The organism is Fibrobacter sp. UBA4297, assembly GCF_002394865.1.
Taxonomy (GTDB): Bacteria; Fibrobacterota; Fibrobacteria; order Fibrobacterales; family Fibrobacteraceae; genus Fibrobacter.
Genome location: NZ_DGUZ01000009.1, coordinates 139954 through 368356 on the forward strand (window position 1 = coordinate 139954; position 228403 = coordinate 368356).

The following is a 228403-nucleotide window of genomic DNA, read 5'->3' on the forward strand; positions in this document are numbered from 1 at the left end:
AGGGCGGTTCCGACTTCGATCCTAAGGGCAAGAGCGACAACGAAGTGATGCGTTTCTGCCAGTCCTTCATGACTGAACTCTGCAAGCACGTCGGTGCCGACACGGACGTTCCGGCTGGTGACCAGGGTACTGGCGCTCGCGAAATCGGTTACATGTTCGGTCAGTACAAGCGCATCCGCAACGAATTTGTGGGCGTTCTCACGGGTAAGGGCCTCTCTTACGGTGGTTCTCTCGCTCGTACCGAAGCTACCGGTTACGGCCTCTGCTACTTCACTCGCGAAATGCTCAAGGACCTCGCTAACGACTCCTTCGAAGGCAAGACCGTCGTGATTTCCGGTTCCGGTAACGTCGCTCAGTTCGCTTGCCAGAAGGCAACGCAGCTCGGCGCTAAGGTCGTGACCATGTCCGACTCCAACGGCTACATCTACGACCCGAACGGCATCAACCTCGACATCGTTCTCGACCTCAAGAACGTGAAGCGCGCTCGCATTAGCGAATACGCCAAGCTCGTTCCGGGTTCTGAATACCACGAAGGTTCTAAGGGTGTTTGGACGGTCAAGTGCGACATCGCTCTTCCGTGCGCTACCCAGAACGAACTCGACCTCGAAGGTGCAAAGGCTCTTATCGCTAACGGCGTGAAGGCCGTTGCCGAAGGTGCTAACATGCCGTCTACTCCGGAAGCTATCGAAGCATTCCAGAAGGCTGGCGTTCTCTTTGGACCTGCCAAGGCTGCTAACGCTGGTGGCGTTGCTACCTCCGGTCTCGAAATGTCTCAGAACTCCGAACGTCTCTCCTGGACATTCGAAGAAGTGGACAAGAAGCTCGAAGGCATCATGAAGAGCATCTACGCCGCTGCTTCCTCTGCTGCTGTCAAGTACGGCCAGAAGGGCAACCTCGTCATGGGTGCAAACATCGCTGGCTTCCTCAAGGTTGCCGATGCCATGAAGTGGCAGGGCGCGGTTTAATGCTCGGCCTTGCTTAACGCAAGGCATCGCTTTAGACTAGGGAAGGCTCCGCCCTCCCTAAAACCTACCTTTTTCCAAAGCTAAAGGTTAAAAAGCATTAAAAAAGTCCTCGGTCTCGCAAGAGCCGGGGGCTTTTTTTGTCCCGTGTCTGTAGGCCGAAGGTTGTTCTCTCTTCTCTCGCTTTATAAAACCCTTATGACTTTTGTTGTCATAAATCTTTCTTTTTTGTGATTTTGCAAACGGTAGATTGCAAAATGAAGCCTGTATTCGATTTTTTTTAAACAGGATTCTAGATTTTGCTCCTAGTAATGATTTAGCGTCTATATGGAGAACGAAATTGAGGAAAAAGAATAAACGGATACATTGGTTGTATCTTTTTCGTTTAGCTTTATTTTGGAAATTTAAATTTTTTAAGTTTTGGTAGCTTCGCCGTTTTGGGGCTTAGACTTTTGCTCTGTTTTTGGGGATTTCTTGTTTGACTTTTTCTTGGGGCTGTTCAAGAGCCTTTTTAGGGATTTTTGCGTTTGTCTTATGCGGTCGTCAACTTGCTTCTGGATTTTGTTTGCGACCTTGTTTGCTCGGCCTAGGATTCTGTTTTGGGTGAAATAACCGATTTCTCTAGAGTCGGCGCAGTGGCTTGATTTCTCGCAGATAAGGTAATAGCAATCTTCGGGAACTACATAGAATGAAATTTTGGAGGAGTCCTTGGCATTGTACAGCTCACGCTTGATGCGGATGGGAGTGTTGCCCGGTTCTGCAAGGAATATCTGGAGTTCGACAAGGAATCTATCTTGCCAGGGCATGTAGTCGATTTCTTGCAGGCTCACAAGGCGGTTCCCGAGCTTTGTTGAACCGATGCGTTCTAGAGGCATTTCGCGATTGCCTTGCCACAGGCTGGATTTGACGTAGAACTTTTCGTTCTGTTCGTTCATGAGCGAAATCAGGTAGTCCTGTTCCACATCGTTCAGTTGGTCAACCCGAAGTGTGTCTCCCTTATGTGGAATGTAGATGCTTCGCGTCTCGATGAACGCGTCTTCTCCTTTCCATCTGAAATTACGGTGCGGCGTGTAGACTTTACCGTTGTTCGTAATCGTGATGGAGTCTCCCGGAACGCCAAGGACTTTGCGCACCATGTTGTCCTGGTTGCGCATGATGCCCCAGACGTAATCGCCGTCAACGATGTTTTCTGTACAGCGTGGGAGCTTGCACATCCACAAGACGCTGTTTTTTTTGAATTTGGGGTACAGCGAGTTGTCTTGCACGCGGACAGGCACGAACGCGTAATAGCGAACGCCAACCATAACGGCGAGTACAGCACTGAGGATAAAGACAAGAATGAACACGTGCGCCTTGGAGTGGCGTCGTTGTAATGACCTGACTTTACGATCGAGTGCTGACATTGCCTTACAAACTACAATTAGTCGTTGCTGCCGGTAGAATCGTCGCTGAGCGAGAGCACGGCAAGGAACGCCTTCTGTGGCACTTCCACAGAGCCGATGCTCTTCATGCGCTTCTTACCTTCTTTCTGCTTTTCGAGGAGCTTCCTCTTACGGGTGATGTCACCGCCGTAGCACTTGGCAAGCACATCCTTGCGGACGGCCTTCACGGTGGAACGGCTGATGATTTTTCCGCCGATGGCGCCCTGGATGGCGACATCGAACTGCTGGCGCGGAATGAGGTCCTTGAGCTTTACGCAGATGGCGTTGGCGTAGGTGTTCGCCTTGTCGCGGTGGATAATCACGGAGAAGGCGTCGACCGGGTCTCCGTTCAGGAGAATGTCGAGCTTGACGAGGTTGTTGCGCTTGTATTCACTCGGCGTGTAGTCGAGGCCTGCGTAACCGCGGCTTAAGGACTTGAGGCGGTCGTAGAAGTCGAACATGATTTCGGCAAGCGGGAGGTCGTACTTGAGGATGACCTTTGTTTCGTCGATGTATTCCATCGTTTCGAACGTGCCGCGTTTTTCTTCGCAAAGCGTCATCATGGCGCCCACGTATTCCTTAGGCGTAAAGATTTGTGCCTTTACATACGGTTCTTCGATGTAGTCGTAGCGGCTGGCATCGGGGAGCTTGGAGGGGCTTTCGATTTTCACCATGGAGCCGTCGCTCATGTACACGTGATATTCCACGTTCGGTACGGTCGTGATGATGTCCACGTTGAATTCGCGGTCCAGGCGTTCCTGCACGATTTCCATGTGCAAAAGTCCGAGGAATCCCGTGCGGAATCCAAAGCCGAGCGCTTCGGAAGTTTCCGGTTCCCAGCAAAGAGCGGAGTCATTGAGGCGGAGCTTTTCGAGGGCTTCGCGCAAATCCTTGTAGTCTTCCGGATCAATGGGGTAGATGCCCGAGTAAATCATCGGGAGCACGTCCTTGTAGCCCGGGAGCGGTTCTTCGGCCGGATTGGCGGCATCGGTAAGCGTATCGCCGATTTTCACGTCGCTAATCGTCTTTACGTTGGCGAGTACGTAGCCGACCATGCCTTCGGTGAGTTCCGGACGCGGGTCGCGGCGCATGCTGAATGTACCGACTTCCGTGACGACGTATTCGCCACCCGTCTTCATCATGCGGATTTTCATGCCCGCTTTGAGTGTGCCTTCGACAATGCGGATGTAGTTGATCACGCCGCGGTAGGAATCGTAAACGGAGTCAAAGATGAGGGCCTTGAGCGGCTTGCCTGCATCACCCTTCGGGGCCGGGATTTCGTCGACAATCTTGTCGAGCACCTGTTCCACGTTGAGGCCGGTCTTTGCTGAAATGCGCGGAATCTTGTCCGGATCGTAGCCGAGCAAGTCACCGACAAGCTGCGCCACGTGATCGGGCTGTGCACCCGGAAGGTCTACTTTGTTCAAAACCGGGATGATGGTAAGGTCGTTTTCAATCGCAAGGTAGAGGTTCGAAAGCGTCTGGGCTTCGATGCCCTGGCTTGCATCCACGACGAGGATGGCTCCTTCGCAAGCGGCAAGGGAACGGCTGACTTCGTAAGTGAAGTCCACATGCCCCGGGGTGTCGATCATGTTCAAGATGTATTCTTCGCCATCTTTTTCATAGACCATGCGGATGGCATGAGCCTTGATTGTAATGCCGCGTTCGCGTTCCAGGTCCATATCATCCAGGAGCTGGTTCATCATTTCGTTCTTGGAGACCGTCTTGGTCAGTTCAATCATTCTGTCGGCCAAGGTGGATTTGCCGTGATCGATGTGGGCGATAATGCTAAAATTTCGGATGTTGTTATTTTGCGGCATATTAAGATGTTGAAGAGTTTTTGCATAAATATAGAAATCTTGTGCCTGTTTATTGGTATTCGCTGTGAACCCTTTAAAAAAAAACTATATTTTAGTTGAACAAATTGTTCGTTTTGAACGATATAACTACGGAAGTTACGTTTTGTTTAAAAAGCTCATTTTTTGCAGTGCTCTCTGCCTTGCCGCAAACGCTTTTGCTGCGGGAAAGGTTTTCAACAAGGATTACACGGGAACGAAACAGATCCTTGCCGAGATTACAACTCATGAAGGAAAAATTGTTGTAGACCTGAATTTCAAGGCCGCTCCGAATACCGTGGCAAATTTTGTTGAACTTGCCAATTCCGGTTTTTACAACGGTCTACTTTTTCACCGCGTGATTCCTGGCTTTATGATTCAGGGCGGCGATCCGAATGGTGATGGAACGGGCGGTCCCGGTTATACCATTGACGACGAACAGAACGATCTCAAGCATGAGACGGGTGTGATTTCTATGGCGAACAAGGGACCTAATACCGCCGGTTCGCAGTTCTTCATTACGCACCTCCCGCAGCCGCATTTGGACGGCAAGCACACGGTGTTTGGCAAGGTCATCGAGGGCCACGATGTTGTGTGCCGCATTGACCCGAATGATCCGATTTTAAACATTAAAATTGTGGAAAAGAAGTAAATATGAGTTCCAAAAAAGCGACATCAAAAGCGCCTGCAAAGGCAAGTACTTCTGAAAAGAAATCTGCCAAGCCCGCACCGGCAAAGAAACCTGTAGCAAAGTCCGCTCCGGCTCCGGCCAAAAAGGCTGCCCCGGCCAAGGCTCCAGCAAAGCCTGCTCCAGCTGCCAAGAAGCCTGCCGCAAAGGCAGCTCCGGCTCCTGCAAAGAAGGCCGCATCTGCTAAGGCTCCTGCAAAGTCTGAACCGGTTCCGGTCAAAAAGGCTGCCCCGGCTAAGGCGTCTGCAAAACAGGCTGCCCCGGCAAAAAAAACTGTATCCAAGGCTGTTGAAGCTCCCAAGAAACCTGCTCCGGCAAAAAAGGTTGAACCGGCAGTCGAGGCCAAGGCTCCGTTGAAGAAGGCTTCAGAAAAGGAAGTGGAGAAGGAAGTCGAAAAGAAAGTCGTGCAGGAACCTGTAAAGGAAGTTGTCGAAAAGGCTCCCGAAAAGGTTGCTGGAAAAGTGGAAGTTGTTGAAAAGGTTGAACCGAAGAAGGCTCCTGTGAAGTCTGATTATCCGTATGCAGTTTTGCTTGAAGGCGGCAAGAAGCCTTGCAAGTTCATTATGTTTGTCGAAATTGACGAACAGGAAGAACGTGCCAACAAGAAAAAGGTGACTTCAGAAATGAAGAACCTCGAAAAGAAGCCGACATCTGCAATTCGCCACAAGATTTCTCTTGCGGAAGAAACTCAGGAAGAGCTGACGGAACGCATCTTGAAGGAACTCGAAGAGCAGAACGCCGCTTTCACGCGCGAAGCTGCAACTCAGATTTGTACGCGTTGCAACAAGAACCTTGTTTCTCCGGAATTCTGGGTCGACAAGCATCTCGGTTACTGCGAAGAATGTGCCGCAATTTTGCACTTGGGTCAGTCCAAGGAAGCCCGCAAGGTGGAATACCAGTTGGGCGCTATGGGCGGAGACTCCCTTGACGAAGCTGATGACGATGAATTCGAGGGACCGGACGCAGCGGACTTGAAGGAAGCTGAAGAAGAACTCGCTGATTTCGACGATTAATTTGTCATCGTGGAGCCCTCATCCTCGACCTGGAGTGCGTAGCGTCCTGGAAACAGCGCGATAGGATAGGGGAAAGGAATCCGTTAAATTGTATAAAGAAAAAGCCGAGGCGATGAACCTCGGTTTTTTTTGTATTTACTGAACGCATCAATTCGTCATTTAGGGAAGTGTCTCAAGTTTGTCTTGAGGCTGTAGAATGGAAGAATCCAGTAAAAGCTTTGTAAATAAATTAATTAACTTTTCTCATGACGCCGATGACGCGACCTGCAATCGAGAAGTCTTTTTTGTTGTTCACGATAATCGGTTTGTACTTCGGGTTTGCCGGGCGGAGCTCCACATGGTCTGCGCTCGGATGGTAGTACTTGACCGTTGCTTCGTTGTCGATTTGTGCAACGACAATTTCGCCAAGGTCGGCGGTCTTTTGCTGACGAGCGAAAATCAAGTCGCCATCGAAAATGCCGGCGTTGATCATTGAATCACCTTTGACGCGGAGAGCGAACACGTCGCTACGGCAGGCGAGGAAGTCTCTGTCGATAGTGACGGTGCCTTCGAGGTTCTGCACGGCAAGAATCGGCGTACCAGCGGCAACGCGACCGACAATAGGAATTTCAATCGTATTGCTTGCTGCTTCCTTGCCGGATTCTTTTTCGTCATTAAGAATTTCGATACCGCGGCTGAGACGCGGAGAACGGTTGATGTACCCTTTCTTGATGAGGGCGGCGAGGATCGAACGTACGCCGTTTGTGGAAGAAATGTCAAAGTGGTTGCCGATTTCGCGAACCGTTGGCGGCATGTGGTTTTCCTTCGAATACTTCTTGATGTATTCGTAGATTTCTTCTTGCCTGGCCGTCATTTCTTTGCGTTTTTCGTTATTGATTTCCATGTTTTGCCTCTCGTCATAAAGGGTGCTGGAATTTATACAATATAAATATAATGCACAACTGGGCAATTGTCAATATTTTCAGTGCACAAAAGTGAAGTTTTTATGAAAAAATTTGTTATAGAAGAAAAAAAATCACGTTTCCAAGCAAATTTTACAGTAAATCTTTGCTATATTTGGAGCACTTCGGGGTGTAGCTCAGCCTGGTAGAGCGTCTGCTTTGGGAGCAGAATGTCGTCAGTTCGAATCTGGCTACCCCGATACACAAAGAGCCGCCCCGTAGGGGTGGCTCTTTGTGTATTTGGAGGGGGCCAAAGGAACTGACGAAGTCAGTTCGACAAAATCCGCCAATGTTTGAACGGAGAGAAAACGAATGGCGGATTTTGCGCTGCACGCGTGCGTGCAGCCCGTAGGGCTCGAGCCACTCGGCGTAGCCGAATAGGGGCGAGAGCAATCTGGCTACCCCGATTTGCAATTAGCAAAAAAAAATCTACGCAGCCAACAGCTACGTAGATTTTTGTTGTTTGGGGGATATGTCCCTAATATAACTATTCAACCCCTTTATAATATTACTTTTTACTTCACCAAATGATATAACTGTATTAATTGTATTTCTTCGAGTTTCTTCATTCTTTTCTCAAAAAATATTTATCCATCGGGAAATAATCTATAAGAAATGACCCTTGATAAACAGTGTAAAATTCAGTTCCGATATCCATTGCTAAATAAGTGCGCTTGCTAACCGTTATGCTCGATTTGCTACTGAATATAAGGTCATAATGCATTCCTGATTTCGTTGTCCAAGTATCTTTATTAATAAGGAATTCTTTTTTGAGTATTGGCTTTTTTGTGAACCTTGCAGGAAGCTCGATAACTTCTGAAATTGAAACGCCAATGGCGAGTATTAGCAGAAGGATGAATTCAGTAATAAAATTTTTTGTAGATGGTTCTTTGTTGTCTTTTCTTGGAGGCAATACTTTAAAGATATGTAAAATAATGCCCAAACCAAAGCTTATAAAGAAGGCTAATGAAATTCTAAGCAATGTTCTGTATAGCTCACGTTCGGCGAGTTTGTTCAAAAAAGTTTCGTCGATGATATAGCCGAGATCAAACGAATGTGTTTTTGCTCTTAGAAGGAAAAATGCTATAATGAAACAAGCCTCTAGTATGAATAAAATAATTAGTGTTTTCTTTCTTAGTGAATTTTTTGGGGCGGGATTTATCGGCCCTTCTTCGGAGGGTGGGAGAGGTTGTTTCTCCATCATTTGGCTCTCCATCATCATTGCTTTTCTTCGTCTTTTGGCTTCTCTGGACATAATTTTAATATAAAAAAATCCCCGCATTGCTTTGCGGGGATGGTGAAGTAGAATGTAAAATATGTTATCTAAACATTGCTGTTATTGTTAGGCCTGCGCTAGCCTGAACTTTGTGCGGATTTTCAGTTGAACCGTCAGACCAGCCCGTGAATACCGCGCCTGCGCTGGTAACTGCCGTCAACAGCAATTCGTTGTTCGTAAAGAATTTGCACTGGTAGTTGTTGCTCGGAAGCTTCATGCCGTCAACCTGTACCGATCCATTTCCGCTTGCGCCGATGGTTACAGTGACTTCGTTTTCGAGGTCAAAGCGTTCGACCATTTCTTGCTTGAGCTTTTCGCCGCGATTCTTGGCATAGGCAACAAGCGTGTTGCCGCTCGGATCCCACTTGAAGTTTGCCTGGTTACGCGGCCAGCGTTGCTCGTCACGCTGCTGTTCCGAAGATGGAATGGTCGCCATCATGGACTGGACCGTGCTCTGTACCTTTTCGTAAGTCAAGTAGCTGTTGAGGAGTATGCATGCGTTGTTGATGAACAGCCGCTTGAAATCCGGATTCTCGAGGAGCTTCTTGAGCATTCCGCCCGGGGCCCTGCTGTCGACAGAACTTCCGCCAAAACCGCCTCCAAAGCCTCCGCCGAAGCCGCCCCACATGCCGCCATTTCCGCCTTGATTGCTTGTCTGTTTTGCACCGAGAACCCAGTCGAACATGTTTTGATTTTCTTCATCAAAACCGCTGATGCCCGGTGTAAAGCCAAAACCGTGGTCGGTATCAAATGCAACAAACTTGAACGGGTGTCCGTTGCCGCCCCAAGCGCGCACGTTGTTGTTTGGCCAGTCTCCATTGTGGTAGTACATTTCGGCGAACATGTACTGCGCAAAACTGTTGACGTTGAGCTTGCTCTTAATCTGTTCGTATTGCGTATTGTTCTCGCCTGCAAAATTGGCACTAGAAATACTATTTACAAGTTGTTTGTAATCTTCCGTCGAAGCCCCGTTTGTTCCGCTTGCTTCGTAACTGGAACCGGTAATCTTAATCATGTTGATGGACTTGGAATCAATGCCGTAATTTGTTTCGACATAGCTCCTGTTCAAGCGTTCGCGCATATCGTGGATGCCGAAGTATTCGCCGTTGTAGAACACGACGACCTGGCGGCTGCGCTGGTAATCGACTTCCGTGCCTTCCATGAGCGCTGTCATCATGGCATCGCCAACATAGTCGCACCAGAAGCGGTTCCCGTTGTTGCGCAAGTTGAAGCTTTTGAATTTCTTTGCTTCAGGGCGCGTTTTGAACAAAGAATATTTGAGAGTCTTGTCGCCGTAATTGTCGTTGTCCATCTTTATGGCAACACTCTTCTTGGGCTTGTAACGGCTGTAGTTGCCGATAATCGATATGCCTGCATCGATTTCCCAAGTCTTTTCAGTGGTAGAGCTTCCCTTTTCGAAGTATTCCACATGGACGGGGAGCTCTGTATCTTTCCAAAAATTCGCCTGCTTGCAAGGCTCGGTGCATTTCGGGTTGTTGTTGTCGGTAACGTTTGCGCCGCCGCCAAAGTCCCACATGCCGCCACCCATGCCACCGCCAGTGAGGTTTCCGGTAGCGTAGAGACCATCGGTAGAATCGAACATGTCGTGGTGATTGACCGTAAGTGCAACGACTGGCATCGAAACGTTTTCATTGATGAAATACGTTTGCGTTGTAGTATCAGCGGCCATGCCGTTTACAAATTCAGAACAACGTACAACTGAGCTCTCGGTGATTTGCTTTGCCACTGTGATTTGCTCGGAAGAGACCGTCGGGAAGGAACCGTCAAATGTGCAACGGATTTCGCCACCCTTTTGCGGAGTGAGTGGCTCAATCGTTAAATTCTTGTAAAAGCCTGCTTTCGGGAGGAACGTTGCTTTGGCCTTGTGGTTGTCGTCGTATTCCGTAAGCCCACTAGAAGATGACGGTCCGCCAACAGAGGGGCTCGAAGTCATAGCACTTGAAGAAGAAATGGCCGGAAGTTGTGCTGGAGACGAACTACTAGCCGGAGCTACAGCAGAACTCGTTGCTGAAATTATTGCAGAACTGGAATGTGGCGCGGGCGAGGAGGAACTTTCAGGAACAACTGCGCTTGATACCCCTGGAGTGGGGACGTCTTGGGCGTTCGTTTGAGAACTGGATATACCTGCAAGCTGGGTGGACGAAGAAGATTCCGTTGAGGGTGGAATGTTTTGGTAGTCCGGGTCGTTTTGTTCCATCGACGAAGACGAAATGTCGCTGATTTCAGGAGCCGTACTATCAAATGCGGCTACATTATCATCGGCACATCCGTAAAAATACATACTTGCAAACGCAAGTGGCCAAACCAAGTGTTTTTTCATTATAAATCTCATCCCTTGAAAAAACTAAACCCACACTTCTATATTGGAATATATAGCTGTTTTCCCCCCCATAGACTGTATTTATTGTTTTTTTTCATTAACTGTTGTAAACGTTGAGATTTTTTTTGTGAAAATGAGACAAAAATGCTCAAAAAAAGGAAATTATGACTGATTTTTAATGGCGTAATAAAAGACCGTAAATTATCAGTCCAAAGCCGATAAGGTCAAGAATGCCTGTAATGAGTTTAAATTCTTTTGGGTGATCTTTTCTTGTTCTGATGACGGTAAATTCTTTTAAGCACAGTCTTATTTGGCCATCAAATGTACAGCCTATTACAAATGTTAAAAATCCTAGTCCGCTTATAATAAAGTTAAAAGATGTGTATTGCTTTGTCTGATTATCGAAAAAGCAGAAGCCAGTTAAGATTAAGATGAAACCAATGACTTTAAACGCAACAGAGCCTGGCGTCATTCTGTTTTGATATTTTTCATTGAGACTTTGTGTATACTGTGGCAATGGCAAAATGTCATCTTTGTTGCCGGTGAGTTCGATTATGCGTTTTTCGACAATTCGGATCCGTTCTGGAGAATCATCTGCCTGAAATGCATGATCGCGAATTTGGCTTAAAATATCGTGAAGTCCCTGATTGATGGCGATCCAAAGTTCCGAGGAACGCCTTTCGCGGGCGCGGCTGGCTATTTTCCCTTTTTCCAAAGACTTCTTCAGCCGTAATTACGAGTGGGATTGGGTCTGTACCCTTGTGGTTGCCTCCCATGCTCGACGAAAGATCGTTCTCGTCAAGAACGTTGTGCATAATCTATGTATTACGTTTATTGAAATTGTTACGGAATTTGTTATGTAAAGGTGGGCCCTATTACTTGTAAAATCGATATCTCCGAGTCCTTCCAAAACGAATTTCTTGTAAAAAATGTTATCCAGGGGGGCTAATTTTTACAAAAATCAGCCTTCTTACGGCAAATTCACTTTTTGGCACGTATTTTGCAAACCCTTCCGCTAGGACGTGCCGAGCGAAGTAAGGCGAGAATCTACAGCGTAAAAAATGAGAGCCGAAACACCTTTCGACTCTCAAATTTTTTTTGCATTACTAGTAACTAGTTGCTGCACCGCAGCAAGGCTTGTAGTTGAATGGTTCGCAGTTGATTTCCCAACCACAAACCACTGTCTACTTCCTACTGTCTACTGCCTACTTACTCTTCGGCAACTGCACAGAAATGTGGATGTCCTGCAACTGCTGCAAATCCACTTCGCTCGGGCTCTGGTCCATCGGGCTAGAAGCACTCGTGTTCTTCGGGAATGCGATGTAGTCACGGATAGATTCTTCACCTTCCATGGTAGCGACAACGCGGTCGAGACCGAAGGCGAGACCGCCGTGCGGAGGAGCACCATACTTGAATGCATCAACGAAGAAGCCGAACTTGGTCTTCACCTGTTCTTCGGAGAGGCCGAGCAAACGGAACACCTTTTCCTGAACTTCCGGGTTGTGAATACGGATAGAACCACCGCCGATTTCCACACCGTTAAGAACAAGGTCATAAGCTTCAGCGTTGCAATCCTTGAGGTTGCCGCTGAGCATCATGTCCAAATGTTCCGGAAGCGGGTTCGTGAACGGGTGGTGCATAGCCATGTAGCGGCCTTCCGTGTCGCTGTATTCGAACATCGGGAATTCGGTAATCCACACAAATTCACGCTTCTTCGGATCGCGGAGACCCTTGATTCGGGCGACTTCCAAGCGGAGCTGACCCATAGCCGTAGCTGCAATCTTTTCCGGACCGGCGATGAAGAACATCATGTCGCCGCACTTAGCGCCAACAGCGTCGCGGAGTTCGTTAAGTTGTTCGGTCGTGAAGAACTTGCCAACCTGAGTTTCCACTTCGTCGTTTTCCTTGACGCGCATCCACACGAGGCCCTTGGAACCGTACTTGCCCACGTAAGCCGTGAGTTCGTCGATCTGCTTACGAGTAAAGTCAACGCAACCCTTAGCAGCGATACCGCGGATCTTGCCACCAGCGGCAACGCAGTTCTTGAACACGCCAAAGTTGGACTTTGCACCGATTTCAGACACATCGTGGATTTCGAGGTCGAAGCGGAGGTCCGGCTTGTCGGAACCGTACTTGAGCATAGCTTCTGCCCACTTCATACGGCGGATGTGGCGCGGCGGTTCGAAGTTCCAAACCTTACCCAAGACTTCGGTCACGAACTTGTCGAACATTTCCATGACTTCGTCCTGGTTCACAAAGGACATTTCGACGTCGATCTGTGTGAATTCCGGCTGACGGTCAGCGCGGAGGTCTTCATCGCGGAAGCACTTGGCAATCTGGAAGTAGCGGTCCATGCCAGCAATCATCAAGAGCTGCTTGTACTGCTGCGGAGACTGCGGAAGGGCGTAGAACTTACCCGGGTTCACGCGGGACGGCACGAGGTAGTCGCGGGCGCCTTCCGGAGTGGACTTGCAAAGGCACGGAGTTTCGATGTTTTCAAAACCGTTGGCATAGAAGAAGTCGTACACGGCCTTGAGGAAGCGGCTCTTGAGGAGGAGCTTCTTCTGGATCCACGGACGGCGGAGGTCCAAATAGCGGTACTGCAAGCGGAGGTCGTCGTTTTCCTTGCATTCTTCGTTCGGGTCGTTAATGGCCAAGGGAGAGGTGAGAGCGGCGTTCAAAATTTCGAGCTTGTCAGCCTTGACTTCGATTTCACCCGTAGCGAGCTTTTCGTTCGTGTTGCCTTCTTCGCGGGCGTAGACCTTACCAGTCACGTAAATAACGTATTCGTTACGGAGCTGTTCGGCGGTCTTCAACACGTCGGCGTTGTAGTCCGGGTTGAAAACGATCTGGGTCTTGCCATACTTGTCGCGGAGGTCAACGAAAATCACACCACCATGGTCACGGCGGCGATCCACCCAACCGGCGAGTGTTACGATCTGGCCAACATCTTCCTTGCGAAGCTGGCCGCAGTTATGTGTACGTTTCATGGTTGTATCCTTGAAGATAATTTTTCGGGCGAAAATATAGCAATTTAGAACTTAGAACTTAGAACTTAGAGCTTAGAAATTGCAGAAATAGTTACTAGAAAACGAAGTTGGAATTGTGTTATCTTGGGCGAAACATAGTGGAGTCGAAGAATCTAGGAATTTTTTTTATAGTGGTGGGGGAGGAATCCCCCTCGCTTCAGCCGCTTCGTCATAGCAACGTCACGGGCGACGTCATTCCATCCCACGAGCCGGAACCTAGCCGCCATCTTCTTGCGTCTTCCGCTACCCCTTCGAGCGGGGCCACCCCGCAACGCCCCGTAAAATCTCAGCTCATAACGAGCCACGATTTATGCAAATTTACGTACTAAACGAGCATTTTAAACGCAACTAGTACGTAAAAAACAAAAGCCAAATAAGCCTATTTTGCAATGTTCGCCACAATTACGTACTATACCAAATAAAACAATACCGCAAGTACGTATAATATCCTCGTCGCAAACAAAAAATCAATAGCAATATGGAATTAGTCTGCACTTTTACGTACTGCATGGTCACTAAACAGCCATTTAGTACGTAGCATATAAATTAAACAAAAAACATTACGTACTAAGACCCATTAAAACACCCTTGAAGTACGTAAAACGTTCCAAAACGAGCTCAAGCCCGTCCATAAGTGATTTTTACGCCCAGCTACGCCGCTTTACACCAATCAACAAGCAACGCCAACCGTTTTAGTCAAAACCTATAGCTGGTTATTGTTTTATCTCGGCTCGTAAAGAGCCCCTATAAGACCTTAAACGCACATATTCAAATTCCTTGTTTATTATATACAATCAAGTTATATCAAACAATCCAATCACTTTTTATTCTTCATTTCTTTCCCATATTTAATTAATTCATAGAAAAATTTACCCATATTACATAGAAAAACTATAGAAGTCGTATAAAGGCAAATTCCATCAGTAAACCTAGAATCGTTTATGTAAAGTCCAAAAAAAACTGGACCAAAAAACGAAAAAACAAAAACTGGGCCAATTAGCATTTGTAGAAAAAAATGCCTAAACTTACAATTCTTCGTTTTATTCAATGCCGAAACATGAATATAAAATACAACAATAAAAGGAATACTAGCAATAATATAAATCATTTTTCTGCAGGGCACTTATTGTCCCATTCAAGCGTAGATTTTTGATCAATCACGAATCCAGCAGCACCACCGATTGCACCACCTAAAACCTCTTGGTTTTATCTCGGCTCATAAAGAACCCCTATAAGACCTACTTTCAGAATATACCTTATTTTATGCGGGTTCGCAAGCGGTTAGACGTTGAAAAAAAAACAGAAATGTTGAATCAAATCCTGGGTTTTCGTCCGCATTCCTGTCCGTGATACTCAGGATGCATTTAATAGTGTAGAAATATTTGAATAACCTCTCGCGGTTGAAAAAGAATCACCCAGAATATATTGGATATTGAATAATGTTTGAATTCGCTTTACATGAACTTCGCTGCAATTTTATATTCAACACTGTATCTGCGATACTTCCCGCGCAAGTAGTACACTACAGTAGGCTTTGTTGTCCCGTCCGAGAGTTTGGCTATCCCGTAATACGCGTTGCCATTATGTCTATTGATGTCTACTCCCGTGCATTTGATGGGAGCTTGCTTTAGTTCGTTTACGTTAAGATCTGCCAAAGCCTCGTCTTCTATCCAGCCGTATTTGTCGGTTGTGTAACCTGAGATGATGGCGGCTATAATTCCGGCACAGACTAATGTTACGCCCGTGGCGCGCAAATGTTGTTTGTCGTGTTTGCCTTCGGTTCCTTTGAAAAAATTGGAACATTGCTTAAATAGCAGGTACATGGCGGATATTACGATTATGGAAGAAAAGCCCGCTTCTGCAGTTTTCATCAAACGAAAATCGATGTATACGTGGTTCAATACGGGCCTAATGAAAATGGCGATTGCTACGATGTAAATGATGGATAAAATGAGGGGCCCAGCAGGGTTTTTCTTGAAATTTTCGCAGCATTCTTTTGCTTCTTGAATCTTTTCTGCTTCGCTTTTTTCTTTGCGCATGTAAATTCCTTTTGGAGTATATAAGATACGATTTTCTTTCCAAATCTGTAAAGCGCTTTCCATTTTCTGTCGAGGTTTTACGCCTTTTGTCGCTCCTTTTGGTCTTTTTATCCTCCAATTGTGCAAGTAAACAATATTTTCGCAATTTTTTGACGATTTTCTTGTCTTTTTTAAAATTTTACTTGTATATTTTTTTCTGTGTTTAATAAAAATGCCCTTAAAAGGGGTGTTTTGGTTCAATTTGGAGATTTAAATGGCAGAAGATTTGCAAGCCCTTATGGAACGCATCCAGAAGGATGCTGTCGAAAAGGCAGAACTCGCAGCAGCAGATATTATTTCTAAGGCAAAGGACAAGGCAGCTGAAATTGTCAAAGCCGCCGAAGACGAAGCCAAAGCAAAACTCGAAAACGCCGACAAGGAAGCACAAGCATTTACAGAACGCAGCGAACGCACTTTGGAACAGTCCGCTCGCGATTTGCTCCTCTCGGTGGGCAAGAACCTCGAAAAGATGATTCTTGATCTTCTCAGCCTCCAGATTGACAAGTCTCTCGATGAATCTACCGTGAAGAACATGCTCCTTACGGTTGCAAAGAGCTACACCTCCGACATCGAAATTAACTTCTCCGAAGCTGATGCCAAGGCTCTCACGGGCTTTGTGATGGGCGAGTTTGCAAAGCAGCTCAAGGCTGGCGTCAAGGTCGAAAGCGACAAGGGCGTCAAGTTCGGCTTCCGCGTCAAACTCGACGGCGGCAAGGTCAGCCACGAATTTACAGAACAGGCAATGGCGGAATCTCTTTCTGCCTTGCTCAGACCGCAACTTGCAAAGATTGTAAACAAGGCCGCCCAGGGCAAATAAGGCGGTCCAATGAGCAGTCCAGCATATTTGATGGCATCGCTTCCGATGCTAGAACTGGGCGACGTTCCGCCCCTTAGCATGGCCGAGTTCCGTGGCCGTTGCGAAGGTGTGCTGGATGCCCCAGAACTCGAAGCGCTCGACGCCCTTTTGGCGGGCGAAGAGTGCGATGATGAATTTGTTAGGGAATACCAGTCCCGCGAAACCCAGATGAGAAACGTTTCAGGTAGGCTCCGCGCCCAGGCGTGGGGCCCTGAAGTGCGTTTTGCGGAACGTTCATTCTCTGGTTATGACGTCACCTTTGCGAAGATGATCCAGGACGCGTTCATGAAGTCGAATCCGCTTGAAAAGGAACAGGATATCGACCGCGCCCGTTTTTGGCTTGTGGATAGCCTTGCCGGTGTAGGCGAGGGGACCATCAAGCACGTCTACGCCTATGCGATTAAGCTTAGAATCTGCGAGCGTTGGGCTCGCTTGAACGATATCGCAGGCGACAAGGCCGTCATCAATATTATTAATGAAAACGATCCTGCGTACAGGCAGGAATGAGTGGAGGTCCATTTTCAATGGCTAGTATCGGAAAAATAACCGGCGTGAACGGAAACCTGATTCGTGTCAAGTTTGAAAGCGCCGTTTCCCAGAACGAAGTGGCTTATGCAAAGCTCATTTCGAAGAACGAAGCAGGTAAGACAGAAATCATCCCCCTTAAGAGCGAAGTGATTCGTATCCGTGGTGATTACGCTGAACTCCAGGTGTTCGAAGATACGACTGGCCTCAAGGCTGGCGACGAAGTCGAATTTACGGGTGAACTCCTTTCTGTTGAACTTGGTCCGGGTCTCCTTACTCAAGTTTTTGATGGCCTTCAGAACCCGCTGCCGAAGCTCGCTGACGAATGCGGCTTCTTCCTCCAGCGCGGTAAGTACTTGAAGGCTCTCCCGCGTGACAAGAAGTGGGCTTTTACTCCGGTCGCTAAGGCTGGCGATGTTGTTGTCGCTGGTGATACGCTCGGTACGGTTCCGGAAGGTGTTTTCTCGCACCGCATCATGGTGCCGTTCAAGCTCCTTGGCAAGTGGACTGTAGATTACATTACGACTGCCGGTGACCGCGTTGTCGAAGATGTTGTCGCAAAGCTCAAGAACGATAAGGGCGAATCTGTTGATGTGACGATGGTGCAGACCTGGCCGGTGAAGATGCCGATCAAGGCTTACGAAGAACGCTTGCGCCCCTCCAAGCCGCTCACTATGCAGCAGCGCATTATCGATACGTTCTTCCCTGTGATGCAGGGCGGTACGTTCTGTACGCCGGGCCCGTTCGGTGCCGGTAAGACCGTGCTCCAGCAGCTTATGAGCCGTTATGCCGACGTGGACATCGTGATTTTGGCCGCTTGCGGTGAACGTGCTGGTGAAGTGGTGGAAACCCTTCGTGAATTCCCGGAATTGATTGATCCGCGTACGGGCAAGTCCTTGATGGAACGTACGCTGATTATTTGTAACACGTCTTCGATGCCGGTGGCTGCTCGTGAAGCTTCTGTTTATACCGGCGTGACGCTCGCTGAATACTACCGTCAGATGGGCCTCAACGTGCTCCTCCTCGCAGACTCTACTTCTCGTTGGGCTCAGGCTCTCCGTGAAATGAGTGGTCGTTTGGAAGAAATTCCGGGCGAAGAAGCATTCCCGGCTTACCTCGAATCTGTGATCGCATCTTTCTACGAACGCGGTGGCGTTGTCCGCCTCAAGGACGGTTCGACCGGCTCCGTGACAATTTGCGGTTCCGTGTCTCCGGCAGGTGGTAACTTCGAAGAACCGGTGACCCAGGCTACCCTTAAGGTGGTGGGCGCATTCCTCGGCCTTTCCCGTGAACGTTCTGACCAGCGCCGCTTCCCGGCAATCCATCCGCTCGATTCCTGGTCCAAGTACGAAGGCATTATCGATTCCAAGAAGGTTGCCGAAGCCCGTTCCATTCTCGCTAACGGCGTGGATGTGAACAACATGATGAAGGTCGTGGGCGAAGAAGGTACTTCCATCGAAGACTTTATCGTTTATTTGAAATCCGAATACTTGGATGCAGTTTATCTGCAGCAGGACGCTTATAATGAAATCGACGCCGCTTGCTCTGCAGACCGTCAGAAGTACGTGTTCGATAAAATTTATACCATCCTTAAGACTCCGATGACATTTGCCGAAAAGGATGTTGCTCGTACGTTCTTCCTCAAGCTCACGCAGGCGACCAAGGACTGGAACCGCGTGGCATTTGACAGCCAGGAATTCAAGGATCTCGAATCCAGTATTTTTGCTTCCGTAAAGGAGGTTTCTCTCAATGCATAATGTTACTTACCATCGTATTGAACGCATTGCCGGTTCTGTGATTACTTTGAGAGCCGAAGGCGTTGCAAACCAAGAACTCGCTCAGGTTACAAGTTCGTTCGGTACATCTCTTGCCCGCGTGATCCGCATTGACGGTGATCTTGTGGACTTGCAGGTTTTTGCGGGTGCCCGTGGTATTTCTACGGATTCCGAAGTGCGATTCCTTGGTGAACCGATGAAGGTCCCGTACAGCGAAGCTTTGCTTGGCCGCGTGTTTAACGGTGCCGGCAAGCCGCGCGATAACGGCCCGGAAGTCGATGGCGAACGCATCACGATTGGTGGCCCCTCCGTAAACCCAGCTAAGCGTATCATCCCGAAGACGATGGTGCGTACGGGTATCCCGATGATTGATGTGTTCAACACGCTCGTCGTTTCGCAGAAGCTCCCGATTTTCTCGATTGCAGGTGAACCCTACAACGAACTTTTGGCACGTATCGCCTTGCAGGCTGAAGTCGACGTGATTATCCTCGGCGGCATGGGCCTCAAGCACGATGACTACCTCTATCTCAAGGATTACCTCGAAAAGAACGGTGCACTTAGCCGTACGGTGATGTTCATGCACACTGCATCTGACCCGATTGTGGAATGCTTGCTCGTTCCGGATGCATCTTTGGCTGTTGCTGAAAAGTTTGCAACCGAAGGCAAGAACGTGCTCGTGCTCCTCACGGACATGACGAACTTCGCCGACGCCATGAAGGAAATCGCTATTACGATGGAACAGATTCCGTCTAACCGAGGTTATCCTGGCGACCTTTACTCTCAGCTCGCAAGCCGTTACGAAAAGGCTGTGGACTTTAGCGATGCTGGTTCTATCACGATTTTGGCTGTGACCACCATGCCGGGCGACGACGTGACGCACCCGGTTCCGGACAACACGGGTTACATTACCGAAGGTCAGTTCTACTTGCGCAAGGGCCGTATCGAACCGTTTGGTTCTTTGAGCCGCTTGAAGCAGCAGGTGAACGGCAAGACCCGTAGTGACCACCGTACCATCATGAACACCATGATTCAGCTGTACGCCAGCTACAAGGAAACCTTGGAAAAGCAATCCATGGGCTTCAACATGAGCAACTGGGACCAGAAGCTGTTGAAGTACGGCGTACGCTTCGAAAAGGAAATGATGGACCTTTCTGTGAACATCCCTCTTGAAAAGGCTTTGGATCTCGGATGGGAAATCCTCGCCGATTGCTTCACTCCTGAAGAAACCGGTATCCCCACCAAGATGATCAATCAGTACTGGCCGAAGAAGTGGTAATATGGCTAAGGTCAAGTTAACTAAAAACGCCCTCAAGGCGGAACGTGACGCACTGAAGCGCTTCCAGCGCTATCTGCCGACGTTGCTTTTGAAAAAGCAGCAGTTGCAGATGGAAATGCGTACGCTCCAGGAGAAGGTGATGGCGAAACGCGAAGAAGAGGATAAGCTCCGCAAGAGCATGGCTTCGTGGATTTCGCTTTTTGCCGAACCCATTGAGTGGAAAAAGTATCTCTCGGTGAAGAGTGTCGAACAGGGCGAGGGTAACATTGCCGGCGTGAAGATTCCGACGTTTAGCGGCGTGGAATTCAACGTGAACATTCCGGACTTCTTTACGACTCCGGTGTGGCTCGACGATGGTATCCGCAGCTTACAGGGTTTGATTTCTTTGCGCCTGGAACGTCGCGTGCTCGAGCGTCAGTACGAACTTTTGTCTAAAGAATTGCGTACCACGAGCCAGCGTGTGAACCTGTTCGAAAAGGTGAAGATTCCCGAGTCTAAGGATAACATCCGCAAAATCAATATCTTCTTGGGCGACCAGCAGACAAGCGGTGTGGCCCGTAGTAAGCTTGCAAAGGGCAAGGCTACGGCTAAGGCGCTTGCACTTGACGCTCAGAGTAAGGAGGTTGCCGCATGATTACTCCTATGAAGAAGGTGACCATTCTTACGCTTGCAAGCCATAAGGAAGAAACCCTTAAGGCTCTGCGCGAAATGGAAATTATCCATTTGACTCCGCTCCAGAATGCCGTAGGTGCATCTGTGAACGGTGCAAAGGGTGCTGTGGCCCGTGTGCAGAAGGCTATGGAAGTCGTTCCGGATAAGCTTCGCAAGGGTGTGACGCCTGCAGCGAAAGGTGCAAGCGGTGTAACGCTCGTCGAAGAAATCCAGACGCTCATTTCGGACAAGAAAAATGCCGAAATCCAGCTGGAACAAGCCAAGGAAGAACTTGAAAAGCTCCACGCTTTTGGAAATCTCGATCCGCGCACGGTCAAGGAACTTGCCGCAAAGGGCATTTTTGTTCGCCTTTATCTCGTCGATCTTTCTAAGGAACCTTTTGAAGTCGAAGGCGATAACGCTTACAAGCATGTCTTTGGCAAGGATGAAAATGGCACGTACATTGCCGTGTTCACGAAGGGCGATGCTCCTGCATCTGTGAAGGGTGCGTTTACGGAACTCGCCATGCCTCTCAAGTCGCTCGAAGAATATCGAATGATTGAAGAGGAATCGAACACGACGATTTCTGCTGTGGATGAACGCTTTGCCCAGCTTGCTTCTGTGAAGGACGATCTTGAAGACCGCCTTTTGGAAGTGACGGACCGTTACAATCTCGTGGAAGCTTCTGCAAGCATGCTCCAGAACAAGGGCCTTGCAGCACTTCAGGGATTCTGCCCGGAACCGCGCGTTGCTGAAATCCGTGCGGCAGCGAAGGCAAACGGCTGGGGCATCCGTGTTGAAGATCCGACGGACGAAGATAGCGTCCCGACGCTTCTCGGCTACAACAAGCTTTCACGCCCGATGCAGTGCCTCTATGACATTATTGGCATCTCGCCGGGCTACAACGAAGTTGACGTGAGCTCTGTGTTCCTCTGCTTCTTTAGCATTTTCTTTGCGATGATCGTGGGCGATATGGCGTACGGCCTGTTGTTCCTCGGCATCGCCCTCTATGCGAGAGCGAAAATGCCGAAGGCAAGCAGTGCTGGATTCCACTTTGTGTATTTGATGAGCTGGGCGACTATCATCTGGGGCGCCATCAATGCAAATTTCCTCGGGCTTACGCCGGAACTTGCAGGGTGGAGCTACTATCTCGATATCGCTAACTACAACTTTATCCCGGAAGGCGTGCGTAACGTGCTCTACTGGATTCGCAGCTCTGCTCCGACGGATCCGACGCGCTTCGAAGCATACAAGCAGTTCTGCGAGATGTTTACATTCTTGCCGGAAAGCTTTGTGCCGAAGGCCGCAGGGGCATCCCAGATGCAGCATATCCAGCTGTTCTGTTTCTGCATTGCCGTTGTGCACTTGAGCATTGCTCATGCGTGGAACGTTGTTGTGCGTATCAAGCGCAAGTCTTCGACGTTCATGGCGCAGGTGGGCTGGCTCATGGGTGCTTGGGTCATGTTCTTCCTTGCATGCAACATGGTGCTTGGAATCGACATGCCGAAGTTCGTCATCCCGATGTTCATCGTGGAAGTCGTGCTTCTCGTGCTCTTTACGGTGCCGCCTAGCCGCCTCAAACAGGACTTCATCAGCATCCCGATGCTCGTGCTCGACATCGTGAACAGCTTTACCGACGTCATCAGCTATATCCGTCTCTTTGCTGTGGGTATGTCTGGTGCCGCAATCGCCGAAGCGTTCAATGGAATGCTCTCGCCGCTGTTTGGCTCTGCCGTGGGTGTTGCCGGTGCAGCTCTAGTTCTTTTGGGCGTTCATTGCTTGAACATTGCACTTGCCGTGATGGGCGTTGCAGTGCATGCCGTACGTCTTAACACACTCGAATTTTCAAATGGACTTGGTCTTGAATGGAGCGGATTTGCATTCAGCCCCTTCGCCAAGCAAAAAAATTAAACCAAGGGTTAAATCCCGCTACTTAATGAGGATAATATAATGGAACCGAATACAATGGTTACTCTCGCTAAAATGGGTGCTGCTGCCGCTCTCGGCATTTCGGCAATGGGCTCCGCCCTTGGTTGCGGAACGGCTGGTATGTCTGCTATCACGATGTGGAAGAAGGCTTATGCTCAGGGTAAGTCCGCTCTCTTCACGCTTCTCGTGTTCGTCGGTGCTCCGATTTCCCAGACGATTTACGGCATGTTGCTCATGAACTTCATCTTGAGCAAGGCTGCTGAACAGGGCTTTACGAACTGGGGCGGCTGCCTCGGTGCTGGTATCTTCGGTGGCCTCGGCATGATGGCTTCTGCTTGGTACCAGGGCAAGTCTGCTGCAGTGGCTTGCGATGCTCTCGGTGAAACCGGCAAGGGCATGGTGAACTACTTGATGGTTCTCGGTATCGTCGAAACTGTCGCTTTGTTCGTGCTCGTGTTCTCCATGATGGTGCTTTAATCGAAAGAGGTTGCACTTATGGATCAATCACAACTTTTAACGCTCGCAAAGCTCGGTGCGGTGGCGGCTCTTGGCCTTGCCGCGGTGGGCTCTGCGCTGGGTTGCGGGACTGCCGGCATGGCGGCCATCGGTGCCTGGAAAAAGGCGTATCTCAAGGGTAAGAACGCGCTCTTTACGCTGCTCATTTTTGTGGGTGCGCCGATTGCGCAGACGATTTACGGCATGCTCCTGATGATGTACATCTTGAACAAGTCGCAGGCAAATCCTGGCAACTGGGCAGCTTACCTCGGCGTAGGCATTTTCGGTGGCATTGGCATGATGGCTAGCGCTTGGTACGTGGGCAAGTCCGCAGCTGACGCTTGCAACGCTCTTGGCGAAACGGGCAAGGGCCTCGTGAACTACCTCATGGTGCTCGGTGTCGGCGAAACCGTCGCGCTGTTCGTCATGGTGTTCTCGATGATGCTCGTGTCGTAAAAGTAATGGCGGGGCGGCGCCCCGCACATAGATGTCATTCCGGCCTCCGAGCCGGAATCACCAAAAAAAGATTGCTTAACGGCAGTCTTTTTTTGTTGTAAATTGGAGCGCAAAATCGCTAATTTTATTTGTCATTTTCATATTTCTTTAAGTATATTAAAAGCATGCAAAACGATATTATTAAAATTTCTCCGAGTATTCATGAGTTCCTCTTGACTCATGGTTATACTGAAAACTTTACTGTGACTCCCATTGCCGGTGCAGGCTCTGGAAGGCGTTATTTCCGTATCGCTAGCGATGAACGTAAAAGCGTCTTGCAGGTGAGTGCCGAAGTGAACGAAGATTTCAAGCACTTTGTCGAGTATTCCAAGACATTCAGGGAATACGGCTTGCCGGTTCCGCGCGTTTATTGTGTTGACGAAAATGCGTGCCAGGTGTTGCAAGAAGACTTGGGCAAACGCAGCCTCTTGGACGAAGCTTTCCCGAATGGCTCAAAGGTCCTTTCGGGCAGTGCGCGTATTCTGTACCCGGAAGTGATTGATGCGCTTATCCAGTGGCAGAATGCAAGCCATCAGCTGTTTAGCCATCATACCGAAATTTGGCTCCGTCGTTTTGACTTTGCCGCCCTCAAGTGGGAATCCGATTACTTTACCGAGAATTACCTCAAGCTCCACAAGGGCATTACGGAAATTCCGGAATCAGTTCGCTATTTCTATTCACTCGTGGCCGTCTCCGTTGAAGCTCAGACGAAGGTCTTGATGCATCGCGATTTCCAGAGCCAGAACATCATGATCCGCCCGAATTCCGAAGTCGCATTTGTGGATTTCCAGGGCGCTCGTCGCGGTTCTATGTTCTATGATATTGCATCGCTCTTGTGGGACCCGTACGTGAGCTTGCCGCTCCCGATGATCAAGGACTTCTTTGAATATTGGCGCAGCCAGTACCGCGGTACAAGAATTTATACGAAGGACGATGCCTGGGATGGCTTTGTGCATGCCAGTTTGCAGCGCTTGATGCAGGCTCTTGGCGCATACTGTTTCCTCTCGAAGGTGAAAAAGATTGAAAAGTTCGAACAGTACATTGAACCGGGCAAGGCTCAGCTCCGTGTGCTGTTTGGCGAATTCAAGCAGATTGCCAAGGCTACAGACCCTGAAGTGTTCAAGTTCATGGATTGGGCGCTGCAGTAATGGCTCTCATCTATACGCGTATTTACGCGCAGCCAGTGGAGTTCAATCGTGCTTTGGGTTACGCTTATGACGCACTTGTGAAAAGTCCTTATTCGTTTGATGCGATGTCTACATGGAAAGGGCTTTCGGAGCGTGTCGCTCAGGGCATTTATATGGGGCAGGGACTCTTGCTCCCGCATACGCGAGTTTCTGGTTTGCAGGAACCGTTGATGGCTTTTGTTGTCGCTCGTGAGGGCATTACGGGGATTAAAACTCGTAATGAAGAAATTGCTCAATTTATGTGCGTGCTTCTTTCTCCGGCGGAATCGGCTATGGCGCATACGGTTACGATTGCGAATGTGGCAAAGCGATTGCTCGACCCCGAATGGAAAGAAAAAGTCCTCGCCGCCACCGATGAGGAAGAATTAAAGAAAATGTTCTAAAGTGTTACTGAATCCTTCGTGGCTGCGCCACTCAGGATGACGAAGTGCATTTACCATTGTACGCTACCGACGGCATAAGCGCGGTAGCCTTTAAAGTCTCCGAAGAATCTTGTGTAGCTTGTTCTAAAGCTGAACCATTCCCACGGAGTCAAGCTCAATGTCAATCCAAGTTCTTTGTAGCGAAGCGTTGTCTCTTCGTTCAGGAATTTTTTGTCCATGGCACTTTCTGGCGTGTGCAGGTCCTTGATGTTTCCGCCGAAGGCGGTGTCTTTCGCGACTGCGCCAAAGAAAATCGTCGCTTTGATGAAGTTGTATGTAGCGGTCACTTCGGTATGGACCTCTTGGCTGTTCGGGCCGAGGTCACTGCCGAGGCTCTGGGCGTAGCTCGCGTACGTGTAGGCGTTCCCTTTGTGGTGTGTGTAAACCCACGGCTCAATGCGCGTGTATTCAAACATCCAGTCGAAATTCACGGGGCCGATTTCGATATTGTCACGGGCGACGCCGAGTGTTGTAGCCCACTTATTGCCCCACCAGCTATCGTCAAACATGCTTGTCGGGGATTTCATATCATCCCACAAAAGTTCAGCGTAGAATTCCCAATTCGGGAGTGTTTTCACGCTCAAGTCAAAGGCTAGAGAAATGTTGTCCTGGTCGCCTTGCAAGTGTTCCTGAAAAACGTAAGGTATGAACGGGAGGACGTATGCCCATTCAAATTCACGGCCTGTACTATCGCTGTCGGGATTCGGGTTTGAGCCTGCAGCTTCGGTAGTGGTTCCGTAAAGCGATGTTTCTGAAATGCCTAGCGTGATTTCTTTCGGGAGGTTCAAATTCAGGCGGTGCGCATGGAAATACTTGCCAAAGTTCTTCTTTTCGTAGAGTTTGGCGGCGTATTGCGTGTATTCAATAGGGCCAAGCGTGAACTGGTAGCCAAAATAAGGAGTCGGGGCTGCATCGGGGATGCGGCTGGAGCTGTCTTGCCACGGACGGTAAAAATTGCGTTCTCCGCGTAAAATCACGTGGTTACGGCGTGCGGGGCCCCATTCCAAAAAGTCAAATCCGGCGAGCAACTTGACGGGCTTAAGATTGTAGCTCACGTTTGCGGCGAATAGGTCCCAGGTGCGTTTATGTTCGCTCTGCTTGTTGTAGGGGAGGCCTTCGTCGGGATTGTAGTAATTGAAATTGATGTAACGGTTTGTGTAGTCCGTGTTGACTTTGACACGGGTATCAAACAGGAACGCGTCGGTGAATTTGCCGCTTGCGAATAAGCGAACGGACATGGAATTGTCATAATGCGTTTTTGCTTTGCTGAAATTTGTGACAGCAAGTGAGTCAAGGAGCTGGACGTTGATGTTCAACTCTTTGGTATGCGCCGAATCGGCAAAGGAAATGTGGTGTGGCATGTCGACCGGATGCGCTGAGCAGGCGAGTGCGGTTCCAAAGATAATGCTAAGAACAGACGAGGTCTTGTGCCACGATTGCATTACTTCACTTCCTTGTCTTTTTTCCAGATGCCGATGATGCTCTTGTTCTTGCGGAAGGCGAGCCAGAGCGTCGGCCAAATGAGGATGAGGTCACGGATGAGGCTAGTCCAGGCTTCTGCCTTATCTTGTGCGCCTTCGAGTTCAAAGCAACCGCAAGTGATGCCGAGATCATTCCACAGCGCCCAGGCGAGTGCGATGATGAAGCTTACGAACATCCAGAAAATCGCAAATGCAGATTCGCGGACGAACGGCGATACAATCATCGCAAGCCCGAACCAGAATTCAAATTGCGGGTACACGAGTGCAAAGAAGTTGTTCACGAAGTCGAGGTGCAGCGCCGAGAAGAACTGGTACTGCGCAACGAGCGTTGCAAACTGGTGCGGGTCCTGAATCTTGAAAATGGAGGCGAAAATGAACATGCCTCCAATGCCGATGCGGCAAAGCGTTTCAAGAGCGCGGATAGCAAAATCCTTTTGGATCTTGATGGCCGGGAAGATGAGCGCACAAGCGAGAACGATGGCGCCAACGCCTACGTGGATGTTGTAGCGGTATGCCTTCGGCCAAATGTCGAGGAGCCATTCCTGGTCGGTGAACGTGAGAACCGTTTCGGGGAAGCTGATTTCGGCAACGCCAACGGTCACGAAGAACGTTGCGACGAGAAGGAGGATGCCCGCGATAATGGTTTTCTTGAGATTTTCTTTTTCAAAACATGCAATCATAGGGACTCCTTAAAGAATGTCTGCCGGCTTTTCGAGGATATCTTGGGTGCCAATCCAATCGACGGATTTGGCGTCATCGACGCGGATGTTGTTGATGATGGCAAGCGCGATGCTGAATGCTGCAATGCCGAGCAGGACAATCCAATTTAAGGACTTGAGGTAGACGAGAGCGTTTTTTTTGATTTTCTGAATGAATTCTTTCATGTTGTTCAATATACAAAATTATTGTAAGGTGTTTGCGCTTTGATAAAAAGCTGAATTTGAAAAATTGGCTTTTTTTACGTGAGTAATTGGTGTTTTTTGAAATTTTTCACGTAAAATTGTTAGTTTGTCTGATGGAAAATCAGGGATTTTTTGTTTTTGAGAATGAATTTCCTGTTTGAAAACGGATTTTTGTGGCTTTTTATGAACTTTTGAGGTTAATTTGTTGTTGCTTTTGACTATTTTTAGTGAGTTTGTTTGAAAATTTACGTGAGAAACTTTGATTTTTGCACAAAATTCACGTAAAAAATGGCATTTCCCTGATTTTTAATCTTTTTAGTGCAAAAAAAAGAACCCCGGAGTTTGTCCGAGGTTGGCTTTTTTTAGTCTAGCATAAGCGCCGGGCGGTTTCTTAATGAATTCCAGCACCGTCAGCGACATCGCAAGTCACCGGCTTGCCGTTCACTTCAAGAGCGAGCGTGTCACAGAACACGGCGCCACCCTTTGCGGTAAGGGCAATCTTTTCGAAGTCCTTGACCTTGAGCTCGCGCGGTTCGCTCGGAGCAACACCCTTGAACAAAGCGCGGTCACCCGGCTTTGCGTCTTCCGGGACGCTCACGAGTCTGCACTTGTGCGTTTCCGGTTCGAGGTCGCCTGCAAAGAGCATACCCTGGCTCATGATGCCACGGAGGGCGCTCGGCTTCAAATTTGCGAACAAGAGAATCTTGCGGTCCTGAAGTTCGTTTGCCTGGTAGCTGCTCTTGAGGCCGCTGCAAATCGTGCGGAGTTCGCCTTCGCCTGCATCGACCTTGAGTACGTACAAGCTGCTTGCGTCCGGATGGTCGGCAACTTCCTTAATTTGTGCAACACGGAGGTCCATAGCGGCCGGAACGTCTGCTGCCATAAGCGGCTTGTTCTGTTTCGGCTTGGCCTGCTGCGGTTCAGCCTTCTTGACTTCTTCTTCAATGCGCGGGAAGAGCGGCTTGCCTTCGCCGAACTTTTCACCACCCTTGAGAATGCCCCAAACGAGGTCGTTCTGGTCGGTGAACTTGCTACCGATCATGGCAAGACCTTCTTCGCTCTTGCCCGGGATGACCGGCCAGAGCATGCTGAGCGAGAGACGCACTGCTTCAGCAGAAATGTAAAGCACGGTTGCGAGTTCGTCCTTGGCGTTCGGATCCTTCGCGAGTTTCCACGGAGCCTTGATTTCGAGGTAGCGGTTCACGCTGCGGACAAGTGTCATGATTTCTTCGACGACCTGCGAGAGCTTGACCTGCGGAACCCATTCCATCACGTTCGTGCGGACGCGGTTTGCAATCGTAATCACTTCGTTGGCTGCATCGTCGAGAGCGTTCGGAGCCGGGAGTACGCCGCCGAAGTTCGTGAGCACCAAGCGGTGCACGCGGTTCAAAACGTTACCGAGATCGTTCGCAAGGTCGCTGTTGATGCGGCGGACAAAGCCGTCATGCGTGAAGTTCGCGTCCTGGCCCACCACCATTTCGCGGGCGAGGAAGTAGCGGAAGGCGTCAATGCCGTATTTTTCCATGTAGTCCATGGGGTTCACCACGTTGCCTGCGGACTTGCTCATCTTTTCGCCGCCGTTCACGAGCCACCAGCCGTGGGCCAGAATGTGCTGCGGAAGCGGAATGTCGAGAGCCATGAGCATGGTCGGCCAGTACACGCTATGCGTGGTCAAGATGTCCTTCCCGATGAGGTGGTAAGTGGCGGGCCAGATTGGCGTGCCGTCGGCATAAGTCTTGTGGAAGGCTGTCGAGGCGCTCACATAGTTGAGGAGAGCGTCAAACCAGACGTAAGTCACGTAGTCCGGATCGAACGGCAGCGGAATGCCCCAGCTGAGGCGCATCTTCGGACGGCTGATGCAGAGGTCGTTCAGCGGCTGGCGCAGGAACCCGCGGATTTCGTTCCAGCGGTAGTCCGGCACAATCCAGTCCTTGTGGCTTTCCAAGAAGTCAATCAGCTTCTGCTGGTAAGAACCCATCTTGAAGAAGTAGTTCTTTTCCTTGAGCCATTCCACCGGGCGGTGGCTGATCGGGTCGCACTTATTTTCGTCGAGTTCGTCTTCGCTGAAGAAACGTTCTTCGCCGACGGAGTACCAGCCTTCGTATTCCTTCGAGTAAATTTCACCCTTGTCCCAGAGCTTCTGCAAGCATTCCTGCACAAAAGCCTTGTGTTCCGGCATCGTGGTGCGGATGAAGAAATCATTGCTGATGTTCATCTTCTTCCAGAGGTCTTCGAAGCGGTGGTAGTATTCATCCACGTGTTCCTGTGGAGTCACGCCACGCTTGGCGGCTGCGCGCTGCACCTTCTGGCCGTGTTCGTCGGTACCGGTCAAGAAGAATGTCTGGTAGCCGATGATCTTGTGGAAGCGGGTAAGGATATCTGCGAGAACGGTCGTGTAGGAATGCCCGATATGCGGGGCATCATTGACGTAATAAATCGGAGTGGTGACGTAAAATTTTTTCATGGCTACAAATATAGTAAAATTGCTTATATTTCATAAAAAAGAGGTACTTATGTCATTTATTGATTTGGCTAGAAATCGTTTCAGTTGCCGAGCTTTCAGCGAACAGGAAGTTGAACCCGAAAAACTCATGCAGGTGCTCGAAGCGGGCCGTATCGCTCCGACGGCGGTGAATGGCCAGCCGGTGATTGTCAAGGTTCTCCAGTCTCCCGAAGCGCTCAAGAAGATTCGTGGCATCACGCGTATGGCGTATAACGCTCCTGTGGTGCTTATGGTCTGCTACGACGACAATAAAGTCTACACCCCGACGACGTATATGGACAGCTTCAAGAGTGGAATTATGGATTCTAGCATCGTGGCGACTTCCATGATGATGCAGGCCACGGACCTTGGGCTTGCAACGCTTTGGGCTCGTGGTTTCAATGCTGCTCACATTGAACATGAATTCGGTTTTGAGCCGAACATCAAGCTTGCCTGCCTTTTGGACATTGGCTATGCCGACCCGCAGAACGGAATCCCGTCACCTCGTCATGATGTGCGTAAGCCGATGAATGAATTTGCCGAAAAGCTTTAATATAGGCAAAAATTTGCAATTATAGAGGGGTTATGAATAAGCTAAAGTACTTGTTGCCTTTGGTTGTTTTTGGCGTGTTTTCTTGTTCAGGGAAAACGACTCACGTATTGGGCAACAAACAAACTTTGGCTTCGCCCAGGAGCATTGTCGTTGTTTATGAAAATGATGTTCATTGCCAAATGGATGGCTATGCAAAATTTGCGGGTCTTCGCGATGCAATTGCTGATACGGCTGATGTCTTGACTGTTTCCTCTGGCGATTTTTTGCAGGGCGGTGCGATGGGGAGCATCTCTCGTGGCGGCTATGTTGTAGCGCTCATGAATGCTGTCGGTTACGATGTCGTGACGCTTGGGAATCATGAATTTGATTATAAAATTCCACGCTTGATGGAACTTTCGGACTCCATGAACGCAGCAATTGTTTGCGCAAACCTTGTGCAGAAAGGGACATCGACGCCGCTGTTCAAGCCTTACATTCTAAAGCAGGTTGGCGCAAAGAAAATTGCATTTGTAGGCGTGCTGACACCGCAAACTTTAGTGGGGGAGGCTTACGCGTTTACGGATGAATCGCTAAAGACTTTGTATGATATTCCTTCGGAGAAAATTTTCAATCTCGTGCAGTCGGTCGTTGATGGTGCTCGCCAAGCGGGTGCGGACTTTGTGATTCTTCTTGCTCACTTGGGGTTTGTGCCTCCGGTGAGTTCCGTTGAGGTTGTTCAGAAAACAACGGGGATTAATGCTGTGCTGGATGGGCATTCGCATAGTGTTGTTGGCGAAGAGTTTATTGCAAACGCCAATGGCGACAGCGTTCTTGTGTCACAAACAGGAACGAAATTTCAAAATTTTGGAATGCTGAATATTACTCGCGATGGAAAATTTCATTCTCGGTTGATTCCGATGGATGGCGTCGTTGCGGTGAACCGTAAAGTTGCTGCCGTTCACGATAGCTTGCTTGCTTTGACTGCCGCCGATTTACAGAAAGTTGTCTCGAATACGAAATTTGAATTGACAATCAATGGCGATGACGGAAAGCGCTTAGTTCGCAAAGGCGAGACGAACTTGGGCGACCTTGCTGCCGATGCCATGCGTTTTTCTGTGGGGGCGCAAATAGGAATCGAAAATGGCGGAGGCGTTCGCGTGACGATACCGGCAGGACCTGTGAAATATCAAGACATTTTGAACGTGATGCCTTTTGCAAACGACATGTGCTTGATTCGTGCAACCGGGCGTCAGATCAAGGTGGCGCTTGCTCAAGGAGCTTCGAAATTGCCTGAGGAATCCGGTGGATTCTTGCACGTTTCGGGACTCCGCTATACGGCTGTCGTTGAGGCCTCGAAAGGTGGTGATGCGGCGCGAGTACGCGTTGAAAATGTGCAGGTCGAAACTGAAAATGGCTTTGTTGCTATTGACGAGAACGCTCTATATACGGTCGGATTGTCATCTTATGTGGCATACGAAGGCGGTGAAATTACAGCCTTCCGCGACAGTGAAATCATTATGGATAAGGTGATGACCGATGATGAAGCGTTTGTGAAATTCTTGAAAAGCTTGGGTGACGAAATCCCCGAAGCTTACCGAAAGCCGCAGGGGAGGATTGCGGTGAAATATGATAGGTAGGTGCATCACCCCTTTTAATGTGTTCTGCAAATTTTTATCTTTGCCTTTGTAAAAACTTAAAAAAGGAAAAATCATGCGTGATCAATTCGAAAGCCCGCTTATCAAGCGTTATGCTAGCAAGGAAATGAGTTTCATCTTCAGCCCGCAGTACAAGTTCCAGACTTGGCGGAGGCTCTGGATTTACCTCGCCGAATCCGAAATGGAACTCGGCCTCCCGATTACGCAGGAGCAAGTCGATGAACTGAAGGCCCACGAAAAGGACATCAACTTTGAAGTTGCCGAAGAAGAAGAAAAGCGCCGCCGTCACGACGTGATGAGCCACGTTTACGCTTACGGTGTCCAGTGCCCCAAAGCTAAGGGGATCATCCACCTCGGTGCAACGTCTGCATTCGTGGGCGACAACACCGACCTTATCCAGATGCAGCAGGCCATGATTCTCGTGCGCAAGCGTCTTTGCCGCGTGATGGACAAACTTTCCAAGTTTGCCATGGAATACAAGAACATGGCGCAGCTCGGTGCAACGCATTTCCAGGCTGCTCAGCTCACGACTGTCGGCAAGCGCGCTTGCCTCTGGCTTCAGGACATGCTCATCGACCTCGAAGAATTGAACTTCCTCATTGAAGTGCTTCCGTTCCGCGGCGTGAAGGGTACGACCGGTACGCAGGCTAGCTTCATGGACTTGTTCAACGGCGACGAAGAAAAGATTATGGAACTCGACCGCCGCGTGACCGCCAAGGCCGGCTTCAAGCGCGTGCTCACCATCACCGGCCAAACCTACACCCGCAAGTGGGACAACCGCGTAAACCAGGTGCTCAGCTCCATTGCTCAGAGTTTGCACAAATTCGCTACCGACATGCGCCTCATGCAGGGTGTGAAGGAAGTGGAAGAACCATTCGAAAAGACCCAGATTGGCTCCAGCGCCATGGCTTACAAGCGTAACCCGATGCGCAGCGAACGTATTTGCTCTCTCGCTCGTTTCGTGATGGCCCTGGTGAACAGCACCGCCTTTACGCAGGCGACGCAGTGGTTCGAACGTACGCTTGATGACAGTGCGAACAAGCGCTTGGCAATTCCTGAAGCGTTCCTCGCCATGGATGCCATGCTCATCATCGCCGAGAACGTCACCAACGGCCTCGTGGTTTATCCGAAGGTTATCGAAAAGCGCATCATGGCCGAACTCCCGTTCATGGCCACCGAAAACATCATCATGGAAGGCGTCAAGAACGGCGGCGACCGTCAGGAACTCCACGAAGAAATCCGCGTGATGTCCATGGAAGCGGGCAAGGTCGTCAAGGAACAGGGCAAGGACAACGACTTGCTCGAACGCGTTCTGAAGAACGAAAAGTTCCAGAAGCTCGGTATCACCGAAGAAAAGCTCAAGGAAATCCTCGACCTCCGCAAGTTCGTGGGTCGCGCTCCTGGTCAGGTCGTGAAGTTCGTGACCGAAGAAGTCCGCCCGGCTATCGAAGCAATCCCGGATTGGGATTCCATTGATGCTGGCGAATTGAAAGTTTAACTTGTCATGCCCTGTTCCGACAGGGCATCCCCTTCTCGGAATGAAATTGGGGATTCCCGCTCAAGGCGGGAATGACAACGGAGCCGAGCGATGCAGAAACATGCTTGCATGTATCTATATCCGAGGCGAACAAATCAAGCCCCGTTAGGGGAATGACATTAAACTGGCGCGAATATATTGCAAAAAAAAAACGAGTCCTTGCGGGCTCGTTTTTTGCATTGTAACTAAATGATGTTACGGTTTGAATGGCGGAATATAATCATCGCCTTCGTTACTGCGATTATGCGGTTCCATATACACCCTCCTTTCCTTTTTGGATGTCGAAAATATATTTAGTTTTGCATGGTTTTTCATGTGAATTCCATCACGGTGTGATTTTGTTCACTTTTGAAAAATTGCGATTTTTTTTTGATTTCTCCTATAAAATGGTGTATTTTACTTTTATGGAGAAAATTGACTTATCACAATGGACGATGTTCAGCAATCGTCACAATTCCGAGAACTACAACAGTCCGGATGGCAAATGGATGCTGAAATTGGGTTTTCCGGGTTTTTGCTCGACGAAGGAGGAATTGCTTCGCGAGCAGGATATTTGCCGGAAAGTGGTTTCACTTGGAATCCCGACGCCGCATGTGGGCGATATTGTCGAACAGGACGGTCGTTTGGGCCTGATTTACGAACGCATCGTGGGGAAGCGCTCGATTTCAAAATGCGTTGGCGAAAATCCCGAACATCTTGAGGAATACATCAAGGTTTTTGCAGAGCATTGCAAAAAGCTGCATTCTACGTCGTGCATTCCTGGCACGTTCCAAGATGCGGAGGAAAAGTATTCGCGATTGCTCGAACAATCCAAGATGTTCCCCGAGAATGTCAAGGAATTTGCGCGTAAACTCATCAAGGAAACGCCGAAAGTTTCTCGGTGCCTTCATGGAGATTTGCAGACGGGCAACTTGATTGTGAACGACAATGGCGCGTACTTTATCGATTTGGGCGAGTTTGCCTGCGGTAACCCGCTTTTCGATTTAGGTTGTTATTTCTATTTCTGCCATTATTTGCCGGATGATTTTCTTTTGGCGACGCATTACATGAATGCGGCGATGATGCGCAAGTGTTGGGACGTTTTTGCAAAGTATTACTTTGGTGCAGATACTCCGGACAAATTATCGGCTGTAGATGTTCGCGTCAAGCCGTACGTGCTGTTCCCGATTCTCGACTTTGAGCATTTGATGGCTGAAGATGCAAATTTAAAATACCTGGAAATGAACTTCCAGGTAGCTAAAAAAGATTTGGGTTTGTAAGCGATTTTACTCGTTAATTCCATAGAGCCGGTTGTGTGCAAGGCAATCGGCTAGTTTTTTGTATTCCGTGACAAATGCTTCGTGGGCGGGGGCGTCGCCGAGCGCTTTGTAGAGGGCACTGGAGAGCGTTCCGCGTTCGAGCATTTTTTCCATGAAGCCTTGCGAGACTTCTGTGAGGTCGTTTTTCACGACGCTGTAGATGTGCTTCCAGATGTCGCCGGCGGTACAAGCCTCACCCATGCCAAATACAGCGAGAAATTCTGGCCAGTCGATGACTGCGTTCTCGGCGTCCTTCGTGGTCTTCACGAGGAGTTCGGCGAGGCGGGCTGTGTCGAAGTTACGCAAAAATTCGCGGTATTCCTTGAGCGTGTGCGGCACGGAATTTGCGGCGGATGCGTTTTCGCGAGATGCCGCGAACTTGCCGTTCACAATGGCTTTGAGGGTCGCAATTTCGAGTTCAACGATGGCGATGTCGGCGTTCGGGCATTCCTGAATGTCAACGAGGCGGATTTCGATAGCCCCGCGGTCAAAACGGGCGATAGCTCCACGGCTGTTCAAGAAGAAATGATTGAGCAAGTGTTCGGTATCGTACGGGGCGATAGCCTTCTTTACCTTGTCGAAAATCTGTTTATTATATTCGTCGTAGCTGTACGCCTGTTCCGGGATGACTTGGCCCGTGATTTCAGGAACTTTGTCCTGATTGTGGCGATAGACGTTGATTCGGGCGTCGCGGTAGCCGGTGTATTTGCTGTCGAGATACGGGCTGCTGGCGGCAATGGCTGGAATCAGCGGCAAAAGCAGGCGAATTGCTGCGTGAAGCTCGCCAAATTCTTCGTCACCGTCAAAAGAAAGGTTCAGGTGCGTACTTTGTAGGTTTGCCCAGCCGTGGCCTTTGCAGTTGAAAATGCGGTCGTAAGTTTGGTAAATGTCGAGGCAATCGTACGGCCAAAGTTGCATTTCTGCCGGGTCCATGAACGGATGGCAGGCGCTCGGCAAAAGCATCGCGTTGATCTTTTCGAGCTTCTTGTTTGCACGGCGAATCTCGTGGAAGAATCGCTTGCCAAGCCCGTCGAATGTAGACTTGGGGTGTGCACACTTGAATTCCAGCACATGGCTTACGAGTTCGTTTGAAAGTCCGATATCGTCGTATTCAATGTCCGAAAGCTGATTGCCGTCTTTGTCTTTTCCGAGCGGGACATCGGCGCGAGGCAGCACATTGAGTGTGTCGCGATCGACAATCATGAATTCCATTTCGACGCCGAAGCGTTCCCAAAGTTTGTAATTGCTCATGATTGCCCCCTATAAAAACATATCTCTTTCATGCTGTAGCACTTTCTGTTGTGCTGCGTTTTGGCGGTCTTCGATGCGGTGGCGCAAGCTCCTCATGATGGCAAGATAAATCTTCTTTTTGCCAACTTGGTCTTCGATACCGTGGTCGATACTCGGGTTGTCATTCACTTCAATCACAACCGGGTGACCGTTGATTTCCTTGAGATCGACACCGTAAAGCCCGTTACCGATAAGGCTTGCTACGCGGAGGGCAGTTTTCACGATACCGTGGGGGACGCTTTCAATCGGCAGGCAATCCCACTTGCCGCAGACTTCGTTCTTGTCCTTGCTATCCCAGTTGTATATTTGCCAGTGGTCTTTCGCCATGTAGTATTTGCAGGCAAAGAGCGGCTTTCCGTCGAGAATGCCGATTCTCCAGTCAAATTCCGTGGGCGTGAATTCCTGCGCGATGAGCAAATCGCTGTGTTCGAACATCGTGTCGAGAATCTTTTCGAGTTCTTCTTTGTTGTTTGCCTTTTTGACGCCCATGCTGAAGCTCGAATCCGGCGTCTTGATGACCATCGGGAATCCGATTTCCTTGGCGAGCGTGTGGCGGTTTTCGCTGTGGGCGATAATCGTCTTTGGTGCCGGAATCTTACCGACAGTCATCAGTTCTTGCAAATAAACTTTGTTGGAGCAACGTAAAATACTGTCGGGATCATCAATGACGGCGATGCCTTCGCTCTGGGCACGGCGTGCAAATGCGTATGTGTGATGGTTGACGTTTGTCGTTTCACGAATGAAGATGGCATCAAATTCACCAACGCGGTGGTAGTCCGTCTTGGTAATCATTTCCACGCGGAAACCTGTATCTTGCGCGGCTTCAATGAACAGCTGAATGGCTTCCTTGTTGCTCGGAGGTTCCACTTCTTCGGGGTTCGTTAAAATGCCGAGATCATACACGTAGTCTTCCGTCTTGGGGGAGACGTAGCGGTCTTTCTGGAAGTATTCGATGGCGAACTGGTCCACCATTTCCTTATGCGTTTCGGGAATTTCGTCAACGCTAATCGGGCGGATGGACTGGATGAACCATTTTTGCTTGAAGACAAATTTTGCACGCAGGAGCGGTGCCTGGAAAACGCGGTAAAGTGCCTGCGAAAGTTCTAAGTATTGAGCACTGACGTTTTGCCCAAAGTAAATCGAAAGCACGAATTCCGTGCCGGTCAGCTTGTGCAGGCTCTTCTGGATCAGCTCGTCGATTTCGTCGCTGATGATTTTTACGACTGCCGGGGCCTTGAAATCGCGGATGTTCTTGACGTTCGGGATGACCTTGTGACCGCGTGCTTCGGCAAGCAGGCTTACATAATAGCCCTTGCTCTGATAGCTGTAGTCCTTGCACAAGTTGAAAACGCGAACGTTTTTCTGGGTTGTAAATTCTGGATTAGTAAGGTAGTCTTTTGCCGAGACAATTTCGGCTTCGGGAATGTGGAACTTCCAATTCTTTGGCGTGTTCACGACAATTATCTTTTTCATAATATCTGCACGTGTGGCGTCTTCATGTCGAAGTTGCGTCGGGCGTGCCAAAAACCTCTTTGCTTTTTGACGATATAAAGATAGCTCAATATTTCAAGAATTGTAAAGCGTGGTGGGGAAAAGGGAGATTTTTTAGCCTTTCATTCGAATTTCGTTGTTATATCCAGCGTGTCGCCACGACCGTATTGGGCTTTATAGACAAGTTTCCATGTAATGGTTGAGTCCTTGTAAGATTGAAGCGATTTGTTGAAAAGCTGATAGCTGTAAATACGGGCTTTTTCGGGCAATTCTTCGAAAATGACGTTATGGTATTCTTCGTAGGGATCGGGACGTTTAGAAGCTCTCCGATATTCAAGGGTGCACATTTTTTTCTTTTTAGAAATCTCTTTAACGACTGCTTTTGGATAGTTTTTTTGCCATTCGAAATCCTTAGGTAGCCCGATGGGTTCTATACTGTAATTAGATTTGAACGTTAGCAATGCAGAACAAGACGAGTTCGGCAAAACAGAAAAGACTTTTGCCACGGAGTCGCGATTGAAATCGGGAATATTTGCTACAGGAATGTAATTTGTGATGGCTTCTTTTCCAAAGTTCAAATTTTTATAAGATGCATTTGCAGAAATGTCTTTGTTATTTGGAAAATTGCATTGTTTCCCCTTGGGAACGGATTCTCTACGAATGCATGAAAAATGGTCTGCGAAAATTTTACAATCAGAAGGAAGCCAAATGGTGGTATCTCCTTTAAAATCAAGAATGCGATAAAAGAGAGTATCTTTTGTTAAACTTCTTTTAATTGTGGAATCGAAGCACTTTGTGTAAGTTTGATTTTGGGTAACTTCGAATTTTGTCGTGATATCTAGCGTGTCGCCGCGATCGTACTGGTCCCTATAGACAAGCTTCCACGAAAAAGTTGTGTCTTTATATAGGATTGATGTATTAAGTAGTTGGTATTCGTAGATTACTTTCTCTTTGGGTAAATAACGAATATCAACAACTTGTCTTGACTGATTAAAAAAATCATTACGTATTGGATGAATACTTATTGGATGAATTCTAACTTTTCCTCTAATTATTTTCTGTCGTGATGTTATGCATACATTTTCTTCTGTGGAATCTTTACGAATGTACATTTCATCCGCATCTCGCGTCTTCCATTTAAAATAATCAGGAAGTCCGATAGCTTCGATTTTATAATTTGAACGGAATGTCAAAAGTTTGGAGCAGGGTTTTCCTGATAGATAAGAAAAAAATTTTGCGACATTGTTTCGGTCAAAAGCAGGAATGTCGGCTATTGGAATGTAATTGACGATGGCGTCTTTACCGAAATTTAAATCTTTGTAAATGACTTTTGGTTGCTTTGTATTGTTGTTGGGTATGTTGGTTGAATTTTCTTTTATGTGTGATGAAGGTAATGTATTTCCTGTTTTGTTTTTTTTATGATTTTCTAAGGCTTCATCTAAGATTGACATGTTTTTGTAAATACTTGAAAAATCTTCATGTATTTTATTGATGAATTTTTTGTTTACTATATCAGAAAGATCTTGTATGATCTCTTTTTTGCATGAAAATGATGAATCGCGAATAACACAGTCGGCAGAATCCCACACGGTGGTGTCACCATTAAACTCTAAAATTCGATACATGGTTTTGATTTTGGGAGCTGTGTTGCCGGAGGCGCTTGCTGTATCTTCGGATACTCTAGCTGTATTTTTGTCGCACGCGACTTGCTCGTTATCGTTTTTGAAAACGAAGAACAACAATATGGTTAAACAAACCAGCCCGAAAATGACAACAAACTTCTTTTTCATTTCAAAACCCAATCGTTAGTAATCACCACCGCAAAATACAAAAAATGGAGCAATGGGGCGGATAAATTTTTTTCTACATTTCCCTCTATGCTTACTATTTCGGAATTCCTTCAAGAAAATTCGTTCCCGGCGATTTCGCTTTTTGAAAATGCGGACAATGAGGCTATCCATATAAACGGGGCTTCGGTTCCGCTTGCCTCGATGATGGTGGCGAACCGGTTCTTGAAAAGTCCGCAGAACATTCTGGTGATTGCGAAGGATTACCGCAGTGCCGAAGTCTGGGTCGAGAATCTCGAAAGCATGGTGGGCGAGGAATTTGTTCGCTTTTTTCCATCACTCGGCTTGAAACCTTACGAAATCAAGGTGCCGTTTGAGGGCGTGCTTGAAGAACGTCTGAAGTTCTTCCGAGATGTTTCGCATACCGAAAAGCCGTTTGTTGTTGTTTGTCCGCTCGATGCGTTCTTGATGAAACTCCCGGAACCGGGCGAAATTATGCGACAGGTGCGTACGCTCCGCGTTGGCGACCAGCTGGAGCCTTCGTCTTTACGTCCGTGGTTCCTTGATCACGGCTTTACGGAACAGCCGATGGTGAGCGGCGTGGGCGAGTTTTCGATTCGCGGTTGCATTGTCGATGTGAACTGCTTACTTTATCCGCACCCGATTCGTATTGAATTTTATGGCGACGAGATTGAATCTATCCGTGCGTTCGATATTTTCTCGCAGCGTTCGCTGGAGCAGATGACGCATATCGAGTTCTTCCCGATGGGGGAATTTACGGTGCCGGAATCGGTGATGGCGGGCGAGGAATGTTCCAAAGAATCGCTGTGGTGGCATCGACCGAATCACCAGCGTTTGGTGGCGAGCCTCCTGGATTACATGCCACGTGCGTCGCTTGTATTCGAGGAACTTTCGTTGCTTTCGGAAACTGCTTCGAAGATGTATGGTGCGTTCCGCGGTGCTTATGACGAAGCTCGCGTAGCTGATGCTGGAATTGCGGCCCCTGCGGATATTTGGTTCAAAATTGGTGAACTTTCGCGTTTGTTCGTAGGCCGCGCGTCGCTAGATATGACTCGTGTCAAGGTGGATGATGGCAACTGGCTCGAAATGCACATGCGTCCGCAAGATTTTACTTCGAATGGTACGGATGCGGTTGCAAAAGAAATTGAGGAATTTTACGACAAGGGCGGTCGCGTTTACGTGATGGCCCAGACGATAGGCGGCGTGAACCGCTTGCGTGAAGTTTTTGACGGCCTGCCTGTTGAAGATTATTTTATTGGAAACCTGAGTGAAGGTTTTTGGCTCGAAGACGATAACGTTGCGTTCCTCACGGAATCGAGAATTTTAAACCGCCATGCGAATAAAGCGCGTAAGCACAAGATTGCGGGTTCGGTGACGAATGCGTTGATGGTTGAATCGCTCAATCGCGGAGACCTGGTGGCGCACGAAGACCACGGCATTGGCCGCTACTTGGGGCTTGTCCGCGTGGAAGTCAATGGCGGTATGGTCGATTGCGCGTTGCTGGAATACGATGGCGGCGACCGTTTGAAGTTCCCCGTGTCGGACCTGCAAAAAATTGAACGCCTCGACCGTCCGGAAGATATAGAGACTAAGCTCGACCGTCTCGGCAGCAAAACTTGGGAAAACATCAAGAAGCGCGTCAAGCAAAAGGTTATCCAGATAGCACGTGACCTCGTGGAACTTTACGCCAAGCGCGAACTCGTCGAAGGTTTCGGATTCCCGCCTGATGGCAACATGCAAAAGGAATTCGAGGATTCGTTCGAATACGATCCGACGCCAGACCAGCTCCGTGCCACGGCCGACATCAAGCGCGATATGGAAAGCCGTCGCCCGATGGACCGCCTCATTTGCGGTGATGTAGGCTTTGGTAAAACCGAAGTTGCGATGCGTGCGGCGTTCAAGTGCGTGTCGTCGAACAAGCAGGTCGCCATTCTCGTTCCGACGACGATTCTTGCGGCGCAACATTACGAAAACTTCTGCGAACGCTTTGCCGCTTACCCGGTCAAGATTGCGCTCATGAACCGCTACAAGAGCGCCAAGGAAAAGAAGGAAATTTTCAAGGAAATCGCGGCTGGTACGGTGAATATCGTCATCGGAACGCATGCGCTGTTGTCGAACAAGAGCGAGTTCAAGGACTTGGGACTTTTGATTATCGACGAAGAGCAGAAGTTCGGCGTGAAGCAAAAGGAAAAGCTTCGCCAGCTCCGTCTTGCCGTCGATACGCTCAGCATGAGTGCAACCCCGATTCCGCGCTCGCTGCACTTGAGCATGACGGGCGTTCGCGATATTTCGCTTATCAACACGCCGCCGATTAACCGCTTGCCGGTCGAAACAAAGCTGATGCAGCGCGATGACGAAGTCTTGAAGAACGCGATTCTCGATGAACTTGCTCGCGGTGGCCAGGTGTTTGTGGTGAATGACCGCGTGCAGACGATTACAAAGCTCGCCGAAGATATTGAAGCGATGGCTCCTGATGCGAAAGTCGCTGTGGCCCATGGTCAGATGGAAGATCACGAGCTTGAACGTGTGATGGACGCTTTCCTTTCGCGCAAGTTCGATATTCTCGTGAGCACAAGCATTATTGAATCTGGCTTGGATGTGCCGAATGCGAATACGATTATCATCATGAACGCACACCATTTTGGTATCAGCCAGCTTTATCAGATGCGTGGGCGTGTGGGCCGTAGTAGCGTTTTGGCGAAGGCGTTCCTTGTCATTCCGCAGCGCGGTGAAATCTCGCAGGAATCCATGCGCCGCCTTAAGGCGTTGGAACAGTTTACCGACCTCGGCAGCGGCTACCAGCTTGCGATGCGCGACCTTGAAATTCGCGGTGCAGGGAACCTGCTCGGTCAGGAACAACATGGTTTTATTGCCGAAGTCGGCTTTGAAACGTATGTGCGTTTGGTGCGTGAAGCGGTGGAAATGTTGCGTGGCGGTGCTCTCGAAAAGCCGATTCAACCGCGTGTGGAAATCGGCGTGGATGCCTACCTCCCCGAAGATTATGTGGAAGATGGTCTCACGCGAATCTCGCTGTACCAGCGCATTGCGCGTATCACATCGCAGGCGGATGTGCAGAACATCGAAAGCGAATTGCAGGACCGTTTTGGCCCTGTGCCGACTCCCGCGAAGATGCTTTTGCTCGTCACCGAACTTGGGCTGTTGGCAGGTCGTTTGCGCATCCAGGGGCTTGCGCTCCGTAAGGGCGTTATCGTTGCGACATTTGCTGAAACGCCGTCGCCGGACCCGCGTGTGCTTGGCGAAATCAGCAGCCTTTGCACATGCAGTATGCGTTATCTAGGTATGTCGCCGTTACAGGCGGTGTTCGAAGTCGGGCGCGGGACTCCCGTGGAAATGGCAAAAAAGACGCTCGAAGTGTTCCGAGCGTTTGCAAATATTCAAGTTCAGGCGGCGACAGTCCGGTCGGCAGACCCGTTACTCACGGCACTTGGCGTAGGCGGCTCGAACTGACTCTAGTCGGCCTTCGAGTTCGTCGAGAAGTTCCGCAGGTTCCAAGAAAGATTCATCGGCGTCGGTCTCGAAGAACACGTTGCTTTCGGGAATGAGCTTGATGGCGGCTGCGGTCGATTTCTTGCGGAAGCTATCCTCGTGCAGTGAAAAGAGCGCTCCAAAGGGGAGGGCTTTTTTCACAAAATTCGCATCGCCGCCAAAGCGGTGGAAAATGGGGCGCGGCGCTTCTCGTGACGATGCGTCTTGTCCTTGCGTAGCCTTAAAACCCGCCTCTTCCAAAAGTTTCAGCACGTGCATATAGTCCCCAACGCAGTGTATTTGCAAATTCCGCTTGAGTTCTAATGCAAGTCCGGCCTGCGCTAAAAAAATCTGGTCCTGCGTGCCGTCGTTGTAGCCCGGATAGCGCTTATCAATACCCGCTTCGCCGACCATGGCAAGTGGGTCTTCTTCTAAGCGGGTGCGCAGTTGGGCTAATGTTTTGCTAGAAACCTGTGTTGCGATCATTGGGTGGATCCCGTAAGTCACTTTAAATGGCTTGATTTCGGTCGAAAACTCTTTTTTCAGTTGCGAGACATCTTCCCATTCCCAGGGTTCACAAGAAACCGCAATAAAGTCATAATTACGGTCTAAAAGCAACTGCGTGAGCTGCTTTTTTTGGGGTAATCGAGCTAAATGAATGTGAAAATCGAACATAATAGCCCCCTATGCACTTAAAATACAAAGAAATTATGGAAAAACAAAATTATTTGCTTGTTTTTTAGGGCAAAAAAGCCTAGTTTAAGTTTGTTGGTGCGCCAACCCAAGTTTTTTGATCACCTCATTAAAGGAGTCGCTATGCGCGATTTACTCGAAAAAGCTCTGAATAAAGGTTTGACTGTCTGCTTTACATCCGAAAATGGCTTTGATGTCATTCGAATTTCTTCTGGTAACGAAGTTGTTGCTAGTTGCAGCCTTGGATCGAATAGCTTCCGTGCATCGGTCGAAGAATCTCTCCAGGCGCTTTTGCTCGACCTGGAACGCAAGGGATTCTAGCGGACTTGCCGCAGTTGCTCTGTAGGTTGGTGAGCTTGTTGAACCATTGAGCTATGAGCTCGCAACTTTCGTTTGCTTTTGGCTTTATATGAAAAAATCCTGCGATATTCTCGCAGGATTTTTTTGTGTAGTCAATAATTTTTGACTTAGTTAATTCTACCGATCAAGTTGCCGGAGAGCATATAGTCCTTAGATGCACCATAGCTGTGGAAACCAGCGGAGAGCGAGAAACGGTCCGTGAGAGCCTTTTCAAGGTAGAGGGCTCCAAGAACGTCCTTCACGTGCTTTGTCTTGCTGCCAATAAAGTCGCTGTGGTGATGACGGTTGTGAACGTATTCTGCTTCAAGGATGACGCGGTCAACGGTCTTGAAGTTCATTTCAATACCACCGGTAAGCGGAGCGACGAGGTCATCGGAGAGGTCCATGAGGGCTACTTCGCCAAAGAGCGTGAGGAAGTCCGGGATAATCGGTGCGCGAACCTTCAAAGATACGTTGTGCGAAATGTCGGCATCGTTGTCGTTGACTTTGTCGAAAACGTTGCTGCGGTAGCCGAGCTGGATGTCGAAGAGTTCGAGGCTCGGGAGATCATGGAAGTTGAACACCAAGCGGAGGTCGCCCTTGTTAAGATGGGTAGCCTTGCTGATGAAGGAGAAGGCGAGGTCGATGTTTTCGTTCGGAGCAAAGCCGAATTCAAACTGGTTCTCGGGATCCTGCGTGGAGAGGAATCCGTTCTTGTAACCATCGATGTAGCCACCGAAGTAGTCGCCGTTCTTATCGGTGTTGTCCCAACGACCGACTCTGAAGCTGAAGTTGCCCTTACTCTGGTATGCCCATGCTTCGTCGAGAGTGAAGTAATCTTCGGCGCTGCCGGTTTCGCCATTGACGTTATCGGTCTTCAAGTCGCCTGGGTAGAAGGCGAGAGCAATCTTACCCTTGAAGTTATTCGTTTCGGCGAGGATAGCGAAGTTAGCTTGGCCACTCCACTTTTCGAGGTTGTCCGAATTTTCGTCGTCTTCGGAGGTCCAGAACACCTTGCCGGCTTCGAGTTCGAAGTCTGCGTTGATGTCGAAATCGATTTCGTTGACCGTGAAGACAGCATTTTCGATCATCTTCTTTTTCTTGCGAGATGTCGTGGTTGCCGGTTCAGCGGCTGCAACTTCTGCCGGAGCTTCAACGGCTGCAGGGGCTTCAACAACCGGTGCTGGAGCTACAACCGGTGCCGGTGCTTCTGCAACTGGTGCTGCCGGAGCCTTGGTTTCGGCGACCGGTGCGGGTTCAGCCTTCGGAGCTTCCGGAGTCGGAGCGATTGCCGGAATAATCGGTTCTGCCGGGGCCTTTGTTTCAACGGCGGCGGCAGCTTCGGCCTTGGCAGCTTCGGCCTTGACTTCTGCGGCCTTTGCTGTTTCCTGAGCCTTGACTTCGGCTTCCTGTGCCTTATTGGCAACTGCGGCCTTTGCTTCGGTCTTTGCTTCGGATGCAGTTGTTTTCACATCCTTAGCAGCTGCCTTTGCGGTTTCTTGAGCCTTTGCTTCGGTTTCTGCCTTGGCGTTGGTTGCTGTGGCTTTAGCGTCAGTCTTGGCGGCTTCTACCTTGGCTTTTGCCTTGGTCGTCTTCTTGACGGCAGCGGCCTTTGCCTTGGTGACTGCTGTTTTGGCTTCTACAGCCGGCTTTTCGGTTGCTGCTTTAACATCTTCTGCACTCGGTGCTGCAAATACGGAAGCTGCGAGCAAACAAGTTGCAAGAAACATTTTCTTCATTTGAGGATCTCCTTAGTATAAATCCAGGTTTAAATACTCGATTAAATGTTAGTAAAAAAATCTTAATCAAATTTTTACTACATATAAAGCCCTCATTAATCTAATTTAAATATCCAAAAGAGGTGATTGTTTTGAAAAATTTTTTGTTGGCGGTGATGGTTGTTTTGACGTCGAGCGCGTTTGCGCAGATGAAACTGGATGTCTATAAGAAAATTAATGGTTCTATAGATGAAAACCGCCCTTTAGGGTATTTAATGTCTTCGGACGCGATTAAGGAACTCCCGATTCCGAAGGATAAGATTGAGCATGAAAGCTTTGTCGATGTTCAGGAAAAGGTTCGTGGTAAAAACGGAAAATACCAGACCGTCACTAAAAAACAAAGAGTGGTGACTTACGAAGAAGTCGAGCCGAAAGCTCCGCCGCGCTATGTGCCGGTGAATTGCAAGTTTGGCGATGTGTGGGTCAAGCGTTCGGAGCTGGACCGTTTTATGCAAGAATACGCAGACTTGAGTGGGGAATACGTCTCTGAAACGGGCCGCGTGGTTCTCAAAAGTTCGCCGAGCAACGCTAGCCGCTTTAACATTGTTGTGCAGAATGGTAAGGACGATAACGTAGCCGAAATCGAAATGGGTAATCTCGAAAAGAAAAACATCAATGGCCATGCACGCTTTGTCTACAAAGAAGAAGGCTGTGCTGTTGGCGTGGATGTGTTCAACCGCGTGGTGCGCGTGGCCCAGCATGGTTGCGAAGATTACAATGTCGGTGGATACACGCTTGCAGGGAATTACCCGACATTCAAGGGAAACAACCGCATTGTCGAAACATTTAATTTGGATTCATATAACTTCTCTTATCCGAAATATTTGTGGTGCGCGAGTGGCTATGATACTTGTGAACCATTGACGGATGAACATGGAATCGTGAGTATTACGTGGAGCAAGGACGGGCATGGAACGATTGAACGCCGAGCCGGGAATTCTGTGCATATGTACCGTGCGATGGAACGCGTGATTCCGCATAAACGAGATTACTATATGGGCGAAAAGCCGATTGCACTCAAGACCAAGCGCACTGACATGAGCGGTGAATGGATGAACTGGTATTTTTATCCGCGTGCAGGGCGCTTCAAGATGATGCGTTCTGGACAGCGTTTCGATGCCGCTTACATGGAAATCTACGAACCGGTCAAGGAAGATGATTAAGAGTGGGCTTCGCCCAAGCCCGTAATAAGTAAAAATGTACTTCTTGCGGGCGGGGCCCCAGCTCGGAGTTGCGAAGGCCGCACGGGCCCCTCCCTGCACCCTCCCCATCCTGGCACAAGCGCCAACCTTACGGCTCAGCCATGCCCATGCAAGCATGGTCGCGGCACTCGCCTTTTAAGGTTGTGGCCGACGCTCTATTCTCTCGATGTAATTCTGATTATCTGTTGATTTAATTTAAGTTTCGCTTTTATTTATAAATGAATTATTTAATTTTTTAATGATTGCTTATCAATTGTAAAGAATTGTTGCAGAAGATTATGATTAAATCTATTGAACAGAGTCGCATTTTGTTTTTGGATTCGGGGCCGCTGGTGCGGCTTCTCCAGATGCATCCTGATTACTACCCGGTTGTGTCGGACGTTTTGGACGGTGTCTATGAGAACAATGTGCAAGTTCTCGTTTCTTCTGTAACTTTATTTGAAATTTGCAAAAAGGCGTATGGTGCAAACGATGGCGTTTTAGCAAGGCAGTATCGTGAATTTTTTGAGAAGTCTGCTAACGTGCGCCTTTGCGAAGTGAATGCCGATGTTGCATTGAAGGCGGCGGAATTGTTTGCGGCTGCTGCCCGCACGAACCACAAGCTGACCGAGATGGAATCGCTACGCTTGGCGACCGCGTTCGTGAACGGCGCCGATTGCATCCTCACCGAATGCGCAAACTTCCGTGACGCCACCGATGCGCTCGTCGTTACGCTCGATGAAATTTAGGCTATTGGGGGATGGGCTCGCCCCTTTGGTGCTTTGAGCACGCTTCGCTTTGAGGTTAGAGCGTTTTACAAGCATATCTAAGTTCTAAGCTCTAAGTTCTAAGTTCTAAAATACTATCTTTTCCGCGTAAAATTTATTGGAGTTTAACATGTCTAATTACTGTCCTGTTATTGGTCTCGAAATCCATTGCCAGCTTGCCACTAAGACAAAGATGTTCTGTGGCTGCGAAATTGAAGTGAACACAAGCCCGAACAAGCATGTTTGCCCTGTTTGCCTCGGTATGCCGGGCGCTATGCCTGTGCCGAACAAGAAGGCTGTGGAATATGCCATCCGCTTGGGTCTCGCTCTCAACTGCGAAATTGATTTGAACGCCATGTGGACTCGTAAGAACTACTTCTACCCGGACCTTCCGAAGGGTTACCAGATTACGCAGACGGGTGGACTTCCGGTGTATGACCATCCGATTTGTAAGAACGGCTGGCTCGAAATCGTGAAGGCCGACGGCACCAAGAAGCGTGTGGGCATTACCCGTATCCACATGGAAGAAGATGCCGGTAAGCTCATCCACGACATGAGCCCGTCCCAAAGCCATTTTGACGCTAACCGCTGCGGTACGCCGCTTTGCGAAATCGTGACCGAACCGGACATCCGTAGCCCGGAAGAAGCCGTGCTCGTGCTGAAGAAAATCAAGCAGACGCTCGAATACACACGCGTTTCTAACGCCAACATGGAAAACGGCAACATGCGTTGCGATGGTAACATTTCGCTGCGCGCTTCTGAAGACGCTCCGTTCGGTATCCGCGCCGAAATCAAGAACTTGAACAGCTTCACGAACCTCGAAAAGGCTCTCTACTGCGAAATGAACCTGCAGGCCTCGACGCTCGATGCCGGCAAGGAAGTGGAACAGTGCACCAAGCGCTACGACCCCAATGCGGACAAGACCATCGTCATCCGCTCTAAGGAAGACGCCCACGACTACAAGTACTTCCCGGAACCGGACATGGTGCGCCTCGTGACTGACCCGGCCTTTGTGGAAGAAATCCGCCGCACGCTTCCGGAACTGCCGGATGCCCGCCGCAAGCGCTTCATGGACGACTTCGGTGTTTCCGAATACGACGCCATGGTGCTTACCGAAGACCGCGACGTGAGCGAATGGTATGACACCGCCGCGAAGAATTGCAAGAACGGCAAGGTCTTGGCCAACTGGGTGATTACTGAACTGCTGGCCAAGGTGAAGGAACTCGAAGGAGGTCTCTCCGCTCTCAAGATCAAGCCGGAACAGCTCTGCGCTCTCGTGAACCTTATTGCAGATAACACCATTAACGGAAAGATTGCAAAGACAGTCTTCGCCGAAATGTTCGAAACGGGCAAGGATCCTGAAGTCATCGTGAAGGAAAAGGGCCTCGTGCAGGTGACCGACACCGCTGCTATCGAAGCTGTGGTTCGTGAAGTCTGCGCCGCTAACGCCGCTCAGTTCGCTGAATTCAAGGCAGGCAAGGTTGCACTCAAGGGCTTCCTCGTGGGTATGACGATGCGCAAGTCCGGTGGCAAGGCTAACCCGGGTCTCGTGAACCAGATTCTCGACAAGCTCGCTAAGGAAGGGTAATTTAGACGAGAGAACGGGCTATGCCCTACAGACGAGAGATAAGAGGTGTCATCCTGAGCGAAGTGCGTAGCACGAAGTCGAAGGATCTAGGATTGAATAATGAAGAATGCGGCGAAATCGAGAAATTGTCATTGTGAGCCCAAGGTCACTGAGCGTAGTCGAAGTGGGGGCGTGGCAATCCAGGGCAGTTTGTTGCTCGTGGTTTTGTTTGCACTCTTTCTTTCTTTCCCGTCCTCTGCCATTGCAAAGATGGACCGCTCGGACAGCTCTTACGTCAGCACGTTGAACATGACCGAAGAGCAAAAGGAAAAGGTTTTTGGTGTAGATTCCTCGACTCTTGCCAAAGGCCCGACGCTCCAAGAATTGAATGAGGAAAATCCGACTTACGTCAAGCGAGAATACGACCACAAACAGCAAGTGGTTGTCGGTAGCGTGGTGATGTTCTGCGTTGCCCTTGCGATGGTCCTGATGAATAATTACAATCCCAAAAGGTAGATAGGTATTAGGTGTTAGGTATTAGGCAAAGAATCGCAGCTTCGCTGCACAAAACAAACGCACAATGAGCGTAATTCTTTTTCGAAACCAGTAACTTAAAACCTATAACCTAAAACCTACAACCTAAAAAACTAATTATGAACTACACAGAAGAAGCAAAACAGAATTTCAACGACCTCTCCAAGAACCCGTATCCGGGCCGTGGCATTGTGCTTGGCACAAGCGCCGATGGCAAGTCTTACGTGCAGGTTTACTGGATCATGGGTCGCAGCGTGAACAGCCGCAACCGCGTGTTTGAAATTGAAGCCGACACTGGCTTTATGAAGACCAAGGCTTTCGACGAATCCAAGCTCACGGACCCGCATCTCATCATTTACTATCCGGCTCGCCACACGAAGGACGTGCAGATTATTACGAACGGCGACCAGACGGACACGATTTACAACGCCATCAAGCTCGGTGGCACGTTCGAAAGCGCTCTTCGCACTCGCCAGTACGAAGACGACGCTCCGAACTTCACGCCGCGTATTTCCGGCATCCACTACAAGAATGCTGAACCGGCTATCTACAAGCTCTCCATCCTCAAGAGCCGCAATAATAGCGAAGAAGCAGGCTGCGAACGCATGACGTTTGAATTCGAAAAGGCTTTGAACGGTCTTGGACACTTCATCAGCACATACGAAACGGATGGCAAGCCGATCCCGTCTTTCAACGGTTTCCCGAAGCTCATGCCGATTTTCAACACTGCTGAAGAAACGCTCAAGGCTTACTGGGACGCTCTCAACGCTGACAACAAGGTTTCCTTGATGGTCAAGTGGATTGACCGCGAAACCTTCGAAGCTAAGACGATTATCGTGAATAAGAATAAGTAGAGTTTAGAACTTAGAGCTTAGACGAAATGTCAGCCTGAGCTGTCATCCTGAGCGAAGTCGAAGGATCCAGTAAAATTATTCGCAAGAAATAACTGGATTCTGCCCCTTCGAACCTAAGAATTGTAAAGCAACAAGTTGCTAACAATTCTATATCGTCCTAACGGACTCAGAATGACGTTGCTCTACCGACTAAGTTCTACCAACTTCTTTTAGAATTATACGGAAAAAGCGAGCTTATGGCTCGCTTTTTCTATATCCGCAATGTGGATTTTGTTAGTCCATCAAGCAACGGAGATATGTTTCCTGGTGCTTGTAGATGTGTTCTAGCTTAACGGGCTTTTGGGAATAAGTGTTGAAGCAAATCATGTAGTTTTGATTTGATGCTTCTTCGCTAGCTGTTTGCAAACATGGGAATGACTCGTATTTTTCGTTTGCGATGGTTAAAGAAAAACCATAATCGTCTGTTCCCTTATAGCCTGAATAATCCCATTCGGTCGAGAGCAACTTTCTGACTGGGCCTTGGTCCAGTAATGTTTGCCATTCGCTGGTTGAAGGTACGTGCCAACCTTTGGGGCAGATTCCTTGGCGTGGACCATGATAGGCCGAATCAGAGACTGATTCGGCAGCCCATTCATCTTCATAATTGCAGGGGAGCTGCATGGCGGTAATCCAGGAGTAGTAACGTCCGTATTTATTTATAACTTCATCGGGTTCTTGAGGCTGATCTTCCGTTGGACCACAGCTTTTGTCGTAATATTTATTGCTTATTCTTAAGTTTTCTGCCATCCAAATTTGATTGCCGACTTTTGCTGTCTTGTAAACTTGACCATCGCGTTCGTCGGTTAATGTGTTTGCGGTTGGATTGTAGTTTGCTGGAAAGCCGTTGGAATTTGCAGATGTTCCTTGTGAACTGCTAGAATTAGCCTTTGAATCGCTGCTTTCTATTGCGGAAGATGCTGGAACACCTGTTGCTGAGGAACTTGAAATTTGAGAATCTCCAGAGTTGTTTGTGCTTGGGCTCGTAGAAGAATCATCGCCACAAGCAGCCAAGGTGCAAGCAATTGCTAAACCATAGGCAAAAAAATTTACTTTCATTCTTTATCCTTTGTTATTTATGATAAGAATATAGAATTTGTAAAAAAAATGCAACATTTGTTTTAAAAAAAATGAAGCTGTTTTGAGTTTAGAACTGAGGAAAACGTCATCGCGAGTAAAGCGCGGCAATCTATCTAAGTTCTTCCGACTTACTTCTCAATGACTTGTCCGAGAATCTGGTGCAGGCGTTTTTTATTCCCGAAGCCATCGGGATTTTCGATGTAGTAGAAAATCTGCTTGATGAGTGCGCTCGTGTTGAAGTCATACGACGCAATGCGCAACAAGTAGCTTTCGGCGGAGTTGTCGAATCCGAGCACGTTCGGGTCGGTCTTGTCGCCAGGCAAGGTGCAATCGCCGTCATCGCTCATTTCGTAGAAGATACCTGCAACTTCGTCGTTTACGCAGACCCAGCAATTGCAATCCTCAGGAACATTCTTGGCGAACTGCAAAAGCTTTTTCTTCACGAGATTACGGGCGTATGATTCGACGGAAAATCTCGAAACTCTCTGCCTTGCGATTTCCTTGTAGTCCCACGGGCTTGCAAATTCGTCATCGGTAAATGCAATGACTTCTAGCCCCGAATTCATGAGGCCTGTCAAGCGGTCCTTGGACCAGGAACTGTTATGGTACGGCGAGAAATAACAGACCTTCTTGAAGCCTTTTTGCAAAAGGTATTTGCCGAGCTGCTGGCCCGGGATTTCTCCGAATGTGGAGTTAAAAAATGCCCAGTTGTTCTTGCTCAAGAATCTCGGCGGGATGTTTTGCAACGGGTGTTCCCACCACACGGAGACGGGGTATTTCACACCGTAAAAGAGCTGCAAAAGCGCGTGCGGATTCTGCACCAAGAGTGTCGATAGTACTGCACCGATAGCATTCGGATAATCTGTCAGGCGGCAGATTTTTCCACTGCGGTCAATGAGCTTGCCGCTTTCTTCGTTGATGCCGAGCAGAATGAGCTTGAAATGTTGTTCACCTGCGGTCTGGTAAACGAGACGCAAAAAGTCGAGTTCTCGTTCGCTTTCTGCGGTAAAGCCGCCCCACGAATTGCATCGCGTGACGAACAAAATCTCGCTGAAATTCTTGACCGTCTTTGTCTTGAGCGGGGAGGCGAATGCGTACAAGCGCCCACGACGCACGAGAATTCCCTGATTCACTTTGTGGATCAGGAACTTGCGGAGAATCGTCTGCGATACATTGTAGCGGTCTGAGAGTTCTTTGGCAAGCGGCAAATTCCTATTCGGGTCGAGGAACCCTTTTTCCCAGTCCGTTGAAAATTCGCGTTCAAGGCGTTCGAGCACGGTTTCGCGATGAACAGTCTTCGAAAGCATTTGCGCAAGATCATTGGCGTCCGGAGCCTTGCCCCAGAAGAATCCCTTGCCGCGGATGCTGTAAATGAGACCTTCTTCGGAGAGTTGCTTGAGCACGCTCTGAATGGTTCCCGACGAGACTCCAAACGTTTTCATCAGCTTGCGTACAGACGGGAGCATTTCCCCGTCTTTCAGCTCTTGCTGCAAAATCGCTTGTTTGATCTCGTCACGCATATTTTATGCCATGTTACGGGCTGCAATCCATTCACGAACGGCGCGTTCGGCACGTTCGGCAAGAATCTCTTTCTTGTTCTTTTTCTTGAGTCCCTCGTGATGGGGGAGAAGGCCGAAGTTGAAGTTCATCGGCTGGAAATCCTCGTTCTCTTCGACAAGGCGGTTCATCAAGGAGCCGATACAGCTCTCTTCAGGGAGCGGGTCGGCGTGTCCGTGCAAAATCGTCTGCGCCATATTCCATGCAGCGTACCAACCTGTAGCAACCGCTTCGGTGTAGCCTTCAGAACCCGTAATCTGGCCTGCAAACCACGTGGGCGGAATATCCTTGGCGCAGTCGAGTTCCGGACGCAAGCGGAGCGTCTTATCAAGGAACTTCGGCGATTCGATAAACGTGTTGCGGTGCATGCAGCCGAGGCGTGCAAATTTTGCATTGCGCAGTGCAGGCACCATGGTAAAGATTTCCTTTTGCGTGCCCCACTTGAGGCGCGTCTGGAAACCGACCATGTTGAACAAAGTCTTCTGTTTGTTTTCGGCGCGGAGTTGGATCACGGCATACCACAGATGTCCGTTGTTTCCAAGCCCAAGCCCGATGGGGCGCATGGGCCCGTGGCGGAGAGTTTCGTAGCCACGACGCGCCATTTCTTCGACCGGCAGGCAACCTTCAAAAAGTTCGCGTTTTTCGAACGGGCGCGGTTCGGTTGCTTCTGCTTCGCAGAGCTTGTTTACAAATTCTGTATAAGTTTCCTTGTCGAGCGGGCAGTTGATAAAGTCTGCCGTTTCGCCTTTTTCCCAGCGATTCATGTAGAACGCATGGTTAAAGTCGATGCTGTCCGTTTCGACGACGGGCGCAATTGCATCAAAGAAGTGCAGACGGTTACTGCCGAGGCGTTTAAAAATATCGTCGGCGAGAGCATCACTTGCCAAAGGACCTGCGGCAACAAGTGTCGGGCAATCGCCTTCGAGGCTCGTCACTTCTTCGCGGTGCAGCGTAATGTTCGGGAATTCTGCAATCTTCTTTTCGACAAGTTCACTAAAAATGTCGCGGTTCACCGTCAAGGAATCACCTGCTGGCACTGCCGCTTCGCGCGCGCAATCTAGGAGGAAACTCCCGAGCAGAGTGAGTTCCGCTTTTAAAAGGCCATGGGCACTAGTTATGCCCAAAGCCTTGAAACTGTTAGAACAGACGAGTTGGGCGAGGTGTCCATCCCTATGGGCGGGCGTCTGCCTGTTGGGGCGCATTTCGTACAAATCTACCTGAAAACCACGGCTTGCCAATTGTAAAGCCGCTTCGCAGCCTGCAAGACCGCCACCAATAACTCGTACTTTATAGGTCATAGGGATTAGGTCTTAGGTCTTAGGGGTAAGGAATATGCACTTTGTAAATCAAATAGGTGGCGAAGCCACGATTATATTCCTATAACCTATAACCTACAACCTGTAACCTCCTCTCAGTTTACCACAATTTTTCTATAGCTCTTCGCGTTACCGATCCAGAGCTTGACCAACAATTCTTCGAGGGATGCCGTACTCACGCATTCCGGGTCTGCGTCCTGAATCTCGTCCGAAATCAGGTTCGCCTGAGTCAAGTTCAGCATGCCGTAGTACAAAGCTTCCAGCAACTGCGAAAGAAACTCGGGCGAAACTTTGGCGACAGACTCCATATCATTCAACGGCGGAAGCTGCGTTTTATCCGGCTGGAACTGATCCAAGTTATCCATAGTCCACATATCGGTCGCCTTGCTCATTTCGGGCGAGGGCGCAATACCGCTAAGCTTGGAACGGTAATCACTCCATTCCTTGGCGGTCGTTTTCCCGGCCTTGCGGACAGACTTCAAGAAGGAGAGGACTGCGTAATACAGGTCCTTCTCCCTTTGGTTTGATTCTTTCTGAGATACTGGAATCATTCTTACCTTATAATGAATTAGTGGCGGAAATGGCGCATTCCGGTGAACACCATCGCAATGCCGAACTTGTCTGCAGATTCGATGGAGAGGTCATCCTTCTTGGAGCCGCCCGGCTGGACGATGTAGCGGACACCAGCATCGTGTGCTGCTTCGACGTTGTCCGGGAACGGGAAGAACGCGTCAGAACCCATAACAACTTCGCCGAAGACTTTCTTTTCGAGAGCCTTGAGACCGGCTTCGTTCACGAGCTTGCCGTTTTCGTCGAAGAATTCCTTGGCTTCAGGCATGCGAGCGACGTTATCGCGGACGCGCGGCTGGCAGAGGCGGAGGTTAGAGTCAATGCGGTTCGGCTGGCCCGGGCCAAGACCCATCACCTGGAAATAACCCGGCTTGTATTCGTAGCACATCACGATTGCGTTAGACTTTGTATGCTTAGTAACGAGCCAAGTGAAGCGGGCGAGGTCTTCCTTGTTCTTCGGGAACTGGGCCTTCGTGACGCATTCGAACTTTTCCCAAGTTCCGATGTCGCGGTCCTGGACGAGCATGCCACCAATCACGTGCTTATAGACCTTGCATGCGACTGCCTTCTTGATTTCGCCCACTTCGAGGAGACGAATGTCCTTGGACTTGTTCTTGAGGAATTCGAGAGCGTCGTCATCGAAAGCCGGAGCGAGCAAGATTTCAACGAACTTGCCCTTGAGGAATTCGGCAGTCTTGAGGTCAACCTTGCGAGTCACGGCAATCACAGAACCGAAAGCGGACACCGGGTCACCAGCCCAAGCGGCTTCGAGAGCTTCGCGGAGCGTTTCGCCCGTAGCAAGACCGCACGGATTCATGTGCTTTACGATCACGACAGCATTGCCGTCGCTGAATTCGCGAGCCATTTCGAGGGCGGCGTCAGCATCGACGATGTTGTTGAAAGAAAGTTCCTTGCCCCAGAGCTGCTTTGCAGAAGCGAGGTTTGCTTCGGTGCAGGTCGGGTCGCGGTAGAATACAGCGGACTGGTGGGAGTTTTCGCCGTAGCGCATCGGCTGCGGGTCAACGAATTTCAAAACGAGTTCTTCGGACATATCATTTCCTTTGTGGATTTTTTCGCAGAGAAATATAGAAAAAATGCCCACGCACGGTGGGCACTCAATAATAACTATTGACCAATGACTAATGACCATTGACCAAAATTAGAACAAACTAGCAGGCGGGTTGTTGTCGTCCATTCCCGGCAAATTCGGGTTCTGCGGGAGGTTCGCCAGCGGGTCTTCGGGTTCAACGATAAGGTTGTAATATACGTTGTTCTTAAGTTCGTCTTCGATGTAGAAGAGCGTTCCGCCCATAGCGCTGCCGCAACCGGCGCATGCGCCCTGGTAACGGATTTGCAAGCGGTTATCGTCAGTGAGGTCTAGAATCTGGATGTCGCCACCGTCGCCTTGGAGCGTTCCGCGGACGGTCTGGTGCAGCCACTGTTCAATTTTTTCAATCTTTTGTGCCTTGGTGAGAGCATTCCATTCGGCGTCGGCTTCGGCACGGCCTTCGGCGGTCTGCGTGCGGTACTTGATGCGTTCCATCTTCTCGCGGACGATAATTGCTGTAGCTTTCTTTTCGGGGTAGACGAGCAGAATTTTCGAGATGAGCGTGTTCATCTGCTTTATTTCTACGGCATCCTCCGGGATGGCTCGGACGTCCGGCGTGTCGCGCAGTTCTTCTTCGAGGCTTTCGGCGGTAATCTTGCAGGCGTCATCGACCGTAGCCATCTGAATCTTGCGGCAGAACGAATCGGCAAGGGCGGTAAAGAGCGGCCCGCCGTACGTAAAGAATCGCGTTTCCAGAATCTTGTCGCATTCCGGGTCAATCATCAAATAGACCTTGAGACTCGCTTCCTTCACATCGACGAGGGCGAGTCCCTTTTCGTCGGCTTCAATCTGGAAAATCGCCCCTCGGTACTTGGGAGCCTTAGCAATATCTTGTAACTTCTGAGAGAATTTAGCGCTTTGTTCTTCGTTCATGCGCGCTAATTTAGAAATTTATGGAGCATTTGGGGAGGGTCTTGTAAAACCTATTTAAAATGTAGGATTTTTTGATGTTTTCCGTAAAAAAGGGGCGTGGCTAGCCTTTTAATAGGGGTGTGGCGGGCATTTTGAAGCATGGAAAACGCAAAATTACGTATTCAAAGCATAAAAAAGACTATGTAAGTACGTAATGGCAAAATAGTTAATTTGTGCGTTACGTACTTGAGAGTCGTAACAAAGGGGTTTAGTATGTAAAATATGGCTACAAGCGGCTGATATTAGTGCAAAAAAGGCTTTTTGCAAATGAAAATGGGGCTTTTCCCTTTATTTTCGCTCGAAAAAGTCGAAATTTACGTACCAACAGCTTATAAAAAGCACCAAAAGTACGTAAGTGTCAAAAAGCGAGTGTTTTATTACACACTAAAGAATCTTGAAGCTGCTGCAGATATGTAAATCCGCATTGCTTTGGCTGGCCAAATACAGTATAAGGCAAAAAAACATTAAAAATGCCCGCGCTATGGCGGGCATTCTAGAAATGTTGGATCCTATCGCCTTCGGCTCCAGGATGACGTAGCCAGGCATTAGGCTTTAATTATAGTATCCTTGGCGAGGACGACGATGCCGGATTCGGTCACGTGGAAAAGCTGCTTGTCGCGTTCCAGGTCGTAACCAATCTGGAAACCGGCTGGAATATGCAAGCCCTTTTCAACGATAGCGCGGCGCACCTTGGCACCCGGGCCAATCGTCACGTTCGGGAAGAGGATAGATTCTTCGACGAGAGCATCCTTCTGGATGGTGACACCCGGCGAGAGAATGCTCTTCACAACCGTACCGCCACCGATAATGCAACCCGCAGAAACGATGGAATCAACGGCTGCACCCTGATGGCTTTCGTTGTCGCCCGCAAAGAAACGTGCAGGTGGCTGGTTCCAGTTGTAAGTACGAATCGGCCAGTAGTTGTTGTAAAGGTCGAACGGCGGATTTTCGGAGCAAAGGTCCATGTTTGCTTCGAAGAAGGCGTCAAGCGTACCCACGTCGCGCCAGTAACCCTTGGTCGATGCCTTTTCGCCACGCACGATGTTTGTGTTGAAGTCGTAGACATACACCGGGTATTCCTTGTACAAGCGCGGAATGATGTGCTTGCCAAAGTCCGTAGCACCGTCGTTTGCGCCCTTCAAGAGTTCGCGAACGAGGAACTTGCTCGTGAAGAGGTAGTTACCCATGCTAGCGAGGCACCAGCCCGGACGGTTCGGCATCTGCTTCGGTTCCTTCGGCTTTTCTTCGAAACCGATCATGCGGTTATCCGCGTCAATTTCGATAATGCCAAATTCGCGAGCCTCTTCAACCGGCACCGGAATAGCAGCAATCGTGAGGAGGGCCGCACGGCTCAAGTGGAAATCAATCATCTGGTTGATGTCCATCTTGTAAATGTGGTCGCCACCGAAAATCGCCACGAGGTCCGGACGTTCGTCGGTAATCAAGTTGATGTTCTGGAAAATGGCGTCGGCAGTACCGCGATACCATTCATCGCCAGTGCGCATCTGGGCGGGCACGAGGTCCACGTACTGGTCCAAACTTGCGTTCAGGCTCCAGGCTGCAGAAATATGCTTGTTCAGCGAATCGCTCTTGAACTGCGTCAAGACCTTGATTTTGAAAATGCCGGAGTTGATGAAGTTGTTAAGGACGAAGTCGATGATGCGGTAGGTTCCGCCAAAGTGGACGGCGGGTTTTGCACGGTCGCGGGTGAGGGGCTGTAGACGGCTCCCTTGTCCACCTGCCATGATCATGCAAAGAATATTCTTTTGATGCTCTCTTGAGTAAGACCAGCTCATGAAATTCCTCTGTAAATTTAATTATGTAATAGCCGTCCATAAAATACTTTTTTTTTTGCAAAAAACCTTAAATTTTTGATTTTTTGTTAAAAAAAACATACCCCACCAAGGTGTTTGGCGGAGTATGTCCCATAAGAACATGTGAGATGGAATTGTAGAAGATTTTTTTTCGGCCTCTATACTGATTTTTAGTCTTTCGTCAATGTTTGCGCAAGCCTGGAAATAGCCGGATCTGCCTGTGCGTGCCACCCATTCTTCCATGATGTATTTGCCCCAGCCGATGATACTGTGGTCGGTAGGTGCTTTATTGGCAGAACGCATTCCCGTATTGAATGAGAGGATCTTGTAGTTGTCCTGTTCTATTAGAATTTATCAAAAAAATTAATAAAAATTCTATACAAAGGAAAAACGAGCGGCAAGATTTCTCTTGTCGCTCATTTTGTTGAAGTTGTAGACTTAACCGGATCCTTCGCTTGGCAGAGGGACGCCCGCTTCTAAATAAAAAAGGCCCCGTTCTTTCTGAACGAGAGCCTTTTTTTTGATGCCGTCAGCACTGATTAGAGGCTAATCAGGCCTTCCGTATCCTTGCTCATGGCGTCATAGAACGCGTAGCGAGCATCGACTTCCTTCTGGAGGTCGTCGGCGAGAGCCTTGGCGACTTCCGGATTGGTGCGGGTGAGGGCCTTGAAGCGGTTTTCGGTGTAGATGTATTCCGCAACCGGGATTGTCGGCTTCTTGGAGTCGAGGATAAGCGGAGCCTTTCCTTCAGCGGCGAGAGCCGGATTGTAGCGCAACAGTGTCCAGTAACCGGAATCCACGGCCATCTTCTGGTGCTGAAGCTGGCTGTTGAGATCGAAACCGTGGTTGATGCAGGGGCAGTAGCAGATGATCAAAGACGGACCATTGTGAGCTTCTGCTTCCTGGAGAACCTTCAGGGCCTGAGCGTCGTTTGCACCGAGGGCGATACGGCCCACGTACACATTCTTGTAGCTCATGGCGATAAGGCCGAGGTCCTTCTTGCCAGCGCGCTTACCAGCGGCGGCGAAGAGGGCGACTGCGCCACGGTTCGTGGCCTTGGAGGCCTGTCCACCGGTGTTGGAGTACACTTCGGTATCAAGGACGCAGATGTTCACGTTTTCACCAGTTGCCATGACGTGGTCGAGACCACCGTAACCGATGTCGTATGCCCAACCGTCACCACCGAAGATCCACACGGACTTCTTCACGAGGTAGTCGGCGAATTCGTCGCGGAGGCTGACGGATGCATCGTCGGTAGCACCGGCGAGGGCTGCCTTCAGGGCGGCGACGTTTTCACGCTGGGCCTTGATGCCGGCTTCATCGTCCTGCTTCTGGGTCGTGAGCTTTTCCTTGAGTTCTGCAGGAACGTTCACGGCTTCGAGGAGGCTCAAAGCCTGCTTGGCATGCTTCGTGATAGCGAGGCGCATACCGAGACCGAATTCAGCGTTGTCTTCGAACAAGCTGTTTGCCCAAGCCGGACCGCGGCCTTCCTTGTTCTTTGCCCACGGAGTGGTCGGGAGGTTACCGCCGTAAATGGAGGAGCAACCCGTAGCGTTCGCGACAACCATGCGGTCACCGAACAACTGAGAAACGAGACGCACGTAAGCGGTTTCTCCGCAGCCTGCGCAGGAGCCGGAGAATTCGAACAACGGTTCGAGGAGCATGGCCTGCTTGACGAGGTTCTTGTTGACCTTGGTACGGTCGAATTCCGGGAGGTCGACGAAGAAGTCCCAGCACTTGCCTTCCTGAACCTTGATCGGTTCCTGCGGCACCATGTTGATTGCCTTCTTGGTGGTGTCGGTCTTGTCCTTACCGATACAGGCCTGCGTACAAACGCCGCAACCCGTACAGTCGTAGCTGGACACGGAAATTGCAAATACCGGCTTGTCGGAACCTTCGAGCTTGAAGCCCTTGGCCGGGGTGTACTTGAAGCCTTCCGGAGCGTTCTTCACGGCGGATTCGTCCACAACCTTCATACGGATGGCTGCATGCGGGCAGACCATGGCGCACTTGCCGCACTGCACGCATGCGTCCGGATTCCAGGACGGGATGTTGAGGGCGAGGTCGCGCTTTTCGTACTTGGTGGTACCGGTCGGGAACACACCGTCGCAAGGCATCTTGGAGACCGGGAGCTGTTCGCCGTTGCCCTTGATGATTTCGGCAGTGACTTCGTTCACGAACTTCGGAGCGTTGCCGTGGATCGGAGCGCGGAATTCCTTCGTGCTGGTGACAGCGGACGGAACCTTGACTTCGAAGAGGTTAGCAAGAGAAGCATCGATAGCGTCCCAGTTCTTCTGGACGACTTCCATACCCTTCTTGGCGTAGGTCTTTTCGGCGTACTTCTTGATGTACTTGATAGCAGTTTCTGCATCGAGAACGTTACCGAGCTTAGAGAAGAAGCAGGTCTGCATCACAGTGTTGATGCGACGGCCCATGCCGGTCTTAGCAGCAACAGCATAAGCGTCGATGACGAACACCTTGAGGTGCTTCTTGATAATGGCTTCCTGAACCGGACGCGGGAAGGTATCCCAAACGGTGTCAGCGGAGTGCGGGGTGTTCACGAGGAACGTTGCGCCGTCCTTGGCATACTTGAGCATGTCGACAGATTCGAGGTGCGGAGTATGGTGGCAAGCGACAAAGTCAGCTTCGTTTTCGCCAATGAGGTACGGGGCGTCGATGATGCTCTTACCGAAGCGGAGGTGAGAGGTGGTCATGGAACCGGACTTCTTGGAGTCGTAAACGAAGTAGCCCTGGGCGTAGTTGTCGGTTTCGTTACCGATAATCTTGATGGAGTTCTTGTTGGCACCCACGGTACCGTCGGAACCGAGACCGAAGAACATGGCCTGGAAGAAGTCGCTTTCAAGCTTGAAGTTCGGGTCGATGGTGAGGCTCGTGTGGCACACGTCGTCGTTGATACCGACGGTGAAGCGTGCCTTCGGGTCGGCCTTGGCGAGTTCGTCGTAGATGGCCTTGACCATAGCCGGCGTGAATTCCTTGGAAGAGAGACCGTAGCGGCCGCCGATCATCTTCGGCATAGCCATCTTGCCTGCCATCACGGCTTCGGAAATAGCGGTCAGGGCATCCTGGAAGAGCGGTTCGCCAGCGGAACCCGGTTCCTTGCAGCGGTCGAGAACGGCAATCTTCTTGACAGTCTTCGGGAGGGCTGCAACGACGGCTTCCATCGGGAACGGGCGGTACAGGCGGATGTTGACGAGACCGACCTTTTCGCCCTTCCCGTTGAGGTACTTGACGGTGTCACCGATGGTGCAGGTCGAAGAACCCATAGAAATGATTACACGTTCTGCATCAGCAGCACCGACGTAGTCCACGATGTGGTACTGACGGCCAGTGTAGCTAGCAACCTTGTCCATGTACTTCTGGACAATTTCCGGAACCTTTGCATAGAACGGGTTCACGGTTTCACGACCCTGGAAGTAAACGTCCGGGTTCTGGGCGGTACCGCGCATAGTCGGGCGGTCCGGTGTGAGGCAGCGCTGCCGGCATGCCTTCACATACTTTTCGTCGATAACGTTACGGATAACGCCGTCTTCGAGAGCTTCAATCTTCATCACTTCGTGAGAAGTGCGGAAGCCGTCAAAGAAGTGCATAAACGGAACGCGGCTTTCGAGTGTAGAAGCGTGGGCCACGAGAGCGAGGTCCTGGCATTCCTGGACGCAGCTGGAGGCGAGCATTGCAAAACCCGTCTGGCGGCAAGCCATAACGTCGGAGTGGTCACCGAAAATGGAAAGGCCCTGCATAGCAAGAGCACGGGCAGTCACATGGAAGACCGTGGGGGTCAGTTCGCCCGCAATCTTGTACATGTTCGGGATCATCAAGAGAAGACCCTGGGATGCGGTGAAGGTCGTGGTGAGGGCACCGGCCTGCAGAGCACCGTGAACGGTACCGGCAGCGCCACCTTCGGACTGCATTTCAAACACGCGGGGAACCTGTCCCCAAATATTCTTCTTGCCTGCAGCACTCCAGTTGTCGGCGTGCTCAGCCATAGGACTAGACGGTGTAATCGGGTAAATTGCAGCGACTTCGCTAACCGCAAATGCAACGCTAGCGGTGGCTTCGTTACCGTCACACGCAATCATCTTTTTTGCCATGGATATCTCCGTTTTTAGGTTTTTTCGTAAAAATTCTGATCATATACACCTTCGGCGTGCGATACACGCAAGAAGGGCAAAAATCCAAGCTTAAAATTAAATAAGATTATCCAAAACGGACAACCAATTTTTGAAAAAAGTTTAAAAATCAAGTAGCTTTTGGTTAATCTCGATTTCAAGTCCCGCGTAACTTGGGCCGAACTTTTGGCGAAGCGTGGTCGTAAGGCCATCGGACTTGCCCAAATACGGGTAATTCTTGCGGATTTTAAGCCTCGGGGCGCGTTCGTGGATGTTCTGGATGAGCGTTTGCGCAATTTTCACTTCGGCAGGGCGGCTCGGGTCATAAAGAATCCCGACATCGGCGTCGCGCTCGACACCATTTAATATAGGCGTAAAGCTGTGGATTCCGAGGTGGATGACCTTGAGCGGAGCTTCCTTCGGTGCATTTTTCTCGTTTTTGCGGGCGTTTGGCGGGATTATGCCTGCAACAAAGCTTTCAATCTTCTCACGATACTTTTCCCAAAGACTCATCATGTGCGATTTTACGGTATTTGGTAATCCAACAGTAAATTCCGAAAAGAACGTCTTGTTGGTCGCACTGCGGTTCATGTCGACCACGAGTCTCGAGAACCGACTAGAGCAATGGAAGTCGGGCTTTAATCGTTTTACAAGATTTGAAAATACTTTATATGCACCAATGTCGTAAGCGCGGTGGGAGGCGAGAACGTCATCGGGAATTTTGGAATCGCGGAATGCGCGCAGGACGAAATCCGGCACAGCGTTGCTCGCATGTTCGCAGGTAATCATCAGTGCCGGAGCTTTCATTACTTTTTCTCCACTACAAGGATGTTTCCATCGTACGTCATGACACCCAGCAAAATGCTGTGGATTAGACGGAACTTGTCTACTTTGTAATAAGGGCCGTTTGCCATCGGGTTTGTACAATCCGGGTCCGCGACCATGAACTGCTTCTTTTCGTCGAGTCCGTAGAGCACTACGAAATGCCCCATCGGCTCGCCGTGGATATCGTCAAAGACGGACTGGTCTTTTTCGTTCGTGTATTCGCGAGGGGAACGGTAAAGGTAGGTGGCGCTGAGACCGCAAAGCACCGGAATATTGCGCTTAAAGTAACTTTCGAACATGCTTGCGCGGAGGTCTGCAGTGGCGACGGTTCCGCCAAGGTCAATGAATCGGATGTAGGCGTCAATTGCTTTTTTAAGCTTGGGGGCGTGTTTTGCCTTGTGCAAAGCAACCAGTTTTTCGCGAAGTTCGGGCATCTTGAGCTTACTCCACGTGGGGTCAAAAATCTTTAAGTTGTAAGAATAAATGGTTGCCTTAAATCCGCGCTTGAGGGCGTCGATGCCAAGGAAAACGCCAAGCGTGCCGCCTTCTTCCAAAAATTCAATTTCAGAGATGAGCTTTTTTAGGGAAATATTATAGCCAAGATAAGAGTAAACAGCGTGTAGGCTAGTCGGTCCGCACGTAACATCGTCTGGCTGAGGGAGTATTTTCAGATCCATCGAGTGCCTCGTTATTAACCGTGGCGGTTTGTTCATCAAATCGTCAATCCGTGCACAAATATAGAAAAAATGTTCTTTTAGGGCTTGCAAAATTTGCGAGGAACTTTGATTGGGAAAAAATAATACTATATTAGTATATATCACCATCATAAACATTAGGAGCTCCTATGGCCATTGACCACAATCTCTTAACGGGACAGTTTCGTCCTCTTGGCGAAAACAAAATTGAGCATACGCTTTCTGCTAGCCAGAAGGTTTTGCCCACGCATACGGGGAAAAGCGCTGTGCGCCATTTGACCCCGCGAAACCGAAAGCCGAAACTTGAAAAGTCGTAACGGCTAGAAGATTTGTATTTTTGGTTTCGTGAACGAAAATCCTTTTGAATTGTTAAAGAAATCTGCAAAGTCCAAGGCGCGTCTTGGCGTTATACATACCGCGCATGGCGATGTGACGACACCTGTTTTTATGCCGGTGGGCACTGCCGCGACGGTCAAGGGGCTTACGAGCCGCGACATCTGTGAACTTGATGCAGAAATCATCTTGGCGAATACGTACCACCTCTATTTGCGACCGGGCACAAAACTCATTGCTGAGGCGGGCGGTGTGCAAAAGTTCATGAGCTGGAACCGCCCGATGCTTACGGACAGCGGTGGATTCCAGGTGTGGAGTTTAAAACAGTTCCGAAAGATTACAGAAGAAGGCGTCCAGTTCAAGAGTTTGCTGGACGGTTCTCGTCATTTGTTCACACCGGCAAGCGTGATGAATGCGCAACGAGAAATCGGTGCGGATATCATCATGGCGTTCGATGAATGTACGCCGTACCCGAGTACGGTTGAAGAGGCCGAGAAGTCGCTTGCGCTCACGCTCAAGTGGACGCGCGAGGCGAAGGAATGGCTGGAGACGAATCCGCCGATTCATGGCTATCCGCAGTTTTTCTTTGGCATTGTGCAGGGCGGCATGCACAAGGAATTGCGACAGAAGTCTATCGAGGCGCTCAAGGAAATTGAGCCGGATGGCTATGCAATGGGCGGGCTTTCTGTAGGCGAGCCTGTCGAGACGATGTACGAAATTGCAGACTTTTGTACAAACTTATTGCCCGAAGACCGTGCCCGTTATGTGATGGGCGTGGGAACGCCGTGGAATTTGCTAGAGCTTGTGAAACGCGGCGTGGATATGTGCGACTGCATTTTGCCGGCGAAGAATGCACAGGACGGATTAGTTTATACGAGCCGAGGAGTGCTCCGTTACAAGGGTGCGAAGTTTGCGCACCAGCACGATATGCCGCTTGACCCGAACTGCGATTGCTATTGCTGCCGTAATTACAGCCGTGCGTATTTGCGCCATCTGTTCAAGGAAAAGGAACCGCTTGGCTGGACGCTTGCGGCGATTCACAATTTGCATTTCTACATCCACTTGATGAAGTCCGTGAAAGCCCATATTGCAGATGATACTTTTGAAGAATGGGCGGACGAGCAAATTAAGATTTTACAGCAGAACGCTGAGTAGATTTTTTTATAAATTGAAAGTATGCTAGAATTTCGAATTCCAGAACTTTCAGATCGAGAAAATGTGGCAAGGGCTGTGGCAGAATCCGGTTATATCGGGAGTGATGCTGCGTTTGCAAGCCTTTTCTTGTGGCGCAAAAAATACGGCACACTGATGGCGCTGCAAAATGGATTCCTCTTTCGCTATTATCAAGGCGAGGGGAGCCGGCGCGGTTACACGTTCCCGCTTGGGGCCGATGACCCGCGTGAAGCGCTTGACGCAATTGTTCAAGATGCGAAAGAATCGGGCCGTCCGTTGGAATTCTGCTTAGTCGATGAGACTCGTGCGCATATCCTTTTGGATTATTTTAAAAAGTCCATCCAGTTTGTAAATGACCGTGGCGATAGCGATTACATTTATTCTGCGGAAAGTCTTGCAACTCTTGCTGGGAATACGTATCGCAAAAAGCGGAATCACATCTCGAAATTCAATCGCTCGTACGAACATTACGAGTTGCGTAAAATCACTGCTGATAATTTTGCGGATGCTCTCGAAATCGAGAAAAAGTGGTTGCAAAATTCTATGTCAGGTGAGTTTCCTTGTGAACCGACTTGCGAATGCGAAGAAGCGGCTTGGGCAGAACGCTCTACAGATGAAAAGTCTCGTATGGCGGAATTTTGTGCAATTGAAGAAACGCTTAAGAATTTTGATGCTCTTGGCATGAAGGGGGCGATACTTTATGTGGAAAATGCTCCTGTTGGCATGACGATAGCTTCTGAAATTGCCCCTAGAGTCTGGGATATCCATTTTGAAAAAGTCATTGGCGAGTATGCGGATAATGGCGGCTATGCCGTTATTAATAAAATGTTTGCAGAAACGCTTACAGGAGCAAAGCTCATCAATCGCGAAGAAGATATTAATATTGAAGGGCTCCGCAAAGCAAAACTTTCGTATTACCCGCTCAATATTTTGGACAAATGCCATGCGACTGTTTCTCTTGATAGGACTGTCGCTGAACGTGATACAGATGAGCTGGGGAATGTTTAATGCTTTCAAAAGTTCTTTCAAAAAATTCTTGTGCCGCATGTAAGTTTTGCTGTTCCTTTAGGCGAAAGAGCCTTTGGGAAACGCCTCTCTTTCCGCATGAAATTGCAGAGAAATTAAGTCACGAAAATGAATATGGCATGGTGGGCGAGTTCCGCATGTCTCAAACGGTGCAGGGAGTGCGCTTTGACCGCTTAGTGCTTGAAAATAACTATCGCACAGACGATCCTGAAGAAGAAGTTCCTTGCACGTTTTTGGATCCGCAAAAAGGTTGCATTTTGAAGGGCGATGATAAGCCGTTCGATTGCAGTATTTGGCCGCTTAGAATCATGGACCGAAATGGCGAACTCGTTATTGCGCTCACGCCAACGTGCCCATCAATTGGATCAACTCCGGGTGAAAATCTTGTGGAACTCGTGAAATCAGGTCTCGGTGAAAAAATCTACGAGTATGCCAAAACGCACCCTTACATTATCAAGGAATACCATGAGGGATTTCCGATTATAGAAATTGGGTCCTTGTAATATTTTTTTGAATCAAAAAACATAAATATGGATACTTGTGGATGGCGGATTGCTGTCAGAATATTTCTATTTTTGAGTCATTCTTTGTAGTCGTTGTTTTAGTGTTTTTGGAAGATCCTGATGATCAGTATTACTAAGCTTTTGATGGACACCCCGAATTTCGGGGATTCTCTTCGTTATCAACCTCATGCGCACAAGGCGACAAATGGTGTGGGCGCAGGACGTGGCCCGGTGGTGGTGTGGAACTGCACCAAGACTTGTAACCTGAAGTGTGTGCATTGCTATGCGCGTTCTGAGGCGATTAAGTACCAGAACGAACTTACGCACGAAGAGGGAATCAAGCTTATTGATCAGCTCGCAGATTTCCATGTGCCGGTGATTTTGTTCAGCGGTGGCGAACCGCTTTTGCGCCCGGACTTTTTTGAACTCGCAAACTATGCGGCAAGCAAGGGCATCCGTCCGACAATTTCGACGAACGGCACTTGCATCACGCCGGATGTGGCTCAGAAGCTCAAGGCGATGGGCGTTGGCTATGTGGGCATCAGCTTGGATGGTTGCGAAGAAACTCACGACAAGTTCCGCGGCAAGCAGGGCGCGTACCAGATGGCTTTGCGCGGGATCCGCAATTGCGTGGCAACGGGCCAGAAGGTTGGGCTCCGCTTCACAATTACAAAGTACAACTATCAAGACCTGAACGCTATTTTCGATTTGCTCGAAGCGGAAAACATTGATAGAGTTTGTTTCTATCACCTTGTCTATAGCGGTCGCGGAAGTGCAATGGTCGATAACGACTTGAATCACGAAGAAAGCCGCAAGGTGATGGACTTGATCATTGATCGCACTTTGGACTTTAAGAAGCGCGGCGTGAACAAGGAAATTTTGACGGTCGACAACCACGCAGATGCCGTTTATCTGTACCAGCGCATGAAGCGCGAAGACCCGGAACGCGCCGAAAAGATTTTGGATTTGATTAAGATGAACGGTGGCAACCGCAGTGGCATGGCTTTTGGCAATATCGATAGCATTGGCAATGTGCATCCGGACCAGTTTACGCAATATATCACGCTCGGAAATGTTCGCGAACGCAACTTTGGCGACATTTGGACAGACTTGTCAAATCCGATTATGGCTGGCCTCAAGAACCGCAAACCGCTTTTGAAGGGGCGTTGTCCGAAGTGTGCTTACTTGAATTTGTGCAACGGCAATTTCCGCACGCGTGCCGAAGCCGTTACTGGTGACTTCTGGGCTGAAGATCCGGCTTGCTATTTGACGGATGAAGAAATTGGGCTGTAACGCCCCTTGCGATGTGCCGCAAATGCTGAGTCAAAAACTTCTCGCGATTATTCAAGACGGCTTTCCGTTGGTGGAACGCCCGTATAAGGCGCTTGCGGAAATGTTGAACGTTTCAGAACAAGATGCTTTTGATGAAGTTGAAAAAATGCGCACTTCTGGCGTGATTCGCCGTATTGGTGGCGTGTACGATTCCAAGAAACTGGGCTTTATTTCGAGACTTTGTGCTGGGAAAGTGCCTGCATCGTCATTTGATTTTTCGGCAGAACATCATGCGCAAACACCGATGGAATCGTTTGCGACCGTCGTGATGGATGAACCTGCGATTACGCATAATTATGTCCGCAGTCACGAATACAATGTTTGGTTTACGGTCATTGCTGAAAATGAATCCGCAATCCAGGCTGTTGTAGACCGCGTTTGTGCTAAAACAGAATTGCGCAATGTCCATGTTCTTACCGCTACCAAGAAGTATAAAATCAATACGGTGATGTCATTAGACGAGAGACGTGGTTCGGCAGGCTCACCAATCTTGACGAAAGACGAAAGAGGCGAGTGTGCCTCGGCTTTGCATCATTCTGAGACCCGAAGTGTCGAAGAATCCAGTAAATTCCCCGGAACGCTCTCCGAAGCAGACCGCATTCGCATTCACATTGCTTGCGGTGATATTCCGCATTCTCTCACTCCGTTTAAGGATTGGGGCGTATCTTTCGACGAACTTCGCGAAGATATTGCAACGAAACGCATGCGCCGCTTTGGCGCGATTCTGCGTCATCAAGATGCAGGCTTCCCTTGCAATGCTATGGTGTGCTTTAGGATTGTAGACTGTAGAAAGTCGGAAGTTAGAAGTGGTAATTCGGACTCCCGTAATGTCATCCTGAGCGGAGATGCCGCGAAGAATCCAGTAAAGTCTTGTGATTTGATTGCTCAGGCGGGCTTGATTCTTGCGACAAATCCTCATATTTCGCACTGTTACGAGCGCCCTGCTTTTGAAGGCTTTCCGTACAATCTTTATGCAATGATGCACGCTCCGTCAAAGGATTTGCTGTCACGCTATATCGAAGATGCCGCAAAATCCATCGATAATAGTAATTATGTTGTTTTAAATTCCTTGCGGGAACTCAAGAAAACGAGTTTCAAATTTTTTGTTTAATACGCACTTCAGTATCTTCAGATTCTGACGCCAATTCCTGCGGAAACAACTCCGCGCTGACCAAAGGAAAGCAGATGAAGTATAATTGGAAAATTTCTACCTATTTCAAGTCCAAAAAAAGTTACATGAAACATCGGTACTGCAACTTTTGCAAAATAGCATATTCCTGCATCTAATTCCAAGAATGGATTTAAAAATCCATTGTTATTGAAATTGAGTTTTAGCTTTGGCATAAATGTTAATGCTATAAACTTTTCGATAGGATGGGCGTAGTTGAAGACAATCCCTGTTTCAACGACTTCATTGAATTTGTATCCATAATCTATTGAAAATGCTCCAAGAATGTTCTCCTGTAATTCCGCAGAACCTAATGAAAAAATGGATGTAGCGACAGACGCGTAAGCGGCGGCGATATCGGTCATTGTGATGATGCCGTAAGTGAAAGAAATGCTGTGGTGCTTAAGCGTGTCTTTGGGAATGCTTGTTTGTGCCATGCTTCTGTCGACATCGTATCTATGGTTTTCGCTTTTTTTCCAGATGGTGCTGTCGCTTTTGTCTACGCCTGCTTGAGCATTTTCAACGTATCCGTTCATATCCCAAGCGTTAGCATGGACCGCAAAAAATAAGGAGATGATTGCGCTGTAGAAAAATCTTTTTATCATGCTTTTGAAAATCCTAGCCAAGTAATTGCGTTTCTATGACTTTATATATAATATTTTTTTGAAGGAAAAAACATTTTTAATTAAGAATGTACTTGTGTTGTGGTAAAATTTTCCATATTGTGTTTGGTAAAGTGTATTTTTTCTATCTTTGGACTATGCGCAAGATTTATATGGCAGGCATGAGCCACAAGGTGGCTGAAATCGCAATTCGCGAAAAGTTTTACATCCCGATGGATGTGAAGACAGAAGCTTTAACACATTCTCCGTTTGATGAACTTTTGATTTTGGCAACGTGTAACCGCACGGAAGTCTATGTGGCAAGCGACCGCGAAATCACTGATAGTGAACTCGTTCGCTATGTGTGTGGACTGGCTCATCAAGATTACGATGATTTTGCAAAGTTCTTTTATTTTAAGTCAGGTGACGATGTGGCGCATCATGTGATGAATGTGTGTGCCGGGCTTGATTCTGTCGCCATGGGTGAAGATCAGATTCTGCACCAAATTGGCCGTGCGTACGAAACGGCGCACCAGCTGAACGCCACGGGCAATACGCTGAACAAGCTTTTCCAGAGTGCAATACACACGACAAAGCGCATCAAGACCGAGACGAACTTGAGCAAGCTCAGTTGCAATATTCCGTTCTTGGCGATGAAACAAGTGCAGAAGACTTTTGACGATCTTGAAAATCGTACTGTGTACATCGTGGGGCTTGGCGAAATGGGTTCGTTGATGCTCAAGTATGTACAAGAGAATACGACCAAGATTTTTGCAAGTAGCAAGACTTTTGCGAATGCCGAAAAATTTGCAGATGTGCTTACTCCTGTGAAATTCGAAGACCGCTACGAAGTCCTTGGCAAGTGCGATGTCGTGATTCTTTGCAGCGCTTGTCAGGAACCGATTGTGACGAAAAATGGGTTTGAAAAGACAATTGCATTGTGTCATCCTGAGCGAAGCACGGTGTGCGAAGTTGAAGGATCCAGTGAAGGTTTGTCTGCTGTGACCACCCCTTCAAAGCGCTTGATTATTGATCTCGGTAGCCCGCGCAATGCTGAAGCTTCTATTGGCGAACTTCCGGGCGTTGAATACGTTTGCGTTGATGACCTTGAAAAAATCGTCTCAGAAAACCGCCGTTTGCGCATGATTGAACTTGATGCGGCTCAGAAAATCTTGAAAGAAGGTCTTGACGAATTCTTGCATTGGAACCGCATGGACGAGGTCTCCAAGCAAATTCATTTGCATGCCGAGAAAATGCTTGCGACGGCAAATGAAGAATCTGAAAAGTTATTGCGCTCTATGCCGGAACTTTCGGAAGATGACCGTCATCGCATCCAGATGATGTACGAACGTTTTGCGAAGAAAATGGCAAATGACTTTTTGTATAAAGTTAAGGCCGAAAATTCGCCCGAAGATGTGCAAGTGTTCCTGAAGTGCTTAGATTCAAAGTCTTGCCGCTCTGCAAATAATGCAGAATCTCCTAGAAATTAGAGGGACTTGCTGTGAGTGAATTGAAATTACGTATCGCAACACGCAAGAGCGCTTTGGCTTTGGCCCAGACGACGATGGCGGCAGATGCTATTGTCGCTACGAATGCGGCTGCAGAACCGCTGACTTATGAACTTGTCTCCATGACAACCGAAGGCGATCGCCGTTTGGATAAGTCGCTGGCGAGCTTTGGCGGTAAGGGCGTGTTCATCAAGGAACTGGAAATAGCACTCCTTGAAGGTCGTGCGGATATTGCAATTCACAGTTTGAAAGATATGCCTGCCGAAGTGCTACCTGAATTTAAATTGGCGGCTGTTTTGAAGCGCGAAGATCCGCGAGATGCTTTCCTTTCGCGAGGTGGTGCGGCTGGAATCCGCTTTATGGATTTGTCGGCTGGCGCTCGCGTCGGTACGGGAAGTATTCGTCGTGTAGTACAGCTCGAAGCGCTCCGCCCGGATTTGGAATATGTGCCGATTCGCGGAAACATCCAGACTCGTATAGGCAAGCTTGCGGAACTTGATGGCGTTGTGCTTGCGGCTGCGGGCCTTAAGCGTATGGGGCTTGCTGACCAGGTAACGGAATACTTTAGCACTGAACAGATGCTCCCCGCAAGTGGTCAGGGAATCCTTGCAATTGAAACTCTTGCCGATTCTGACACTTGTCATCCTGAGCGAAGCACGATGTGCGAAGTCGAAGGATCTGGGGCGATTTGTAACGACCTTTCGCAGATTCTCGCTCGCGTGAACGATGTTGCGACATTCTGCATCGCCTCTGCTGAAATGGCTTATTTAAAAGCGCTCAACGCAGGTTGCCAATTTCCAGTGGCAAGCTTCGCGGAATTTGTTGACGGTGGGTCTAATAGAATTGCGCAGACTTTGAAAATTCGCGGCATTTACTGGGACGAAAAATTTAACCGTTTACTCCGCGCCGAAACCTCGGGCGCACTTGATTTAAATTCTGCAGACTCAGTCCACCAAGCTAAAAATTTGGGCGTCGAACTTGCCCGTGCAATTCAGAAGCAATTGTAACTTGCTTTGTCATTCCCGATTCCGTTCGGGAATCGCCATCTTGTATCGCAAAAAAAATATCCCGCGCATTTTGAATGTGCGGGCTCTAACATTTTCGTCATTGCGGGTCGCGTAGCGACGTGGCAAACTATACGTTATTTCTTTCCAGGCTTCGATACAACGGGCTTGATTCGTTTGCCGCAAAGCGTCACGATGATTCCTGCTTGTGCGAACATGTAGTAAGCCGTGTCGCGGTTGTTGTTTAACGTGGACTTCGGATCATAATCGTCCTTGGTCACGAAAACTTCGGCAACGCCTGAAAGGCTGATGTCCAAAGAGCAACGTTCGCACGGGAATCCAATCACGTAGAGCTTGGAACCAGGAGGAACCTTTCCTCGAGCGTAGTGGAGCGCGTTGATTTCGGCGTGGACCATGAACGGATACTTGTTCGCCTCGAATTCGTGATGGCTCAAAAGCTCACCTGAGTCGGCGTCTAGCAAATCGTAAGCGAGGAGTTGCTTTTCGCGCGTGTACGGAACGGTCTCGTCGTCAAATCCAGCGGGAGCGCCGTTGTAACCCGTGCTAATAACGCGCCCGTCGGCGCTCACAAGAACGGCTCCCATTTGGGTATTTTGGTCTTTGGAAAGGCGTGCCTGGGCACACATCATCTGCGTATAGACTTCGTCGCGAAGCTTTGCTCTAGAACTATTCATGCTAAAAAATATAGGCAAAATTTTAATGGCGAAGTTTTTCTAAATTTGGTTTCGATGGAAAATTCGAATCATTTTGGCAAAGTTTATTTGATTGGCGCAGGACCTGGCGATCCTGGGCTTTTAACCGTGCGCGGAAAGTCAATTCTTGAAAAAGCCGATGTTGTGGTTTACGATCGTTTGGTTTCACCGGGCGTGCTCTCGTTATGTAGTCCGAGAGCAAAGATGGTGGATGTGGGTAAAATGCCGACGCACCACAAGATGAAACAGTCCGAAATCAATAAGCTCTTGGTAAAATTTGCCGTTGAAATGCCGGGTTCGATCGTTGCGCGTTTGAAGGGCGGTGATCCGTTTGTGTTCGGTCGTGGTGGCGAAGAGGCTTTGGAGCTTGTCGATGCTGGCGTCGAATTTGAAGTGGTACCGGGCGTGACGTCTGCCATTGCTGTGCCAGCCTACGCAGGCATTCCTGTGAGTCATCGTGGAATTGCAACAAGTTTCCATATCATCACAGGCCACGAAAAAGAAAAATCCGTCGTGGACCCTATCGCTGCACTCCAGGGTGACTGTCATTCTGGAGCCGAAGGCGATAGAATCCAATGCAATCTCTCGCTAGACTTTGAAAATCTCGCGAAGTGCCAGGGAACGCTCATCTTTTTGATGGGCATTGCCAATATGGACTTTATTGCACATCGATTAATTGAATGTGGCAAAGACCCGAAGACTCCACTTGCATTTATTGAAAAAGGAACTACTCCGAACCAGCGTACCGTTATGGCAACGCTTGAAACAGCGGGGGAGACCATCGTTCGTGAAAATGTGACAGCACCCGCAATTACGATTATGGGTGGTGTGGTTGAACTTGGCAAGACTCTTGCGTGGAAAAAGAATTTGCCGCTTTCGGGCAAGCGCTTGGTTGTAACGCGTGCCGCAAAACAATCTAGTGGGATTACAGCTCGACTGACAGCTCTCGGTGCTGAAGTCATCGAAACTCCGATGATTGAAACACGTTCTTTGGAAAAGCCACAAACCGTATGTCATCCTGAGCGGAGCACCGTAGGTGCGGAGTCGAAGGATCCAGGCTTGCAAGGTTCAGTCGATTTCAAATCCCTCGCGAACTATGACATTCTTGCTTTCACGAGCACGAACGGTGTTGAATGTTTCTTTAAGCAGTTGTTTGCTGCGGGTTATGATGTGCGTGTGCTTGCGGGCAAGAAAATTGCAAGTGTCGGGAAAATCACCGAAAAGAAGTTGCTTGAATACGGCATCCGTTGCGATTACGTTCCTGAAGACCACACCGGCGAAGGTCTGGGCTTGTTGTTACGAGACGTGGTTAATAAGCACGATCGTGTCTTCCTGAGCCCATTCGACAAGCTCAGGGTAAACTCCGGGCGTAGCTCGGAGTCGAATGATCTAGTTGAATCCCGCATCCTCCTCCTGCAAGGCAATCTCGCTGACGATACTTTGCTCAAACTCTTGCCCAAAGCAACCCGTTGGACCGTTTACGAAACACTGCCGGTTGCTGAACTCCCGGATTGGAAGCGCGAAGCCATTGTAAGTGCCGATGCAGTCGTCTTCGCCAGCACCAGTGCCGTCGAGAATTTTGTCAAACTTACGCCTCAAAGTGCCGAAGGCACGATCTCACGCCTCACTCCTCACACTTCTTTTTGCATTGGTCGCATAACGGAATCCGCTGCCAGCAAGTACGGCTTTGAAACCGTCACCTCGGACGAAACGACAATGGATTCCCTTGTAAAGAAGATTGTGGAATACTACACAACGTCCTCTAATCACTAACCACCAATCACTAACCACTATTTCATGAAAGTCATTCTTATTATCGCTCATCATTGCATTTTGCCTGGTGCGTACAAAGGATTTGAAGAAATTCTCGACCGCTTGCATCATGACTTGCCGGGTACGCGCGTGGCGAGCACGAGTTTGTTAGATTTGGAAAACGACCTCCGCACACTTTTGCGCGAAGACGTGGAATCAGTGACGCTTCTGCCGTATCTGCTTTTGAACGGCCAGCATACAAAGAATGATGTGCCGCGAGTGGTTGCAAAATTGCAGGCTGAATTCCCGCAAATTCCGATTACGCTTTTGCCTTGCCTTGGCGATTGGAAAGAATTTTCGAGCATGGTTGTCTGTGGCATCCGCAATGCACAGGGCGTAGATCCTTCGACTACGCCTAGCGGCTTCGCTCAGGATGACAAGAAAACGGAGCGCGCCCATAGCTCAAACCTCTTCTCTATCGAAATTAATCTCGAAGGGCGTAACGTTCTCGTTGTAGGCGGTGGCCGCATCGCACTCCGCAAGGTGAAAACGTTAATCCCGACAGGTGCTCACATTACCGTTGTCGCTCCGCAATTCGACCCGGATTTCGAGAATCTTCTAACTTCAAAGGGCGAAGCCCGACCTCATACCTCATACCCAATTACATTAAAACAGCGCCCATACGAACCGCTTGACTTGCGTTGCGTTTTCATGGTCTTCATTTGTACCGACCAGCCCGCCGTCAATGCTCAAGTTTCTAACGATGCCCGTGCCCGCCGCATTCTCGTGAATAACGCTTGCGATTACCTCGACGGCGATTTCATTGTGCCTGCCCGCATGGATTTTGGCGAAAACATTGCCGTGACAGTCTCCACGCAGGGCCGCGCCCCTTCGCTCGCGAAAAAGCTCAAGCAGAAAATCCAGGCTGAATGGGCCGAGGGCCTTGAACAGGTCGAACGCGAATTCGGAAAATCCTAATCGCAAAGCGCTGCAAATGCATACGCAAATAAAAGAGAGTAAAGCTCTCTTTTATTTTTTGACGCAACGGACGGATATGAAATGATCTTTGTCGGTACCGTCTATTATAGCTTTTTTGTAACTGTGGTAACGGTATTTGGAGTCTGTTAAAAAGAGGCTGTTGGCTCGTAACCAATTTACATCAGTTGAACTCCAAAATAATGTTTTTTCTCCAAGTCCATTATAGTTTTTGTACTTTTCTCTAATATTGCAAGAGTTACAGTTGCCTGCAGGGAGCGCATTAAAACCAAGTTCATTGTTGCCGTTGTGGTATAGCCATCCTGAAGTAGATTTTAAAAACTCTGCGTTTTCGTCTTCTACATTGCTGATTAAATCTTCGAAGTCTTCTTTGCTTGGGAGCCGCCAACCGTCTGGGCAGACTGTTTTTGCCTCTTCCCAGTTGTAGAGTCTGCCGTACTTATCGCAGTTGCTTTCTAAATCATCGTAGCAGAAACTGTTTCGCGTGGCGTGATTTAAGTTTTCTGCCATCCAGATGTTCTTGCCGATTTTTACAGTCTTGTATTTCTTTGTTGCGGTAGTTCTTGTGATTTCAACATCCTTTTTGAAACCGAACCATTTTTCGACGATTCGAGATCTTTCCTCATCTCTCTTGTCGATGATGTCGGCTCCATTTTCAATGATGTGCTTTTTTCGTTCGTTTTTACGGACTTCGAATTCGGAGATTGCAAGGTTTTTGTTTGCAATGTCTTTCTTTACATGCAAAATTTTTTTGTTTACTAGTCTGATGTATCTGCGGTCGCCTAAAAATTGATTTAGTCGCGTGTTTTTTCCGCATGTTTTAGCGAAATTGAAAATGTCTGATGAAGGGTTGCCCATTCCTGTCGGGTCATTTATGTCGAGCGTGTAGACGCCTTTTTCAATTTGTGGCAAAAATAACTCAAGTTCCAAGGCTCCATTGCGAACATAGACGGAATCGACATTATAAACTTTGCCGGTCTTGTTTTTTACCGTCATGGTAAGATGATTTTCGTCGGGTAGGTTGGTTTGAACTTTTATCAAAATGGAATTGCTAGGGGTGATAGAAGCTTTTATGCCAAAAAACAGATCGGCTGGAATTTTATTCTTGTCGATTTTTCCTGAATGCGGTCTCCCAACATGGACTTTATGCCTTTCAAATGTCCAATTCACACCATTGCTTTTGAAGCCGATTTCTTTAAGTGTTTGGATTGTTTTGAAATCCATTTCTGCATTTGTCAGCACGTTGTCTGGACAGCGGTCGCGGTAATAACTGGCATATAACTGCAAAATGCTTTTCTTCTCGGTTTCAGATATGTCGATTAACGCGAGAGCCCATGCTTTGTCTGTGTCAAAGCGTTCCTCGTAGTAATCAATCTTGTCTTCGAGATATTCGGCTTCTTTTCGGGCTTTTGATTTTTCATTAATGTCAACAGTTCCATCAACATTGACATCTCCTGTAACATTTATAACCTTTGTGTTACGAATGTTGAAGGCATTTGCTAAGCCCAGCGCAATAAGAATGGTCAGGATAAATTTCATAGCTTTAGTCATTCTTTTTATTTTTCTGAATTGGATGGTTCTTGTCCTTTGCAAATATACACTATTCAAGTGTCAAACTATGTCATTTTGAGAATTTTTCGTTTTTTGAACGTCATTGGTTGTTTTTGAAGACCGTTTCTGCGACTTTTTTGCGCCCGTTTTCGCATTACTGGGTCTTAGGGGCGGAGCTCCTAGGAAAGGGGGTGATGGATGGTTCGACGAGCTCACCAACCTTACTTCTGCATTGCTTGTCGAAACAGAAATCAGGGGGACTTTTCCCCCATTATTTACTATAATTGAACTTGGATCCTGTTTTATAAAAGGAGATTCCCGCACGGTGGCGGGAATGACATTTCAAACTGACTACTTCTAACTTCCTACCGACTACTAAAATTATGATTATTCGTCCTCGTCGTTTACGTAGAAATGAAGTTATCCGCAACATGGTTGCAGAAACTGCTGTAAATCCCGATGCCCTCGTTTACCCGATGTTCGTGGTTGAAGGAACGGGCGTCAAAGAAGAAATCCCGTCCATGCCGAACCAGTTCCGTTTCTCGATTGATGAAATCTTGAAGGAACTTGAAAGCTGTGTCGCGCTTGGCATCAAGTCCATTTTGCTCTTTGGTATTCCGGATCATAAGGACGAAATGGCAACTTCTGCATACGATAACGATGGCATTGTGCAGCGTGCAGTACGTGCCATCAAGGCGAAGTTCCCGAGTTTGTACGTGATTACGGACGTGTGCCTTTGCGAATACATGAGTCATGGTCATTGCGGCATCATTAAGGATGGCGATGTGGATAATGACCCAACGCTTGAACTTTTGGCAAAGACGGCCCTTTCGCACGCCGAAGCGGGTGCCGATATGGTCGCTCCGAGTGACATGATGGATGGTCGTGTGGCTGCAATTCGTGAAATGTTGGATGCAAATGGATTTTCGAATACGCCGATTATGGCGTACAGTGCAAAGTTCGCAAGTGCTTATTACGGCCCGTTCCGCGATGCGGCGGATTCCGCTCCGCATTTTGGCAATCGCAAGAGCTACCAGATGGACGTGCGCAATGGCCGCGAAGCGCTCCATGAAGTGGAACTGGATTTGGAAGAGGGGGCCGATATCGTGATGGTGAAGCCGGGGCTTGCATTCCTTGATGTGTTACGTGAGACGGCTGAAATCAGCAATGTGCCTGTCGCTGTGTACAACGTAAGTGGCGAATATTCGATGGTCAAGGCGGCTGCAAAGATGGGCTGGATTGATGAAAAATCGATTATCCGCGAAAACATGATTGCGTTCAAGCGCGCCGGTGCTGATATCATCATTACGTACCACGCCAAGGAAATTTTGGAAAGGAACATTCTTTAAAAAAGGAACTTTATCATGAAAGAATTCGAATCGTTCTTGAAAAATCTCGGTGTCACAAATGCAATTGCTCAGGACATCATTGAAATTGCGACAGTGCTTGTCGTTATCGCCATTATCTTGGCGATTATCAAGTTTATTCTTAGTTTTGCCATTAAGAAGGGCGCTGATGAATCGGTGAAACCGCTACTTTATTCGTTGTTCTCTTATGCGCTGTACATTGTCGGTTTGCTCATGATTCTCCATATTCTCGGTGTGAACACCGCAGGAATCGTGACTGTAATCGGTGCCGCTTCTCTTGCCATTGGCCTTGCTTTGAAGGATACGCTTGGCAACATCGCTTCGGGAATTCTATTGCTGTTCCTCCATCCGTTCCGCGCTTCGGACTACATTGAATGCGGTTCTTTGAAGGGTAAAATTGTGGGCGTGAGCCTTTTCAACACGACGCTTATTTCGTTGGACGGCCTTTATATCTCTGCACCGAACAGCATGTTGTGGGGAGCTCCGATTGTCAACTTTAGCCGCAATCCGAGCCGCCGCCTTGATTTGGCTTTTGGCATTGATTATGCGGATTCTGCTGAAAAGGCGATGAACGAAATGAAACAACTTGTGAATGCGGACCCAGAAGTCCTGAAAAATCCGGAACCGTCGTTCTTTGTTTCGTCGCTGGATGATAGCTCGGTGGCTGTCAATTTGAGAATTTGGGTCAAGACCGCAAATTACTGGGATATGCGTTGCAAGTACATGAAGGCTGTGAAGGAACGCTTTGACGAAGTCGGTATTTCTATCCCGTTCCCGCAGCGTGTGGTGCATATCGTTAAGGAGTAGTTATATGAATCACTCTTTGAGCGAAAAGTTGTTTGCAGAAGCAAAGACGCTCATGCCGGGAGGCGTGAACAGTCCTGTGCGTGCGTTTAGCAATGTGGGGGCGACGCCTCCGTTTATCAAGCGTGCCAAGGGCAGCCACATTTACGATGTGGATGGCAACGATTACATTGATTACGTGGGCAGCTGGGGCCCGATGCTTTTGGGCCATGCGCACGATGCAGTGATTAAGGCTGTTGCCGATACAGCTCAGAATGGCCTCAGTTTTGGCGCTCCGTGCGGTTTGGAATCGGAACTTGCAAAGCTCGTGATGAGTCTTGTGCCGAGTGTCGAGATGATTCGCATGGTGAACAGCGGAACCGAAGCTACGATGAGTGCCATCCGTGCGGCTCGCGGTTTTACCGGTCGCGATAAGATTGTGAAGTTCGAAGGTTGCTATCATGGCCATAGCGATAGCTTGCTTATCAAGGCGGGCTCGGGCATGCTCACGACGGGCAAGCCGAGCAGCAAGGGTGTGCCTGCGGACTTGGCAAAGTACACGCTCACGCTCCAGTACAACGATGTGGCGGGCGTTAAGGAACTTTTCGACAAGATTGGTGACGAAATCGCAGGTGTGATAGTAGAACCGGTGGCTGGCAACATGGGCGTTGTCCCTGCGAAGCCGGAGTTCTTGCAGACGCTTTCTGAAGAAACTAAAAAGCATGGCGCTTTGCTCATTGTCGATGAAGTCATGACCGGTTTCCGTGTTGGCATTCATTGCGCACAAGGTCTCTATGGCATTAAGCCGGATCTCACGACTTTCGGAAAAATTATCGGCGGTGGCATGCCGGTGGGCGCTTATGGCGGCCGCTTGGACGTGATGCAACAGATTGCTCCGCTCGGAGGGATTTACCAGGCAGGCACGCTCTCGGGCAATCCTGTGGCGATGGCGGCAGGGCTTGCCACGATGCGTGAACTGCATACTCATCCGGAATACTATGTACACGCCGAAGCCATGACGAAACGCTTGATTACTGGGCTCAAGTCCGCTGCAACCGAAGCTGGCATTCCGCTTGCGACAAACCAAGTCGGTTCCATGGGCTGCATCTTCTTTACCGAAGGGCCGGTAACGTGTTTTGCCGACGTGCAAAAATCCGATTTGGAACTTTTCCGCAGGTACTTCCTCGGCATGCTCGACGAAGGATTCTACTTTGCGCCGAGCCAGTTCGAAGCAATTTTCGTGAGCGCAGCGCATACCGAAGATGAAATCAATCGCACGGTGGAGGCTGCAAAGCGCGTGTTCAAAAAATTGTAGCGGCGGCGCATCTCGTTAAGCGTTACCCTAGCGGTCCGCGCATCTCGTAAAACTTACGCATCTCGCAAAAAACGCACCCCGAAGGGTGCGTTTTTCATTATTTCTCGTCTGACGTTTCGCTTGCTGCGTTTTCCGCATTCGCTTCGTCCGGTGCCGTCACATTCTCGGCCGTATCCTTATCGCGGATGGTTGCGCGGCGAATCTTTCCGCTAATCGTCTTTGGCAGTTCCGTCACAAAGTCAATGATGCGCGGGCTCTTGTAGCTAGCTGCAATGTTCTTTGCAAAAAGCTGGATTTCCTTTGCAAGTTCCTTGGACGCTTCGTAACCCTTTTGCAAAACGACCGTTGCCTTGACCGCCTGGCCGCGAGACTTGTCTTCGACGCCCGTGACAGCGACTTCCAAGACGGCGGGGTGCTTGTGCAGCACTTCTTCCACTTCGAAGGGGCTGATGCGGTAGCCAGAACTCTTGATCAAGTCATCCGTGCGGCCCACAAACCAGAAGAATCCGTCCTTGTCGCAGTAGGCGGTATCGCCAGTGTGGTATACGCCGCCTTCAAAGACTTTCTCGGTGCGTTCCGCATCGCGATAGTAACCGCAGAACATGCCAAAAGGCTTGCCCTGGTCAATCTTGATGATAAGCTCACCGACTTCTTCGGCGGCACAGGGTTTACCTTCGGCATTGATGATTTCCATCTGGTAGCCTGGAGAGGGTTTGCCGATAGAACCCGGGTGCGGTTCGCTAAAGCCAAAGTTACCCGTGGTAAGCGTAAGCTCGGTCTGTCCGTAACCTTCTTGCATGCGGATGCCCGTCTGCTCATAGAACCTGTTGTAAATATCCAAGTTCAACGCTTCGCCTGCGGTGGTGCAGTATTGCAAACTCGAAAGATCGTACTTGCTGAGGCCATGCTGCAAAATGTAGCGGTACACTGTCGGCGGTGCGCAGAATGTCGTCACCTTGTATTCCGCCATCTTCTCGAGGAGCTTGCCCGGGATGAACGTGGTCATGTCGTAAGTGAATACGGCGCTTCCAGCAATCCACTGCCCGTAAATTTTGCCCCAGAGAGCCTTGGCCCAGCCTGTTTCGGCAACGGTCAAATGGCGACCTCCGTCCACAACGTGTTGCCAGTACTTGGCTGTTACAATGTGTCCGAGCGGGTACGTATAAGTGTGTGCCACCATCTTCGGGTTTGAACTCGTGCCACTTGTAAAGTACACAATCATGATGTCGTCATTATGCGTTGCGGCATCGCCAACGGGGCGTTCAAACGTCGATGGGAAAAGTTCATAGTCGTCGTAGAAGCTAATCCAGTTTTGGCGAGCTGTCTGGCCGACTGTCACGAGCTTTTCGACCGATTCGCACTTGGATTTTGCCTTGTCCACTTCCTTTTGCAAGGCGGGGTCGTCGTATGTTACGACCATCTTGATTTCGGCGGCGTTGAATCGGTATTCCAAATCCTCGGCGGCGAGCATGTTCGTTGCCGGGATCGCAATCGCGCCAATGCGGTGGAGCGCCAACAAGAAAAACCAGAATTCGTAGCGACGGCGCAAGATGAGCATCACGCGGTCGCCCTTCTGGATACCTTGTTCTACAAGGAAATTCGCCGTGCGCTGGGAGGCAAGCGACAAGTCCTTGAACGTGTAAATGTGGCTTTCATCGTTATCGTCACACCACACGAGGGCTTCACGCTTCGGCTCCGTCTTGGCATATTCGTCAACAACGTCATAAGCGAAGTTAAAATCGTTCGGAATCGTTATCTTGAAATTTTTATACAAATCTTCATAAGACTTGTAATCAATTTTAGATAGAAACTTATTTAAAATCATTTGTGCGAAGTCCTGAAATTACAAGTCCTTGTACATGATTTTTTCGCGCAAGGTCGAAATGTAGCGCACCATGTTCAAAATGCGTTTCTCGCCAATCGTTCTGAAGTCTTTATCGTGGAACACCAGACGGTGGACTCCACCCGGCAAGAGCATACGAAGGCAGGCGTAAGTCTGCGCGATACCGAGAATCGGGGTGGGCAAAATCGAGAAGCTAAGCGTTGCAGAATTCGTCTTCTTGATGTTGCCTTTGACCTTTTGGTAAATGCCGTGGAAATCTTCATAGTAGTCGAAAATTTCGAGAGCCTGTTCCTTGAGGTACTTGTTGCCAAACCAAATCGGCGGGATAAAGCCAGAGGGCTTGCCGTTGCCGTGAGCCTTCCACAGTGCGAGACTGCGCTTGAGGAGCGCTTGCGTGAAGCGTTCGTCGATGCCTGCAAATTCGGCTTCGTTGTTCGAAACGAGGAGCGCGAGCTTGCCTGCAATGCTACGGTTTAGCGAGAGGTCTGCGCGGTGGCGTGCACCGTGGAGCATGATCTCGTAGCCTTCCTTGACAAACTTGTCGAGCTCTTCGCGGAACTGTTCGGCTTCGGATTCCGGGGCCGCACCAAATGCGGGGATGACCGCAATGCTGATGGGGGAGCCTGCCGCTTCTGCAAGCTTTCTAATCTGGACGGAAGCCTTCTTGAAGTTGTTCACGCTAAAGCTGTGGTAGCAAAGGATGAACTTCTTCTTCTTTTGGAAGGTTGCTTCGGCCGCTTGGATGTCGGCGATATCTTTATTCTGTTCCATAAGCTACTCTTGTTCTTTAGATTTTGTGGAAACTTCTTCTTCTAACTTCTGCGAAATGAAGAGGTGGTAGAAAAAGAACAATACTGCGCTGCAGATGGTTGCTTTAACCCAGGATTTAAAAAGCCAATCAGACATAGCGGCTCCTTTGTTTAATCTTTAAACTTTTTGATGACGACGATACCGTTGTGACCGCCAAAGCCAAGCGAGGCCGACACGGCAACATCGATGTTCCCTTCAACGCCCTTGTGCGGAACGTAGTCGAGGTCGCAACCTTCGTCCGGGTTGTCGAGGTTGATGGTGGCGGGGTAGAACGAGTCGCGGATGGCAAGCGTGCTAATCATCGCTTCGATAACGCCTGCTGCACCGACGCAGTGGCCGGTCATGCTCTTGGTGCTAGAGACCTTGATCTTGTAGGCGTGTTCGCCGAGAGCAATTTTCAGCATCTGCGTTTCGGTGAGGTCGTTCAGGTGCGTCGAGGTGCCGTGGGCATTGTAGTAGTCCACATCCGTCGGGGCGATGCCCGCATCTTTCAATGCCTTGATCATTGCCTTTGCACAAGTTTCTCCACCCGGGCGCGGGCTTGTGATGTGGTAAGCGTCAGCAGAAGAACCGTAACCGGCGACTTCGGCGTAAATCTTTGCACCGCGGGCCTTGGCGTGTTCGAGTTCTTCGAGCACGAGGATGGCTCCGGCTTCACCCATGACGAAACCGCTGCGGTCCTTGTCGAACGGGCGGGATGCCTTTTCGGGGGCGTCGTTGAACTTGTCGGTGAGGGCGTGCATACCCGCAAAGCTCTTGATGGAGTAGTCCGTGATGGCGCTTTCGGAACCGCCGGCGAGGCAGACGTCAAGCCTGCCTGAGCGGACTGCATCAAGGGCAACGCCGATGGCGTCCGTGCCGGAGGCACAGGCGGTGCAGACTGTCCAGGCGGAGCCTGTGATACCAAGTGCGATGGAAACGTTGGCGCATGCTTCGTTTGCAATCAGTTCGGGCATGGCGAGCGGCGAGACGCGACGGCGACCACCTTCGAGGTACTTGCAGTAAGTTTCTTCGACAACGTCCATACCAGCAAGGCCGTTACCGGCAACAATGCCAGTGGTGTCTTCGGCGAGCATTTCGCGGCTGAGGCTAGCGTCCTTGACTGCTTCGTTAGCGGCGGCGACGAGGAACTGCGTGAAGCGGGCCATGCGGCGGGCTTCCTTCGGGTCGATTCCGTGTTCTTCGGGCTTAAAATCCTTGACTTCTGCCGCAATTTTCACCGGGCAGTTCGAGGCATCGAACAATGTAATCGGGCCGATGCCGCACTTGCCTTGCTTGATGGCGTTCCAAAGTTCGGGGGCGGACTTGCCTACGGGGGTCACCGCACCCATACCAGTAATAACAACTCTTCTTCTATTCATCATATGAAATTAAAATAGCTTTTTTGCGATAGTAACGGTAATTATATAGGGGTATAATAGGATATATTTGCTTTTTCTATATTTGCAAGCGTAAAAAACATTTTGAATGAGGTCTATGGCATGATCGTCTCTTGGATGACAACTAATAAGTGTAACTTGACGTGCAAACACTGCTATCAGGATGCTGGTGAAAACAAGTCAGCAGAACTCACGACATCAGAAGCGCTCAAGCTTATTGACGAGATTGCGAAGGCCGGATTCAAGATTATGATTTTCAGCGGTGGCGAACCGATGACGCGCCCGGATATCGTGGAACTTGTGGCTCATGCCCGCGAAAAGGGACTCCGCCCGGTTTTTGGCACGAACGGAACGCTCATCACGCATGATTTGGCGTTCAAGCTCAAGGAAGCGGGTGCTATGGCCATGGGTATAAGCGTTGATAGCATTGATCCCAAGCGTCATAACGATTTCCGTGGCCTTCCGAACGCCTTTGAACTCACGTTGATGGGTATCGAAAACTGCAAGGCGGCGGGCCTCCCGTTCCAAATCCATACGACTATCATGGACTGGAACCAGAACGAAATTTTTGACATCATGGACTGGGTCAAGGAAATCGGTGCCGTGAACCACCAGATTTTCTTTTTGATTCCGGTGGGTCGAGGCAAGGAAATCGAAGGCCATGCGCTGCGCGTTGCCGAATACGAAGGCCTCCTCCGCAAGATTATGGAAAAGAGCCGCACGCTCGGAATCCCGGTGAAGCCCACATGCGCTCCGCAGTTCCTCCGCATCGCAGACCAGCTCGACATCAAGACGCGTTACAGCCGTGGTTGCCTTGCGGGCCTTGACTACTGTATCGTAAGCCCGATCGGCAAGGTTCGCCCCTGCGCTTACATGATGGAAGAAGCGGGCGATGTTCACGATACGCCGTTCGACGAAATTTGGGCAAATGCCGAAATCTTCAAGCAGTTGCGTACAAAGGCGTACAAGGGCGCTTGCAGTAAGTGCAAGTTTAACGACCGCTGTGGTGGTTGCCGCGCCCGTGCCGCTTATTACCACGACGGCGACTACATGCAAGAAGACTCCTACTGCGCGTACGGAAGAGGGTTGTAGTTGGTATGAATAACGTAACCGACAACAACGCAAATCTCTCGTCTCTCGCCAAGGTTGGTGAGCCTGTCGAACCACGTCTTTCGTCTGACAATCCCGACGACGTTAAATTCATGCGTATGGCACTTCGCCAGGCGCAGATTGCTTTTGATATGAAGGAAATCCCTATCGGTTGCGTTATCGTGAAGGACGGAGTCGTGATAGGGAAGGGCTACAACCAGGTCGAACAGCTCAAGGACGCGACGGCTCATGCCGAAATTATCGCTATTGGCACGGCTGCAAGCACGCTTGACAATTGGCGCTTGGACGGCTGCACGCTTTATGTGACGCTTGAACCATGCCCTATGTGCGCAGGAGCCATTCTCAATAGCCGTGTTTCCCGCGTTGTTTACGGTTCTCCGGATTCCCGTTTCGGCGGCTGCGGCACAACGATTGATGTCATTACCGGCAATGCCCTCAAGCGCGCCGTAGAAGTCTCGGGGGGCGTTCTCGCCGACGAATGCCTTGGCCTTCTGAAAGGCTTTTTCCAGCAGATGCGCCTCGAAAAAGGCGATACTGGCGCAAAACCACCTACTCCGTAATATTTTTTACTTAAATTTAAGGCATGAATTTTACCAAGTTTAGCGCTATTTCTGCGCTCTCTATTGCTCTTTTTTGCCTTTGTTCCTGCGAACGGAACGAAATTCATCTTTCTTTTAACACGAAGACCGTTTCTCCGCAGACGTTCGTTCTTGAATCGACGCTGAATGCAAGCATCCCTGGCGATTCTATCAATGAACCCGAATCCATGCGCACGCATGTGAATGTCCGCAGTACGATGAGCCTCCTCATGTCGTATGACGATGGCTCGGGCCGCTTTGAAATGAAAATCGATTCCGTCGATTACACAAGCGACAAGCGCTCCGTCGATGAGTTCCGCAATATTGAAAAGTATCTATCCATTCAGAATTTCCAGTTCAAGCTCGATCACGATGGCATCATTACTGACCCGACTATCGAAAATGCGCTCGATATGCCTTCCGAAGATGACCTGAATCTCATTCCGCTCTTCCTCAAGGCTCAGCCGCTTCTCCCCGAAAAACCGGTCAAGCTCGGCGAAACGTGGGAACGCCAAATGCCAATCTTTGGCAAGGGCAATAGCTCCACGACCGTTTATAAAACTTTCACGCTGCAAGATGTTTTCCTCCAGGATGGCGTGCGCATGGCAAAAATCCACATGGGCGTGAAATACCTTGAACTCCCGGACACGACCTCGAATTTACAGTTGAAGAGCAGCGACTATGTCGTGGGCGATGGCATGGTTCTCTTTGATGTCACTCATGGAATTATATCATCTGCCGAAATGAATCTTGTGGCAGTTATTGATGTTCGTGACCTCGTCGCTGGCGATACGCTTCCGAGCATGAACGTCAATCAGAAAATCACACTGAGGAACGTCCAATGAGAAATTTAATCTGTTCCTCTCTCGTGGCTGTGGCGACTGTTGCTAGCGTGGCTTTCGCTTCGGGTATGCCGTTTCCGGTCGCCGAGAACAACAAGGTCTTTTTGCAAGAAAAGGATAGCCCTTACGTGCTCGAACAGAGCGTGGTTGTCGGTACTACGGATACGCTTTTCATTGAACCGGGCGTGACCGTCTTGATGGGCGAGTTTGCAAAACTTATGATCCAGGGCTCGGTTAAAATTGCGGGTACAAACGATAAACCTGTTGTTTTTAGCGGTGCTGATTCTGTGGCAAACTGGAATGGTTTCCACATCATGTCTAGCGCACAACCGTTTGAAATAAAGAACTTGACCGTTGAGAATGCGTTCCGCAATACGATTTTCCGTTCTAGCGGTACACTCGAAAATGTCAATTTTTTCAATAACTATTATGGCCTTTGGGTCGATGAAAGCCCCAATGTGACGCTTTCCCATTGCACGTTTGCTCACAACCGTTATGCCTTGTCCGTAAGGGCCGGTCGTGTCGTTTCGAATGGGACGAGTGTCTCCGAAAACGTCTATGGTCTTTATCTTGAGACGGATGGCAAGCTCGATGGCGATACGGACTTGATTCGCAACAATCAGGAATCCGATATCCGCAGTGAAGCCGCCGATTTGAAGACGAGTAAAAAGCGCGTCCGCCGCAATGTGTGGCACAACATCGAAGCGCGTTTCTAAGAGGTAGTCGTGGAAGAAGCTTTCCGTAGAGCCATACGTAAGATGACAGGGGCAAGCGTACGCTTGGCCGTGCGTCCGAATCGCTCGGCTATTGTCGCGACGCTTTCTCAGTCCATGATGGTCACGTGGTCGATTGCGCTCTTTGAACATCTCGATGCCATGCTCAACAATCCGGAAGCAAACGTCGGCAGTTCCGAGCTCATCTCGTACAGCGAATCCGCCTGGAAACTTTGCGAGTCGGGCTTCCCGCAGATTTTCAAGGATTGCGAAAAACTTTATAGCGAGTTCCGCGCGAAGTGGATCCAGCGATTCTCGACCGACGAAGTCTTGCGCCTTTTGCTTGAAGGCGGTGATTTCTTGGTCCATGACGAAGAAAAGGGCTGGGCACTCACGGTCAAGAACAACAAGCAGGACATCAACAACTTTTATTCGGCGACAATCCACTTGCTCGTAAGCGATGCAGAACCGTTGTTTGTGCGTATGCACGGCCGCGTGATGCAGTTGCAAGAGAAGCTCTGCAAGTACTGGCTTTCTGAAAGTGCGGTAGACCCGGTATCAAAGCTTTTGCCATGCCTCGAAGCCTCGCTGCGCGAAAAAGAAAATGCGATGGTGGTTTCGCTCCGTACGTCTTTGAACTCGCTTGCGAAAAAACGTTTTGCGGCGGCGTTTGCCTCTAAAGGTCCTGTACGTTACTATTCGTCCGCGATGTCCTGTGCCCGCAATGTGGGCCGTTATTGGAACCCGCATTACGCATACGAAAACTGCTTCCTTGCGTTTACGGATGATTTTTGTGATTACGCCCAGGGGCTTACGACTCAGGTTATCGAATGGTACCAGAGCAAGTGGTCTCTTTTCCTTCGCGGGTTCTCTCGCGGTCAGTTGAACTTGTTTGAAACAGTCGCTCCTTATCAAGCGCAGCATGTGTAGGTAAAAAATGAAAAATGCATTCAATACGATTCTTATTTTGACGGTGGTGGGTTTTGTAGCCCTTATCGCAGGCGCTCTTTATTTTGGCGCCCCGGCATTTGGCTGGATCATCATGATCGCCATCATGGTCGTTTTCTTGGTGGAGCAGTTTTCTGCCATCCGCAAGATGAAGCAGATTATCGCCGAAGACGAAGTTATCGATTCTTGCGAAAAAGGGAACGCTTATCCGGAACCGGGAACGGGCGTTGTCGCGAAGAGAATTGAACTTGCAAAGCGTCTGTTGCAAAAGAATATCCGCCTCGATTCTCCGATTGCTTTTGACGTGCTCTCGTCGGGTTCTTCGATTCCGCTCAACCGTAGCGTGGGTTCTACGGTCATCCTCCTTGGCCTTATGGGTACGTTCTTCGGCCTTATGCAGTCTGTGGCTACTGCTGGTGGTGCAATTGACAATTCTACGACACAAGGCACGCTCGATACGATTCAAGTGCTTTTCCAGAACATGAAGGGCATTTTCGGTACTAGCCTTTGTGGTTTGTTTGCCGCCTTGATTTTGAGCGCAAGCCGCACGGTGCTCAGCTCCAAGCGCGATGAATTCATGGCGCACCTCGATGCCTTTACGCTCGACATGCAGGATTCCGAGAGCGAAGAAGGCGTGATTGAAGAAGACAAGAACGAACTTGAACGCCTCTTTGAATCTGTTGAAAAGAATTTGTCTGTGATAGCATCTTCTGTGAAGGATGGCTTGGCTGGTGTTGTTTCGATGGTGGGCGAAGAACTCTCCGCTATGACTTCGAAACTCAACCAGGATGTGGTTGAATCTGTCCAGAAGGTTTCTACTGAAATGACCTCCTCTATTAAGGTTATGAATAGCTCACTTGAAGGTGCTGTTGCGAACGCATTCAGCCCGATCAACGAAAATATCGGTGCGCTCTCCAAGTCTGTTGAAGCTATCCCCTCGAAGCTCGACGATAAACTTAATGGTATTTCTGTCGCCTTGAATGCTAGCCTCGAAGGTCTTTCTTCAGGCGTTAAGTCTTCGCTTGATGGAGTTTCTGGCAATGTGGAATCGGCTCTTTCCAAGGTCGCCGTAGATGTCAAGGCTGGCCTTGATGGCGTTGCTTCCGATGTTAAAGCAGGGCTTCAGGATGTGGCTAAGGGCACGATGGATGTGGCCTACCTTACTAAGGATGCTATGGACGAAGCTTCTAAGAGCATCGGTGATTCCGTTGCTGAACAGGTCAAGCAGTCGGGCGAACAGTGGGCAGACTTTATGCAGCGCCTCGAAGACAAGACGAGCGCCAACGTGGATTCCCAGCGCGAAGGTCTCGAAATGCTCAAGAACGTCGCCTTGCAGGTTGCCGAAAAGGCCCAGGCGGGTTCTGCAGAACTCTCCCAGAACGTTTCCGAAAAGCTCGGCGCCCTTTCTTCCGACATTCTCGGCGCATTCCAGAAACTTTCCGAAACGTCAAGCGTGCTTCTCGAAGCTCAAAAGGCGCTCACCGAAAGCATCGACAATCGCGTGGTCAAGGAAAAAGAAGCTACGGACGCTCTTGGCGGAAACATCGTGGAAACCGCAGAACTTATGCGCGTGAACCAGTCCGAACTCAGCGCCAATCTCGAAATGCTGCGTAGCGGCCTTGAAACGATTCTTGAAAAGCTCTCTGGCGATACCGCAGAACACGAAGAAGAAGACAACTTTGTCGAACACCTCAACCAGTCTCTCGAAGCCTTCCACGAACGCGCAAGCGAAGTGCTCATGGAAAATGCGGTCAAGACTCAGGAAATCTTGCTTGAAGTGCTCGAACAGACACAGCGTTCTGCAATTCCCGCTCAACCTAAAGCTGAAGGTTAATCATGCGTCGCAATAGAGACGAAAATAGCAATCCATGGATGGCGTACACGGACTTGGGCGTTGCCCTCGTTTCGCTCTTTATCCTTGCGTTTGTGGCGATGGCGACCCTCAAGGAACAAAAAGCGGAAGACTTGACGCGTACTGAAGAAGAAGTGCTTAGCTGCCAGGAACAGATGCGTAAGATTGCGGCAGAACGCAATGCGCTTTTGTCCAAGAGCTTGCAGACTTCCATCGAAGCAGGCCTTATCGCGCTCGAAGATGGCAAAATCCAGATTCAGGCGAGTTTTCTTTTCCCGATTAACGGTGCAAACCTTACCAAGGAAGGCGAGGGCGTGATTCGCGGAATCAGCAAGGGTCTTTTGGAAGCGCTTGATTCTACAGACGTCATCATGGTGAGTGGCTTTACGGACGACATTCCGTTTAGTGGCTCGACATCCTATACGAACTGGAACCTTTCTACAGAACGCGCCGTAAACGTGGTCAAGATGCTCGTGAAAATGGGCTTCCCGCCCGATAGGCTCTTTGCCGCAGGCTTTGGCGAACACCGCCCGAAGTACCCCAACGATAGTGAAGAACATCGCCGCTTGAACCGTCGCGTGGAAATCGGTGTAACACCGCTCCAGTCCAACAAAACAGCTGAGGTGACGCCCTAATGGATGAGCTCACCGAAAAACTGTCCGAAATCAAGGCTAGCATTGATGCCATTCGCAAGACTGGCAAGCTTTCGCATTGGCGGATGGTTTATGCGGATACGCTTTACACGCGTGCCCAGGAATATGTGGCGGTGGACCGTTATCCCGAGGCTAAACTTGTGGCGCAAAAGCTGGACCGCTGGATTCAAGCCCATAAGCCCGCTCTCGAGACGAACAAGGGCGATGCGCGCCCGCCGATGATTTTCTGGAATGCAGACTTGCTGAACAACATTGTGAAGCGCATCCGTTCAACGCTCGATGCAAAGAAAATGCTCGTGCCGTCCACGGAACGCGATTCTATCAATCGCCGTTTGAACATTGTTGATGGCTGGATTCAGAAGGGCGAATTCCTTGTCGCGCACGATGAACTCTTGGCGCTTCGCAGTGCCTTGATTGCACGACTTCGCCGTAGTTACCGCGCCCGCATTGTTGCATCGTCTGCGTACAGTGGCGGATACGTTCAGCCGGCCGGTTCGACCGTGGGCCTTTACAACTCACTCCACACGCTTGAAGAAACATTCCACATCATTGGCGAACACGACCCGATTTGGATTGAAGACTTCCTTGAAATTTACAACGATTTGTTTAGAATCGTGGATCGATTAGTTCCTCAAGAGAAGAAATAAAAAGAATACCAAGGATAAATTCAAAGGGATTTAAAATTTCCTATGATTGGAGAGGCTCGCTTGTTGGGCTATTGCCACAGAAAATCGCTTTAATTATATTACTAGCATGGCGTTAAAGAGATTTCCCATCGGCGTGCAGGATTTCGCGAGAATTCGCGAAGACGATATGTATTATGTAGACAAGACAGACCTTGTCTACAAGTTGACCCATACGGACCTGTATTACTTTCTGTCCCGTCCGCGCCGTTTCGGAAAATCGCTGCTGGTGAGCACGCTGCAATACTATTTCGAGGGACGCAAGGACTTGTTTTCCGGTCTTGCGATGGAAAAGCTCGAGACTGAGTGGAAAAAGTACCCGGTTTTCAAGTTGAGTTTCGCCGGGAACAAGTTCATTACCGAAGAAGATCTGGCAGATACGCTTAACCTGAAGCTTGGCGAATGGGAGCGTCAATATGGACTTGAACCATCAGACAAGTCTGCTTGGGGCGTGCGTTTTGAGTTGCTTATCAAGGCTGCCCATGAATCCACGGGCATGCCCCCGGTCGTTCTTGTCGATGAATACGATGCCCCGCTGCTGGATTCCATGGAAAATCCGGAACTCCAGCTCACGCTCAAGAACGAGATGCGCAAGCTTTTCAGCCCGCTCAAGGATTTGGGCGGCATCCTCCGCTTCGTGTTCCTCACGGGCATCAGCAAGTTCAGCCAGCTCTCGATTTTCAGCGAACTCAACAATCTGAACGTCATCACCATGGATGACGAGTACGCGGCCATCTGCGGTATCACCAAGGAAGAAGTGCTGACTCAGATGCAGCCCGAGATTCAAGCGCTTGCGGACAAGAACGGCTTGACTTATGACGGTGCATGTGAGGCGCTAACGCGCCAGTATGACGGCTACCACTTCAGCAAGAATTCGCCAGACATATTCAACCCGTTCAGTTTGATAAACGCTTTGAGCAAACGCGAGCTTGCCAACTATTGGTTCGCGACGGGAACGCCGACGATTCTAACTAGGCTCATGCGCAAGTACAAGGTGGATCCGACTCCTTTCGATACCGGGTTTGAGGCGACTCTTGATATGTTTGACGCTCCGACGGAGACGGCGAAAAATCCCATCCCGATGCTTTACCAGAGCGGGTACTTGACGATAAAGGGTTTTGACGGATTCGCCTACACGATTGGGTTCCCGAACGAGGAAGTGCGTCTCGGCTTCTTGAAGGCCCTAATGCCTTATTACGCCATGGATGACGTTGTTGACAACGACATGTTCATGCTCCGTTTCACGAAGGCGCTGCGGGAAGGTAAAATTGATGATGCGATGACTCACATTCGTGCATTTATGAGTGGCATCCCGTACAATGCGGAACGCAAGGACGAAAACCACTACAAGACGGTGCTGTTCCTGATTTTCAAGCTGTGTACACCATACGTCGTGCGTACCGAAGAATGCAGTGCTGCCGGCCGCGCCGATGCCGTCGTGGAAACAGCCAATGCTGTTTACGTTTTCGAGTTTAAGCTGGACTCTTCTGCGACAGTGGATGACGCTCTCAGGCAAATCGACGATAAGGGTTACTTGATTCCATACTCGGCCACGACAGCCAAGGACGGCTCGCCGAAGAAGTTGTTCAAGATTGGTGTGACGTTTGACTTGGAAAAGCGTACCATCGGCGAATGGAAGATTGTAGAGGCATAACCTTCTGATTTATGATTGGAGAGGTATGCCAATCGAATTTACACAATACGCGCAACCTACGGGTAGTTCTGGCAATAGTTTGTTCAGACTCACGATGGCGTACGACGGGTCGGGTAGAAGAATATCCAAGACGCGCTGGGTCAAAAAGCTTGGATCGCAGGAATGGGAAAAGGAGCTCGTGTATGGCACCGAGGGCAACGCGACATCCGATCCGTTTAGGGTAAGTGCTCCGTTGGCTGCCTATGACTACCGCACATTCGGTGAGATGGTCGAGCTGACGCCACCGCCAACAGGAAAGGTCACGGAAAATTTCACTGGAAAAGAGCTGGATGACGAAATTGCGTTAAACTACTTCGGTGCGCGATATTTAGATCCGATGCTAGGAATGTGGATTAGTGTGGACGCTGCTAGACAATATGATAGTCCCTATACTTATGTTGGTAATAATCCTATTATAATGATGGATAATGATGGAAATATTGGAGGACTTGCTGGAAAAATTGCTCTTGGTGTTGGTGGTGGTATTCTTTTAGGACTTGGAATGGAATTTGGTTGGTCGCGTTACCAAGGAAGAAATTTTAATTACACCAAAGGAGATCTTGTAACTGTGCCGCATTGGGTGCTGTATTAGGTGCTACCTCTACTGGTGGAATAGCGCTTACCTTAACCACAATAGGTGCTATTAAGACGGGGATGGTTTTTACAGGGGGACTTTTTAAAAAGTATGCTGTGGGAACTGTTTCTAGAATTGTGAAGTCGCTCGTTGTTGAACCTAAAGTAAAAGAAATTTCCGATACAATGAATGAAACGCTTATTGGAGAAGAACACTTGGACTATGTTGAGGATGCTTTTAATCAGAGGATGAATGATATTGGAAACGCGTTTAATCAAGGTTTTAATGAAATTGACAATACAATTAATCTGTGTATAAATAATGGCATTGAGGATAATATAAGGAACTCTATAAATCAATAAAAATTTAAGGACGATTAGTGTGCAGTAGGTTAAGAAAAGTGGCTGGTGTTTAAATCGTTTGCAACTTTGTAATTACCATCCTGCATTGTTTTTAGTGAACATAAACAATTTGAATTTTGAAATAGCAGGGTATTTTGTATGGAGTATTTGTCTATTTTTTTTCTCGGTATTTTTTCAGTTATATTGACAATTCGTTATAAACGTTTTTGTTTGGGTGATTTTATTGAAATTCGATGGAATCATCAGCCGATGTTGTTTATTGCTATTGTTGGCTTATTTTGTTTGTGTGCTATTGTTTGTTTATTCAATGTTTTAGCAATGTTTAATCGTGCTGTTTTGTCAGATGAATGTTTGAAAATACTAAATACTATTGCTAGTTTTTCATTCTGTTTTGTTTTTTTAGCTATATTTATAATGGTAAAAAAAAAAACAATAAAGAAAAAGATTTATACTTGGGAAGAAAGTCCCTTCATTAGAAGCTTGTTTGTTGTTGCTGCTTTTTTGCTTTCATTTTCTTTTTTGAAAGATTTATTAGCCTTATTTTTTTGAATAGAAGTGATAATTGGAATACGAAATTTTCAGTAATGAATCTTCACGAATCTAGAAGTTAAGGAAGGACTACTATATTTAATAAATGGTCGCACTTGGCGGCTTTTTCCGTACGATTTAGATTAGGATGCATATAATCCGAAAGTCTCAATTGACATCACTTAGTCCTTTTTATATATTCAAAGCATGGGACTTTACGTCAATCCAAACAATATAAACTTCCAAGAGGCGCTGGATTCTCCCATTTACGTGGACAAGTCCATGCTTATCGCCGAAATCAACCGCCTTGTGCGCACAACGAAAAAATTCGTGTGCGTTTCCCGTTCGCGCCGTTTCGGGAAGACCATGGCGGGCAACATGCTCTGTGCCTACTTCAGCAAGGGTTGTGACAGCCACGAGCAGTTCGCAAATTTGAAGATTGCGAAAGATCCCAGCTTCGAGAAATACCTGAACAAACTGAATGTCATCAAGTTGGATGTAAATGCGTTCTATTCGAACCTGTCAAAGAAAGAACAGGAAGAGAAGGTTGACCGCAAAACAAGGGACATAACGCCGATTTTCAACGGTGCCGTTGTAAAGGAACTGATTCCGGCGTTTCCCGATTGCGAAATAACCGAAGACGATAGTATTGCTGATGCTCTTCTCAAAATATACGCCAAGACAGGCGAACAGTTTGTAGTCATTTTGGATGAATATGACGTGCTTATTCGCGAGCGTGTTTCGGAACAGGTTTTCAAATCTTACTTGAATTTCTTGAATGCCATGTTCAAAAACGATAACCTTGCGCCTGCCATTGCGCTCGCCTACCTCACAGGTATTCTACCCGTCGTCCGCGATAAAGTGCAGTCGAAGCTGAACATTTTCCGCGAATACACCATGGCGGGTGCAAGCCGACTATCCGAATTTGTCGGATTCACTGCGGAAGAGGTGCAAGCACTCTGTCAGGAAAGCGGGCTAGATTTTGAAGAATGTAAGCGTTGGTACAACGGCTACAATCTGAACGGTATCGAAATCTATAGCCCGAATTCCATCGTGGAAGCCATCGATAATGGCCGGATAAAGAGCTACTGGACTCAGACCGGGTCTTACGAAGCCCTCAAGAATTACATCCTGATGGATTTCGAGGGTATTTTGCAGGACGTGAAGGTGATGATTGGTGGTGGGCGTGTGAGCGTGAAGGTGTCTAGCTACCTGAACACCATGACGGACTTTCACAGCAAGCACGATGTGTTCACCTACCTGATTCACTTGGGTTACCTGGCATATGACGAGGATACTGAAGAATGCTACATCCCCAACCGCGAGGTGCGAGAGCAGTGGATACTTTCCGTAGAACTATCCCCCGATTACAAGGGTCTGATGGAGTTGGTGAATGCTAGCAAGGAGCTTGTGGAGTCCACCATCGAATGCGATGCGTCCGCAGTTGCCGAAGCTCTGAACAAGTCTCATGAACAGATTTGCAACAACTTAAACTATAACAACGAAGGGACTTTCCAATCGGTAATCTGCCTTGCATATTTCTATGCAAACCTGAAATACACAATTGTAAAAGAAATGCCCGCTGGGAAAGGCGTGGCTGACGTGGTGATGATTCCGTATGTGCCGAATACGCCTGCGTTGATTATCGAACTGAAACGGAATGCTTGTGAGAAGACCGCTCTCACGCAAATTCATCAAAAGAATTACGGAAATGCCCTTGAAAAATACTCTGGCGACTTGCTGTTCGTTGGAGTGAATTACGACGAAAAGACCAAGGAACACCGCTGCATCATTGAGAAGTTCGTGAAGTGAATCCAATTGACATAAACGGTGACAAATCCTGAATGCCAATCGAATTTGTACAGGAACCTACGGGCGGTACCCGTGAAAAGGTCAACGTCGTCGTGAACATGCCCGAAGGCCTCGGCCGCTACAAGGTCGCGGACGCATCGCAGCCCGCCGACGATAACGTGTTCAGGACGTTCGAATGGTACTTGAAGAACCATCTCGGCTCCACGATGCTCGTCTATGGCACCGTAGCTTCCACCGGGGAAGTTGCTGTTATCGCCATTAAGAATGATCGTGTTGTTCTTAAAGACGATATCAGCAAATTTGAACTTAAAAAATAGACTTTAAGACAAAAAGTAATGTATATTATTCACAACTAAACTTTATAAGAAATAGTTATGAATACCGTCCTCAATCTCAAAAATACAGTTCTTTTGGCTGCTGCGGCCTCCTTCTTTAGTATAGTCGGCTGTTCCTCTGAAGAAAACATTGTCTTTTCTAATGAAAATAGTCCAGTCTTTAGAGACGGAAAGATTATTGACCCACGAGATAATAATTCATACGGTGTGGCTTTGATTGGCGACCTGTATTGGATGACTGAAAATCTCCGTTATGCGGATTCTGTGAGTACCAAAAATCTTGCCGGAAACACATGGTGCCATGAGGATGATGTTAAATGCGAAAAATATGGGCGGCTTTATTCCTGGACGGCTGCTTTAGATTTTGAGAAAAAGTTTAATTCGACAAGCTTAGGCTATGTTTCATCAACGAAGGGAATTTGCCCCAATGGTTGGAGAATTCCGTCGGGGAACGATTGGCTTTCTTTAATTAATTATGTAGAAACTAATAATGGCGGTGAAGGCTCTGGCACAAGTTTAAAATCAACGGAAACATGGAGTGCTTCTGACGAAGTCCGTAAGCCAACGAATCGTTTTGGCTTCGGTGCTAAAGCATCTGGTCGTCGTAACAATGATGGCGAAACCTTTATGAGTACGGGCAGAATCGCTTTCTTCTGGTCCTCAAATGAACATGATAATGGTACTGCTGAAGGTTGGCAACTCCGTCATGATGTCGATGTGATTCAGTTGGGTAATTTCTATAAAGACCATGGCTTGGCGGTACGTTGTGTTGCCGATAAGAATTCTGCAAATATTGTGAGGGGAAAGGATGTTTTGGATTCTTCATATCTAGAGAAAATTCCTCAAGATTATGGCACCTTGAAAATAGGGGATCAATCTTATAGGACTATTGAAGTTGATGGTGTTACCTGGATGGCGGATAACATAAATGTCAATGATGATGGGAGTAGTTGCTATAACGACGATAAGGATTACTGCAAAGAGTATGGCCGTCTTTATTCTTATGAAGCTGCATTAAAAATATGCCCGGATGGGTGGCAACTGCCTACAAGAACGCAGTATTCTTCGTTGAAGTTGTATGCTAAGACTAATGCCGCTTTGCGCTCTACCTCGGGCTGGTCAAATAATGCATCAAAGGGCCTTAATTTTTGGGGCTTTGATGCGAAACCTGCAGGCGGAATGGAAGGAACAGATTTCTTTGATTTAAAGGCTAGTGCTTATTTTTGGGTGAATGAAATTCTTTCGGATGAATCTAAAGCATCGACGTTCTGGATTAACTATTACGATCTGGAGCCTTCGTTCATGTCTTATGACAAAAAGAATAAATACTCTGTCCGTTGCGTAAAGAAATAACAATAGAGATTTGAGCTTAGCAAAAATGCCGCGCACTTGAGTTGCGCGGCATTTTCACTTTGCAATGTCATGCCCGCCACTGAGCGGGTATCTCCATCTCAATTCAGTTACTTCTTGAGTTTCTTGAGGAGTGCGGCGGCCTTCGTGAACTGCTGCTTCACGGACTTCGGGCCCGTACCGCCTTCGATGTTGCGCTTGCTGATACTGTATTCGAACGTAAGCGTTTTTTTCATCTTGGCGACGTCCGGGACGCCTGCGGCGGCCCAAGCCTCGTCAGAAAGTTCCGTGAACTGCTTACCTTGGCGTGCGGCATCGCCGACGAGGCTTCCCACGACGTGGTGGGCGTCGCGGAACGGAACGCCAGCTTCTACGAGCAAGTCGGCGAGGTCTGTAGCGAGGAGCGCCGGGAGCATCTTGGCGTGCATTGTCTCGAAGTTGAAACGAGCCGTTTCCAAAGCTTCCTTCATCACGCGGAGAATCACTTTCACGTTGTGGACGCTATCGAAGACCGGTTCCTTGTCTTCTTGCAGGTCGCGGCTGTAGCTGAGCGGAGCGCCTTTCACGAGCGTGTAAAGTGCGGTGAAGTTCCCGAGCATGCGACCAGACTTACCGCGGATGAGTTCCATGGAGTCCGGATTCTTCTTCTGCGGCATCATCGAAGAACCGCTGGAAAATGCATCGTGCAACGTGAGGAATCCAAATTCGCAAGAGCTCCAGTTTACAAAGTCTTCGGCGTAGCGGCTCATCGTGTTCGCGATAATCGCAAGGTCGGCTTCGAATTCGAGCATCATGTCGCGATGGCTCACTGCGTCAATGCTGTTCGGGCTCACGTCCTTGAATCCGAGAGCTTCTGCAACGAGTGCGCGGTGGTACGGGAATGCAGAACCAGCCATGGCGCCACTGCCAAGCGGAAGCTGGCTGTGCAATTCGAGGAAGTTGTCAAGGCGCTTCACGTCACGGCTCACGGCAAAGAACATGCTCATGAGGTAATGGCTAAAGTAAATCGGCTGTGCCTGCTGCAAGTGCGTGTAGCCCGGCATCATCTTGCCGAAGTACTTCTTGGAAAGGTCCAAAACCGTTTCCATAAGTTCTACTTCAAGGGCGCGGATTTCTGCAGCGCGGTGACGCATGTAAAGCTTGAAGTCCGTGCAGACCTGGTCATTGCGGCTACGGCCGGTGTGAATCTTTTTGCCGAGAGCGCCGATGCGTTCGGTGAGCACGCGTTCCACGGCCATGTGGATGTCTTCGTCGCTATCGCACCAGAGATTTTTGCCGGCGTGGTAGTCGTCGAGGATGCTCTTTAATCCATCGCAAATTTTCTTGTAGTCGGCCTTGGAAAGTACACCCGATTCCACGAGTCCCTTGCCATGTCCGATGCTCCCTTCGATATCTTCTTCGATGAGTTCTGCATCAAACTGCAAGCTGAAACTTAAATCGACCATGCTCTGAGCCATGCCACTAGCAAAGCGGCCCGTCCACATGTTAGTTTGGGTATCTTTCTTCTTAGCCATTGTAAACCTCAAATAAAAAAGCCGTGAAATCGGCTGTGATTTCTCGGCTAAAGATAAAAATTTTTACGTGACAAGCGGAACTTATCCAAGAAACTAATGTCGTTAGTTCCAAGGGCTTTCATCCCAAGTGCTTCTGGGTGCTGGTGATTGTTTTTCTTCTGGAACTGTTTTTTTTACGCCTTTTCGTTTCTTTGCATTTGCTATTATGCATGTTTTCAAGTTATCCGTATGCCTGTTGTCCAAGGCGTAGCAAAGGGTTTCAACTTCCTGATTGCGAGTGAACTTGGTTCGTGCCACCTGAATGCCATCAATAAAGAACTGAAAATATCCGTGCTTCATACCTCGGCTGCAGCGACCTGTGACGGTAACCGGTTGGTTGAATTCATCGATAAAGTACCAAGAGGCGTGTTCTATATGTAATCCAGTACAATCATAAGGTATTTGCTGGTCTGCCTTTGTCTGGTATTTTTGGTAAGAGGAGCATGAACAAAGGGTTAGTGCTAAAGTGCAGAATGCAATGAATTTAGTCAATGTCAACCTCACAAAAAAAGCCGAGAATTAATCTCGGCTTCAAATATAGCTTTTTTTAGTCCCAGACGCTTTTCTGAACGGCTGTTGGCTCATCATTTGTTTCAATGTAGGGCGCATCATCGATGGGTTCCGTTTTCGGTTCTACCGGCGTTGGTTTCTTCACTTTCTTCGTGACTTTGTATGGACGATCCCAAACGCTTATGCCGCTGTTCTCGTTGTTATTGTTCGTGGAATACCTCATCATGTAGTTATCAATCGGTATTTCAATTTCATCAGGGTATGCTTGGTAAAGCCACAAGGACAAAGTGTATGTAAACGGAGCGAATAAAATAGACATAAAGGACATACTACGATGGACTTCTATAGATCCGACTCTTTGCCCGTCCAAGTATGCTTCAAGTTGTCCGCCAGCTCTTGTTCCGCGAGTCTGGAATGTACAGTCTTCATCATCGCCCATTCTACAAACCGGTTTCCCATCAAGGTAAATATCGTAAGGCCTTGATGCGTACTGGCTAGCTATGACTTTAGTGCGCCCGGCAAAGCATCCGGTCAGGTTTACAGACACGGCTGCAAGCAGTAGAATAGAAACAATTCTTGCTTTCATAGTTAGAATCCGATAGCAAGCCCCAGACCGAACTTGAAGCCGTTCATATAGTGCTTCTTTTCAATAAGGGTGACGGTATTCCCTGCAGTGTCTTTTTGTTCCTTGATAAAGGAGGATTCAAAGAAGTCAAAGAAATACTGGGCCTGGGCTATAAACATGACTCGGCTTGCTCGGTTAAACAAAACGCCGCCACCGATCTGCATTGAAAGACCGTTTGATTTGTAATCTTTACTGCTATGATAATGTTTGTTATTGTCGTAGAAGCTGTTGTAGCGAGTCGTACGCCAACTGTAAGATAAGCCGCCACCGGCGTATGGGGTGATATTTGATGTGGTAAATGGATAGAATGCAGAGAGCGTCAGGTCAATAAGTGTATGCTTGTCGCTGTCTTCGCCGAGATTCGTCATTGTCCAATCAAAACCGAAAAGGAGATCTCTAGCATCGTACAAAACGAAGAGGCCAAGTCCTGCGTCAACTTTTGCATCAGACGGGTTGAGCGGGAGGGATCCAACAATCTTTCCGCCCCAGTAAGAGGTCACGCCTTTCTTTTTCGGATTCTTGGTTTCTTGTTCTGTGACCGTGTAAATGTCGTCATCGTTAGTTGCTTTACGCTTGGTGCCGATGTTTTTGGCAACGCGCTGGATAATCGGATCGAAATCATCGGGGTTCTTTGCCTTGAGGCGGTCGCTCCAAACCGGGGCTTCGTTATTGATATCATAGAGCTTGAAAGCTGTGATGACGTTTTCGCCCAGACGGGTAAATTCAGCCATGATATACTTGGTACAGTTCTTTTCGATGGCTTTCTTGTTAGCGGATTCGCGGTCACCGATTTTTACGGAATCTTCTTCGGCGTAATTGACCAAGACATAGCGGCCGTTGTCATCGATATAGGCGTTCATGAGCTTTTCGGCTGCGATGCCGAAATCTTCATTCAAGCCCACCATGCTGAATGGTGCTAAATAAACGCGTTCAGTTGCATAAATAGATGCCGCAAGGGCGAGCGATGAAAGTAAAATTTTTTTGAAGCAGCTCATATTGGAATCTCCTTTTAAAGATTAATCTAGAAATAAATATTCCAAAAGAAAACGATTTTTTGGCAGAAGTGAGAATTTTTAGGACGAATTGCGCAAAATTTATCCTATTTTGCCTATTTAGGTCGATAAAAAACATTAATTCAGCAATTCTTTTTCGAGAATTTCCTTCATTTTGTGTGTCAACTTGGTGGCACTTTTAGTGATTGGTATATTCTCGTATTCTTTTATAGAGATTGTTGGGAGTACTTTTAAATTGTATAAATAGCGTTCTGTTGGATGAAATTGCAATAATTTATCGTGTTTTCTAAGCCCGATTTTTTCATTGCCGCCAAAGAAAATGGGGATGACATCGTTTTGCGCATAAAGAGCAAAACGGGCAGCTCCTTTCTTGAATTCCCACGGCTCTCCGGGCTTGCTGCGGGTCCCTTCGGGGAATATGATAAGGTTATTCCCTTCGCTCATAGAAGCTTTTGCCATTTCGAGCTGTTCTTCAAACGGGATGTTGTTTGGAATGTACAAATTCTTGATAATAAGCGAAATGAACTTGTTTTGGATGAGTTCACCTTTTACAATGCAATTGGCGTTGGGGATAAGTGAAAACAGAATGACAACGTCAAACAGTGAAGGGTGGTTGGCGATGACAACTTTGGAACGGAGATTGTTGAGTGATTCTTTGTTTTTGACAGTGAGGCGGATGCCTCCAAGAATTTCTGCGATTTTGACGAAAATTTTAAAATACTGGTGGTTGAACTTGCGTGCAATCTTTTTGAATTTCGTGTCGGAAAATCCAGCGATGCAGTGCATGAGGGGAAATAGAATTGCCGCTAGAATCATGCTGCATACGCCGAAAAAAACAAAGCAGAAAAGCTTTACAAAAACGCGACGGATGTAGCGGATCTTTGTCATTTGTTAAGCCCTTTGCATGTCGATGGCGCAGAGGAACGCTATGGCCTGTTCTGCTGCTGTGTCGAAGTTGTTGCGCAACATCTTGAGCTGTACAAGCTGGTTTGCAATATCGACATTTTTTAAAGTTGGGTCCGCTTTGGATACATCCTTTGTGAGGCGGAGGGCTATGGCGCAGACGGCGTTTGGGTAAGGGACGCCTGCGACGGGAGCGTATGTCTCGGGGATGAGTTCGTCTGCGAAAATGAACGTGCGCGAGTCTGCGCTTTCACTTTCGAGGGCGGCAATGCAATCCGTGAGGCCTGTGGTAAAAGCATCTTTTCCGGAGAATACGGCGGAATAGCCTGCGGTGTTTGTTTCGAGAATCGACGCGTTTGCAATGGAGGCGTTAAAAACGGAAAGACTAAAATGCGCGGGCGAGACCATGCCTGTGTCGAGAAGCGTCTGCGAAATTTTCAGTTGCTGGCTGATTTCTCCGAACTGCGATGCGAATGTCACTTTGCAGGGCGGGAGCTTGTTGCCTTCGTTGTCGCGAGAAACTTGATCGCTTACGAGAACCACCATGCGCGAAATATAGCTGAGGCGGCGACGAGTCAGCATGGGTACGAACGAAACGTCCGGCTTGGGGCGCGCTTCTGTCGGCACAAAGCTTGCCATTTTTTCGATGAAAATTTTTTGCATGTTTTACGTTTGCATTACTTTTTGCGGAAACGGAGGAGAGAATAGGCGTTCGGGCCCACGCCGTGGTGTGCTTCCTTGAGTTCAAAACCCGCAATTTCAATGGCTTTCTTGAGTTCTTCGTAGCGGTACATTTTGCTGTTGCCGTTCGCGATGCAGGTAAAGTAAAGCGAGGTGGCCTGGAGCGAATAGGCTGCCGCTTCAAAACGCTGCTTGTCCCAAAGTGGCTCGAGAACGTAGACGTCTGTTTCTGGAGTTGCCGCCTTGTGGATCTTTGTCAAGATTTTTGTGATTTGCTTGAGCGAAAAGCAATCTAGAAATTGGCTCATCCAGACGGCATTTGCGCCTTGCGGGAATTCGGTTGTGTCGTCGAGAACGTTACAGGCGATGGTGTCAATGCGGTCTTTGAAGCCTGCTTGTGCGGCGTTCTTTTCGGCGACTGCGGTTTGCCCCGGGAGGTCGATGATGGAAACTTGCACATCCGTGTTGTATTTGCAGCAGGCGATGGCCCATTTGGCTGTGTTTCCGCCTATGTCAAAAAGTCTTGGCGTCTTCAGTTCGGCAAGTTTTTCGAATACAATCGGGAGTGCTTCGGGGAATGCCAAGTCGGAGTAGAAATGGTCAAATCCGAACCAGCTTTTTTTCTGCTGGTCGGTAAGCTGGGAGAGCCCTTCGTAGACGGTTTTCCACGGACCTAAGTTGGGGAGGCCTGCCGGTTTCCCTTCGCGGATGGACTGCTCGAGATTTTCGGCCCCGCGGTAGCAGATGTCCTGCGAAAAGTCCATGTTCACTTGCGTCATTTCGTCGTTTAAGAGGAAAAATCCGATTTTCCCGAGCGTGAGGCGCAAGTCATCTTCGCTAGAATCCTTGTGGAGCTTGATTGCCCCCATGCCAAGCCCCATCTCCACAAGAACGCCCACGCCGTAAAGCGAAATATCCAGTTTTTGTGCGAGTTCAGAAATGATAATGCCCTTTTTGCGGGATTTACTGATTTCTTCTAAAATGCCCATGTCTCTGAGAGCGCGGGCCGCCTGGAAACTGAGTGGGGCGAATGCGATTTTTTGAGCTTCGAACTTTGCGTTTACAGCGTCGATGGAATCGTTTTTGTAAAAATCGAACATGTTTTCTCTATAGTGAATTTCTCTATTGCGAAATTAAAAAAAGGTTCCATTAATATAAAATTATTTTTCTATATTGCGTGTTCAAGAAATGTAAACCTTGACTGAGGTCGCCGAATATATGTCTGATTTGAATACCCGTATTAAGGAAGTCATGATTGAGTCCTTGGAACTGGAAGATATTACCCCTGCCGATATTGTGGATTCGGCCCCGATTTTTGGTAAGAATGCCGCTGGTGAAGGACTTGGTCTGGATTCGATTGACGCTTTGGAACTGGGTATTGCCATCAAGGAAAATTTCGGTGTCTCTTTTTCGACGGTCAAGGAAGAGACTAAGCAGCATTTTGCATCGGTAAATGCCCTTGCCGCCTATATTTCTGCAAATTCTAAGGGTTAATCCATGGATAAGCAGGTCATTTTCGAAAAGATTAAGGCAGCCCTTATTGAAGATTTCGACTTGGAAGAAAATCGAATCGTTCCTGAGGCTCGCCTTTACGAAGACTTGGAATTGGATAGCATTGATGCTGTAGATTTGATTGTCAAGCTCAAGTCTTTTTTGCCGAGAAACATCGATCCGGAAGCATTCAAAAAAATGCGTACTCTAGAGAACGTGGTCGATGGTATCTATAATCTTGTTCAAAATTCGGAATCTAAGTAATGAAACGAGTTGCGGGAAAGATTTTCTTTACCGCGATTTCTGTTTTGTATCCGGTACTTGTCTATTGCGGAATTAGGTACTGGGGACTTTCTCCTCGGCGCATGAGCTTGATGCTTATGGCGCTTGGCTTTTACCAGTTCTTGAATTTTACGCGTAGCAAGTCGAAGGTGGACCGTGGGCGCACCGGTGTTTTCGTTGCTTTGATTTTGCTGTGTGCATTTGTCGCATTTTTTGCAAATAACATTTTATTTGTCAAGTTTTATCCGGTGCTTGTGAACTTGAGCTTGCTTGCGTTTTTTGGCTTTACATTGTGGCGACCGCCGAGTTTTGCGTTCCGTATGGCATGCCTTGGCGACAAGAATTTGATGGTTTCTCCGTCGTTTAATGCGGTGGAGCGTTATTGCAATAAGGTGACTTTTGCATGGTGCATCTTTTTTATTGTGAACGGAACTGTTGCCGCTTTTACAGTTTTTGTGGGTTCCGATAAGATTTGGTCGTTGTACAATGGACTTATTTCTTACATTTTAATTGGTTTATTTTTTATAGTGGAATATTTGGTTCGAAAAAGGGTTCATGGAAAAATGCAATCTTATGTTCCTGTTTGTGACTTGGAGCTTAACTCCCGCCCGGATGGAGCGCTAGTAAGTTTTGGAAAGAATGACTCTGAGCGCAAGACTTGGGGTGATTTTGTGAGTGATGTTTCCAAGGTGCGTTATTACTTGGAAGCTCGTGAGAATGTGCCGTGGATTTTGCATTGCGAAGATTCGTATTACTTTACGGTGTCTTTGCTCTCGATGCTCCAGAGCGGGCGCAAGGCGCTTGTGACTGCGAATCGTCAAGAAGCTTTTATCAAGGAAATCAAGAAGCCGGAGTATGGGTTCTTGACGGATGAACCGTTTGCTGGTGGTGTTGCTGGCGCGAACGAAATGCCGGCGACTTTGATCCAGGATGTGCTTGCTAGTGAAAATGCGCTCCGCTTGGATGGTGACAATAATTGCGAAGTCAAGTTCGGCAAGTTTGACAAGTCCAAGGCCGAAATGATAATGTACACGTCGGGCACGACGGGTGAACCGAAGGCTGTGTACAAGCGATTTTTGCAATTTGAAAATGAGCTTTTCGAGCTTGTGAAAGTTTTTGGGAATGACTGGGTGAATCGCAAGGTTTATAGCACGGTCAACCATCACCATATTTACGGTTTGTTGTTTACGGCGCTTTTACCGATTGCAACCGGGCTCCCGTTCCGCAGGCACCGTATTGATTTCCCGACAGAACTTTCAAATATTGCAGGGGATGCCGCGGTAATTGCTTCGAGCCCTGCGTTCTTGAAACGTTTATCTGCAGAATCGGATAAGCCGATTGACTTTAAATGTACTCCGATTATTTATTCATCCGGAGGTCCGCTCCCTGAAGAGGTGGCGCGCAAGGCTTGTGAACTGACGGGATTTTGGACAATGGAAATTTACGGCAGTACAGAAACTGGTGGCATTGCATATAGGCAATCCAAGAATGGTCCAGTGTGGAAACCGTTTGAAGTTTGTAAGATGAGCGTTGCCGAAAATGGTTGCTTGAATATAAAGTCAAGTTATATTTTGGAAGCAGAAGGCTTTACGACGGGCGATTTGGTGGACCTTTATGAAGATGGTCGATTCTTGCTCAAGGGTCGTTCTGATTCGATTGTGAAGATTGAAGAAAAACGCATTTCGCTCCCGGAAGTGGAAATGCGATTGAAGCAGACGGGCTTGGTACAAGATGTGCGCGTGGTGCCGATGGTGGGTAAACGCCAGTATTTGGCGGCGGCGATTGTTTTAAACGAGGCTGGACGTACAAAGTTTGCAGGTTTGCCGAAACTTGCTATCAATAATTATTTCCACGATTACTTGCTTAAGTTTATCGAAAATACGGTTTCACCGAAGAAGTGGCGTTATCTCGAAGAACTTCCGCAGAATACGGAAGGCAAGATTCGCATGCGCGATATCCAGGCTCTGTTTGGTCTTGCTGAAAGTCCGAATTTCAAGATTCTCAAGTTCCGCCGTGAACCGGGCGCTTTGACCGCGAAGCTTTTGTTCCCGGCAACGAGCGATTATTACGATGGGCATTTCCCGGAATTTAAGTTGTTGCCTGCGGTGGTGCAAGTGGATATGGTGTTGCGCTTGGCTCGGAATTTCTTGGATGTGCCAAAAGAACTTTCCAAGATGAACCGTACGCGTTTTGCGAACCCGATTTTGCCAGACGTACCCGTAGTAGTGAAAATTACATACAACGTGGATGCGGGTAAAGTAACGTTTGCGTACACAAGTGAAGATGGTGAAACTTCGTATTCTAATGGTTCGTTGGTGATGAATACTTCAGCAGATGATGTTGCCGAGGGCGAAAATCGTGGATAATGCGGTGAAAGTTTGCGCCATTGTGCCTGTTTATCGCCACGAAAAAGCATCGCGCCATGTCGTGAAATCGCTTGTCGATTTGGACATTCCTGTGATTCTCATTGACGATGGAAATGCTCCTGAAGGTCATGAAATTCTAGCACAGATTGCAAAAGAATTTGCGAATGTCGAACTTGTGACGCATAAATGCAATCTCGGCAAAGGCGCTGCGATGCGTTCCGGCATGGATGCTGCTATTGTGGCGGGATTCACGCATGCTTTGCAAGTAGATGCCGATGGCCAACACGATATGAAGGCGATTCCGTTTTTTATAAACGAGACGAAGGAACATCCTGAAGACTTGATTTGCGGTTACCCGGAATACGATGAATCTGTACCCAAGGCTCGTGAACAGGGTCGTAAGATTACGAATTTCTGGGTGGCGATTGAAACGCTTTCGCTCAAAATTCCTGATGCCATGTGCGGTTTCCGTGTGTATCCGCTTAAGACGTCTTGGCCGGTGATGAAACGTTTGCACAACAATCGTATGGGTTTCGATATCGAAATTATTGTTAGGCTTGCGTGGGCAGGCGTGCCGATGCGCTTTTTCCCGGTGAAGGTAAATTACCCGAAAGATGGCGTTTCGAACTTTAGAATGTTCCATGACAACGTTGTGATTTCGATGACGCATACGATGCTTTGCTTTGGCATGTTTTTTAGGCTCCCTTTGATTTTGTCTCGTCGCTTGTTTAAAAAGAAAAAGTTATGAGCAAGCATTGGTCCGAAATTGAAGAAGTGGGCGGAAGTGTTTGGCATTTCCGTTTTATGCTTTGGGTCGTGTGCCATTTGCCGCTTTTTCTTGTTGAATTCTGTACGGCTGTAATATGCTTCTTTTTCTGGATTGGTGCAGCTCCTGTTCGGGCTCGTTCGAAAATTTATTTGGAACATTTGCGCAAATTGGGCGTGCGCGTGGGTGCGTTTGGAACGTATAAGCATATTCTTTCGTTTGCGCTCTCGATGGTTGAAAAATTGCTTGGCTGGAAGGGGGCTATCAAACTCAATCAGATTGAATCGCAAAGTGATGATTTGCAAAAGCTCGTGTCGCAAATGAATCAAGGACAAGGTGCTTTTTTGCTTTGTTCGCATTTGGGTAATGTGGAAATGCTCCGTTCGCTCACTGAATATGGCGAGTTCCATACATCACGAAAGTTTCAGGTTTTCCCGGTAGTCGATTTGTCGGGATCGAAAAAGTTCAATGCGCTTTTGCGTGAACTGAATCCGGAATTGATGGAAAATGTAATTGATGCCAATTCCATGGATGTGGATTCTGCCATTTGGATGAAAGAGAAAATTGCTGGCGGAAATCTTGTGGTGATTGCAGGGGACCGCACATCCTCCCATACACGCAGTCGCGTGCTAGAAACGAAGTTTCTGGGAGAAACAGCGAACTTCCCGGAAGGAGCCTTTTCGTTGGCGGGCATTTTAAACGCTCCCGTTTACTTTGTATTTGCAATTCGCAAACATGACTTTAATATCCGTTCTGCTTACGAAATGCATGTGGTGCGGGCTAAAACGTCTTTGGACTGCTCACGTAAAGAGCGTCCGGAGCGTTTGAAAAAGCTTTTGCAGGAATACACTGGGTTGTTGGAAAGGTTGTGCAAGGAACATCCTTACCAGTGGTATAATTTTTACAATTTTTGGGAAAATTAAAATTAGGTGGAGAACGTTCAAATGAAAACTGTAGTTGTAGGAAACGGTAAACTCTCAATTGAAGATGTGGTTGCGATTGCTAAAAAGCAAGTCGCGGTAGAACTCGACAGTTCTGCGGAATTTCAGAGAAAGATTGATTCCGGTGCGGAATTCTTGGATGAGGCTCTTGCGGAACATGGCGGCATTTATGGAGTGACAACGGGGTATGGCGACTCTTGCACGCAAGTGTTGCCGCCGGAACATTATAGCCAACTCCCAATCAATTTGACACGTTTTCATGGTTGCGGTCTCGGTGATTATTTTGATGCAGAGACGACTCGCGCGATTATGGCAGTGCGCTTGAATACGCTTGCGCAGGGCTTTTCGGGCGTGAGCTATGCGCTTTTGAAAATCATTACGCAGTTTTTGCAGAACGACATTTTACCGCTCATTCCGCAGGAAGGTTCCGTGGGCGCAAGTGGCGACTTGACTCCGCTTTCGTACTTGGCGGGGGCCGTGATTGGCGAACGCGATGTGATGTACAAGGGCGAACGCCGCTCTTCTTTGGATGTGATGAAGGAACTCGGAATTACTCCGCATAAGTTCCGCCCGAAAGAAGCGATTGCTATCATGAACGGTACTGCGGCGATGAATGCTGTCGCTTGTATGGCATATTCTCGTGCAGAATATCTTTCTGACCTTGCTTGCCGAATTACAGCAATGATTACGGTTGCCATGAAGGGCAATGCGTACCACTATTATGAACGCTTGTTCGAAGCAAAACCGCATCCGGGTCTTGGACTTTCTGCAAAGAAAATTCGTGAAGCCTTGAATCTTGAAGTCGCGAAGAATGTGGTTCCTGAAAAAATCCAGGACCCGTATTCTTTGCGTTGTGCTCCGCATGTGATTGGACTTTTCTATGATTCTAGTGCGTTCTTGCGCCAGCTGATTGAAATTGAACTCAATAGCGCCAACGATAATCCGATTGTCGATCCGTTCACAAAGAACATTTTCCACGGTGGGCATTTCTATGGCGGCCATATTTGTCTTGCGATGGATACGCTCAAGAACATGGTTGCAAACATTGCTGATTTGTTGGATCGTCAGCTCGCGATGATTGTCGATATCAAGTTCAACCGCAATTTGCCGCCGAATCTTGCAGGGAGCAAGGGCGATTACGATATCAATCACGGCTTTAAGGCGGTGCAGATAGGTGTTTCGGCTTGGACTGCCGAAGCATTGCATTTGACAATGCCGATGAGCGTGTTCAGCCGTTCGACGGAATGCCACAACCAGGACAAGGTCAGCATGGGGACGATTGCTGCCCGTGATTGCATCCGTGTGCTGGAACTTTCGGAACAGGTGGCTGCTGCTGTACTGTTGGCTTCGGCCCAGGCTCTCCGCATCCGCTTGGAACGAGGTGAAATTTCGGAAGACCGCATCAAGAATCTGAAAAATACTTATGATCAGGTGTTCTCCAAGTTTGCACCTCTTGAATGCGACCGTCAGTTGGAGCAGGATTTGCGCAATACGTTGGAGCTTATTCGCCAGAAATTTTACGCTGTATAAAAGGACCTAAAATCGCATGGCTGTGAAAAAAATTAAGGAAACGATCGAATTCCAAGTTGAATTTTACGATGTCGATTCTATGCAGGTGGCGTGGCATGGCAATTATGTAAAGTTCATGGAAGTCGCCCGTTGCGCTCTTTTACGTAAAATTGGCTATGATTACAACGAAATGACGCGTAGCGGTTACATCTGGCCCGTTGTAGATTTGCATATTAAGTATATCCGTCCGATGGTTTTTATGCAGAGAATTCGTGCCGAGGTGACGCTTGTGGAATACGAAGTCTGCATGAAACTTTCATACAAGTTTATGGATGCCGAAACGGGTGCGGTGCTCACAAAAGCAGAAAGTACCCAAATGGCGGTGGATATGAAAACGAAGGATTCGCTTTGGGCGTGCCCAGCTTGCTTTGTGGACAAGGTCAGAGCGTTCTTGGCAAACGATAAGGTGGTGTAAAATGTGTATGTTCAGTCGAAATGTTGGCATTTTGCTTTTGACTGTTTTGCTTGGCATTGGGTCATCAATGGCCGGTGTCTTTGATTGTCCGTTGAGTGCAAAAAATAGGCTTGAGCTTGAAAAATCTTTGGCGAAAGTCATGGATTATCAGGTGGCTACGGGTGATTTTAAGCAGACCAAGACAATCCAAAAGCTCAATCGCGAATTTGTTTCGACAGGGACGTTCCGCATTTCAAAGAAGGCGGGAATTATCTGGAAAACGCAAAAGCCTATGTTTTCCGAACTCGCCATCCATAACGCAGGCGTTGTCGAACGCGATGCTAATGGACAAATTCGCACATTGCTGCCAAAGGAAAATCCAATCTTTGCAGAAGTTTCGAATAATATCCAGTCGCTTTTTTCTGGGAAAATCACGGAATTGGAGAAGAATTTTAAAGTCTTTTATGAAAAGAAATCTTGTGGCTTTAGAATTGGACTGATTCCGCGTGAGGCGATGGTTCGCATGCTTGTAGATAATGTCGTGATGGATGCCTGCAAAAACGTCGATAGGATTATTATTACGGATGGCGAAAAAATTCCAACGACTTTGGATTTTCTGAATTATAAGGTCTCACAAAAATGAAAAATGTTGGAGGGAAGGAATTGAACGCAAAATCGGGAATTATCCTGTGGGTGGTGATTCACGCCATCTTGATTGTTCTCGGCATTTCTGTGCCGTGGAAGATGGATTCCGACTTGTATTCGATATTGCCGGATTCCAACGAAATCAAGAATGTGAGCGCTGCTGAAAAAACGCTCAGCTCTCGTTCTATGCGCAACATAACGGTACTTGTTGGGCATGAAAATTTTGAAGTGGCTCGCAAAGTTGCCGCCTCTCTCGATAGCATTTTCAAGGGCGACTCCTCCATTGAGGAATCACGACTTTATGTTGACGAAAAGACGCTGAATGAAACTCGCGAATTTCTATTCGAACATCGTTATACAATCCAGGGGGAAGATGTTCGTGAAGCGTTCTTTAATTTGAATCATAAATTTTTGGAACTTGCTGCGTTGCAAAAAATCTATGGTTCGTTTTCTATGGCGAATTTAAATCGCCTGGATGAAGACCCGTATTTGCTTGGCGAAGCCTCCTTTGATAATTTCATGAAAAAAACGCTAACGTCGTCTACGCATTTTAGTTTGCGAGATGGTGTACTTGCGGCGCAAGATTCTGGCATGACGTACGTGATGTGGAACGCAGTGCTTTCTGAAAACGTATCATCTCTTGCAACTGATGATCATGTAATCGGCCGTTTGAATCATGTGCTCGATTCTTTGGAAAATGCGAATTTAGGATTGCGTATTTCAGCTTCGGGCGTGCCGTTCCACAGTTACGAAAGCTCGAGTGAGGCTAAGCGCGAAGTGGCTTGGATTTCGGGCGTGTCTATTGTATTGATTTTGCTGTTGCTGCTTTACGTGTTCCGTTCGGCGGTTCCGATTTTGGCAACACTTTCTACAATTGCGGTTGCCATTTTTACGGCGCTTTCGTTTACGTGGTTCGTGTTTGGCAATGTTCATGTGTTTACGTTTGTCTTTGGCACGAGCGTCATAGGCGTGAGTATCGATTATGCGGTACATTTCTTTACGAATTGGAAGTCGGGAGTGAGCAATGTCCGTTCCAAAATTTTCAAGGGATTGTTGCTTGGGTTCTTGACAACAGAAGTAAGCTATGTGGCGCTCACCTTTGCCGATTTTACATTGCTGCGCCAGATGGCTGTGTTCTCAATCGTCGGGCTTTTGAGCTCGTTCTTGACGATAACGCTTTTGTTCCACGCTGTATTTGAAAAACCGAGAAATGTTAGAACGAAAAATGAAGCTATTGCTGTAAAGAATCTCCCGCTATCTGTTCCTAAAAATTTCATAAAGTGCTATTCGGATTTACCCACATGGGTTATCGTTCTTTTCTTTGTCTTTTTTGCAATTGCTTTGGTACCTGGGCTTCGTGCACTCAACATCCATACGGATTTGGGTAGCCTTTATTCGATGAGTGATAAGCTTAAGGCGGGGGAGGCTCTGAATAGAAAATTGAATGATATTGGTATTTCGTCAAACTATTTTATTGTAGATGGTGAGACTGAACAGGATGTTTTAGAACAGGAAGAACTGCTTACGGAACGCCTCTTGCAAGCCGAAAAGAAAAATTTGTTAAAGTCTCATTTAGCGGTATCGAGCTTTATTCCTTCGCAAACGACGCAGAGAAAGACTTTTGAAAATGTCCAAAAGTTGCTTAATGATGATTTGACGAAAGAATATCTGACGAGCGTTGGCGTGCAGAACGATTCTTTGCTTGATGCAAGTTTAAAAGAAACGCCGAAATATGTAGGACTCGAGGACTTGAATCAATTCCCATCTTCAATTCGTTCAATGGTTGAAATGCTTTGGGTGGGTGCTATTGAAAATCCGCAAGGAAAAAAGTTTTATAGCGCTGTTTTCCCGTTGCATGCGACGGATGCTTTTGATGCAAAAAAAATCGCTAAAAATATGCCTCACGTTTATGTTGTGAACAAAATGCAGAATATCAATGAATCATTTACGAAAATATCCCGAGTTTCGCTGATGCTTGTCGGATTGGCTTATATTGTGATGTTCATTATTCTTGTTTTTGTGTACAAATTTACAGGTGCGTTGATAATTTTGCGAGCCCCGGTCTTGGCAAGTTTTTTTGCGGCTTCGGTCTTTGGGTATGCCGGGATTGAATTCAATTTCTTTGCCATTGTCGGTGTCATTTTAACGCTCGGCATAGGTATTGACTATGCTCTGTTCTTCAGGGATGGCGGTCGACAAAAATCGGTTACTGCTCTTGCGGTGATGCTTTCTGCAGCAACGACGCTCATCTCGTTCGGGGGCCTCGTGTATAGTGGCTTTACTCCGGTTTGGACGTTTGGCTTAGCGGTGTTGCTTGGCATTTCTTGCTGTTTCCTGCTATCTCCGCTCAGCGCCAAACGTTAAATTTTTAGATTTGGTTTCATTGACCGATGAAACGACCTGTGTACATTAATGATTTTAGCCTTCGTTGCATTTTAGGTAGCGACGAGGCTCAAGTTCTTGATTCGCTCACGAATGGCAAACGTGGGACTTTTACCACGTACGATGTTGCCGGTGTCATGCGCCCTGCGGCGACGATTGATCCTGCTACGCTTGCTCCTGTTCCTGAAAAAAAGTTTGATAACCGCGTGAACCGCTTATCGCAAGCTACGTTATCTAGAATTGAGAATACGATTCGCAAAGCGGTTGAAAAGTTCGGAGCTGACCGTGTGGGCGTTTTCTTGGGCTCCTGCGATAATGGTTCCGAAGCCTCGATGGCGGCGCTCAAGTGCTTTAAGGAAACAGGTGCATTCCCTGAAGGCTATGTCCTTGATTACCAACGTGCTGATTTTCCGGTGCAGTTTATTGCGCAAAGCTTTGGAATCACGGGGATGATTTCGGTACATTCTACGGCATGTGCGTCTAGTGCGAGTGCGTTTGTCTCGGCGCGTAATAATCTTTACGCAGGCAATTGCGATGTCGCGATTGTGGGCGGTGTCGATATTGCTTCGCTTTCGGTGATTCTTGGTTTTGCTTCGCTCGAAGCTATGAGCGATAAACCGACAAATCCTTTTAGCGCAAACCGTTCAGGCCTTACACTTGGCGATGCCGCAGTATTTTTTGTGATAACGCGCAATCCAAACACAGACCTTTGCTCTGCAAAATGCGACGGCTTGAAGGTTGTGGGGTTTGGTGAAAGTGCCGATGCCGACCACATTACGGCTCCGCGTGCCGATGGGGAAGGCGCTTATCAGGCTATGAAAGCCGCTCTTAGCGATGCTGGACTTGAAGCCTCTCAAATCGGTTATGTGAATTTGCATGGAACTGGTACTGAACTAAACGATGCTATGGAATCGCGAGCCATCAATCGTCTTTTCGGCGAAGCAAGTCACGCAGACGTCCCCGTTAGCTCGACGAAGGCTCTCACGGGGCATACGCTTGGTGCTGCCGGTGCATTGGAACTTGCTTTCTGTTGCATGGCTCTAAAAAATGATGTTCTCCCAGCGCATCTTTTTGATGGCGTCGTCGATCCGAAACTCCCGCCGGTTCATTTGGTAAAGCCTGGCGAGACTGCAAAAGACCTCAAATATTGCATGAGCAATTCTTTTGCATTCGGTGGTTGTAATGTGTCTTTGATTGTTGAAAATGGTTAGGCATGACAGAAGTTTTTGATACAAAAGATTTAGTCAGTGAACTTGTGCCGCACAAGGGCAAAATGCTTTTGCTCGACCGCGTACGCGATTACGATTTGAAAGAAAATTCTATCACGACTGAAATCGATATCGCTCGTGATAACATGTTCTATGAAGACGAGCTTGGTGGTGTGCCCGTGTGGGTTGCTTTTGAATATATGGCTCAAAGCGTTTCGGCGTTGTCAGGAATTTGTGGCCGTGCCAAAGGCGAAAAACCAAAGACCGGTTTTATCATGAGCGTGAGTGGCTTCAAGGCCGACGTCCCTGTTTTTAAGGAGGGCGAAACCGTTGTGGTCAACGTTCTTGAGAACATCCGTATGGACAAGGCGGTGACTTTTGAAGGTTCAGCAACGGTCAACGGAACGCTTGCGGTAACGGCGAAACTCAATACGGTCGAAGTCGATGACCCTAAAAGTTCGTTAAATTTAAATTGATGCAGAGGTATGGAATGGAAAATGAAAAGTCAGTTTTGATTACGGGTGCAAGTGGCGGAATTGGTCTTGCCATTGCCGAAGCTGTAGCGAAAGAAGGCTACACAGTTGTTGCTCATTACAATAGAAATTCTGCTTCGATTGATGAACTTGCCGAACGCATCCGAGCCAATGGCGGTAAAATTCGTACATTGCAGTTCAATATTTGCGACCGTGAACAGTGCAAAGAAGTTATTGAAAAAGACATTGCCGAGAATGGCGTGTACTATGGCGTTGTGACAAATGCTGGTGTCTGTGCTGATGCCGCATTCCCGGCGATGACCGACGAATTTTGGAACAAAGTCTTGAATACAAACTTGAACGGTTTTTACAACGTCGTCCATCCAATTGTGTTGCCGATGTGCCGTAAGCGCAAAGGCCGCATTATTACGATTTCGTCTGTTTCTGGCGTGATTGGAAACCGCGGTCAGGTCAACTATAGCGCATCCAAGGCTGGCCTTATTGGCGCAACGAAAGCGCTTGCTACAGAACTTGCGAGCCGCAATATCACTGTGAATAGTGTGGCTCCAGGCGTCATCGAAACCGAAATGATCAAGGACGCTCCGCTCGATATGATTCTCCCGACAATCCCGATGAAGCGCGTGGGCAAACCCGAAGAAGTCGCAGCTACTGTCGTATTCCTTCTTTCTGAAGGCGCTGCGTACATTACGCGCCAGGTTATCTCCGTCAATGGAGGCTTGGCTTGAGTCGTCGAGTTGTCGTTACCGGAGGCAGTTGCGTTACATCTTTAGGGATGGAACTTGATGAGATTTTTTCGGAACTCAAGTCTCTGAAAAATCACATCGTCCGCATGAATGATTGGGATAAGTACGCACAAATGAATACGCGCCTGGCAGGCCCGATTCTCTACGACTTGCCGGAATACCCGCGCAAAAAGATTCGTGGTGCAGGCCGTGTGGGCGTGCTTGCGATTACATCTGCGGATAAGGCAATGCAAATGGCGGGCCTTGCGGGTGAAAAGGAACTTCTCAAGTCTGGCCGTGTGGGCGTTGCCTACGGTTCTTCGATGGGGAGCGTGCGTCCGCTTTTGGATTTTGTCTCCATGCAGAATCCGCCGTACAACTGCGCAAACGTTTCTGTGACGACGTATATCCAGTCCATGCCGCAGACTTGCGCTGTGAACGTAAGCCTTTTCTTTGGCCTTACGGGGCGACTCATCACGACGAATACCGCTTGCACGAGTGGTAGCCTTTCCATCGGTTACGCTTATGAAGCCATCAAGTACGGTATGCAAGATGTGATGATTGCAGGCGGAGCCGAAGAGCTTGCCGCTACAGAAACGGCTGTATTTGACACGCTTTTTGCAACGAGCGTTAAAAATTCGACACCAGAACTTACGCCTGCTCCGTACGATCGCGACCGAGACGGCCTTGTTATTGGCGAGGGCGCGGGAACGCTTGTGCTCGAAGAATATGAGCATGCCAAAGCTCGTGGCGCACACATTTATGCAGAACTCGTCGGCTTTGGGCATAATACGGATGGTGAACACATTACGCAGCCCAAGAAAGATACGATGCAACGTGCGTTGGAATTGGCTTTGAAAGATGCCGAAATCTCGACGGATGCGATTGGCTATGTGAATGGCCACGGAACAGCAACGCACCATGGCGATATTGCCGAAAGCTGGGCGACATACAATGCCTTTAAGCAGCGTGCTGTGGCGATTTCTAGCCTTAAAAGCTACATGGGCCATACGCTTGGCGCATGCGGCGGTATCGAGGCCTGGCTTGGCATCAACATGATGAATCGCGGATGGTTTAGCCCGAATTTGAACTTGAAAAATGTGGACCCGGAATGCGCTCCGCTGGATTACATCACGGGTTCCGGGCGTGAAATTGATACGGAATATTTTATGTCGAACAACTTTGCGTTCGGCGGCATAAATACTTCGCTTATCTTCAAACGCGTTTAATCACCATTGTCATTCCGGCCTACCTGTCCTCGCTTGACGGGGACGAGCCGGAATCTCCATTACTATTTGCTTTAAAACTTTGTCAGCGTTTCTACACGATAGCCGTCAAGAACTTCACGACCTTTAAGGTCTGCTAGTTCAATAACAAATGCAAAGCATTCAACCTTGCCGCCCATTTTCTCCACGAGATGGGCGGCTGCTTTTGCAGTGCCACCAGTGGCGAGTAGGTCATCAACGATTACCACGCGTTGCCCCGGCTTTATCGCATCCTTATGGACTTCCATACAGGCGGTTCCGTATTCGAGATTGTAAGTGACCTCGACGGTTTCGCGGGGGAGTTTCCCCTTCTTACGCTCGGGGACAAATGGTTTGTGGAAATGCTCTGCAATCGGAACACCAAACAGAAATCCGCGTGCTTCGAGCCCGACAACAACATCAAAATCTATGTTTTCAAGTTTCTTGTAAAATGCATCTAGGGTGAGCTTTAATCCATGGGGGTCCGCCAAAATTCCTGTGATGTCACGAAACAAAACACCCGGCTTTGGAAAATCCGGAACCGCAATAATGTAATCTTCAATACGTTTCATTTTCCCCTCTTTATTAAGACGAAAGAACGGGCTTACGCCCTATAGACGAGAGACGAAAGAAATTATAGTAAACAGCATTGACATTTTGGCCCCCTTACCACCAACCACTAATAACTATTGACTAATGACTATCTAACAATTTTTCGACTGTAGCAATAATCTTGTCGCGTTCCCCGCACCAGTTCGGTGCAATCAAGAGCTCGCTCGGGCTTTCGCCGCTGAATCGCTCAATCGCGATATCCTTGCCAATAATCTTGATCATCTCGGTAACCGCTTCGCAGTATTCCTCGAACGAGAGCAATTTGACTTCGCCATTGGCGTAATCCTGAGCCATGACCGTGCCGACCACAATGTGTAATGGGTGGATTTTGACAGCTGCAAGTTTCAAATCGTGAACGACTTGTGCCGTGTGCTTAAAGTCTTCCATCTTTTCGCCAGGGAGCCCGACAATCACATGCGTCGTTACCGTAAGGCCTGCCGCTTGGCAACGCTTTACGGCGTCTTCAAATTCCGCAAGCGTGTGCCTGCGGTTGATGCCTGCAAGCGTCAAGTCGTTTGCGGTTTGGAGCCCGATTTCAACGATAATCGGCTTTTTGCGGTTGAGTTCCGCAAGGTATTCAATCTTTTCGTCTTCAAGGCAATCTGGGCGTGTACCAATCGCAAGCCCTGCAATTTCTTTATGCTTAATAATCGGATTGATGATTTCGCGCAGATGTTCAAGCGGCGCGTGCGTATTCGTGTACGGCTGCAAGTAGGCGAGGATGCCCGCATTCGGATACTTGTCGCGAAGCTTCGGAACGTACTTTTCGAGCTGTTCCTGAATCGAGACTTTAGCCTCGTCAAAAACAGGGCTAAAGCTGCGGTTGTTGCAGTAGCTGCAACCCGAAAATCCCTTAGTTCCGTCGAGGTTCGGGCAACTCATGCCGCCATTGAGCGGGAGTTTGCGCACCTTGAGGTAATTGGGGAACAGTTCCAAAAGTAATTCGCGATAAGGTTTGTAATGCATGTCTTTAATATAGTATTTTAAGGTTCACCACCGTAAATGATATAATCGCCATTGGCTTTGACAAACTTGATGTTGTAATTTTCGTGCTTAAATTTGTAAGTCGGTTTTTGGCTTAGGAATTTGCCTTTTTCGATCTTATAAAAGCAATTGTCAATTTTCACGTAATTTCCAACGAATTTAGGCGATTCTGCAGAGTTTTCTTTTGGGCAATGGTCTATTTCCAGTGTGTCGAGATTTTTCTTTTTATTGTCCTGCAAGATTATGGCGCAAGCTGTCGAATATTCAACTATTTTTTCTATTTGCCTGCTATACTGATCCGTAGAGTCTAACTCCGGTAACTTTTGGATAGAACCATCATGTTTGCTTATGTCATAAGAATTCATCTGTACCCAATAGTAATGAGATTCAACTGTTTTATGGAAATCATCATCATATCCCATTAAGTGGTTATCATGTTCAGTTCCCCATTGTTCTAGGGTAACCTTGACAATAGCGATAGAATCATTAACTAGACCTACAAATTGCCAATTGTGAGCTTCTTTTTCAATTTCATATTCATACATATAACACCCAGACCAAAACAATGCAGGCAAAAGCGCCCAAACTAGAAGTAAACTCTTTAAAAATTTTTTCATGGTTTCCTCCCGTCATTGATGCAGACCACCTGAACCATAGGGTAAAGGTCTTTAGGGCATTCGACAATGCCACTTGCAACAACTTGATTGCTATTGGATTTCACATATTCAAGGCAGTATTGTGTCTTTGAATCTTTTTCTGTGCTTGTCCATACAAGAGCGTAGTTTGCTGAAAAACTCCCTTTTTTACCATTGTTCATTTTCTGCTGCACTGCGGTAAAGCGCTCGTTTTTGAATGAAGCTGCATAATTGCTAATGGACAATTCTTCGGCACTTGGAATATGTGTGCCTTCTGGGCAAAAGCTTTTTGTTTGATTCCAAGTTGCGTATGAATTTTGGTTGTAATTGGTGAAATTGATTTCGATGTCGGATTCATCCCAATTTGAAACGCATTTTAATTCAGGTAATGTCGGGGTGGGGCATTGTGTGGATTCAATGATTTTATTTTTCCAATCGGTAAAGTATTTGTCAAAGGAATCGCTTTTGTTTGTAATGCTGTCTAAAGAAACAGTTTTATTTTCTGCAGCGGCACGAATGACGGTTACATTATTCCCCTCTAGAACGTCGTATTCATCACCTTTGGGTGATATAGCTTTTTTCAGATAGAGTGTTATGTACTCTATACTACCACTTAATGAAGAGGAACCATACGAAAATGTTAATGTCCATCCGTTTACTTTATAGTTTTTCAAGCTATCATAAGTGCCACCTGCGAAATCTTCAGGGCTCTTAAATTTGGTAAGAGGGTTGTTGTAATTGTTCCAAATTACTTTACCCCATCCGTAGTTGGCTTCTGTATAGCTATCAACACACCCGTAGAATGTTGAATCTATTTTATCCCAGAATATAGATGAGTTGGCGGGGCCGTTTTTGCACATGTCTTTGGAATATTTGTTACGCTCCATTGCTTTACTGACTTTAACTTCAAAATCTTGGGCATATTGCCATATTGGGTAAACGCATTTATAGCCTACACCATCAAGCTCAAAAACTTCACCATTGTTTTCTTCTTCGCAAAAATAATCGTTCTGTATAGGGATAGAAAGTTCTTCTTTTAACGCTACAGACCAATAGTAATTTGGTTGGTCTTTACAAATGTAATAGGTATCGCCGTATTTTTTTGCGTAATGAACAAATCCTTTTGTGCATATATCGCCGTAATATTGTGGTATTGGAATTTCAGTCCATTTGTCATTGCAAATGAAATACCCGACAGAATCGTGCATGGCTTTGTTGTTGGTTCTAGATTTGTTGCAGTATCCCAAGTAATACGAAATCTTGTCTACTTCGGTCCAAATACCGTCGCGGCATTGATAATACTTGTTATCCATAATGGTTGATCTTCCAAGCGAGTTGTCTTCATCGCACAAGCCGACTTTATTTTTGAGGTAGACGTCCAATGAATTGCGCCATTTGTAGTTCTCGGAAACACTGTTTTTCCAAATGAATTTGTTGTTTTCGTAGACGCATGCAAAATTCTTTGAATTATAGTTGATGTATGTGCCTTCTAAAATTTTATCACAGCTGATGTTCTGATAGGGGAGTGCTTGTTCCCCTGACATTACGTTCCATTTTGTCTTAGCTGAATCACAAGTCCATACGAGACTATCTTGAATGACGGTATCTTTTCTGTCGTACGTGCATAAGCCATTTACTGCTTCTACATCGTTAAATGTGCGCCAATAATATGTCTTGTTTTTGTAATCGCACAAGAATTTCTTTTTATTGTAAACGCTTTCTTTGTTTGAAATTATCGTTGTGTCTTGAAAATGGGTGCTGTCACAACTTCCGAGTCCAAAAGCTTTCGTCCAATAATCGGCGTAAATGATGTCGGGATCGTGTGCAAAAGCCATGTCCGCAATTTCTGTTTCCGAAAGAATATCTTGCCATGTTTTTTCGCTGCCGACTGCAGAACGTAATGATTTGTAGTTCTTGTAAAAAGCGCTATCGCTCTTTTCAACCGTGCTTATCATATTGACATGTTGATTCAGTTTTGCAAGATGCTTGCTGCTTGAATCTTGCTCAAAATCTATAATCTGCTTGTTGTTGTAATCCAGAAGTTCAAAAATTTCTCGGAGTACTTTTTCTTTAGCACGGGCGAGATAAAATCCGTCTTCTTGCACGAGTTCTTTGATACGTTCGCTTGCCAACGCCATGGGCAGATTTAATGTTGGTCTTGGATTCTTATCAATATTGATGTATTCAACAAAATCCATTTTAAGCTTGCTAGAAGAATCGTTATAAGCGCAAGTATACTTGATGCGTACGATTGACGATGCAAAATCGTCGTAATCCGATGAAAATGTAATGGTGCCGTTTCGCTCTTTTTTCAATGACGCTTTTATCGTCGCTATGGAATCAAGATTTTCATCAACAACATCAATGTCTATTTTAACAGGAATAAGCTTGTTGTTTAGGCTGAATTTGCCTTGAAGCGCCAAGGTCCGACTTTCAACATTTTCATTGCCTTCAACATAATGAATGCTAGAACCTGCTGAATTGTCGTCGCTACAAGAGATGAGGAAAATTCCTAAGCAAAGAATCAAGAAATATCTAATCATTTGATTCACCATCCTTAATGCATAATGTTTGTACGCCTGGATACAAGTCTTTGGGGCATTCAATTATTCGGCTTGATGTGTTTTGGTTGTTTTCAGAATGATTTTCGATACAGTATTGGGTCGTTGAATTTACGGGAGTCTTTGTCCAGTAAATATCGTAGAGGTATGTTTTCCCGTTGTAACGTACGTATAATGGGCTGTCGTGGTAAATACTTGCGTTTATCGGAAGTGCATTTAACGAATCCGTCCTCCATTCGGTTGTATCGGGAAGGTGGTAGCCTTTAGGGCAGAATTTATCGGCTGTAGCAAAATCCATATAGGATTCTTCGCCTACGTTTGTCAATTGAGTGATATAGGCAGGGTAGGCGCTTTCGGGGTGCGTGTACTGTTCCATGAATTTGTCAAAGCTTTCGCTTTGGTCAGGCAGATTTTTAAAGTCTATAGTCTTGTCTCCTCGTAATCCTGAAAGGTAAGGGCGAGTCTTTTTGAAAAATGCTCCGTAGGGGTGCGAATTAATATTTGCCGTAACATTTATGACGTCGAATAACCCTGCAATCCATCCAGGTCTTTGCGAAGCTTTAATCGTAAAATCGTCTATTTCCTTTTCAAGGGTGTCGTTACTTATGAATACGCCTCCATCAAATATTCCTAATCCATAGTGCTCTTGATTTTGAATGCCCATGGATTTCCAACTGTGCGTATCGTTATTGCAGTAGAAGTAGTTTGAGTTGTTCCAATATATCGCAGTTCCTTTGGTGCCATTCTTGCATTCATCTTTGTGGGCTAATTCGTGTTCGTACAGTTTTTTCTCATAGTCCAAAAGTTTTGTCCACGAATAATGATTGCAGGTAAAGTATGAACCTTTTTCTTCCTCGGTAATTCCTTGTGTGGAATCTGTGCAGAATTTGCCATTCTTTTGGTACTGCGCAACACTGTCCTCTGGAATTTCAAGCCAAGCGTCTTGAATTACGAGCGAAACGTATTCGAATCTGCAACGGTAATATTTGTTGTCGTATTCAACAACTTGATGGTCATTGCATTTTAATAAGTCTTTGACAGGCGGGAGAATTTCATCGTTATTTAAAAGGCGCCACGAATACTCGTAATTGCACATGAAGTAAGAGCCATCGTAGGTGACTATTTCACCTCTTTTGCCGAAATCTTCATGGTATTCTGGGGCGCTTACGGAAATCCATTTGGTTCCGTTGCAGCTGTAATATTCACCGTCTCCAAGTTTTGCTTTGGTGTGCTTTCTGTTGACTGTGCAGTTCCCAAATTTTTTGATAATAGGGTCTTTTGAAGTTGTATCTTTTTTTGTTGTATCAATTGCCGGTTTTTGTGGGATGGCTTTGCAGTCAATGTCATTTTTCCCTTGTGCAATCCATATGGCCATATTATAACGGAGCTGAGAAAAATCACGGTCTTGAGCGATGTTTTCGAGAACGGTCTTGTCGCAGCGGGATTCTTCAAGTCTATAATGGTCAATAAGCCGTTCCGAAATATCAGAAACAGATAAAATTTCATCCCAAGTCTTGTCGCTTCCTACAGCCTGCGAAAGTTTCTTGAAATTCTTGTAGAATGTGGAATCCCATGTGAAAAAAAGACTGTAGTTATAAGCAAGAGCTTCAAGTGTGTCCTTGCCGTATGGGGCATTACTAATGCCGTATTCGTGTTCAAGTTCTGGATCTAAAAGATTGTGTATTGCTTCACGAGTGTGTTGCCTTGCTATGTCAAAGTTTTCCTTCTGTTGTAAGAGCTTTTTCAAGTATCCGCTTTCTAGAGTTCTATAAAAATCAATATTGTAGTACTCTTTTTCGTTCATGTCAGCGATGATGGTGAACTGCATTTCGGTATTGTCTTTTGTGTCGCGGAATCGGCAAGTGAAATCCAGTTGAGCAAAAGGTCTATAAAAGTGAATTTCTGGAGCTTTGTATGTAAATTCTAGCCTGTTCCTTACAATGCGTGCTTCGATGGTTTGTGTTTTTTCAAAGTTTTCGTCCAGTGCGGATATTTCAAGTTTAATAGGCTCAAAAACGGATACTAGGTTGAATCGGCCTTCAAAAGCAATGTTTTCGTTGAATATTTGGCTTGTGCTACTTGTGATTTTAGAAGAGGACTTGCCGAAATTATCATCTAAATCTTCAAAATGTCCCGAGTAATAGGTATCGGAGCCGCAGGCTACAAGCAACACGGCATACGCAAAAACAACAAACTTCAACCATTTAAGATTTATTTCCATAACCCCTCAACATTTTTCAGCAATGCAGAATCAGGGACTCCGCCAGGATAAACTGAATCGATGATGTCTTTATCCCTAGTCCATGCGTAATAGGTCTGTTGTTGACCGAATAAAAATGCATCAGGCCATTCTTCGCTGGAATAGGTAAAGATTTGGCACAGGTAAAGAGAATCGTTGTAAATGTAGGTCCTGTTAACAGTTTCTTTACTGCAAGGAATATGTCTGTGCTTAAGAATGATGTTTACGTCATTAGTCTTTTCCCATCCTTCTAGGCCGCAAGTGTAAATGACGGAATCAATTTCTCCCACTTGGGGATTGTATTTGTTTATGATTCCAGGCCTTAATTCGAATGGATTGCATATACCCATTTTTGCTTCTTCGGGTTCACGGATTCTCCAGTGTTGCCATTTGATTCCACCTTGTAGCATTCTCCCTGCACAAACAAAAACGCTATCATAAAATTCACTACGGCGGTTGGCGTTTACAAGAGTATCACCGATGTGGTTGTCATTGCAAACTTCCATGCCGTAAATGCTTTCCCAAAAGTTTGGATAGAAATCATGGTAATTATAAAAGATGTTTATTCCTGGAACATTGTCCCAACTCATGTTTTTAAATGTACGGACCAAAGCATCTGCGGCTCGGACGCGAAATAGCGTATCGCCCCATTCGCCATCGCGAATTGCATCTTGCAATTCAAGAAAATCACTATAAAATACAGAATCAGAAAGGAAATAACGACAGTAAACGTAGGGGAGTTGGATTGGACACATCGAGGAAACGTTTGGCTTACATCTGTCTCTTTCAAATCCTTGGTCTGAATTTCCAAAATCTTTCATATTGTCATACGCTTTTGTCGTTGCATCTTCGTACGACATGTTTTTTTCGCGTAAAAAATATTCGATAGCTTTTGATGCTGCTGCTGTATAGATATTCAAAATCGGTTTTGTTGCATTCATGGGGGCAAAACTGGAAAATTCCATTTTTGTTGTATCGTTCTCGCTGATAGCATGGGCAAAAGCTGTAATTTTGGCATATTCACCATATTTGAGAGGTGCCGTTTCGAATAAACATGGAGAGCCGCTAAAACATCGCTTTCGTGTTTTGACTGTTTTTTCGATTATATGATTTTTTGAAAAAACGATAATATTAACGGAATCGGGGATAATTCGATTTTCCAGATAAAGTTCTATGGTGTATTGTTTTAAATCTTCAGGTTGTGTTATGCCGGAACTATCGCCACTATCGCATGCGGCGAATAAAGCAAAAAACAAAGACAACATTATTAATCGTAACATATCCATAATATAGATATTGCTTGAAAAATATACGATCCTACTCATCTTTTGAAAATTACATTTCATCAGAAAAAAATGTAATAACGTAATTACAAACACGTTTCACGCGCTATGTAATCAATACACTTGCTACACATTTTGCAACATTTGTATTTTAGTGGAACCAAAAAACGCCCAAAATCACTCGAAAAACGCCGTTCAAGTATATATTTAGGTTAGAAACATTGAATTGAGGTTTTCATGATTTTAAAGAATAAAGCTCTTGCGATTGCGGCGACCGTTGCCATGGCGCTTTCTGTGCCGTCTTTTGCACAGTTGAACAATGGCGATATGGAGTATGGTGACGGCGGCTGGTATCTGTGGAACAATCCTGACGGTCCAGCTGTAGCTGAATCGCAGATTGCCGTGCAGGGACTCGGTGTCGATGGTTCCCAGGGCGCTAAGGTCGTCGTGAAGGAACTTCCGAATCCGTGGTGGGGCTTGCAGCTCCAGCCGCCTAAATTCTTGGCGGACTCCGGTTTTTATAAGCTCTCGTTCAAGGCTAAGGGCAACATGCCCATCAATTCCGTGGTGCAGGGCGGTCCTCCGGACTATCGCCAAAAAGAAAGCGCTTCGTTCGATTTGACAGACAAGTGGCAGACTTATGAAATGATTTTCCTTGCCGACCAGAAGGGTTACGGCCTCAACAACATTACGTTCCAGATTGGTCTTAAGAAGGGCTGGATCCAGCTCGACGATGTCGAAGTTGAAAAGATGGACGAAATGTCTGACCCGTCTTGGTATAACAATGCCGATGCCCGCATCGATAGCCTCCGCAAGGTGGATTTCACGGTCAAGGCAAATCCGGGCGAAAAAGTCCACGTGAAGCTGTTGCGCCATTCGTTCCCGTTCGGTACGGCGCTCGCTCTCTACGACACCAAGGATAGCACCGAAAATTGGTACCGCAATGCTGCCAAGAAGTACTTCTGGCATGGCGTCTCTGAAAACCAGTTCAAGTGGCCGGAATATGAACCGAAGAAGGGCAAGATCAAGCGTGAAGAAATGAAGGAATACACCGACTTCACGGCCCAGAATCACTGGAAGCTTCGTGGTCACGCTCTCATGTGGAGCCACCAAGGCTACGGTTTCGACAAGCACTATAGCAACAAGGGTAGCTGCGAAGAAATGGCTGAAAAGCTCAAGGCCCGTATCTACCGCGACCTCAAGGAATACAAGGGCAAGATTACCGAATACGACGTGTGGAACGAACCGATTCACGAATCCTGGACGTTCAACAAGTGCGGCTGGGGCATTCTCGACAGTGCCTTCATTTGGGCTCACAAGGCTGACCCGAGCGCATTCCTTTACATCAACGATTACAACGTCGTTGCTGCAGGTGAAACGGATCGCTATTATGGCTTGATCAAGGGTATGCTCGAACGCAAGGTGCCTGTGATGGGCATTGGCGTGCAGTGCCACTTTGGGCTGCGTCCTGTTATTCCGGGACTCATCAAGACTCGTCTCGATAAGCTTGCCTCTCTTGGCCTCCCGATCAAGGTCACGGAATTTGACGTGGGCGATTGGCAGGTCGGTATGAACGACTCCGAAGAAGTCCAGGCCGAAAAGTTCGAAACGTTTATCCGTACTGCATTTAGCCACCCGGCAGTGAACGGCATTGTGCTTTGGGGCTTCTGGGACAATCGTCACTGGGTCAAGAACGGCGGCATGATCGCTTCTGACGGTCGCGAAAAGCCTGCTGCAAAGCGCGTTTACGACTTGTGGCACAAGGTCTGGACGACGGACCTCTACGCTACCGCCGATGAAAATGGCGTTGCCAAGTTCCGTGGTTTCAAGGGCTACTACCAGGTCAACGCTGGTGACAAGAAGTTCCAGATTACCGTGAAGTAATTAATCATGTCATTCCCGCCGGAGCCTGTGCTGAGCGAAGTCGAAGTAAGCGGGAATCACCTTTTTTCAAGCCGCGTTATGCGGCTTTTTTACTATCTTGCTTTCCATGAAACAGAAAATCCCCGGAATCCTCTTTTTACTCGCCATGCCTCTTTCCGTCCTTTTGTATATCAAGGTGGAGGCTCTCTCTGGCTCGGAGATTCTCGGGCTTTTATCTGCAGTCGCGTTGTACGTCGTTGTCGCACTCGTCATCGCGTTCTTGTTCAATAATAAGGATGGGCGTAGACCATAGAATCTACTACTCATCCTTGATGTTGTACGGCAGAAGTCGCACGCCTACAGGGTTCAACTTCGTATGTCCGTGAGAATCCGCCGGTAATTGCGTTCCAAAGCCTGTTGCCTTGAGTCGTTCTTCCTTGATTCCCTTGTTTATTAGGAATTCGTAAATGACCGTAGCGCGAGCTTCCGATAGAGCTTGCGGGACCATCGCTTCGCCCGGCTTTACGCTGCACTGAATTTCAATAGCAATTTTCTTGTTGTGTCGCATGATAGATACGACATCACTGAACGCTGTGTACGAGGAATTCAACGGCTTGTCTGTCCCTTTATGGAAGGTAATTCGCCTTGCTATCTTGTCCAGGTTCAGCTTCTCGCGGATGGGACACCCATTTTCGTCAACGGCCGTATGCTCTAGCGTGTTGGGACAGTTATCGAGATAATCGACTACTCCGTCCTTGTCAGAATCTATAGGGCATCCGGCTTTGTCTACTGGGGCTCCGTCGGGAGTTTCGGGGCATCGGTCGTCCTCGTTGAACACTCCATCACGGTCAAAGTCTAATCTACATCCGATGCTGTCTACAGCAACGCGTGACGGCGTATTTTCGCATTTGTCCATAAAGTCCGGAATGCCGTCTTCATCAGAGTCGATTGGGCAACCGTACATATTTACAATTTCATTCGGGGCGCTACTTGGGCACCTGTCCCATTCATCTGGAACACCGTCTTTGTCGTAGTCCATAAAGCAGCCGTACTTGTTAACTTTGAGTCCTGCTGGTGTATTCGGGCAAGAGTCTAGCGCGTTTGGCACTCCGTCTTCGTCTGTATCGAGGATACACCCTTGTTCGTTGACTTCTTCACCCGCTTGGGAATCGGAACACTTGTCTAGTTCATTTGGAATGCCATCATTGTCGTTGTCGCGAATGCATCCAAATTCATCAACGGGGTAGCCTTCCTTTGTATTGGAACATTTGTCCTTGTAATCTGGAACGCCGTCGCGGTCGTTATCGAATGGGCAGCCGTTTTCGTCGATAAGTACTTCTGCAGGCGTATCCGGGCACTGGTCCAGGTCGTCTGCAATACCGTCACTGTCGGAGTCTGGTGCGCAACGGTACTTGTTTTCTTTAAACGTGAGGCCGGACTTGGGGCATGCGTCCATCTTCTTTTTAAAGTTCTCAATCCTTCCGCTGAGGTCGAACGTTCGGCTAAGCTTGATGGAGGCTGTAATGGGGGAACTTCCGGGAACGGTGTACGAATATTCGTGACCTTTGTTCTTTGTGGTAATGGCGTGGCCATGGCGCAGTTTCCGCTTTCTGAAAAGGTCCATGCCAAGGTCTGCACTGATAGAGAGCGTTGTGAATTTCGGGAGCCGCACTTTCAGTCCCGGCGAAAATCTCAACTGGTCGTTCAGGAATCCGTTAAAGACGTCCCTGGTGCGAATCCAGGTTTCTCCAGATGCTTCAAGAACAAGCGATACCCATTCGTAAGGGAATATGTTGAATCCTATACCCCATACAAAAACGTTCTCTCCATTTTCAATGTTTCTCAGGACGCCCGCGTAGTTGTTCCAGTTGAGGTTCCTGTGGATGTTTAATGTCATGTAGAGCGTTCCGGCAATGGTATAGTCTGCCGAGGAATATGAATGCGTGATGTCGCCTTTATGGATGTACCAGAGGTGTCTCGGACGGAGTCCTTTCTCGTTTGTCCCGCTAGGAATAAAGACTTCAAGTGCTGCGGCGAAGTTAAACAAGTCTCTTAACGACTGGTTTGGGAGTTGAGCCTTGACCATCAGTCCAAGGTCGCCAAAGCCAAGCCCCTTGAGCCTTGTTCCGCCTGCGTCGCCGTCATAATGGACGCTCACGTGGAGTCCGACATCCAGAAAGTCAAGAATTCCATAGCCTATAAATCCAAGAACCGTATTCGATGGGGATGGAGTCAATTTCCTGTGGTTGCCGTTTTCGTCGACGAGGAATCCTTCGATGCTAGCAGGCTTGTTGCTGCTTGCCATCTCGAATCCGCCCAAGACAAAAAGATCTCCGGGGTTGAGCGTACGCGCGCTAGGAACGTGAATTCCGCTGCTATTGAACGAAAAACCGGATTGCGCAAAAGCAAAAACGGCGCTAAAGAGTAGTGTAAACAGAAATCGTTTCATTTTTCGATAAGAATTTAGACATTTTTTCACTTTAACTGTTTGCATTTTAAAATTTATGTATATATTTCACTTCCGAAGTGAGAAACAAGAACTCCGCAAACAAATTGCCGTCATGGCATAGAAAGTCGCAAACCGCGTACAAGGTGAACAGGGTGATTATCATTCTGCAGATTGTTGCTGCACTTGCGATGTGCGGGGTTATTCTTTATGGTATGAACAGATTGATGCAATAAACTGGAGGAAAGCTTATATGAACAAGGCTTACTATTGTGGTCGTCGTCCTAAGAGTGATGCGTTCGATGATACCCCCGATCCGACCTACTTGGGCGAAGAAGATGATTTAATCAAGGAAGAAGAAGAACCGCAGGAAGAAGAAGTTGACGAAGAAGTCGATTTTGACAAGCCATCCTTTGGCCGTAACCCCATTTGGTCTGACTACGGCGAGGATATGGATTTCGACCAGTGATATGGTCAAATAAAGTTCTTCGACTCGGCATCGCTCTTGCTTTTTTAGTATTGGTCGCCTGCGCTCCGAAGCAGGCGAAACTTGCCGCGTCATCTCAGGGGAAACCTCTCCAGGCGGAGAAGGTTTCCATTGGTGTATCTGCTCCAAATCCAGGAAAAGAAATCGTCGGTGATTCTACAAGGCCGTCTTGGGTCTACTATCAGTATGGCTTGCAGGCTATTGATAACAATGAATGGGCTGTTTCCAAGCATTATCTCGAGGAATCGCTCCGCTTGCTTGTAACCGAAAAGTACGACTCGACAAAGAGCCGTCTTTCGCGTTCTGAAGATTCCATTTACAAAATGCAGATGCCGGTGCGCATTGTGCAGGCTTTGGAAGATGTGTACCCGAACCTCTCGGAACAGGATGACAATGATTCCACTTCTGCCGACAGTCTTTCTATTGAAGGCGTAGACGCTTACGACGAAAATGCAGCCGATAGCGCTTCAATCCGTGTAATCGAAAATTTTCTGGATACCGTAGATGCCGGGCGTTTCTCGCTCCCGATTCGCTTTAACGAGCGCGTCATGCAAGAAATCTACTACATGACCAATTCCGCCCGAGGCTTTATTACAAGGTCGCTTTCCCGTAAGACGGCTTATGACTCCCTGATTTACGCCAAGCTCGCCCAAAAGCGCATGCCGCGAGACCTTATTTACCTCGCTTTGGTGGAATCCGGCTTTAATGTAAAGGCCTATAGCCGTGCAAAGGCCGCGGGTATGTGGCAGTTTATTCCAGAAACGGGTATCCGCTATGGCCTCGATGTGGATTTTTGGGTCGATATGCGCCGCAACCCGGAACTTGCGACTGATGCGGCCTTGAGTTACCTTTCTGCCCTGTATTCTGAATTTGGGGACTGGCTTTTGTCGATGGCCGCCTACAACTGCGGTGAAGGGCGCATTCGTCGTTTAATCCGTGAAAAGAAGGCCGATTCTACATGGGGAAACCGTCCGGTTACTTACTGGGACTTGCAGCTCCCGCAAGAGACGATGCACTATGTGCCGCGAATTCTTGCCGCTATGGTCATTGGGCATTACCCGAACCATTACGATGTGACTATCACCAAGCGCCAGTTGCCTGTGTACGATACTGTGACTGTCTATGATTCATTCTCGCTCGATGAAATTGCGAAGTTCCTCAAGGTCCCGGAAGATACACTCCGCACGTTGAACATGGAACTTACGATGTGGTGTACGCCGCCAAACCGTGATGCCTACTTGCTTCGCTTGCCGTATGGGACACGTGCTGCATTTGTGCAGAACTATGACCGCATGGAAAAGAACGGCTTCACAAGCTGGAAACAGCACAAGGTGCGCAAAGGTGAATCTGTAGGGACGATTGCCCAGCAGTATGGCGTTCGCGTTGCTGAAATTCAGCGTGCCAACGACATGAAAAAGACCAAGCTCAAGCCGGGCCGTACGCTCCTTATTCCGGTGAAAGTCGCGCCGCGCAGGTCTACGGGTAAAAAGCCGACAAAGGTCCGTACTTACGTGGTCCAGCTAGGGGATAATCTGGGGTCTATTTCAAGGCGTTTTGGTGTTTCTCAGGAATCGTTGCGCGTATGGAACAACATTGAAACTGGTTATAATGTCAAAAAAGGCGATACGATTTATGTTTCCAAGCCCGATTTGAAGCCTACAAGTTTTGTGCAGCAGCGTGTCGCTCTGAAAAAAGGCGAAAAATATGTGGTCAAGGCGGGGGATACCTACGCCCAAATTGCAAAGAAGTATAAGGTTCCGGTGTTCCTCCTGTTGCAGGCAAACCAAGGCTTTACCAAGCGTTTGACCATTGGCGATTCTCTTGCCATTCCTGTTTATGTGCGTCCACCGCGCAAGATGTCCAAGGCTACAGACGAAGAATACCCTGTCGAACCTGCTAAGGCTGTAGAATCTTCGGATTCCAAGACTTCTAGAAAGTCTTCTAAAAAGACGGCCGATAAGTCGTCTGATTCGAAGTCCTCGAATTCTAAGTCTTCGAAAAAAGCTCCGGTCAGCACGACGATACTTTATACGGTCGAAGCGGGGGATAACTTGTACAGCATCTCGAAGAAGTATTCGACTACGGTGGCCGCCATCCGTGAAATGAACGATATGGGCAATTCTTCGAATATCAAGGTTGGCCAAAAGCTTAAGATTCCGGGCTCTGCAGCACCTGCGCCGAGCGCTCCTAAGGTTGAAGAGATTACTCACGTAGTCAAGAAGGGCGAGGGGCTTTGGGATATCTCGCGACAGTACGGTGTCACCATTGAAGATATTGTGAAGTGGAACGGACTGAAAGACACGAAAATCAAGATTAACGAGAAGCTAAAAATCAAGACGACAAAGAAAAAAAAGAAGTAGCTTGTTATTTTTGAAAAAAAATGTGTAAAATCGTGTTTTTTTTGGAATAAATTGAAAAAAATAGTGTAGTTTTAACTTGAAAAATTCAAAAAAAATCACTGGAGTAAAATATGAAGAAGAAAATCTTGGCTCTCTGTGCTGCTGGTCTTATTTTTTCTTTGACCGGTTGTGAAGAAACCATGGACCCGAATGATCCGCAGTCTGTTCGCAGATATTTGACGAAGAAGCAGATTGGCTTTACGCCGAACCAGTTCGTCTCTTACGCGGTTAATAGCGATACCGCCAAGATGACTTTGTTCCTCCAGGCTTCTTTCGAAATTGACCAGCCGGCAGATAACGGCAATAACGCAGTCGCCATCGCAGCCAACAAGGGCAACTTGATGGTGCTTAACTACTTGTTCGATCATGGTGCTAAGGCCAATGTCAACAACGGCAATGGTGAACCGGTTATCGATAACGCTGTCAATATGGGTAACAAGGAAGTGGTCGTCCGCCTCTTGGAACAGCTCAAGAAAGAAGGCGTTGAACCGCAGAACCTCGCTACCGCAGTGCTTATCGCCGCTAAGACGGGCAAGGCCGATATGCTCGAAGTGCTCGCTAACGCTGGCGCTCCGCTCGAAAACCGCAGCCCGGATGGCTATTTGCCGATTCATTGGGCTGTCAAGTCTGGTAACTACGACGCTATGATGTTCCTCATCAACAAGGGTGTCGATGTGAACGCCAAGTGCGGTCAGGGTTACTCAGTGCTCGACTGGGCTACGAACGAAGGTTATACTCGCCTCATCAAGGCTTTGAAGAAGCACGGTGCCAAGAATACTGCTAAGTATAAGATTGACTCTCGTGGCAGATAAGCGAATCTTTTCGGCTTGAATTTACAGGACGGGTCTAAAGCCCGCCCTTTTTTTCTATCTTGTCAAACGGAAAAACAATAGGAGATTTTATGTCCGTTCAAGTGATGGTTAATGGTATTCCGGGTAACATGGGCCGCATCGTGGCCGAAACTTGTGTTGCTCGCGGTTTGGAACTTGTCCCGTATTCTTTGACGGGTGAAATTATCGTCGAAAACGAAGCCGAAGTTGCAGGCAAGATTATCCAGCTCTTGAAGCCCTCCAACCGCGAAGCACGCATTGGCGAAGTGCTTGCCAAGTATCCGAACATGATTTGCATTGACTACACGCATCCGACGGCAGTGAACGATAACGCCGCCTTCTATGTGAAGCACAAGATTCCGTTTGTGATGGGCACGACTGGCGGTGACCGCGAAGCTCTCACAAAGCTCGTTGCCGATGCAAATCATCCGAGTGTCATCGCTCCGAACATGGCTAAGCAGATTGTCGCCTTCCAGATGATGATCGAATTCTTGGTTAAGGAATTCCCGACTGCATTCGAAGGCTACAAGCTCTCCGTTGTCGAAAGCCACCAGAAGACCAAGGCTGACACTAGCGGTACCGCCAAGGCTGTTGTTGGAGACTTCCAGAAGATGGGCTTTGACTTTTCTGTTGACGATATCGAAAAGGTTCGTAACGAAAAGGAACAGATGGAACGCATGCATGTGCCCGAAGAATACCTCGGCGGTCACGCATTCCACACCTACTGCCTCGATAGCGCTGACGGTACGGTTCACTTTGAATTCCAGCACAATGTTTGCGGCCGCAAGATTTACGCCGAAGGCACAGTCGATGCCGTGAACTTCCTCGCTGACCAGATTGCCGCCGGTACTGCAAAGCCGTTCAACATGATGGACGTCTTGCGTTCTGGAAAAATGAGATAAATGCGTTCTTATATCCTTCGTCGTTTGTTGCTAATGATCCCGACATTAATTGGGATTTCATTGGTGTGCTTTATCTTGATTCAGCTCTTGCCGGGTGGCCCTGTGGAAGAGCTGATTTCTCGTGCGCAACAGGCGGCTTCGATGAAGGGTGGCGTAGATGCTTCCAAGGCGCTCTCGCCGGACCAGATTGCGCAAATCCAGGCGTACTTTGGTTTTGACCAGCCTGCGTGGAAACGTTACCTCACATGGCTTTGGAACGTTTTGCATTTGAATCTTGGGGAAAGTTATACGTACGGGCTCCCGGTCTGGGACGTGATTGTAAGCCGATTCCCGATATCATTGTTCTTTGGTGTGACGTCGTTCTTCTTGAGCTACCTTATCTGTATTCCGCTTGGGCTCTGGAAGGCGGTGCATCACGGAAGCAAGCTTGATTCTTTTACGAGTGGTCTTATTTTCTCGGGTTACGTGATGCCGGGTTATGCGCTTGGCATTTTGCTCATCATCTTTTTGGCGGGTGGTTCGTACTTGGACATTTTCCCGCTCGGTGGGCTCACGAGCGATGACTTTGAGGATTTCACGTTCTTCGGGAAAGTGTTTGATTTGGCGCAACATTTGGCGCTCCCGATTTTCTGTTACATGATTAGCGAATTTGCGTTCCTCACGTTCCTCATGAAGAATTCTGCACTTGAGGAACTGGGCCGCGATTACATGCGAACGGCATTGGCAAAGGGGTTGAGCTTTAAGCAGGCTCTTGTGCGTCATGCACTCCGCAATGCGCTGATCCCAATTGCAACCCGCCTTTCTGAAATTTGCACACTCATGTTTGCAGGCGCGCTCCTCATCGAGAAGGTCTTTGATATCGATGGTATGGGTCTCTTGTATTACAATTCGATGGTCAACCGCGATTACAACGTGGTGATGGGAATTATCTTCCTCAGTAGCCTTATGGCGATGGTGGGCCGTCTCTTTAGCGATATACTTTATACGCTTGTCGATCCGAGAATTAAGTTCTCATAAATTAAACTTGTTTTAAATTGAAAAAATCCGAATGAGTTTGTCTCATTCGGATTTAAAATTTGTCGCGACTCTTGCCTTACTGACGCTTACGCCTACGGCTTCAGCGTCTGCTTGTTCGCCTCGGTCATAAAAATGAGCAAGCTTATTTTTGCGACACTCGGCTCCGCGCTACTCCCACGGCGCTTTCACTTTGTTCAAGCGCGTGTTCGCGCGCCTCGGCTATGAAAACATGCGAGCATGTTTTCGCAGCACTCGGCTTACTCCCACTCAATGGTTCCGGGCGGCTTGTGCGTCACATCGTACCACAGCGAGCCTGCGCCTTCGGCTTCGAACTTGCGCCAGAGACCGGCGAGCATTCCCTGGTCGATTTCGGCGAAGTTTGCGGTCATGGCTTCGGTGGAGTTCACTGGGCGCATCACGATGCAGGGCTTGTTAGCCGTGCGGAGCGGAACGAGCACAACCGGCATCTGCCAAATCTTTTCGTACAAGTCGTTTGCCTGCAAAAATTCGGTGCAGATGTTGTCGAACTTGCGGAGCGTATCGAAGTTTTCGCGGGTGGCGTACTGTTCGACAAGCTTCGGATCTTCATCAGCAACGCTACCAATCTGGTAAATCACGCGGTTGATGGCCTTGAAGCGGTTGGCAAGTTCAGTAGAGAACTTTTCGCATTCCTTCCAGCTTAAGCCCGGAGTGGTGATGAGGAACGGCTGTGCGTAGGTGCGACCGTCGCCCTGCACGCCCACGCTCTTGATGGGGAGCAGGCGGCCAGCAATTTTGTTCGCCTTCAGGTAGTCGGCGAGGGACTGACCTGCGGTGTCCTTCACGTCTTCGAACTTTACCATGTCGCTTGTGAGCTTGCCTTCGCTGCAGAGCAAACGAACGCCGAGACCCGGACCCGGGAACGGGTGACGCCACACGAGGTTGTGCGGAATGCCGAGTTCTTCGCCGAGTGCGCGGACTTCGTCCTTGTACAAGTCGGCGAGCGGTTCCAAGACGAGACCCTTTTCCATGAGGTCCAAAACTTCTTGCACGCGGTTGTGGTGCGTCTTGATCTTGTCTGCGTTCTTGGTGCCGCCGCTTTCGATGGTGTCGGGGTAGATGGTGCCCTGAGCCATCATCCATTCGTTCGGATCGAGGTTGAGCTTTGCCATTTCCTCGTCCTTGACCGTTAAGAATTCCTTACCGATGATGCCGCGCTTGGTTTCCGGAGCGGTTACGCCCTTGAGCTTTGCGAGGAAGTGATCGCTAGCGTCGCGAATCTTGAGGTTGTTCATACCTTCCTTCGTGAGGAAGTCCATAATCTTCTGGGATTCGCCGAGGCGCATCATGCCGTTGTCCACGTGCAGGCCGAGAACCTTTTCCGGTCCGAGCACGCGGTTCAAGAGCACGAATGCCACGGTGGAGTCCACACCGCCAGACACGAGCAAGAACACCTTGCGGTCCTTGACCTGGTCCTTGATGCGCTGCGTGATGAGCGGCAAGTAGCTCTTCATGTTCCAAGTCTTTTTGGCGCCCGTAAAGTCGACGAAGTTTTCGAGAAGCTTCATGCCGAACTTACTGTGCGTGACTTCGGGGTGGAACTGGATGCCGAAAATCTGGCGTTCAGGCTTATCGCTATCGAATGCGACAGCGGCGATTTCGCAGTCCTTGGTGCTTGCTACAATCTTGTAGCCTTCGGGGAGCTTTGTCACCTGGTCTCCGTGGCTCATCCACATCGGGGATGCCTTCGGGAGGCCCTTCAAAAGCGGGCACTTTTCGTCGCCGACAATGAGGTCTGCAATGCCGTATTCCTTGACCTTGCCCGGTTCCACGTGACCGCCCAACTGCTGGGCGATGAGCTGGTGACCGTAGCAGATGCCGAGCTTCGGCACCGGGAGGTTCAAAATTTCAGGATTGTATTCCGGAGCGTCAGCCGCATAAACGCTAGACGGACCGCCACTGTAAATGATGCCCTTCACGCCTTCGAGTTCAGAAACCGGGGCGGCGGGGGAGTGGATTTCGGTAAACACGCCAAGACGGCGTACACGGTTGGCAATCAAGTGAGCATACTGCCCACCAAAGTCCAAAACGGCAATAGTATCAACGTTTTTCATACATCTAAAAGATAGAAAAACCTTCAGAAATCTGAAGGTTTTTTAATACTCACTTTGAGGATTTGATAAGCTAATTATTTAAAATCCGCTTATGCATCTACAGCGACATATTCGCCATCTGTATCTTTGTTTGCGGCTTCTTCGCAAACTACGCCGGACATGCGTCTTGCTAGTTCAATGAGCGTTTGCACGCCGAATCCGGTGGCACCGAAATCGGTGTACTTCCAGGACTTGCTTACAAATGCCGTACCTGCGATATCCCAGTGCGTCCAGGCCGTGTTTTCAGGGACAAATTCCTGCAAGAAGAGAGCGGCGGCAATGGCACCAGCGTCGCTGCCTGTGTTCTTGAGGTCTGCAAAATGATCCTTCAAAGCGTCGGCGTATTCTTCTTCGAGCGGCATGCTCCAGAACTTTTCGCAGCAAGCTTCACCGCAGTTGATGACCTTCAAGGCGAGGTCATCGTCATTGCTGAAGAACCCGGCAACAGCGTAACCGAGAGCGCGAACCATGGCTCCCGTGAGCGTCGCGAGGTCGACAATGTGCGTTGCTCCGATGAGGCCTGCTTCTGCAAGGCCGTCCGAAAGCACCAAGCGGCCTTCGGCGTCGGTGTTGTCGACCATGACTGTCTTTCCGTTCTTGGCGGTAAAGATGTCGCCCGGCAATACAGACTTGTTGCCGATGGCATTTTCGGCGAGGCAGCAGACGGCGCTCACCTTAATCGGGAGCTCGAGCGTGGCGATGGCCTGGATGGCGGCAAGTACTGTTGCAGCACCGCTCATATCGCTAATCATCTCGGGCATGGATTTAGGCGGCTTGAGGCAGAGACCACCCGTATCAAACGTGAGGCCCTTACCGACAAATACCAAGTGGTCGGCGGAAGTGCGCGCATTTTTCGCTGCTTTCTTGGAGCTCTTGCTTCCATCGTAGCTAAGCGTAATCATGTACGGTTCGTGCGAGCTGCCCTTGCCGACAGTTACGTGTCCCATGAAGCCTTCCTTTTTGAGTTGCTTCATATTGCGCACCTTGATCGAAAGACCCGGAGTGTACTTTGCAATGGTATTTGCGTTTTCAACAAATTCAGCAGGAGTGAGGTCGCTAGAGCTTGTGTTGATCAAGTTCTTGGCGAGCACAATAGCCTTGTTTTCAATGGCGGCGACTTCTGCAATCTTCTTGAATTCCGCGGTATGTTCGCCGGCGACGAGTTCGAACGTGACCTGGAAGGCTTCCTTCTGTTTGCTCTTGTAGGCGTCGAACTTGTAGTCCGCGTAGTGCAGCCCGAGCAAAATACTCTTGAACTGTTCCGGTGCGGCATCGGCAAGCATGACGGAAACAACCGGAATTTGGCGCTTGCTTGCTTTCTTGGCGAGGCGGAATGCTGCCATGCGCAGGTGGTCAAGCGATGAAAGTCCGCGTTCCTTGGCGGCGTTTACAAAAATCGTCGGCTGGTTATCGATTTCCAAAAATTCGAGGTCCTCAAACGGACCGTCTTCCATGCCGTTCAAAACAGATTCTACTTGCTTTTCGGCTTCTTCCGAAAGCACATTGGAAAACTGGACTGATTTTTTGACGTAAAATAGGGCGTAAGCGTTTGCCTCACCCGATGCTGTAGATACAATATTTGTTTTCATATAGCCTAATCTAGTATTTTATAAACACGGAGCTTGTAATTTGCAATGGTTTTTCGATTATAAAAATACTATAATATTATATGATTACTATTGGAGGATTATTATGAATCTGAAATGTACTGGAATTTTAGCCGCCCTTGCGGTTTCTGCCGCGATGGCTCAAGATGCAGCTCCCGCTGCAACGGTCGCTCCTGTTGAACCTGCTCCGGTTGCAACTCCGGCTGCTCCGGTCGTTGCTCCTGCTGAAGCCGTAGCTTCGGAAGCGGCACCCGTTCAAGAAGCTGTATCTCAAGAATCTACTCCAGACAAGTTTACTGCTGTCGAACAAGAACTTGCTCCCGAAAATCTTTTTGCTGAACCTGCCGCCGTTCGCGGTGAAAATGCGGCAAAGCCAGTCGTCAAGCAGACGACAAAGAAGTTTGTTTACCGTCCTGTCTATTCGCCTGCCGAAATTGAATCGCGCGGTGGCTCGGTAAAGACCATTTATGTATCCGAACGAGTGAGTGCCGATACGATTGACATGGACCAGATGCGTGGACTTATTCCGCTTAAGTTTACGTTCGGTCTTCAAGGATTTATCGGTAGCGCATTCCTTTCTGGCGATAATGGGCGTTACGAATATGACCGTTATTCTGGCCTTGCCTGGAGTGTTGGCGCGTTCGCCGTGTTCCCTTTGGATGAATACAACATGGCCTTCAAAACGGGTGTGATGTTTGAACATGACAAAGTAAGTAACAGCTATAACGATGTTTATAAGGAAACTTATGGTGAATTCCGCGCAACGTTTAGCCAGTACCGGATTTCTGTACCTTTGCTTCTTTCTTTGAAGAGCGCAAAATCCAACCTCTTCTTTGATGTTGGTGTCCAGCCGTCTTTTGCAACTGCTGATGATTTCAAGCTCAAGTCTTCGGGGGTTGCATCGGACAAGGCTGTAAATATCAAGGAAGACATGATGGATAACGATTGCCGTTCTGTTATTGACTGGTCAATTGTCTTTGGCTTTGGCATTCGCGCTAACCGCTATGTCGGTTTTGAAGCACGCTTTAGCTGGGGCATCAACAACCAGTATGACGATTACGGAGCTTGGCCTATCAACAACCTCTCTTCGAAATCCATTTCCGTTGGTGCAACCTTCTACGCATTCTAACATAATATGATTCTTGCAATTGTGGCCATTGTCGTTGGCCTTGTTCTTTTGGTCTGGAGTGCAGACCGTTTTGTGGATGGAGCCGTCGGTGTGGCCCAATTTTTAGGCATGAGCACGTTCCTTATCGGGATGATTATTGTCGGTTTTGGAACCTCAGCGCCTGAAATGGTCGTTTCGATTTTATCGGCGATGAACGACGCTCCGCAGCTTGCTTTGGGGAACGCTTACGGTTCAAATATTGCAAACATTGCGTTAATCCTTGGCGTGACGGCGGTGATAACGCCTGTTGCCGTTAAGAAACAAGCGGTAAAACAGGACATTCCGATTCTCTTGGTGATGACTGTGCTTACCATTGTTTTGCTGATGGATGGAAATGTCTCGCTTTGGGATGGCGTTGTGCTTTTGCTTGCGTTTATCGTGGTGACTGCGTTCAACATTGCAATGGAATTGCGTGAAAAGCGCAAGCGGAAAAAATCCGCAGCGGCAGAACAGGACTTGGATTCCAAACCGGCAGAAAAGGTTTCAATCGTCAAGGCCGTGGCTTTGCTTCTGGTCGGGCTTGCTCTTTTGATTGTGAGTTCTCGAATGCTTGTGTGGGGCGCTGTTTACATGGCTCGTGCCCTTGGTGTGAGTGATTTGCTCATTGGGCTTACTATTGTTGCCGTTGGTACATCGCTTCCGGAACTTGCAAGCTCAATTGCAGCCGCCCGTCGAGGCGAAAATGACCTTGCTGTAGGGAACATTATCGGCTCCAATGTTTTTAACACACTTGTCGTGGTCGGCCTTGCTGCGGTCATTGCTCCGATTAAGGCAATGGATCCAGAAGTGATGGCGCGCGATGTGCCGATTATGACGGGACTTACTCTTTTGCTGTTCTTGATATGTTTACCGTTCTGGAAAAGCAAAAAGAAACGTTCTTCTCGCAAAAAGGATGAGCGCTTTGGTTTTGGTCGCATCGGCGGAGCATTGTTTTTGAGCCTGTATGTCGCTTATCTTGTGCTGCTTGGCGTAACGACAGTGTAATGCGTTGGAACCTCACCTTCGCGATGATGACGAGTTCTTAGATCCTTACGTTCCTTTGAATAACAAAAAGAGCGGCTTTGCCGCTCTCTTTCGTTTCTAACCACTAGCCACTAACCACTGTTTACTTCTAGTTTCCAAAAGTCCAGACAATGCCGTAGGCAAAGCGCAATCCTTCAGGCGTGTAGCCTGATTTCGGGGCGTAAATGCTGTGGTTGAAATTCTCGATGCGGTTGTAAAGTTCAAACGTGAGAATCTGCATGCGTGCTTCGAAATCCATCGCTAGGTACTTATTGAGCTGAACAAGCTTGGGCTTGCCATTTTCGTCAATTGTGCAATCATAGCGGTTGTTGAACCACTGGAAGTCCACACGAACGCTCACACCGAGCCTATCTTTCACAAACCGATTTTGCCAATGGATACTGCCTTTGTAGTAAAGCGAAGGCGTGTCAATGAGCTTGGTGCGAGTGATTTTTTCGCCACGTTCGAAGTAGAATTTCCAGTTCCCCAGGCGGAATCCTATTTGCATGAGCCAGTCAAGCGTATGGGCGTGATCGAGATTTTCGTAGCGGAAGGCGTTTGGTAGGGAATCGGTAACTTCATTTATCGTTACATCGTTTATGTCATCGTAAGTTCTTGTTGTATCGATGCTGCCGGTAATCACCCAATGGGGTTTGATTAAGTTGTTGGCATGTTCATAGCGCAGGCCAAGACCGTAAAAGACATCGCGCTTTTGCCATACGAGGTTGGCAGTCGTGCGGTCGCGTACTTCGTGCTTGAGATTCTCGTTCGGGAACGATACTCTGCCTGTTTCAATAAACTTAATTTGATTCACATCTGGGAACTTGTTATCGTGGCGGTACGAGGCACTTGCCATCAAATGATATGGGAGCAAGTACGTTCCATCAAGTGAAAATGCGGGGGCAAATTTGACATCGTTAAGGAGCGAACTGTTGCGCTGCATGCCAGCCTGTACGCGGAACAAGGCTTTACCGAACAGCGTGTCGGAAACTTCAGCGTAGCCGATTTCGCGGTCCTGATAATACGTTTCTTTTTTCTTGTCGTCGCCCGATTCTTCGGTGTTTACAAATTCATATTCAAAATGGAGCTTGGGGTTCAGAAAAGAGTTGTAGCGAACATCAAAGTTTCCGAGAATCGTCTCGTAGTTGCGGACTTTTGTCGTATCGTAATAGCTAGCGTTGATGCTGCGAAGGCCATTTTCGTTGTACGTCGTATCCGAACCTTTTCGAATTCTCGGGAGTTTACGCAGTTCTATTTCGTGGTTGCCGTAATGGATTTCTGTGCCAAAAGTCAAGTCCTTTGTTGGGTAAAATTCAACACCTCCGCCATACGTGCGGGTCTCGATGATAATCCTAAATGGGTCGGTCTGGAAATTTCGAACAGTCGGGTCTAGCGTGTCTAGCAATACTTCGTGCGTTGTATTGTCGGCATTGTCGAGACTTAAATAGTTTATCTTAACAAAAGCCTTGCCGTATCCGAAACGCCAGGTGACAATAGGCTGGAGGTGCATGCTGTTCATGGCGATGTTGCGACCGCCAAACGGGATTTGCGTGGAGTCGCGGCCAAGAGCAAAGAAGGGCGAATGCGTCACAGGCTGGTATTCGTACGGCTTTGAAAGCATGTCGGAATGGCTTGCCACACCGAGGTCTAGCGTTACTGAGTCTGTAATGAGGCGGCGGAATTCCAGTCGCAAAGCGTTGCCTTCAAATGCGCCGCGTTCCCAGTTCACATCTGTAATCGGGGTATCGACCGGGATGCCGTGGCGTTCTTCAAAGAGAATTCCGTTTTCACCGTTGAGAGCGAGCGTTGAGCCGTCATAGCTTAAACGCGTGGTGTAAATGCCAGCAAGCTTGCTCGGGTAACGCTTGCTGAGACTCCCGATGCCAAGAGACCTGGCGGGGAGTTCCGGATTGCCGAGGATGGATGTGCCAAGCACCCATTCGGATTTTTGACCCGAAACATCGTAAGTGCGCTGCATGACTTCGCGCAGTGGAATGACCCAACGACCTGCGTCCGTTTCTCGCGGAGCGGGGTCGGGGGAGTTCGGTGTTTCAAAAACAGAGTCTTGCGGAGCGGGTCGCTTGCTCGGCTTGGCGTGGATGATATCGGCATAAACGCTTGAAACAAGCGTGCTCAAAAACGCTAAAAGAAGAATTCCACGATTCATTAGAACCATTCTGCACGAGACTTTTCGCGCCTTTCTCGGAGTGCTTGGACAACGGTATAGGGCATTTTCATGCAACCTGGGGGGTAGGTCCCGTTTTCAGTGTGGAAGTCGGAACCACCTGTGCCAACGAGTCCGAAACGTTGAGCCATCTCTTTATACTTGCGGCCAACGGCGCCTTTTTGCGCCGGACTGTAGACTTCCATGCCCTGGATGCCCCATTCCACCATATTTTCGATAAACTGGTCGCTAAGCCCCGACTTGTACGGGTGGGCGAGTACTGCAATGCCGCCTGCATTTTCAATCAGTCGGATGGTTTCTTGCGGGTTGAGGCCTTTCTTTTCGACAAAGGCGATGCAACCGTCACCGAGGTACTTCGTGAATGCTTCGGAGAAGTTCGAGATGTATTCTTCATCGACAAGCGACATCGCGATGTGCGGGCGACCGATGATTTTTCCCTTGCAATACGAATGCACCTTTTCGAACGTGATGCCGATGCCGAGCGCATTCAGCTTTTTGATGATTGCCTTTACGCGTGCGATGCGCTGCTTGGCGAAATCTTCGAGTTCCATGTTCAGGGCGAGGTTCGTCGGGTCGCAGAAGTACCCTAGAATGTGGATGTCCTTGCCTTGCCAGACCGCAGAAATTTCAATCCCCGGGATGATTTCAAGACCGATTTCCTTGGCGGGTTCTTCGGCGAGCTTGTAGCTATCGAGGTTGTCGTGATCTGTTATGGAAATACAGCGAAGCCCTTTGCGCTTGCAGAGCATGAGCAATTCATCGACCGAAAGCGTTCCATCGGAGAGCTTGGTGTGCATGTGCAGGTCTGCATAGCCGCCATTTTCGGTGATGATTGTCGAAAACATCTTTTGCATGGCTAGCCCTTTCCCCCCTTTGTAAAGTAGCGGGCCATCATCCTTGCAGGCGATATCGTCTTGAGCTGGTGGAGGCACACGTTTAAGAACGGGTATTCCTTGGCGCAGTCAAAACCGACACGGCATGCGGCACCGCTAATGAGGGCGAGGTATAAAAATTGTGGTTTATACGGGCCAGGATAGACGCAGGCGGTTGGAGCGAATGTTTTTATCTGATATTCGATTCTGTCGAACAAGGTTTCGCCATAACGGCAGCCTTCGTCTGTGTAATATGTAACTTGAGCCCTTTTCTTTGAAAAGAGAATTTCAAGATCGCTATGAGCGACAAACAAGATTGTTTTAAGACGTTCTTCAGGGAGCTCGCTCAGGATGATTTGGGTTGCGTCCTTGTCCTCGGGCATGAAAATCACGGTTTTTTCGCCATTTTGCAAGCACTCGGGGAACGAAAACGTCTTGGATTCCTTTGTAATCTGTGCTTTATATGCAAACCAACGATACAATAATGGCTTGCAAAGGAAGCGCAAAGCAAAATATTTTTTGCCGTCGGCAAAGTACCGTGAAGAAAACAAAAGGTCTCCTAATTCTAATTACTGCCAAAATATATTAAAAAAACACTTGTTAAAATGAAATACAATATGATCTAAAAGCTTATAGATTGCTTTATAGAAAGCGTCGGCCAAGGATGGGGAGGGTGCAGGGAGGGGCCCGTGCGGCCTTCGCAACTCCGAGCTGGGGCCCCTCCCGCATTTTTCTTAATTTTTTATAAAAAGTAAAAGAGTTTTTTTTAAATTTGCGCCATGCCTAAACAGAAGTTCTATGCCGTAAAAAGCGAAAATGAAAAGAGAATTGTAACCACATGGGATGAGTGCCTAAAGCTCACGCATGGTGTTAAAGGTGTTTTGTTCAAGTCCTTCGGTTCGCGCGATGAGGCTCAGGCTTGGCTCGACGGAATGGAGGCTCCTGCGCCCGATGGGATTCGTGTTTTTGTCGATGGTTCGTTTTCGCCGGGATTTGGCCCTGCTGGCTGGGCTTTTGTTGTAACTGAAGACGACAAGGAACTTGCTCGTGGCTCAGGAATTACGGCTTTCGATGCGGAGAGCCGCAATATTGATGGGGAAGTGATGGCCTCTTTCCAGGCGATGCGTTGGCTTGATGCTCACCACATGAATGGCGTTATTTGCCATGACTACGAGGGCATTGCGCGTTGGGCTAAGGGCGAATGGCAGGCCAAGAGCAATATTGCCAAAATGTATGTGGCGGCTGCAAAACCTTATCTGCATCGAGTGCAGTTCGAAAAGGTCGCCGCCCATACTGGCGTCAAGTGGAATGAACTTGTAGATAAACTAGCGAAAGAAGCAATCGCAAAAGCTAAGAAGTGCAAATAGGATTGTAGAACTTAGCTCGCTTCGCTCTTAGAACTTAGAACTTAGAACACTCTCTATTATCTTTAAGCATTTCTAAGTTCTGCCGACTAAGTTCAGCCAACTGCACCGAAGGTGCTTTTATTCATTTTCGTGCTTGCTCATGCAGTGGAGGCTGCCACCTTCTTCAATCACGGTGCGGCAATCAATGCCAATCACCTTGCGATCCGGGTACACGCTTTCGAAATATTTCTTAGCCTTGGCATCGTTGGGGCACTTGTATTTCGGGAAGATGAGGCCACCGTTTACGTAGATGTAGTTCATGTACGATGCCGGGAGAATTTGTCCGTCATCGAGCACGCGCTGCGGCGGGAGCGGGAGCGTATCGACCTTGGCGGTTTCGTAATGTTCCTTGAGCCAGCTTTCGATGAACTGCTTGGCTTCGGTCAAAATCGCGTAGTTGGGGGAGCGCTTGCTGTCCGTCATGCACATGACGACTCTGTCTTTAGCGACAAAGCGAGCTACGTTATCGATGTGACCATCTGTGTGGTCTCCGTGGAGTCCGTGCGGGAGTACGAGTAATTCCTTGAGGCCGAAAGCCTTGCAGAGGGCCTTCACGACTTTCTTCAAGTCTCGCTCGTCATTGCGGTTCTTGCCGACGAGGCAATCTTCGGTCGTGATGGCGAGGCCGTCGCCGTTGACTTCGATGGCGCCACCTTCAAAGATGAACGGGACGCTTTCGTTGAGTGGGAGTTTTTGTTTTTCGGCAATCTTCTGCGGGATGGCATTGTCGAGTCCCCATGGCGGGAACTTGGCGCCCCAAGCGTTAAATTGCGTTTCAGTGACAACTTTTTTGTCACCTTTTTTCATAAAGAACGGACCGTAGTCGCGAATCCAGATGTCGTTCGTCTTGATAACGATAAAGTTCACCGGGAACGGGCGGTTTATGAGAGCCGCTTTTTCTTCGTCGGTCAAAAAGTTCTTGGTGGGGAGCAACAAGTTCACCGGCTGGAATTCCGTGATGTTACGAATAAGTTCTACATAGAACTTGCGGATGTTGATGCCGCGTTCACCATACCAGTTCGTCTGGTTGTGCGGGAATGCAAGCCACGTGGCACTCTGCTTTTCCCATTCCGCCGGATAACGAATTGAATTTTTCGTCATGAATTAAATTCCTTTATATCAAATCTTAGGTCAATAGTCATTAGTCAATGGTCCTTGGTTCTTATAATCGCAGCTAAGGTTGGTGATAAGGTCCCTGAGCTAGCCGAAGGGCCGAACTATGCGACCTTTTTAAAAACTAATAGCAAAACAACTAACGACTAATAACTAATGACTAATAACTACTCTGCCCAAATCTTGAGGATGTCCTTGTACAAGTCCACGCGTCTGTCGCGGAAATGCGGCCACCAGCGGCGATTTTCTTCGGTTTCGGCAAGGTCGAGTTCGACATAGCTTGCACCCAAGAATTCCGGATCGCACTTTTGCAAAATGTATCCGTCCGGTGCGGCGACAAAGCTTGTGCCCCAGAACGTGAGGTGTCCTTCGACACCCGAGCGGTTAGCGGCAATTACGAATGTGCGGTTTGCAATCGCATGTCCGCGCATGACCGTCATCCAACTGTCTTGCTGACGCGGGTAGATTTCCTTCGGCTCAGAATCCATCCAGCCAATAGCGGTCGGGTAGATGAGCACGTCGGCACCCTTCAGGCTCATGATGCGGGCCGCCTCGGGGAACCACTGGTCCCAGCAAATGAGCACGCCAAGCGTCCCTGCGCTAGTCTTGATGGGTTCAAAACCGGTGTCACCTGGAATAAAGTAATACTTTTCGTAGAAGGCGGGGTCATCGGGAATGTGGCTCTTGCGGTAAAGTCCTGCGATGCTTCCGTCGCGTTCGAACACGAATGCCGAGTTGTGGTAAATGCCCCGGGCGCGCTTTTCAAAAAACGGGAACACGACAACGGCGTTCAGTTCCTTTGCAATAGCTTGCCATTCGGCGACAATCGGGTGGTCCTTTTCGATTGCCAAGTCGAAAAAGTCCGCGTTTTCTTCGAACGGAAAGTACGGAGTGTGGAACAGTTCGGGGAGGACGAGCAAATCGATGTCCTTGCCCTTGAGCTTGACAGCTTCGTCCTTGTACCACTTGTTATTGGAATCGAAATCCCCGGTCCATTTGCCTTGCAACGTATATACTTTAATCTTGTTCATGTGCAATAATTTAGCAAAAACGAGCCTTATGTTCAATTTTTTGTAAGAACATTGTTTTGTTTGCGTAAAATCACAATGGTGGTGTGCTCGTTCGTTGTAAGTTTTCTATATTAACCCTTGATTTTTAAAACCCTTGATTTTTTTATAAAAGGATAAATAATGTCTCTTAAACTCATTTCTCGTGGTGTTGCTGCCGTGCTCGTTACTGCCGGTATTGCTTCTGCTCAGTTGATGAATACGAAAAGCATCGATGTCATCCGTGTCGAAAAGACCGGTATTTCTGCAGGCAAGATTGATAGCCTTGCAACAATGCTTGGCCAACAGCAGGCTCCGGGCCAGAAGTTGACCGATGAAATGATGACTCAACTTCGCTATGCCGTTGTTGACAACCTCGTGGGTCAGGAACTCATCAAGCTCGAAGCTAAGAAGATGGGTATCAAGGTTTCTGCCGGTAAGGTTGATAGCCTCACGGCTCTCTTCAAGAAGCAGTTCCCGAGCGAAGAAGCTTTCCAGAAGGAACTCAAGAAGTCTAACACGACGATGGCTCAGTTCAAGTCCAAGATTGAAGACCAGCTCAAGAGCGAAGTCATTCTCGAAAAGAAGGTTCCGTATCCGACCGCACCGACCGAAAAGGATCTCGAAGCTTTCTGGCAGCTCAACAAGAACAAGGTCGTCCTCAACGATACGATTAGCGGTGCCCGCATCTTTATCTCTACCAAGGGGAAGAGCGCTCAGGAAATCAGCGATGCCAAGGACATGTTGAAGGGTCTTGCAGCCCAGGTTCGCTCCAAGAAGGCAACCTTTGCTCAGCTTGCTGCCGTCTATAGCGATGACAAGGAAGCTAAGAAAACTGGCGGTATCATGAACAAGTTTGTCGCAAAGTCCAAAGGCGCTGCTTTTGCCAAGGCTGTCGATAAGATCAAGGTTGGCGAAATCTCTGAAGTTATCACGGAAAAGGATGGCGTTTCTATCTTCATGCTTACCGAAAAGAACGACGGCAAGTTTGAAAGCTACAAGCACCAGATCGACTACATCCTCCGTGTGCAGGCCGAACAGGAACGCCAGGCTAAGCTCAAGGCTTACCTCGACGACCTCGGCAAGACCTACAAGGTTCAGTACCTCGACAAGAAGTACCAGCCGCCTCAGGCCATCGGCGCTGCTAAGTAATAGCACGAATTGTTTGTACGTGTCATTCTGAGCGAAGCGTAGCGAAGTCGAAGAATCCGGAGATTTTTTTGGGATCCTTCGATTTCGAACCTACGGTTCTGCACTCAGGATGACACTTCTTTTTAATTAGCTGATATTAGAGGTTTATATGGCATTCAACACTACTCACACCGGGCTTATCGAGTTGCGCAGCCGCATCGATAAACTCTGGGGGTATCTTTGACTTAGAAGCAAAGACCGAAGAACTTTACGTCCTTGAAAAGGATTCTGGCGACCCGAACCTGTGGAACGATCAGGAGAAGGCGCAGGCGATGATGAAAAAGATTGGGAACCTCAAGGGACTTATTGATTCCTGGAAAGAAGTTTCCCAGACATGTGACGACCTTGCCGAGCTTTACGAAATGAGCAAGGACGAGGAATCTGCCGACCTTACGGCGACGCTCGAATCCGACATTGCGGACCTCAAGTCCAGAGTCGAAGCGATGGAATTCAAGAAGATGCTGAACGGCCCGGACGATGCTTGCGCATGCCTCATGTCTATCCATCCGGGTGCAGGCGGCACGGAATCCCAGGACTGGGCGCTCATGCTTTTCCGCATGTACACGCATTTCTTTGAACGCGAAAAGATGGACTTCAAGGTCGTGGATTTCCAGGAGGCAGAAGACGCGGGCCTCAAGAGTGCAACGATTGAAGTTACTTGTGAAAACGCTTACGGCTTACTCCGTTCGGAAATCGGCGTACATCGCCTGGTGCGCATCAGCCCGTTCGATGCCAACGCCCGCCGTCATACGAGCTTTACTGCCGTTTATCTGTACCCCGAACACGAAGATGTGGAATTCGATCTCGACATGTCCGAAGTGCGTGTGGACACGTACCGCAGTAGTGGTGCTGGTGGTCAGTACATCAACAAGACGGATTCCGCAGTGCGTATGACCCACTTGCCGACAGGCATCATGGCGAGCTGCCAGACGGAACGCAGCCAGATCCAAAACCGCGAAACCTGCTACAAAATGCTCAAGACCATGGTTGCAGAACACTACCGCTTGGAAGAAGAAGCGAAGCGCGATGCCCGCATGGCCGAGAAGAAGAAGGTCGAATGGGGGAGCCAGATCCGCAGCTACGTGTTGCAGCCGTACCAACTTGTGAAGGACCTCCGCACAGGCGTTGAAACGTCTGACACGGCAGGCGTGCTCGACGGAAAGATCAAGCCGTTCATCGACGCTTATTTGCTAAGCACAAGCGAAGCGAATAAGGGGTAGCGCCGGAGGCGCAGTTACTAGTTATTAGTTAGTAGTTACTAGAAAATAAATGTGACGGGCTTTGCCCGCCATTTTTGTTAACTTGTCATGCCCGCCTTTCACGCTTGTCATGCCCGCCACCGAGCGGGCATCTCCTTCTTGAAACAAAAAAAAGAGAAGCTCTGTTGAGCTTCTCTTTTTTGCTTTATGCAATCAAAGATTACATTGCACCGCGTTCGAGCTTGATCGTGAAGTTCGTGATGTCGCAAACTTCGCTCGGACCCCAGTACTGGATCGGACCCGGATAGGTGTAGGATTCAGTCTTAGCCCATTCGTCGCGGCGAGCGGCGAAGTACTTGAACGGAGCGCTCATCGGGCCTTCGAGTTCAACGAGAGCCTTGCGGATAACCGGCTTGTCGGCACCGTGACGGCGTTCGATGTTCATCATCATGGTGATCGGAAGGCCGCCAGCGACCCAGTTTTCGATACCCTTGGTGACGTTGCGGACAGAGCTCATGTAGCCGTTCATGCCATTGAGGGCGAGAACAGAGGCTGCAAAGCCGAGGCTGTAGCAGTAGTCAGCGTCGAAGTTGGACGGAGCTGCGCAACGGCCTTCGTAACCGAAGAAGTGGTTGAGAGCAGAGAACTTGCCCTTGAAGTCACCACGGTTCTTGAGTTCCTTCTTGACCATTTCGATGATGAGCTTTTCAGTTTCGATGAGGGAAACCTGAACGTTGCCATGGCTGTCGCGTTCGAGCATGAGCTGAGCCTGGATGCCAGCCGGGAGGCTCTTGAGGACTTCAGCGGATTCAGCGCTGACCCATGCGCAGAGCTTTTCGACCTTAGCAGCCGTGTCGAGACCTTCGACTTCGGCTTCGTGGTGGGCGAGGGCTTCAGAAAGTTCAGAGATAAGGACGCCAACGTCCGGGATGAATTCGAGGAGGCCTTCTGGAATGAGGGCGACACCGAAGTTCTTGCCCTGAGCTGCACGAGCGTAAACAACGTCAGCAACCTGCTTGATCACGTCCTTGAGCTTCATCTGCTTTGCCTTGACTTCTTCAGAGATAAGGCAGATGTTCGGGTGGGTCTGGAGAGCGGCTTCGAGAGCGATATGGGAAGCAGAGCGGCCCATGAGCTTGATGAAGTGCCAGTACTTCTGAGCGGAGTTAGCATCGCGCATGATGTTGCCGATGAGTTCAGAGTAGGTCTTCACAGCGGTGTCGAAACCGAAGGAGGTTTCGATGAATTCGTTCTTCAAGTCACCGTCGATGGTCTTCGGGCAACCGCAAACGCAAGTCTTAACGCCCTTGGACTGGAAGTATTCACCGAGAACAGCAGCGTTCGTGTTGGAGTCGTCACCACCGATGATAACGATAGCGTCGAGGTCGAGCTTGTTAGCAACAGCGATGCACTTGTTGAATTGTTCTTCAGTTTCGAGCTTGGTACGGCCAGACTGGATCATGTCGAAGCCACCGGCGTTGCGGTAGGCGTCCATCTTGGCGTCGTCAATTTCAATGTACTTGCCGTTTTCGAGACCGGAGGGGCCGCCGAGGAAACCGAAAAGGACGGAATCCTTGGAAACGGACTTGATGCCGTCGTAGATACCGGCGATAACGTTATGTCCACCCGGAGCCTGGCCACCAGAGAGAACCACGCCCATGCGGAGAGCCTTGCCAGCCTTGGCTTCGGCAGCTTCGAACTGAACAACCGGAAGGCCGTAAGTGTTCGGGAAGAGTTCCTTGATCTTGGCCTGGTCGCTAACGGATTCCGTAGCTGCACCCTTGTTAATCTTCACGCTCAGGGCACCGTTCTTGAGGGAGACCGGGAGCTTCGGCTGATAGGCCTGACGGGCCTTGGTCAGTACAGAGAGATTTTCGGACATTGTTTATTCCTTTTTTATTTGCCCCGCATTTGCGGGTTTTTGGTTAAAATCCGGCGTAAATATAGTAATTATTCTTTTCAAGAACCAAAAAGTACGTCATGCGGGCGGGGCCCCAGCTCGGAAAAACTTAAACCCATCCTGGCGCAAGCGCCAACCTTACGGCTCGACTATGACCATACAAGTATGGTCGCGGCACTCGCCTTTTAAGGTTGTGGCCGACGCTTTTATTCTCACAACGATAAGCTTTGTATACATTTGTATATTAAGCCTCGCTAGTTAAGTATAAAATCAGGGCTTTATTTATTTACGAAATGTGATAAAAGTCAAATTTTTGTATGATTTTTTTAACTTTTTATTCCAAATTAGAGTAAATTTTACTATATATGCGGCGCGTAATAAAAAAGTAATGAGTGCCGTGTGACAATCATTACACAAAAAGCAATAAGAAGGTGTGTGTATGAATGTTTTAATCTGGGGATCCGATACGATTCTTGGCCATGGGCTCCTGTCCATGCTCAAGGACATCAAGGATGGTGTTTTCAACGCTATCGGTAATATTGAAATTGGGGAAATCTTTGCCTGTGATGCAGAATCCGACAAAGATGTCATCGACGAGGCTTGTGCCAACGCCGACTTCGTTTTCAATTTATCCTATGGGTTTAAATCTGACAAGCTCATCGAAGGCTTGAACGTTCATAACAATACTTGCCCGGTGCTGTTGGGCCATTCCGTTGGCGACAAGAGCCTCTTCCGCGAATATGCCCAAAGCAACAACGTGCCGATTCTTGAGTGGGCCCCGAATTACGACATGGAACTTTTGAGTATCGAAGCTCAAGTCTACGACATGCTCGGTGCACTGCAGTGCGCATAAATTAGACGAAAGATATTTTAGGCGGTCTTTAGGACCGCCTGTTTTGTTATTCCAACATTAATTCATTCGGAATGGCTCCCTCCATGCAGAGGAGCCTTCTTTTTAGGCCGACGCCAAGCGCATAACCGCTCAGGCGACCACGACTGTCTATCACGCGGTGGCAGGGGATGACGACTTGAATCGGATTGTTGTGTAGTACGTTTCCGACAGCACGCACGGCCTGCGGATGACCGACAGATTCGGCAACTTGTTTGTACGTACAAGTTTTACCATAAGGAATTTGGCGTGTGACATCGAGAACTTTTTTCTGAAAGTCGGTGCCGTAGATTTTTATGGGTATAGAAAACTCGCAGATCTTGCCTGCGAGGTACAAATTAAGTTCGTTCACGGCCTTGCGGTAGGCGCTGCGAACGCGGCTATTTAATTCCGTTTCCATGTCGGGGCTTGCATAGGCACAAGCCTGCACGTTGCTCGGAGTCGTTTTTACTTCATCTGAAGTTTCCCGAAATTTTAGGCCACAAAGTTTGAATCCTTCGAAGATAAAGGTCCATTCGCCCCAGACATTCCGGTGGCTTATCTTTGTGAATTTCGGGTCATTAAACTTCATACCATGCGGTGCTTCTCCTAGCGCAATGGATATTCCTTGAAATCTTTGACGCCGAATTCTTCCTTGAGGTAGTCCCAGCGTACGAGGCGGTTCTTCCAGTAGTACTTGCGGTACAGGCGGCGAGCCACGCGGCTAGTGATTTCGTAAGGAATCGTGTGGTGTTCTTCGGCAACGCTTTCCATCGAAATGCGGAAGTCGAGTTCGCCATTCACGACGTCAACGGTTTCGCCGACTTGCACATCTGGGATGTGGCTTACGTCGACCATGGTCGCATCCATGCAGACACGTCCGAGAATCGGGCAGAGCTGTCCACGGATAAAGACAAAGCCCTTGTTGTATTCGCCGCGGAGGTAACCGTCGCCGTAACCGATAGCGATGGTTGCGATGCGTGTGAGCTGCTGGGCTGCCCAGTAACCGCCGTAGCTGACGGTTTCGCCGGGTTTCACGTCGTGCACGTGGCGGATGGTGGACTTGATTTTCATGACCGGCTTGATCGGCAATGTGGTCGGGACTGCACCCATGCAATTGTAGCCGTAAAGCGTGAGGCCTGGGCGCACCATGTCGAAATGGCTTTCGGGGTGCGTGAGCGTGCCTGCGGAACTAGAGCAATGGCAAATGGCCGGGCGGAGTCCGTCGGCATCGAGCACATCGACGAGACGTGTAAAGCGCTGAATCTGAATTTCCGTTTTCGGGTTGCCCGGCATGTCGGCTGTAGCGAGATGCGTGAACATGCCTTCGAACTTGAGATGCTTGAGGCTGAGTGCTGCGCGAATGTTGTTGAAGTCTTCGGCGTCAAAGCCGTAGCGGTTCATGCCTGTGTCGATGGCGAGATGAGCCTTGCATTCTGTACCAGTTTCACCGAGGAACTGGTCGAATGCCATTGCAGTGCGGATGTCGGTAATGGCAGCCGTGAGCTGGTATTCGACAAAGTACGCAAAGTCAGACGGAGTGCAAGGACCAAGCACGAGAATGGGCAAGTCCATGCCGTACTGGCGAAGGAGCATGCCTTCGCTGATGTGGGCAACGCCGAGGTAGTCGGCACCACCGAACTTGGCGGCAAAAGAGCAGGCGAGGCTTCCGTGGCCGTAAGAGTCGGCCTTGACGGGGAGCAAAATTTTTGTAGAGGCCGGAATCTGGCTTCTAATAAATTGAATGTTGTTGCAGAGAGCGTCTAGGTTGATTTCAATCCAGTTCGGGCGAGCAATCTTATTTAAGTCAGGAGGAGTAGCTAAAAGTTTCATGATAATGGAAATATAGGTAAGTCTTTTAAAAATGGGTCCACGTTCGGTAAAAAAGCGCAAATATAGGGGGTGTTTTGCAAATTTAATTCCAAATTGGAATAAATTACACTGGGCTAAGTTTTGTAAAAATCTAGGGCTGAGAAAAAATCGAAAATTGCGAGCAACCCCAGTAACTACGCGCAAAGCCTTATTTTATCTGAGTTTACAAACATTCGTATGAATTTTTCTTTACTGTTTCGCAGTGGTTTTTGCGATTTTTTTATTGGTACTTTATGGGTGTGGTAAGGATGTGGGTTGTTTAAGTAAATACCTTACTTTGTAATAAAATTTTTCTGACATTGTATGTAATCGCGTGAAACTTCGCAATAAAGGCTTGTTCGGGTAGCCTTATTCCGAAGTGTTGCCATTCGGCAAATTGATACTCCGCTCACGGGGTAGTTGGTTTGCTGATACCAAAAAAAACAAAAACATCCAATTTCCTGAAAAGGGAGGATAAAATCATGAAAACAACAAAACAACAACAAGATGCATTCATCGCATCCCTGATGCCAGATTCCGACAAGAAGATGGTGCGCATTTCTGGTGCATCGCTTATTGTTGCGTTGATGCTTGGCTTCTGGGCATCTACGTATGAAAGCATTATTGACGAGATCATGTTTGATCCACCGGAAAAAGAACAAATAGGGGTTTCTGTAAACATGGAGACGATTAAAAAGCCGGATCCACCTAAGAAACCTAAAGTACAGGAAGAAATCATTCGTAAAAGACCGGGTGGTGGCGGTAAGCCCGCTGGAGACGGCGACACTAGAGCGCCTATTAACCGTGGTGTTCTTGAAAGGTTGACCGCTATGACAAAGACGGCGTCGGCGCAAGCATACGACCTTGCGAATAAGACATTTGCCAAAGATATGGTAAAGACGCTTAAAGTTCTGAATGGTTTACAGGTGACGGGTAAGACTAGCCTTGCCGATAGACGTCGCGGTAAACCGAATGTTGGTTTCAATTCTGGAAGCATTACGGGAGGTTCTGGTGGAATTGGCGACATGCTTAACGGCTTGCTCGGCGGTTCTGCTGGTGCTCTCAAGACAACGGCAAAAATGAAAAATATGCCGATTCCCAAGATGAATGAAATCGATATGGGTTCTGCAGGTGCATCCCGTTCGGCTTCTGAAATCATGAAGGTGGTTAAGCAGCGTACGCCTGGACTCCGTCACATTTACAATACCCATTTAAAGAAAAAGCCGGGGTTCCAGGGTAAGGTCACATTGAAGTTCACGATTGCACCGGGTGGCGAAATCATCAGCATGGCTGTGGTGGGGTCAACGACGGGATATCCTGAATTCGATAATGAAGTCAAAAAAGCCGTGAGTGGTTGGACTTTCGGCAAGGTTAAATCGGGAAATACGACCGTGACGATTCCATTTACCTTTACGGAGTAGTGGAATGGCAATTGGAGTAGAATAAAGACAAATAGATTTTTAAATTTAAGTCGGCGATTTTTGTCGCCGACTTTCGGTGATTTTAATTTATGGGGTAAAAAATGAAAGATCCTCGCATTACGCAACTTGCAGAAAATTTGATCAACAACGCCATTGCACTCAAGGCGGGCGAAAATATTTTAATCGAAACGACCGATACGCCGGACGAGCTCTCGACTGAACTCATCAAGGCTGTTGCCAAAGTTGGCGGTAACGCATTTGTCCACAATTACAATAGCCGTGTGCGTCGTGAAGTTATCCGTAGCGCCTCCGAAGAACAGATGAAGCTCTCTGCGGACTTTGCGATGAACGAGATGAAGCAGATGCAGGCTTACCTCTCTATCCGTGCGATGAACAATGCGATGGAAAACTGCGATATCGATGACAAGAAGATGCTTGCATACAGGACCATCACGCAGGACGTGCTTAACTACCGTGTGAACAACACGCGCTGGTGTGTGCTCCGCTGGCCGAACCCGTCCATGGCTCAGGGCGCAAAGATGAGCACGGAAGCATTCGAAGACTTCTACTTCAAGGCTTGCCTTGCCGATTATCCGAAGATGCAACGCGCCGCTCAGGCTTTGGTCGACCTCATGAACAAGACGGACAAGGTGCGTCTCGTCGCGCAGGATACGGACATCACGTTCAGCATCAAGGACATTCCGGCGGTGCCGTGCTGCGGCAACATGAACATTCCTGATGGCGAAGTCTATACGGCGCCGGTGCAGGGGAGTATCGAAGGCGTCATCCATTACAACACGCCGACGCTTTACGAAGGCAAGCAGTTTAGCAATATCCGCCTCGTTTTCAAGCAGGGGAAGATTGTCGAAGCGACCTGCGAAACAGGAGACAACAAGAGCCTGAATGCCATCTTTGATACGGACGAAGGCGCTCGCTACGTGGGCGAATTTGCGATTGGCTTCAACCCGTTTGTGCTCTCTCCGATGTGCGACATTTTGTTCGACGAAAAGATTGCGGGTTCCATCCACTTTACGCCGGGCATGTGCTACGAAGATGCCCCGAACGGAAACAAGTCTGCCATCCACTGGGATTTGGTGCTCATCATGCGTCCGGAATATGGTGGTGGCGAAATCTGGTTCGACGACAAGCTCATCCGCAAGGACGGACTTTTTGTGGTCGATGAACTTAAGTGCTTGAATCCGGAGAATCTTATTTAATTATATTTTTGTCACACAAATCAAAAAATCTTATTACAAGGAAAGATTATGAATTTAAAAACGATGTTTGGCATTGGCCTTGTTAGCGTCGGTGTCGCATTTGCACAGGATGCATCTGAATCTGCTACGACAGCTCCGTCTATGAGTGAACAGCAGCTCCAGCAGCAGGAAGAACAGGCAGCCGCTTCTGAAAGCCTCACGGCTCCGGTTTCGTTTGTTAAGCCGGATATCCCGAAGGAATCTAAGCGTTCTTCGTTTAACGCTGTCTTGCATGGCAAATCTTATAACAGAAATAACAACATGGCTGCAGCAAATAATATGGATCTCTTGCTCAGATATCCGAACTTGTTTGCCAATCGTAAATTCTTCTACATTGAACCGACCAACAAGCTTGGTGTAGTCTCTCTCGGTTCGTTCTTCACTGCTTTTGATATTACAAAAGCTACGCATGACGAAAACCAGCTTGGTCGTCTCACGCTCGGTTATGCAGTGCCTGGCTTTGGCTTCTATGTAAGAGCTGGCCTTGGCCGCGAAAGAGTCAGCAATGACGATGGTGTCTTTAGTAAGACTTACGGTGGCGATGACTGGGCTGCCGCAATTGCCAAGAGCTTCTTGGGCATGAACGTCGCTGCTGATGTGGACTGGCTTACAACAAAGACTGAAACCCATAATGATCCGGATCGTGGTGTTGAAACGGAAGACCGCTTTGACAGCCTCACCGTCAATTTGAGCTTGACCAACGCTCCAACGGCAAAGAACTTCACCTGGACACTTGGTGTAAGGTTTGTGGACTTCCTCAATGAAACAGAAGTGGATGGTGACGTCCAGAAACCGGGTGATCCTGCATCTTACTGGGATCTTTCTCCGTACATTCGCGGTGGTCTCTCTGTTCTTGAAAACGAAAATGCTCGCATCCTTATCGGTGGTGCTGCCATTGTCTCTTACAGAAATTATGACGACCCTCTTGACCAGTATGCCATTACCGCTGTTCTTCAGCCGAGCATGCTTGGTGAAGTTTTCGTGGGCGAAGAAAAGAACTTCATGTTCTACGGCGAAGTTGGCTACGATTGGGTTGCATTCCAGTACATGAAGAACAATGACACGGACACGAGCCGCATGATGGACGTGATGGATGCTGTTAATGTATCTGTCGGTTTCCGTTACCAGTACAAGGACTTCCTTGCTGTTGAAATGGGCCTTGGCGAAAAGCTCTTCACTGGCCTTGGCAACTACTTCCAGGCTGACGGAACGTTCATCGACTTCAGTGCGATGGTCCGCTTCTAATAAAAGAAATGATGACAAAAAAAGAGTCTAGCGAATTGCTAGACTCTTTTTTTAAATGCGTTTCGCGGGGATTGCCCGCGAGATTTTTCGATTAGAGGCGTTCTGCAATCTGGACAGCGTTAAGAGCTGCACCCTTGCGGATCTGGTCGCCAACAATCCAGATGTTCATGCCATTGTCGCAAGCGAGGTCCTTGCGGATACGGCCAACGTAGACGTCGTCCGTGCCCATGAGGTTGAGCGGCATCGGGTAGACGTTGTTTGCAATGTCATCGCAGAGTTGGAGGCCTTCGCCGTTCTTGATGGCATTCGTGACTTCTTCGATAGAAAGCGGACGTTCCGTTTCGAAGCTGATTGCTTCGGAATGGCAGCGGAGTGCGGAAACGCGGACGCAGGTTGCAGCGCATCGGACGTCGCTGTGCATGATCTTGCGCGTTTCGTTGAACATCTTCATTTCTTCCTTCGTGTAGCCGTTGTCGGTGAACACGTCGATGTGCGGAATGAGGTTGTAAGCGAGCTGGTGGGCGAACTTCTTCACGGTGACCGGCTTGCCTTCGACGATTTCCTGGTACTGCTGCTTGAGTTCTGCCATACCCGTTGCGCCTGCGCCACTTGCGCTCTGGTAGGTAGCGACGTGGATGCGGGTAATCTTGCTCAAGTCATTGATTGGCTTCAAAGCGACAACCATCATGATGGTTGTGCAGTTCGGGTTAGCGATGATGCCCTTGTGGAGCTTGATGTCTTCCGGGTTCACTTCCGGGACAACGAGCGGGACTTCCGGATCCATGCGGAAGAAGCTTGTGTTGTCGACGACGACTGCGCCTGCGTCAACAGCAATCGGAGCAAATTCCTTGGAAACGCTTGCGCCTGCAGAAGAGAGCACGAGGTCAACGTTCTTGAAAGCGTCCTTGCAAGTCAGTTCAACTTTGAGCTTTTCGCCCTTGAATTCATATTCACGGCCGACACTGCGTTCGGAGGCGAGGAGCTTCAAGTTCTGAAGCGGAAAGTTACGTTGTTCAAGAATCTTGAGAAGTTCTTGACCTACTGCGCCAGTGGCGCCCATGATCGCTACGTTACGAATCATAGATTTAACCTTTGTTTTCTTATTGTTGAGGTTGATTGTTCGTTAAAATTTGAATGGATTTGTTGAATTTGTCGATATGCCGTTTGACAATTACAACCAAGTCGTGTGCTTGATTGTATTTTTTCATTGCTTCACCGGGGTCTTCGAGGAGACAGTACGAATAAAGTGCATGCGCTGCACTGCGAAGTGTCTCGGATGCTTCGACGAGTTCCGAATGGGCTTCCCGCGTTTCGAGCGGATGGAAAATCCCGATGGTTTTGCGGTTGAGCGTTGTCGCCTTGTTGTTTATCGCGAGTGCCTGTTGGCTTCTTTTTTCACGTTCCATTTCGCCTGCGTTCTGTTCCAGCGGTTCAAAGGAATCAATGGCGCGCATGATTTCAAACATCTTGTCTGTAATGGATTCCGCTTTGTCAGCGTAGGAATCAAGGCGGTCCATTACTTCCGGAGCGACATCGAAATCATCTTCGCTTGCAGTGGATTCTACGCTGTTCTTTTTAGCGGTTGAATTCACCATGTTCGATGATGCGTTTGCTTTGTCGAAAGACGAAATATAGTCTTCGTATTTTTTGTTGTACGTAACCAATTCCGTCGGCGAATAAGCCGATGTAAGGACTAAGGTCGGACGTTCGAAACAAGCCGATCCAATACAGCCAGTCAGCATGCACAGGGACAAAAACAGGAATCCGGCTCGGGAGGACCATTCTTCACTTTGTACCATGCAAAGAATGCTGAACAAAAAGAGCAAAAAGAACGACAGCAAAATACCACCTTCGACATTTTGGACGATGATGGTATTCTTTACGAAATAGAACAGACAGTCTATAACAATTGTAAGAGTTGAAAGAATGGCTCCTACAACTTTCGTGTTGCGCCCAGGGATGGATGCCGTCATGAATAGCGTTACAAACGATATTCCGAGTGGCAACACATAGATGAGCGCTATTTCTGCAATTCCTTGGTTCATTCAGAGCGTTGTGAATTAGAACGGAAGATCGACGTCTTCTTCTGCCATGCCTGCATCGTATGCCGGAGCACTATTCTGCTGCATGCCGTTAAAGCTGTTGGGCTGGTAGCTGTTGGCTTGGCTGAAACCACCTGCACCCGGAGCGCCACCCTGGCCGCGCGGAGTGAGGAGCTGGAACGTGTCCATATTGATTTCAGTGACATAGCGCTTCTGGCCGCTCGTCTGGTCAGTCCAGCTGCGGTTGGTGAGGGAACCTTCAACATAGAGGCTCATGCCTTTGCGGATGCCAAGCTGTTCTACGATATCTGCAATCTTGCCCCAGCCAATGATGTTGTGCCAGTCGGTCTGTTCCTTCTGTTCGCCGTTGTTGTCACGATAGCGACGAGAAGTGGCGAGGGAGAAAGAAACTCGCTTGCGACCACCATTGGGATTCACGCGAACTTCCGGATCCTTACCGATATTACCGATGAGCATAACCTTATTCAAATAAGCCATATATCTATCCTATTTTAATTTTTTTTTAGAATTTCGGAAACAAAAATACAAAAAGTATTTTGACAGTTTTGTGTCAAAAAATAAAAAATTTAACGAAATCCCCTTTGTTTTAGTGGACATATCAAAAACCATGTGGCGTAATCCACATGGCTTTGCGATAAAGAGAATTATAAAAAGAAACAGACACGATTAGTATTCAAAATTCACGCGATAGCGCTTGTGACCATTGGGGTTCACCTTGGCACCTTTGGCGTTCACGAGGCCGCGACGTTCTTTGGCGATTGTCGAAGTCGTGCGCATTCCGTGGATGGCGTTCGTTGCGCTAGAGGAACTCGGCGGAACAAACGCGCTGCTCGAAGAGGCCGGAACGCTAGAGGAACTTGCCGGAGCGCTGCTAGAAGATTGCGGAGCCGGTTCGTCGTCTTTCGGAACCTGGCCGTTGAAGCTTTCCTGACCTTTGCGGGTGAGGGCGAGAATCAGCATGCCGTCTCTGGAGTAGATATTCTTGTCGGTGAGGTCCACGCGGTTGCCTTCGAATGTCCAATCGCCCTTGCCCCAGCGGGAGCCGTCGAAAGTGTCGAAATTGTCGGTCCAGTCGAGCGTAAAGTCGCTACCGCCTTCGCCTTGACCCGGCGTGTATTTATAAACCTTGACCCAATTGATGAACTGGAAAAGTGGAAGCTTCGATTCATCGAACTGGCCAACCCAAGCCGCACTCTCAGACGACCAAAGGTTAAAACGGAGTCCCTGTGTACCGGTTAAGTTGGATACTTGGCCACCTTCCGTCTTGCGGACTTCTTTGCCATCTACGGTCCAGCGGACGTAATTCGGAGTCCATTCGAGACCGTAGGTGTGGAATGCCTGATCGGCGGCGGGGCTAACGGCATGGTGCTTTTCGCTAGTCTTTTGCGCGCCTGCCTTACCGGTAATGATGTTGGACTGGAAACTGCCCGGATTCTTGCCGAGAACTTCGATATCAACTTCTACCCAGGGTCTTCCATCGGCGATTTCGGAGCCATTCTGGTAGAGGAACATGGAACTGACTGTTCCCGATGCGGCGGCCATCTTCATACGGGCTTCGAATTTGCCGTACTGAACTTCTTCTAACGTGTAGAGTTCGGCTCCGCTAAAATCCTTTGCGCTAACATTAGTGGTGAGGGCTGCTGCGGCGGCTGCTACGGCGAGAGCGCTCTTGACTGCAGTTTTCTTGATGTTCATATTTTATCTCCATTAAGTTTCTGTACAAAACAGAATCCCATTTAACCAAGAATAAAGATAAGTTTGCGAACCTGAATAACCAACAAAATAGAGTATGTCTGTGTGATAAACTGTATCATCCGTATCGCCTTGAAAATACGTTTAAATGGTTAAAAAAATTGCGATTTCTTTTGAAAAAACTTTATTTTATTTGCTTTTGGGGGTAAAGGCTTAGAAATAAGATTATATTTCTAGAAAAAACTGGAGGTTCTAAAATGAAGGTCATCTTGTTTAACGGCAGCCGTCGCGAAAATGGCTGCACTTATACGGCTCTGAACATCGTCGCAAACCAGCTCAAGGCCGCTGGAATCGAGACGAAAATCGTGTTTGTCGGTGGGCGAGTGCTCAAGGGCGAGGTGAACGAAGTTGTCCACGAAGCTAAGGAACTTTTGGAAACGGCTGATGGCGTTGTTTACGGTTCCCCGGTTTATTATGCCTCTCCGAGTGGCGAGATGCTGATGTTCCTCGACCGCCTTTACGGAATTGCTGAAGCGAATCTGCTGTTCAAACCGGCGGCAAACGTGGTTTCCGCACGCCGTGCAGGGACGACTGCAACTCTCGATGTGCTCAACAAGTACCCGACTTATGCGCAACAGCCGCTTGTAACTTCGCGCTATTGGAACATGGTACACGGTTCGAATCCGGAAGATGTGCTGAAAGACGAAGAAGGCGTGCAGATTATGAAGGAACTGGGCCGCAATATGGCATGGCTCCTCAAGAGCATTGATGCGGGCAGGCAGGCGGGCGTGACGCAGCCTGATGCCAAGCAGAAAGTCTACACCAATTTCATTCGATAGAAACTTCGCGAGACTCCGCGCTGTTTCGAGGTGCTGCCGGTAAATGCCGCGCGGCACTTTTAATTACGAGATGCCGCGCTGATTCGAGATGTCGCCGGGGAGTGCCATTGAAAAATGTGCACGACCTGTCATACCTGCGACTTGTCATGCCCGACTTGAATTCTGTCATGCTCGACTTGGATTCTGTCATGCCCCACTTGATGGGGCATCTCCTTTTTGATAGAAAAATACCGCGCATTTTTCTATATTGCGTTGCAAATGAATACGCTATTGAATTTCGACAGCGAGCATTTGTGGCACCCGTATGCTGCGCTGAAAAATACTCCCGCAAGATTCCTTGCAAAGTCGGCTCACGGAACGACGATTGAAACCGCCGACGGATTGAAACTGATTGATGCCGTATCGAGCTGGTGGTGCATGGCTCACGGGCATAACGCTCCTGAAATTGTTGAAGCGATTCGCAAGCAAAGCGAAAAAATGTGCCACGTGATGTTCGGCGGTTTTACGCACGAGCCTGCGATTGAACTTGGCGAGAAGCTTGTGAACTTTTTACCCGAGGGCTTGAACAAGATTTTCTTTGCCGATTCTGGAAGCATCGCCGTGGAATGCGCCGCCAAGATGGCGGTGCAGTACCAGCATTCGCTGGGTCGCCCGGAGCGCTGTAAGTTGGTTGCCTTGAAGGGCGGCTACCACGGCGATACGGCAGGCGCAATGGCTTTGAGCGATCCTGACGGCATGCATACGCTTTTCCGCGGAATCATGCCGCATCATTACTTTGCGGAACGCCCGAATTGCCGTTTTGATAGCGCTTGGGACGATAGCGATTTTGCATCGATGGAACGCGTTGTCGAAGAGCATAAAAATGAAATTGCGGCCGTCATTTGCGAGCCTGTTTTCCAGGGCGGAAACGGCATGTGGCTTTACAATGCGGGTTACCTCAAGCGCCTCCGCGAGCTTTGCGACCGCTATGGCATCTTGCTTATTTTGGACGAAATTGCGTCTGGTTTTTACCGCACGGGCCCGCGATTTGCGATGATGCATACAGCAACACAGGATTGCGTCGACTTTATAAAGCCGGACATTATGTGCATCGGCAAGGCGCTTACAGGCGGTTGCATTACGATGGCCGCCTGCGTTGCATCCGAAAAGGTCGCCGATACAATTACAAATAGCAAAATCCCTGCATTTATGCACGGCCCGACTTACATGGCAAACCCGCTAGCGTGTGCGGCTGGGATTGCTTCGCTTTCGTTGTTTGAAAGTCGCGATTATGCATCAAGCGTGGCGCGTATTGAAAAGCGCTTAAAGGCGAATTTGGAACCGCTACGTTCGCTCGAAAATGCGGCAGATGTGCGTGTACTTGGTGCGATAGGCGTTTTGGAACTCAAGGCAAAGCCAAGTGCAGACGATATTCTGAAAGTCATCAAGGAAACTGGCGTGTGGCTACGTCCGTTCTGCAATTACGTCTATACGATGCCACCGTTCATCACGAGCGATGCTGAAGTGGACCGCATTTGTGAAGCGATTAAGATGATTGGAAAATGCGAACCTGCGCCGATTGTAGATGGCGAAGACGAATTCCACGAGTAAGTAGACATCCTGTCATCCTGGAGCGAAGCTATACGATACTTGGCAACTTGTTGCCGTAGTAGAGTTATCCTCTTTGGGGAGATAGGATTCATTGAGATTTTTATGGATTATTATAGTTTAAAAATGCGAGCCTCGCAGCAAGTGGGCGAGGGCGAACAGAAACGTGAGCAGCACATATCCGGTGCCGAGCGCATCGTGGGCCGTGATTCCGTGGAAGCGGTGTGTTCGGCAATGGTTCGCCGTGCGATGACGCATTCCAAGGGCGACCCGGATTTTATCAATGTGAAAATTGAAAAGGTTCACGAAAGCGATATCCAGATTTTAAAAGCCTTGCCGGTGACGCGCGTAGATGTGGATACGTGGCAGGAAGGATTGGAAAAGGCGTTTGGGCTGGTTGGTGATGCCGCCGCCGGTATTCGCGAAAAACTTCCTGAACTCTTGCGCGAAACGTTCCCGATGCGTGGGGCTATGCTTTACGACATTGCAACGGAAAATCGCCTTGAACCCGATCAGGCCCGAGGCGTGCGAGCAACGTATATGGATGCGCTCCATTCGAGCGAAGTCGATGGATGCAAGAATCATTTTAACGAAGCGATCGTCCTTGCGACCAAGGTGGCGAATGCACCGGGTATGGTGGCAGAATTCTGCGTGAGCGATGACCCGAATTATGTGACAGGCTATGTCGCGAGCAAGGAACTCGGCTATGTGCGCATCATGAAGATGAAGGAAATGGGCGACGAAAACGGAGGCCGCATTTTCTTGTTTGATTCCCGAAAAGCCTCCGCCGAAGAATGCATCGAGTATTTGCAGAAAAAGAAAGTACTCGTGGATGTAGTTGGCAGAACTTAGAGCTTAGAACTTAGAACGAGTCATCCTGAGCGAAGGGCGTAGCCCGAAGTCGAAGGATCTAAGGCTTTTTGTATGAACGAACGAATTTTAGACTTTTTCACGAAAGATGCGCTTGAAGCGGCGCGTGCGAACAATACGTACCGCACGTTGCGTCATATCTCGTCGCCAGAAGCATCGCATGTGACGATTGCGGGTAAGGATACGGTTTTGCTCGCTTCGAATTCTTACTTGGATTTGGCGAACGTTCCTGAACTCAAGCAGGCGATGGCGGATGCGGTCCTTGAATGGGGTACGGGGAGCGGTGGCGCTCGCCTCACGACCGGCAACAAGACTCCCCACGACGAACTTGAAGAATTTATTGCAAAGTTCAAAGGCGAAGAGGCGGCTATCGCGTTCAACACGGGCTACATGGCGAACGTGGGAACGATTTCTGCGTTGTGTGGCAAGAACGATTTTATTTTCAGCGATGAACTGAATCACGCAAGCATCATTGATGGCATTCGCCTTTCGCGTGCAAAATGCTTTGTGTACAAGCACAATAACATGGCGGATTTGGAACGCGCGATTGAAGCTGCCAAGGCGGAGTTCTTAGCACAAAGCACATCGGCAAGCACCGCTTTAAGTGATGCGGGAAATGCGAAACAAGGTGCGCATCCCTTCCGCGGGCTCATTGTGACGGATGCTGTTTTCAGCATGGATGGCGATTTGGCGAATTTGCCGGAGCTTTTGCGGATTGCTCGTGCTCGCGATTGCCTTTTGATGATTGATGAGGCACATGCCACGGGCGTCCTTGGGCGCACGGGGCGCGGACTTGCGGAACATTACAATTGTGAACATGCCGATGTGACCGTCGGGACTTTGAGCAAGGCCGTGGCCGCCGAAGGCGGCTTTGTCGCCGGCTCCAAGCAGTTGATTGAATTCTTGAAAAACAAGTCTCGCAGTTTCATTTTCACGACGGCGATGGCTCCTGCAGTAGCGGCGGCTGCACTCCGCAATTTGCAGTTTATTGATGCGCATCCGGAACGTGTTCAGCAGTTGCGTGATAACGTTAAATTCTTTTGCGATGCTTTGCGCTTGCATGGGTTGCAAGTTCCGCAGACGGAATCGGCGATTATCCCGATTATCATTGGGGATGAGGCGAAGGCTTTGCGGATTTCGGAAACGCTCCAGAATGAGGGCGTCTTGATTCCTGCGATTCGTTATCCGACGGTTGCAAAAGGGCAGGCCCGCCTACGCGCGAGCCTCATGGCAACGCATACAAAAGAAGAACTTGAATTTGCTGCAGCTAAAATTGCGGAGGCGATATGAGCAAAGGTTATTTCGTTACGGCGACGGGTACGGATGTCGGTAAAACTTTTATCACGGGTCTTTTGGTGAAAAAATGGCGCGATTCCAGCATTGACGCAGGCTATTACAAGGCGGCGCTCAGCGGTGCTGAACTCCGTGATGGCAAGTGGATTGCGGGCGACGCTGATTACGTCAAGTGCATTGCAAATCTCCCAGACACGCAAGAACAGCTCGTCAGTTACGTTTACAAAGAGGCGGTTTCTCCGCATCTGGCCGCACAAAAAGAAGGCTGTCCCGTTGAACTTTCGAAAGTTCAGGCGGACTTTAACGCAGCCTGCTCCCGCCACGAATTCATCTTTGCCGAAGGTAGCGGGGGAATCATTTGCCCCATCCGCTATGATGACCAGAAAATTTTCCTCGAAGATATCATCAAGACGCTCAAACTTCCGCTGCTTATTGTAACGACGGCGGCGCTCGGCTCCATCAACGCTTGCGTGCTCACTATAGAATACGCTCGTAGTCGCGGCCTAGATATTCGTGGAATTATCGTGAACCGTTACGGCTGTAGCGGCAATTTTGAAATGGAAGATGACAATATCCGCATGATGCAGGACTTGACGGGGCTTGAAATTCTTGCAAAAGTCAAGGACGGCGACAGCGATTTAGGCGTACAGGTATTTTAGAGTAACGAAAACGAACTCCCACCCATGGGAGTTCTTTAATCTTTTAAAAATTGTAAAGAATCACTCTATCTTAACACAGCGTACTGAAACACCTAAAGTTTTTGCGCTTCCAGTATTTTTGCTTGACGGCAAATCAGACAAAGCAACTACAGATCCAACATAAACCATTTCAGCCTTATCGCTGTCATATTCTTGAGGATAAGCCCATCGAGAAAAATCAAGCAAGCCATCAAAGCCCCCTTCATAATTTCTTTTTCCACCACCAATTAAGGAGAACCCACTAGCATTGTTACCATGGAAACATTGCGAACGAAGGCCTTTTACTCCATCACCGTATTGGTCATTATAATCTCTTATTATTTCGTAATCACCCCAAGTAAACAAGCGCCAACCTTCGGGGCAAATGCCTTGATGTTCACTTTCTATTTTTTTATAGCAACTTTCTGTATTGCAACGGCTCGGCAACTGCATCATTTCTGCCCACTGGTACAAACCACCATACTTGTCACAATTCGTGGTATCATTGTTGTAGCAATAGCGTTCAATCTTCGTATCATCATTTTGATCATTTTCGCCAAGAACCATTTCACCGATATTCAAGTTTTCCGCCATGACGGTCACTTTTCTTCCTGTTTTTGAAGAAACGGCTGTATAGTAGTAGTAACTACGACCATTGCGTGGGTCGGTAAACTGTTTGTAGATTGTATCCCTAAGATTCCAATTATCCGCAAGACATTTAAAATGGTCATACGGAACATACTCGCTACTGGAAGATACTTTTTTACTCGAAGATGAAGAACTCGTCATGGCGGACGATGATCCGCCATCTTTTTTACTCGAAGATGAAGGGAGATTCCCGCTCGAGGCGGGAATGACAGAGGACGAGGAGGATACAGCCTTTTGACTAGAACTTGATGGATCCCCTTCGCTACGCTTCGAAGATGACGATAAGGCTTTATTCGAAGACGACGATTTCACGTCATTGCGAGGAGTCGAAGACGACGAAGCAATCTTTTTACTGCTACTTGAAGGGCGATTCGCGCTTGAAGCGGGAATGACAGATGAAGAGGAAGAAGACGACATATTATCATCATTTACGGAAGTTCCGCTATCGCCGCCACAAGCGATGAGGGCTATGGTAAGCAAAAGGACCATAATGGATCCTATCGCGCTTTGCGCTCCAGGATGACACATAGCTCTTACGAATTTTCTCATTCTATACTCCTTTCCTTCCATATACCCAATTGCGCTGCAATATAGATAAATCCAAATGCTTTAGCACCCGTTCATGCGTAAAATAGGAATCTTCCCTTGCTTTTTTGCTAAAAATAATGTATAATAATTACCAAATCGTGATTTACTAAATCGTGATTTGGTAAATTATAAAACGAAGGGTAGAATATGTTCGTTGGCAGAAAACAGGAATTGCAATTTCTTGAAGACCGATACGCAAGCAAAGGCGGACAATTGGTCGTGCTTTACGGACGCAGGCGCGTAGGTAAAACGGAAACACTTCATGAATTTTGCAAAGATAAGCCGCACGTGTTCTACTCATGCCGAGAAGTGTCCGACAAATTGCAGTTACGCAGCTTTTCTTCGAAGATGTTGCAAGAAAAAATTCCTGCGGCGAAATATATCTCCGAATTTGACGACTGGGAAGCGGCTATTGGCGCGGTCTCGGAGTTGCCCTACGGCAAACGTAAAAAACTGCTGATTATCGATGAATACCCTTACATGTGCAAGTTCAACAGCAGCGTTCCATCTGTTTTGCAAAACCTTTGGGATGAACGCCTGAAAGACGAGAACATCATGATAGTCCTGTGCGGCAGCGCAATGAGTTTTATCGAAAAGGAATTGCTAGCCGAGAAAAATCCGCTTTATGGAAGGGCTACGGGAATATTCAAGATGGAACCTATGGGATTTTACGATGCAACGCAGTTTTTCCCGAAATATTCCGCCCGTGACAAGATTATCGCCTACTCTATTCTTGGCGGAATTCCGCATTATTTGCGGCAATTCGATTCGGACTTGTCTCTTGAAGAAAACATCAAGCGAAACATTCTTACTAAAGGCTGCGCACTTTATAGCGAGGTAGAATTTTTGCTTCGACAGGAATTACGAGAAACAATTCTCTACAATTCCATCATTGAATCCATTGCGCTTGGGGCAACCAAGTTGAATGACATCAGCAAGAAATCGCTTATTGACGACACCTCAAAAACAAGCGTTTATCTAAAAAACTTGATAGAACTTTCTATCGTAAAACGTGAATTTTCTGTTGATGACGGCATAAAGGAAGTCGGAAATCGGAATCGCGGACTTTACCGCTTGACGGACAATTTTTTCCGTTTCTGGTACGCATTTGTATTTACCAACTATTCCGATTTGGAAAGCGGCGATGTCAACGGCGTTTTTGAACATGTCGTTAAGCCATCTCTGCACGAGTTTGCGTCTTTATCTTTTGAAGATGTTTGTCGTGAATTCATCCAAGAAAAGCAGAAATCAGGACTGTTGCCGTTCCGTTATAAGCGGATGGGACGCTGGTGGGGCAAAACTACTGTACGCCGTGGCGATGATACAGAAGTTCAAGAAACGGAAATTGACCTGCTTGCGATATCTGCAGATAAGGATAAGTATCTTGTAGGTGAAAGCAAGTTCAAGGGCAAGCCGTTTACCTACGGTGATTTTCTCGATACGATGGTGAAGCTTTCTTCGCAAAAGGATAAAGCAGAATTTTACTATTACCTTTTTTCAGAATCAGGCTTTGTGGAAAAACTTAGCGACGAGGCTCGCAAGAATCACAATATCCATCTTGTAAATCTTGATGATATCGTAAAGTTAAAGTAAGGAAGGCGACAGCGATTTAGGTGTAGCGGTATTTTAGAGTAACGAAAACGAACTCCCACCCATGGGAGTTCTTTAATCTTTTAGAATTTGTTAAAATGTTTACTCAATTTTAACACAACGAACAGAATATCCGTTCGACTTTTCTCCACGACGATTTTTTTGTGTACCTGTATTATCATCGCTATTTACAGAAACAAAAGCAGAATATGCAAATAAAGTGACATCATATTCTTGTTCCTGCGGATATGTCCAAAAAACAGCATCTGTCAAATTTTTAAATGTTCCATTTTCAAATCTAACCCCACCACCGATTAAGGAGAACCCACTAGCATTGTTACCATGGAAACATTGCGAACGAAGGCCTTTTACTCCATCGCCGTATTGATCGTTATAATCTCTTATTATTTCGAAATCACGCCATGTAAAAAGACGCCATCCATCTGGACAAATTCCTTGATGCTGAGTTTCAATCCAATCAGAACAGCTTTCAGTATTGCAACTGCTCGGCAACTGCATCATTTCAGCCCACTGGTACAAACCACCATACTTGTCACAATTCGTGATATCGTTATTGTAGCAATAGCGTTCAATCTTCGTATCGTCATTCTGGTCATTTTCACCAAGAACCATTTCACCGATATTCAAGTTTTCCGCCATGACGGTCACTTTTCTTCCTGTTTTTGAAGAAACGGCTGTATAGTAGTAGTAACTACGACCATTACGTGGGTCGGTAAACTGTTTGTAGATTGTATCCCTAAGATTCCAATTATCCGCAAGACATTTAAAATGGTCATAAGGAACATACTCACTACTGCTAGACACTTTTTTACTTGAACTCGATGCAGGAGCAACAGAAGATGACGAGACAACTTTTGCTGACGATGAAGAATTTTTTAGACTAGAGCTAGACTCAACTTTTTTACTTGAGCTTGAGGCCGAGACAGAAGAAGAGGATGCAACCTTTGCAGACGATGACGAAACGTCATTGCGAGGAGTCGAAGACGACGAAGCAATCTTTTGACTAGAACTAGACTCTACTTTTTTACTTGAACTCGAAGCAGGAGCATCAGAAGAAGAGGAAACCGCCTTTTGACTACTACTTGTCATTCCGGACTTCGTTCCGGAATCGGCGTTACTACTGCTAGAAACCGTTTTGCTACTGCAGCTCGGTTCGTCGGAAGGTGCAGACGTACCACTATCGTCGCCGCAAGCGACGAGGGCTATGGTAAGCAAAAGGACCATAATGGATCCCATCGCGCTTTGCGCTCCAGGATGACACATAGCTCTTACGAATTTTCTCATTCTATACTCCTTTCCTTCCATATACCCAACTTTTTTATTGAAACAATTTAGCAAAATTTCTATCTTTGACGTTAGTCAGTTCGAGACCCATCCTGACTTTAAACAAAACTAGGAGATTTTATGAAAGACGCACTGCTGGTCTTGTCCGGTGGAATGGACAGTGTGACCTTGCTCTACGACCGCGCTGCGGATATTGCGCTTGCCGTTTCATTTGATTACGGCAGCAACCACAACGACAAAGAAATTCCTTTTGCGCGCATGCATTGCGAAAAGCTCGGGATTCCGCACATTACGATTCCGCTCAAGTTCATGCACGATTATTTTACATCGTCGCTCCTTTCGGGTGCAGACGCTATCCCAGAAGGGACTTACGCCGACGAGAACATGAAATCGACGGTGGTGCCGTTCCGCAATGGCATTATGCTTTCTGTGGCGGCAGGGCTTGCCGAAAGCCGTGACCTCAAGCGCGTGATGATGGCGAACCACTTTGGCGACCATGCGATTTACCCGGACTGCCGCGAAGAATTCGTGAAGAACATGTCGGCAGCGATTTCAGCGGGTACATACGCAAACATCACAATTGATGCTCCGTACACGAACATTTCCAAGGCGGATATCGCTCGCAAGGGTAAGGCTCTTGGCTTGGATTACAGCGAAACTTGGTCTTGCTACAAGGGCGGCCGTGTCCATTGCGGCAAGTGCGCAACTTGCCTAGAACGCAAGGCAGCTCTCGCCGAAGCTGGCATCAACGACACAACGGAATACGAGGCGTAATATGTACAGAGTTATCAAGCGTATTGAGATTTCTGGGGCTCACAAGCTCTCGCTCCCGTACGAAAGCAAGTGCCGCGGTCTGCATGGCCACAACTGGATTATCACGGTGTTCTGCCAGTCCGAAACGCTCGACGAAAACGGAATGGTGGTCGATTTTTCGCACATCAAGGAAATTGTGAAGGGTAAGCTCGATCACAAGTTCTTAAACGATGTGGTGGACTTTAATCCGACGGCGGAGAACATGGCTCGCTGGATTTGCGAACAGGTGCCGCACTGCTACAAGGTGCAGGTCCAGGAAAGCGAAGGCAATACCGTCGAGTACGAAGTGTAAGGGTGCGGGCTCTTATGAAAGTTTGTGAAATTTTTAAGAGTATCGAGGGTGAAGGGATTCGCATGGGGCTGGCGGCGGTGTTTGTGCGTCTGCACGGCTGCAACTTGCGCTGTAGCTATTGCGATTCGATGTATGCAGTCGAAGGTCCCGACTTTAAGCAGATGAGCGTGGGGGAGGTCCTTGCGGCGGTTGAAGCGTATCACAACGAATCCGGCGTCAAGTGCATTACGCTCACGGGTGGCGAACCGCTGATTCACGAAGGCGTGGGCGAGCTGCTTACCGCATTCTGTGACGGTGGCTTTGAAGTCAACATCGAAACGAACGGCACGGTTCCTTGCAAATGGCGGTTGCCAGGGCTCTTCTACACGATGGACTGGAAGTGCAAAAGCAGTGGCATGTCGGCCCGAATGAAGATGGAAAATATCATTTCACTCGGCAAAAATGACGTGCTCAAGTTCGTTGTCGGGAGTGTAGAAGATTTGTTGGAAGCGGAAGGCGTTGTCGCGCGACTCTCGCTAACATCTCCAGATAATATGCCGCACATCTTTATTTCGCCGGTATGGGGCGAACTCACCAACGAGCAAATTGTCAATTGGATGGTGAGTAGCAAGGTCATGACGCAAAACAACGCTCGGTTCCAAGTGCAACTTCACAAAATCGTGTGGGACCCCGACATGCGCGGGGTGTAATGCGGACGCTTCTCGCAAAGAGTTTGTTAGTCCAAATACACAACTTCGCCGATAAGCGGCATGAGCAAAGGCTTGCCAGATTCCTGGGCGGCCTTTTTCGCATTTTCGAGAGGCTCGTAATACGGATGCTTGCTCAGGCAGAACTTGGAATGGTGAACTGTCAAATAACGCTTCGCGCCTAGCTCAAGCATTTCACGACCCAAGTATTGCGGCATCGTATGGATTTGTGCCCAGTCTGGGTTGTATTGCCCGTTTTCAAGAATCCCTAAATCAATATTCGGGAAATTAGCCTTGATTTTCGAGAAGTGCGAACCGTAGCCGCCGTCGCCGCCAATCCAAATCGTGCGCTTGGGCGATTCATAGACGAATGATGCCCAGAACGTCTTGTTCTTGTGCAAATCGCGGCCCGAAAAATGCCTTGCGGGCGTTGCCGTAATGCGGGTGCTGTCGCCAAGCTGCGCGTTTTCCCACCAGTCGAGCTCAATAAGTTTGCTCACGGGGTAGTGCCAATATTCCAGATGCGAGCCTACGCCAAGTGCGGTTACGACCTTCTTGACGCGCGGTTCCAACTCCGTGACAGTTTCGTAATCCAAGTGATCCCAATGGTCGTGAGTAATAACCAGGTAATCGATATCCGGCATGTCGGCAGGCTTGTAAATGTCCGTGCCCTTGAACATCTTATTCGCGAACTTGACGGGGGAGCCCTTGTAAAACACCGGGTCCACCAAAATTTTCTTGCCCGAGAGGTTCAAAAGGTACGAAGAATGCCCGAACCAAACAATCCAATCTTTGTCGTTGGGGAGTTTTCTCAAATCCGTCTTGATTGCGTGCAAAGCAGTGTCGGGGACGGTGTTCTTCTTGCTGTTGAACATGAATTCGCGCCAGACGGTGAGCGTGCTCTTGTTGCCTGTCATGAATTCCGTTTCTTCGTCGTTCACGAATTGCTTGCCATCGTAATGCGGAGACTTTTTGACGCGTTCCAGGCGCTTGCCTTGCGGGAGCTTGCCAAAGCTGTCTTGACTTAAAAACAGGACGCCGGCATCGCCCAAAATGAAAAGGACTGTTAAAATAATCGTTGTAATCATAACTAGGCTTTAATATATAATTGTTTTTTGCTAAAAAATCTATCCAGATGTGCAGGCCTGAAATTTCTTTCGTCTTTGACCTCTCGTCTAGCGTCAAACTATTGACCAACACCCATTTTTTTTGCTATCTTGTAGCACGTTCGAAATATCTCGAAATCTAACACGTTAAACCAATAGGAGCTCATAATGAGTCTTACTCTTAACGATATCAAGCACCCGAGAATCAGTACTTGGGTGAATGAAATGATTGCCATGTGCGAACCGGACAACGTGGTCGTTGTTGACGGTACCCAGGAAGAATATGATGCCCTCATGCAGAAGTGCGTCAAGGCTGGCCTCGCAACGAAGCTTGCCAAGAAGGAAAACTGCTACTTGTTCCGTTCTCTTCCGTCTGACGTGGCTCGCGTCGAATCCCGTACGTTCATCTCTTCTGTCAAGGAAGAAGATGCAGGTCCGACCAACCACTGGATCGACCCGTCTGAACTCAAGCAGACGATGCGTAAGCTCTACAAGGGTTGTATGCACGGCCGTACCATGTACGTGATCCCGTTCTGCATGGGCCCGCTCGGCTCCCCGATCTCCAAGAACGGTATCGAAGTCACTGACTCCGAATACGTCGTTCTCAACATGGACATCATGACTCGCGCTGGCAAGAAGGTTCTCGATATCTTCAATGCTGACCCGAACGCTGACTTCGTTCCGTGCCTCCACTCCGTTGGTAAGCCGCTCCGCGAATGCGAAAGCGACAACGGCATCTGGCCGTGCGCTGACGTTGAATACAAGTACATCACGCAGTTCCCGGAAGAACGCCTCATTTGGTCCTACGGTTCCGGTTACGGTGGAAACGCCCTCCTTGGCAAGAAGTGCTTTGCTCTCCGCATTGCTACCGTTCTCGCTCGCGACGAAGGCTGGCTCGCTGAACACATGCTCATCCTCAAGCTCACCAACCCGAAGGGCGAAGTCAAGTACGTGACTGGCGCATTCCCGTCTGCTTGCGGTAAGACGAACCTCGCCATGCTCATCCCGACTATCCCGGGCTGGAAGGTCGAAACCATCGGTGACGACATTGCATGGATGAAGTTTGGCAAGGATGGCCGTCTCTATGCTATCAACCCGGAAGCTGGCTTCTTCGGCGTTGCCCCGGGTACTTCTGCAGAATCCAACAAGAACGCTCTTGTTTCTGCTGAAAAGAACACGATCTACACGAACTGCGCTCTCACTGAAGACGGCGACGTGTGGTGGGAAGGCATCGGCTACCCGGCTAAGGGCAAGCTCGTTGACTGGAAGGGCAAGACCCGTGACGCTCTCCCGAAGGACAAGGCTCCTAAGGGCGAAGAAATGGCTCACCCGAATGCTCGCTTCACCGCTCCGGCTAAGCAGTGCCCGTGCATTGCTAAGGAATGGGAAGATCCGGCAGGCGTGCCTATCTCTGCAATCCTCTTCGGTGGCCGTCGTCCGTCCACCATTCCTCTGGTTCACCAGTCCCTGAGCTGGAACCACGGCGTGTTCCTCGGCTCCATCGTCGGTTCCGAAATCACCGCTGCTTCCACCATCGATGCATCTCAGGTCGGTAAGATTCGTCGCGACCCGTTCGCAATCCTCCCGTTCTGCGGCTACAACATGGGCGACTACTTCAAGCACTGGATCGAAATCGGTCAGAAGTCCACTGAAGACAAGCTTCCGAAGATCTTCTACGTGAACTGGTTCCGCAAGGATGCCAACAACGAAAAGCTTCCGGGTGGCTTCATGTGGCCGGGTTACGGCGACAACAGCCGCGTGCTCGCTTGGATCTTCGATCGCTGCAACGGTGTTGACAACGCTGTCGAAACTCCGATCGGTTACATGCCGAAGGAAGGCGCCATCAATACTGATGGTCTCGCTGACTACTATAAGGAAACTCTCCCGGAAATCACGAAGGTTGACGTGGAAGGCTGGAAGAAGGAACTCGCCGACGTTAAGGAAAACCACTATCCGAAGTTCGGCAAGCACCTCCCGAAGGAACTCTCTGAAATCATCGACATGATCCAGGATCGTCTCAATAAGGCTTAATCAACCTTATTTTCCCTAACGGAAATCCTTTAAAAATGCCCTTGTGACTTTGTCACAAGGGTGTTTTGTTGTATTAATGAGTCATTCTGAGCGGAGGGCGAAGCCCGTAGTTGAAGAATCTAGCGATGATGGCGGGATTTTTACGTGTCGTCCTGAGTGACGTACACATTGTCATTCCCGCGAAGGCGGGAATCTCCTTTATTCAAATTTTGTCTTTATATTTAATGTATCGCCACGACCATATTGGTCCTTGTAGACAAGTTTCCACGAAATTGTGGTGTCTTTGTAGGCTTGAAGTGAACCGTTAAATAGTCTAGAATAAAAGGTTTCTTTTTGTTCAGGCAAAGATATTGCACTACAACGACAAAAATTTGCATTTGGATGTTTGAACATCTTCCATTTAACTTCGGATACAACACATTTTTTTCTAAATGAACTATCTTGCTTGATATAGGCTTTATTTCCCTCGTTTGAATCTACTTTCCAAGTGAAGCCTTCTGGAAGCCCAATTGCTTCAAAAGTATAGTTTGATTTTAGATTTGCAATTTCAGAACAGGCTTCACCAGACAATTTAGAAAGGCTCTTTTTCATTTGTCTCCTATCTAATTTTGGAATTTTAGTGACCGGAATGTATTTGATTAGAGCGTTCTTTCCAAAGTTCAGATTTCTATGGGTGGTATCGTAAACCGTGTCTTTGTAATGAATTTTTGTCATCCAAACTCTAGTTCTAAGGCGATTGCGTGAACAACCGATTCCCCAGCATTCTTGATGATAACATTCAAACGATTTTTTCTTAATTTCGCAATCACTAGTCCGCCAAATTGTTGTATCCCCTTTATAGTTTAAAACGCGATAAAGATCTACTTTTATGTGAAACGTACTATCAATTATTTTATTGGATGTTTGTTTTGCTTTTTTTTCTAAATTCAAGAAAATACTATCTTCAACAGTCAATTTCCGTTCTACTTGAATATCATCTGGTAATGCGGAGCTTTTTATCCAAATAGCTATGCTACACACGACAAGTCCGAGTGCAATTACCCCAAGGCCGAGCCCAATAATCCATTTTTTGCGTAATTTACTCATTCCAATTTCCATCGAAAAACTCTCGACATACAAATTACAAAAAAAAACGTTGTCAATTACGTTTGTATTCCCTATATGCGTCTTTTCTAGGCTTTGTGATACATTTGTTTTCTGTATCAATTCTTGTGTCGTTTTGGGTTTGTACGAATTTTGGGGTCGGCTCAATTCGAGCCGTGGGGTAGTCGCTCGTCCATGACCGAGCCAACAGGCTTGCGCTCGTAGAGCGCAACGCATAATGTTCAAAGCGGCCTAGAGTTGCGAACTTAAATGCCCTTGCAATGAAAGTCGCAAGGGTGTTTTTGTATAAAGTCGTTAATTGAGATTTAGCTTAGTTGGCGTTATATCTGCGGTTTGCATGATAGCCCATAATGCTTGTTCGCAGAGAATCTGTTGCCGATGTATCTGCGATAAACTTTGTTGTTATGTCCAATGTATCTCCACGTCCATATTGGTCCGTATATGCAAGTTTCCAAGTGATAGTCGTGTCGCGATATGATTTCATGGATCCATTGAAAAATTGATAGGTTACCCAATCAACTTTTTCAGGAAGTCTACGGACGACGCTTCTATGATAATCATTATTAGGAGTGTATTGTACATTGGCTGCACCAACACTGCATTTTCCTGAGCGACTTGTTGCTTCAAAACCAAAGGGGAATAAATCTCTTTTTTCAAATGTAAAACCTTCAGGTAGACCGATGTGTTCAAGGTAATAATTGGAAGTGAATTCAAAAAATTGAGCGCATGCGTAGCCGTATAGAGTCGATAAAACTTTTTGTACGGTATCCCGATTGAATTTTGGAATTTTTGCAATGGGGATGTAATTGACAAGCGCGTTTTCGCCGAAGTTTATGTTCTTGTAAGTGGTATCGTAAATGGTGTCTTTATAGCTAGGACATTTTATACGATTGTTGTTGGCGTCACGGCATATCTTTACCGTATAACAGCCTACGCATGTTTCGTGGTAACAGCTAAAACTGGTATCTTTTATGTTGCAATCCGATTCGTCCCATTGCGTTGTATCGCCCTTAAAATTGAGCGCTCGGTACATCTTCACGTTTTTGTGTAGTGTGCTATCAGCAATCGAAGCGTAATCTTCAAGGGAAATCTCTTTTGCGGGTTCCGCGCTATGGATTCTGTTTTCGTCATTTGTACATGCAAATAGACTAAATGATAGGCAAATTAATGATATAGACGTGAATTTACAGGATGTCTTCATTTTTACTCCAAGTGGAAACTCCTTCTGTAAATAAAAATAGATAAAGTTCGTACGAAAAACAATAATTTGTGTGAACGGATTATAAAGAAATTCAGTAAAAGATGTTGCTTTCGTTGGTTTTTGTATATAAAAGAAAGTGCCGCGGCATCTCGTCGCGACACTTTGAGTATGTTATTGGTTATGATGTTATTCTACATATTTCTTGATGAGGCGGACCATCAAATCGGCGAGTTTTTCCACTTCGTAATCGCCGACAGAAGCTTCAATGTGCTTATTTCCGATGCCACTATCGTTTGTGAGGAATACGTATGTGCCGCCCGTCGCAAGCTCAAAGAATCTCAGCATAAATTCGGTGTCCTTATCCACGCCACTAGCAGCCACCGGGATAATCTTGATGCCGTTCTGGGCAAAGAGTGCAATGGATTTTTGCAGGCTTTCGATGACGTTGTCCTTATGGTGCGCAGGAGCGTCAAGAATCAAGAATGCGATACGTGCGCGAGCCGATTCGTTCCAGGAAAGTTTTTGCAAGGTCGCTTCTAGAGCATAGTCAACAGCTTCGGGATAGTCGCCACCACCGCCAGCTTTCTGTTTGGCGACAAATTCTTGAGTCGTTGAAACGTTATCTGAAAAATCATCGTATCGGGTGATGTATTCGTCTTGGAGATCGCGGTAGAATAATGCTGCTGTACGCAAAGCGATGTTGTTGCCCGAACTGGCATGATCTATAATGTAGTTCAGGTCAGAAATAAGGAAGCGGATTTCATCGGTCATGGAGCCTGTTGCATCCACGATGAATGCGATATCAGCCTTTGCTGCAGCCTGCTTGGCGTCTGCACTTACGACAACGTTGACATTGAGTTGTTCGTCGCCCTGCATTGTGAACTTTATCGGTTCGATATAGCTTGCGCCATTGACGTTGAGCGAATAATCTTCAGCAACAATTTCGCCATTATCATTGGCAAAAAGGCTCTGCCAGCAGTAAGCGAATCCTGCATTATCCGTCTTTGTGGAGAATTGTACGGAGCTACCCTTAAGGAGTTCCACGGGGACGTTTGCAATGGCCGTGTTATTCCCGTCGACAACTTGTACTGCCACTAAATTCTTGGGATAGAATTTCCAGTAGCTCGTTTTTTCGTAATACTTGTTTTCGTTGAGGAGCCCGCTCCAGAACTTCCAATTGTCGAGGTCGTTCCATTCTCCTGCCGTGAGTAATCCTGATGTTCTGTTGTTTGTGCCATCAAGGCCTCCCGCGCCGCTCGTTCCACCGACTCCACCTGCGCCACCTGGAAATCCTCCAGTTACGCTAACGCCTCCTGTAACCCCGCCTGTTAAACCGCCGGCTCCGCCGCCTTTAGTAGATGTGGTTGCTTCAGAGAAACCGCCTCCGAAACCACCGGGAGCGTCAGCGCCACCTTCGTAGCTATCAGTAAGGGCAAATTCATAGTCACCCAAAGGCGTATCTGTGGTATTTGTCGCGCTGCTTTTGGGCGTAACACTTGAAGAACTTTCTGTTCCCGAACTACTTTCAGCGGAGCTTTCTGTAGAACTTTCTGCAGAGCTTTCGACGCTCGAAAACATTAGAGAACTCGAAGAGATTGCAGAACTGCTTTCGACTTCGGGACTGTCGGCTGAGCTTTCAATACTTGAGCTTTCGATTCCAGCGCTTGTGGGGGTGTTTTCGGCTCCTGCGGCACTTGGGAAATTCCCGATGCTATCGTCGCTACAAGCTGCGCTCAATAGCGAAAACGCTATAACCGCCAACCATTTCTTTTTCATGTTAAGGTCTCCTTCTTGTTTCCTATAACATGAAATATAATTTTAGTACACAACAAAGATGTGTAAATTTTTGAAATATCGCTGTTTCTGTTGAGAAAATTGTCAAAATATTTTCTATATGCAACAAAGTGTTTTATATAGAAAACGAAAAATTCCATTTTGACACTTAGTGTCATTTTGTTTGGTTATATTTGTGGATTATGCAAAAGTTTTCGCTAAAGAATATCCGCTTTTTGATTGGTGAATTTGAAAAACGATTGGCCGATTTGAGGTCTTTTTCGGATTTTACATCTAAAGCGGAAACCGCTGTAAAAGAATCTGCCGATGCGGTTTTGAACGCCCTTATCAAGGAAAAGCTCGAAGGGGTATTTCTTGGGCGGCTGGATCTTGAGCCGGAAACTTTGCTTAGTTTGACCGAAAGAAAGGTCACAAACGCTTCTCATTTGATGGGCGTGTCCGAAAGCGTTCTTGCCAACGCATTTGCGGTCCCTGCGGCCGATGCAAAGAAAATCGTTGAGTATGTGGGGGAGCATTACGAAAATGCCCGAAAATCTGTCAATGTGAAGTTGAATGTTGACGAGAAAACGCGGGAATCATCTGACCTTGTCCGGGCTCTTTACGTTTATCGTCATGGGCTTCCGTTAGCGCAAAAATGCCAAGAGTATTTGAAAGAAAACGAGGCGCGTGTCATTGAAAATATCAACGCTTTGCGCCCCTATACGAGTTCGTTCAGGTTTGTGGCATCGCTCCTTTTTAACAGGGAGGCGAAAGCCCGATTCAATGCGCTGAACGAAATTTATGAGAGTGATTTTTGGCAGCGTTCTGCGTCTTTGCTCTCTGAATTGCAAACGCTAATAACGGCAGATCCGTCGTTTGCGTGGGAGGCGTTTTCTCAATCACCGATTCCGTTCTTTACCGACTTGGAAAGGATTTGCCCTTACGCATTGGGCAATGAAGAAATTGTTTCGTCGGAATTGCCGAAGGAAATTCTTGACGAACGGACGAATTTAGACGGCTTAAAGACGCAGCTGCGCCAATATCAAGTTCTTGGCGTGAAGTTTATTTTGCACCAGGGGCGAGTTTTGCTAGGGGACGAAATGGGCCTCGGTAAAACGGTCGAAGCGATTGCCGCACTGGTGACATTGAAAAATTTGGGTGAAACCCATTTTATGGTCATTTGCCCGGCGAGCATTTTGGTGAACTGGATTCGCGAAATCCAGAAGCTTTGTGATATCCCAGCCGTAAAAATCCACGGACCGGACAAGTTTATTTATTTTGATGCGTGGAAAAAGAATGGGGGAGTCGCCGTTACGACTTATGAAACTTCGAGACAACTGGAATTATCTGAAAAAGATTCCATTTCGATGGTTGTTGTCGATGAAGCGCATTACATCAAGAATCCGGGGAGCCAACGCACCGTGAGTGTCCGCAAATTATGCAAGCACTCTAATCGCTTGTTGCTAATGACAGGTACAGCTCTCGAAAATCGCACGAAAGAAATGCTCTTCTTGTTGCAAATTCTCCGTCCGAAGATTGCGTCAATGGCGATGGGCTTTGCTAAAGAAAGTACTAGCCAAGAATTTATGCAGATGATTGCGCCGATTTACTATCGGCGAAAGCGCGAAGATGTCTTGAAGGAATTGCCGGAGCTCATCGAAGAAGAATCGTGGATTGAAGGTGGCGATGCTGAGATGGCTGCATACGAAGAAGCGGCTGTTAAAGAAGAATTCATGACGATGCGCCGAGTTTCTTTTAATGTCGATGATTTTGAACAGTCCGGAAAGCTGAAGCGAATCAAGGAGATTGTTCGTCAGGCAAAATTTGAAAACCGCAAGGTTCTCGTCTTTTCATTTTTCTTGGAAACGATCAAGAAAGTTTGCGTATATTTGAATGATTCTTGCATGGAGCCTATTACGGGTGCGGTGCCTGTGAGCCATAGGCAAGAAATTATCGATGCGTTTGAAAAATCCCCTGCAGGGACTGTTCTCCCGTTGCAAATCAACGCGGGCGGGCTGGGCTTGAACATTCAGGCGGCGAATGTGGTCATTTTGTGCGAACCGCAGCTGAAGCCGAGTGCCGAAATGCAGGCGATTTCTCGCGCATACCGAATGGGTCAGGTTCGAAATGTGCTTGTGTACAGGCTTTTGATGCTTGATTCGATTGACGAGAAAATCAACACTCTGCTCAAATTTAAAAAGCAAGTCTTTAATACGTTTGCCGATAAGTCTCTGTCCGGGACGCAGGATTTGGAAATCAGTCCTGATGAAATCAAGAATCTTTTCAAGAAAGAAGTTGAGCGAATCCGTGCCGCGCAAGGGAGCGTTCCGACAGACAAAAGTCTTATTGCAGAAAACGAGTGGCTTGGAAAAGAAACGAATGAAGAAATAAATGAATTTGGCTATCGGGAACATGATCCGGTTTTGATAACGCCGGATTTTATGCGGAAAACCTGCGAACGCTACAATGAGCTCTATTTTGAAGGCGTGCTAGACGTAGACCGGTTGACTTTTGAATTGGACTATAGTTCTAGTTATTTGGCCTGTTTTGTCCCTAACTATTTAAGCATCGTATTCAGCCGCCATTTTGAATTTGATTACCGGAAATACCGCAATACGATGGTGCATGAAATGTGCCATTATTACCTGTATTCATTTTCGGGAGAAAATAGATCCGATAACACTTTCAAATATGAGACGGTTCACGGCAAAGCATTCCAGGATTTGGTCGACAGATTGAATTCTAAACATGCTGAGCTCAATGTGATGCTTAGAGATTGTGATTGCTAAAATTGGGTATAACGCCATAAAGCTATTGTCATTTTATCAAGACAAATTCGATTTTAGCCTTATATAAAGTGAATTTTTCAACTTACTTTAAAGAAAGTAAGGGACAAAAAGGAGGCTTTATGACGTATTCAATGAAGAGATTTTCTCTTTTTGCGCTCTCCATCGCATTTTTGAGCACTCTTGCCTGTGCTGCAACGATAAACGTTGACATGGGCAAAGAATACCAGCGCATCAGCGGCTTTGGTGCAGCATCAGCATGGGCGGGTTCCATTACCGACAAGAACGCCGCCTTCCTTTGGGATTCCACTAGCGGCGCGGGGCTTACGCTGCATCGCATCCGCATTGCTCCGGACGGCTCCACCTCCGAAACAAGTATCGCCAAAAAGGCGAGTGAATACGGCGTCAAAGTTTGGGCTGCTCCGTGGACATCCAAATATACTGTCAATTACGATGGCGATAAAAAACATTTGGATTTCAATCACGCCCAGGACTGGGCAAACACCATCTTAAAGTTTACGCAAGACATGCGAAAAGCTGGAGTCAACTTATACGCGATTTCGTCGCAAAATGAGCCTGACGGCACCGGCGACAACCACTACGAACCCGATGAATTGGCCCGTTGGGTCGGCGACTATCTTGGCCCCACTCTCGATACCACGGGCATCAAAATCATAGGCACTGAAGCCATCAACTGGTACGGATTCCCCAATTATAAAAAAGCATTCTTCAACAATCCCGCCGCTCTGAAATATACGGACATTTTTGGAACGCACGAATATGGCGGAGATCCCGCCGCTTACCCTGAAATTCACGAAGCCGGCAAGGAATTCTGGGAAACCGAAGTCTACGATCTCGGAAGCAACAAAGAAGACGTTGGCATGGGAAGCGCTCTCCGCGTTGCAAACATGATTCACGACGCCCTTACGATTTCGAATATGAACGCCTGGCATTTCTGGTGGATTTATTCCTGCAGCGAACCCAGCTGCGGCAACGGAGCGCTTTGGCCGCAAGGACAAGGCAACCCCGATAACGTGGAGCCTACCAAGCGACTCTGGGTCATGGGGAACTTCAGCCGTTTCGCGCGACCCGGCGCGAGGAGAATCGATGCTACCAAGAATCCCGAAAGAGATGTAAAGGTCACCGCCTACCGCGACTCCCTCAAGACGAAAATCGCAGTCGTCATTCTCAATTCCAAGAACGAGGAATTCAAGGCTGACTTTGACTTCGGAAACACAAAGATTGGAAGCTTCAAGCCCTATGTCACCGACGACAATAACAACCTCAAGGAAGGAAGCGAAATCAAGGTTGACGGTACAAAATGCAGTTACATCGCCCCGGCTCGCAGTGCAACGACCGTCGAATTCGTTCTGTGGCAAGAACCAAAGGTGGAACCGCCCAAGGATTCAACAGAAGCAATTGCTTTCAGAAGGATTTCTGCACCCCGAGTTCTTCAAAACACATATAAAGTGTTTAGTCCGATTGGTTCGTTTATCGGCGAATTTCAGGCAGGCGATGTCGGCGAACTCCGCAATACCCTGGCAAATGCAGGCTTAAGCCGCGGCATTTATATGGTCAAATGCGGGAATGCGAAGACGCAACGTATTGTTTTGAGATAAGTGAATGGTCGCCCCGCAAGGGACGACTTTTTTAATTCGCTGAGGTGTATGAAAAAGTGGTGAGTCGGTGGACGCTATTTGAGTATCGTCATCGCCCATTGAGGAATGTTGTCTGTGTAGCTTTTAACCAGTTCTCCATCCGACATTCTGAACAAAAGCGAAGCGTCCTGGTCTTCAACCGAATTGTCATAAACATAAAGACGATCCACCGATGGAATTATCTTCTTGCAGTTGAAAATGGACTTCTGGTATCTAGAAATAATCTTGGAAATCGGGACGTCATGACCGCCCTGTATCACTCGCTTTGCAATTCTTGCTGCATTGATGGACGGGTGCGATGTAGCAACGAAAAACAAGCGAATGAAATATCCCTGCTGTTTTGCGCGGCAAACAAAGTCGACTTTTTCATCAGAAGAGAAAACAGACTCAAAAATAAGACTTTGATGATTTTTCAAAGATTCTTCGCGCCAAGATTTGCAATAGCGGGCTGCATCAAGAATGGCTTCAGGAGAATTCCAGTCTCCAAAGCGTTCCTGGGCTATGTTATCCGGATTGATATAGACGGCATTTTCTAGCCATTCGTGCTTAAGTATCTTCGATGTTATGGTTGTTTTTCCCGAACCGTTAGGACCGGCAACGACAATAAGTACTGGACGATGTTCCTCAGCCATAATAGCCCTGTTAACGGATTGTTGCGGCTGCTTTTTCAATTTCTTCAAAAAAACGTTTGGTGGCGTCTGCATTAGCTTTGCGGGCGTCTTCGGCTGCTTCCCTCATAATTTGGGCAAGCATTTCATCGGTCGGCTCTTCCATGTCCGTCAATCTGTAAGAATCAATGCTTTTTGTCGTTGTCATAGGGGCTCCTTGATGCCGTAATACTCCTAATATAGTTTTTTAGGGGCAAAAACACAAGTTTTTGGTCGCTTTGGTTTTGAAAAGGGGCGTTATAACAGCGCCCAAGGGGAATTGTATGGGCGTTCCTGCACATATATGTGCGGTCGGGCTATATTCTAGGGGCAATCGGCGGCGCTTGTGCTTGCCGAGCACTTCCCAGAACCAAGCCTCGCTACGCGAGGCTCGGCCCCAAGGGGTCACTTATAGAAACACTTGGGAGTTTACTCCCTTAGTGTTCTTATCCCCTTTGGGGAATCCCTAACGCGAATGCTGGGGAAAAAAGCTACTTCAGGTTTTCAATGAAAGAATTCAGAAGAGTTTCGCTGATATGCCTTTTGGACATCCGAAGAATTTCTGCACAAGCCGATGCTTCTTCCTTGTTCAACAATCCATTCTCGTTGGCGGCAATCAAAATGCCTATCGTGCCGGTAATACGCAGTTTCATCGTTGTGGCTACGTGCCTTGCACGAACTTCGTCAACAATCAAAAGATCACTCTTGTTTTCGTCGGAATAGACGATGGCTTCGCTTTCGCCAAGATCCAAGTCCGTTATACGCATCAGCATGCCGACGGCATTGCTGTTGCTGACTGAAACCCTTTTGAAAAATTCACAAGACTTCACCTGTTCGGCTTCTTCCTGAAAATCCTGGTTTGAAGTCAATTCTTCGTAAACGGCTTCAGGAAGCAGGACCTTGCCAAACAGTTTTCCAAGAATGTCAAGACGATTGATTTTAAGGAAAGAGATTATCGGAGTTGATCAGATACGACAATCATTCTTACCTCTTGGAAAGGAGTTCCATGACGTTGGCGGCATCCTGTTTGGCTTCATCCCAGTTCTGGTCGATATAGGGAATGCCCTCGCTTCCGTAAAGTTCGATGAGTTCCCATTTGGAAAAGCCCAAAATTTCCGCGGCACGCCCATGGGAAATAGTCTCGTTCTTGATAAACGGATACAACAGCAACGCATTGCGGCGGAGTTCGTCGCTCTTGTTATCGCACACCATAAGGTCTGCAATATCTTCTGGAATGTCTATTGTTACTGTCGCCATAGGATTCCTCCAACCCCAATATACATTTTTTGGGGCGAAAACGCAAATTTGGGGTGGTTTGGCGTTTAAATAAGGCTGTTTTTCGCCAAAAGATGGGCTTGCGTTAATCCCAAGGTGTTGTAAAAATTTATATTTCCGTTGACATATTGAATTAGAGTAGTACTCTTGTTCCCGCTTTGAAAAGTCTGGTAAACTTTTGTGAGGCGTTAGCCTTGCTATCTGGGAAGAAGACGAATGCTCACACCGATCGGGTGTGGGTCGTTGGGCGTTTGCCCACGGTTTTGATCAGTCATTTGGACTGACGATTTCCGTCGTGCTTAAGATAGCGGGTTTACCAGAGCCTTCAAAGCATAAGCCGAGCGACACCATGCCTTTTCTTGTTTTCTGAAAAAGTATGGTTCGCAGAAATGGTCATTCTGGAGTGTAGCCGAAGGCGAAACGATAGAATCCATAGACTTAGTTGTTAGCTGAATGCGGACAACCTCTGACGGCTTATTGAATAAGACCGCTGCTCGCAGACTGCGCTGAGCAGGAAGGTCTTGAAAATGAAAACGGGTCACCCTCTAGAAAGAATCTTGCAAGATTATGAAAACAATAAGGACCGGTTTTGGAGAAGTGAACTCCAGTATTACAAGTGTTTGCCTAATCTGAGCATGGCACTGGAAGAGGCTGGATTGTTTCACAAAGATGCGACGCATCGCGGAAATCACCAACGCCGAATTTTAAAGACAAGTAGGGATTTTTTTGCAAAGGGTTTGTGTTCAGATAAAATAAAAACTCGCATTGAAAAAAGTGAAAATTTTGAAGTGCTCTATAAAATTGTAGATGAACTTCGTGGTCTTGGAATAGGGAAATTAACCGTTTATGACACGACTATGCGTCTAGGCGCATTTCTAGAAAAGCAAAAGCGAAAACGTTTCAGACCTTTAGGAGTTTATCTACATAATGGTGCTATGGATGGCGCAAAAAAGTTGCTGTCTCGTGGATTGATTCAAGGACCTCTGTCATCTGTTGTGTCAATTGATGTTTTTTCGGACATTTTCCCCGGGCTTGAAACGTGGGAAATTGAAGAAGTCCTCTGTTTGTATAAGCATAACTTTTAGCAGGGTTTATTAAAAAGGTGAAAAAATATGAATAGCTACTACAAAAAAATAATGATTACTTTTGTTGCTCTTGTTTTGGGGACAAATCCTCTTTGGGCAAAGCAAATGGAAAAATGTGTGGTCAAGGAACAACGTTTTGAACGAGTTCCAGACCTTCTTTTTGGAGGCTATGCTAAAATGCCATATTGTCATGTATTTTGTCCAAGCGTGGGAGAACTTGATTTAAGAGGGGATTGCCAAGAGATCTGGTACTGCATAGGCCAATATGGGGATGGTCAACCTGGACAAGCTTTTGTGAGAGAATCATTCCAAAAATTCCATGGGAATTGTCCTACAAAAAAACAATTGGACAAGTACATTGCAGACAAAGAAAAGAAGCAAAAGGCCGAGGAAGAAAAGAAGCGGAAGAAAGAGGAGGCGGAAAGAAAAAGACTTGATAAAAAAATTCAAGATGAATCAGAAAGAAAATACAACAAATTATGTTCTGTAGAAGGAAATGGCTCTAGAGGGACGATGATAGATTCCCGTGACGGAACGGAATATGCTACCGTTCAAATTTGTTCGCAAGTTTGGATGGCCGAAAACCTGTATTACGAAATGGATGGCAGCGTTTGCTTAGACAACAAAAAGTCAAAGTGCGCAAAATATGGACGTTATTATATATGGTACTCCGCTAAATCCGCATGCCCAGACGGATGGCGCTTGCCGACTGCAGAGGATTTTAGAACTTTGATGTGGGTGGCTGCTTGGGGCGTTACTGTAGATTCTTCGGAGCGTTTCTACGAAAAAGCAGCAAAAGAAAGAAAGGCTGCATTGAAGTTGATGTCTTCGGATTTCGATGGGGGGCTGGATACTTATGGCTTTGCTGCGATTCCGACGGGGTATGTTAGATATCCGACTCGTGCACATGCTCGAAAAAGGGCTGAATATGATGCTTCAATAAATAATAATGATCCGATGCTAAGAATGATGAACGGAGCTAAAACCATTCCCGAAGAAATCGATTTAGGAGATTATGCTCAATTTATTACTGATGGTAGATATTCCAAATTTTGGTCATCAACAGAAGAAACTCGCCCTAATCCATATAATCCAACAAAGATTGATAGTACAGGTTCTGCGGTTGTGTTAAGTCTGTCTGCGGCTGCTGATTATGGATACAATGCCATAAAAGGAGTTCGTTACAAGAGCAATGGAGACGAATTTGATGCTTATCCAGTTCGCTGCATCAAGGATAACGAATAAGGAATGATAAATATGAAAAACTTTATTTTATTTGTTTTGTTATTGATGGCTGCTTCCTTCGCTGGAGAATCTTGCAAAAATACGTATCAACGCTATGTCAAGTTGGTTCCTGATCAAGAAACAATAGATTGTTGGCTGACAAATGAAAAAGAAGGGAATGTCAAAGGCTTCTTCTTTAATTTGAAAGGCGGTACACCAGGCGCTCTTGTTTATGACAACAGTGCTCCTGTGCTTGGGCATAAATGGTTGAAATTGTATAAAGGTGAAGATATTCGTAAAAAAGGAGTAAAATGCTATTTAGCTTATAGACCGGATAATACGTTCATGACTTCGAAACAAATTGTATCTAAGCTTTTGGGTATTTTGAAATGTGAAAAAGGCTTTAGTGCTCATCTAGGCAAATCATTTACTCCAAATGAGGGTGTCTTGACAGATTCGCGAGATGGAAAAGAATACAAGACAGTTCAGATTGGACAACAAGTTTGGATGGCAGAGAATTTGAACTACAAAGCTAAGGGGAGTATGTGTCCTGACAATAACCCTTCGAATTGTACCAAATATGGACGCCTTTATGATTGGAGTATGGCGAAACGTTCTTGCCCGGCGGGATGGCATTTGCCTAATACTGATGAAATAGAGACATTGGTAAATCTTCTTGGTGGAAAGAGCGTGGCTCGCAAAATACTGAAAATAGCCAATGATTGTGATGATTATGATTGTGGATCGGATGATTTTGGCTTTGCGGTTCTCCCTGCTGGAACATTCTCGTCATCAAACGAAAAATTTCGTGATATAGATATTCAACCATATTTTTGGACAGCAAAGGAAAGCCGGAACAGTTTTAAGGATGGATTATATTGGGATTTGAGCAATTTATCTGGGAATTTTAGTGACTCTGATAAAGATGACGGAATGTCTGTCCGTTGCCTTAGAAACGAGTTAAGCGAAAAAAATAATATTCATGAAGAGGATTCTGATAATGAAAAAGAAAAAATTGTTGTTTCTTCGCAGAAAGGCATGATGCTTGACCCTCGTGATAATCAAAAATACAAGACTGTTACAATTGGAACTCAAACATGGATGGCGGAAAATATTAGATACAAGACAGCTTCTAGTATCTGTTACGGGAATACTTCGTCTGATTGTGCAAAGTATGGGCGGTACTACACTTTTGGTGATGCGTATAACGTTTGCCCAAGTGGCTGGCATTTGCCTAGTGCAAAAGAATTTGCTGTTTTACTCAAGTCTATTGGTGGTGAATCCAAAGCAGGAGGTAAGCTAAAATCTCAAAATGATTGGAATGTCAATAATAATAAATGTAATGGAACGGATGATTACGGATTTGCAGCTTTACCTACAGGTATGATGATGAATGAATATGAATCGTTTGGCAAGGGTAGAGAATCTTATTTCTGGAGCGAGACGGATGAACGCCCTAACAGCATATACGTATTGAAAATACATTGCGATACTGAATCTGCTACGGTAGGCTGGACCGTTGAACCTGATTACGGCATACCTGTCCGATGCATTAAGGATTGACAATTTTTTAGAGGTGAAAAATGAATGTTCTAAAATTTGGCGTTGCTGTCATGGCGCTTTTGACAGTAACATCCTGCAAGCAGGACGGGGCTAAGACAGACTCCGCTACAACTGATTCCCCAAAAAATACTCAGGTTGCCACTAATGATGAAAAACCTTTCAAGACCTTCACGTTCGGAAACAAGGTTTGGATGGTGGAAAATCTGAAGGTGAATGCCGAAGGAAACCGTTGTGAAGGAGACTGCAATAAATTTGGAAGACTGTATGACTGGAATACTGCTATGAAAGCATGTCCTAAAGGATGGCATCTTCCTGCAATGAGTGAGTTTCAAGCGCTGCTAGCGGTGTTCTTTGATTCGACGAGCTTTAGTGCTTGGCAAGAAAGTTTGTTGGGAAGGAATACCTTGTTTTGGAGCTCTGTTGAACAAAATGCAGATTCGTCTTTTGCTGTAGAAATTAAGAATGTGGATACTTCTGGTGGTCCAGGAAATAAGGAAATCGCTGTTATTCCTACTGTTTCTAAATCAAGTTTTGCCTATGTTCGCTGTGTTCAAGGTTCTCCTATAAATGATAGCCTGTGGCTTAAGCAGCAGGAGCAGGAGGCTTTGGATGCACAGAATTCATGTAGCCGTAGTGCAGCGGATATTATGAAAGTTGTACGCCAGAAAACACCAAGCCTTCGGCAGATTTATAATAAGGCTCTGAAGAAAAAGAAGAATTTTCAAGGAAAGGTAAAAATCAAGTTTGTCATTAAGCCGGAAGGAAACGTCGCTGAAACTTCTGTTGATTCTTCTACGACGGGGAATGATGCTTTTGACAACGAAATCAGCGCTGCCGTTAAACTGTGGAACTTCGGTAAACATAAATGTAATGACGGAAACTTAGCGAACGTAACGACGGTAACGATTCCGTTTACTTTCAGTGAGTAAAAAACTTATACAGAGGGAAAAATGAAAAATCTTCTTAAAATAATGCTTGCCGCATCCTTGTGTATGTCAGTTTCTTTTGCGGCTCCACAGAAAGAAACGATAAAGGATCCACGCGATGGAAAAACGTACAAGACTGTAAAGATTGGCGACCAAGTCTGGATGGCGGAGAACTTAGCTTTCGAAATAAACGAGATAAACGGGAATCCTGGGAGCACCAATGATTGCTTGATTCTTGGCGGTAACGGAAAAAAAGCGAATTGTAAAAAATATGGCCGATATTATTCGGCGATGGCCGCTGCAACAACTGCTTGCCCTGATGGTTGGCGTTTGCCGAGTGCTGCAGAATTTAAAAAATTATTGGATTATACAGGAAATTCCATAGACCTTAAATCAAAAAAAGGGTGGAACACCTACCAGCAACCGAGCGGGAATGGAACTGATAAATACGGATTCAATGCTCAACCTTCAGGTGGATGTATTGTAGCCCAGGATGCTAAATGTGCTTATATGGATGAAGGAAAATACGCCTATTTTTGGACATCTTCGATGCAATGGAACTCTGCAGAGGATGCCATTTTGCAACAATCGGTGCCAGAGGGGATTGCTTATGCATTTTTGGGAGCACCGCATGCTGATTATGGTTTTGATGTTGCTCCACAAAAAAAAGCAATTTCGATGTGGTATCCTGTCCGTTGCATTCAGGATGAAAAAAAGAATGTAGGAGATGGGTTGGCCGGCTTGTTATCGGGGAATGCTAATGTTAGCGAACAGAAAAAAAGTGACGATTTTGATGAAGGGCGTTGTTCTAATTCAAATGTTCTTGATTTGACGGTTCTCCTTAAAGATGATTATGTGGCAATTGGAGCACGAGGTGGTTTTCAACCCAATATTTATTTCAACGAAATGTGGACATTCCGTTGCAAGGCAAACGGACAACGTGTGACTTATACTGCAAAGGATGTTCAGGAAAATTTAGGGAGAGGGTATGGTCCGAAATGCCCTAACGGTAAGGAAATATCGCCAGATAAGTATATAAATGAACTTGAAAAGATTGAATTATGGACAATAGAAAATGAATCGGTGGATATGCTTGTAGAAGATATGTTGATGAATGAACTTTCTAGAATTTACAATCAATTCAAGAATTTGGAAGACGCCGGTAAGATTACCATCTTCATTGATGATAAACGAAACCATGATATGAAATGGATTAAGAAAAAATATGGCCCTATCTTAAATAAGATTCAGAAATTAGGATTTAAGGAAATATATTTTCCGAGTGATGTTGAAAGTAGTATGCGTTCTGAAACAGAAAATGCAATTTATTACGATACTCGTTTTGTCATTAAATATGACGATGCTCATGCAAATCAATTATATAAAACATTTGGTGTGAGAAAACCATCCGAAGCCAATTTTGCAAAAGAAAATAAGAGATGTCATAATTCACTTGTGACGATTGAAATGAAAAATGAGCAGGCGTTTAAAGAAAAGATGGACAAAGCTTTTAAAGATTCTGCAGTAGTGAATAAAATTTTGAAAGATGTTGCATCCAAGATGAGTAAAGAAAAAGATCCTAGCGAGTCTAGTGGCGGTGGTATAGGAGATGGTTTGGCTGGTCTTTTCAGTGGAGGAAACGGAAAAAACGCGACTAAAGCAATTGGTAACATTGAAAGCCCTTCCGCTGATGATGTTGGCGTAACTGGTTCTATTGACCATGAACATGTTATGAAGGTTGTGCGGCAACGCCTTCCGGGGCTGCGCCATATTTACAACAAATACTTGAAGAAGAAACCGGGCTTTCAAGGCAAGGTTGTTCTAAAATTAGATGTGAATGCAAATGGTCAAGTTACTTATATATCTGTAACTTCTTCGACAGCGAATTATCCTGAATTTGAAAACGAAATTGCTGAAGCCGTGAGTCGCTGGAAATTTGAAAATAGTACAGGAAACACTATCATAACAATTCCATGTACATTTAAAATAAATGAATGAAAAATGTCTTTTGATAACAAAAACAGGTGTTCCGTTTGACACACCTGTTTGTTTATAAGGCGATTCCGGCTCGGAGGCCGGAATGACAATTAGGGTGGGGGGCCCTTCGACAAGCTCAGGGACCTTTCCCTAATAACTCACTTACTTCTTCACATGCCTATGGTACTCCTGCAAACTGCAGACTTCGAATCTTCCGAAGTCGTGCTTGTCCATGAGGCCTTCGACAGTGGAGGTGAGGGCGGCGATGGTCGTCGTGATAGGAATGCCCGAGACAACGGCCTTGGAGCGCATCTGGATTTCGTCGACCATGGCTTCGGCGCCGGTTTCGGTGGTGTTCACGATCCACTGCACTTCCTTATCGTGGATAAGGTCGAGCAGGTTCGGGCGGCCACGTGAGATGCGGAACACGGCGCGGGTCTTGATGCCTTCGTTGTAGAGCATCGTAGAGGTGCCGCGGGTGGCGTACAGTTCGTATCCGAGGTTCACGAGTTGTCGAATGAGCGGGACGGCCTTCTGCTTGTCTTCGTCCTTGAGCGAGACGAAGATGTTGCCCTGGCTCGGGACCTTGTTGCCCGATGCCAGCTGGCTCTTGAGGTAGGCAAGACCGCGGTCGCGATCGATGCTCATGACTTCGCCGGTGGATTTCATTTCCGGAGAAAGCGTGATATCGACACCCGGGAACTTGACGAACGGGAAGACAGCTTCCTTGACGCTCACGTAAGGCACATGGACTTCTTCAGTGAATCCTATCTGTTCGAGAGATTCGCCGGTCATGCAGCGTGTTGCATAGCTTGCGAGCGGGACGCCGATGGACTTGGAAACGAACGGCACGGTGCGGGATGCACGCGGGTTCACTTCGATCATGTAGAGTTCGCCATCCTTGACTGCGAGCTGCATGTTCATGAGACCAACGACATGGAGTTCCTTGGCAAATTCCTTGGCGAATTCACGGACCTTGTCCTGAATTTCCTTGGAGAGGGTCATCGGCGGGATAACGCTAGCGGAGTCACCGGAGTGGATGCCTGCGGGTTCCACGTGTTCCATGATGGCGCCGATAACAGTGTGCTTGCCGTCGCTGATGCAGTCCACATCGAGTTCGGTTGCGTCTTCGAGGAAGCGGTCGATGAGGATCGGCTTGCCTTCGCCAATGGCGGCTGCTTCTTCCACGAACTTGCGGAGGTACTTTTCCTTGTAGACAATCACCATGCCGCGGCCACCGAGAACGAAGCTCGGGCGCACGAGAACCGGGTAACCGATTTTGTCGACAATGGCGAGGGCTTCTTCGACGTTGTGTGCAATGCCGCTTTCAGCCTGCTTGATGCCAATCTTGGTGACGAGCTGCTTGAAGAAGTCGCGGTCTTCGGCGAGGTCGATGTCTTCGGGGCTTGTACCGATGACATTTGCACCTGCCTTCTTGAGACGCATAGCAAGGTTCAGCGGAGTCTGACCACCGAACTGAACGATCACGCCCGCGCACTTTTCGCGTTCGTAAATGCCCATCACGTCTTCGAGCGTAAGCGGTTCAAAGTAGAGCTTGTCCGAAGTATCGTAGTCGGTAGAAACCGTTTCGGGGTTAGAGTTCACCATGATGACTTCGAAGCCGTGCTTGCGGAGCGTGAATGCAGCGTGGCAGCAGCAGTAGTCAAATTCAATGCCTTGGCCGATTCTGTTCGGACCGCCACCGAGCACCATGATGCGCTTTTTGCTCTGGTGACCCGGAATTTCGCGGACCGGTTCGGTATTGTCGGCGTAGCAGCTATAGTAGTAAGGAGTGATGGCTTCAAATTCGCCAGCGCAAGTATCGACGGAGTAGTAGCTCGGGACGAGGCCAATCTGCTTACGCACTGCCATGACTTCTTCTGGAGTCTTGTGGAAGAGGTAACCGATCTGGATATCGCTGAAGCCGAATTCCTTAGCCTGGCGGAAGAGAGCCTTATCCTTGGCGAGGTTTTCGAGAGAACCTGCTGCCGTGATTTCGTCTTCGAAGCAGGCGAGTTCTTCGAGGTGGCGGAGGAAATAGCGGTCAATTTTCGTGAGCTCGTACAACTTCTCAACGCCCCACTTGCGGCGCAGTGCTTCGTGCAGCACGAAGATGCGTTCGGCACTCGGGCGAGCGACTTCCTTGGCGAGCGTTTCGTCGTCGTATTCCTTGAACTTTTCGCACTTGGCGCAGGCTCCGAATCCGCCGAATCCCGTTTCGAGAGAGCGGAGAGCCTTCTGCATGGCCTGCTTGAAGTTCGTACCGATGGCCATGGCTTCACCCACAGACTTCATCTGGGTGCCGAGCGTGGAATCTGCCTTCGGGAACTTTTCGAACGTGAAACGCGGAACCTTCACGACAACGTAGTCGAGAGCCGGTTCAAAGCAGCTCGGGGTTGTTTGCGTAATGTCGTTGCGGAGTTCGTCGAGGGTGTAGCCCACGGCGAGGAGGGCCGCAATCTTTGCGATGGGGAAGCCCGTTGCCTTGGAGGCGAGCGCCGAAGAACGGCTCACGCGGGGGTTCATTTCGATGATGATGCGGCGGCCGGTCTTGGGTTCAATAGCCCACTGCACGTTGGATCCGCCGGTTTCCACGCCGATGGCTTCCATAACCTTCAGGGAGTCGTCACGCATGGCCTGGTAGGCGCGGTCATCAAGGCTCTGGATCGGGGCGACCGTAATGGAGTCGCCGGTGTGCACGCCCATGGGGTCGAGGTTTTCAATGGAGCACACGATAACGGCATTGCCCTTCTTGTCGCGCATGACTTCCATTTCGAATTCTTTCCAGCCGAGGAGCGATTCTTCGATAAGGACTTCGTTGTTGAGCGAGGCGTCGAGACCGCGGTTCACGATGGTCTCGAATTCTTCTTCGTTGTGGGCGATGCCGCCGCCGGTACCACCGAGGGTGAAGCCCGGACGGATAATCAGCGGCCAGCTGCCGATGGTGTGGGCGATAGCGGTCGCTTCGCTCATGGAGTGTGCAGAACCGGAGCGCGGGAGGTCCAGCCCAATCTTGAGCATGGCTTCCTTGAACAAGTGGCGGTCTTCGGCGCGCTGGATGGACTGCGCCTTTGCGCCGATGAGTTCCACCTGGTAGCGGTCCAAAATGCCGCGCTCGTTCAGTTCCATCGCGAGGTTCAAAGCCGTCTGGCCACCGAGTGTGGGGAGCAATGCATCGGGGCGTTCGCGGCGGATGATTTCGTGCAGAATATCGACACTCAGCGGTTCGATGTAGGTGCGGTCGGCCATCTCGGGGTCGGTCATGATGGTGGCCGGGTTAGAGTTCACCAGCACCACTTCGTAGCCTTCGCGGCGCAGCACCTTGCAGGCCTGCACGCCGGAGTAGTCGAATTCGCAGCCCTGGCCAATCACGATCGGGCCAGAACCAATGAGCATAATCTTCTTGATGTCGGTACGCTTAGGCATTCTTGCCTCCCTTGAAAGCTTCAATCATCTTCTTGAATTCTTCGAACAAGTACATGGAATCGTTTGGTCCCGGAGCAGATTCCGGATGGTACTGCACGCTGAATGCCGGGAATTTTTTGTGGCGGATGCCTTCGACCGTGTTGTCGTTCAGGTTGATGTGCGTGACTTCGACATCGGCGGGGAGAGACGTTTCGTCAATGGCGTAGTTGTGGTTTTGCGACGTGATTTCGACAGCGCCTGTCAAGAGGTTCTTGACAGGATGGTTGCAGCCGTGGTGGCCGAACTTGAGCTTGGAAACTTTAGCACCGAGAGCAAGGCCGAGGAGTTGGTTACCCAGGCAAATTCCCATGAGAGGAATCTTGCCGAGGAGCTGTTTGACCATGTTGTAAACTTGCGGTAAGGAGTTTGGGTCGGCGGGGCCGTTCGAGAGGAACACGCCATCCGGCTTTTGTTCCATGATCATTTCGTAGCTCGTGCCAATCGGCATAACCGTGATGCGCATGTCCTGGGCGGCGAGGTTTCTCAAGATGTTCGTCTTGATACCGAAATCGAGGGCGACAATGTGGTACTTGCCTTCATCGTTGAATTCGTAGCCGTTCGGGTCACTCACCTTGCTCGCATAATCCTGACCGTCGAGGCCTTCCCAAGCCTTTGCCTTTGCGATAGCTTCGGCTTCGGTCATTTCCGTGTCTTCGACGTGGAGGTAAGCCTTCTGGGCACCGTGTTCGCGGAGGTGGAGCGTGAGGGCGCGAGTATCGACGCCTGCAATGCCTGCCTTTTTCTGGGCGAGCATGTAATCATGAAGCGATTCTTCGTTCAGTTCCTTGGAAACCCAGTCGAGTGAGTTCACGACAATGCCGTTCAAGAAAATCTGACGGGATTCGGACTTTTCAAAGTTCGTAGCGTAAGCGCCAACTTCGGCCGTGGTGAAAACCACGAACTGACCGGCGTAAGACGGGTCGGTTAAAATCTGCTTGTAGCCAGCCATACCGGTATTGAACACGGCTTCGCCGACGGTGTCTTTCTTTTCGCCAAAGGCGTAACCGTGGAATACGGCTCCGTCAGCCAAGGCGATGAACGCTTTGCGCTCGCGCTTTGCTTTCCATTGAAATTTTTCGTTCATGATTTACCTTACGTCACAGTTGTTGGGGTAAAAAGAAAGGCAAAAGCTAAATGCCTTTGCCTTAAAAATAAAACTCTTAAAAAAATGAATAGTCTTGTCAAAAACTGAAACCCAACCGACCTTTTTGTGGGTCGGAACTGCTTCCTTGAAGGCGAGCTCGAAGTCAACAAGTTCCATTCTTTTCATCGGGGGGCAATTATAGTAAAAAGATGGGTTAATGACAATCCATATTTCAGAAAAATTTTTACGCTGTTTTAGACATTTTGTTTAGAAAAACAAGTGTTTTCACTAATTGTAAAAACTGACACGAAAAGGCTAGCAAAACTAAAATCAACAACCATTTTTTTTCAAAATTTTAGAAATAGTTTGCTTTTTTGTGCAGTAAATATTATATTTAGTGAACAAAAAGGCAAGTAAACAAGTGTGTCGTTAAAAACGATGGGTAAAAATGGATTTACGCGATAAACTGAACATTCTAGGCGACGCCGCCAAGTACGATGTTTCGTGCTCGTCGAGCGGTTCCAAGCGCAATTCGCCAAAAGGCGGAATGGGGTGCGGGCATAGCTCAGGCATTTGCCATACGTGGAGCGCCGATGGACGCTGCATTTCGCTTTTAAAAGTGCTGTTCAGTAACGCCTGCAAGTACGATTGCGCCTATTGCGTGAACCGACGCAGTAACGACATCCCGCGAGCAACTTTTACGCCCAAAGAACTCATCAACCTTACGTTGGAATTTTACCGCCGTAATTACATTGAAGGGCTTTTCTTGAGTTCGGCCGTAATTGGCACACCTGATTACACAATGGAATTGTTAATTAAGGTGGCTAAGGAATTGCGATTGGTACACCATTTTGGCGGTTACATTCATTTAAAGGCAATTCCTGGCGCAAGTTCTAGACTCTTGTTCGAAGCCGGGCTTTATGCCGACCGCAGCAGCGTGAATATCGAAATCCCTTCGGACAAGCAGTTGCAATACCTTGCACCCGAAAAGAATTTTGCATCCATTTACCGTCCGATGAATTTTTTGGCAGAACGCAAGCTAGAATACAAAACGGACAAGTCCAAGTATTCTCCGAAGTTCTTGCCGGCAGGGCAGAGCACACAGATGATTGTCGGAGCGTCGGGGGAGACCGATTTCCAAATTTTGACGCTCTCGGCAGGCTTTTACAAGCAACAGCAAATGAAGCGTGTTTATTTCTCGGGGTATGTTCCCATAAATGCGGATAAGCGCTTGCCTGTAATCACCACAAAACCGCCGCTTTTACGCGAACACCGGCTTTATCAGGCCGACTGGCTCATGCGCTTTTACAAGTTCGAGTACAACGAGATTCTCGACGAGAAAAATCCATTCCTGGACCCGGATTTGGATCCGAAAGTGATGTGGGCACTCCGCCATCCGGAATGCTTCCCGGTCGATTTGCAAACTGCCGATTACGAGATGATTTTGCGCGTGCCCGGCATTGGCGTGAGGTCAGCACAGCTCATTGTCAGCGGAAGGCGTTATTCTAAAATCAGATTCGAACATTTGAAGAAAATGGGGGTGGTGCTCAAGCGCGCGAAATACTTCATCTACGATAGCGACGTGCCGCGAGAACTCCACAAGCTTTACCCCGAGATGATTCGCCCCTTGCTCATAGCGGGCAAGCCCAAGAACGATCAACTCGACCTGTTCGACACCATGCCCGCCGCACTGCCACAGCCAAAAGCCGCACCATACACTAACGCTTTGTCAATCGCAAACAACTAATAACTAATGACCATTGACTAACTACTAAACAATGTCCCTCGCCATTCATTACGATTCTACTTTCGACGGCTTCTTGAGTGCCGTTTTCGAGATTTACCGCCAGCATCTCGATGTTTCTTGCTTTGTTGCCGAACGCACGTACGAAGCGGAACGTGAAGTGGCAACCGACCTTTTCGCGCTGCCCTTCCACGTTGAAACCTCCGAAGAATCCGCCAACCGCCTCAGGCGTGCCATTACCAACGCCGCAAGCAAAGACGTCTTGAACTTGCTCGAGACTTGTTTCCGTTCCGAAGACGCGAACATTGAGATGAACATTCTTGCGTATTTGCGCAAGCTTTTTGCGGGGCTTGACCCGAATTACGGCCGCAATCCGTCAAGTCTCGAAATGATTCCGCTCATTACCATCGCGCGTTCTGTGCGTCGCGAGATGGACAACATGTACGGAATGGTACGTTTCAACAAAGCGCCTGATGGCATGTACATCGCCGAAATCGAGCCCAAGTACGACATTCTCGAAATGATTGTCGGGCATTTTCGGTGCCGTTACCCCAATGGCACATGGGCGATTATCGATGTCAAGCGAGGCTTTGGCGTCTATTACGAGAATTACCGGACTCATTTTGTAACGGTTCCTGACCCGAGTTACATTTCGGCGCACGCCCCTCCAGATGAATTCACGCGCATGTGGAAGTCTTACTACGACACGATGGCGATCAAGGAGCGGCTCAACCCGCGCCTCCTTCGACGTTGCCTGCCTGTACGCTACTGGAAACATCTTCCTGAACGTTCGTTATCGAACTACTCGGCGAAAAACATCGGAAATGTAGTGCCGCCGCAACTTCCATCTGAAGTCGCCAAATCAAACGCATCCGCATCCATAAGGCTCAAATAGCCGAGCTTACGCCTTGTGGCACATATTTTGCTTGAAAAATCCATGATTGAGCGCGGAATTTTTTATATATGCGAAAAATTTTTGGCTCTAAAAAACATTTAGTTGTATATTTATAATGGATTAATTGACATTATGGAGAAAATTAAAGACATGAACGGCTCATCTGTGAAACCGGGCTTTTTCGTTCAAGATTCTTTTCTGTATAGCAAGGACAACGAAAAGGTTGTTCTTCGTGGTGTAAACCACATGTTTATTTGGACGGATCGTGAAGGCAAGACCATTCCCGAAATTGCAAAGACTGGCGCAAACTGTGTAAGAATTGTTTGGAATACGCGTGGCCGCATCAGCGACCTCGACAATATCATTTCGCTTTGTATTGCCAACGGCATGATTCCTATTCCGGAAATTCATGACACGACCGGTAACTGGGACCGCTTGAGCGACGCCCTTGAATTTTGGCTTCGCGAAGAAACGCTCCAGATGATTTACAATCATCAGGAATACTTGATTTTGAACATCGGTAACGAACCGGGTGACAAGGCCCAGAGCGCCGATGACTTTTTCAATGCCTACAACATCATCGTTACAAAGCTCCGCGCCTCCGGCGTGCGTGTGCCGATCATGATCGACGCCGATGAATGGGGCCAGAACGAAAAGAATTTGTTGAACGTGGGCCCGAAGCTTTTGCAGGCAGACCCCGAACACAACTTGATTTTCTCGATTCACATGTGGTGGCCGACCGAACGCCACAATCCGGTGGCAACAGGCTACGAAACCGTCAAGGACCGCATCAAGGGTACGCTCGAAGAATCCCTCAAGCGTAAGATTCCCCTGATTGTCGGTGAATTTGCTCCGGTGGCTGCAGGCGGTGTTCGTGAAATTCCGTACAAGTTTATCATGTCGGAATGCGAACGCTTGAACATCGGCTGGCTCGCATGGAGTTGGGGTCCGGGAAACTTCGACAGCCCGGAAATGGATATGACAGTTCACGGCTCCTACAATACGCTTATTGGCTGGGGCAAGGAAGTCGCTGTCGACAGCCCTCTAGGCATCCAGAATACGAGCGTGATTCCGAACTTTATCCAGAACAAGGATTTCACGACCGGTTCTCAGGGAACTGGTGCGAACATCATCGAAAACGGCGAATTCAACGCCGAAGATCCGCTTTCTGGCTGGACAACCGACTTCTGGGGTGGAAAGGGCGACGTGACCGTCAAAGACGGCGTTGTGCGTTTCGACATCAAGAAGGGCGGCAAGGATTCCTGGAATCTCCAGTTCAAGCAGCATTTTGCGCTCCACAAGGGTGTAACGTACATCTTTAGCATGCGCGCCAAGGCCGATAAGCCCCGTACGCTGAACGTGAACATCAAGAAGGACTGCGAAACTTACACGCCGTACGCAAACGGTCGTATTCTCGACTTGAGCACGAGCTGGCAGAACTTCAGCTGGAAATTTACGATGAAGGAAGAAACCGACCTCGATGCCGTGCTCATCTTCGACATGGGCGGCGTGCCGATTTCCTGGAATCTCGCCGATGTTTCGCTCGTTCATGCCCGCAGCGTTGCCGATCGTTTGAACAGAACGTTCCAGCGCAACGTGCAAAAGAACTCCGGTTACTTCAACGCACCGAACGGCCCGTGGGAACTGCACCTGTACTCCACAGATGGCAAACTCCTCGAGATTCTCGACAAGGGCAAGGGCGGGGAAGGCATGCGTCAGTATCCGAAGATCGAACGCAGCGGCATCATGGTTATCAAAGACATCGGATAAAACGTTACCTTCCGCGGTCCTTTTTGACTTTTCATCCTTTGAATTGTCATTCTCGACCGAAGGGAGGGAACCCATTATTTCTTGAAAAAAAACGCAATCCTTCAAGGACTGCGTTTTTTTATTTGAAGAGTTTTTACTTACGCTTTCGCGGACTTGGCGTTCAACTTTTGCATCAGCGGGATGAGTCCACCGCCAATGGAATTGCCAATTGTAATCGCGACAAGCGCTTTGAGCATTGTCATTGAAAAATCGCCTGCAAGCGAGAAGTAGAACATGTCTGCAATGCAGTGCTCGAAACCGCTCAAAATAAAGACCATCACCGGGAGGAACACGATAAGCACTTTCCCGACCTGGTTTTCTACGGTCTTGTAGCCGTCTGCCGCGATGAACATGAGCATCCCGCAGAAAATCCCGAGCACGAGCAAACTTGCAAAATCGTCTCCGTCCTTGATAACGCAAAGAGCATTTGCCTTCGCTTGAAGTGCGGCGCCATAACGAGTCGCTGCCATCAACTTCGCAAAAATGAAAGTTCCGATAAAATTCCCGAACCAGACAATTCCCAAAAAGCCCCAATAATTAATTTTATTGTTGACAAAGTAACCAACTTTGCCTGTAAAAAGGTTGAACCCGAAATTTAAAATCGTAAAAAGGCCGAGCCCGAACAAGAACGATCCGAGGATTTTATTGTCGCAAGAAAGGTAAACTGTTCCGCCGAGCCCAATGCACAAACCGGAGTATATAGACTTGATAAAATTAATCATGGCGCCAAATTTAGTAAAAAAGCGCCGTTTATTACAGGTCCTCCATGTATATTCCTGTTTCCTCAATTTGGTCGCATATGGTCACTAAAGTTGCGGTAAAGACGGGGAGGGCATTCATATCCGTCTCTACCGTTACAGTTTCTGTAAAGTCTCTATCGTTACAGGTGATGATTGCATCATTTCGGTAATATTTAAAATATCATTATGATGGCTTGCCGAAATATGGAGGATTATGGAGTTCGACTTCACTATGGTAATGGCAAAGTCATTTTCTGTATCGACTTCGATTTTGCATGTCGCGTCGTTTGGCTTTTGTTTGGTGCTTGCAGGAATTTCAAATGATGAACTTGATAGGGGAGTGATGGAACTGGAGGAGAGTACGGTTGAGCTTGATGAGGGTGTTTTATACTTATCCATCAAGATTCCGCATCCGGCGCAACCGGAGATGTTTCATCTGAAAAGCAAGCTGTAAGGGCGAGAGCTGCTACCGCAGAAATTTCATCAACAAAATAAGTTTTATTTTCCAAACTAATATTGCAATAGTTTACAACAGTCATAAACTCAGAATACCATATAAAAGACAATTTTTATATATTGTCCTTAACAAATTTATGAAAATCCTTAAAATTTTACCCATAATCGCCATAGCGCTCTTCGCGGCGTGCAAATCAACCGTGCCGCAGTCCGAAAGCCTGCTCGAAGAACACATTTCGTCGGCGGGGGAGATCTGTTCGAGTTCAGTAACGGAGCTTATTCCAGAAAGTAGTTCGAGTTTCAGCTCTAGTTCTAGCGCAATAGTACTTCCTATAGCATGGGATACTTTAACTTTAGACGATCATATCGATTTCGGCGATACTTGTATTATGTGGGGGAGTCTTTTCTGTTGGAATTATGATGAACTTCTAAAAGATTCACTATTGAATTTCAGAATAGCGAAATATTCGTTATTATCTTCCTTATATCATGCACTGTATCAAGGTGCTTTAGTCTATTTTCAAGAAAGTTGCGGTGGCACTTTTTTGATTTCAGCGTGCGAAGTTTTATATAAAGACAATAAGCTCCAATTAAACGCGTCATCTGCTGGAAGTGTGGTGACAATTTCTGTGACAATAACGAAAGGTCTCGCAACAATACAAGAAAAAATCAACTATTCACAAAAAGAGCTTTTTGATAGAATCTGTAGTTATCACAAAGAAGACCCCAAAATAGAGCATGTTGAATGCATTGAAAATACAATAACGTTTACCATAAAAAATAATTTTAGCGATAACGATTTAAAAATCCTTGCTAATGAACTCGACAAAGAAGCTTGCAACGCCTGGCATATGGATAATACACGTTCACAATGTTATTTCGGTAATGGTGAAAATTAAAAAATTGGGATAACATGAAACTCCTTAAAATTTTACCTATAATCGTTATTGCACTCCTAGCTGCCTGCAAATCGACTGTACCGCAAACCCAAAGCCTGCTTGAAGAACACGTTTCGTCGGCGGGGGAGATTAGTTCGAGTTCTGATGAGATTGCAAAACCGAAGTATGCCAACCCGAAGGATTCTGTAGAGCGATTTGAACAAGCTATGGATTCAATGATATATGCAGCTTTGCATTTTATAGCAAAGGATAATAACTATAATCCTTGTGGATGTTCGCAAGGCGTTCAATCCTGTAGTGTCCTATTTAATGGAAATTTATTAGATTATTCCTCAGAACTCAAATCTAAAGGAATTAACGATCAACTCCAGTTAAACGTTTTATCTGTATTAAAAAATGTGAAAACATCGCTAACCATAAGTAACGAAACAGCGTTTGTTCGTGAAGAATTTTCAGATTACTATAAAGATTCCAAACTCGCTGAATTTTGCGTTTTTCACAAAAATGATCCGAAAGTGAAAAATGTAGAGTGCATTGATAAGGTTATAACATTTTCTTTAAATGATAATTATCGCGATATCGATTTAAAAACTCTAGCAAAAGAACTGTATAGCTATTGCGATTTATGGCAAAGTCGAGTATGTGCAAGATGCGGCCCAAATTACATGCGCAATCAACATTATGAAGAAGAAGGTTTAAAAGATTTAGAATAATGGGGGGGGGGGAGAATTGCGCTCTTCAAAGGTGTTTTTATGAAATATTTTAAGATTATTTTATTTGCATTGTACACGTTGCTTGCAGCCTGCAAATCCACGGATTCTGTAGCAGAAAAAAACATAGACATTTGTTTTGACGATTCTCAAAAAACATTTGATGACAGCAGCTGCTTTGACCCGAAAATTTCATCTTGCACTGTCGAATTTCAAGAAAATTTGGTTCGATTGATCAAAAAGACGGCCTATGAGCACAGCAGAACACTCTCCACTTGGGTTACAATTACAAATGGGGGAGTTGCCGTAAACGAAGAGTTTATGTTCTTCGGAAACGCCAAGTTGACCGAACTATGCTCCAATTACAAAAATGATTCCACCAAAAGAAATGTTGAATGCATAAGCAATATTATTTCATACTCAATAGACAAACAATTCTCCGATCAAGATTTGAAAAATATTGCCGACCAGCTCTATGTTTATTGCAAAGAGTACATATTTTCACCCCAAAAACAGTGCAGCTATATTCAAAACAGGCAGAACAAAACTGAGGACGATGGAATTCCTGACTTGAATTTAGAAATTGACTTTTTTGAATAATTAGAATATGAAACTCCTCAAAATTTTACCCATAATTGCCATTGCGTTCCTCGCAGCGTGCAAATCAACCGTGCCGCAGTCCGAAAGCCTGCTCGAAGAACGCGTCTCTCCGGTTCAAGAAAATAGTTCGAGCTCTGCGGAGGTTTCAAAGCCAAGGTATGCAAGTCCGGAGGATTCTGTAAAGCGATTTCAACAAGCAAAAGATTCGTTACTATTTGCTGCACTGTATATACTTATACACAAGGATGGCGGTGCTCGTATTTTTTCTTGCGGAGGCAGGGGTCCAGACATCTTATCTTGCGATGTTCAAATTGATGAAAATATACTCCGACTAAATGCTTTGTCCGTTTTACAAAACATAAAAACATCGATTACCATATCGAAAGGAATCGCCACAGTTCGTGAAGAATTCACAAACCATTTTAAAGATGCCGAACTAGCTGAATTTTGCAAATTTCATAAAAACGATCCCAAAGTAAAGCATGTTGAACACATTGACAATGTTATAACATTCACACTAGAAGATGATTTCAGCGATATTGATTTAGGTAACCTTGCTCATAAATTAAAAGAAGATTGCAATTTGATGGAAGAAACACTAAGGGGAGGCAAATGTCCCAATTTAAGGCAGAGAGAGAATCTCAATTTAGACGAACTAGGCAATCTTGACTAAGATTTTAACGAAGGAATGGATTGAAAAACTTATGAAATTCCTTAAAATTTTACCCATAATCGCCATTGCACTTCTCGCGGCGTGCAAATCAACCGTGCCACAGTCCGAAAGCCTGCTCGAAGAACGCGTTTCGCCGGCGGGGGAGATCAGTTCAAGTTCTGCAGAGTTGTTAGACTCTTCCATTATTTTTGAACGCATAAAAAATTACGTTTTCGACTCAGTTTTGTTTGATATGAAAGAGAACTATTATGTTAAAACAGATTGTGGTTGTGGCTGTAGTTGGCCAGACGTTTTCTCATGCGATGTCCAATATGACAAAGAGAAAGTTCATTTAAACATGTTAAGTCTAAATAAAAAATATCAATTTATCTTGAACATTGAAAATGGTATAGCGACTGTTAAAAAAATTTTCACCGATTATGACGACGAAAAAATTAACGATTTATGCGCCAAACACAAAAGCGATCCGAAAAAACAGAATGTTGCATGCAATAATAATTCCATAGCATTTTCGTTCAATGATGACTTTAGCGGATATGATTTACGCAACCTTGGCGGAATGTATTTTCAAACCGATTGCAATTTTGCAATGGCGTTTTTAAGAGGTATATGTAATTCGAATTATATGAATGAACAAAACCGTCCCAATATCATTGATGAACTTGAATAATTAATGAAATTTTTGCATTTATTCTTATATTTTTGAGAAAAAAAAGGAGTTAAATTATGTTTTTATGGGAAATTGCCGTAGTTTTTGGAATTTCATCAATTTGTTTCACTTTATGGTCTTTGGCTTCTACATTTAGAAATACCGAAAAAACACTAAAACACCTTGATGAAAATGTACAACTTATGATAAATATCTATTTAACAAAAGAAAAATCTCAAAAGTGACTTTAGTTTACATAATCCGCATTATCGGTAATATTAATTCAGAAAGGGGAGAACGGTTTGTTTCACATTAAAACGATTTTTGACGTTTTTTGTTGGCATGGTATTTGCTATCTTTGTGTCGAAATTGTAAAACAGATGTCCGAACGGACAATTATTAAAGGAATATTGATAAATCATGGCTGAAAATTTAGACGAAAACGCTGAACGTGCTCAATTTGAACAGGATGTGCTAAAAGCCGCCCAGGACGCAATGAATCTTGAAGCCGAGGCTAACGCTTCGGCAAGCTCAGCAACCGACAATGCCAACGCCGAAAAGCCCGCTGACGCAGAAGGTCAAAATGCAGAAGCACCAAAGGCCGAAGAAAAAGCCGCCGAACAGCCCGCAGCACCTTCCGCCGAAGAAATTTTGAAACAGCAGCTTGCCGAATCCAACGATCGCTTTGTTCGCTTGATGGCTGAATTCGAAAACTTCCGCCGCCGTAACGCCAAGGAACAGCTCGAACTCATCGAAACAGCCAACGGCAAGCTCCTCGAAAAACTCTCTGAAGTCCAGGACAATTTCGAACGTGCTTTCGCCAGCGAAAACAAAGCCAAGGACCTCGAAGCCTTCGAAAAAGGCATGCAGATGATTTACAACCAGTTCGCTAAGGTTCTCACGGACGCAGGCCTCGAACAAATCGACCCGACCGGCAAGGAATTCGACCCGAACCTCCACGAAGCTCTGATGCAGCAGCCCTCCGAAACAGTCCCGGAAGGTCATGTTGTCACCGTATTCCAGAAGGGTTACAAGCTCAAGAACAAGATCCTGAAGACCGCAAAGGTTATCGTTTCCTCCGGAAAATAACCCCCATATCCCCCGCCTTTATGCCCGCCACTCTCCCGTGAGCGGGCTTTTCTATTATGCAGGAACAAAAGTTTTGATTTTCTCAAGTTCCTCTGCCAATTCAATTTTTAGATTGCGAATATCAATATCGTCTTGTAGCGAGATGAAATAATCATCAGATACTCCAAAGAACTTGGCTAATCTTAAAGACGTATCGACAGTAATCCTTCTACGGTCATGAAGAATATCTTGAATCCTAGAAATGGGAACATTTATAGCCTGAGCGACCTTGTAAGCGGACAACCCCATAGGAATCAAAAATTCTTCGTTCAATATTTCTCCGATAGTCGGTGTTTCAATATGCTTGTTCATAACTAACTCCTAGTGGTAGTCTACAATTTCAACATTGTAAAAGTGACCATCATACATTCTAAAACATATACGCCATTGGTCATTTATGCGAATAGAGTATTGCCCAATTCTATCTCCATGTAACTGTTCCAAACGATTGTTTGGCGGAATACGTAAATCATCAAGACTTTTGGCATTATCTATCATCATTAATTTTCTTAAAGCAACCTTTTGAATCGTGTTTGGCAATCGCCTTGAAAATTCCTGGTTATAGATGAGCTCTGAGTCTTTATCTGCAAAGCTTTTTATCATAGTCTAATATACCTTTTTCATGTGTATACGTCAAGTAGGTGTATTTATTTTGGAATAGAATGTCTAAACATAGTTTGCACCCTACTTATATACACGCTTTTTTAAGGCTTTTGTCTCAATTTTTATTGGGTAAATGTTTTTTACAATTCTTCCCTTTTTGATAAATTGACAATAGAGATTTACGCAAGCGATTAACCGCAAACATTTTCAGATATATCTTTGTTATTGGGTGTAGGAATTAACAAGGAATGGAGATCAAGATGTTTGGTAAAATCTTAACCGTTTCAGCGGTATTGGCTTGTGCTGCATTTGCGCAGCATCCTATAATTACAACGAAATACACGGCGGACCCTGCCCCATACGTGCACGGCGACACGGTGTACCTCTACACGACCCACGATGACGACAACGCCGATGGGTTCATGATGTACGACTGGCTTTTGTACACCTCTACCGACATGGTCAACTGGACGGATCACGGTTCGGTTGCCTCACTCGGCGATTTCAAGTGGTATAACTCCAACAACGGCGCATGGGCGGAACAGGTCATCGAGCGCGATGGCAAGTGGTTCATGTACTGCCCCATCCACGGTCACGGAATTTCGGTGCTCGTATCGGATAGCCCTTACGGTCCCTTCAAGGATCCGCTCAATGGCCAACTCGTGTGGCAACGCCAGCACTGGAACGATATCGACCCTACCGTTTGGATTGACGACGACGGCCAAGCTTACATGTACTGGGGCAACCCGGAACTCTACATGATCAAGCTGAAAAAGGACATGATCCACACGGAAGGCTCCATCGTCACTTACCCCAAGATTAAGGACTACCAGGAAGGCCCGTGGTTCTACAAACGTGGCAAGTATTATTATATGGCGTTTGCCTCCACCTGCTGCTCCGAAGGCATCGGCTATGCCATGAGTGACTCCCCTACCGGTCCTTGGACCTACAAGGGCGACATCATGCCGCACTCCCCGAAAAGCCGCGGCAACCACCCGGGCATCATCGACTACAAGGGAAAATCTTACGTTTTCGGCCTGAATTACCTGCTCTGGGCGGAATACCAAGCAAAAATCGGCCAAGCTTACAAGCATGCGGAACGCCGCTCGGTCTCCGTGGCCGAGATGCACTATAATGCCGACGGGACTATCCAAAAAATTGACTTCTGGCCCGAAAATGGCGTGGCGCAGGTGGAAGATTTTGACCCGTACAAGCGTGTTGAAGCAGAAACAATGTCGTGGAGCGAAGGCGTCAAGAGCCGTAACGCCAAGGACGTGGGCAATGTCATCCTCACCAACATCGGCAACGGTGACTACACCAAAATTAGCGGCGTGGAATTCGGCGATGCAGGCGCAGAAAGCTTCTCGGCATCCGTTCTGAACGTCAAGAAGGCGTCGAGCATCACTGTCCGTCTGGACAAGGTGAACGGCGAAATTGTTGGCAAGGCGGAATTTTCCGCAGACGGCCTCGTAACAGTTCCGCTCACAGGTGCCGTTGGCAAACACGACGTGTTCTTTGTATTTGAAGGCGACTTCGAAGCGGACTACTGGGAATTCGAGGATAGCAAGACCGCTATTCCGCAAAGCCCGTTCTGCAAGGAAAAACTCAAAGATGCAGAAGCCAAGTGTGATGTACCAGCCGTAGGTGCAAGCGTTGAAGGCCCCGCAAACTTCATTGACTTTGAAAACTACGACGTGGGCGGTGCCGGCAAGGCCTACTATGACATGGACACCGAAAACCAAGGCAAGGAATATCGCGAAGACCGCGTGGACATCGTGAAGAACGGCGACGGATTTGCCGTGGGCTACACGCAGAAGGGTGAATGGCTGGAATACACCGTGAACGTCGAAACTAGCGGAACCCTCCCCTTCGAACTTTCTTACGCAACAGGCATGGAAAGCGCAAGCGTACGATTCTTTATGGACAATGAACCCATCACCGATACACTCTCGCTTTCTGGAACCGATGACTTCGATACATACGCTACGTACAAAGGCAAAACAACCAAGGAACTCACCAAAGGCGAACACGTGCTCAAAGTCCTAATAACAAGCGACTATGTAAACCTCGACTGGATTGCCTTCGGTAAAATTGAAGGCGATATTATGGACAAACGCAATGGCACCACGGGCATCTTGCCGAAATTTGCTTCGGATGCTGCAAACGCTTTCGCAAAAAACGCAGGTGTTTACAAGGTCTTTGACCTGATGGGCAATATGCTCGGCAAAGTCCGTCTAAACGCCGGAGCATCGCTGACAGACATCAAGATCGGACTCAAGATCGCTGGTTATCACAACGGAGCTTATATCGTTCGCAACGCCATCGGACAGACTGTCCGAATCAATTTAGGAAAATAAAGACTACTTGCTTTATCAATGAAATTTTTATATATTTAACATAGAACAGGGCGGTAGGTCGCCGCCTGAGAAAAAAAGAAAGGCCAATTCGATGAAACAGGGCGGTAGGTCGCTGCCTGAGATAAAAAAGAAAGACCAAATTGAAGCCGTTTTTTATATGAAAGTATAAAAAACGGCTATTTTTTTGGAGGGAAAATGCTAGAAAACCATACTATTGTTCGGCTTAATGCTGAATTTTTTGAGAAACACAAAGAACATACTGAAATTTTAAGCAAACCAAAAAGACCTCATCTTGTTTTGGTAGTCCAAATTGAATCACTAACCTTTGCAATCCCTTTTAGGACTAGCGCACACCATCCTAAACATGGTAAAGTTTCGCACTGTTTTTTCTTCTCAAATTCAGGCAGACAAAAATTGAGTAAAGATGGAAGAATTCCTGCTTTAGATTTTTCTAAAGCAGTCATCGTAACAGAAGAGGATATTGGTAAATTAGCAATGATTGACCATGCTGAATTTATGGAATTACAAGATAATATGAAAAATATTGAGGTTAAGTTTAAATCATTTTTGAACTTTTATCTAGAAAGTGTAAAAACGGAAACTAATCTTGATAATCCTATAATAAAATATTCCGCATTACAATATTTTAAGGATAAATTGTTTTCGATAAATTTTGATTAAAGCAGAATCCTCCCCCGCGGAGGATTTTTTATACTTTCATCAGTTCACGGCCGATTCGGTGAAATTCTTCATCAATCTTTTTACGACGGGCTGCAGAAGGTTTCTTTGTTCCGTTCACATAGGCGGCAAATAAAGGTTGCGGGATTCCAAGCCTGCGAGCAAATGCAGCCGCATTTAGTTCAGGAAAGAGCCAAAAAACGCGTCCAACGGGGTTCATTTTCTTTGGTGCGAAGAATCCGGAGAGAGCCAAACCCTCGTCTAGATCGTCAAACCAAACTCCGTCGAGATCAACTCGACAATTTTCCAGCTGTTCTCTTGTAGCGTTTCTAAGCGGTTCGTAATCGCGGATAAGTTCCTTGCCAATGCGTCCGTCTTTCAATTCGACACATATAGCGTCCTTTTCCACCCAGACTCTTTTCACATCTTTTTCTGTAATTTCACTCATAAGACTACTCCTATCCGAAAATTTCGAACCATTTGCTTATAATCAACATGCTATTCTCGGTCGCCAATTCACCGGCTTTTGTCATATCCGCTTTTGACAACTTTCCAAATATGGGTCTAGCTATTCCATTAACAATCTCGAATTTCGCTAATTTTCCCTGTTTTCTTACGTGAACATGCACCGGTTCGTGCTCATTCATATAGAAGAAAAACGAGAATCCTTCCGCTTCAAATATCTTTGGCATAATAAATATAGGTTATTATTTAATAACCGTCAATAGGTTAAGTGATTGGTATTTCAAATCTATCAATTAGATTTTGTTTTTGTGCAGTCGGTTGTTTGCAAAATTTTTCACGATAAAGCACATCTCTTGCAAATGAGATGGTACGAACACCTTTTTTTATATATTTATTCACAATGATTACGTTTCGGTTTTTGAATGAATAATTTCAGATTACCTCTACTAGCTATGGTATTTTCCCTTTTGTCGGGATGTAGCATAATCGCAAGGCCTCCATCTGCAGCGGCGTTTATGGGGTCATTCCGAGACAACTTTTCAACCAATACTCTTACACTAGCTCATTACAGCGGAGATTTGGTTCACGAAACAAAGGAAAATGATAGAGAATCTTCTCGACATAAATTTGATGTTTTAGAAGCTGATGAATGGCCTGCTGATATTTCTTTTTTTCATTTTTTTAATTGGTCCTATTTTTCCCTTGGTCTTGGATTACAAAGTTTAACTTTGATGTTACAACCAGGGTTTGTTTCCGAACATTTTGGAGTGATGAGTTGGGGCTCTCTTGGTCTTATGGGTGGAATTTCGACAATTGAGCAAATGTATTGGGGAGATAATTGGAGATTGGGGTTTACGCAGCACGTTTCTGTAAATGGACGTGAATTTTATTTGAAAGACAGTTACTGTGGTGATGGTGGCATTTTTGTTCCTCCTGGAGCTTGTTCTGGAGATCCTGAACCAGTTCGATATACTGAATTTGGTGCCGGAGCATATATTTCGTATGGTCGTTTTTCTTTTGAATTTCGCTATGGACGTGATATCAGTGAAAGCAGAAACCGATACACTTTTTCTATAGATTGGTCGTTTTATGGAAAAGGCTCTTCCCCAGACTACAGTTTACCGCCTTCGGTTTACTAAATAAAAAGTAGCCACCTCCTATCTATTTAATACATCACCGAAGCCTTCCCGCCCTACCGTCCAATAATGAAACAACCCTATTTTCGCTCTTTTTTCGCCTTAAAAACGTTTCAGAACGAAACAAAAAGGGCGCTTTTCGGGGTTGGCACGGCTTTTGCTAATGTATCGGCGAAAAAAACTCCCCACTCAAACAAAAACACTGGGGATCAAGAATTTAAAATAGGAGATAAAATCATGGGTAAGATTATTGGTATTGACTTGGGTACGACAAACAGCTGCGTTGCCGTGATGGAAGGTGGCAAGCCGGTCGTCATCGCCAATGCAGAAGGTTTCCGCACTACGCCGTCTATTGTCGCATTTGGCAAGAACGGTGAACGTCTCGTGGGTCACGTTGCAAAGCGCCAGGCAATCACGAACCCGGAAAAGACGATTTATTCTATCAAGCGTTTCATGGGCCGTACGGCTGGCGAATGCTCCGCTGCCGAAAAGAACATGCCGTACAAGCTCGTCGGCACGGGTTCTGATCCGGTCCGCGTGCAGATCGACGACAAGCAGTTTGCTCCTCCTGAAATTTCTGCCGCAGTCCTCCAGACCATGAAGAAGATTGCCGAAGATTACCTCGGCCAGCCGGTGACGCAGGCTGTGATTACGGTCCCGGCTTACTTTAACGACTCTCAGCGTCAGGCAACAAAGGACGCCGGTAAGATTGCTGGCCTTGAAGTTCTCCGTATCGTGAACGAACCGACGGCTGCTGCTCTTGCTTACGGTCTTGACTCCAAGAAGAGCGAAAAGGTTGCTGTGTATGACCTCGGTGGTGGTACGTTCGATATCTCCATCCTTGAAATCGACGATGGTATGTTCAGCGTGAAGGCCACCAACGGCGATACGATGCTCGGCGGTGACAACTTCGACGAAGTCATCATTGACTGGATTAACGACGAATTCAAGAAGGACAATCCGGGCATCGACCTGAAGAAGGACAAGATGGCCCTGCAGCGTTTGAAGGATGCTGCTGAAAAGGCTAAGATTGACCTTTCTGCTACGACTTCTACGAACATCAACCTTCCGTTCATCACTGCTGACGCTTCTGGTCCGAAACACCTCGACCTTACCCTCAGCCGTGCAAAGTTCGACCAGCTCACCGCTCACCTCGTGGAACGTTCTATGGAACCGTGCCGCAAGGCTATCAAGGACTCCGGTCTTTCTTTGAGCGAAATTGACGAAGTGATTCTCGTCGGTGGTTCTACCCGTATCCCGGCCGTTCAGGAAGCCGTGAAGAAGTTCTTCGGCAAGGAACCGAACAAGACTGTGAACCCGGACGAAGTGGTGGCTATCGGTGCTGCCGTTCAGGGCGCTGTGCTTTCTGGCGACTCCGCTGTGAAGGACGTGCTCCTCCTCGACGTGACCCCGCTTTCTTTGGGTATCGAAACTCTCGGTGGCGTGATGACCAAGCTCATCGATCGTAACACCACGATTCCGACCAAGAAGAGCCAGGTGTTCTCCACTGCCGAAGACAACCAGCCGGCTGTGACGATTCACGTGCTCCAGGGCGAACGCGAATTTGCTCGCGACAACCGTACGCTCGGCAAGTTCGACTTGACCGACCTCCCGAAGAAGCCGCGTGGCGTGCCGCAGATCGAAGTGACCTTCGATATCGACGCAAACGGCATTGTGCATGTGTCTGCAAAGGACAAGGAAACTGGTAAGGAACAGTCCATCAAGATTACTTCTTCTAGCGGTTTGTCTGAAGACGAAATCAACAAGATGGTCAAGGATGCCGAAGCTAACGCTGCCAAGGACAAGGAACAGCGCGAACTTGTGGACATCAAGAACCAGGCCGAACAGATGGCATACCAGGCTGAAGGTCAGCTCAAGGAATTTGGCGACAAGCTCCCGGCCGACACCAAGAGCCAGCTCCAGGCTGCCATTGACGACATTAAGGCCAAGAAGGATAACGGCACTAAGGAAGAAATCAAGGCCGCTATGGACAAGCTCCAGGGCATGATCAGCTCCATGGCTCAGGCCGCCGGTGCAAACCAGGCTCAGCCGGGTCCGCAGCCGGGTGCTTCTGAACAGCCGAAGAACGACAAGAAGGGCGATGGTCCGGAAGTCGTCGACGCTGAAGTGGTTGACTAATTAGTAGGAAGTAGACGGTAGGAAGTAGGAAGTGTCATCCTGAGCGGAGCCCGTAGGGCGAAGTCGAAGGATCCAGGCCAGCCGTCTAAATAGAAAGGATTCGCTCTCTTTTAGGGAGCAATCCTTTTTGTGTAAATAAGAGTATGTTTTGTGAACGATTTTAGTATGAAATAGGACGTTAGCGGTTGTTAAAAGACAGCAAAAGAACTTTTTCCTGTCTACTGTCTACTTCCTACTGTCTACTAATGCCGAAGGCATATTATGGCTGAAAAACGAGATTATTACGAAGTTTTGGGCGTCGGCAAGGACGCAAGTGCTGATGAAATCAAGCACGCTTATAAGAAGCTTGCTATCAAGTACCATCCGGACAAGAACCCGGGCGACAAGGAAGCTGAAGAAAAGTTCAAGGAAGCTGCCGAAGCTTACGACGTGCTCTCTAATCCTGAAAAGCGCAAGAACTACGACCAGTTCGGCTTTAACGCTCCTGGTGGCGGTTTTGGCGGTGGTGGATTCGGTGGTGCCGGATTCGACATCAACGATATCTTCAGCCAGTTTGGCGATATCTTTGGTGGTGGCTTTGGTTTCGGTGGCGGTGGCCGCAGAAGTTCTCGCAAGGCTGGTCCTCCGCGTGGTAATGACTTGCAGATCAAGGTGGCACTCAGCTACAAGGAAATTTTCGAAGGCTGCACCAAGAAGGTTCGCTTAAAACGCTATACGCCGTGTACGGAATGTAACGGCAAGGGCGGTACGAACGTCAAAACTTGCGATACCTGCCATGGCACGGGTCGTGTACGTCGTGTGTCCGGCGGATTTTTCCAGATGGTTTCCGAAAGCGTCTGCCCCACTTGCAGTGGCATGGGCGAAGTAATCGCTAATCCGTGCTCACATTGCCACGGCGAGGGTCGCGTACAGGAAACCGAAGAGATTTCCATCAAGATTCCGGCGGGCGTGAGCGAAGGTCAGTACCTGAACCTCCGTGGCGAAGGCAACTGCGGTCCGCGCGGTGGCGCTTGCGGCGACTTGCTCGTCGTGATTGCCGAAAAACCGGACGATTTCTTCAGCCGTGAAGGCGACGACTTGCATTGCGAAGTCAAGGTTCCAGTCCACAAGCTGGTTCTTGGCGGTACGCAGCGCATCCCGACCATCGGCGGTGATGAAATCCAGATCAAGATTGCCGCTGGCACTCAGGCTGGCAGCGTTCTCCGTCTGCGCGATCAGGGCTTGTGGCCTCTCAAGAAACAGGGCGACCGTGGAAGTCTCTACGTGCAAATAGGTGTGGACATTCCGAAGGACATTTCCCACGAAGAGAAGGAGCTTTACCAGAAGCTCGCTGAACTCCGCAAGGACAAGGAAACCGCGCAGGAAGAGTCTTTCCTCGAGAAGATGAAGAATCTGTTCAAGTAAGACGAAAGAACGGCCCTACGGGCCTACAGACGAAAGACGAGAGAAACGCGGCACTTCGTGCCTTTGAGGTATGAGGTTGTTCGCAGCTCTTGCACTCATTGAAAAATTCTCCCGAGCAGTGCTGCCCGGGATTTTTTGTATATTACCTATGGGTATATGGGCCACTAAAAAAGTGACATTTTTCCAATCTTTAGGTGTTTAATAAATAAAAGAACGCTATAGCCCTGGAGACCTGATGAAAAAAATTGTCATTTTGAATGCAAGCCCTCGCCCGAATAGCAATATCAGCCAAATGCTTGGAATTGTTCGCAATGAACTGTTGGCTTGTGGAGACAGAGTTCTTTACGTTGATGTTTGCAAATTGCAATTTCGACCCTGCGTAGGTTGTATGAAATGCCGTAGCACACATGACTGTGTTATGCCTAATGACGATGCCAAGCAAGTGCTACGACTCGTACAAGATTGCGATGCGCTAATTGTAGGTTCTCCGTGCTATTGGGGTAATATGACGGGGCAACTCAAAATGCTTTTCGACCGTTGGGTTTACGGTATGATGGACCACAGCGAAAGCGGTTACCCTATTCCGCTTCTCAAGGGCAAAAAGGCTGTCATCATCACGACTTGCTCTACCCCGTGGCCGTTTAACATCTTGTTCAAGCAATCTGCTGGGACTGTCCGAGCTCTCAAGGAAGTTCTTTGCTGGAGCGGATTCAAGATTGCTGGCGTTCTGCAAAAAGCCGGCACACTCAAGAACAAAGAACTCACCTCACGCGAAATCGCCAAATGCCGTAGCTTCGCCAACAAGCTTCATCATAAGGAATCGTAAAGTTTAATGCAAAAAACAAATCCCCGCATTCGCGAGGATTTTTAAGTTAATTGAATTTTTTCTGATAAACGGTCTTCCCAGCGCTCTTGATTCGCACAATTAACGGCGTTTTCGCCAAGTGCGCGATAGGCACCACTGCAGAACCGTCAACGGAACGACGCATCAAAAGCACGCCCTGCAAGTCGTGAATCGTGAGCTGAAGCGGCGCATTCCCAGACTGCGAGGACTTCCCGGACTGCGCGACATTCCACGCTGCATTCCCAGCGTTCACTAGCAGGTCTCCCCCACTTCTAGTGACCGAAATTTTCCCAGCACCTTGCACGACTCTCGGTGAAATACTCACTTTGCCAGAATCCGGTTTCTCCGGCTCCACCGGTTCAATGTAGGGGTGTTCTGGGTCGTCAACAATGACCTTGATGTCAACTGTACTTTCGCAGCCATACGGATTCACGTACGTTCCCGTGTAAATACCGCTACTTTGCCATTGCATATTCTTGAAACGCACTTCACGGCCCAAGTAATAGAAGTCATTCGGACCTTTCCAAGTCCAGCGGCCGCCATCGTACGGATGCGGGCCAATCACAAGCGAATCGCCGGGATTCACCTTGACTTCCGTCGTTTCGTTCCAGCCGCCATCGTGAATCTTTGCATACGGAATAATTGAGCTAGCTTCGCATACACCACCGGTTGCATTTTCAATGACCATAGTAACAATGGATTGCGCACCTGCAGTGACCGTAATTGCATTGTTCGTAACGTCAATATCAGAATCTGCTTTGAGCGCAACTGGGAGCGTAAAGCGGTGGACCTTAGCCTTCTTGCCAATCGTTGCGAACTTGCTCAAGTCAAACGTGTATTTTGCATCGCTAGAGCCCGTATTCAGCACCACTAGCACAAGCGAGCTATCTTCGCGAATGGCGGCAAGCGTGTTGCTATTGTCGCTATCGATAAAGCGAGAACCCGGACGAATGGCGCGGCTAAACGCGGCATGCATGTAGAATCGAGGGGCGTACGAGAATGTCTGCTTTTTATGGTCAACAGCAATGGTGCGCCAGTTCTCGGCAGGGTCTGAAAGTTGCCAATCGACCCAAGCGCTCGCATGCATATCGCGAAGGTCATGCAAAATCACATCCGCCATCCAAAGCGTAATATCGAGATTTCCACTGCGGTGGAGCGGTCCCGATTCGGATTGCCAAACGCGCTTGTCGGCGGCAAACGCTGCATTATAAAGCTTGGCTCGGGAATCGTAACCAGAATAGCTATGCGTATTCACCTGGAACATGTAAGAACGTGCTTCGGCACTATAGCTATTGAAACGAGCCAAAGCATCGCCAATGTTCGATTCGTCGGCTGCACTTACAGAAGTTTCAGGGAATAGCCCCTTCGCTTTGAGCGCCTTGCCGAGTTCCACAATCATTTCGGATTGCTTGTTCTTGAAACCGCAACCTTCCTGGTCACCGTTAGCCTTCCACCAGCCTGCACTTGGCTCGTTGAACGGCTCAATCGTGCGGAATGTGATGCCCCATTCTTCCTTGAAGTGCTTAGCGACTTCGGAGAGGTAATCTGCGAAATCGTCAAAATAATCAGATTTGAGGTTGTCGGCGCCATTGACTCCTCCCGAAACACAACCGCTGTTTGTCATCCACCACGGCGGGGAATTGGAAAAAGCTTCGAAAATCGGATCTTTCGCCATTTTGGCAAGAGCAAAAGCAATATTTCTCTGGCTCTGGTCGGCCGTCCAGTCGTAATCGCCTTTTTCCGTTGGCTTGTAGCCGGGAATTGCGGCTCCCCCATCGCCCTTGGTCAAATGGTTATGACCGGGCTGGTCGCCACCGCCAATGTTGTAGCGAAAAATATTATAGCCAAGGCCCGTATCCGGGTCGGCAACTGCGCCCAAAAGCTTTTTATAATTCGCTTCGCTCCATTTTCCAGTGAGTTCAGCCCACCAGCAAAGGCTTGTTCCCCAGCCTTCAAAAAGCTGATACTTTTTACCCGGGTCCACAACGACTTTCGTCTGCGCCTGGGCCGCGCCGCAAGCAAGGCCTGCCGCGACCATCCAAATCAGTTTACTCTTCAACTTCTTAACCCCGTGTTTCTGCGCTTTTTGTGCGCGATTCATCACTCTTTAAAAATCCATTATTTTACGGAAAAGCGGACGTTTTGTCACAAAAAATTATTGACGAATTGTCATTTTCCTGCACACTCGATAAAAAAAATCCCGCTTCACAAAGTGAAGCGGGATCTTGTACTTCACGAGCATTGCTCGTTACTAAGATATATTGCTAATTTTTATGCTTTTTAGATTTGCTACCGTAGTAACCGTAACCGTAACCGTAACCGTAACCGTGTCTGTGTTCGCAATGGTTCAACACAAAAGCCTTGGGTTTATCACAATAGCGTTCCAAAGTCTGTAAAGATTCCTTAATGGAATCCATAGAATGGCGACCATAATGCAACACGACAAGCGCGAAATCAATCAACGGGCAAATCATGTATGCATCCGTCACAATATTCGTCGGCGGAGTATCTATAATAATAGCATCGTACTGCGGACGAATTTCATCAATCAATTTCTTAAGCATGTCACCACGCAATAATTCAAACGCAGACATAGTAAACTTGCCAGATTCCAACAAATCAAGATTCGGAAGGTTCGTACTTGTAATTTTAGCATTTTCAAAAGCAACCTTACCCATAAGAACATCGGCAAGGCCAACATTTGTAAAGCGGCACGTAGCCTTTCTCATATCCGCATCAATAAACAAGGTCTTCTTCCCGACCATGGCAAAAGTAGCAGCGAGGTTCGTCGAGATAAAGCTCTTACCGACACCAGGCATAATACCAGAAACCATAATCACCTGATGTTCCCTATTCATATTGAAAGAGAAATCAATCGCTGTAAGAATGGATCGAATCGATTCGCTAAGAGGATCGTCAGGATCTGTCTGGACATGAGTTTTCCTTGTCTTTCTAAATTTCAAGTTCAAGCCGGTATCAGGATTTTGAGGAACCTTTGCAAGCACGCTTGTATTCGTTTCACGTTCAATTTCCGTAACACTGCGAACACCATTATGCATCATGCGCAAGAGGAATACCAAGAGAACTCCAAGCATAAACGAAGCAGCCACAGAGCAGATAATGATGTTCATCTTCTTTGGCTTGCTCGGAACTCCGTTAATCTGCGCATAGTCAACAATACGGACATTACCCACTTCACCAGCACGCACAACACGCAACTGCTGAATGTTATTCAACATGGTCGTATAGATTTCGTTATTGACCGCCACATCTTCTTTGAGACGAGCCACTTCCTGTTGCGTCAAAGGCATCTTTTCAGCTGTCTTTTTCAACTTGGCAAGTTCTGCCCTCAAACGGTTCTGCTGACGCACAAGAGTCTGAACGCTAGGATGTTCAGCCTTGAACAAACGCATGGCAGCTTGTTTCTGCTGTTCCAAATCCAAAATTTGTCTTTGGATTTCACTTTCCTTGTTCAAGTGAGCGTGCGTTTCGCCTGTCATGTCCACAGACCCGATGCTGTAACGATAATCGGCCAAAATCTTTTCGACACTGTCAAGTTTAGCCTTCACACCAGGGAGCTGCTTTTCCAAGAATTCGAGAGTCTTAGCGGCTTCGGCACTACGCATTTCAACATTTTGGCGCAAGTAAGTCTTTGCCACCGTATTCAAAATAGAAGCAGCCCTATCAGGATAGCGATGATTGAAGCTTGCTTCGATGATACCGCTCTTCTTACCCTTTTCGGCAACTTTAAGTCCAGCCTTCAATGCAGCGATGGAACCCAGCAAACCCGATTGAGAAAGAACAAATTCCTGCCCCGGCTGAGCAAGCATCTTTGAAACATGAATATCGAGAGTATCGCCAGCGTAGGGAGCCTTGTACAATTCACCGACTTTACCTTCCAAGATGACCTGTTCTTCAGGCGAAATGACTTCGTATGTATTTTCATCGACGGCTCTAGCCATCCACTTTTCTGCACGAGCAAGCGTAGGAATATAGAGGGAATCCAAGTCCATGCGCCCCTCTTTGTGCGTAAAGCGGTCAACGGCACCAACAGGCGTTGCATTGAAGCAAAGGCGTTCGGCTTCAACCACATAGCTCAACACCATGCGGCTCTTGATAAGCTCGATTTCAGCATCGGCCGGGCTTGCCACATCAAGGATGGAGCCCATCTCACCCATAGCCTTCGTCGCGTTACCACCCTTCGCGTCGATTTGCAACAAGATGTCGCTAGTGTACTGCGGACGTAGCCAGTTTGCAATCGAAAATCCGACAAGGCCGCCCACCAGAATGAACAGCAATAACGTGAATTTCTTTTCCCAAAGGATTTGCATTGCTTCAAGCAACGTAATTGTATTGTTGTCTGGAGGCAACTGAATTGTAGCTTGGCTAACAACTTTTTTTTCATCTTTTTCAGCCATACGTTATCCTAATTAAGTAAAGCAATTACGAATTGTTTGATTAATAAAAGATTTTGATCAAGTAGAAAATTAGTTTATTTTTCACTGACATTCAACTTATTTTTATACAAAGAAGCCGTATTATACAATAAGCTATCCAACCATTTAGGTTGGATAGCATTCACGTTGTCAAAACTATCGGTCACCCATTACTTTGCAAAAGGAATGAGTTCCACGCGACGGTTCTGAGCTCTACCAGTTGCATCGCTGTTGTCTGCAATCGGCTTTTCACTGCCATAGCCCACAGCGCGGAGACGGTCTTTTGCCACGCCCTTCTTGTTAAGATACTTGACCACAGCATCTGCACGATTTTGGGAAAGCTTCAGGTTCTTCTTTGCAGAACCCTTGTTATCTGTATGGCCCTGAACTTCGAGGTTGGCTTCTGGAATCTTGAGCATGAGTTCTGCGATGTCGTCAAGAGTGCCGTAGCTGCTCTTGGTGAGTTTTGCAGAACCCGTCTTGAAGTTGATTCCCTTCTTGAGCTGGTCCAGGTCTTCTTTCTTATTGATCGGGCAGCCCTTTTCGTCAACACGGACACCCGGAAGCGTATTCGGGCACTTGTCGATAACATCAGCAACGCCATCCTTGTCAAAGTCCGGCAAGCAGCCAAGAGAATCGACGGCATAGCCAACCGGAGTATTCGGGCATTTGTCCTTAAAATCGGTAATGCCGTCTCTGTCGGTATCGAGCAAGCAACCGTTGGAACCAACTTCGACACCTGCCGGAGTATTCGGACACTTGTCGAGATAGTCTGGAACACCGTCCTTGTCAAAGTCCATTGCGCAACCCGTAGAATTTACAGGAACGCCAGACGGGGTATTCGGACACTGGTCAAGATTATCAGCAACACCGTCTTTGTCAAAGTCAAGCATACAGCCCAAGGAATCCACAGAAATATCAGCAACAGTATTCGGACATCTGTCGTTAATATCAGCAATGCCATCCTTGTCGGAATCAACGCGTGCAAGGGAGTCGGCAATAGCTCTATCGCGAGCAATCTTTGCAGCATCTTCAACCGGGCAACCTTCAGCATCAACCTTAATACCCTTTTCGGTACGGGCGCACTTATCTTCATTATCCGGAATGCCATCACCATCAGAATCCGCAGACTTGGCGGCAGCATCAAACCTGACACTAAAGAGAGCTGAACCAGCGAAGAGCGGAGAGCCGACGTAACCGTAAGTCGCTTTCACGCCTCTTTCACCCTGGTAGTAAATGGTATGATTCTTACCATATTCGATATCAGCCCTGTGACTGGCGCCACTCTGGAAGAAACGGAGAGCAAAGTCTACGCCCAAAGCGAAATCAATATTATGCGGGAAGTGGAAACGGACACCCGGAGTGAGGAGCATCGGATCTACAAGCGGATCAACCTTATAGCGTCCCACCTTCTGCAAACGCATTTCTGCAGAGAATTCAAGGAACGGAGTCAACCAGCTTGCTGCATTCCAGTTCACGCCCGTGTTATAAACGAGAGTTTGCGTTCTGGAGTAGCTGGCCAGAGCAACATAGCTTGCTGCCAAGTTCCAGGAAATCGGTGCTCCAATCTTGTTGAAGTCAAACGACAACGCAAGACCTGCACCAAAAGCCAATCTATCAGCTGTGAACGGATGTGTGTTGCCGTAGCCGTTCAGGTACCAGGCATGGCGAGGACGCACACCGGCATTCGGTTCACCCGTCGGAATGTAAAGGTCAAGCATGAGGGCCATGTCGAATACACCAACCGATGCAAACGGGAGACCAATCTTGGTAAAGAGATCCAAGTCACCGCGGCTTGTCGTCCACATGTTGGCCTTACCACCCCACTGGGAATTGGCATGTTCGTAGTAAAGCGGCAGAGACACGCCTACATCAACGAAGTCCAAAAGACCGACAGCAACGAACACATTGCCCGTAATGGAAGCATCAGCATCATTAAAGGCATATCTTTTGCCTTTTACTTCATAGATGCCACCGCGTGACAAGCCCCAGGAGCCAAACGTGAAATTTCCGCTGGCGCCAATATTGAATTGCCATTGACCAAGAGTCTTTGCATTGATTTCATGCAAACCCTCTGTGCCACCCAGCATACCAACCTGAGAAAAGGCTAGAGAACTGGATAACAAACTAAGAGCAATGATTTTTTTCATATTTTGTCCTTCTTTTGTGTTTGTCATTGTTGTTTTAATTCTTCTGTGCTACGGGTTCTGACTGCTTCAAAATAGAGCTGTTGAACTTTTCTGGTGTTGTGAATGTCGGAACAATTTCATGCAATGCGTTAATTGCAATTTCGTCATTGTTTTCGGAAGCTGCATTCTTGAGTTTCCAAAGTTCATTGATAAACTTGGATGTGTCAATATCAATTTGCTTACCGATGAAGATGAGCTTGTTCTTTGTCTTCTTCAAGCCTTCTTCATTCATCAAAAGCTCTTCCTTAATCTTTTCACCCGGACGGAGTCCTGTGAACTTGATAGGAACATCCTTGTACGGCACCTTGCCATACATACGGATCAAGTTTTCTGCAAGTGTTACAATCTTGACCGGCATGCCCATGTCAAGAACAAAGATTTCTCCTCCCTG

General features: G+C 47.8%; 198 protein-coding genes, 1 tRNA gene and 1 pseudogene. 116 read left to right on the forward strand and 84 right to left on the reverse strand.

Annotation, left to right across the window (positions count from 1 at the left end; genetic code table 11):
- Nucleotides 1-965: Glu/Leu/Phe/Val dehydrogenase dimerization domain-containing protein (locus B3A20_RS03845; protein ID WP_290762053.1), on the forward strand; the 965-nt coding region annotated here is incomplete at its 5' end.
- A gap of 410 nt (nt 966-1375) precedes the next feature.
- Here the strand turns inward: B3A20_RS03845 and B3A20_RS03850 are convergent.
- Both B3A20_RS03850 and lepA read right to left on the reverse strand, forming a co-directional pair.
- On the reverse strand, nt 1376-2365 hold the full coding sequence (locus tag B3A20_RS03850) for a S26 family signal peptidase (protein ID WP_290762056.1): 990 nt from the start codon (nt 2363-2365) through the stop codon (nt 1376-1378).
- A gap of 17 nt (nt 2366-2382) precedes the next feature.
- Entirely contained in the window at nt 2383-4203 is a 1821-nt protein-coding gene (lepA, locus tag B3A20_RS03855; RefSeq protein WP_290762059.1) for a translation elongation factor 4, read from the reverse strand.
- A gap of 241 nt (nt 4204-4444) precedes the next feature.
- Here lepA and B3A20_RS03860 point away from each other — a divergent pair, with 241 nt between their 5' ends.
- Nucleotides 4445-4870 carry a peptidylprolyl isomerase gene (locus tag B3A20_RS03860; protein WP_349680064.1) on the forward strand — a complete coding sequence of 142 codons (426 nt, stop codon included), beginning with the start codon at nt 4445-4447 and terminating at the stop codon, nt 4868-4870.
- A gap of 2 nt (nt 4871-4872) precedes the next feature.
- Nucleotides 4873-5919 carry a hypothetical protein gene (locus B3A20_RS03865; protein WP_290762064.1) on the forward strand — a complete coding sequence of 349 codons (1047 nt, stop codon included), beginning with the start codon at nt 4873-4875 and terminating at the stop codon, nt 5917-5919.
- 229 nt (nt 5920-6148) lie between these two features.
- Here the strand turns inward: B3A20_RS03865 and lexA are convergent, their stop codons facing one another.
- Complete coding sequence (gene lexA / locus B3A20_RS03870; protein WP_290762066.1) at nt 6149-6802, reverse strand: transcriptional repressor LexA; 654 nt, start codon at nt 6800-6802, stop codon at nt 6149-6151.
- Nucleotides 6803-6986: 184 nt separating this feature from the next.
- Here lexA and B3A20_RS03875 point away from each other — a divergent pair.
- A tRNA-Pro gene (locus tag B3A20_RS03875) sits at nt 6987-7060 on the forward strand.
- A 365-nt stretch (nt 7061-7425) separates the two neighbouring features.
- On the opposite strand, the gene B3A20_RS03880 is transcribed toward B3A20_RS03875, so the two are convergent.
- From B3A20_RS03880 to B3A20_RS03900, 5 genes are all read right to left on the reverse strand, one after another.
- Complete coding sequence (locus B3A20_RS03880) at nt 7426-8064, reverse strand: hypothetical protein (RefSeq protein WP_290762067.1); 639 nt, start codon at nt 8062-8064, stop codon at nt 7426-7428.
- A gap of 115 nt (nt 8065-8179) precedes the next feature.
- Nucleotides 8180-10477: a CotH kinase family protein gene (locus B3A20_RS03885; protein WP_290762069.1), complete on the reverse strand. Its 2298-nt coding sequence runs from the start codon at nt 10475-10477 to the stop codon at nt 8180-8182.
- Between the two features lie 175 nt (nt 10478-10652).
- On the reverse strand, nt 10653-11192 hold the full coding sequence (locus tag B3A20_RS03890) for a hypothetical protein (RefSeq protein WP_290762071.1): 540 nt from the start codon (nt 11190-11192) through the stop codon (nt 10653-10655).
- Between the two features lie 490 nt (nt 11193-11682).
- Nucleotides 11683-13467 carry an aspartate--tRNA ligase gene (gene aspS, locus B3A20_RS03895; RefSeq protein ID WP_290762074.1) on the reverse strand — a complete coding sequence of 595 codons (1785 nt, stop codon included), beginning with the start codon at nt 13465-13467 and terminating at the stop codon, nt 11683-11685.
- 1493 nt (nt 13468-14960) lie between these two features.
- Complete coding sequence (locus tag B3A20_RS03900) at nt 14961-15785, reverse strand: hypothetical protein (RefSeq protein ID WP_290762077.1); 825 nt, start codon at nt 15783-15785, stop codon at nt 14961-14963.
- 13 nt (nt 15786-15798) lie between these two features.
- Between B3A20_RS03900 and B3A20_RS03905 the strand changes: the two genes are divergently transcribed.
- From B3A20_RS03905 to B3A20_RS03950, 10 genes are all read left to right on the forward strand, one after another.
- Complete coding sequence (locus tag B3A20_RS03905; RefSeq protein ID WP_173565333.1) at nt 15799-16401, forward strand: ATPase; 603 nt, start codon at nt 15799-15801, stop codon at nt 16399-16401.
- A gap of 9 nt (nt 16402-16410) precedes the next feature.
- A complete protein-coding gene (locus B3A20_RS03910) occupies nt 16411-16947 on the forward strand; it encodes a hypothetical protein (protein ID WP_088631267.1) in 537 nt (178 codons plus the stop codon).
- 17 nt (nt 16948-16964) lie between these two features.
- Complete coding sequence (locus B3A20_RS03915; RefSeq protein WP_290762086.1) at nt 16965-18722, forward strand: V-type ATP synthase subunit A; 1758 nt, start codon at nt 16965-16967, stop codon at nt 18720-18722.
- The gene (locus B3A20_RS03920; RefSeq protein ID WP_173565335.1) at nt 18715-20016 is read left to right on the forward strand and encodes a V-type ATP synthase subunit B; all 1302 of its coding nucleotides are present in this window, start codon (nt 18715-18717) and stop codon (nt 20014-20016) included. The genes B3A20_RS03915 and B3A20_RS03920 overlap by 8 nt, the downstream gene beginning before the upstream one ends.
- A 1-nt stretch (nt 20017) precedes the next feature.
- On the forward strand, nt 20018-20650 hold the full coding sequence (locus B3A20_RS03925; protein ID WP_290762091.1) for a V-type ATP synthase subunit D: 633 nt from the start codon (nt 20018-20020) through the stop codon (nt 20648-20650).
- Entirely contained in the window at nt 20647-22578 is a 1932-nt protein-coding gene (locus tag B3A20_RS03930; RefSeq protein ID WP_290762094.1) for a V-type ATP synthase subunit I, read from the forward strand. Before B3A20_RS03925 ends, B3A20_RS03930 begins: the two co-directional genes overlap by 4 nt.
- Nucleotides 22579-22617: 39 nt before the next feature.
- Entirely contained in the window at nt 22618-23073 is a 456-nt protein-coding gene (locus tag B3A20_RS03935; protein ID WP_290762097.1) for a V-type ATP synthase subunit K, read from the forward strand.
- Nucleotides 23074-23091: 18 nt separating this feature from the next.
- Nucleotides 23092-23547, forward strand: coding sequence for a V-type ATP synthase subunit K (locus tag B3A20_RS03940; protein WP_088641096.1), 456 nt, complete (start codon nt 23092-23094; stop codon nt 23545-23547).
- A gap of 164 nt (nt 23548-23711) precedes the next feature.
- A complete protein-coding gene (locus B3A20_RS03945; protein ID WP_290762100.1) occupies nt 23712-24734 on the forward strand; it encodes an aminoglycoside phosphotransferase family protein in 1023 nt (340 codons plus the stop codon).
- Nucleotides 24734-25156, forward strand: coding sequence for a PTS sugar transporter subunit IIA (locus tag B3A20_RS03950; protein WP_290762104.1), 423 nt, complete (start codon nt 24734-24736; stop codon nt 25154-25156). Before B3A20_RS03945 ends, B3A20_RS03950 begins: the two co-directional genes overlap by 1 nt.
- A gap of 50 nt (nt 25157-25206) precedes the next feature.
- On the opposite strand, the gene B3A20_RS03955 is transcribed toward B3A20_RS03950, so the two are convergent.
- The 4 genes from B3A20_RS03955 to metG all read right to left on the reverse strand — a co-directional run bounded on the left by B3A20_RS03955 (nt 25207) and on the right by metG (nt 30042).
- Nucleotides 25207-26637: a hypothetical protein gene (locus B3A20_RS03955; protein WP_290762106.1), complete on the reverse strand. Its 1431-nt coding sequence runs from the start codon at nt 26635-26637 to the stop codon at nt 25207-25209.
- Nucleotides 26637-27356, reverse strand: coding sequence for a MauE/DoxX family redox-associated membrane protein (locus tag B3A20_RS03960; RefSeq protein ID WP_290762108.1), 720 nt, complete (start codon nt 27354-27356; stop codon nt 26637-26639). The genes B3A20_RS03955 and B3A20_RS03960 overlap by 1 nt, the downstream gene beginning before the upstream one ends.
- Before the next feature lie 9 nt (nt 27357-27365).
- The gene (locus tag B3A20_RS03965; protein ID WP_290762111.1) at nt 27366-27560 is read right to left on the reverse strand and encodes a hypothetical protein; all 195 of its coding nucleotides are present in this window, start codon (nt 27558-27560) and stop codon (nt 27366-27368) included.
- Between the two features lie 409 nt (nt 27561-27969).
- A complete protein-coding gene (metG, locus tag B3A20_RS03970; protein WP_290762114.1) occupies nt 27970-30042 on the reverse strand; it encodes a methionine--tRNA ligase in 2073 nt (690 codons plus the stop codon).
- A 49-nt stretch (nt 30043-30091) separates the two neighbouring features.
- Here metG and B3A20_RS03975 point away from each other — a divergent pair, with 49 nt between their 5' ends.
- The 4 genes from B3A20_RS03975 to B3A20_RS03990 all read left to right on the forward strand — a co-directional run bounded on the left by B3A20_RS03975 (nt 30092) and on the right by B3A20_RS03990 (nt 35043).
- Complete coding sequence (locus B3A20_RS03975; RefSeq protein ID WP_290762118.1) at nt 30092-30613, forward strand: nitroreductase family protein; 522 nt, start codon at nt 30092-30094, stop codon at nt 30611-30613.
- Between the two features lie 32 nt (nt 30614-30645).
- Complete coding sequence (locus tag B3A20_RS03980) at nt 30646-32229, forward strand: bifunctional metallophosphatase/5'-nucleotidase (protein WP_290762120.1); 1584 nt, start codon at nt 30646-30648, stop codon at nt 32227-32229.
- A 73-nt stretch (nt 32230-32302) separates the two neighbouring features.
- A complete protein-coding gene (purB, locus tag B3A20_RS03985) occupies nt 32303-33745 on the forward strand; it encodes an adenylosuccinate lyase (protein WP_290762121.1) in 1443 nt (480 codons plus the stop codon).
- Nucleotides 33746-34170: 425 nt separating this feature from the next.
- On the forward strand, nt 34171-35043 hold the full coding sequence (locus B3A20_RS03990) for a TIGR02172 family protein (protein ID WP_290762123.1): 873 nt from the start codon (nt 34171-34173) through the stop codon (nt 35041-35043).
- A 6-nt stretch (nt 35044-35049) separates the two neighbouring features.
- Here B3A20_RS03990 and B3A20_RS03995 read toward each other — a convergent pair whose 3' ends face one another.
- The 3 genes from B3A20_RS03995 to B3A20_RS04005 all read right to left on the reverse strand — a co-directional run bounded on the left by B3A20_RS03995 (nt 35050) and on the right by B3A20_RS04005 (nt 39653).
- A complete protein-coding gene (locus B3A20_RS03995; RefSeq protein WP_290762126.1) occupies nt 35050-36333 on the reverse strand; it encodes a glutamate-cysteine ligase family protein in 1284 nt (427 codons plus the stop codon).
- A gap of 9 nt (nt 36334-36342) precedes the next feature.
- Nucleotides 36343-37845 (reverse strand): RimK family protein, encoded by a 1503-nt coding sequence (locus B3A20_RS04000; RefSeq protein ID WP_072829092.1) that lies wholly within the window; start codon nt 37843-37845, stop codon nt 36343-36345.
- A gap of 140 nt (nt 37846-37985) precedes the next feature.
- On the reverse strand, nt 37986-39653 hold the full coding sequence (locus B3A20_RS04005; protein WP_290762130.1) for a hypothetical protein: 1668 nt from the start codon (nt 39651-39653) through the stop codon (nt 37986-37988).
- An 87-nt stretch (nt 39654-39740) separates the two neighbouring features.
- On the opposite strand from B3A20_RS04005, the gene mfd reads away from it, so the two are divergent.
- Entirely contained in the window at nt 39741-43139 is a 3399-nt protein-coding gene (gene mfd / locus B3A20_RS04010) for a transcription-repair coupling factor (protein ID WP_290762133.1), read from the forward strand.
- Here mfd and B3A20_RS04015 read toward each other — a convergent pair.
- The gene (locus B3A20_RS04015; RefSeq protein WP_290762136.1) at nt 43104-43832 is read right to left on the reverse strand and encodes a TatD family hydrolase; all 729 of its coding nucleotides are present in this window, start codon (nt 43830-43832) and stop codon (nt 43104-43106) included. The genes mfd and B3A20_RS04015 overlap by 36 nt on opposite strands.
- Nucleotides 43833-43973: 141 nt before the next feature.
- Here B3A20_RS04015 and B3A20_RS04020 point away from each other — a divergent pair, with 141 nt between their 5' ends.
- Nucleotides 43974-44171 (forward strand): hypothetical protein, encoded by a 198-nt coding sequence (locus B3A20_RS04020; protein ID WP_014544972.1) that lies wholly within the window; start codon nt 43974-43976, stop codon nt 44169-44171.
- A gap of 146 nt (nt 44172-44317) precedes the next feature.
- Here B3A20_RS04020 and B3A20_RS04025 read toward each other — a convergent pair whose 3' ends face one another.
- Nucleotides 44318-45928 carry a hypothetical protein gene (locus tag B3A20_RS04025; RefSeq protein ID WP_290762141.1) on the reverse strand — a complete coding sequence of 537 codons (1611 nt, stop codon included), beginning with the start codon at nt 45926-45928 and terminating at the stop codon, nt 44318-44320.
- Between the two features lie 122 nt (nt 45929-46050).
- Here B3A20_RS04025 and B3A20_RS04030 point away from each other — a divergent pair, with 122 nt between their 5' ends.
- The 5 genes from B3A20_RS04030 to B3A20_RS04050 all read left to right on the forward strand — a co-directional run bounded on the left by B3A20_RS04030 (nt 46051) and on the right by B3A20_RS04050 (nt 50870).
- Nucleotides 46051-47130, forward strand: a complete 1080-nt coding sequence (locus tag B3A20_RS04030) for a hypothetical protein (protein ID WP_290762144.1) — start codon at nt 46051-46053, stop codon at nt 47128-47130.
- Between the two features lie 317 nt (nt 47131-47447).
- Entirely contained in the window at nt 47448-47897 is a 450-nt protein-coding gene (locus B3A20_RS04035; protein ID WP_290762147.1) for a type II toxin-antitoxin system VapC family toxin, read from the forward strand.
- A gap of 148 nt (nt 47898-48045) precedes the next feature.
- On the forward strand, nt 48046-49503 hold the full coding sequence (gatB, locus tag B3A20_RS04040) for an Asp-tRNA(Asn)/Glu-tRNA(Gln) amidotransferase subunit GatB (RefSeq protein WP_290762149.1): 1458 nt from the start codon (nt 48046-48048) through the stop codon (nt 49501-49503).
- A gap of 99 nt (nt 49504-49602) precedes the next feature.
- On the forward strand, nt 49603-49998 hold the full coding sequence (locus tag B3A20_RS04045) for a hypothetical protein (RefSeq protein ID WP_290762151.1): 396 nt from the start codon (nt 49603-49605) through the stop codon (nt 49996-49998).
- Between the two features lie 137 nt (nt 49999-50135).
- Nucleotides 50136-50870, forward strand: a complete 735-nt coding sequence (locus B3A20_RS04050; protein WP_290762154.1) for an IMP cyclohydrolase — start codon at nt 50136-50138, stop codon at nt 50868-50870.
- Nucleotides 50871-51143: 273 nt separating this feature from the next.
- Here B3A20_RS04050 and B3A20_RS04055 read toward each other — a convergent pair whose 3' ends face one another.
- The 11 genes from B3A20_RS04055 to B3A20_RS04105 all read right to left on the reverse strand — a co-directional run bounded on the left by B3A20_RS04055 (nt 51144) and on the right by B3A20_RS04105 (nt 64892).
- Nucleotides 51144-51965: an FISUMP domain-containing protein gene (locus B3A20_RS04055; RefSeq protein ID WP_290762156.1), complete on the reverse strand. Its 822-nt coding sequence runs from the start codon at nt 51963-51965 to the stop codon at nt 51144-51146.
- Nucleotides 51966-52114: 149 nt separating this feature from the next.
- Nucleotides 52115-53506 (reverse strand): GntR family transcriptional regulator, encoded by a 1392-nt coding sequence (locus tag B3A20_RS04060; RefSeq protein ID WP_290762159.1) that lies wholly within the window; start codon nt 53504-53506, stop codon nt 52115-52117.
- Between the two features lie 3 nt (nt 53507-53509).
- On the reverse strand, nt 53510-54841 hold the full coding sequence (gene trmFO, locus B3A20_RS04065; RefSeq protein ID WP_290762161.1) for a methylenetetrahydrofolate--tRNA-(uracil(54)-C(5))-methyltransferase (FADH(2)-oxidizing) TrmFO: 1332 nt from the start codon (nt 54839-54841) through the stop codon (nt 53510-53512).
- Nucleotides 54842-54954: 113 nt separating this feature from the next.
- Entirely contained in the window at nt 54955-55410 is a 456-nt protein-coding gene (locus B3A20_RS04070) for a hypothetical protein (RefSeq protein ID WP_014544981.1), read from the reverse strand.
- A gap of 17 nt (nt 55411-55427) precedes the next feature.
- Entirely contained in the window at nt 55428-56480 is a 1053-nt protein-coding gene (locus tag B3A20_RS04075) for an IMP cyclohydrolase (RefSeq protein WP_173564927.1), read from the reverse strand.
- Nucleotides 56481-56588: 108 nt separating this feature from the next.
- The gene (locus B3A20_RS04080) at nt 56589-57410 is read right to left on the reverse strand and encodes a NifU family protein (protein ID WP_290762165.1); all 822 of its coding nucleotides are present in this window, start codon (nt 57408-57410) and stop codon (nt 56589-56591) included.
- 584 nt (nt 57411-57994) lie between these two features.
- Nucleotides 57995-59245, reverse strand: a complete 1251-nt coding sequence (glgC, locus tag B3A20_RS04085; RefSeq protein WP_014544985.1) for a glucose-1-phosphate adenylyltransferase — start codon at nt 59243-59245, stop codon at nt 57995-57997.
- A gap of 21 nt (nt 59246-59266) precedes the next feature.
- Nucleotides 59267-59566: a hypothetical protein gene (locus B3A20_RS04090; protein WP_290762169.1), complete on the reverse strand. Its 300-nt coding sequence runs from the start codon at nt 59564-59566 to the stop codon at nt 59267-59269.
- A gap of 236 nt (nt 59567-59802) precedes the next feature.
- Entirely contained in the window at nt 59803-63372 is a 3570-nt protein-coding gene (nifJ, locus tag B3A20_RS04095; protein ID WP_290762172.1) for a pyruvate:ferredoxin (flavodoxin) oxidoreductase, read from the reverse strand.
- Nucleotides 63373-63513: 141 nt separating this feature from the next.
- Nucleotides 63514-64197 (reverse strand): N-formylglutamate amidohydrolase, encoded by a 684-nt coding sequence (locus B3A20_RS04100; RefSeq protein ID WP_290762176.1) that lies wholly within the window; start codon nt 64195-64197, stop codon nt 63514-63516.
- Nucleotides 64197-64892, reverse strand: a complete 696-nt coding sequence (locus B3A20_RS04105; RefSeq protein WP_290762179.1) for a peptidase-C39 like family protein — start codon at nt 64890-64892, stop codon at nt 64197-64199. The genes B3A20_RS04100 and B3A20_RS04105 overlap by 1 nt, the downstream gene beginning before the upstream one ends.
- Nucleotides 64893-65255: 363 nt before the next feature.
- Here B3A20_RS04105 and tgt point away from each other — a divergent pair, with 363 nt between their 5' ends.
- The 5 genes from tgt (at nt 65256) to B3A20_RS04130 (ending at nt 70388) form a co-directional block, all read left to right on the forward strand.
- Nucleotides 65256-66398: a tRNA guanosine(34) transglycosylase Tgt gene (gene tgt / locus B3A20_RS04110; protein WP_290762182.1), complete on the forward strand. Its 1143-nt coding sequence runs from the start codon at nt 65256-65258 to the stop codon at nt 66396-66398.
- Between the two features lie 21 nt (nt 66399-66419).
- Nucleotides 66420-67424, forward strand: coding sequence for a DUF2156 domain-containing protein (locus tag B3A20_RS04115; protein WP_290762185.1), 1005 nt, complete (start codon nt 66420-66422; stop codon nt 67422-67424).
- Nucleotides 67424-67945, forward strand: a complete 522-nt coding sequence (locus tag B3A20_RS04120) for a hypothetical protein (RefSeq protein WP_290762188.1) — start codon at nt 67424-67426, stop codon at nt 67943-67945. Before B3A20_RS04115 ends, B3A20_RS04120 begins: the two co-directional genes overlap by 1 nt.
- Nucleotides 67946-68065: 120 nt before the next feature.
- On the forward strand, nt 68066-69238 hold the full coding sequence (gene nirJ1 / locus B3A20_RS04125) for a putative heme d1 biosynthesis radical SAM protein NirJ1 (RefSeq protein ID WP_173462507.1): 1173 nt from the start codon (nt 68066-68068) through the stop codon (nt 69236-69238).
- Nucleotides 69219-70388, forward strand: coding sequence for an Lrp/AsnC family transcriptional regulator (locus tag B3A20_RS04130; RefSeq protein ID WP_290762195.1), 1170 nt, complete (start codon nt 69219-69221; stop codon nt 70386-70388). Before nirJ1 ends, B3A20_RS04130 begins: the two co-directional genes overlap by 20 nt.
- A 17-nt stretch (nt 70389-70405) precedes the next feature.
- Here the strand turns inward: B3A20_RS04130 and B3A20_RS04135 are convergent, their stop codons facing one another.
- Nucleotides 70406-70981, reverse strand: coding sequence for a hypothetical protein (locus B3A20_RS04135; protein ID WP_290762198.1), 576 nt, complete (start codon nt 70979-70981; stop codon nt 70406-70408).
- A 224-nt stretch (nt 70982-71205) separates the two neighbouring features.
- Between B3A20_RS04135 and hemA the strand changes: the two genes are divergently transcribed.
- Both hemA and hemC read left to right on the forward strand, forming a co-directional pair.
- The gene (hemA, locus tag B3A20_RS04140; RefSeq protein ID WP_290762200.1) at nt 71206-72537 is read left to right on the forward strand and encodes a glutamyl-tRNA reductase; all 1332 of its coding nucleotides are present in this window, start codon (nt 71206-71208) and stop codon (nt 72535-72537) included.
- Between the two features lie 11 nt (nt 72538-72548).
- Nucleotides 72549-73562: a hydroxymethylbilane synthase gene (gene hemC, locus B3A20_RS04145; RefSeq protein WP_290762203.1), complete on the forward strand. Its 1014-nt coding sequence runs from the start codon at nt 72549-72551 to the stop codon at nt 73560-73562.
- A gap of 134 nt (nt 73563-73696) precedes the next feature.
- Here the strand turns inward: hemC and B3A20_RS04150 are convergent, their stop codons facing one another.
- Nucleotides 73697-74254, reverse strand: a complete 558-nt coding sequence (locus tag B3A20_RS04150) for a deoxycytidylate deaminase (RefSeq protein ID WP_290762206.1) — start codon at nt 74252-74254, stop codon at nt 73697-73699.
- Nucleotides 74255-74308: 54 nt separating this feature from the next.
- On the opposite strand from B3A20_RS04150, the gene cobA reads away from it, so the two are divergent.
- Nucleotides 74309-76045: a uroporphyrinogen-III C-methyltransferase gene (gene cobA / locus B3A20_RS04155; protein ID WP_290762209.1), complete on the forward strand. Its 1737-nt coding sequence runs from the start codon at nt 74309-74311 to the stop codon at nt 76043-76045.
- A 24-nt stretch (nt 76046-76069) separates the two neighbouring features.
- Nucleotides 76070-77002 carry an NAD(P)-dependent oxidoreductase gene (locus tag B3A20_RS04160; protein ID WP_290762212.1) on the forward strand — a complete coding sequence of 311 codons (933 nt, stop codon included), beginning with the start codon at nt 76070-76072 and terminating at the stop codon, nt 77000-77002.
- Between the two features lie 51 nt (nt 77003-77053).
- On the opposite strand, the gene B3A20_RS04165 is transcribed toward B3A20_RS04160, so the two are convergent.
- Nucleotides 77054-78571, reverse strand: a complete 1518-nt coding sequence (locus tag B3A20_RS04165; RefSeq protein ID WP_290762215.1) for a fibrobacter succinogenes major paralogous domain-containing protein — start codon at nt 78569-78571, stop codon at nt 77054-77056.
- 383 nt (nt 78572-78954) lie between these two features.
- On the opposite strand from B3A20_RS04165, the gene hemB reads away from it, so the two are divergent.
- From hemB to hemL, 3 genes are read left to right on the forward strand one after another with little or no spacing between them, the layout of a single operon-like run.
- Complete coding sequence (gene hemB, locus B3A20_RS04170) at nt 78955-79920, forward strand: porphobilinogen synthase (protein ID WP_290762217.1); 966 nt, start codon at nt 78955-78957, stop codon at nt 79918-79920.
- A gap of 15 nt (nt 79921-79935) precedes the next feature.
- Nucleotides 79936-80745 (forward strand): mechanosensitive ion channel family protein, encoded by an 810-nt coding sequence (locus tag B3A20_RS04175; protein WP_290762220.1) that lies wholly within the window; start codon nt 79936-79938, stop codon nt 80743-80745.
- 4 nt (nt 80746-80749) lie between these two features.
- Complete coding sequence (gene hemL / locus B3A20_RS04180; protein ID WP_290762223.1) at nt 80750-82036, forward strand: glutamate-1-semialdehyde 2,1-aminomutase; 1287 nt, start codon at nt 80750-80752, stop codon at nt 82034-82036.
- 97 nt (nt 82037-82133) lie between these two features.
- Here the strand turns inward: hemL and B3A20_RS04185 are convergent, their stop codons facing one another.
- From B3A20_RS04185 to fabF, 4 genes are read right to left on the reverse strand one after another with little or no spacing between them, the layout of a single operon-like run.
- On the reverse strand, nt 82134-83861 hold the full coding sequence (locus B3A20_RS04185) for an AMP-binding protein (protein WP_290762225.1): 1728 nt from the start codon (nt 83859-83861) through the stop codon (nt 82134-82136).
- Nucleotides 83862-83879: 18 nt separating this feature from the next.
- The gene (locus B3A20_RS04190) at nt 83880-84650 is read right to left on the reverse strand and encodes a polysaccharide deacetylase family protein (protein WP_015732489.1); all 771 of its coding nucleotides are present in this window, start codon (nt 84648-84650) and stop codon (nt 83880-83882) included.
- 3 nt (nt 84651-84653) lie between these two features.
- A complete protein-coding gene (locus B3A20_RS04195; RefSeq protein WP_015732488.1) occupies nt 84654-84785 on the reverse strand; it encodes a hypothetical protein in 132 nt (43 codons plus the stop codon).
- A 14-nt stretch (nt 84786-84799) separates the two neighbouring features.
- Complete coding sequence (fabF, locus tag B3A20_RS04200) at nt 84800-86050, reverse strand: beta-ketoacyl-ACP synthase II (RefSeq protein ID WP_349680065.1); 1251 nt, start codon at nt 86048-86050, stop codon at nt 84800-84802.
- A 120-nt stretch (nt 86051-86170) separates the two neighbouring features.
- On the opposite strand from fabF, the gene nirJ2 reads away from it, so the two are divergent.
- The 15 genes from nirJ2 to B3A20_RS04275 all read left to right on the forward strand — a co-directional run bounded on the left by nirJ2 (nt 86171) and on the right by B3A20_RS04275 (nt 100104).
- Nucleotides 86171-87160, forward strand: a complete 990-nt coding sequence (gene nirJ2 / locus B3A20_RS04205) for a putative heme d1 biosynthesis radical SAM protein NirJ2 (protein ID WP_349680060.1) — start codon at nt 86171-86173, stop codon at nt 87158-87160.
- A gap of 5 nt (nt 87161-87165) precedes the next feature.
- Nucleotides 87166-87738 carry a tRNA adenosine(34) deaminase TadA gene (gene tadA, locus B3A20_RS04210; RefSeq protein WP_290762239.1) on the forward strand — a complete coding sequence of 191 codons (573 nt, stop codon included), beginning with the start codon at nt 87166-87168 and terminating at the stop codon, nt 87736-87738.
- A 23-nt stretch (nt 87739-87761) separates the two neighbouring features.
- Nucleotides 87762-88601, forward strand: a complete 840-nt coding sequence (locus B3A20_RS04215; protein ID WP_290762242.1) for a hypothetical protein — start codon at nt 87762-87764, stop codon at nt 88599-88601.
- On the forward strand, nt 88598-89314 hold the full coding sequence (locus B3A20_RS04220; RefSeq protein WP_290762245.1) for a right-handed parallel beta-helix repeat-containing protein: 717 nt from the start codon (nt 88598-88600) through the stop codon (nt 89312-89314). Before B3A20_RS04215 ends, B3A20_RS04220 begins: the two co-directional genes overlap by 4 nt.
- A 9-nt stretch (nt 89315-89323) precedes the next feature.
- Nucleotides 89324-90241, forward strand: coding sequence for a hypothetical protein (locus B3A20_RS04225; protein WP_290762247.1), 918 nt, complete (start codon nt 89324-89326; stop codon nt 90239-90241).
- A 7-nt stretch (nt 90242-90248) separates the two neighbouring features.
- Complete coding sequence (locus B3A20_RS04230) at nt 90249-92093, forward strand: fimbrial protein (protein WP_290762249.1); 1845 nt, start codon at nt 90249-90251, stop codon at nt 92091-92093.
- Nucleotides 92094-92095: 2 nt separating this feature from the next.
- The gene (locus B3A20_RS04235) at nt 92096-92746 is read left to right on the forward strand and encodes an OmpA/MotB family protein (RefSeq protein WP_014545120.1); all 651 of its coding nucleotides are present in this window, start codon (nt 92096-92098) and stop codon (nt 92744-92746) included.
- Nucleotides 92746-93411 (forward strand): hypothetical protein, encoded by a 666-nt coding sequence (locus B3A20_RS04240; RefSeq protein WP_290762255.1) that lies wholly within the window; start codon nt 92746-92748, stop codon nt 93409-93411. Before B3A20_RS04235 ends, B3A20_RS04240 begins: the two co-directional genes overlap by 1 nt.
- A gap of 106 nt (nt 93412-93517) precedes the next feature.
- A complete protein-coding gene (locus tag B3A20_RS04245) occupies nt 93518-95101 on the forward strand; it encodes an ATP-binding protein (protein ID WP_290762258.1) in 1584 nt (527 codons plus the stop codon).
- Nucleotides 95102-95126: 25 nt separating this feature from the next.
- A complete protein-coding gene (locus B3A20_RS04250; protein ID WP_290762262.1) occupies nt 95127-95732 on the forward strand; it encodes an RHS repeat-associated core domain-containing protein in 606 nt (201 codons plus the stop codon).
- Complete coding sequence (locus tag B3A20_RS04255) at nt 95717-96076, forward strand: hypothetical protein (RefSeq protein ID WP_290762265.1); 360 nt, start codon at nt 95717-95719, stop codon at nt 96074-96076. Before B3A20_RS04250 ends, B3A20_RS04255 begins: the two co-directional genes overlap by 16 nt.
- A 138-nt stretch (nt 96077-96214) precedes the next feature.
- Complete coding sequence (locus B3A20_RS04260) at nt 96215-96625, forward strand: hypothetical protein (protein ID WP_290762268.1); 411 nt, start codon at nt 96215-96217, stop codon at nt 96623-96625.
- Nucleotides 96626-96811: 186 nt separating this feature from the next.
- On the forward strand, nt 96812-98416 hold the full coding sequence (locus tag B3A20_RS04265) for an AAA family ATPase (protein WP_290762271.1): 1605 nt from the start codon (nt 96812-96814) through the stop codon (nt 98414-98416).
- A 32-nt stretch (nt 98417-98448) separates the two neighbouring features.
- Complete coding sequence (locus tag B3A20_RS04270; protein ID WP_290762274.1) at nt 98449-98733, forward strand: hypothetical protein; 285 nt, start codon at nt 98449-98451, stop codon at nt 98731-98733.
- Between the two features lie 57 nt (nt 98734-98790).
- Complete coding sequence (locus B3A20_RS04275; protein WP_290762278.1) at nt 98791-100104, forward strand: FISUMP domain-containing protein; 1314 nt, start codon at nt 98791-98793, stop codon at nt 100102-100104.
- 107 nt (nt 100105-100211) lie between these two features.
- Here the strand turns inward: B3A20_RS04275 and argH are convergent, their stop codons facing one another.
- The 7 genes from argH to B3A20_RS04310 form a co-directional block, all read right to left on the reverse strand.
- Complete coding sequence (argH, locus tag B3A20_RS04280) at nt 100212-101615, reverse strand: argininosuccinate lyase (protein ID WP_290762280.1); 1404 nt, start codon at nt 101613-101615, stop codon at nt 100212-100214.
- 102 nt (nt 101616-101717) lie between these two features.
- The gene (locus tag B3A20_RS04285; RefSeq protein WP_290762284.1) at nt 101718-102146 is read right to left on the reverse strand and encodes a hypothetical protein; all 429 of its coding nucleotides are present in this window, start codon (nt 102144-102146) and stop codon (nt 101718-101720) included.
- Nucleotides 102147-102201: 55 nt separating this feature from the next.
- Nucleotides 102202-102750 (reverse strand): hypothetical protein, encoded by a 549-nt coding sequence (locus B3A20_RS04290; protein WP_290762288.1) that lies wholly within the window; start codon nt 102748-102750, stop codon nt 102202-102204.
- Nucleotides 102751-102752: 2 nt separating this feature from the next.
- Nucleotides 102753-103784: a hypothetical protein gene (locus B3A20_RS04295; protein WP_290762291.1), complete on the reverse strand. Its 1032-nt coding sequence runs from the start codon at nt 103782-103784 to the stop codon at nt 102753-102755.
- A gap of 135 nt (nt 103785-103919) precedes the next feature.
- A complete protein-coding gene (locus B3A20_RS04300) occupies nt 103920-104690 on the reverse strand; it encodes a lysophospholipid acyltransferase family protein (protein ID WP_290762294.1) in 771 nt (256 codons plus the stop codon).
- A gap of 3 nt (nt 104691-104693) precedes the next feature.
- Nucleotides 104694-105368: a beta-ketoacyl synthase chain length factor gene (locus B3A20_RS04305; protein ID WP_290762297.1), complete on the reverse strand. Its 675-nt coding sequence runs from the start codon at nt 105366-105368 to the stop codon at nt 104694-104696.
- Nucleotides 105369-105382: 14 nt separating this feature from the next.
- Nucleotides 105383-106486 (reverse strand): methyltransferase, encoded by a 1104-nt coding sequence (locus tag B3A20_RS04310; RefSeq protein WP_290762300.1) that lies wholly within the window; start codon nt 106484-106486, stop codon nt 105383-105385.
- A gap of 118 nt (nt 106487-106604) precedes the next feature.
- Between B3A20_RS04310 and B3A20_RS04315 the strand changes: the two genes are divergently transcribed.
- The 13 genes from B3A20_RS04315 to B3A20_RS04375 are packed head-to-tail and all read left to right on the forward strand — an operon-like array spanning nt 106605 to nt 119875.
- Nucleotides 106605-106880 carry a phosphopantetheine-binding protein gene (locus tag B3A20_RS04315; protein ID WP_014545112.1) on the forward strand — a complete coding sequence of 92 codons (276 nt, stop codon included), beginning with the start codon at nt 106605-106607 and terminating at the stop codon, nt 106878-106880.
- A 3-nt stretch (nt 106881-106883) separates the two neighbouring features.
- Entirely contained in the window at nt 106884-107141 is a 258-nt protein-coding gene (locus tag B3A20_RS04320) for an acyl carrier protein (RefSeq protein ID WP_014545111.1), read from the forward strand.
- Nucleotides 107141-109525 carry an AMP-binding protein gene (locus B3A20_RS04325; protein WP_290762307.1) on the forward strand — a complete coding sequence of 795 codons (2385 nt, stop codon included), beginning with the start codon at nt 107141-107143 and terminating at the stop codon, nt 109523-109525. The genes B3A20_RS04320 and B3A20_RS04325 overlap by 1 nt, the downstream gene beginning before the upstream one ends.
- Complete coding sequence (locus B3A20_RS04330; RefSeq protein ID WP_290762309.1) at nt 109518-110273, forward strand: glycosyltransferase family 2 protein; 756 nt, start codon at nt 109518-109520, stop codon at nt 110271-110273. The genes B3A20_RS04325 and B3A20_RS04330 overlap by 8 nt, the downstream gene beginning before the upstream one ends.
- Nucleotides 110270-111214 (forward strand): lipid A biosynthesis acyltransferase, encoded by a 945-nt coding sequence (locus B3A20_RS04335; protein ID WP_290762311.1) that lies wholly within the window; start codon nt 110270-110272, stop codon nt 111212-111214. Before B3A20_RS04330 ends, B3A20_RS04335 begins: the two co-directional genes overlap by 4 nt.
- Before the next feature lie 21 nt (nt 111215-111235).
- Complete coding sequence (locus B3A20_RS04340) at nt 111236-112762, forward strand: HAL/PAL/TAL family ammonia-lyase (RefSeq protein WP_290762313.1); 1527 nt, start codon at nt 111236-111238, stop codon at nt 112760-112762.
- 16 nt (nt 112763-112778) lie between these two features.
- Complete coding sequence (locus tag B3A20_RS04345) at nt 112779-113216, forward strand: acyl-CoA thioesterase (protein WP_290762314.1); 438 nt, start codon at nt 112779-112781, stop codon at nt 113214-113216.
- Nucleotides 113217-113223: 7 nt separating this feature from the next.
- Complete coding sequence (locus B3A20_RS04350) at nt 113224-113838, forward strand: outer membrane lipoprotein carrier protein LolA (RefSeq protein ID WP_290762315.1); 615 nt, start codon at nt 113224-113226, stop codon at nt 113836-113838.
- Nucleotides 113835-116204 carry an MMPL family transporter gene (locus tag B3A20_RS04355; protein WP_290762316.1) on the forward strand — a complete coding sequence of 790 codons (2370 nt, stop codon included), beginning with the start codon at nt 113835-113837 and terminating at the stop codon, nt 116202-116204. Before B3A20_RS04350 ends, B3A20_RS04355 begins: the two co-directional genes overlap by 4 nt.
- Before the next feature lie 26 nt (nt 116205-116230).
- Nucleotides 116231-117433, forward strand: coding sequence for a beta-ketoacyl synthase N-terminal-like domain-containing protein (locus B3A20_RS04360; protein WP_290762317.1), 1203 nt, complete (start codon nt 116231-116233; stop codon nt 117431-117433).
- 2 nt (nt 117434-117435) lie between these two features.
- The gene (locus tag B3A20_RS04365) at nt 117436-117906 is read left to right on the forward strand and encodes a thioester dehydrase (protein ID WP_290762318.1); all 471 of its coding nucleotides are present in this window, start codon (nt 117436-117438) and stop codon (nt 117904-117906) included.
- A gap of 14 nt (nt 117907-117920) precedes the next feature.
- Nucleotides 117921-118649: a 3-oxoacyl-ACP reductase FabG gene (gene fabG / locus B3A20_RS04370; protein ID WP_290762320.1), complete on the forward strand. Its 729-nt coding sequence runs from the start codon at nt 117921-117923 to the stop codon at nt 118647-118649.
- Nucleotides 118646-119875 carry a beta-ketoacyl-ACP synthase gene (locus B3A20_RS04375; RefSeq protein ID WP_290762322.1) on the forward strand — a complete coding sequence of 410 codons (1230 nt, stop codon included), beginning with the start codon at nt 118646-118648 and terminating at the stop codon, nt 119873-119875. Before fabG ends, B3A20_RS04375 begins: the two co-directional genes overlap by 4 nt.
- A gap of 71 nt (nt 119876-119946) precedes the next feature.
- On the opposite strand, the gene B3A20_RS04380 is transcribed toward B3A20_RS04375, so the two are convergent.
- The 6 genes from B3A20_RS04380 to B3A20_RS04405 form a co-directional block, all read right to left on the reverse strand.
- Entirely contained in the window at nt 119947-120462 is a 516-nt protein-coding gene (locus B3A20_RS04380; RefSeq protein ID WP_290762324.1) for an adenine phosphoribosyltransferase, read from the reverse strand.
- A 121-nt stretch (nt 120463-120583) separates the two neighbouring features.
- A complete protein-coding gene (locus tag B3A20_RS04385) occupies nt 120584-121468 on the reverse strand; it encodes a TIGR01212 family radical SAM protein (RefSeq protein WP_290762326.1) in 885 nt (294 codons plus the stop codon).
- A gap of 17 nt (nt 121469-121485) precedes the next feature.
- Nucleotides 121486-122103, reverse strand: a complete 618-nt coding sequence (locus tag B3A20_RS04390; protein ID WP_290762328.1) for a hypothetical protein — start codon at nt 122101-122103, stop codon at nt 121486-121488.
- Nucleotides 122100-124664 (reverse strand): hypothetical protein, encoded by a 2565-nt coding sequence (locus B3A20_RS04395; protein WP_290762329.1) that lies wholly within the window; start codon nt 124662-124664, stop codon nt 122100-122102. The genes B3A20_RS04390 and B3A20_RS04395 overlap by 4 nt, the downstream gene beginning before the upstream one ends.
- Complete coding sequence (locus tag B3A20_RS04400) at nt 124657-126903, reverse strand: hypothetical protein (protein ID WP_290762330.1); 2247 nt, start codon at nt 126901-126903, stop codon at nt 124657-124659. The genes B3A20_RS04395 and B3A20_RS04400 overlap by 8 nt, the downstream gene beginning before the upstream one ends.
- Nucleotides 126894-128207, reverse strand: coding sequence for a hypothetical protein (locus B3A20_RS04405; RefSeq protein ID WP_290762331.1), 1314 nt, complete (start codon nt 128205-128207; stop codon nt 126894-126896). Before B3A20_RS04405 ends, B3A20_RS04400 begins: the two co-directional genes overlap by 10 nt.
- Nucleotides 128208-128441: 234 nt before the next feature.
- Between B3A20_RS04405 and B3A20_RS04410 the strand changes: the two genes are divergently transcribed.
- On the forward strand, nt 128442-130088 hold the full coding sequence (locus B3A20_RS04410) for an endo-1,4-beta-xylanase (protein WP_290762332.1): 1647 nt from the start codon (nt 128442-128444) through the stop codon (nt 130086-130088).
- Between the two features lie 106 nt (nt 130089-130194).
- Nucleotides 130195-130380 carry a hypothetical protein gene (locus B3A20_RS04415; protein WP_290762333.1) on the forward strand — a complete coding sequence of 62 codons (186 nt, stop codon included), beginning with the start codon at nt 130195-130197 and terminating at the stop codon, nt 130378-130380.
- A 6-nt stretch (nt 130381-130386) separates the two neighbouring features.
- Here the strand turns inward: B3A20_RS04415 and B3A20_RS04420 are convergent, their stop codons facing one another.
- A complete protein-coding gene (locus B3A20_RS04420) occupies nt 130387-132516 on the reverse strand; it encodes a thrombospondin type 3 repeat-containing protein (RefSeq protein WP_290762334.1) in 2130 nt (709 codons plus the stop codon).
- 250 nt (nt 132517-132766) lie between these two features.
- Between B3A20_RS04420 and B3A20_RS04425 the strand changes: the two genes are divergently transcribed.
- The 5 genes from B3A20_RS04425 (at nt 132767) to B3A20_RS04445 (ending at nt 138148) form a co-directional block, all read left to right on the forward strand.
- Nucleotides 132767-132982, forward strand: coding sequence for a hypothetical protein (locus B3A20_RS04425; RefSeq protein ID WP_015732474.1), 216 nt, complete (start codon nt 132767-132769; stop codon nt 132980-132982).
- Nucleotides 132979-135360, forward strand: a complete 2382-nt coding sequence (locus tag B3A20_RS04430; RefSeq protein ID WP_290762336.1) for a LysM peptidoglycan-binding domain-containing protein — start codon at nt 132979-132981, stop codon at nt 135358-135360. The genes B3A20_RS04425 and B3A20_RS04430 overlap by 4 nt, the downstream gene beginning before the upstream one ends.
- Before the next feature lie 110 nt (nt 135361-135470).
- Nucleotides 135471-136211: an ankyrin repeat domain-containing protein gene (locus B3A20_RS04435; RefSeq protein ID WP_290762337.1), complete on the forward strand. Its 741-nt coding sequence runs from the start codon at nt 135471-135473 to the stop codon at nt 136209-136211.
- A gap of 89 nt (nt 136212-136300) precedes the next feature.
- The gene (gene dapB, locus B3A20_RS04440) at nt 136301-137131 is read left to right on the forward strand and encodes a dihydrodipicolinate reductase (protein ID WP_290762338.1); all 831 of its coding nucleotides are present in this window, start codon (nt 136301-136303) and stop codon (nt 137129-137131) included.
- The gene (locus tag B3A20_RS04445) at nt 137132-138148 is read left to right on the forward strand and encodes an ABC transporter permease subunit (RefSeq protein WP_014545089.1); all 1017 of its coding nucleotides are present in this window, start codon (nt 137132-137134) and stop codon (nt 138146-138148) included. It begins immediately after the preceding gene.
- Between the two features lie 257 nt (nt 138149-138405).
- Here the strand turns inward: B3A20_RS04445 and guaA are convergent, their stop codons facing one another.
- Together guaA and B3A20_RS04455 are read right to left on the reverse strand one after the other, a co-directional pair.
- Nucleotides 138406-140241 carry a glutamine-hydrolyzing GMP synthase gene (gene guaA / locus B3A20_RS04450; protein WP_290762339.1) on the reverse strand — a complete coding sequence of 612 codons (1836 nt, stop codon included), beginning with the start codon at nt 140239-140241 and terminating at the stop codon, nt 138406-138408.
- A gap of 89 nt (nt 140242-140330) precedes the next feature.
- Nucleotides 140331-141869: a leucyl aminopeptidase family protein gene (locus tag B3A20_RS04455; protein ID WP_290762341.1), complete on the reverse strand. Its 1539-nt coding sequence runs from the start codon at nt 141867-141869 to the stop codon at nt 140331-140333.
- 103 nt (nt 141870-141972) lie between these two features.
- Between B3A20_RS04455 and B3A20_RS04460 the strand changes: the two genes are divergently transcribed.
- Both B3A20_RS04460 and B3A20_RS04465 read left to right on the forward strand, forming a co-directional pair.
- On the forward strand, nt 141973-143016 hold the full coding sequence (locus B3A20_RS04460; RefSeq protein ID WP_290762343.1) for a porin family protein: 1044 nt from the start codon (nt 141973-141975) through the stop codon (nt 143014-143016).
- Between the two features lie 6 nt (nt 143017-143022).
- A complete protein-coding gene (locus B3A20_RS04465) occupies nt 143023-144039 on the forward strand; it encodes a calcium/sodium antiporter (protein WP_290762345.1) in 1017 nt (338 codons plus the stop codon).
- Nucleotides 144040-144166: 127 nt separating this feature from the next.
- Here the strand turns inward: B3A20_RS04465 and B3A20_RS04470 are convergent, their stop codons facing one another.
- From B3A20_RS04470 to B3A20_RS04480, 3 genes are read right to left on the reverse strand one after another with little or no spacing between them, the layout of a single operon-like run.
- Nucleotides 144167-146224 (reverse strand): hypothetical protein, encoded by a 2058-nt coding sequence (locus B3A20_RS04470; RefSeq protein ID WP_290762346.1) that lies wholly within the window; start codon nt 146222-146224, stop codon nt 144167-144169.
- The gene (locus B3A20_RS04475; RefSeq protein WP_088629647.1) at nt 146224-147096 is read right to left on the reverse strand and encodes a PHP domain-containing protein; all 873 of its coding nucleotides are present in this window, start codon (nt 147094-147096) and stop codon (nt 146224-146226) included. Before B3A20_RS04475 ends, B3A20_RS04470 begins: the two co-directional genes overlap by 1 nt.
- Before the next feature lie 2 nt (nt 147097-147098).
- Entirely contained in the window at nt 147099-147665 is a 567-nt protein-coding gene (locus B3A20_RS04480; protein ID WP_290762352.1) for a hypothetical protein, read from the reverse strand.
- A gap of 228 nt (nt 147666-147893) precedes the next feature.
- Here B3A20_RS04480 and B3A20_RS04485 point away from each other — a divergent pair, with 228 nt between their 5' ends.
- Nucleotides 147894-148481: a ribonuclease H family protein gene (locus B3A20_RS04485; RefSeq protein WP_290762354.1), complete on the forward strand. Its 588-nt coding sequence runs from the start codon at nt 147894-147896 to the stop codon at nt 148479-148481.
- A 117-nt stretch (nt 148482-148598) separates the two neighbouring features.
- Here the strand turns inward: B3A20_RS04485 and B3A20_RS04490 are convergent, their stop codons facing one another.
- Nucleotides 148599-149621, reverse strand: a complete 1023-nt coding sequence (locus B3A20_RS04490; protein ID WP_290762357.1) for an agmatine deiminase family protein — start codon at nt 149619-149621, stop codon at nt 148599-148601.
- 179 nt (nt 149622-149800) lie between these two features.
- A complete protein-coding gene (locus tag B3A20_RS04495) occupies nt 149801-150664 on the reverse strand; it encodes a carbon-nitrogen hydrolase (protein WP_290762359.1) in 864 nt (287 codons plus the stop codon).
- A gap of 159 nt (nt 150665-150823) precedes the next feature.
- Between B3A20_RS04495 and B3A20_RS04500 the strand changes: the two genes are divergently transcribed.
- Both B3A20_RS04500 and prfB read left to right on the forward strand, forming a co-directional pair.
- The gene (locus B3A20_RS04500) at nt 150824-151831 is read left to right on the forward strand and encodes a peptidylprolyl isomerase (protein WP_290762361.1); all 1008 of its coding nucleotides are present in this window, start codon (nt 150824-150826) and stop codon (nt 151829-151831) included.
- Nucleotides 151832-151979: 148 nt separating this feature from the next.
- Nucleotides 151980-153090, forward strand: a protein-coding gene (gene prfB / locus B3A20_RS04505) for a peptide chain release factor 2 (RefSeq protein ID WP_103143256.1) whose coding sequence is annotated in 2 segments (ribosomal slippage) — nt 151980-152051 and nt 152053-153090 — 1110 coding nt in all. Because the reading frame shifts where the segments join, the coding sequence is not laid out codon by codon here.
- Nucleotides 153091-153289: 199 nt separating this feature from the next.
- On the opposite strand, the gene B3A20_RS04510 is transcribed toward prfB, so the two are convergent.
- On the reverse strand, nt 153290-154951 hold the full coding sequence (locus B3A20_RS04510) for a diphosphate--fructose-6-phosphate 1-phosphotransferase (protein WP_088629652.1): 1662 nt from the start codon (nt 154949-154951) through the stop codon (nt 153290-153292).
- A gap of 457 nt (nt 154952-155408) precedes the next feature.
- On the opposite strand from B3A20_RS04510, the gene B3A20_RS04515 reads away from it, so the two are divergent.
- Nucleotides 155409-155822, forward strand: coding sequence for a hypothetical protein (locus B3A20_RS04515; protein WP_290762369.1), 414 nt, complete (start codon nt 155409-155411; stop codon nt 155820-155822).
- 46 nt (nt 155823-155868) lie between these two features.
- Here B3A20_RS04515 and B3A20_RS04520 read toward each other — a convergent pair whose 3' ends face one another.
- The gene (locus B3A20_RS04520) at nt 155869-156429 is read right to left on the reverse strand and encodes a methylated-DNA--[protein]-cysteine S-methyltransferase (RefSeq protein WP_290762372.1); all 561 of its coding nucleotides are present in this window, start codon (nt 156427-156429) and stop codon (nt 155869-155871) included.
- A gap of 17 nt (nt 156430-156446) precedes the next feature.
- Complete coding sequence (gene alr, locus B3A20_RS04525) at nt 156447-157670, reverse strand: alanine racemase (RefSeq protein ID WP_290762374.1); 1224 nt, start codon at nt 157668-157670, stop codon at nt 156447-156449.
- A 500-nt stretch (nt 157671-158170) separates the two neighbouring features.
- Between alr and B3A20_RS04530 the strand changes: the two genes are divergently transcribed.
- The 3 genes from B3A20_RS04530 (at nt 158171) to B3A20_RS04540 (ending at nt 161610) form a co-directional block, all read left to right on the forward strand.
- Complete coding sequence (locus B3A20_RS04530) at nt 158171-159109, forward strand: AgmX/PglI C-terminal domain-containing protein (protein ID WP_290762376.1); 939 nt, start codon at nt 158171-158173, stop codon at nt 159107-159109.
- Nucleotides 159110-159210: 101 nt separating this feature from the next.
- The gene (locus tag B3A20_RS04535) at nt 159211-160326 is read left to right on the forward strand and encodes an aminopeptidase (RefSeq protein ID WP_290762377.1); all 1116 of its coding nucleotides are present in this window, start codon (nt 159211-159213) and stop codon (nt 160324-160326) included.
- 48 nt (nt 160327-160374) lie between these two features.
- Nucleotides 160375-161610: a hypothetical protein gene (locus B3A20_RS04540; RefSeq protein WP_290762378.1), complete on the forward strand. Its 1236-nt coding sequence runs from the start codon at nt 160375-160377 to the stop codon at nt 161608-161610.
- A 91-nt stretch (nt 161611-161701) separates the two neighbouring features.
- On the opposite strand, the gene B3A20_RS04545 is transcribed toward B3A20_RS04540, so the two are convergent.
- From B3A20_RS04545 to B3A20_RS04560, 4 genes are all read right to left on the reverse strand, one after another.
- The gene (locus B3A20_RS04545; protein WP_290762380.1) at nt 161702-162691 is read right to left on the reverse strand and encodes an aspartate-semialdehyde dehydrogenase; all 990 of its coding nucleotides are present in this window, start codon (nt 162689-162691) and stop codon (nt 161702-161704) included.
- Nucleotides 162692-162710: 19 nt separating this feature from the next.
- Nucleotides 162711-163655, reverse strand: a complete 945-nt coding sequence (locus B3A20_RS04550; RefSeq protein WP_290762382.1) for a hypothetical protein — start codon at nt 163653-163655, stop codon at nt 162711-162713.
- A gap of 15 nt (nt 163656-163670) precedes the next feature.
- Nucleotides 163671-164150 (reverse strand): single-stranded DNA-binding protein, encoded by a 480-nt coding sequence (locus B3A20_RS04555; RefSeq protein ID WP_290762385.1) that lies wholly within the window; start codon nt 164148-164150, stop codon nt 163671-163673.
- A 189-nt stretch (nt 164151-164339) separates the two neighbouring features.
- Nucleotides 164340-165368: a glycoside hydrolase family 16 protein gene (locus tag B3A20_RS04560; protein ID WP_290762388.1), complete on the reverse strand. Its 1029-nt coding sequence runs from the start codon at nt 165366-165368 to the stop codon at nt 164340-164342.
- Between the two features lie 254 nt (nt 165369-165622).
- Here B3A20_RS04560 and B3A20_RS04565 point away from each other — a divergent pair, with 254 nt between their 5' ends.
- From B3A20_RS04565 to bioD, 5 genes are all read left to right on the forward strand, one after another.
- Nucleotides 165623-166204 (forward strand): flavodoxin family protein, encoded by a 582-nt coding sequence (locus B3A20_RS04565; RefSeq protein WP_290762390.1) that lies wholly within the window; start codon nt 165623-165625, stop codon nt 166202-166204.
- A 258-nt stretch (nt 166205-166462) separates the two neighbouring features.
- Nucleotides 166463-167794 carry an adenosylmethionine--8-amino-7-oxononanoate transaminase gene (bioA, locus tag B3A20_RS04570; protein WP_290762392.1) on the forward strand — a complete coding sequence of 444 codons (1332 nt, stop codon included), beginning with the start codon at nt 166463-166465 and terminating at the stop codon, nt 167792-167794.
- Between the two features lie 102 nt (nt 167795-167896).
- Nucleotides 167897-168643 carry a 6-carboxyhexanoate--CoA ligase gene (locus B3A20_RS04575; RefSeq protein ID WP_290762395.1) on the forward strand — a complete coding sequence of 249 codons (747 nt, stop codon included), beginning with the start codon at nt 167897-167899 and terminating at the stop codon, nt 168641-168643.
- 72 nt (nt 168644-168715) lie between these two features.
- The gene (locus tag B3A20_RS04580) at nt 168716-169951 is read left to right on the forward strand and encodes an aminotransferase class I/II-fold pyridoxal phosphate-dependent enzyme (protein ID WP_290762397.1); all 1236 of its coding nucleotides are present in this window, start codon (nt 168716-168718) and stop codon (nt 169949-169951) included.
- Complete coding sequence (bioD, locus tag B3A20_RS04585) at nt 169948-170613, forward strand: dethiobiotin synthase (protein WP_290762400.1); 666 nt, start codon at nt 169948-169950, stop codon at nt 170611-170613. The genes B3A20_RS04580 and bioD overlap by 4 nt, the downstream gene beginning before the upstream one ends.
- A gap of 60 nt (nt 170614-170673) precedes the next feature.
- On the opposite strand, the gene B3A20_RS04590 is transcribed toward bioD, so the two are convergent.
- Complete coding sequence (locus B3A20_RS04590; RefSeq protein WP_290762405.1) at nt 170674-171828, reverse strand: FISUMP domain-containing protein; 1155 nt, start codon at nt 171826-171828, stop codon at nt 170674-170676.
- A 186-nt stretch (nt 171829-172014) separates the two neighbouring features.
- Here B3A20_RS04590 and B3A20_RS04595 point away from each other — a divergent pair, with 186 nt between their 5' ends.
- A complete protein-coding gene (locus tag B3A20_RS04595; protein WP_290762407.1) occupies nt 172015-173460 on the forward strand; it encodes an ATP-binding protein in 1446 nt (481 codons plus the stop codon).
- 99 nt (nt 173461-173559) lie between these two features.
- Here B3A20_RS04595 and B3A20_RS04600 read toward each other — a convergent pair whose 3' ends face one another.
- Complete coding sequence (locus tag B3A20_RS04600; RefSeq protein WP_290762408.1) at nt 173560-174762, reverse strand: FISUMP domain-containing protein; 1203 nt, start codon at nt 174760-174762, stop codon at nt 173560-173562.
- 120 nt (nt 174763-174882) lie between these two features.
- On the opposite strand from B3A20_RS04600, the gene queC reads away from it, so the two are divergent.
- The 3 genes from queC to B3A20_RS04615 are packed head-to-tail and all read left to right on the forward strand — an operon-like array spanning nt 174883 to nt 176556.
- Complete coding sequence (queC, locus tag B3A20_RS04605; protein ID WP_290762412.1) at nt 174883-175536, forward strand: 7-cyano-7-deazaguanine synthase QueC; 654 nt, start codon at nt 174883-174885, stop codon at nt 175534-175536.
- A 1-nt stretch (nt 175537) separates the two neighbouring features.
- Nucleotides 175538-175867: a 6-carboxytetrahydropterin synthase QueD gene (gene queD / locus B3A20_RS04610; protein ID WP_290762414.1), complete on the forward strand. Its 330-nt coding sequence runs from the start codon at nt 175538-175540 to the stop codon at nt 175865-175867.
- 14 nt (nt 175868-175881) lie between these two features.
- Nucleotides 175882-176556: a 7-carboxy-7-deazaguanine synthase QueE gene (locus B3A20_RS04615; RefSeq protein ID WP_290762415.1), complete on the forward strand. Its 675-nt coding sequence runs from the start codon at nt 175882-175884 to the stop codon at nt 176554-176556.
- A gap of 26 nt (nt 176557-176582) precedes the next feature.
- On the opposite strand, the gene B3A20_RS04620 is transcribed toward B3A20_RS04615, so the two are convergent.
- A complete protein-coding gene (locus tag B3A20_RS04620) occupies nt 176583-177641 on the reverse strand; it encodes an MBL fold metallo-hydrolase (RefSeq protein WP_290762416.1) in 1059 nt (352 codons plus the stop codon).
- 186 nt (nt 177642-177827) lie between these two features.
- Here B3A20_RS04620 and B3A20_RS04625 point away from each other — a divergent pair, with 186 nt between their 5' ends.
- A complete protein-coding gene (locus tag B3A20_RS04625) occupies nt 177828-179690 on the forward strand; it encodes a phosphoenolpyruvate carboxykinase (GTP) (RefSeq protein ID WP_290762417.1) in 1863 nt (620 codons plus the stop codon).
- A gap of 198 nt (nt 179691-179888) precedes the next feature.
- Here the strand turns inward: B3A20_RS04625 and B3A20_RS04630 are convergent, their stop codons facing one another.
- The 3 genes from B3A20_RS04630 to B3A20_RS04640 all read right to left on the reverse strand — a co-directional run bounded on the left by B3A20_RS04630 (nt 179889) and on the right by B3A20_RS04640 (nt 183771).
- Nucleotides 179889-180788 (reverse strand): hypothetical protein, encoded by a 900-nt coding sequence (locus B3A20_RS04630; protein ID WP_290762418.1) that lies wholly within the window; start codon nt 180786-180788, stop codon nt 179889-179891.
- A 316-nt stretch (nt 180789-181104) separates the two neighbouring features.
- Complete coding sequence (locus B3A20_RS04635; RefSeq protein ID WP_290762419.1) at nt 181105-181995, reverse strand: hypothetical protein; 891 nt, start codon at nt 181993-181995, stop codon at nt 181105-181107.
- 186 nt (nt 181996-182181) lie between these two features.
- Nucleotides 182182-183771: a vWA domain-containing protein gene (locus B3A20_RS04640; protein ID WP_290762420.1), complete on the reverse strand. Its 1590-nt coding sequence runs from the start codon at nt 183769-183771 to the stop codon at nt 182182-182184.
- A 200-nt stretch (nt 183772-183971) separates the two neighbouring features.
- On the opposite strand from B3A20_RS04640, the gene B3A20_RS04645 reads away from it, so the two are divergent.
- Nucleotides 183972-186557, forward strand: a complete 2586-nt coding sequence (locus B3A20_RS04645; RefSeq protein WP_290762421.1) for a SprT-like domain-containing protein — start codon at nt 183972-183974, stop codon at nt 186555-186557.
- Nucleotides 186558-186676: 119 nt separating this feature from the next.
- Entirely contained in the window at nt 186677-188173 is a 1497-nt protein-coding gene (locus tag B3A20_RS04650) for a glycoside hydrolase family 30 beta sandwich domain-containing protein (RefSeq protein WP_290762423.1), read from the forward strand.
- 74 nt (nt 188174-188247) lie between these two features.
- On the opposite strand, the gene B3A20_RS04655 is transcribed toward B3A20_RS04650, so the two are convergent.
- The 4 genes from B3A20_RS04655 to B3A20_RS04670 all read right to left on the reverse strand — a co-directional run bounded on the left by B3A20_RS04655 (nt 188248) and on the right by B3A20_RS04670 (nt 190116).
- Nucleotides 188248-188844: a zeta toxin family protein gene (locus B3A20_RS04655; protein WP_290762426.1), complete on the reverse strand. Its 597-nt coding sequence runs from the start codon at nt 188842-188844 to the stop codon at nt 188248-188250.
- Nucleotides 188845-188854: 10 nt separating this feature from the next.
- Nucleotides 188855-189028, reverse strand: a complete 174-nt coding sequence (locus tag B3A20_RS04660; RefSeq protein WP_290762427.1) for a hypothetical protein — start codon at nt 189026-189028, stop codon at nt 188855-188857.
- Nucleotides 189029-189350: 322 nt separating this feature from the next.
- Nucleotides 189351-189728, reverse strand: a complete 378-nt coding sequence (locus tag B3A20_RS04665) for a hypothetical protein (RefSeq protein WP_290762429.1) — start codon at nt 189726-189728, stop codon at nt 189351-189353.
- Nucleotides 189729-189843: 115 nt separating this feature from the next.
- Nucleotides 189844-190116: a UPF0175 family protein gene (locus tag B3A20_RS04670; protein WP_290762431.1), complete on the reverse strand. Its 273-nt coding sequence runs from the start codon at nt 190114-190116 to the stop codon at nt 189844-189846.
- A gap of 653 nt (nt 190117-190769) precedes the next feature.
- On the opposite strand from B3A20_RS04670, the gene B3A20_RS04675 reads away from it, so the two are divergent.
- The 5 genes from B3A20_RS04675 to B3A20_RS04695 are packed head-to-tail and all read left to right on the forward strand — an operon-like array spanning nt 190770 to nt 196930.
- Nucleotides 190770-191219, forward strand: a complete 450-nt coding sequence (locus tag B3A20_RS04675) for a hypothetical protein (RefSeq protein WP_290762433.1) — start codon at nt 190770-190772, stop codon at nt 191217-191219.
- Between the two features lie 27 nt (nt 191220-191246).
- Nucleotides 191247-192464: an FISUMP domain-containing protein gene (locus B3A20_RS04680; protein WP_290762435.1), complete on the forward strand. Its 1218-nt coding sequence runs from the start codon at nt 191247-191249 to the stop codon at nt 192462-192464.
- Between the two features lie 12 nt (nt 192465-192476).
- Nucleotides 192477-194006: a fibrobacter succinogenes major paralogous domain-containing protein gene (locus B3A20_RS04685; RefSeq protein WP_290762436.1), complete on the forward strand. Its 1530-nt coding sequence runs from the start codon at nt 192477-192479 to the stop codon at nt 194004-194006.
- Nucleotides 194007-194026: 20 nt separating this feature from the next.
- Nucleotides 194027-194935 (forward strand): TonB family protein, encoded by a 909-nt coding sequence (locus B3A20_RS04690; protein WP_290762438.1) that lies wholly within the window; start codon nt 194027-194029, stop codon nt 194933-194935.
- Nucleotides 194936-194956: 21 nt separating this feature from the next.
- Nucleotides 194957-196930 (forward strand): TonB family protein, encoded by a 1974-nt coding sequence (locus B3A20_RS04695; RefSeq protein WP_290762440.1) that lies wholly within the window; start codon nt 194957-194959, stop codon nt 196928-196930.
- Between the two features lie 141 nt (nt 196931-197071).
- Here B3A20_RS04695 and carB read toward each other — a convergent pair whose 3' ends face one another.
- Nucleotides 197072-200335 (reverse strand): carbamoyl-phosphate synthase large subunit, encoded by a 3264-nt coding sequence (carB, locus tag B3A20_RS04700; protein ID WP_290762443.1) that lies wholly within the window; start codon nt 200333-200335, stop codon nt 197072-197074.
- Complete coding sequence (carA, locus tag B3A20_RS04705) at nt 200328-201458, reverse strand: glutamine-hydrolyzing carbamoyl-phosphate synthase small subunit (protein WP_290762446.1); 1131 nt, start codon at nt 201456-201458, stop codon at nt 200328-200330. The genes carB and carA overlap by 8 nt, the downstream gene beginning before the upstream one ends.
- 448 nt (nt 201459-201906) lie before the next feature.
- Between carA and B3A20_RS04710 the strand changes: the two genes are divergently transcribed.
- From B3A20_RS04710 to B3A20_RS04720, 3 genes are all read left to right on the forward strand, one after another.
- Nucleotides 201907-203205: a putative DNA modification/repair radical SAM protein gene (locus tag B3A20_RS04710; RefSeq protein WP_290762448.1), complete on the forward strand. Its 1299-nt coding sequence runs from the start codon at nt 201907-201909 to the stop codon at nt 203203-203205.
- A 31-nt stretch (nt 203206-203236) separates the two neighbouring features.
- Nucleotides 203237-204097, forward strand: coding sequence for a TIGR03915 family putative DNA repair protein (locus tag B3A20_RS04715; protein WP_290762450.1), 861 nt, complete (start codon nt 203237-203239; stop codon nt 204095-204097).
- Between the two features lie 132 nt (nt 204098-204229).
- Entirely contained in the window at nt 204230-205867 is a 1638-nt protein-coding gene (locus tag B3A20_RS04720) for a cellulase family glycosylhydrolase (protein WP_290762452.1), read from the forward strand.
- A 137-nt stretch (nt 205868-206004) separates the two neighbouring features.
- Here B3A20_RS04720 and B3A20_RS04725 read toward each other — a convergent pair whose 3' ends face one another.
- On the reverse strand, nt 206005-206628 hold the full coding sequence (locus tag B3A20_RS04725) for a formate/nitrite transporter family protein (protein ID WP_290762453.1): 624 nt from the start codon (nt 206626-206628) through the stop codon (nt 206005-206007).
- A gap of 232 nt (nt 206629-206860) precedes the next feature.
- Between B3A20_RS04725 and B3A20_RS04730 the strand changes: the two genes are divergently transcribed.
- From B3A20_RS04730 to grpE, 8 genes are all read left to right on the forward strand, one after another.
- On the forward strand, nt 206861-207100 hold the full coding sequence (locus B3A20_RS04730) for a hypothetical protein (RefSeq protein WP_290762455.1): 240 nt from the start codon (nt 206861-206863) through the stop codon (nt 207098-207100).
- Nucleotides 207101-207239: 139 nt separating this feature from the next.
- Complete coding sequence (locus B3A20_RS04735; RefSeq protein ID WP_290762457.1) at nt 207240-208001, forward strand: hypothetical protein; 762 nt, start codon at nt 207240-207242, stop codon at nt 207999-208001.
- A 14-nt stretch (nt 208002-208015) separates the two neighbouring features.
- The gene (locus B3A20_RS04740; protein WP_290762459.1) at nt 208016-208714 is read left to right on the forward strand and encodes a hypothetical protein; all 699 of its coding nucleotides are present in this window, start codon (nt 208016-208018) and stop codon (nt 208712-208714) included.
- A 39-nt stretch (nt 208715-208753) separates the two neighbouring features.
- Complete coding sequence (locus B3A20_RS04745; protein WP_290762462.1) at nt 208754-209311, forward strand: hypothetical protein; 558 nt, start codon at nt 208754-208756, stop codon at nt 209309-209311.
- Nucleotides 209312-209318: 7 nt separating this feature from the next.
- Entirely contained in the window at nt 209319-209984 is a 666-nt protein-coding gene (locus B3A20_RS04750; RefSeq protein ID WP_290762465.1) for a hypothetical protein, read from the forward strand.
- Complete coding sequence (locus B3A20_RS04755) at nt 209977-210654, forward strand: hypothetical protein (protein WP_290762467.1); 678 nt, start codon at nt 209977-209979, stop codon at nt 210652-210654. The genes B3A20_RS04750 and B3A20_RS04755 overlap by 8 nt, the downstream gene beginning before the upstream one ends.
- 56 nt (nt 210655-210710) lie before the next feature.
- A complete protein-coding gene (locus B3A20_RS04760) occupies nt 210711-210878 on the forward strand; it encodes a hypothetical protein (protein WP_290762470.1) in 168 nt (55 codons plus the stop codon).
- A 175-nt stretch (nt 210879-211053) separates the two neighbouring features.
- Nucleotides 211054-211722: a nucleotide exchange factor GrpE gene (grpE, locus tag B3A20_RS04765; RefSeq protein ID WP_290762473.1), complete on the forward strand. Its 669-nt coding sequence runs from the start codon at nt 211054-211056 to the stop codon at nt 211720-211722.
- Nucleotides 211723-211776: 54 nt separating this feature from the next.
- On the opposite strand, the gene B3A20_RS04770 is transcribed toward grpE, so the two are convergent.
- Nucleotides 211777-212073 (reverse strand): HigA family addiction module antitoxin, encoded by a 297-nt coding sequence (locus B3A20_RS04770; protein WP_088629711.1) that lies wholly within the window; start codon nt 212071-212073, stop codon nt 211777-211779.
- Nucleotides 212074-212082: 9 nt separating this feature from the next.
- Nucleotides 212083-212364, reverse strand: coding sequence for a type II toxin-antitoxin system RelE/ParE family toxin (locus tag B3A20_RS04775; RefSeq protein WP_290762477.1), 282 nt, complete (start codon nt 212362-212364; stop codon nt 212083-212085).
- 260 nt (nt 212365-212624) lie between these two features.
- Here B3A20_RS04775 and B3A20_RS15530 point away from each other — a divergent pair.
- The 3 genes and pseudogenes from B3A20_RS15530 to tenpIN form a co-directional block, all read left to right on the forward strand.
- Nucleotides 212625-213923 (forward strand): annotated as a pseudogene (locus B3A20_RS15530) (glycoside hydrolase family 43 protein); the annotation flags it as partial.
- Nucleotides 213924-214088: 165 nt separating this feature from the next.
- A complete protein-coding gene (locus B3A20_RS15535) occupies nt 214089-214721 on the forward strand; it encodes a carbohydrate-binding protein (protein WP_349680066.1) in 633 nt (210 codons plus the stop codon).
- Between the two features lie 195 nt (nt 214722-214916).
- A complete protein-coding gene (gene tenpIN / locus B3A20_RS04785; protein ID WP_290762481.1) occupies nt 214917-215402 on the forward strand; it encodes a type III toxin-antitoxin system TenpIN family toxin in 486 nt (161 codons plus the stop codon).
- Between the two features lie 28 nt (nt 215403-215430).
- Here tenpIN and B3A20_RS04790 read toward each other — a convergent pair whose 3' ends face one another.
- On the reverse strand, nt 215431-215847 hold the full coding sequence (locus B3A20_RS04790; RefSeq protein ID WP_290762483.1) for a DUF2442 domain-containing protein: 417 nt from the start codon (nt 215845-215847) through the stop codon (nt 215431-215433).
- A gap of 10 nt (nt 215848-215857) precedes the next feature.
- Nucleotides 215858-216091: a DUF4160 domain-containing protein gene (locus B3A20_RS15600; protein WP_366916653.1), complete on the reverse strand. Its 234-nt coding sequence runs from the start codon at nt 216089-216091 to the stop codon at nt 215858-215860.
- A 351-nt stretch (nt 216092-216442) separates the two neighbouring features.
- Here B3A20_RS15600 and B3A20_RS04795 point away from each other — a divergent pair, with 351 nt between their 5' ends.
- From B3A20_RS04795 to B3A20_RS04810, 4 genes are all read left to right on the forward strand, one after another.
- Nucleotides 216443-217003: a hypothetical protein gene (locus tag B3A20_RS04795; RefSeq protein ID WP_290762484.1), complete on the forward strand. Its 561-nt coding sequence runs from the start codon at nt 216443-216445 to the stop codon at nt 217001-217003.
- Nucleotides 217004-217237: 234 nt separating this feature from the next.
- The gene (gene dnaK, locus B3A20_RS04800) at nt 217238-219139 is read left to right on the forward strand and encodes a molecular chaperone DnaK (protein WP_290762486.1); all 1902 of its coding nucleotides are present in this window, start codon (nt 217238-217240) and stop codon (nt 219137-219139) included.
- A gap of 261 nt (nt 219140-219400) precedes the next feature.
- Nucleotides 219401-220543 carry a molecular chaperone DnaJ gene (gene dnaJ, locus B3A20_RS04805; protein WP_290762488.1) on the forward strand — a complete coding sequence of 381 codons (1143 nt, stop codon included), beginning with the start codon at nt 219401-219403 and terminating at the stop codon, nt 220541-220543.
- A 235-nt stretch (nt 220544-220778) separates the two neighbouring features.
- Nucleotides 220779-221369 (forward strand): flavodoxin family protein, encoded by a 591-nt coding sequence (locus B3A20_RS04810; RefSeq protein WP_290762490.1) that lies wholly within the window; start codon nt 220779-220781, stop codon nt 221367-221369.
- A 46-nt stretch (nt 221370-221415) separates the two neighbouring features.
- Here B3A20_RS04810 and B3A20_RS04815 read toward each other — a convergent pair whose 3' ends face one another.
- The 4 genes from B3A20_RS04815 to B3A20_RS04830 all read right to left on the reverse strand — a co-directional run.
- A complete protein-coding gene (locus B3A20_RS04815; protein ID WP_290762492.1) occupies nt 221416-223488 on the reverse strand; it encodes a glycoside hydrolase family 30 protein in 2073 nt (690 codons plus the stop codon).
- Nucleotides 223489-223651: 163 nt separating this feature from the next.
- Nucleotides 223652-225805 carry a polysaccharide biosynthesis tyrosine autokinase gene (locus B3A20_RS04820; protein WP_290762493.1) on the reverse strand — a complete coding sequence of 718 codons (2154 nt, stop codon included), beginning with the start codon at nt 225803-225805 and terminating at the stop codon, nt 223652-223654.
- A 188-nt stretch (nt 225806-225993) separates the two neighbouring features.
- The gene (locus B3A20_RS04825; protein ID WP_290762494.1) at nt 225994-227973 is read right to left on the reverse strand and encodes an OmpA family protein; all 1980 of its coding nucleotides are present in this window, start codon (nt 227971-227973) and stop codon (nt 225994-225996) included.
- Between the two features lie 34 nt (nt 227974-228007).
- On the reverse strand, nt 228008-228403 hold a 396-nt coding region (locus B3A20_RS04830; protein ID WP_290762495.1), incomplete at its 5' end, for a polysaccharide biosynthesis protein.

What these genes read in the sequence shown, in the direction of transcription:
- tenpIN (WP_290762481.1), top strand. Translation starts at nt 214,917, where the DNA reads ATGCTAGAAAACCATACTATTGTTCGGCTTAATGCTGAATTTTTTGAG.
- mfd (WP_290762133.1), top strand. Translation starts at nt 39,741, where the DNA reads ATGCTTACTATTTCGGAATTCCTTCAAGAAAATTCGTTCCCGGCGATT.
- B3A20_RS04310 (WP_290762300.1), bottom strand. Translation starts at nt 106,486, where the DNA reads ATGTTCGATTTTTACAAAAACGATTCCATCGACGCTGTAAACGCAAAG.
- grpE (WP_290762473.1), top strand. Translation starts at nt 211,054, where the DNA reads ATGGCTGAAAATTTAGACGAAAACGCTGAACGTGCTCAATTTGAACAG.
- B3A20_RS04530 (WP_290762376.1), top strand. Translation starts at nt 158,171, where the DNA reads ATGAAAACAACAAAACAACAACAAGATGCATTCATCGCATCCCTGATG.
- B3A20_RS04325 (WP_290762307.1), top strand. Translation starts at nt 107,141, where the DNA reads ATGAAACGAGTTGCGGGAAAGATTTTCTTTACCGCGATTTCTGTTTTG.
- B3A20_RS04820 (WP_290762493.1), bottom strand. Translation starts at nt 225,805, where the DNA reads ATGGCTGAAAAAGATGAAAAAAAAGTTGTTAGCCAAGCTACAATTCAG.
- B3A20_RS03905 (WP_173565333.1), top strand. Translation starts at nt 15,799, where the DNA reads ATGGCAGAAGATTTGCAAGCCCTTATGGAACGCATCCAGAAGGATGCT.
- B3A20_RS04150 (WP_290762206.1), bottom strand. Translation starts at nt 74,254, where the DNA reads ATGAATAGTTCTAGAGCAAAGCTTCGCGACGAAGTCTATACGCAGATG.
- B3A20_RS04175 (WP_290762220.1), top strand. Translation starts at nt 79,936, where the DNA reads ATGAAAGAATTCGAATCGTTCTTGAAAAATCTCGGTGTCACAAATGCA.
- B3A20_RS04100 (WP_290762176.1), bottom strand. Translation starts at nt 64,197, where the DNA reads ATGAAAGCTCCGGCACTGATGATTACCTGCGAACATGCGAGCAACGCT.
- B3A20_RS04455 (WP_290762341.1), bottom strand. Translation starts at nt 141,869, where the DNA reads ATGAAAACAAATATTGTATCTACAGCATCGGGTGAGGCAAACGCTTAC.
- argH (WP_290762280.1), bottom strand. Translation starts at nt 101,615, where the DNA reads ATGGCTAAGAAGAAAGATACCCAAACTAACATGTGGACGGGCCGCTTT.
- B3A20_RS03955 (WP_290762106.1), bottom strand. Translation starts at nt 26,637, where the DNA reads ATGCAATCGTGGCACAAGACCTCGTCTGTTCTTAGCATTATCTTTGGA.
- dapB (WP_290762338.1), top strand. Translation starts at nt 136,301, where the DNA reads ATGTCCGTTCAAGTGATGGTTAATGGTATTCCGGGTAACATGGGCCGC.
- B3A20_RS03850 (WP_290762056.1), bottom strand. Translation starts at nt 2,365, where the DNA reads ATGTCAGCACTCGATCGTAAAGTCAGGTCATTACAACGACGCCACTCC.
- B3A20_RS04075 (WP_173564927.1), bottom strand. Translation starts at nt 56,480, where the DNA reads ATGTCCGAAGAACTCGTTTTGAAATTCGTTGACCCGCAGCCGATGCGC.
- B3A20_RS04005 (WP_290762130.1), bottom strand. Translation starts at nt 39,653, where the DNA reads ATGAAAAAGAAGTTTGTTGTCATTTTCGGGCTGGTTTGTTTAACCATA.
- B3A20_RS04290 (WP_290762288.1), bottom strand. Translation starts at nt 102,750, where the DNA reads ATGAAAGCAAGAATTGTTTCTATTCTACTGCTTGCAGCCGTGTCTGTA.
- B3A20_RS04410 (WP_290762332.1), top strand. Translation starts at nt 128,442, where the DNA reads ATGATTTTAAAGAATAAAGCTCTTGCGATTGCGGCGACCGTTGCCATG.
- alr (WP_290762374.1), bottom strand. Translation starts at nt 157,670, where the DNA reads ATGAAACTTTTAGCTACTCCTCCTGACTTAAATAAGATTGCTCGCCCG.
- B3A20_RS04035 (WP_290762147.1), top strand. Translation starts at nt 47,448, where the DNA reads ATGATTAAATCTATTGAACAGAGTCGCATTTTGTTTTTGGATTCGGGG.
- B3A20_RS04475 (WP_088629647.1), bottom strand. Translation starts at nt 147,096, where the DNA reads ATGCAAAAGATGTTTTCGACAATCATCACCGAAAATGGCGGCTATGCA.
- nifJ (WP_290762172.1), bottom strand. Translation starts at nt 63,372, where the DNA reads ATGGCAAAAAAGATGATTGCGTGTGACGGTAACGAAGCCACCGCTAGC.
- B3A20_RS04635 (WP_290762419.1), bottom strand. Translation starts at nt 181,995, where the DNA reads ATGAAGACATCCTGTAAATTCACGTCTATATCATTAATTTGCCTATCA.
- B3A20_RS04305 (WP_290762297.1), bottom strand. Translation starts at nt 105,368, where the DNA reads ATGCAAAAAATTTTCATCGAAAAAATGGCAAGCTTTGTGCCGACAGAA.
- B3A20_RS04515 (WP_290762369.1), top strand. Translation starts at nt 155,409, where the DNA reads ATGAATGTTTTAATCTGGGGATCCGATACGATTCTTGGCCATGGGCTC.
- B3A20_RS04130 (WP_290762195.1), top strand. Translation starts at nt 69,219, where the DNA reads ATGAAGAAATTGGGCTGTAACGCCCCTTGCGATGTGCCGCAAATGCTG.
- B3A20_RS04670 (WP_290762431.1), bottom strand. Translation starts at nt 190,116, where the DNA reads ATGGCGACAGTAACAATAGACATTCCAGAAGATATTGCAGACCTTATG.
- lepA (WP_290762059.1), bottom strand. Translation starts at nt 4,203, where the DNA reads ATGCCGCAAAATAACAACATCCGAAATTTTAGCATTATCGCCCACATC.
- B3A20_RS04490 (WP_290762357.1), bottom strand. Translation starts at nt 149,621, where the DNA reads ATGACGAAAAATTCAATTCGTTATCCGGCGGAATGGGAAAAGCAGAGT.
- B3A20_RS04260 (WP_290762268.1), top strand. Translation starts at nt 96,215, where the DNA reads ATGGAGTATTTGTCTATTTTTTTTCTCGGTATTTTTTCAGTTATATTG.
- B3A20_RS04295 (WP_290762291.1), bottom strand. Translation starts at nt 103,784, where the DNA reads ATGAGCTGCTTCAAAAAAATTTTACTTTCATCGCTCGCCCTTGCGGCA.
- nirJ1 (WP_173462507.1), top strand. Translation starts at nt 68,066, where the DNA reads ATGATCAGTATTACTAAGCTTTTGATGGACACCCCGAATTTCGGGGAT.
- B3A20_RS04715 (WP_290762450.1), top strand. Translation starts at nt 203,237, where the DNA reads ATGTCCCTCGCCATTCATTACGATTCTACTTTCGACGGCTTCTTGAGT.
- B3A20_RS04160 (WP_290762212.1), top strand. Translation starts at nt 76,070, where the DNA reads ATGAAAGTCATTCTTATTATCGCTCATCATTGCATTTTGCCTGGTGCG.
- B3A20_RS03960 (WP_290762108.1), bottom strand. Translation starts at nt 27,356, where the DNA reads ATGATTGCATGTTTTGAAAAAGAAAATCTCAAGAAAACCATTATCGCG.
- B3A20_RS03915 (WP_290762086.1), top strand. Translation starts at nt 16,965, where the DNA reads ATGGCTAGTATCGGAAAAATAACCGGCGTGAACGGAAACCTGATTCGT.
- B3A20_RS04425 (WP_015732474.1), top strand. Translation starts at nt 132,767, where the DNA reads ATGAACAAGGCTTACTATTGTGGTCGTCGTCCTAAGAGTGATGCGTTC.
- B3A20_RS04235 (WP_014545120.1), top strand. Translation starts at nt 92,096, where the DNA reads ATGCGTCGCAATAGAGACGAAAATAGCAATCCATGGATGGCGTACACG.
- B3A20_RS04710 (WP_290762448.1), top strand. Translation starts at nt 201,907, where the DNA reads ATGGATTTACGCGATAAACTGAACATTCTAGGCGACGCCGCCAAGTAC.
- queC (WP_290762412.1), top strand. Translation starts at nt 174,883, where the DNA reads ATGAAAGACGCACTGCTGGTCTTGTCCGGTGGAATGGACAGTGTGACC.
- B3A20_RS03935 (WP_290762097.1), top strand. Translation starts at nt 22,618, where the DNA reads ATGGAACCGAATACAATGGTTACTCTCGCTAAAATGGGTGCTGCTGCC.
- B3A20_RS04550 (WP_290762382.1), bottom strand. Translation starts at nt 163,655, where the DNA reads ATGAACCAAGGAATTGCAGAAATAGCGCTCATCTATGTGTTGCCACTC.
- B3A20_RS04245 (WP_290762258.1), top strand. Translation starts at nt 93,518, where the DNA reads ATGGCGTTAAAGAGATTTCCCATCGGCGTGCAGGATTTCGCGAGAATT.
- B3A20_RS04615 (WP_290762415.1), top strand. Translation starts at nt 175,882, where the DNA reads ATGAAAGTTTGTGAAATTTTTAAGAGTATCGAGGGTGAAGGGATTCGC.
- B3A20_RS04470 (WP_290762346.1), bottom strand. Translation starts at nt 146,224, where the DNA reads ATGAATCGTGGAATTCTTCTTTTAGCGTTTTTGAGCACGCTTGTTTCA.
- B3A20_RS04620 (WP_290762416.1), bottom strand. Translation starts at nt 177,641, where the DNA reads ATGATTACAACGATTATTTTAACAGTCCTTTTCATTTTGGGCGATGCC.
- B3A20_RS04230 (WP_290762249.1), top strand. Translation starts at nt 90,249, where the DNA reads ATGAAAAATGCATTCAATACGATTCTTATTTTGACGGTGGTGGGTTTT.
- B3A20_RS04745 (WP_290762462.1), top strand. Translation starts at nt 208,754, where the DNA reads ATGAAATATTTTAAGATTATTTTATTTGCATTGTACACGTTGCTTGCA.
- B3A20_RS04300 (WP_290762294.1), bottom strand. Translation starts at nt 104,690, where the DNA reads ATGACAAAGATCCGCTACATCCGTCGCGTTTTTGTAAAGCTTTTCTGC.
- B3A20_RS04685 (WP_290762436.1), top strand. Translation starts at nt 192,477, where the DNA reads ATGAAAAACTTTATTTTATTTGTTTTGTTATTGATGGCTGCTTCCTTC.
- B3A20_RS03865 (WP_290762064.1), top strand. Translation starts at nt 4,873, where the DNA reads ATGAGTTCCAAAAAAGCGACATCAAAAGCGCCTGCAAAGGCAAGTACT.
- dnaJ (WP_290762488.1), top strand. Translation starts at nt 219,401, where the DNA reads ATGGCTGAAAAACGAGATTATTACGAAGTTTTGGGCGTCGGCAAGGAC.
- B3A20_RS04560 (WP_290762388.1), bottom strand. Translation starts at nt 165,368, where the DNA reads ATGAACATCAAGAAAACTGCAGTCAAGAGCGCTCTCGCCGTAGCAGCC.
- B3A20_RS04345 (WP_290762314.1), top strand. Translation starts at nt 112,779, where the DNA reads ATGGCTGTGAAAAAAATTAAGGAAACGATCGAATTCCAAGTTGAATTT.
- B3A20_RS04365 (WP_290762318.1), top strand. Translation starts at nt 117,436, where the DNA reads ATGACAGAAGTTTTTGATACAAAAGATTTAGTCAGTGAACTTGTGCCG.
- B3A20_RS03930 (WP_290762094.1), top strand. Translation starts at nt 20,647, where the DNA reads ATGATTACTCCTATGAAGAAGGTGACCATTCTTACGCTTGCAAGCCAT.
- B3A20_RS04460 (WP_290762343.1), top strand. Translation starts at nt 141,973, where the DNA reads ATGAATCTGAAATGTACTGGAATTTTAGCCGCCCTTGCGGTTTCTGCC.
- B3A20_RS04105 (WP_290762179.1), bottom strand. Translation starts at nt 64,892, where the DNA reads ATGGATCTGAAAATACTCCCTCAGCCAGACGATGTTACGTGCGGACCG.
- B3A20_RS04390 (WP_290762328.1), bottom strand. Translation starts at nt 122,103, where the DNA reads ATGAAAAAATTTTTAAAGAGTTTACTTCTAGTTTGGGCGCTTTTGCCT.
- B3A20_RS04405 (WP_290762331.1), bottom strand. Translation starts at nt 128,207, where the DNA reads ATGGATATGTTACGATTAATAATGTTGTCTTTGTTTTTTGCTTTATTC.
- B3A20_RS04055 (WP_290762156.1), bottom strand. Translation starts at nt 51,965, where the DNA reads ATGAAAGTAAATTTTTTTGCCTATGGTTTAGCAATTGCTTGCACCTTG.
- dnaK (WP_290762486.1), top strand. Translation starts at nt 217,238, where the DNA reads ATGGGTAAGATTATTGGTATTGACTTGGGTACGACAAACAGCTGCGTT.
- B3A20_RS04655 (WP_290762426.1), bottom strand. Translation starts at nt 188,844, where the DNA reads ATGGCTGAGGAACATCGTCCAGTACTTATTGTCGTTGCCGGTCCTAAC.
- B3A20_RS04770 (WP_088629711.1), bottom strand. Translation starts at nt 212,073, where the DNA reads ATGAACAAGCATATTGAAACACCGACTATCGGAGAAATATTGAACGAA.
- B3A20_RS04195 (WP_015732488.1), bottom strand. Translation starts at nt 84,785, where the DNA reads ATGTCTGATTGGCTTTTTAAATCCTGGGTTAAAGCAACCATCTGCAGC.
- B3A20_RS04695 (WP_290762440.1), top strand. Translation starts at nt 194,957, where the DNA reads ATGAAAAATCTTCTTAAAATAATGCTTGCCGCATCCTTGTGTATGTCA.
- aspS (WP_290762074.1), bottom strand. Translation starts at nt 13,467, where the DNA reads ATGAAACGTACACATAACTGCGGCCAGCTTCGCAAGGAAGATGTTGGC.
- B3A20_RS03880 (WP_290762067.1), bottom strand. Translation starts at nt 8,064, where the DNA reads ATGATGGAGAAACAACCTCTCCCACCCTCCGAAGAAGGGCCGATAAAT.
- B3A20_RS04350 (WP_290762315.1), top strand. Translation starts at nt 113,224, where the DNA reads ATGTTCAGTCGAAATGTTGGCATTTTGCTTTTGACTGTTTTGCTTGGC.
- B3A20_RS03920 (WP_173565335.1), top strand. Translation starts at nt 18,715, where the DNA reads ATGCATAATGTTACTTACCATCGTATTGAACGCATTGCCGGTTCTGTG.
- B3A20_RS04335 (WP_290762311.1), top strand. Translation starts at nt 110,270, where the DNA reads ATGAGCAAGCATTGGTCCGAAATTGAAGAAGTGGGCGGAAGTGTTTGG.
- B3A20_RS04500 (WP_290762361.1), top strand. Translation starts at nt 150,824, where the DNA reads ATGTCTCTTAAACTCATTTCTCGTGGTGTTGCTGCCGTGCTCGTTACT.
- B3A20_RS03950 (WP_290762104.1), top strand. Translation starts at nt 24,734, where the DNA reads ATGGCTCTCATCTATACGCGTATTTACGCGCAGCCAGTGGAGTTCAAT.
- B3A20_RS04600 (WP_290762408.1), bottom strand. Translation starts at nt 174,762, where the DNA reads ATGAGAAAATTCGTAAGAGCTATGTGTCATCCTGGAGCGCAAAGCGCG.
- fabG (WP_290762320.1), top strand. Translation starts at nt 117,921, where the DNA reads ATGGAAAATGAAAAGTCAGTTTTGATTACGGGTGCAAGTGGCGGAATT.
- B3A20_RS03940 (WP_088641096.1), top strand. Translation starts at nt 23,092, where the DNA reads ATGGATCAATCACAACTTTTAACGCTCGCAAAGCTCGGTGCGGTGGCG.
- B3A20_RS04220 (WP_290762245.1), top strand. Translation starts at nt 88,598, where the DNA reads ATGAGAAATTTAATCTGTTCCTCTCTCGTGGCTGTGGCGACTGTTGCT.
- B3A20_RS04045 (WP_290762151.1), top strand. Translation starts at nt 49,603, where the DNA reads ATGAAGAATGCGGCGAAATCGAGAAATTGTCATTGTGAGCCCAAGGTC.
- B3A20_RS04680 (WP_290762435.1), top strand. Translation starts at nt 191,247, where the DNA reads ATGAATAGCTACTACAAAAAAATAATGATTACTTTTGTTGCTCTTGTT.
- B3A20_RS04510 (WP_088629652.1), bottom strand. Translation starts at nt 154,951, where the DNA reads ATGTCCGAAAATCTCTCTGTACTGACCAAGGCCCGTCAGGCCTATCAG.
- B3A20_RS04190 (WP_015732489.1), bottom strand. Translation starts at nt 84,650, where the DNA reads ATGGAACAGAATAAAGATATCGCCGACATCCAAGCGGCCGAAGCAACC.
- B3A20_RS04690 (WP_290762438.1), top strand. Translation starts at nt 194,027, where the DNA reads ATGAATGTTCTAAAATTTGGCGTTGCTGTCATGGCGCTTTTGACAGTA.
- B3A20_RS04810 (WP_290762490.1), top strand. Translation starts at nt 220,779, where the DNA reads ATGAAAAAAATTGTCATTTTGAATGCAAGCCCTCGCCCGAATAGCAAT.
- B3A20_RS04015 (WP_290762136.1), bottom strand. Translation starts at nt 43,832, where the DNA reads ATGTTCGATTTTCACATTCATTTAGCTCGATTACCCCAAAAAAAGCAG.
- B3A20_RS04270 (WP_290762274.1), top strand. Translation starts at nt 98,449, where the DNA reads ATGCCAATCGAATTTGTACAGGAACCTACGGGCGGTACCCGTGAAAAG.
- glgC (WP_014544985.1), bottom strand. Translation starts at nt 59,245, where the DNA reads ATGAGCTGGTCTTACTCAAGAGAGCATCAAAAGAATATTCTTTGCATG.
- B3A20_RS04580 (WP_290762397.1), top strand. Translation starts at nt 168,716, where the DNA reads ATGAACGAACGAATTTTAGACTTTTTCACGAAAGATGCGCTTGAAGCG.
- B3A20_RS03885 (WP_290762069.1), bottom strand. Translation starts at nt 10,477, where the DNA reads ATGAAAAAACACTTGGTTTGGCCACTTGCGTTTGCAAGTATGTATTTT.
- B3A20_RS04625 (WP_290762417.1), top strand. Translation starts at nt 177,828, where the DNA reads ATGAGTCTTACTCTTAACGATATCAAGCACCCGAGAATCAGTACTTGG.
- B3A20_RS04790 (WP_290762483.1), bottom strand. Translation starts at nt 215,847, where the DNA reads ATGAGTGAAATTACAGAAAAAGATGTGAAAAGAGTCTGGGTGGAAAAG.
- B3A20_RS04090 (WP_290762169.1), bottom strand. Translation starts at nt 59,566, where the DNA reads ATGCGTTCTGCCAATAAAGCACCTACCGACCACAGTATCATCGGCTGG.
- purB (WP_290762121.1), top strand. Translation starts at nt 32,303, where the DNA reads ATGCGTGATCAATTCGAAAGCCCGCTTATCAAGCGTTATGCTAGCAAG.
- cobA (WP_290762209.1), top strand. Translation starts at nt 74,309, where the DNA reads ATGGAAAATTCGAATCATTTTGGCAAAGTTTATTTGATTGGCGCAGGA.
- B3A20_RS04725 (WP_290762453.1), bottom strand. Translation starts at nt 206,628, where the DNA reads ATGATTAATTTTATCAAGTCTATATACTCCGGTTTGTGCATTGGGCTC.
- B3A20_RS04545 (WP_290762380.1), bottom strand. Translation starts at nt 162,691, where the DNA reads ATGATTCGTAACGTAGCGATCATGGGCGCCACTGGCGCAGTAGGTCAA.
- B3A20_RS04080 (WP_290762165.1), bottom strand. Translation starts at nt 57,410, where the DNA reads ATGAACGAAGAACAAAGCGCTAAATTCTCTCAGAAGTTACAAGATATT.
- B3A20_RS04555 (WP_290762385.1), bottom strand. Translation starts at nt 164,150, where the DNA reads ATGGCTTATTTGAATAAGGTTATGCTCATCGGTAATATCGGTAAGGAT.
- B3A20_RS04435 (WP_290762337.1), top strand. Translation starts at nt 135,471, where the DNA reads ATGAAGAAGAAAATCTTGGCTCTCTGTGCTGCTGGTCTTATTTTTTCT.
- B3A20_RS04320 (WP_014545111.1), top strand. Translation starts at nt 106,884, where the DNA reads ATGGATAAGCAGGTCATTTTCGAAAAGATTAAGGCAGCCCTTATTGAA.
- B3A20_RS04730 (WP_290762455.1), top strand. Translation starts at nt 206,861, where the DNA reads ATGGAGTTCGACTTCACTATGGTAATGGCAAAGTCATTTTCTGTATCG.
- B3A20_RS04720 (WP_290762452.1), top strand. Translation starts at nt 204,230, where the DNA reads ATGGAGAAAATTAAAGACATGAACGGCTCATCTGTGAAACCGGGCTTT.
- B3A20_RS04250 (WP_290762262.1), top strand. Translation starts at nt 95,127, where the DNA reads ATGCCAATCGAATTTACACAATACGCGCAACCTACGGGTAGTTCTGGC.
- B3A20_RS04120 (WP_290762188.1), top strand. Translation starts at nt 67,424, where the DNA reads ATGCTTTCAAAAGTTCTTTCAAAAAATTCTTGTGCCGCATGTAAGTTT.
- B3A20_RS04070 (WP_014544981.1), bottom strand. Translation starts at nt 55,410, where the DNA reads ATGATTCCAGTATCTCAGAAAGAATCAAACCAAAGGGAGAAGGACCTG.
- B3A20_RS04215 (WP_290762242.1), top strand. Translation starts at nt 87,762, where the DNA reads ATGAATTTTACCAAGTTTAGCGCTATTTCTGCGCTCTCTATTGCTCTT.
- B3A20_RS04340 (WP_290762313.1), top strand. Translation starts at nt 111,236, where the DNA reads ATGAAAACTGTAGTTGTAGGAAACGGTAAACTCTCAATTGAAGATGTG.
- B3A20_RS04185 (WP_290762225.1), bottom strand. Translation starts at nt 83,861, where the DNA reads ATGATTTTAAATAAGTTTCTATCTAAAATTGATTACAAGTCTTATGAA.
- B3A20_RS04050 (WP_290762154.1), top strand. Translation starts at nt 50,136, where the DNA reads ATGAACTACACAGAAGAAGCAAAACAGAATTTCAACGACCTCTCCAAG.
- B3A20_RS04465 (WP_290762345.1), top strand. Translation starts at nt 143,023, where the DNA reads ATGATTCTTGCAATTGTGGCCATTGTCGTTGGCCTTGTTCTTTTGGTC.
- B3A20_RS04760 (WP_290762470.1), top strand. Translation starts at nt 210,711, where the DNA reads ATGTTTTTATGGGAAATTGCCGTAGTTTTTGGAATTTCATCAATTTGT.
- B3A20_RS04020 (WP_014544972.1), top strand. Translation starts at nt 43,974, where the DNA reads ATGCGCGATTTACTCGAAAAAGCTCTGAATAAAGGTTTGACTGTCTGC.
- B3A20_RS04565 (WP_290762390.1), top strand. Translation starts at nt 165,623, where the DNA reads ATGAAGGTCATCTTGTTTAACGGCAGCCGTCGCGAAAATGGCTGCACT.
- hemA (WP_290762200.1), top strand. Translation starts at nt 71,206, where the DNA reads ATGCGCAAGATTTATATGGCAGGCATGAGCCACAAGGTGGCTGAAATC.
- metG (WP_290762114.1), bottom strand. Translation starts at nt 30,042, where the DNA reads ATGAAAAAATTTTACGTCACCACTCCGATTTATTACGTCAATGATGCC.
- B3A20_RS04660 (WP_290762427.1), bottom strand. Translation starts at nt 189,028, where the DNA reads ATGACAACGACAAAAAGCATTGATTCTTACAGATTGACGGACATGGAA.
- B3A20_RS04000 (WP_072829092.1), bottom strand. Translation starts at nt 37,845, where the DNA reads ATGAAAAAGATAATTGTCGTGAACACGCCAAAGAATTGGAAGTTCCAC.
- B3A20_RS04315 (WP_014545112.1), top strand. Translation starts at nt 106,605, where the DNA reads ATGTCTGATTTGAATACCCGTATTAAGGAAGTCATGATTGAGTCCTTG.
- B3A20_RS15535 (WP_349680066.1), top strand. Translation starts at nt 214,089, where the DNA reads ATGGACACCGAAAACCAAGGCAAGGAATATCGCGAAGACCGCGTGGAC.
- trmFO (WP_290762161.1), bottom strand. Translation starts at nt 54,841, where the DNA reads ATGACCTATAAAGTACGAGTTATTGGTGGCGGTCTTGCAGGCTGCGAA.
- B3A20_RS04400 (WP_290762330.1), bottom strand. Translation starts at nt 126,903, where the DNA reads ATGGAAATAAATCTTAAATGGTTGAAGTTTGTTGTTTTTGCGTATGCC.
- B3A20_RS04165 (WP_290762215.1), bottom strand. Translation starts at nt 78,571, where the DNA reads ATGACTAAAGCTATGAAATTTATCCTGACCATTCTTATTGCGCTGGGC.
- B3A20_RS04385 (WP_290762326.1), bottom strand. Translation starts at nt 121,468, where the DNA reads ATGCATTACAAACCTTATCGCGAATTACTTTTGGAACTGTTCCCCAAT.
- B3A20_RS04395 (WP_290762329.1), bottom strand. Translation starts at nt 124,664, where the DNA reads ATGATTAGATATTTCTTGATTCTTTGCTTAGGAATTTTCCTCATCTCT.
- B3A20_RS04495 (WP_290762359.1), bottom strand. Translation starts at nt 150,664, where the DNA reads ATGAACAAGATTAAAGTATATACGTTGCAAGGCAAATGGACCGGGGAT.
- B3A20_RS04595 (WP_290762407.1), top strand. Translation starts at nt 172,015, where the DNA reads ATGTTCGTTGGCAGAAAACAGGAATTGCAATTTCTTGAAGACCGATAC.
- B3A20_RS04675 (WP_290762433.1), top strand. Translation starts at nt 190,770, where the DNA reads ATGGCACTGGAAGAGGCTGGATTGTTTCACAAAGATGCGACGCATCGC.
- B3A20_RS04445 (WP_014545089.1), top strand. Translation starts at nt 137,132, where the DNA reads ATGCGTTCTTATATCCTTCGTCGTTTGTTGCTAATGATCCCGACATTA.
- B3A20_RS03925 (WP_290762091.1), top strand. Translation starts at nt 20,018, where the DNA reads ATGGCTAAGGTCAAGTTAACTAAAAACGCCCTCAAGGCGGAACGTGAC.
- B3A20_RS03980 (WP_290762120.1), top strand. Translation starts at nt 30,646, where the DNA reads ATGAATAAGCTAAAGTACTTGTTGCCTTTGGTTGTTTTTGGCGTGTTT.
- B3A20_RS04815 (WP_290762492.1), bottom strand. Translation starts at nt 223,488, where the DNA reads ATGAATCGCGCACAAAAAGCGCAGAAACACGGGGTTAAGAAGTTGAAG.
- B3A20_RS04380 (WP_290762324.1), bottom strand. Translation starts at nt 120,462, where the DNA reads ATGAAACGTATTGAAGATTACATTATTGCGGTTCCGGATTTTCCAAAG.
- B3A20_RS03995 (WP_290762126.1), bottom strand. Translation starts at nt 36,333, where the DNA reads ATGAGCAATTACAAACTTTGGGAACGCTTCGGCGTCGAAATGGAATTC.
- B3A20_RS04645 (WP_290762421.1), top strand. Translation starts at nt 183,972, where the DNA reads ATGCAAAAGTTTTCGCTAAAGAATATCCGCTTTTTGATTGGTGAATTT.
- B3A20_RS04520 (WP_290762372.1), bottom strand. Translation starts at nt 156,429, where the DNA reads ATGAAGTTTAATGACCCGAAATTCACAAAGATAAGCCACCGGAATGTC.
- B3A20_RS04540 (WP_290762378.1), top strand. Translation starts at nt 160,375, where the DNA reads ATGAATTTAAAAACGATGTTTGGCATTGGCCTTGTTAGCGTCGGTGTC.
- gatB (WP_290762149.1), top strand. Translation starts at nt 48,046, where the DNA reads ATGTCTAATTACTGTCCTGTTATTGGTCTCGAAATCCATTGCCAGCTT.
- B3A20_RS04060 (WP_290762159.1), bottom strand. Translation starts at nt 53,506, where the DNA reads ATGCGTGACGAGATCAAACAAGCGATTTTGCAGCAAGAGCTGAAAGAC.
- B3A20_RS03965 (WP_290762111.1), bottom strand. Translation starts at nt 27,560, where the DNA reads ATGAAAGAATTCATTCAGAAAATCAAAAAAAACGCTCTCGTCTACCTC.
- B3A20_RS04265 (WP_290762271.1), top strand. Translation starts at nt 96,812, where the DNA reads ATGGGACTTTACGTCAATCCAAACAATATAAACTTCCAAGAGGCGCTG.
- queD (WP_290762414.1), top strand. Translation starts at nt 175,538, where the DNA reads ATGTACAGAGTTATCAAGCGTATTGAGATTTCTGGGGCTCACAAGCTC.
- B3A20_RS03910 (WP_088631267.1), top strand. Translation starts at nt 16,411, where the DNA reads ATGAGCAGTCCAGCATATTTGATGGCATCGCTTCCGATGCTAGAACTG.
- fabF (WP_349680065.1), bottom strand. Translation starts at nt 86,050, where the DNA reads ATGAATAGAAGAAGAGTTGTTATTACTGGTATGGGTGCGGTGACCCCC.
- B3A20_RS04750 (WP_290762465.1), top strand. Translation starts at nt 209,319, where the DNA reads ATGAAACTCCTCAAAATTTTACCCATAATTGCCATTGCGTTCCTCGCA.
- B3A20_RS04240 (WP_290762255.1), top strand. Translation starts at nt 92,746, where the DNA reads ATGGATGAGCTCACCGAAAAACTGTCCGAAATCAAGGCTAGCATTGAT.
- B3A20_RS15600 (WP_366916653.1), bottom strand. Translation starts at nt 216,091, where the DNA reads ATGCCAAAGATATTTGAAGCGGAAGGATTCTCGTTTTTCTTCTATATG.
- B3A20_RS04355 (WP_290762316.1), top strand. Translation starts at nt 113,835, where the DNA reads ATGAAAAATGTTGGAGGGAAGGAATTGAACGCAAAATCGGGAATTATC.
- B3A20_RS04535 (WP_290762377.1), top strand. Translation starts at nt 159,211, where the DNA reads ATGAAAGATCCTCGCATTACGCAACTTGCAGAAAATTTGATCAACAAC.
- B3A20_RS04825 (WP_290762494.1), bottom strand. Translation starts at nt 227,973, where the DNA reads ATGAAAAAAATCATTGCTCTTAGTTTGTTATCCAGTTCTCTAGCCTTT.
- B3A20_RS04275 (WP_290762278.1), top strand. Translation starts at nt 98,791, where the DNA reads ATGAATACCGTCCTCAATCTCAAAAATACAGTTCTTTTGGCTGCTGCG.
- B3A20_RS04025 (WP_290762141.1), bottom strand. Translation starts at nt 45,928, where the DNA reads ATGAAGAAAATGTTTCTTGCAACTTGTTTGCTCGCAGCTTCCGTATTT.
- B3A20_RS04575 (WP_290762395.1), top strand. Translation starts at nt 167,897, where the DNA reads ATGGATTATTATAGTTTAAAAATGCGAGCCTCGCAGCAAGTGGGCGAG.
- B3A20_RS04485 (WP_290762354.1), top strand. Translation starts at nt 147,894, where the DNA reads ATGCCTAAACAGAAGTTCTATGCCGTAAAAAGCGAAAATGAAAAGAGA.
- guaA (WP_290762339.1), bottom strand. Translation starts at nt 140,241, where the DNA reads ATGAAAAACGTTGATACTATTGCCGTTTTGGACTTTGGTGGGCAGTAT.
- B3A20_RS04735 (WP_290762457.1), top strand. Translation starts at nt 207,240, where the DNA reads ATGAAAATCCTTAAAATTTTACCCATAATCGCCATAGCGCTCTTCGCG.
- B3A20_RS04590 (WP_290762405.1), bottom strand. Translation starts at nt 171,828, where the DNA reads ATGAGAAAATTCGTAAGAGCTATGTGTCATCCTGGAGCGCAAAGCGCG.
- nirJ2 (WP_349680060.1), top strand. Translation starts at nt 86,171, where the DNA reads ATGATCGTCTCTTGGATGACAACTAATAAGTGTAACTTGACGTGCAAA.
- B3A20_RS04115 (WP_290762185.1), top strand. Translation starts at nt 66,420, where the DNA reads ATGCTAGAATTTCGAATTCCAGAACTTTCAGATCGAGAAAATGTGGCA.
- B3A20_RS04360 (WP_290762317.1), top strand. Translation starts at nt 116,231, where the DNA reads ATGAAACGACCTGTGTACATTAATGATTTTAGCCTTCGTTGCATTTTA.
- carA (WP_290762446.1), bottom strand. Translation starts at nt 201,458, where the DNA reads ATGAACGAAAAATTTCAATGGAAAGCAAAGCGCGAGCGCAAAGCGTTC.
- B3A20_RS04650 (WP_290762423.1), top strand. Translation starts at nt 186,677, where the DNA reads ATGACGTATTCAATGAAGAGATTTTCTCTTTTTGCGCTCTCCATCGCA.
- B3A20_RS04740 (WP_290762459.1), top strand. Translation starts at nt 208,016, where the DNA reads ATGAAACTCCTTAAAATTTTACCTATAATCGTTATTGCACTCCTAGCT.
- B3A20_RS04415 (WP_290762333.1), top strand. Translation starts at nt 130,195, where the DNA reads ATGAAACAGAAAATCCCCGGAATCCTCTTTTTACTCGCCATGCCTCTT.
- bioA (WP_290762392.1), top strand. Translation starts at nt 166,463, where the DNA reads ATGAATACGCTATTGAATTTCGACAGCGAGCATTTGTGGCACCCGTAT.
- tadA (WP_290762239.1), top strand. Translation starts at nt 87,166, where the DNA reads ATGAATAACGTAACCGACAACAACGCAAATCTCTCGTCTCTCGCCAAG.
- B3A20_RS04135 (WP_290762198.1), bottom strand. Translation starts at nt 70,981, where the DNA reads ATGAACGGATACGTTGAAAATGCTCAAGCAGGCGTAGACAAAAGCGAC.
- lexA (WP_290762066.1), bottom strand. Translation starts at nt 6,802, where the DNA reads ATGGAAATCAATAACGAAAAACGCAAAGAAATGACGGCCAGGCAAGAA.
- B3A20_RS04775 (WP_290762477.1), bottom strand. Translation starts at nt 212,364, where the DNA reads ATGATAAAAAGCTTTGCAGATAAAGACTCAGAGCTCATCTATAACCAG.
- hemB (WP_290762217.1), top strand. Translation starts at nt 78,955, where the DNA reads ATGATTATTCGTCCTCGTCGTTTACGTAGAAATGAAGTTATCCGCAAC.
- bioD (WP_290762400.1), top strand. Translation starts at nt 169,948, where the DNA reads ATGAGCAAAGGTTATTTCGTTACGGCGACGGGTACGGATGTCGGTAAA.
- B3A20_RS04640 (WP_290762420.1), bottom strand. Translation starts at nt 183,771, where the DNA reads ATGAAAAAGAAATGGTTGGCGGTTATAGCGTTTTCGCTATTGAGCGCA.
- B3A20_RS03990 (WP_290762123.1), top strand. Translation starts at nt 34,171, where the DNA reads ATGGTGTATTTTACTTTTATGGAGAAAATTGACTTATCACAATGGACG.
- B3A20_RS04420 (WP_290762334.1), bottom strand. Translation starts at nt 132,516, where the DNA reads ATGAAACGATTTCTGTTTACACTACTCTTTAGCGCCGTTTTTGCTTTT.
- B3A20_RS03945 (WP_290762100.1), top strand. Translation starts at nt 23,712, where the DNA reads ATGCAAAACGATATTATTAAAATTTCTCCGAGTATTCATGAGTTCCTC.
- B3A20_RS04630 (WP_290762418.1), bottom strand. Translation starts at nt 180,788, where the DNA reads ATGGAAATTGGAATGAGTAAATTACGCAAAAAATGGATTATTGGGCTC.
- carB (WP_290762443.1), bottom strand. Translation starts at nt 200,335, where the DNA reads ATGCCTAAGCGTACCGACATCAAGAAGATTATGCTCATTGGTTCTGGC.
- B3A20_RS03975 (WP_290762118.1), top strand. Translation starts at nt 30,092, where the DNA reads ATGTCATTTATTGATTTGGCTAGAAATCGTTTCAGTTGCCGAGCTTTC.
- hemL (WP_290762223.1), top strand. Translation starts at nt 80,750, where the DNA reads ATGAATCACTCTTTGAGCGAAAAGTTGTTTGCAGAAGCAAAGACGCTC.